Origin of the sequence: Cobetia amphilecti (assembly GCF_032923285.1) — a bacterium.
GTDB lineage: Bacteria > Pseudomonadota > Gammaproteobacteria > Pseudomonadales > Halomonadaceae > Cobetia > Cobetia amphilecti.
On record NZ_CP136695.1, the window covers coordinates 115,343 to 346,028 of the forward strand.

Consider the following 230,686-nt stretch of genomic DNA (forward strand, 5'->3'; position numbering starts at 1 on the left):
GACTCGAGGACAGCGACGGTGATCAGCACGGCCCCTTCGATCACGTGGTGATCAGCGCACCGGCGCCGCAGGCACGCGCCCTGCTGAGCACGGCCGGCACCGACGCCCGGGGGGCGGCGCTCGCCGAGGACTCGCTGGCCCCGGCCCTGAGTGAGGCGCTGGCGCAGGTGGAGATGGCGCCGACCTGGACATTGATGGCCACTCTGGAGACGCCGCTACCCGCGCTGGGGGGCGACGCCGACTGGCAAGGGTTGCTGGTCAGTCGCGGTGATGATGGCCCGCTGCGCTGCGTGATGCGCCAGCATTCGCGTCCCGGCCGCCAGGCACCGTCACATGCCAGGGAGACCCTGAGCAAAGAGACCCTGAGCCTGCTGGCGACCGCCGGCTGGAGCCGAGCGAATCTGGAGAAGTCGCCACAGGAGGTCGCGACCTTGCTGTGGCAGGCCTTCGAGGCACTGCCGGAGCTCCGCGAGCTGGCGCCGGGCTGGAGCCAGGGCAAGGTCACCCTCACGACGCACCGCTGGCGCTACGCTCACCCGACCCAGACGCTGCCGCAGACCTCAGCGGCAGCCGGCCACAATGTCTATGTCCACAATGTCTATGACCAGAAGGGCTATGGCCAGGGGACATCCGGGCTATGGCTGGCCGGAGACGCCCTGCGTGGCCCGCGCGTCGAGGACGCCTGGCTGTCAGGGCACGAGGTAGCCGAACAGCTGCTCAACACCCTCGCCGACAGCTGATACGCTGCCGCGCCCCCTCATCGCCCACAGGATAGCTGTATGACTACGTCCACAGATCACGACAACGCCTTGATTCTATTGGCCCATGGGTCACGTGACCCGCGCTGGCGCGAGCCCTTCGAGGCACTGGAAGCCACGCTGGCTTCCCGCCTCAAGCGCCCGACGCGTCTGGCCTATATGGAACTGTGCGATCCGCTGCTGACCGACACCATCGATGCCCTGGCGGCAGACGGTGCCACGCGTATCGACATCCTGCCGCTGTTCTTCGCGGCCGGCCGTCATCTGCGTGAAGACGTGCCCGCCATGCTGGAAGGCTCGCAGCGCCAGCACCCCGACTGCCCCATCAGTCTGCTTGACCCGGTGGGTGCACATCCGGCCTTTGTCGAGGCCTTGATCCAGATTGTGGAGCAACAGGACAACGCCTAGACGGCCGATTTCATGACGGGACCTTCGGCGTCAAAGGCGCTGTGATGCACCTTCAAAACATGCGCACCGGGGATGCGACGCAGCTTGCCTCTTGTCAGGCTCTGGCGGCTGCGCCATCCTGATGCCCACATGTACAGCTAGTGCACAAGATGCATTGCCGGTATCCCACAGCGCCCCAAGTGACGACACTTCAACTTTACCCTGTGTGTCGTCCTCACCTGTGCTTCACCCGGGATGCCTCGTCACCGCCAGAGGTAACACCATTCATGACTGACAAGGCCACGGAAACTGCCAGTTCGCCGCTGTTTCCGATCCGCGAAGTCTCTCGCCTGACCGGCGTCAATTCGGTCACGCTGAGAGCCTGGGAACGCCGCTACGGACTGATCGAGCCCCGCCGCACGCCCAAGGGGCATCGCCTGTATGCCCGCGAGGATATCGAGCGGATCGAACACATCCTGCAGTGGCTCAACCGCGGAGTACCTGTCAGCCAGGTACGCGAGCTGCTCGACCAGCCGCAGCCGGAAAGCACGCCGATACCGGACGAAGGCAGCTGGAGTGGCCAGCAGCAGCTGGCGCTGGCCGCCATCGACGCCCAGGACGAGGCGCGCCTGGCCGAGCTGTACAACCAGAGCCTGGCGCTGTACCCGGTCAGCAGCGTGGTCGAGCGCCTGTGGCGTCCGCTGCTCGAGCAGCTCGAGGAGCGCGGTACCGCCACCTTCGGTACCCGCCTGGCCCAGTGCTTCTTCGAGAGCTTCCTGCGCTCGCGCATCGGTGCCCGGCTGGTGTTTGCCAATCAGGAGCGTCACGCCCCGCATATCACGCTGACTCGCCTGCCGGAAGAACCTGGCCTGAGCTGGCTGCTGCTGTTCGCGCTGGTCGCCAGCGACGCCGGCTATCACGTCAGCCTGCTGGATGGCCCACTGCCGCTGGCGGAACTGCCGCTGGCCGCAGAGCGTCTGCAGGCACAGGCCGTGGTGCTGGTCGGCACCCAGGCCGAGCGCTCGGATGTCATGCGCCGTCAGTTGCCGCGGGTCGCAGAACAATTGAGCGTGCCGCTGGCCATCGCTGGCCCGGCCGCCCAGATTCGCCAGCAGGAGCTGGTAGACGGGCCCATTGAAGGCCTGGGGGCCGACCCGATTCAGGCGGTCGCTCGCCTGAGGTCCTTGATGGCACGTTGATCGCAGGCTCCTGCTCGGCATTGGTTTCACCGATCGCCAAGGAGCCCCGATGTCATCTGACTCACCATCCGCCTCTTCCCCCGCCTCCGCGCCAGCGGGGGCTCCCCTGCAGCTGGTCTGGCTGCGCACTGACCTGCGCGTACACGACAACACTGCTCTCTCGCAGGCCGCCGCACGCGGCCCTGTCGTGGCCGTCGTCGCCCCCTGCCTGGCGCAGTGGGTCGAGCACGGCCACGGCGCCAACAAGCTCGACTTCCTGCGCCGCGGCCTGCATGTCCTGCAACAGGCACTCGCCGGCTATCACATCCCGCTCAAGGTGCTCGACTGCGACACCTTCGCCGAGGTGCCCGAGGCGCTGGCCGCGCTGTGCGATCAGCTGGGGGCCCAGGCTCTGCACTTCAATGACGAATATGCCGTCAATGAGCGTGAGCGCGACCGGCGCGTGCGTGAGCGCCTTGCCGAGAGCGACGTCCGCCTGCATCGCTACACCGACATGCTGGCCTTCACGCCCGGCGAGCTGCTGACCGGCAAGGGCGATTACTACGGCGTCTTTACACCCTTCTCCAAGCGCTGGCACAAGGAAGTCGATTCCCGTCGTCTGGCGCTGAACGAGGCACCTGAAGTGCAAGCCACGCCCCGTGACGCCCAGGGGCGCGAGATCCACGGCGACGCCATCCCGCCACTGCCCGAGACGCTCAAGGGCGAGCCGGCGACAGCGCTGGACGCCGAGCTGTGGCCGGCCGGCGAAGAGGCCGCGCAGGAGCGTCTGGAACGCTTTCTGACCTTCCGCGCGCGCCGCTACCACGAGCAGCGCGATATCCCCGCCACCCGGGGCACCAGCGAGCTCTCGCCCTATCTGGCACTGGGCATGATCTCGGCCCGCCAATGCTACGCCGCCGTGCTGGCAGAGAACGGCAGCCTCGCCGATGGCGATGTCGGCCTGACCAGCTGGGTCAACGAGCTGATCTGGCGTGAGTTCTATCAGCACATCCTGGTCGGCTTCCCGCGCGTCAATCGCCACCGTCCCTTCCAGCGTCATACCGAAGCCCTGCAGTGGCGCGATGACGACGCAGGCTTTGCCGCCTGGTGCGAGGGCCGTACCGGCTACCCCATCGTCGATGCCGCCATGCGTCAGCTGGTGCAGACCGGCTGGATGCACAATCGCCTGCGCATGGTGACGGCGATGTTCCTCACCAAGCATCTGCTGATCGACTGGCGGCGTGGCGAGGCCTTCTTCATGACCCATCTCGTCGATGGTGAGCTGGGCGCCAACAATGGTGGCTGGCAATGGGCGGCCTCCACCGGCACCGATGCCGCGCCCTATTTCCGCATCTTCAATCCGACCACCCAGGGTCAGCGTTTCGACAAGGACGGCGAGTTCATCGCGAGCATGGTGCCGGAGCTGACCGAGCTGCCGGCCAAGCGGCGCCACCAGCCCAGTGCGGATGACTGCCAACAGACGGGCTACCCACGACCGATCGTCGACCACAAGGCCGCCCGCCAGCGGGCGCTGGATACCTTCAAGGCGCTGTCAAAAAGCGAATGACCCCTCAAGCGGCCTGCTGATCTTCAGCAGGCCGCTCTTGCATCCCTCCCCTTCAGGAGCATTGCCATGCAATCGCTACCCGACGAGATGAGCCCGGCCCTGACTCGGGTATGTCGTCTTTACGAAAAGCTGGACAAAACCTCTACAGAACTGCTCAAATCAGTCTACAGTGACGATATCGTCTTCCGCGACCCCCTGCATGAAGTCCGCGGCCTGACGGCACTCAACGCCTATTTCTCAGGGTTGTACATGAATGTCGCCGCCATCGACTTCGTCTTTCATCACCCGCTGGGGCCGATGCCTGCGCAAGCCGCCGGCCCTGCGGATGAAGGCAATGAACAGGGACTCGCCTGGCTCAGCTGGACGATGACCTATCGCCATCCCCGTCTGAACGGGGGCAAGGACATCAGCGTGCAGGGCGCCTCACGCATCGAGTTCCGAGACGGTAAGGTCATCCAGCACCGTGATTTCTTCGATGCCGGTGAGCTGCTCTACGAGCAGGTGCCCGTACTGCGCAACGTGATCGGCCTGCTGAAACGTCGCATGGACTGAGCAGCAGAGGGTTTGGCCACTGGTGACATCCATACGGACAAACCCAGCGTTCTCTGAATCAGTGCCATCCAGATTCGCCAGGCCAGACAGGCAAGGCGCAGACACGCACAGGCACACACATGCCAAGGAGGGGAAATGGCCAGTCATGGTTCGAGCACCACATCGACGACCGCATCGACGTCCACAAAGGCTCGCAAACGCATCTGGCTGACCGGCGCCAGCTCCGGCATCGGCGAAGGGCTGGCGCGCCGGCTGCTGGCGGATGGCCACCGGGTCGCCCTGAGCGCGCGTTCCACCGACAAGCTGGAGGCCATCGCAGCCGATGCCGAGCAAGGCCCCGGGGAAGCGCTGGTCATGACGCTCGACCTCACCGACCGTGAGGCCATCCGCGCGGCGGCCAGTCAGATAGAGGCCCGCTTCGGTGGACTCGACCTTGCACTGCTCAACGCTGGCACCTGCGAATATCTGGATGTACGGGAATTCGAGGCGGACCTGGTCCACCGCGTGTTCGCGACCAATTTCCAGGCCGTCGTGGATGTGATCGAAAGCGCCTTGCCGCTGCTGCGCATGGCAGCGGCAGACGGCGGTGAGCGACCGCAGCTGGCTGCGGTCTCCAGTGCCTCGGCCTACCTGCCGTTGCCACGTGCGGAGGCGTATGGCGCCTCTAAGGCCGCGGTGAGCTACTTCCTGGAGTCGCTGCGGCTGGACCTAGACAACCAGGGCATCGATGTCAGCGTGATTCACCCCGGCTTCGTCAAGACGCCGCTGACCGAGCGCAATGACTTCCCGATGCCGATGCAGGTCACTGTCGACCAGGCGGTCGAGGCGATCGTGGCGGGGCTCGCGCGTCATCGGCTCGACATCCATTTCCCGCGCCGCTTCACGCTGCTGGTCAAGTTGCTGGGCATCCTGCCCGCCCCCTTGCGACGCAGCATCGGCCTGCGCATGACCCGCGACTGACGATTCATTGCCGGTGAGGCAAACAGGCCTGCCAGTGCACCTTCCCGCAGCCCAGCTGCTGACGACATGGTTCGACTCGTTTTCCTTCTGGAGTGGCATGAATACAACAACGACACACGCGACAGCACCTCTGGACCGCCAGCGCATCGCCGTCATCGGCAGCGGCGTCAGCGGCATGTCAGCGGCCTACTACCTGAGTCGCAAGCATGAAGTACATGTCTTCGAGTCAGCCGAGCGCCTGGGCGGTCACACCGCCACCATGGATGTACAGTGCGCCGATGGCAGCGACTGGGCCATCGACACCGGCTTCATCGTCTTCAATGACCGCACCTACCCGCATTTCCAGCGCCTGCTGGAACGCCTCGACGTGGCCTATCAGCCCACCGAGATGAGCTTCTCTGTCCATACCACCGCCGAGGACTTCGAGTACAACGGCCATACCCTGCTGTCGCTGTTCGCCCAGAAACGCAACCTGCTGCGTCCGCGCTTCTATCGCCTGCTGCGCGACATCCTGCGCTTCAACAAGCAGGCTGCCGCCGATCTGGACAACGGCAAGCTCGCCGAGGGCGCGACCTTGGCCAGCTATCTGGATGCCAATGGCTACTCGCAGGTATTCCGTGAGCATTACCTGCTGCCGATGGGCGCGGCGATCTGGTCCGCCAGCATCGCGGATATCACACAATTCCCGCTGCTGTTCTTCGTGCGCTTCTTCCGCCATCACGGCCTGCTGTCGGTCAATGACCGCCCGCAGTGGTTCACGCTGGTCGGTGGCTCGCGCGCCTATATCGCACCGCTGACCGAAAGCTACGCCGAGCGCATTCAGCTCGACAGCAAGATCACCCGGATCCTGCGCGATGCCGACGGCGTGACGCTTGAGCATGCCGATGGTCGCCGCGAGCGCTTCGACCAGGTCGTGCTGGCCTGTCATGCGCCACAGGCACTGGCGCTGCTCGGCGATGCCAGCGAGCAGGAGCGCGAAGTGCTCGGGGCGATCACGACCCAGCGCAATGACGTGGTGATGCATACCGACACCTCACTGCTGCCCAGGCGCAAGGCAGCCTGGGCGAGCTGGAACTATCGCCTCGACGGGCGCGACGACGCCCAGCGGGCCAGCGTCACCTACGACATGAACATCCTGCAATGCCTTGAGGAGCGTACGCACCCGCCTCGTGAGACCTTCTGCATCACGCTCAATGACAGCGACGCGATTGATCCCGATCGGGTGCTGGGGCGTTATGCCTATGACCACCCACGCTTCACGCTGGCTGCCGAAGCCGCCAAGGCCCGCTTCGAGGAGATTTCCGGTGTTCAGGCAACCCCGAACGGCAAGGTCGGCCACACCCATTTCTGTGGCGCCTGGTGGCGCAATGGATTTCACGAGGATGGCGTATGGAGTGCGCTGCGGGTCGCCGAGGCACTGGGCGCTCGCGAGGCAGACGATTGAAGGCGCCCGCCAGCCGCATCGGCTATGGCACGCTGCGCCACCGTCGTCACGCGCCGCGCCTGCATGCCTTTCGCTATCGCGTCGCCATGGCATGGCTGGCGCTGGATGAGTTGCCGGCACTGATGGCCGGCAAGCGCCTGGTGAGCGCCAGTCATGCCGCACCATTGGCCTTTCGCGACAGTGACCATCTGCCGGCTGCGATCCACGACATTGCCGATGGCCCACTCGAGGAACGGGTGCGCGCCGCCTGCCAGCGCGAGCTTGCCCGCAGTGGCGATCACGCGCCGCTGCCACAGGGGCGCATCTTTCTGCTGACGCAGCTGCGCCACTTCGGGATCGGCTTCAACCCGATCCGCCTCTATTACCTCTATCACGCCTCAGGCCAGCTGGGCGCCGTGCTCGGTGAGGTGACCAATATCCCCTGGGGAGAGCGCGTACTGTATGCCGCCCGCACGGACCCGCAACGACGCATGCAGGCGGCGCAGTTCGACAAGCGCATGCATGTCTCGCCCTTCATGCCGATGGGCATGCGCTATCACTGGCGCTTCAACGACCCCAGCGCGGATGAGCTGTTGCTGCACATGGAAAACCATCCCCTCACCGGGGATACGGCGCGGATAGCGCAGCACTCGCTGTTCGATGCCAGCCTGAGCCTGCATCTGGAACCGGCTACCCCACGCGCCTTTCATCGCCTGCTGCTGCGTTTCCCCTGGATGACGCTCAAGACGGTCGCAGGCATTCATTTCGAGGCGCTGCGTCTGGCGCTCAAGCGCGTGCCGATCTTCGACCATCCGCGCTCGCCGTCTTCATCATGAGGAACTCATCATGAGCCAATTCGAACCCGCTCCCCCCACACTGGCCGCGACCCGGGCACCGGCAGACCGCCTGACTCGGCTGCTGCGGCCACGCCTGCTGCGCATGCTCGACAAACTCGAGGGTGGCAGCCTGACGGTGCTGGAAGGTCGTGAGCGCCACGTACTGGGCAAGGGCGGCGCGCGTAACGTCACGCTGCGTATCCATGACTCACGCGCGTGGCGGCGCATGGCGCTGGGTGGCACCGTCGCGGCGGCGGAGGCCTACATGGATGGCCAGTGGGAGACGGATGATCTGGTCGGGCTGGTGCGCCTGTTCGCCTACAACCTCGAACAGGTCAATGACTCGGTGGACAGCGGGACGTCGCGCCTGTCCAAGTGGGCGCTGAGCGTCGCCTACGCGCTGGCGCGCAATACGCTGGCGGGTTCGAAGCGCAACATCTCGGCGCATTACGATCTCGGCAATGATCTCTTCGAGCTGTTCCTCGATCGCGAGCACCGCATGTATTCCGCGGCGGTGTTTCCCTATCCCGAGGCCAGTCTGGAGGCGGCCTCCACCCACAAGCTGGAGAAGCTGTTCAACCTGCTGGAACTCGGGCCGCAGCATCACCTGCTGGAAATCGGCACCGGCTGGGGCGGGCTGGCGATCCATGCCGCAAGAACACGCGGCTGCCGCGTGACCACCACGACCATCTCCGATGAGCAGCACGCCTATACCCAGGCGCGCATCGCCGCGGAAGGGCTGGAGGATCGCATCACGCTGCTCAAGGAAGACTACCGGGCACTGGAAGGCCGCTTCGATCGCATCGTCTCGGTGGAGATGATCGAGGCGGTCGGCCATCAGTATCTGCCGACCTACCTGAAGACCCTCGAGCGCCTGCTCGAACCGGCAGGCCTGATCGCACTGCAGGCCATCACGATTCGCGATCAGCGCTTCGTGGCCGCCAGCCGCGAGATGGACTTCATCAAGCGCTACATCTTCCCCGGCGGCTTCCTGCCGTCCCATGCGGCGATTCTCAGCGCCATGCAGCAGGACACCCAGCTGAACCTGTTGCAGCTCGAGGATATCGGCCTGCACTACGCCGCCACGCTCAAGGCCTGGGGGCAGCGCTTCGAGGCGCGTCTCGGGGAGGTCTATGCGCAGGGCTACGACGAGCGCTTCGTGCGCATGTGGCGTTACTACCTGGCGTACTGCGAGGGGGGCTTCCGCGAGCGCACCATCGGCACCTGTCAGCTGCTGCTGGGGGGGCCGGGGGCGCGTCCGGTCCAGGCGGGACTTCAGGATTGGGACGCCTGAACATGCCGTCCGAGCGCTATGGAGCACTGCTCAATGCCGGGCTCTTCCAGCTCGGCTGGTTATGCTGCGTACTGGGCGGCTCGACAGTCGCCCTGCTGGCCACGCCGCTGATACTGGCCGTGCATCTGTGGCTGATCGTGCCGATGGGTGAGCGTCTGCGCGAGCTGCGCTGGCTGGCCGCCTTCGTGGCGCTGGGCATGGTAGTGGATGGCAGTCTGTCACTGGCCGGTGGCTACACCATCACCTCGGACACGCCTGACTGGGCGCACTGGCTGCCCCTGCCTGTCTGGATGTGGTGTCTGTGGCCGCTGTTCGCCAGCACGATCCATCATGCGCTGCGCTGGTTGTGGCAGCGGCCCTGGCTTGCGGCGGCTGGCGGCGCCATCAGTGCGCCGCTGTCCTATTACGGCGGGGCGCAGCTCGCCAGTGTGACCCTCGCCGACTGGCTGCTACCGGCCCAGGCGCTGATCTGGGGCGGCCTGTGTCTGGGTATCGCACGCCTGCAGGGACATGCCGAGCGCGCCTGAGCGCCTCAGGCAGCCTTGATGGCCAGATTGCCGGCCTCGTAGCCATTGAGCCGCTCGATGACCTCCCCCGGGGATGCCGGCCGCGAGAAGTAGAACCCCTGGATCCAGCCGCAGCCATTCGATACCAGATATTCACGCTGTTCGGCGGTCTCGACGCCTTCCGCGATCATCTCCATGCCCAGGCCCTTGGCCATCGCCAGCACCGCCATGGTGATGGCGGCATCCGCACGCTCGCCGGGCAGACTGCGGATGAAGGCGCGGTCCAGCTTGAGCTTGTCCACCGGCAGGTCCTTCAGATAGGCGAGTGAGGAATAGCCGGTGCCGAAGTCATCCACCGCGATCTGGTGGCCGCGAGCGCGTAGTGCCGCCAGGCGCCGTGAGACGTCACCGGCACGCTCATCCAGCAATACCGATTCCGTCAGCTCCAGCCCGATGGAGCTGGCAGGCACGTCATACTCCATCAACAGGCCCGCCAGCGAGGCCTCAAAGCCCCCCTGGATCAGCTGCAAGGCCGAGACATTGACCCAGATGCACAGGCGGTGACCGGCGCGCCGCCAGCTGGCCTGCTGCTGTACTGCCTCGCGCAGCACCCAGTTGCCCAGGCGCAGCATCAGGCCATGGCGCTCGGCCAGCGGCACGAATTCGGCCGGTGAGATGGCACCCCGCAGCGGGTGCTTCCAGCGCAGCAGCGCCTCGACACTCGCGACCTTGCCGGTGCTGGCGTCGTGCTGACATTGATAGTGCAGCTGCAATTGCCCCTGGCTCTCGATGGCGACCCGCAGGTCATTCGCCAGCCCCAGCTGCAGGTCACCGCCCGCGTCCAGTGCGGGCTGAAAGCGCATGTCGGTATTGCGGCCATGCCGCTTGGCGGCATACAGGGCGCTTTCCAGGCGCTGCATCAGCACATCGGCGTCAGCGCCATCCTCCGGGGCGCGGCAGCTGCCGATCGACAGCGCAAGGTGCAGCGCCTGATCGCCGATCTCGAAGGGCTTGGTCAGTACCTGACGCAGCTCATCCACCCAGACGGTATGCTCGCCCCCTGCCGTGGAGCGCAGAATCACGAACTCGTCGCCGCCGATGCGCCCGACCACGCCGCCCCGCGCCAGCGCCGTCAGACGCTGGGAGAACTGCTGCAGCAGACGATCGCCCCCTTCCGCGCCCAGGGCATCATTGATGCTCTTGAGCGCATCGATATCGATCAGTGCCAGGTCCATCGCCTCCCCGGCGCGCAGGCCATTGAGGCGACTGACCAGCAGGTCGCCCAGCCGGCGGCGATTGGGCAGGCCCGTCAGGGCATCTTCCAGCCCCAGGCGCTGCAGGTCCTGCTCGCGTGCCTTGTGGCGGGTGATGTCGGTAAAGAGAGCGACATGAAAGACGTCGCCGCCCTGCTCGATACGGCGTGCCCGCAGCCACTCGGGGTATTCATCCCCCTGCTTGCGCCGATTCCAGACCTCGCCCTCCCAGTGGCCATTGACCTCGAGCGCCTGGCGATAACGGGCGTGAAATTCCTCGTCATGGCGCCCGGAAGACAGCAGGGAAGGGTTGCGACCAATGATCTCTTCCGGTGCGTAACCGGTGATATGACTGAAGGCGGCGTTCACGGCCAGCACCCGATTGTGGCGATCACTGATCACCAGACCATCACTGCTCAGGTGCACGGCGGCTTCCAGCAGCTGACGATGCAGCAGCTGGCGACGACGCTGGCGCGCGATGTCCAGCCCCGCCAGAACGGCAGGCAGCAACGCGGCAAGACGCAGCTCGAGCCCCGGCAACCAGGGCAGCGCTGTCAAGGCAACGAGCGCCCCGATGATCAGGGGCCGATTGAAGTGGGCTTGCGGCCACATAAGCAGCTCTCGGTGGAAGGGGTCATCGGGGATGATCCTGCATTTGCAGGGAGCAGGCCACTCTCGGCACGGCTCCAGCGGATTGCGACCGATGCCGGCAAAGAGGATCCCGCGCGAATCACACACTAGCTCCTATCGACCACTTTCCCGCCAGCTGTAGGACTTATTTGCACCCGCCCTTGCTGCCCTTTAGTCTGGCCCCCACGTGCATTCAGGGGTGCCAGCCATTAGACTAGCCCCATTCAGGCGCTCAGGTGCCTCGTACGGCATTACCATCCCGCTACTCGGAATGACTCAGTGACCAAGCAACACTCCTTTACTCGCGACGAGCTGCTGGCCTGTGGCCAGGGCGAACTCTTCGGCCCGGGCAATGCGCAACTGCCTGCTCCCAACATGCTGATGCTGGATCGCATCACTCACATCAGTGAGGAAGGCGGTAGCCACGGCAAGGGTCAGCTGATTGCTGAGCTGGATATCTCTCCGGACCTGTGGTTCTTCGACTGCCACTTCCCGGGTGATCCGGTGATGCCGGGCTGCCTGGGCCTCGATGCCATGTGGCAGCTGGTGGGCTTCCACCTCGGCTGGCTGGGCAATCCGGGCCGTGGCCGCGCGCTGGGCTGCGGCGAGGTCAAGTTCTCTGGCCAGGTGCTGCCGACCGCCAAGAAAGTGACCTACACCATCAACATCAAGCGAGTCATCACTCGCAAGCTGATCCTCGGCATCGCCGATGGTACAGTGACAGTTGACGGTCGCGACATCTATCAGGCCAACGACCTGCGCGTCGGTCTGTTCACCTCCACTGCGAACTTCTGAACGGGAGGCTCCCATGCGTAGAGTGGTAGTCACCGGGCTGGGCATTGTTTCCTGCCTGGGCAATGATCGCCAGCAGGTCCTGGAATCGCTCCGCGAAGGACGTTCTGGTATCCGCCGCAAAGAGGAATACGCTGAGCTGGGCTTCCGTAGCCACGTGGCCGGCGTTGTCGACATCAATCTCGAAGACCACATCGATCGCAAGCAATTGCGCTTCATGGGGGATGCTGCGGCCTATGCCTACATCTCCATGGCGCAGGCGATTGCCGATTCCGGTCTCACCGAAGCGCAGGTTTCCCACGAGCGTACCGGCCTGATCGCCGGTTCCGGTGGCGCTTCCTCCGCGAACCAGGTCGAGGCCGCAGACGTGATGCGCGCCAAGGGTCTGCGTCGCGTCGGCCCCTACCGCGTCACTCGCACCATGGGCTCGACCGTCTCTGCCTGTCTGGCCACGCCGTTCAAGATCAAGGGCATCAACTACTCGATCTCCTCGGCCTGTGCCACGTCTGCCCACTGCATCGGTAGCGCCGTGGAACAGATCCAGCTGAACAAGCAGGACATCGTGTTTGCCGGTGGTGGCGAAGAAGAGCACTGGACCCTGTCCTGCCTGTTCGACGCCATGGGCGCCCTGTCCACCAGCTACAACGACACGCCGGAAACCGCGTCGCGTCCCTACGACAAGACCCGTGATGGTTTCGTCATCGCGGGTGGCGGCGGCATGCTGGTACTCGAGGAGCTGGAACACGCCAAGGCACGCGGCGCGAAGATCTACGCCGAAGTGACCGGCTATGGCGCGACCTCCGATGGCCACGACATGGTGGCACCGTCCGGCGAAGGTGCAGCACGCTGCATGCGTCAGGCGATGGCGACCGTGAATGGCGATATCGACTACATCAACACCCACGGCACCTCGACGCCGGTGGGCGATGTGGCCGAGCTCAAGGCCATCCAGGAAGTCTTCGGCACCGCCAGCCCGGCAATGAGCTCGACCAAGTCGCTGACGGGTCACTCGCTGGGCGCCACTGGCGTGCAGGAAGCCATCTACTCCATGCTGATGATGGAGAACGACTTCATTGCCGCGTCTGCCAACGTCAGCGAGCTGGATGACCGCGCCGAAGGCCTCGACATCGTCACGACCCGTCGTGATGGCGTCAAGATCGACCGTGTGCTGTCCAACAGCTTCGGCTTCGGTGGCACCAACGCCTGCCTGATTCTGGAACGTTTCCAGGACTGATCCAGCACGCGTTCAGCAGGCATGCAGTCTGCAGATATGCGCTGGTGTGAGACACGAAAAGGCCGCCCTTCGGGGCGGCCTTTTTGGTGGCTGTCCGGTACTCGCTGGCGGGCACCGGATGCATCAGAAGCGCGACAAGCTGTCAGGCGCCGACGCTATCGGCCGCCGCTTCCTCTTCCAGCGGCGGACGCTGGACGCTGGAGATTTCCTGCAGCTTGGTCTCGACCCAGGCCTCGACATCGGCGATCACCGCATCCGGCTTGCGCCCCGCCGTCTCGATGGCCGGGCCATAGGCGACATGGATGGTGCCCCGGCGCTTGATCCAGCTGTCGTTGGGCCAGATCTCACCGGCATTGTGCGCCACCGGCACCACCGGCACGCCGGCACGGCAGGCAATCGCGGCGCCGGACTTGTTGAACTTCTTGCGCGTCCCCGGCGCAATGCGCGTGCCTTCCGGGAAGATCAGCACGGTAAAACCGTCCTTGAGGCGCTGGGTACCCACTGACAGCACCTGCTTGAGCGCCTTGGCCGGCTGGGTGCGATCCAGCGGAATCGGCTCCAGCAGTTTCAGCCCCCAGCCGAAGACCGGAATCTTCAGCAGCTCCTGCTTGAGCACGGTGCATAGCGGGCGCTTGGCCACCTGCAGATAGATGGTTTCCCACTCGCTCTGGTGGTTGGCCAGCAGCACGCAGGCCCCCTCAGGCAAGGCGTCACGTCCAGTCACCTGCACCTTCACGCCGCAGGTCAGACGGAACCACCACAGCACGATATGGTTGTAGCTATGCAGGACACGGTAGCGCGCCTGTAGCGGAAGGCAGGCCGCCAGCGGCACCAGCACCACGGCGCTGAGCAGCAACGCCATGAAATAACCTACATAAAACAGCACGCTACGCAGCGCATTCACAGGCACAGTCTCCACAGGTCAGATCGAATCAGGGCGAGATGAGCCGGAGGCGCGCTGCGCGATCCAGTCATCCATCAGGCGGGATAGTTCGAGGCGCCACGGCTTCTGATGCACACCGAAGGTGTCCAGCACGCGACGGCAGTTGAGCACGCGCCGCAGCGGCGTACCGGCATTGAGGGTCAGCGCCTTGAGCGGGCCTGCGGCCACCGTCTCGCCCAGCCCCTCGAGGCGGGTGATCAACTGGGTGCGTACGACACTGACGAAGGCGTAGGTGCTGATGGGCTCGGTGCCGGCCAGATGGTAGGCCCCCCAGGCATCCGCACCGCAGCGCTGCTGCTGGAGCATGCCGATCAACGCCATCGCCACGGCATCGACACTGGTCGGGCACAGGATGACATCCTCGGCGGCACGCACCTCTTCCCCTGCCAGCAGACGCTCGATCAGTGTCGGCAACCAGGCATCGCGCCCTTCCGGACCGAACAGCGGGCCCAGACGCACGATCAGGTGATTGGGCAGCTCGGCACGGATGCGATCACCTGTCGCGATGACGCGGCGCAGCGCCGTATCGATCGGCGAGGGCACCTCGTCCTCGTCGAGCAAGCCTTCGCCGCCCTGCTCGAACATCTGATCTGCCACGCACCACACCAGCGGTGTGCCGGTCTCGATGCAGGCGGCCAGCACTTGCTCCACCGCCTCGGCATGCGCCATCACCTCGGCAGGTGCGGAATCGGCCGGGCGTGCGAACGGCGGCACGATGACGACATCCGCCTGGCTGGCGCGGATGTCATCGGCACCAATACGGTCAGACTCGACGGCGTTGAGCTCAAGATCGGCGCGCGTACCGGCCGCACGAATCAGACCCAGGCCAAGACAATGCCCGGCATCTAGCAGCAAGAGTTTCACAGGCAGGCTCCAGCAAACAGGCGCATCGCCGCAAGAGGCGACGATGCAAAGGTGTCATTCTATCAACCTTGCAGACTGGCTGCAGGCCCGTTGTTGCGTGGAGTGATGGGGATCAACGGGGCGCCGATCGGGTGAGGACGGCCGATGCCGTAGCCTTGCACGAAGTCGACACCGATCAGCTCGAGGGCGGGGATCAGCTCAAGGCGCTCGACATATTCCGCCACCGTGATGATGCCCATCTGGGCACAGATGCCACAGATGGCGGAGACGATGGCGGCGTCGAGGCTATCGCGAGTCAGGTTGCGCACGAAGGCGCCGTCGATCTTGAGCTGGTTGACCGGCAGCTCCTTGAGGTAGGCAAAGGACGACATGCCGCTGCCGAAGTCGTCCAGGGCGAAGCTGCAGCCGAGCCGGCGCATGCTGTAGATGAACTCGCGCGCCTGGGCCAGATTGCTGATGGCCGCCGTCTCGGTGATCTCGAAGCACAGCCGCTGGGGGCATGACGGAGCTTTGCGTGACCAGCGCCGCCAGCTGATCGCGCATGCGCAGGTCACCCATGCTCTGACCGGAGAGGTTGATCGCCAGCACGGCATCCGATTCGATGCGGCCATCATCGGACTCCAGCACCTGCAGCGCCTGGGTGACGACCCAGATATCAATCTCGGGCATCAGGCCGAATCGCTCCGCCGTCGCCATGAAGTGCGCCGGGGCCAGGTGCTCGCCCGAGTCGTTGACGTAGCGCAGCAGCACCTCATAGTAGGGCTTGCTGGTGGCATCACTCAGCGAGCGGATCGGCTGGATGTACAGCGTGAAGCGATCATTCTCCAGCGCCTCGTGCAGAAGCGGCAGCCATTGCACCTCGCGCTGGGCACGCTCGAACCCCGCATCTCCGTCATGGTAGGCATGTACCTGATTGCGCCCGCTCTGCTTGGCCATGTAGCAGGCACCATCCGCCTGACGCAGGACTTCGGAGGCCTGGACACCGCCCTCGACCGGCGCGACCCCGATACTGACGCCCAACTGGAATGGCCGCCCCTCATCGTAGTAGCGATAGGCACTGACGGCCGCGCACAGCGCTTCGGCACGCTCGATGGCCTGCTCGCGAGAACAGCGATAGAGCAGCACGGCGAATTCATCGCCCCCCAGGCGTGCCAGTACATCCGTTTCCCGCACATGCGCTCGCATCAGCGCGGAGAGCTCGCGCAACACGGTGTCTCCGGCCGCGTGGCCGCAGGTGTCGTTGACCACCTTGAAGAAGTCGAGATCCAGGTACAGCAGCTGGTGAAAGCCGCCATCGGCCAGCGCCGCGGTGAGTGAGTCATCGAAGGCGGTGCGATTGTGCAGGCCGGTCAGGCTGTCGTGATGCGCCTGGAAGTTGAGGCGCCGAATCATGGCCTGGCGATAACTGATGTCGCGGAAGACCAGCACGGCCCCCTCGACATCCCCACTGCGACGGCGCACGGGCGAGGCCTTGAGTTCCACGGCACATTCACTGCCATCACGTGCCACCAGCAGCGTCTGGCTGGACATGTGCACCACTTCGCCACGCTGCAAGACCCCTTCCAGCTGGCTGGCGACCGACTGCAACGTACCTTCATGGCGCAGCTGCAAGATGCGCGCCCAGGGGCGCCCGCGGGCCAACGACGGGTCCCAGCCACACAGTTCGGCAGCGATGGGATTGATGTGCTGGATATGGCCCTCGCGATCGAGGCTGATCACTCCTTCATCGATGGAATCCAGCATGACCGCCACCTGATCGCGCTCATGACGCAGCTCCCGGGTCCGATACTCCAGCAGGCCATCAAGACGCGAGCGGTAATGGCGACTGCGACGCATGCGCTGCTCGGCACTGATGGCCAGGAGTGCCAGCCCCAGCACGGCCAGGGTCGCGATCGCGATGGCCAGGGCCAGCCACAGATTCTGCCCGGAGTTCATGCCCACCCCGGCGGGAGAGATGATGGGCGTGGTCAGCGGCATCATCTCCATCGCCGCCATGCCGATGTAATGCATGCCGGCGATGGCAAGACCCATCGCACCGGCCGCCAGGGCCTGATAGATACGATTGGGGCGGCGCTGGCGCAAGAAGAAGCCTCCCAGCCACAGGGCCGCCGTCGCGGCCACCACCGCCACCACGATGGACACCGCGAACAGCAGCGGGTCATAGCGGTATGGCATGTGCATCTGCATCGCCGCCATGCCGGTGTAGTGCATCGTGGCGATGCCGCCGCCCATGATGGTCCCGCTCGTCATCAACAGCATCGGCGTCAGGCGTGGCAACGTATTCACCCAGAGTGCCAGCCCCGAGGCCAGCATCGCGATCAGCACCGACAACGCCGTCAGGCCGGGCGCATAGGTGACCGAAGCCGGGCTTTCATACGCCAGCATGCCGATGAAATGCATGGCCCAGACACCCAGCCCCATTGCCACGGCTCCGCCCACCAGCCAGCCGAGGCTGGTGGCGCGCGAAGGGGCCAGCGCGACCTGACGAATCAACTGCAGCGCTGCATGTGAAGCCAGCACTGCAACCACGATTGACAGGGCGACCAGTGGATAGGAATAACTGCCATGCATGAATAACCTCAATCATCAGGGGCATGCCACAGTCGGCAAGATAGGGGCGGAAATCCGACAACGGCGTCATGTCGCCAGCACCCCCTCTGGAGTACCACGACAGGCTTCTCAGGCCATGGATTGCCACCCGACAACACTGGCAGTCCAACGGCGAGATACCAAGAGAATACGGCCATGAAGCGTTTTTTGCACAACGCTCGTTTGCAACGCATGTATGAGCCGCAATGGACTGGCGCTCAACCTCCCTTACGCGCGGCACTAGCCACTGGATGTCGCGCTCGGAATCATTTCTCATGATCGGCGATAATTCATGAAAAACAGTCGCTTACATAAAAAATATCGCGAACATCTCATGGTTGATTCAAAAAAAAGCCCTCGCTGAACGAGGGCCTTTTCATCGTTATCGCTTGCGCGCTCTATCGGCGCACAGGCGAAAAACTTTATTCAAAACGGGATTTCATCATCGAAATCATCGAAGCTGCCCGCGGGCGGCGCACCGAAATTGTTGTTCTGGGAGTTGTTCTGCTGGGCAGGCTGCTGGCCACCGAAGTTGTTGCCCTGCTGAGGGGCCGGCTGCTGACCACCGAACTGACCGCCTTGCTGAGGGGCCGCCTGCTGACCACCGAACTGGCCACCTTGCTGCGGGGCCGGCTGCTGACCACCGAACTGGCCACCCTGCTGGGGGGCTGCGGCCGGTTGCTGGCCACCCTGCTGAGGCGCCTGCTGCGGGCGACCACCAGCGAAGTTGCCGCCGCCACCTTCACCACGCGTATCCAGCATCTGCATGTCGTTGGCCACGATTTCGGTGCTGTAACGGTCATTGCCGTTCTGATCCTGCCACTTGCGCGTCTGCAGGCGGCCTTCGATATACAGGCGTGAGCCTTTCTTGACATATTGCTGGGCCACTTCAGCCAGCTTGTTGAACATCACCACACGGTGCCATTCGGTACGTTCCTGACGCTGACCGCTCTGGCGATCATTCCAGGTGTCCGTCGTCGCGAGGTTCAGGTTGCACACCGCACTACCGGACGGGGTGAAGCGAACTTCCGGGTCTTGACCGAGATTACCGATCAGAATGACCTTGTTTACGCCACGAGCCATGAAGATTACTCCTGCAAATAGACCGGCGCGCCATGGGCACCGGAGAAGGTATCGAGTGCACCGGCAATGTGTTGCCGATGTCAGGGTTCAGCTGGCAGGCACTTCCGCGCCTGCCGGAGTTTCGTCATCACGCTGGCGAGTGAAGCGGGCCAGCGCCTTGTCATCCAGTGTATCGCGTGTGACCTTGAGATAAGCGACCCGTTCCTCACGCACCACGAGCGCCTCTTCCACGCCGGCGATCGCCAGCAGGCGTGTCTGCAGCTCGACGGCCGACAATTGCGCGGCCTCGGGTGACAGGCCGATCACTTCACTGCCCAGATGTCGCGGCGGTTGCATGCCCCACACCACGGCCAGCCACAGAATGGCGACCAGCCCCATGGCGAAGAACACGCCGCTCAGTCCGAAATGCCCGGTCAACCAGCCGCCCCCGACACCGCCCACGAAGGCGCCCAGGAACTGACTGGTGGAATAGACCCCCATGGCCGTACCCTTGGCACCGGCCGGGGCCAGCTTTGAGATCATCGACGGCAAGGTCGCCTCAAGCAGATTGAAGGCGACGAAGAACAGCCACAGCAGGCCGAGGAACATCGCCAGCCCCGCATGCTCGATGCCATCGACTCCCAGCAGCAGCAAGCTTGTCGCGATGGTCGCGACGGCCCCCAGGAAGACGGGCTTCATGCGCCGATACTTCTCGGCCACGATGACCAGCGGCAGCATGGCGACAAAGGCCAGCCCCATCAATGGCAGGTAGATCCAGCCATGATGCGCCGGGGCGATGCCGAAATTGACCAGCTGCTGGGGAATGGCCACGAAGCAGGCGGTCAGGATCATGTGCAGCGCAAAGATCGACACATCCATGCGCAACAATGCGGAATTCGCGAGGATACCCTTGAGCTGGCGCCTATCAAGCCCCACATCCTGATGTTGACGCCTGGGCGCAGCTGGCACCAGCTTCCAGAGCACGAACAGGCTCGCGACGGCCATCACGGCGGTCAACCAGAAGACCCCCGACAGGCCGAAGGCATCTGCGGCCAGTGGCCCTGCGACCATCGCCAGTGCAAAGGCGACCCCGATCGACATGCCGATGGAGGCCATCGCCATGGTGCGAACCTCCTCCCGGGTCTGATCGGCCAGCAGTGCCATGATCGCTCCCGCCACTGCGCCGCTGCCCTGCAGACAGCGCCCGAGGATGATCATCTCGATGCTGTCGGCCGTCGCCGCGACCAGCGAGCCCAGAATGAACAACCCGAGCCCGAAGCCGATCACGGCCTTGCGCCCCAGCCGGTCTGACAGCCAGCCGAACGGAATCTGCAGCAATGCCTGGGTCAGCCCGTAGCCACCCAGCGCCACACCGACCAGTGTCGGCGTCGCTCCGGCGAGGTCACGGGTATAGAGCGCCAGCACCGGCAACACCATGAACAGCCCCAGCATGCGAGTCGCATAGAGGCTGGCAAGGCCGACGATGGCGCGGCGTTCCGGCGCGAGCAGTCGAGAGGTTTTCATGGGCGGCGGCGGGCTCCGGAGCATGACAGTCAAGAATGAGGGAGGCCGACCACGTGGGTCGCCGAGATGTGACGTCCAACGGTGGTCGCCCACCAATGGACTGCATATTCTAAGGCCCGCTTGGCGGCTTTGAAAGCATGCAGCCTTTGCCGGGTGTTTCACCCGCGCCTTATAATCGTTGCTTTTATCGACGCAGCCCGAGGTGGCAATGGACAGGATTCAGGTGAGGGGTGCGCGCACCCACAACCTCAAGAACATCGATGTCGAACTGCCGCGTGACAAGCTGATCGTGGTGACCGGACTTTCCGGTTCCGGCAAGTCATCACTTGCCTTTGACACTCTCTATGCCGAGGGACAGCGGCGCTACGTCGAATCACTGTCCACCTACGCACGTCAGTTCCTGTCGATGATGGAAAAGCCGGACATCGACCATATCGAAGGTCTGTCACCGGCGATTTCCATCGAACAGAAATCGACCTCGCACAACCCGCGCTCCACCGTCGGCACCATTACCGAGATCTACGATTACCTGCGCCTGCTGTATGCACGCGCAGGTACGCCGCGCTGCCCGGACCACGCGATCGATCTGGAAGCCCAGACCATCTCGCAGATGGTCGATCAGGCGCTCGCCCTGCCGGAAGGCAGCAAGCTGATGCTGCTGGCTCCCGTGGTCAGTGGCCGCAAGGGTGAGCACCTCCAGCTGCTGTCAGAGCTGCGCGCCCAGGGCTTCGTGCGGGCCCGCATCGACGGCGTGATCGTCGAGCTGGATGATCTCAAGCCGCTGGAGAAGAACAAGAAGCATGACATCGACGTCGTCGTCGATCGCTTCAAGGTGCGCGAAGACCTCAAGCAGCGTCTGGCCGAATCCTTCGAGACCGCGCTGAACCTGGCCGACGGCAGCGCACGCCTGCACTTCATGGATGGCGAACAGGAAGACCTCGTCTTCTCCTCGCGCTTCGCCTGCCCGGTGTGTGGCTATGCGCTGGCCGAGCTGGAACCGCGCCTGTTCTCCTTCAACAACCCGGCGGGCGCCTGCCCGACCTGTGACGGCCTCGGCGTGAAGCAGTATTTCGATCCCGAGAAGCTGATCAGCCATCCTGAGCTGTCACTGGCCGAAGGCGTCATCAAGGGCTGGGACCGCCGCAGTGTCTACTACTTCAGCCAGCTGCAGGCCGTTGCCGAGCATTACGGCTTCGCGCTGGAAGCGGCCTGGGAGTCGCTCAGCGATGAAGCGCGTGATGCCGTGCTCAATGGCAGCGGCCGCGAGGACATCGCCTTCAGCTACGTGAATGACCGTGGCCGCAAGGTGACTCGCGAGCACCCCTTCGAGGGCGTGCTGCCCAACATGGAGCGCCGTTACCGCGAGACCGAATCCAACATGGTGCGCGAGGACCTCGCCCGCTATCTGGCGGTCCAGCCGTGCCCGAGCTGCGACGGCTCGCGCCTGCGTCGTGAAGCGCGCAACGTCTATGTCGATGACCGCACGCTCTCCGAGGTCGTGCGTCAGCCGATCGGTGAAGCGTGGGAAGAGTTCGGCAAGCTGAGTCTGCCGGGACGCAAGGGCGAGATCGCCGCCAAGATCGTGCATGAGATCCAGGCGCGCCTCGAGTTTCTCGTCAATGTCGGCCTCGACTATCTGACTCTGGAGCGCAGCGCCGACACCCTGTCCGGCGGTGAGGCGCAGCGTATCCGTCTCGCCAGCCAGATCGGTGCCGGCCTGGTCGGGGTGATGTACATCCTCGATGAGCCGTCCATCGGCCTGCATCAGCGCGACAATATTCGCCTGCTCAAGACGCTGATCCATCTGCGCGACCTGGGCAACACCGTGATCGTGGTCGAGCATGATGAGGACGCGATTCGCGCCGCCGACCACGTGCTGGATATCGGCCCGGGCGCCGGCGTGCATGGTGGCGAGATCGTCGCCCAGGGCACGCCGGAGCAGATCGAGGCCACGCCTGGCTCATTGACCGGGCAATACCTGAGCGGCGAGCGCGAGATCGCCGTGCCGCCCTACCGCCTTCCGGCCAACCCTGACAAGGTGCTGCGCCTGACCGGTGCCACCGGCAACAACCTGCAGGATGTGACGCTGACGCTGCCGACAGGCCTGCTGACGTGCATCACCGGGGTCTCGGGCTCAGGCAAGTCGACGCTGATCAATGCCACCCTGATGCCGCTAGCGGCGCATGAGCTCAATCGGGCCACCACCCTGACGCCCGCGCCCTACGGCACCATCGAAGGGCTGGACCTGTTCGACAAGATGGTGGATATCGACCAGAGCCCCATCGGGCGGACGCCGCGCTCCAACCCGGCGACCTATACCGGCATCTTCACGCCGATTCGCGAGCTGTTCTCCGGCACCCAGGAAGCACGCGCCCGCGGCTACAAGCCGGGCCGCTTCAGCTTCAACGTCAAGGGCGGCCGCTGCGAGGCCTGTCAGGGCGACGGCCTGATCAAGGTCGAGATGCACTTCCTGCCCGACATGTACGTGCCCTGCGATGTCTGCAAGGGCAAGCGCTACAACCGCGAGACGCTTGAGGTGCAGTACAAGGGCAAGAACATCCACGAAGTGCTGGAGATGACCATCGAGGAGGCGCTGGAGTTCTTCTCACCGGTTCCGGCCATCGCCCGCCGCCTGCAGACGCTGATGGATGTCGGCCTCTCCTACGTCCGCCTCGGCCAGAGCGCGACCACGCTGTCCGGCGGTGAAGCCCAGCGCGTCAAGCTGGCACGCGAGCTGGCCAAGCGCGATACCGGCAAGACGCTCTATATTCTCGATGAGCCGACCACCGGTCTGCACTTCGAGGATATTCGCCAGCTGCTGGTCGTGTTGCACCGTCTGCGCGATCACGGCAACACCGTGGTCGTGATCGAGCACAACCTGGATGTGATCAAGACCGCCGACTGGCTGATCGACCTCGGACCGGAAGGCGGCTCAGGCGGCGGCCAGATCATCGCCGAAGGCACGCCGGAGCAACTGGCCACGCAGGAGATCTCGCACACCGGTCGCTTCCTGGCCCCGCTGCTGGAGTGCCAGAAAGCCACCAGTGCCACCGCGAGCAACAAGAAGAAGGCCGAGACCAGCAGCTAAGGCACTGGATCACGTCCCTTTCAGCTCCTCTGACTCACCTCGCCCCAGCACACTCTCAACACACCCCGGGGCGAGGTGAACCGTTCGGCAAATGACACGGGCGTGTCACCCGGCCAACTGCCAGGCATAAAAAAAGGCCAACCCGCGAGGGTTGGCCTTTTCTTGTGGACGAAGCAAGCCGAAGCTTACTCTTCGCCCGCTGCCTCGGAGGCAACCGGGCGATCGACCAGCTCGACGAATGCCATCGGGGCATTGTCACCGGCGCGATAGCCGCACTTCAGGATGCGCAGGTAACCGCCCGGACGGGAGGTGTAGCGCGGGCCGAGCTCATTGAAGAGCTTGCCGACCGCTTCCTTGGAGCGCGTGCGAGAGAACGCCAAACGGCGGTTCGCAACGGTGTCCTGCTTGGCCAGGGTGATCAGCGGCTCGATATGACGACGCAGTTCCTTGGCTTTCGGCAGGGTAGTCTTGATGACTTCGTGCTCTACCAGAGAGATGCACATGTTCTTGAACATGGCTTCACGGTGAGAGCTGGTACGGTTCAGGTGACGACCACTCTTACGATGACGCATGGTTGTGATTCCTTACCAGTCTGGGGCTTGAGCCGACCGGGCTTCCTTAAGCGGAAGCCTTGTCGTCCTTCAGGCTTGCGGGCGGCCAGTTTTCCAACCGCATGCCGAGGGACAGACCACGCGCGGACAGCACGTCCTTGATTTCATTCAAGGACTTCTTGCCGAGATTCGGGGTCTTCAGCAGCTCAACTTCGGTGCGCTGAATGAGATCACCGATGTAATAGATATTCTCGGCCTTGAGACAGTTCGCACTGCGAACAGTCAGCTCAAGATCGTCTACGGGACGGAGAAGGATCGGATCGATTTGATCTTCCTCTTCTTCGACTTCCTGTTCCTTGTCTGCTTCCAGATCAACGAAGGCGGCCAGCTGCTCCTGCAGGATAGTTGCGGAGCGGCGGATCGCTTCTTCCGGATCCAATGTGCCGTCGGTTTCCAGGTCGATCACCAGCTTGTCGAGGTTGGTGCGCTGTTCAACACGCGCAGCCTCGACGGCATAGGAGACCCGACGAACCGGGGTAAAGGTCGCATCCAGCTGGAGGCGGCCAATGGCACGTGATTCGTCATCAGCAGAGATGCGAGCATCTGCCGCTTCGTAGCCGCGGCCACGAGCGATCTTGAGCTGCATCTTCAGCTCGCCACCATCATTGAGGTGAGCGATGACGTGATCCGGATTCACGATTTCGAGATCGTGGTCGCCAGCGATGTCGCCAGCAGTCACGATACCCGGGCCCTTCTTGTTCAGCGCCAGCACAGCTTCGTCGCGACCATGCATCTTGATGGCCACGTCCTTGAGGTTCAGCAGGATTTCGATTACATCCTCCTGCACCCCTTCAATGGCGCTGTACTCGTGCAGAACGCCTTCGATCTCAGCTTCCACGACGGCACAGCCGGGCATGGAAGAAAGCAGGATGCGACGCAGAGCATTCCCCAGGGTGTGGCCGAAACCACGCTCGAAGGGTTCGAGGACGATTCGCGCGTGATGGGCGCTGACTTCCTCGACCTTGATATCGCGAGGACGGAGAAACTCTGTCACTGAGCGCTGCATAAGAACACCTTTAAGGCTGCCAAACGGATAATCTGGGTACTCCAGCCGGGCCGACGAATCGGCCCGGCGTTACATTACTTGGAGTACAGCTCGACGATCAGGTTTTCGTTGATATCGGCAGACAGGTCGCCACGCTCGGGGACAGCCTTGAAAGTGCCTTCCATCTTCTTGGAGTCGACGTCGACCCAGGAGACATCACCGCGGTTGGCAGCGAGTGCCAGAGACTGCTGGATGCGAGCCTGGTTCTTGGCCTTCTCACGAACGGTGACCACATCGCCAGCCTTCACTTTGAAGGAAGCAACGTTGACGGTACGGCCGTTCACGGCGATCGCCTTGTGGCTGACCAGCTGACGTGCCTCGGAACGCGTGGAGCCGAAGCCCATGCGGTAGACGACGTTGTCGAGACGAGTCTCGAGGAGCTGGAGCAGAACCTCACCGGTCGCACCCTTGAGGCGAGCGGCTTCTTTGTAGTAGTTGCGGAATTGCTTTTCCAGCACGCCGTACATGCGACGTACCTTCTGCTTTTCACGCAGCTGCAGGCCGTAGTCTGAAAGACGCTGACGGCGCTGGCCATGAACACCCGGGGGTTGTTCGGATTTGCACTTCTTCTCGAACGGAGTCACGCCACTCTTCAGGAAGAGGTCGGTGCCTTCACGACGAGACAGTTTGCACTTCGGTCCAATATAACGAGCCATGAGTCTGTCTCCTTAAACGCGGCGTTTCTTCGGCGGACGGCACCCATTATGCGGGATGGGGGTCACGTCGGTGATGCTTTGCACGCGGAAGCCTGCGGCATTGAGAGCACGCACGGCGGACTCACGACCCGGACCCGGGCCCTTGACCAGCACGTCGACGTTCTTCACACCATATTCGGCTGCAGCGGTCGCTGCACGTTCACTTGCGACTTGCGCAGCGAACGGGGTGCTCTTGCGAGAACCACGAAAACCCGAACCACCGGCAGTTGCCCAGGAAAGAGCATTGCCCTGGCGGTCTGTGATCGTCACGATAGTGTTGTTAAAAGAGGCGTGGATATGCGCGATGGCATCCACTACCTGCTTTTTAACCTTCTTGCGCTTACTCGGGTTAGCCATTAGATGTTTCCTGTCTAAACGCCAGTTCGTTTACTTGCGAATCGGTTTACGCGGACCTTTGCGTGTACGTGCGTTGGTCTTGGTGCGCTGACCGCGCAACGGAAGACCACGACGATGGCGCAGGCCACGATAGCAACCGAGGTCCATGAGACGCTTGATGTTCAGCGTGATCTCACGACGCAGGTCGCCTTCGACGGTGTACTTACCCACCTCGGCACGAACCAGGTCCAGTTGTTCAACAGACAGATCAGCGATCTTGACGCTCGGTTCTAAACCGAGAGCGGCGCAGATCTGCTGTGCACGCGTACGGCCAATCCCGAAGATATAAGTCAGCGAGATCGCCGCGTGCTTGTTGTCCGGGATATTGACGCCAGCAATACGGGCCATCAGTTTTCTCCGAAAGGTTAGCGGCGGATTTTACATCCACAAAGGGCGCAATAGCATACCCCTTGATCCCATTGGGAACAAGGGGGTATGCCAGCACCCGAGCTTGTATTCAGCTAAGCGGGTCGAGGGAATTAACCCTGACGCTGCTTGTGGCGGGGCTCAGTGCAGATGACCCGCACTGCGCCACGACGCCGAATGATCTTGCAGTTACGGCAAATTTTCTTGACGGAAGCTCGAACTTTCATCGTTCTCTCCAGTTTGCTAACAGGGGCTGCGCAATCAGCGCATCATGCCACCGCTGCCATAGCCTTTGAGGTTGGCCTTCTTCATCACCGACGCATACTGATTTGACATCAGATGCGACTGCACCTGGGCCATGAAGTCCATGACCACCACGACCACGATGAGCAGAGAGGTGCCGCCGAAATAGAACGGAACCTGCCATGCAACAACGAGGAATTGAGGCATCAGGGAGACTAGGGTGATGTAGAGGGCGCCGAACAGCGTCAGGCGAGTCATCACCTTATCGATGTAACGGGCGGTCTGTTCGCCTGGGCGAATACCCGGCAGAAACGCTCCTGACTTCTTGAGGTTGTCAGCAACATCCTTCGGATTGAAGACCAGCGCCGTGTAGAAGAAGCAGAAGAATACTACAGCGGCAGCGAAAAGCAAGATATACAGTGGCTGACCCGGCCCGAGAGCCTGAGATGCCGTCTGCAACCATTGCATGCTTTCACTCTGGCCAAACCATTGACCCATCGACGCAGGGAACAGCAGGATGCTTGACGCGAAGATCGGCGGGATGACCCCGGCCATGTTGACCTTCATCGGCAAGTAGCTGCTCTGACCTGCATACATCTTGTTGCCAACCTGACGGCGCGGATAGTTCACCGTGATGCGGCGTTGGCCGCGTTCGATGAACACCACGAAGGCAACGGTAATGACTGCGAGCAGCGTCAGCGCCAGCAGCGGAAGCACATTCCAGGCACCATCATTGCGCGCCAGTTCGAAAGACTGGCCGATGGCACTCGGCAGCCCGGCGACAATACCAGCAAAGATGATCAGTGAGATCCCGTTGCCGATACCCTTCTCGGTGATCTGCTCTCCCAGCCACATCAGGAACACCGCACCAGCCACGAACGTACTCACGGCGGTGAAGTAGAAGCTGAAGTCAGCGGAATAGGCGACACCGTTTCCGACCAGTCCGACTGCCATGCCGATCGATTGGACCAGGGCCAGTACTACCGTGCCGTAGCGCGTGTACTGGCTGATCTTGCGACGGCCGGCCTCGCCTTCCTTTTTCAACTGCTCAAGCTGAGGCGAGACCACCGTCAGGAGCTGCATGATGATCGACGCGGATATGTAGGGCATGATGCCCAGCGCGAAGATACTCATTCGCTCCAGTGCACCACCGGAGAACATGTTGAACATGCTCAGGATGGTGCCCTGGTTTTCCCTGAACAAGGCAGCAAGCTGGTCAGGATTGATACCGGGAACGGGGATGTGTGCACCGATTCGGTACACCACGATGGCGATGAACACGAAGCGCAAACGCGCCCAGAGTTCGCTCAACCCACTTCCCTGCATCGCCGGTACGTTTCCTGACTTAGCCATTTAGTCCTCTACCTTGCCACCGGCAGCTTCGATCGCAGCACGGGCACCTTTGGTGGCCTTAATGCCGCGAACCGTGACTGCCTTGTCCAGTTCGCCGGAGAGCATGACCTTCGCGAACTTCGTGGAATCACGAAGCACGTTGGCCTTCTTCAGCGTTTCGAGGTCGACGATCTCGCCGTCTACCAGTGCCAGTTCGCTCAGGCGCACTTCTTCGGAAATCAGAGACTTCGCGGAAGTGAAACCAAACTTCGGCAGGCGACGCTGCATAGGCATCTGACCGCCTTCGAAGCCCGGCTTGACGCTGCCACCGGAACGGGACTTCTGGCCCTTGTGGCCACGACCGCCGGTCTTACCAAGACCGGAGCCGATACCACGACCGACACGCTTTGCAGCGTGCTTGGAGCCCGGGGCCGGACTCAGGGTATTCAATTTCATGGATTACTCTCCCTCAACACGGACAAGGTAGTGAACCTTGTTGATCATGCCGCGTACCGCGGGGGTGTCTTCCAGCTCGACAGTGTGACCGATGCGGCGCAGGCCAAGACCTTTCATAGTGGCCTTGTGCTTTTCGAGGACGCCGATGGTGCTGCGGATCTGGGTTACCGTGATCTTAGCTGCCATGGTGCCTTACCCCGCAATCTTGTCGACAGACAGGCCACGCTTGGCGGCGATGTCTTCCGGAGATTTCATGGCAGCGAGACCGTTGATGGTCGCGCGCACCACGTTGACCGGATTGGTGGAACCGTAGCACTTGGCCAGGACGTCATGGACGCCTGCCAGTTCGAGCACGGAACGCATCGCACCGCCGGCAATGATGCCGGTACCTTCGGACGCTGGCTGCATGTAGATCTTGGATGCGCCGTGACGAGCCTTCACCGGGTACTGCAGGGTGTGGCCCTTCAGGTCAACCTTGATCATGTTGCGACGAGCTTGGTCCATTGCCTTCTGGATCGCGACCGGCACTTCACGCGCCTTGCCACGGCCGAAGCCAACACGACCATTGCCGTCACCAACGACAGTCAGAGCGGTGAAACCGAAGATACGGCCGCCCTTGACTACCTTGGCGACGCGGTTGATCTGCACGAGCTTCTCTTGCAGGTCACCGCCCTTCTGTTCGATATTCGCCATCGTAAAACCCTTTAGAATTCCAGGCCGCCTTCACGTGCGGCATCGGCCAGGGCCTTCACGCGACCGTGGTACTTGTACCCGGAGCGATCGAAAGCCACTTGCTTGATACCCGCTTCCTTCGCGCGCTCGGCAATCAGAGCACCCACCTTGGCGGCGGAGTCCGAGTTACCGGTAGAACCTTCGCGCAGGCTCTTGTCGAGCGTGGATGCGGTGGCCAGGACCTGGCCGCCATCCGGCGAGATGATCTGCGCGTAGATGTGACGCGGGGTGCGGTTCACGCACAGGCGAAACACGCCCAGCTCGCGGATTTTCGCACGAGCGCGGCGGGCACGACGGAGACGAGATTCTTTCTTCGCGTTCATAACCCTGCCTTACTTCTTCTTGGCTTCTTTACGACGGACGACTTCGTCGCTGTACCGAATACCTTTGCCCTTGTAGGGCTCCGGCGGACGGAATGCGCGAATCTCTGCGGCGACCTGACCCAAAGCCTGCTTGTCAGCAGACGTGAGGACGATCTGAGTGTTCTTCGGCGTTTCAGCCGTAACACTTGCCGGCAGTTCATAGTCGACCGGGTGTGAGAAGCCCAGTGTCAGGTTGATTGTCTGGCCTTTGGCCTGGGCACGATAACCCACACCATTGATTTCCAGAGACTTGGTGAAGCCTTCGGAAACACCAGACACCATGTTGTTGACCAGAGCACGAGTGGTACCAACCATCGCCCAGTTCTTGGCGGTCTCGGACGGAACGAAGGTCATTTGACCTTCTTCCATAGAGATGACCACGTCCTGGTGGACGGTCAGTTCCAGCTGGCCTTTGCTGCCCTTCACGGTCAGCTTGTCGCCGTCGAGCTTTGCCTCGACGCCGTTCGGCAATTTAACCGGATACTTGGCTACGCGGGACATTCCAAACTCCTAGAATACGGTGCAGAGGACTTCGCCGCCGACACCAGCTTGACGGGCCGCACGATCGGTCATCACGCCCCGGGAGGTGGAAACGATCGCAATACCCAGGCCATCTGCGACTTTCGGAAGCTCACCCTTGCCTTTGTACTGGCGCAGGGACGGCTTGGAAATACGCTTGATGCTCTCGATAACCGACTTGCCTTCGAAGTACTTGAGGGTCACGGTCAGTTCCGGCTTGGCGCCTTCTGCGACGGCAAACTCGGAAATATAACCCTCTTCCTTCAATACGCGGGCCACTTCAACCTTGAGCTTGGAAGACGGCATGGTAACCGTCTCCTTGGTGGCCATCTGCGCATTGCGGATACGAGTGAACATATCCGCCAGAGTGTCTTGCATGCTCATTTACGTTGCGCTCCTGAATTCTTGCAGTGGTGTTACCAGCTGGACTTGGTCAGACCAGGCACGTCACCACGCATAGCGGCTTCACGCAGCTTGTTGCGGCTCAGGCCGAACTTGTTGTAGTAGCCGTGCGGACGGCCAGTGATACGGCAGCGGTTACGCTGACGGACCGGGCTGGCATCACGCGGCAGCTGCTGCAGCTTCAGCTGTGCGTCGAAGCGCTCTTCTTCAGAAGCGTTGACGTCGTTGATGATGGTCTTCAGTGCGTCGCGTTTGGCGGCGTACTTAGCGACCAGCTTGGTGCGCTTGAGCTCGCGCTCAACCATGCTTTTCTTTGCCATGATCCACCCTTATTTCTTGAACGGGAAGTTCAGCGCGCCCAGCAACGCACGACCTTCATCATCGGTGTTGGCGCTAGTGGTGATGGTGATGTCCAGGCCACGAATCCGGTCGATCTTATCATACTCGATCTCCGGGAAGATGATCTGCTCACGCACACCCATGGAGTAGTTTCCACGGCCATCGAAGGACTTCGGGTTCAGACCACGGAAGTCACGAACGCGCGGGATAGCCACGTTCACGAGACGGTCCAGGAAGTCCCACATACGATCGCTGCGCAGGGTCACCTTAACACCGATCGGCCATCCTTCGCGGACTTTGAAGCCAGCGATGGACTTGCGTGCCTTGGTGACGATGGGCTTCTGACCAGAAAGCATCTGGAGATCGGCAAACGCGTTGTCGATCAGCTTCTTGTCAGCGGTGGCTTCACCGATACCCATGTTCAGGGTCACCTTGGTGATGCGGGGAACCTGCATCACATTGGCGTAGCCGAACTGCTCTTTAAGCTGGGCGGCCACTTCGTTCTGATAACGTTCTTTCAAGTTCGCCATGTTGTACCCGACTCGCGTTAGGCGTCGATCAGCTTCTGAGTCGACTTAAAGATGCGTACCTTAGTACCGTCTTCCTGTACCTGGATTCCGACACGATCCGCCTTGCCGGTCTCCTGGTTGAAGATGGCCACGTTGGACGCGTGAATCGGAGCCTCGCGCTCGACGATACCCCCCTGGGTGCCCAGCATCGGGTTGGGCTTGGTGTGACGCTTGATCATATTCACACCGGACACGAGCAGACGCTCACCTTTCAGCACCTTGCTGATGGTACCGCGCTTGCCCTTGTCCTTCCCGGCGATGACGATGACTTCATCGTCACGTTTGATCTTTTGCATATCCGCTTCCGCTCCTTACAGCACTTCGGGCGCCAGGGAAATGATCTTCATGAACTTCTCACTGCGAAGTTCACGGGTAACCGGGCCGAAGATACGGGTACCGATCGGCTGTTCGTTGGTGTTGTTCAACAGAACGGCCGCATTACCGTCGAAGCGGATCACGGAACCGTCATTACGACGGACACCGGCTTTGGTACGAACGACCACTGCCTTCATGACCTGGCCTTTCTTGACCTTGCCACGCGGGATAGCTTCTTTGACGGTGACCTTGATGATGTCTCCAACACGAGCGTAACGGCGGTGTGAACCACCCAGCACCTTGATGCATTGCACCCGGCGCGCGCCACTGTTGTCGGCGACATCCAGCATTGTCTGAGTCTGAATCATCGGTTTTCTCCAAACCTAATCTGACTGCCTGGTGGGAACTGGCCTAGGGATTAACCCTTGGCCTGTTCAACCACCTCGACCAGGGTCCAGGCTTTCTTCTTGGACAGCGGACGAGTCTCGGCGATAGAGACGGTGTCACCGATCCGAGCCTGATTCGCCTCATCATGGGCGTGCAGCTTGGTGGAGCGTCTCAGGTACTTGCCATAGATCGGGTGACGCTCACGGCGCTCGACCATGACAACGATGGATTTTTCCATCTTGTCACTCACCACCTTGCCGGTGAGTGTGCGTGCTTTAGTTTCTTCGGCCATTTTACTCACCTGACTTCTGGTTGAGCACAGTCTTAACCTGAGCAATTTGGCGACGAGTCTGCTTGAGCAGGTGAACCTGGCTCAGCTGGCCTGTTGCCTTCTGCATGCGCAGATTGAATTGCTCACGCAGCAGTTCGAACAACTGCTCCTGGAGCGCCTCGACTGACTTTTCACGGAGTTCTTGGGCTTTCATCACATCACCGTCCGCTTAACAAAGGTGGTGGAGATCGGCATCTTCATAGCGGCCAGGCTAAATGCTTCACGGGCCAGCTCTTCGGATACACCTTCGATCTCGTAGAGGACCTTGCCGGGCTGGATCTGAGCGACCCAGTACTCGACAGAACCCTTACCTTTACCCATACGAACTTCCAACGGCTTGTTGGAGATCGGCTTGTCTGGGAAGACACGGATCCAGATCTTACCGCCACGCTTGACGTGACGAGTGATGGCACGACGGCCAGCTTCGATCTGACGAGCGGTGATACGACCACGGCCGGTGGCTTTCAGGCCAAACTCACCAAAGCTTACCTTGCTTCCGCGATGCGCCAGGCCACGGTTGCGACCTTTCTGCATCTTGCGGAATTTCATACGCTTGGGCTGTAACATCGATTACCCCCTTACTTGCCTTTCTTCTTGGGTGCGGACGCGGGCTGCTTCGCCTTGGCTCGCACCTCTTCGATGCCACCGAGGATCTCGCCTTTGAAGATCCAGACCTTGACACCAATGATGCCGTAGGTGGTGTGAGCTTCGAAGGTGGAGTAATCAATGTCAGCACGCAGGGTGTGAAGCGGAACGCGGCCTTCGCGGTACCATTCGGTACGGGCGATTTCGGCACCGCCGAGACGACCAGAGAGCTGAATCTTGATGCCCTTGGCGCCCAGACGCATTGCGTTCTGCACAGCACGCTTCATCGCACGACGGAACATGACACGACGCTCGAGCTGACCTGCCACATTGGCAGCAACCAGCTTGGCATCGAGTTCCGGCTTGCGAATCTCCTCGATGTTGATGTGGACGGGAACGCCCATCATCTCGGAAACTTCACGACGAAGGCGGTCGACATCTTCACCTTTCTTACCGATCACGATACCCGGACGGGCGGTGTGAATGGTAATACGGGCGTTGTTTGCCGGACGCTCGATGCTGATGCGGCTCACGGAAGCGCTTTTCAGACGCTCTTCCAGGAATCCACGCACCTGCAGATCGTTGTTCAGTTTGTCGGCATAGGTAGCGCCTTCGGCGTACCAGACAGAGGTATGATCCTTGACAATACCCAGTCGGAAACCTGTCGGATTAACTTTCTGACCCATTGGTCGTCTCCTACTTCTCGGCTACCTTGACGGTGATATGACAAGTGCGCTTCAAGATACGATCCGCACGGCCTTTGGCACGTGGCTGGATGCGCTTGAGCGTCATGCCCTCGTCGACACAGATAGTCGAGACGCGAAGCTCGTCAATGTCCATGCCGTTGTTTTCTTCCGCATTCGCGATCGCGGACTGCAGAACCTTGCGAACAATCTTCGCGGCCTTCTTCGGTGAGAAAGCGAGCAGATTCAGCGCCTCGGCGACCGGCTTACCGCGCACCTGGTCAGCCACCAAACGGGCCTTCTGGGCGGATAAACGAGCGCCGCGCAGCTTAGCAGCTACTTCCATCTCTTAAATCCTCTCTGGCTTACCGTTTGGCTTTTTTATCTGCAGCGTGCCCGCGGTATGTGCGGGTGGCAGCAAACTCGCCGAGCTTGTGACCGACCATTTCCTCAGAAACGAGAACCGGGACATGCTGGCGACCGTTATGGACGGCAATGGTGAGCCCGACCATGTTCGGCAGGATCATGGAACGACGCGACCAGGTCTTGATCGGTTTGCGGTCGTTCTTTTCCACTGCTGTCTCAACCTTCTTCAGCAGATGAAGGTCAATAAAAGGACCTTTCTTCAGTGAACGTGGCACAGCCGTTACCCCTCAATATCTGTTACTTGGCCTTGCGGCGACGGACGATAAGCTTATCGGTGCGCTTGTTCTTGCGAGTCTTGTGACCCTTGGTCGGGACGCCCCACGGGCTGACCGGGTGACGGCCACCAGAGGTACGACCTTCACCACCACCATGCGGGTGATCGACCGGGTTCATCGCGACACCGCGAACAGTCGGGCGCACGCCTCTCCAACGCTTAGCACCGGCCTTGCCCAGTTGACGGAGGCTGTGCTCGGAGTTGCCCACTTCGCCGAGAGTTGCACGGCATTCGGACAGCACCTTACGCATCTCGCCAGAGCGCAGACGCAGCGTGGTGTAGTTACCGTCACGTGCCACGACCTGGGCACTGGTACCTGCACTACGAGCGATCTGGGCGCCCTTGCCTGGCTTCAGCTCTACACAGTGAACGGTGGAACCCACCGGGACATTGCGCAGCGGCAGAGCGTTGCCTTTCTTGATCGGTGCGTTAACACCAGACTCGAGACGATCGCCAGCAGAGACACCTTTCGGTGCAATGATGTAGCGACGTTCGCCGTCAAGGTACTTCACCAGCGCGATGTTCGCGCTACGGTTCGGATCGTACTCCAGACGCTCAACGATGGCCGGAATGCCATCCTTGTTGCGCTTGAAATCGACCAGACGGTAATGGTGACGATGACCACCGCCGATGTGGCGAGTAGTGATGCGACCATTATTGTTACGACCACCGGACTTTGACTGCTTTTCAAGCAGCGGAGCGTACGCGCGACCTTTGAAAAGTTCGTCATTGACGACCTTTACCAGGTGGCGGCGACCGGCGGAGGTAGGTTTTGTCTTAACAATTGCCATGTTCCGTACTCCTGCCTTACTCGGCGCCAGAGAAGTCTTCGATGGTCTCGCCGGCGGCCAGAGTTACATAGGCCTTGCGATAACCAGCGCGACGACCAACACCGCGAGCGGTGCGCTTGGTCTTGCCTTTCATGTTCAGAACCTGAACACGATCGACTTTCTTACCAAACAGCGCTTCGACGGCTTTCTTGATTTCGGGCTTTGTCGCGTCGCTGGCAACCTTGAACACGTACTGGTTGTTCTCGGCAGCGACCGCGGCCTTCTCGGTCATGTGAGGACCAAGCAGGACCTTGAATACGCGTTCCTGATTCATCCCAGGTTCTCCTCGAACTTGCGCAGGGCAGCGACAGTCATCAGCACCTTGTCGTAACCGACGAGGCTGACCGGGTCAGCGCCAGCGACATTGACGACGTCAACATACGGGATGTTGCGCGCGGCCAGGTACAGATTGACGTCCTGCTCTTCAGTGACGATCAGCGCTTTCTCAAGGCCCAGTTCCTGGAGCTTGGCGATCAGCAGCTTGGTCTTCGGAGCTTCGACGCTGATAGCGTCGACCGCGACCAGGCGATCCTGACGGACCAGCTCGGACAGGATGGAACGCATGGCAGCGCGATACATCTTGCGGTTGACCTTGTGCGAGTGGTCCTGAGGACGCGCTGCAAAGGTCACACCGCCAGAACGCCACAGCGGGGAACGGATGGTACCGGCACGTGCACGACCAGTACCTTTCTGACGCCACGGCTTCTTGCCACCGCCGGACACGTCAGAACGGGTCTTCTGAGCCACGGTACCTTGACGTGCACCAGCCAGATAGGCGGTGACGACCTGGTGAACCAGAGCCTCGTTGAAGTCCTTACCAAAGGTGGCATCGGAGACGTCTACTGCGCCGCCTGCACCTGCAAGATTAAGATTCATCGGTTAATTCCCCTCAGCGAGCTTTCACAGCGGAACGCACGATCACTTCGCCGCCCGGAGCACCTGGAACGGCACCCTTGACCAGCAGAAGATTGCGTTCAGCGTCGACGCGGACCACTTCCAGGCTCTGGACGGTGGAACGGACGTTGCCCATCTGGCCAGCCATCTTCTTACCTTTGAAGACGCGGCCCGGGGTCTGACAGTTACCGATGGAACCCGGCGCGCGGTGCGACAGTGAGTTACCGTGGGTAGCGTCTTGGGTGCGGAAGTTCCAGCGCTTAACTGCGCCCTGGAAACCTTTACCCTTGGAGGTGCCGGTCACGTCAATCTTTTGACCAGCTTCAAAGAGGGATACGGTGAGTTCGCCGCCCACTGCAGGAGCTTCGTCGCCTTCGTTCAGGCGGAATTCCATCAGGGTACGGCCAGCCTCAACACCCGCCTTGGCATACTGACCAGCAGTTGCCTTGGTGAGGTGCTTGGCTTTACGAGAGCCAGTTGTCACCTGAATAGCATTGTAGCCGTCAGTCTCGAGAGACTTGATGGTCACGATGCGGTTCGGCTCAACTTCAATCACGGTAACCGGCACAGAGGCGCCAGCTTCGGTGAAGACACGGGTCATCCCGGCCTTCTTACCGACTAAACCGATAGACATGTTCAGTCTCCTTTAGTGTACGGGGCTGTCACCCGCTATGGCTGCCCTTTCCAGAGCATTCCACTAGCACATTGTATGACGCCATCCCGGCGTGGCGGCTGCTGCTCTATCAGTGAGAGCGCTGGGCCGCAGTGACTAGTGAGGTATCAGTCAACCTTGATCTGGACGTCCACACCGGCAGCCAGGTCAAGCTTCATCAGCGCGTCGACAGTCTTCTCTGTCGGCTCGACGATGTCGAGAACGCGCTTGTGGGTACGAATCTCATACTGGTCACGCGCGTCCTTGTTGACGTGCGGAGAGACCAGGATGGTGTAACGCTCGCGACGGGTCGGCAGCGGGATCGGGCCACGAACCTGAGCACCGGTACGCTTTGCAGTTTCAACGATCTCTGCAGAGGACTGGTCGATCAGACGGTGGTCGAATGCTTTCAACCGGATGCGAATCTTCTGGTTTTGCATTGCCCAAAACTCCAATGGATGTCGACGGCGTAGGCCGTCACCCACGCATTCAAAGGATGCGCATTATAGGCAGACTGACATCAGGTGTCAAACATGCGAGAAAAGGGGGCCCATCAGGGCCCCCTTCTGTGTCAGGTAAGGAGAACCTTACTCGACGATTTTGGCCACGACGCCAGCGCCGACGGTACGACCGCCTTCACGGATAGCGAAACGCAGACCATCTTCCATGGCGATCGGAGCGATCAGAGACACGACCATCTGGACGTTGTCGCCCGGCATGACCATCTCGACGCCTTCCGGCAGCTCACAGGTACCAGTGATGTCAGTGGTACGGAAGTAGAACTGCGGACGATAGCCTTTGAAGAACGGAGTGTGACGACCGCCTTCTTCCTTGGACAGGACGTAGACTTCGGCTTCGAACTTGGTGTGCGGCTTGATGGAGCCCGGCTTGGCCAGAACCTGGCCACGCTCGACGTCATCACGCTTGGTGCCGCGCAGCAGGGCGCCGACGTTTTCGCCAGCACGACCTTCGTCCAGCAGCTTGCGGAACATCTCGACACCGGTAACGGTAGTCTTGGTGGTGTCACGCACGCCGATGATCTCGATCTCTTCGCCAGTCTTGACCAGGCCACGCTCGATACGGCCAGTGACGACGGTACCGCGGCCAGAGATGGAGAAGACGTCTTCGATCGGCATCAGGAACGGCTGGTCGATAGCACGCTCCGGCTCCGGGATGTACGCATCCAGGGCCTTGATCAGGTTGGCAACGGCGGTAGTACCCATGCCGTTGTCGTCCTTGCCTTCCAGAGCCATCAGGGCAGAGCCGATGATGATCGGAGTGTCGTCGCCCGGGAAGTCGTACTCGCTCAGGAGTTCACGAACTTCCATCTCGACCAGCTCGAGCAGTTCTTCGTCATCGACCATGTCAGCCTTGTTCAGGAAGACAACGATGAACGGAACGCCGACCTGACGGGACAGCAGGATGTGCTCGCGAGTCTGCGGCATGGGGCCGTCAGCAGCGGAACAGACCAGGATAGCGCCGTCCATCTGGGCAGCACCGGTGATCATGTTCTTGACGTAGTCGGCGTGACCCGGGCAGTCGACGTGCGCATAGTGACGCACTTCGGACTGATATTCCACGTGAGCGGTGGAGATGGTGATACCACGCTCACGCTCTTCCGGGGCATTATCGATGGAGTCAAACGCACGCGCGTCACCACCGAAGACTTCTGCAGAGACGCGAGTCAGAGCCGCAGTCAGAGTGGTCTTGCCGTGATCGACGTGACCAATGGTGCCGACGTTGACGTGCGGCTTCGAACGCTCAAATTTTTCCTTAGCCACTGCTATAACCTCTTTCGTTAGCTAATCGGTTACTTCTGATTGATGACGGCTTCGACGATGCTGTTCGGTGCTTCGTCGTATTTCGCAAACTCCATGGAGTAGCTTGCGCGGCCCTGGGTCTGTGAGCGCAGGTCGGTCGCATAACCGAACATCTCACCCAGCGGCACCAGTGCATTGATGATCTTGCCAGTGGAAGAATCATCCATGCCCTGAACGAGGCCACGACGACGGTTCAGGTCGCCCATGACGTCACCCATGAAATCTTCAGGCGTGACGACTTCGACTTTCATGAGCGGCTCAAGCAGCACTGCACCCGCTTTCGGGGCACCGGCCTTGATCGCCATGGAAGAGGCGACCTTGAACGCAGTCTCGTTGGAGTCGACGTCGTGGTAGGAACCATCGAACAGCGTGACCTTGACGTCGATCATCGGATAACCGGCGATGACACCATTCTTGAGCTGCTCAGCGGCGCCCTTCTCGACGGCCGGCACGTATTCCTTCGGAACCGCACCACCGACGATCTCGGACTCGAACTTGAAGGTCATTTCTTCGTCGTCGCCCTTGTCCTCTGCAGTGAGAGGCTCAATGCGAAGCCAGACGTGACCGAACTGACCACGACCGCCGGACTGACGAACGAACTTGCCTTCCTGCTCGACCTTGGTACGGATGGTCTCACGGTAAGCCACCTGCGGCTTGCCGATGTTCGCCTCGACATTGAACTCGCGACGCATGCGGTCGACGAGGATGTCCAGGTGAAGCTCACCCATACCGGAGATGATGGTCTGACCGGACTCTTCGTCGGTCTCGACGCGGAAGGACGGATCTTCCTGGGCCAGCTTGCCCAGTGCAACACCCATCTTTTCCTGGTCGGCCTTGGACTTCGGCTCGACAGCGACGGAGATGACCGGCTCAGGGAATTCCATGCGCTCAAGCACGATCTTGTGATCCGGGTCACACAGGGTGTCACCGGTGGTCACGTCTTTCAGACCGATACATGCGGCGATATCGCCAGCATAGACTTCCTTGATCTCCTCACGAGAGTTGGAGTGCATCTGGACGATACGACCGACACGCTCCTTCTTGCTCTTGACGGAGTTGAAGACGCCATCACCAGACTTCAGCACGCCCGAGTAGACGCGGATGAAGGTCAGGGTACCAACGAACGGATCGGTCGCGATCTTGAACGCCAGCGCCGCGAACGGAGCCTTGTCGTCAGCTTCGCGGGTCTCGATGGTACCGTCCTTGTCGTCAAGCTCACCTTCGATGGCCTTGACTTCAAGCGGAGACGGCATGTATTCGATGACCGCATCCAGAACCGCCTGGACACCCTTGTTCTTGAAGGCAGAACCACAGGTCACGAGGCAGATTTCGTTGGCCAGGGTACGCTGACGCAGCGCAGCCTTGACCTCTTCCTCGGACAGCTCGCCTTCTTCAAGGTACTTGTCCATCAGCTCTTCGGACGCTTCAGCAGCAGACTCGAGCATGTGTTCACGCCATTCGGCAGCTGTATCTTGCAGCTCGGCCGGAATGTCGATCAGCTCGTAGTTCATGCCGTGATTGTCTTCGTCCCAGACAATGGCCTTCATCTTGATCAGGTCGATGACGCCCTTGAACTCGTCTTCCGCACCCCAGTTGATCTGGATCGGGACGGCGTTCGCGCCCAGGCGCTTGCGCACCTGCTCGACGACCATGAAGAAGTCCGCGCCAGCGCGGTCCATCTTGTTGACGAAGATCATGCGCGGAACTTCGTAACGGTTGGCCTGACGCCAGACAGTCTCTGTCTGCGGCTGGACACCGGAAGAACCACACAGCACCACGACCGCGCCATCGAGAACACGCAGTGAACGCTCGACTTCAACAGTGAAGTCAACGTGCCCCGGAGTATCGATGATGTTGATACGGTGCTCGTCGAACTGCTTGCTCATGCCCTGCCAGAAGCAGGTGGTCGCCGCAGAGGTGATCGTGATGCCACGTTCCTGTTCCTGCTCCATCCAGTCCATGGTGGCAGCACCATCGTGGACTTCGCCGACCTTGTGAGACAGGCCGGTATAGAACAGGACGCGCTCGGTAGTGGTAGTCTTACCGGCGTCGACGTGGGCACAGATACCGATGTTGCGGTAACGCTTAAGTGGAGTCTTGCGTGCCACGGTGAGTATCCCCGTTGTTTAGAAGCGGTAGTGGGAGAAGGCCTTGTTGGCTTCTGCCATGCGGTGCACGTCTTCACGCTTCTTCACAGCAGAACCCTTGCCTTCAGCGGCATCCAGGATCTCGCCAGAGAGGCGCTGCACCATGGTCTTTTCGCCGCGCTTGCGCGCAGCGTCCACCAGCCAACGCATGGCCAGTGCCTGACGACGGGAAGGACGAACTTCAACCGGCACCTGGTAGGTTGCACCACCAACACGACGGGACTTCACTTCGACCATCGGCTGAATGGCTTCCAGCGCCTTGTCGAAGAGGTCCAGCGGCTCGTCATTGGAGCGTTCGGCAACACGATCGAGAGCACCGTAAACGATGCGCTCAGCTGCAGACTTCTTGCCGCTGATCATCAGGTGGTTCATGAACTTGGCCAGGCGCTCGCTTCCGAACTTCGGATCCGGCAGGATTTCGCGCTTAGCTGCTACACGTCTTCTAGGCATGATAAGCCCTCAGTAGAAGGGTCCTTCAGGTAAACCCGGGACGCCTCGCGTTGGACGCGACGCCCGACCTTACTCTTATCAGACCGATATTAAACTTTGAATTACGCCTTCGGACGCTTGGCGCCGTACTTGGAACGGCCCTGCTTACGGTTCTGCACGCCAGAGGTATCCAGTGCACCACGAACGGTGTGGTAACGGACACCCGGCAAATCCTTCACACGACCGCCACGGATCAGAACAACAGAGTGTTCCTGAAGGTTGTGACCTTCACCGCCGATGTATGAAGTGACTTCGAAGCCGTTGGTCAGGCGAACACGGCAAACCTTACGGAGTGCGGAGTTCGGCTTCTTCGGGGTAGTAGTGTATACACGGGTACACACGCCACGCTTCTGCGGACATGCCTGCAGCGCAGGGACGTCGCTCTTGGACGCCTGACGCTTGCGCGGCTTGCGCACGAGCTGGTTAACGGTTGCCATTTGCTTGCTCCAATGGGTTGTACTGCCTTCCAACAACAGGGCAGGGTGCACCTGCCCTACTGTTAAAGGCTGCATATTCTAGGGCTTGGGCCACAAGGGCGTCAACCCCGCCGTCAGAGACGGCGGGGCGCAAGACCTCAGAGGTCGTCGTCGTCCGCGTCGAGGGCAGTGAGCTGAGCGCCCAATTCCTGCTCGACGTCCTGTGCCGACGGGGCCGGTGCGAGCGGCAGGCCATCGCGACGGCGGCGACGCTCGTCGTGATAGGCCAGGCCAGTACCCGCCGGAATCAGGCGACCGACCACGACATTCTCCTTCAGACCACGGAGATAATCGCGCTTGCCGGTGACAGATGCCTCGGTCAGAACTCGCGTGGTTTCCTGGAAGGACGCCGCGGAGATGAACGATTCAGTTGCCAGGCTCGCCTTGGTGATACCGAGCAGGATGCGATCGAACTTGGCCGGGAACTTGCCGTCGGCCTCGAGACGCATGTTTTCTTCGACGACGCGGGCGTATTCCACCTGGTCGCCTGTGATGAAGGTGGAATCGCCAGAATCGGTGATCTCGACCTTGCGCAGCATCTGACGCACGATGACTTCGATGTGCTTGTCGTTGATGCCGACACCCTGGAGGCGATAGACCTCCTGGACTTCGGTGGTGATGTACTTGGTCATTTCCGCGACGCCGAGCAGACGCAGGATATCGTGCGGGTTGCTCGGGCCATCGGAGATGACTTCACCCTTCTCGACCGTTTCACCTTCGAAGACGCTGATCTGGCGCCATTTCGGGATCAACAGCTCGAACGGATCACCTTCCACCGGCGTGATGGTCAGACGACGTTTGCCTTTGGTTTCCTTGCCGAAGGTCACGGTGCCGGAGATCTCGGCCAGAATGGCCGGCTCTTTCGGACGACGTGCTTCGAACAGGTCGGCAACGCGCGGCAGACCACCGGTGATGTCCTTGTTACCGGACGCTTCCATCGGGATACGTGCGATGACGTCACCCACGCCGACGGCTGCGCCATTCTCGGCGGACACCACGGCATTGCCCGGCAGCAGGTACTGGACCGGCGTGTTGGAGCCCGGCAGTGTCACGTGCTTGCCGCTACCGTCTACCAGCATGATCATCGGACGCTTGTCACGGGCCGCGGACGGACGTGAAGCGCTTTCGATGACCTCGATGGAGGACAGGCCGGTCATTTCGTCAGTGGTACGGTTGATGGTCTGGCCATCTTCCATGTCCGTGAACTGCACCTGACCCGCGACTTCCGCGACGATCGGGTGAGTGTGCGGATCCCACTTGGCGACGGACTGACCAGAGGCCACCGGATCGCCGTCACGTACGGACAACTCAGCACCGTACGGGAGCTTGTAGAATTCGCGCTCACGGCCGTGGTCATCCGCCACTGCCAGTGCGCTGGAACGCGAGACGACAATCAGCTTGCCATCGGCACGTTCGACCGACTTGATGTTGTGCAGACGCACGCTGCCGCCATGCTTGACCTGGACACTGTCCACGGCGGAGGCACGCGAAGCGGCACCACCGATGTGGAAGGTACGCATGGTCAGCTGGGTACCCGGCTCACCGATGGACTGTGCCGCGATGACACCGATGGCTTCACCGACGTTGACCTGATGGCCACGCGCCAGGTCACGGCCGTAACAGGCCGAGCAGACACCGTGCACGGTTTCACAACCGATGGTGGTACGCACGATGATCTCATCGACGCCCATGGTATCGAGCTGTGCACACCAGGCTTCGTCGAGCAGCGTGCCGCGTGCGATCAGGACCTCATCAGAGACCGGATCGATCACGTCCTGCGCCACGACACGACCCAGCACGCGCTGGGACAGCGGGACGATGATGTCGCCGCCTTCGATGACCGGGTGCAGAATCAGACCTTCCTGAGTGCCGCAATCCGCTTCGGTGATGACCAGATCCTGGGCAACATCGACCAGACGACGAGTCAGGTAACCGGAGTTGGCGGTCTTCAGTGCCGTATCCGCCAGACCCTTACGGGCACCGTGCGTGGAGATGAAGTACTGGAGTACGTTCAGGCCTTCACGGAAGTTGGCGGTGATCGGCGTCTCGATGATCGAGCCATCCGGCTTGGCCATCAGGCCACGCATACCAGCCAGCTGACGAATCTGTGCGGCGGAACCACGCGCACCGGAGTCGGCCATGATGAAGACGCTGTTGAAGGAGTCCTGCTCCATCGGCTTGCCGTCTTCGTCATTGACCACTTCGCCTTTCCAGTTGACGACGGTCTCTTTCGAGATACCTGCCATCATCTCCTTGGCGACACGGTCGTTGGCACGCGCCCAGATATCGATGACCTTGTTGTACTTCTCGCCCGCGGTCACGAGACCGGAGGAGAACTGGTCTTCGATCTCTTTCACTTCGTCTTCGGCCGCATCGATGATGACCTTCTTCGCGTCCGGGATGACGAAGTCGTTGACGCCGATGGAGGCGCCGGACCAGGTCGCGAGACGGAAGCCGGTGTACATCAGCTGGTCAGCGAAGATGACGGTGTCCTTCAGACCGACACGACGGTACGCCTCGTTGATCAGGCCGGAGATGGCTTTCTTCTTCATCACCTGGTTGATCAGCTCGAACGGCATGCCCTTCGGCAGAATGCGGAACAGCAGTGCGCGACCGATGGTGGTGTCGTGCAGGGACGTCTTCTCGTACAGCTCGCCGGACTCTTCGTCCTTGAGCGTCTCGGTCAGACGGACCTTGACCATCGCGTGCAGATGAGCGCTGTGCGTACCGAAGGCACGCTCGACTTCACCCAGGTTCGCGAAGGCCATGCCCTCACCCTTGGCACCGATCTTCTCGCGGGTCATGTAGTACAGACCCAGCACGACGTCCTGGGACGGCACGATGATCGGCTCGCCGTTGGCCGGCGACAGCACGTTGTTGGTCGACATCATCAACGCACGCGCTTCCAGCTGGGCTTCCAGCGTCAGCGGTACGTGGACAGCCATCTGGTCACCATCAAAGTCGGCGTTGTACGCAGCGCAGACCAGCGGGTGCAGTTGGATGGCCTTGCCTTCGATCAGCAGCGGCTCGAACGCCTGGATACCCAGACGGTGCAGAGTCGGGGCACGGTTCAGCAGCACCGGGTGCTCGCGGATGACGTCGGCGAGGAAATCCCAGACTTCCGGGGCTTCGCGCTCGACCATCTTCTTGGCGGCCTTGATGGTGCTGGCGTGACCGGAGGCCTGCAGCTTGGCGTAGATGAACGGCTTGAACAGTTCAAGCGCCATCTTCTTCGGCAGACCACACTGGTGCAGACGCAGGGTCGGGCCGACGGTGATGACGGAACGACCGGAATAGTCGACGCGCTTGCCCAGCAGGTTCTGACGGAAACGACCCTGCTTGCCCTTGATCATGTCGGCCAGCGACTTCAGCGGACGCTTGTTGGAACCGGTGATGGCGCGACCGCGACGACCGTTGTCGAGCAGTGCATCCACGGATTCCTGCAGCATGCGCTTCTCGTTGCGCACGATGATGTCCGGCGCATTGAGGTCGAGCAGACGCTTGAGGCGGTTGTTGCGGTTGATCACACGACGATACAGATCGTTCAGATCCGAGGTCGCGAAGCGGCCGCCGTCCAGCGGTACCAGCGGACGCAGGTCCGGCGGCAGCACTGGCAGCACTTCCATGATCATCCAGCCCGGCTTGTTGCCGGAATAGTAGAAGGCTTCCAGCAGCTTGAGGCGCTTGGACAGCTTCTTGATCTTGGTCTCGGAGTTGGTCTGCGGAATCTCTTCACGCAGGCGCTCGACCTCTTCTTCCAGCTCGATGTCCTCGAGCAGCGCCTTGATGGCCTCGGCACCCATGCGGGCGTCGAAATCATCACCGAATTCTTCCAGCGCTTCGAAGTACTGCTCATCGTTGAGCAGATGACCCTTCTCGAGGGTCGTCATGCCCGGATCGATGACCACGAAGCTTTCGAAGTACAGCACGCGCTCGATATCACGCAGAGTCATGTCGAGCAGCATGCCGATACGGGACGGCAGAGACTTCAGGAACCAGATATGCGCGACCGGGCTCGCCAGTTCGATATGAGCCATACGCTCACGACGCACTGCCGCCTTGGTCACTTCAACGCCACACTTCTCACAGATGATGCCGCGATGCTTCATCCGCTTGTACTTGCCACACAGGCACTCGTAGTCCTTCACCGGGCCAAAGATCTTGGCACAGAAAAGACCATCACGTTCCGGCTTGAATGTCCGGTAGTTGATGGTTTCAGGCTTCTTCACTTCACCAAAAGACCACGAGCGAATCATGTCCGGAGACGCCAGGGTAATCTTGATGGCGTCGAATTCTTCGGACTGCGCCTGCGATTTGAGAACTTTCACCAAATCTTTCATGGGTCGCTCCGTTGCGGAGTTGTCATGGGCAAAGCCTGGCTGCTGACACCAGGCTTTGCGGACCGTCAATACTTGTGGCTTTTCGGCGTCAGCCTTCCAGCTCCATGTCGATACCCAGCGAGCGGATTTCCTTCACCAGCACGTTGAAGGATTCGGGCATGCCCGCCTGCATGGTGTGATCGCCATCTACGATGCTCTTGTACATCTTGGTACGGCCTTCCACGTCATCGGACTTGACCGTGAGCATCTCCTGGAGGGTGTAGGCAGCGCCGTACGCCTCGAGGGCCCAGACCTCCATCTCACCGAAGCGCTGACCACCAAACTGCGCCTTACCACCCAGCGGCTGCTGCGTGACGAGGGAGTAGGAGCCGGTCGAACGCGCATGCATCTTGTCATCCACCAGGTGGTTGAGCTTGAGCATGTACATGTAACCGACGGTCACCTTGCGATCGAACTTCTCGCCGGTGCGGCCATCGTAGAGGTCCATCTGTCCGGAATCAGGGATACCGGCCAGCGTGAGCAACTGCTTGATCTCGTGTTCCTTGGCGCCATCGAAGACCGGCGTCGCCATCGGCACGCCCTTCTTCAGGTTGTGCGCCATGGTGATGATTTCATCATCGCTGAGCACGGAGAGGTCTTCCTGGCGACCGCCGACGGTGTTGTACACCTTGTCGAGGAATTCGCGGATCTGCTTGACCTGCTCGGCACGTTCTTCGCGCAGCATGTGCTCGATCTTCACGCCCAGACCACGCGCGGCCATGCCGAGGTGGGTCTCGAGGATCTGACCGACGTTCATGCGCGACGGAACACCCAGCGGGTTCAGCACGACGTCAACCGACTCGCCATTGCCATCGAACGGCATGTCTTCGACCGGCATGATCGCGGAGATGACACCCTTGTTACCGTGACGACCGGCCATCTTGTCACCCGGCTGGATACGACGCTTCACGGCGACGTACACCTTGACGATCTTGAGCACGCCCGGTGCCAGATCATCACCCTGGGTGAGCTTGCGCTTCTTGTCTTCGAAGCGCTCGTCCATCTCGCGACGACGGATCTCGAGCTGCTCATCGGCCTGAGCCAGCAGTTCGTTGAGAGACTCGTCCTGCAGACGCAGCTTGAACCACTCCTGGCGCGGCAGTGCTTCCAGGTAGTCATCGGTCAGCACGTCGCCCTTCTTGAGCTTCGGACCACCGTTGACGGCCTGACCGACCAGGTTGCGCTGCATACGCTCGAAGGTCGCCTCTTCCGCGATGCGGTAGGTTTCCTGCAGATCCTTGCGGACCTCGGCCAGCTGCATCTGCTCGATGGAGAGCGCACGCTGATCCTTCTCGACGCCGTCACGGGTGAAGACCTGAACGTCGATGACGGTGGCCTTCATGCCGGTCGGGGCACGCAGAGAGGTGTCCTTAACGTCGGACGCCTTCTCGCCGAAGATGGCACGCAACAGCTTCTCTTCCGGCGTCAGCTGGGTCTCGCCCTTCGGCGTGACCTTGCCGACCAGGATGTCGCCCGGGTTCAGCTCGGCACCGATGTAGACGACACCGGACTCATCCAGCTTGGAGAGTGCGGATTCGCCGACATTCGGGATATCGGAAGTGATTTCTTCCGGCCCGAGCTTGGTGTCACGCGCGACACAGGTCAGTTCCTGGATGTGGATGGTGGTGAAGCGATCTTCCTGCACCACACGCTCCGAGAACAGGATGGAATCCTCGAAGTTGAAGCCGTTCCAGGGCATGAACGCCAGACGCATGTTCTGACCCAGGGCCAGATCGCCCATGTCGACGGACGGGCCGTCGGCCAGGATGTCGCCGATGGCGACTTCGTCGCCAGGACGCACGATCGGGCGCTGGTTCTGACAGGTATTCTGGTTCGAGCGCACGTACTTGGTCAGGTTGTAGATATCAACGCCGGCTTCACCGCCGATGATCTCTTCTTCCCGCACACGTACGACGATGCGCTTGGCATCGACGGAATCGATGACGCCGCCACGACGTGCCACGGCGCAGACGCCGGAGTCACGCGCCACGAAGCGCTCCATGCCGGTACCGACCAGCGGCTTGTCAGCCTTCAGAGTCGGAACGGCCTGACGCTGCATGTTCGCACCCATCAAGGCGCGGTTGGCATCATCGTGCTCGAGGAACGGGATCAGTGCGGCAGCGACAGAGACGACCTGACGCGGAGACACGTCCATCATGGTGACCTTTTCCGGCGCCATGAAGGTGGTCTCGCCACGGTGACGAACCTGAACCAGGTCGTCGACCAGACGGCCGTTCTCGTCGACGGTCGCGGAGGCCTGGGCGATGATGAAATCGCCTTCCTCGATCGCGGACAGATCGACGACATCGTCGGTGACCTGGCAATCCACGACCTTGCGGTACGGCGTCTCGAGGAAGCCATAGCTGTTGGTCTTGGAGTAGGTCGCCAGCGAGTTGATCAGACCGATGTTCGGGCCTTCCGGCGTTTCGATCGGGCACAGACGGCCGTAGTGCGTGGCGTGAACGTCACGAACTTCGAAGCCGGCGCGCTCACGGGTCAGACCACCCGGACCAAGCGCGGAGACACGGCGCTTGTGCGTCACTTCGGACAGCGGGTTGTTCTGATCCATGAACTGGGAGAGCTGGCTGGAACCAAAGAATTCCTTCACCGCCGCCGCAACCGGCTTGGCGTTGATGAGATCCTGCGGCATCAGGCCTTCGCTCTCGGCCATGGACAGACGCTCCTTGACCGCACGCTCGACGCGGACCAGGCCGACACGGAACTGGTTTTCCGCCATTTCGCCCACAGAGCGAATACGACGGTTGCCCAGGTGGTCGATGTCATCGACATCGCCATTGCCGTTACGGATGCTGATCAGCTCCTTCATGACGGTCAGGATATCGTCCTGATCGAGCACGCCGCTGCCGGTATCGCTTTCGCGACGCAGGCGACGGTTGAACTTCATGCGGCCCACGCCCGACAGGTCGTAGCGGTCTTCGCTGAAGAACAGGTTCTGGAACAGTGACTCTGCTGCATCCTTGGTGGGCGGCTCGCCCGGACGCATCATGCGGTAGATCTCGACCAATGCCTCGAGCTGGTTACGCGTGGTATCCAGTTTCAGGGTATCGGACACGAACGGACCGCAATCCAGGTCGTTGGTGTAGATGACTTCGAACTGGGTGATCTTGGCCTGAGCCATCTTCTCCAGCAGTTCCGGAGTGATCTCGCTGTTGCTTTCGCAGACCAGCTCACCAGTGGCCGGATCGATCTGATCCTTGGCCAGCACCTTGCCGTACAGGTAGTCCATCGGCACTTCGAGACGCTCGAGGCCGGAGGCTTCCATCTGACGGACGTGCTTCTGTGTAATACGACGACCTTCCTCCACGATCACGCTACCGTCGGCATCCTTGATGTCGAAGGCGGCGGTCTCGCCACGCAGACGTGCCGGCACCAGCTCAACGGAGAAGCCGCTGCGCTCGATGTGGTACATCGTGGTGTCGAAGAACGTACCGAGAATCTCTTCGCTGGTCATGCCCATGGCACGCAGCAGAACGGAAGCCGGCAGCTTGCGACGACGGTCGATACGGACGTAGACGTTGTCCTTCGGATCAAACTCGAAGTCCAACCAGGAACCGCGGTAAGGAATCACACGTGCGGAGTACAGCAGCTTGCCGGACGAGTGGCTCTTGCCCTTGTCGTGGTCGAAGAACACACCCGGCGAGCGGTGCAGCTGTGACACGATGACACGTTCGGTACCATTGATGACGAAGGTACCGTTCTCTGTCATCAGGGGGATTTCCCCCATGTAGACTTCCTGCTCCTTGATGTCCTTGATCGCCTTGTTCGACGATTCCTTGTCATAGATCATCAGGCGCACTTTCACGCGCAGCGGTGCAGAGTAAGTGACTCCGCGCAGCTGACATTCCTTGACGTCGAACGCCGGCGTACCGAAGCGGTAGCTGACATACTCGAGCGCTGCGTTGCCAGAGAAACTGGCAATCGGGAACACGGACTTGAAGGCAGCGTGAAGGCCGACTTCCAGGCGCTGTTCTGGCGCCCTGTCCTGCTGGAGAAAGTCGTGGTAGGAATCAAGCTGGATGGCCAGCAGGTAAGGCACATCCATCACTTGGGGCAGTTTGCCAAAATCCTTGCGGATGCGTTTTTTCTCAGTGTATGAGTAAGCCATCTGTATTCCCCAGCTTGTTCACCTTGGGTGACCGATGCGTGGTCGGCTCATCCCTGATGGCACGGCGATGTCCATCAGGCGCGGACGGCAAGCCTCCCTTGCGGGCTGGCTCGCCGTCATAATTCGTCTTGCAACAGAAAAAGGCTGGTGGCGGAGTCCGCCACCAGCCAGGAAGCTTACGCAGCGTGCGCAGCCTGGAACACGAGTTACTTGAGTTCCACGGACGCGCCAGCTTCTTCCAGCTTCTTCTTCGCTTCTTCAGCGTCTTCCTTGCTCACGCCTTCTTTCAGGGTGGCCGGAGCGCCGTCGACAGCTGCCTTGGCTTCTTTCAGACCCAGGCCAGTCAGTTCACGAACAGCCTTGATGACGTTGACTTTCTTGTCACCAGCAGCAGTCAGAACGATGTCGAACTCGGTCTGTTCTTCAGCGGCTTCACCAGCAGCGGCCGGGCCAGCGACGACGGCGGCAGCGGCGGAAACGCCGAACTTCTCTTCCATTGCTTCGATCAGCTCAGCCACTTCCATGACGGTCATGTCAGCGACGGCGTTGATGATGTCTTCTTTGGTCAGTGCCATTTTAGCAATCCTAAACTTTGCGGAGCAAAGATGCTCGGTCAAACGGAAATCGATTCAGGCTGCACGAGACAGCCAGGAGGTCAAAGCGCTGCTTACGCGGCGGCTTCGGCTTCCTTCTGATCGCGCAGTGCTGCGATAGTACGGACCAGCTTGCCTGCAGAAGCTTCCTTCATGACAGACAGCAGCTTGGACAGTGCTTCATCGCGGGTCGGCAGAGATGCCAGACGGTCGATATTCGCCGCCGGGATGAACTCGCCTTCGTAGGCCAATGCCTTGACTTCGAACGCCTCGACCTTCTTGGCAAATTCCTTGAACAGACGAGCGCCAGCGCCCGGGTGTTCCATGGAGAATGCAAGCAGAGTCGGGCCGACGAAGGACTCGTTCAGCACCTCATAAGAGGTACCGGACAGCGCACGACGAGCCAGAGTGTTGCGAACAACACGCAGCTGGACGCCCGCTTCGCGGCACTGTTTGCGCAATTCGGTCATTGCACCAACAGTTACACCACGAGAGTCGGCAGCGACTACGGAGAGAGCACCCTTGGCGGTTTCGCTGACCTCAGCAACAATTGCCTTCTTGTCTTCGAGACCTAAAGCCACGGTGTTGACTCCATTTCGTGCCGGGGAACGAATTCCCCAGTGGTTTACCATCTCTCTCACCAGAACTGCGCGGGAGAGTCTTGGAGGATGGCTGCCACCAGCAGGGCTGGGACACCATCTGCGCAGGCTACGCGCAATGCAAGCATCGCGGCGCGATTAAGCCGGCCCCGTCACCGAGGTGACAAGGCCAGCGCCTGCGGTCTTTGACGGCGCCCCGCGGCTGAGCACGGGGACCGCAAAGTGAAACATTCTGAGACTGCCTTACGCGTACTTGGCGTGATCGACAGTCAGACCCGGGCCCATGGTGCTGGACAGGGTGATCTTCTTCAGGTAGATACCCTTGGAAGTGCTCGGCTTCAGCTTCTTGACTTCGGCCACCAGGGCGTCAATGTTACCCTGAATGGAGTCAGCACTGAAGTCGATCTTGCCGATACCGGCGTGAATGATGCCGTTCTTGTCAGTACGGAAACGCACCTGACCAGCCTTGGCATTCTTCACGGCAGTCGCGACGTCAGGCGTCACGGTACCGACTTTCGGGTTCGGCATCAGGCCGCGCGGACCGAGGATCTGGCCCAGCTGACCGACAACGCGCATGGCATCCGGAGAAGCGATGACGACGTCGAAGTCCATCACGCCTTTCTTGACCTGTTCTGCCAGGTCGTCCATGCCGATCACGTCTGCACCGGCTTCCTTCGCTGCTTCAGCGTTGGCGCCCTGGGTGAAGACAGCGACGCGCACTTCGTTACCGGTGCCATTCGGCATCACGGTAGCGCCGCGAACGACCTGATCGGATTTACGCGGATCAACACCCAGGTTCAGAGAGACTTCGATGGTCTCCTTGAACTTGACGGTGGACAGCTCGGACAGCAGAGCAACAGCTTCTTCGACGCTGTAGACCTTGCCGGATTCAACTTTCGCGTTGATCGCCTGGGCGCGCTTTGAAATCTTGGCCATGATCAAAGACCCTCCACGTTCAGGCCCATGCTACGGGCAGTACCGGCGATGGTGCGAACAGCAGCGTCCAGATTGGAAGCTGTCAGGTCCGGTTCCTTGGTGGTCGCGATCTCTTCGAGCTGAGCGCGAGTCACGGTACCGACCTTCTTCTTGTTCGGCTCGCCAGAACCGGACTTCAGACCAGCCGCTTTCAGCAGCAGGACGGCCGCAGGCGGCGTCTTGGTGACGAAAGTGAAGCTACGGTCGGAGTAGACAGTGATGACCACGGGAGTCGGGAGACCCGGCTCGACGTTCTGGGTAGCGGCGTTGAACGCTTTACAGAACTCCATGATGTTGACACCGTGCTGACCGAGGGCAGGACCCACGGGCGGGCTCGGGTTAGCTTTACCGGCTGCAACCTGCAGCTTGATGTAAGCCTGTACTTTCTTGGCCATGATAGGACTCCAGTATGGGTGGTAGCGCCTTGCGGCTCCCCGTAAAACCGGGCCGCCTCAGGCGACCCGTCGTGTTGCCGTGATGCTCGTATTCAAACAGGTGAGATGATGACCCTGAGATCAGTCCTTCTCGACCTGGGAGAACTCGAGCTCCACCGGCGTAGCACGCCCGAAGATCAGTACGCTGACCTGCAGACGGCTCTTTTCGTAATTCACTTCTTCGACTACGCCATTGAAGTCCGCGAACGGACCATCAGTGACACGCACCGTTTCACCCGGCTCGAAGAGAGTCTTCGGACGCGGCTTGTCAGTGCCATCCTGAACGCGACGCAGCATGGCGTCGGCTTCTTTCTGGGTAATCGCTGCCGGCTTCTCCGGGGTTCCGCCAATGAAACCCATGACGCGCGGGGTTTCATTCACCAGGTGCCAGGACTGATCATTCATGTCCATCTCGACCAGCACGTAGCCCGGGTAGAACTTGCGCTCGCTCTTGCGGCGCTTGCCGTCACGCATTTCGACGATTTCTTCGACCGGCACGAGAATCTCACCGAAGTGATCTTCCATGGCGTAAAGCTTCACACGCTCGTTGAGCGAACGCATGACCTGCTTTTCGAAACCGGAATAGGCGTGTATGACATACCAACGCTTGGACATGGAAACTCCGTTAACTGACGATGCCGGACATCAGCCAGCCGAGGGTGGTATCGATGAGCCATAGCAACAGGCCCACGATAAGCACGGCACCCAGCACGATGGCAGTTGTCTGGACAGTTTCCTGTCGGGTCGGCCAAACGACGCGCTGGATCTCGCGGCGCGCACTACTTGCCAGCTCGACAACATCACGACCTTTGTTGGTCGTGATCGCCAGAGCAGCCGCTGCAACACCAAGCACGACGACGCCAAGCACGCGATAAAGCAGCGCTTGGTCAGCAAAATAGGCGTTGCCAGCAACAGCCAGCACAAGAAGAATGACAACGACCGACCACTTGAACCCGTCGTGGCGCGCTTCCTGCACCTCGGCGTTCTGTTTCATCAAAGAGACTCCTCAAGGGTGCAGCGATCGCTAGAATCGAGAATCGGTAAGAAGTCGAATACCATCCTGGGGAAGGATGGCAGGCCAGGAGGGAATCGAACCCCCAACCTGCGGTTTTGGAGACCGCTGCTCTGCCAATTGAGCTACTGGCCTGTAACACTTGCGTGTTCCAGAGACTAAAAACAAGGCTGAATGAACAGCGGGCGCCATCATAGCTGAGACAACCCAAACTGACAAGCCTTATCTTTGACCGCGACCTGGGAGGTCGTCGGAAACGAAAAAGACGAGCCAAACTGCGACTCGCCTTTCCGTTGTATGGAGCTCGTGGGCGGATTTGAACCGCCGACCTCACCCTTACCAAGGGTGTGCTCTACCCCTGAGCTACACGAGCAAAACCTTTGCGCAATCTCGACTGGCGAGATGAACTGGAGCGGGCAGCGGGAATCGAACCCGCGTCATCAGCTTGGAAGGCTGAGGTTCTACCATTAAACTATGCCCGCTTTCCAACTCTTGCTGCCCTGATGCACACGGCATCATAAGCGAATCTGGTGGTGGGGGAAGGATTCGAACCTTCGAAGCTTTCGCGGCAGATTTACAGTCTGCTCCCTTTGGCCACTCGGGAACCCCACCATCTGTGACGACGAATCTTACGCCGCTTGGGATACGCTGTCAAGTGCTTGATTTCATTCTACTTCAAGCGCTTGAGGGAATGTATCGCCTCAGAACGGGACGTAGTATGTCAAAGCATCTGGGTGAGCGCAAGCCCTGAGCGAAGTTTTTCTAGATCAGGCACTCGCGGCTGGTCGGGCGCACCTGACAGGCGCCCTGCCCGCTCGGCAGCGGTCAATGGATACAGCGCCTCCAGGCCGGCATACACCATGTCCGGCCACAGCGCATGCGGCACCCGCAGACCGCGCGCCACCACCCGCGCATCACCACCGGTCAGCAGTAGCGGCAAGGCTACCCCTTCGCGATCACAGACCTCGGCATAGAGACGATTGACCGCGCTGACGGCCGCCATGTAGATGCCGTGATTGACGGCCTCTACCGTATTGCGACCCGGCGCGAGCAGCGTATCCACCTCGGTATCCGGATCGATGGCCACATTGCGCGTACCCAACTTGAGGCTTTCCTTCATCAGACGCAGCCCTGGCAGAATATACCCCCCCAGATGCTTGCCACCCGGCAGCACGAAATCCACCGTTATCGCGCTACCGCAATCGACGCTGCAACAGCCCCCGGTGAGATGATGGCCGGCGAGTGCGCCCAACCAGCGATCGACGCCCAGGCGTTGCGGCTCTTCATAGCCGCAGGTGACGCCCAGCGCCTCCCGCGTCGAGTGCGCGACATGCACGACGCCGACCTGCTTGCGCAGCAACTCCACCGTCTCATCCAGCACCTGCTTGCGCGCCACGCTGGAGATGCGCACGGCCGTGACGACATCCAGGTCAGGAATGTCAGCGCCCGGCCGCCACTCCTCTCGCGTCCAGACGGCGCCGCGCGAGCGGATCTCGCTGGAAACGGTGTCCTTGAGACGCCATTTTGACAAGGTGTTGCCGATATCAAGATCCAGAATCATGAGACGGCGCGCAGACTGATCTCGCCACCGGCGAGAGTGATGGTTTCGCCGTTCATGCGCACCTCGAGATTTCCATTGATATCAACACCTTCTGCCACGGCTTCTTCTCGTCTGTCTCCGCGCAGAATCACCACATCACGCCCCTTGAAGGCATTGCGCTCATTCCAGCGCGCCTGCCATCCGGCAAAGCCCTGCGACTCGAACTCGGGCAACAGCGCCAGCAATGACTCCATCAGACGCGCGGCATAGCGATTGCGCGAAGCACCGGGAATGATGTCACGTACCGCAGCCACCGGTTGAGTGATCGCCTCGCGTCGGGAGGCCGGCAACTCGATGTTCATGCCGATACCGATGACGACATCACAGGGACCGGACACATCACCTGTGACCTCGACCAGGATGCCGGCGATCTTGGGTTGATCCTTCTGTATCTGCAGCAGGACATCGTTGGGCCACTTGAGGCGCGCGGGCAGGCCATCGGCCTCGAGCACCTCCGCCACCGCCACGCCGATCGCCAGACTCAGGCCCTCAAGCGATGCGGCGCCTGATTCGAAGCGCCAGCCAAGCGAGAAGACCAGGCTGCGGCCCCAGGGAGTCTCCCACTCACGCCCACGACGGCCACGCCCAGCCGATTGCACCTCCGCCAGACAGACCTCGGCATGGCCGGCTCCCTGACGAAAGCGCTCGCGGATGAAGGTATTGGTCGAGTCCACCGACTCCTCGACGAACAGGCGCGTCAGGTGTTTGCGAGTCTCGCGCGGCAGCGCCTCGATGATCTGTTGACCATCGAGCAACTCGATGGGGTTGGCCAGTCGATAGCCAAGCCCCTTGATGGCTTCCAGCGGAATGTCGAGCGCCTCAAGTTTCTTGAGCTGCTTCCAGACCGCCGTACGCGACACCCCGAGCTCTTCGCCCAGGGCCTCTCCGGAGTGGTAGCCACCATCTCCAAGCAGACGAATGAGATCACGGATGGTCATGCGGAGGCCTGTCCCTGTGCAAAAGCGCACATTCTATCGGATTCATGGGCTTGCGAGCCAAGAACAACGACCAAAGATAACGCTCTTTTCGTCAATTCCGCTCCCCGGCACGCATTCCCGCCCCCGCCAGGCGATTGAACAAGGCGGAAAGCAGCATCAGGACACTGCCCAGTCCCAGCCATGAACCTACTCGCCACAGCCCCTCAAGGGTGGCGGTATCCCATACCCCCACCTTGATCACGGTGAGGATCAGGATGCCCTGGCCGATACGCTGCCAGTGCTGCTGCCCCACCTTGGCGCCACTCACGACCAGCGCCGCCGCGACGACCAGCATCAGCACACTGTAGGCATATAGCTCCGCCTGCTCGATGCCCTGCCATAGCCCCAGCCCAGCGCCATGCCAGCAGTGACGCAAGTTGAGCGCCAACCACCATCCGGCTGACAGCAGACCGAGCACTTCACTTAGCCCGCGTATTCGTGAGCGTGTCGCGGCGCTTCCCGCATCCACGTCCGGTGCGCGTCTGGATGTCATGCGCCAGAGCATTGCGGCCCCGAGTGCAGGCAGGCCGTATGCCGGCAGAAGCCAATTGACCAGCGGCCAGCTACCGACATCCCCCGGGTGCCAGAGCGGATTGAAGATGCCCAGCACGCCGACACTCCAGAGAACCACAGCCGCTCCGCCGACCACCAGCGCCAACACGCGATACAGCTGCGTCCCTGCCCGCGCCTCAGCGTCGACACCACGAGCACGCCAGGCGTAGCTTGCCGCCACCCCGGCCAGCGCCAATACCTGCAGGGAAAGCTCCGCCAGGGTGAGGCTGCCCTCGAAGGGCTTTCCACCGGTCAACACATAGCGGATTTCCATCACCACCGTCGCGACGGCAAGCTGGACAACGGCACCTTCCAGCCAGCGCTGTGTCCGCGGGCGGTGGCGCATGCCGAGACTGGTCATGGCAACACAGGCCAATACCGGCAGCAGTATCTGCAGTGGCCAGTGCGCGATATCGGCATAGTCGTCATGCGCCATGCCATACATCAAGCGAGCCACGACACCCCACGCCAGCAAGCGTGACAGCTCAGCAAACACGGAGCGCGCCGCGGTATGCCCCTCGCGATACCAGCGCCATTCACAAGCGGTCAAACCCAACAGCTGCAACGCCAGCGCCAGGGTCAGCGATGGCCCCTCCAGCACTGCCACCAGGGCAAGGAATATCCCGGCCTGCGCCGGCAACCACAGTCCTGCGGCAAGCTGAGCGCCTTCACGCGCCTGGAAGCGCATGGCACCTGCCCAGCACACCAGCCCCCAGATCAATGGCGGTAGCCCTGTGTTGACCAGTTCTGTGTTGATCAGCCTCCCTGCATCGCTCGCCTCGGTCGTCCATGGCATGACGCCCTGCCAGAGAGCCAGAGCCCATGCCAGCAGCGGCACCATGGTCGCCAATGCCCACCAACAGGCTGCAAGCGGCCTCTCTGCTCTTTCACCCGCATCATGACGCGGTCGCCAACGCGCCAGCGACAACAGGCCGACACTCAGCATCAGCGGACTGACCATCGCGCTGCTCGACAGCGGTGCCGTCAGGGCAAGCCCCCACACCAGCAACCAGAGTCCGTTGCCAGCAACCACCATCGACCACAGCACCGCGTGGCGGCGACTAGACCAGGCAATCACCAGCATCGGCATGAGGCTAGCCAGCCACCCCCGATGCCACAGGGACACACCGGAGCCGGCCATATCGGAAGGCGCCACCAATGAGTCAAAGGAGACGCCATGCACGAGACTTCCCAGCCAGGGCAGCCAGAGTCCCAGCACGATACTCACTGAGACAAGCCCCCCGGCGAGCCAGTGCCGGCGCAGCTCAAGAGATGCGCGCCAGGGCAACCAGGTCGCAAGTGAGGTCTTCGACTGTCGCTCATCCTTTTCTGCGGCGCCCGTGGATGGCTCCCACACCTCCTCCCACAGATACCCCAACGCCAGCACGGCCAGCCAGACACCACCCACCCAGGGCAACAGCCCCACCAGCAATGTCGCGCCAGAAAAGATGCCGAAGGGCATCAACAGCAACCACCAGGCGAGCGCTCCCACCAGACCGCCCCAATACAGCCAGCTCACCGCGACCTGGCGGTACAGCACACGACACGCTGCCGCGATCACACCCGCATGCCCCAGCAATAGCAAGGTCGAGGCTTCCTGCCACTGCTGGTGAATGGGCAGCGCCAAGGGCAGAGCATATCCGCCCAACATGCCCAATGCTGCAAGCCACGGCCCATGATGCCGCGCACGCTCCAGCATCCACAGGCTCAAGGCTGCCAGCAGTACGAAGGTGACCGGCATGGACACCAGCGAAAGCAGAAAGTGACCAGCCAGCAGGCTCGCCGCGAGCACCAGACTGCCGGCACCACTGACGGCGCCGGTCAGACTCGATGACTGGGACGTACGTAGTCTCAGCCACTCGGCCAATACCGTCATGCTCAGGCCGAACCCGAGACCCAGCGCCAGCCGTACCCCCGGCCCCAGCAAGCCCTGCTCAAGGGAGTACCCGACGAGCAGGATGCCTGCCATCACCAGAGACAAGGCACCCACAAGAATCATCCAGTGTTCCTGAAGCAGCGTCAGCAGACGTGACATGCCCCCCGGCAGCACCTCTGATGCCTTTCTTGCAGGGGCTTCGCCCTGCCCCTTCTCACCTGAACGACTGGAGGCAGCGCCATGCAACAAGCGCTGAAGTAGCCGGTAGGACAGAGAGTGGCCGCCACTGGATGATGCAGTGGTCCGCGAGTCGCTGATCGATGGCGTTGCACCGGATGCTGCCAGTCCTTCCCGGGGCGGCACTTCGGCAGGCGATTTGTCCACACCCCCTTCTTGCAAGGGGGTGTGCATAACCGGAGCGCCATGAGCAGGAAGCTCGCGAGCAAGCCTGGCCTCCATATCGCGCAGTCGCTGCTCCAGCGCCTTGATGCGCAGCATGCTGAGCCACCCCATCAAGGAACCACCCAGTACCAGCAACGCCATCATGACGCCCACCAACATCAGCTCATCCATCGCCCAGCCCGTCATCGAAGAGTCGTGCTCAGAGACTACGGCATTTTGCCTGGCACCTCATGCTGTCAGTCTCTCAGCACCGTATTTGCACATTGAACGCAAAAAGCCCGACTCCCCCAGGAGTCGGGCTTTCTTTTCCTGCGCACAAAGAGAACCGCCCCTGCAGCAAGGCTGCAGGGGCGGTTCGGGATAAGTGCCTGACGATGACCTACTCTCACATGGAGAAACTCCACACTACCATCGGCGCTAAGCGGTTTCACTTCCGAGTTCGGCATGGGATCGGGTGGTTCACGCTCGCTATGGTCGTCAGGCGAAACGGTGGCATCTTGCGATGCCTGAGTCTCGAGGCTTGTGGCCTCGCGACTCGCAATATGAATCATGCTGACCGATATGTCTCGATCCTGTCGCAATCCCGGCGGTTTGCCTGCGCAAACCCCTTGGGTGTTATATGGTCAAGCCTCACGGGCAATTAGTACTGGTTAGCTCAACACATTGCTGTGCTTCCACACCCAGCCTATCAACCTTGTAGTCTTCAAGGGCCCTTCAGGAGGCGCAAGGCCTCAGGGAAGTCTCATCTTGAAGGGGGCTTCCCGCTTAGATGCTTTCAGCGGTTATCCCGTCCGAACGTAGCTACCGGGCAATGCCATTGGCATGACAACCCGAACACCAGAGGTTCGTCCACTCCGGTCCTCTCGTACTAGGAGCAGCTCTTCTCAAACTTCCGACGCCCACGGCAGATAGGGACCGAACTGTCTCACGACGTTCTAAACCCAGCTCGCGTACCACTTTAAATGGCGAACAGCCATACCCTTGGGACCGACTTCAGCCCCAGGATGTGATGAGCCGACATCGAGGTGCCAAACACCGCCGTCGATGTGAACTCTTGGGCGGTATCAGCCTGTTATCCCCGGAGTACCTTTTATCCGTTGAGCGATGGCCCTTCCATACAGAACCACCGGATCACTAGAACCTACTTTCGTACCTGCTCGACGTGTCTGTCTCGCAGTCAAGCACCCTTATGCTCTTGCACTCAATGCACGATTTCCAACCGTGCTGAGGGTACCTTCGTGCTCCTCCGTTACTCTTTAGGAGGAGACCGCCCCAGTCAAACTACCCACCATACACTGTCCTCGATCCGGATAACGGACCTGAGTTAGAACGCCAATGATGTCAGGCTGGTATTTCAAGGTTGGCTCCACCGCATCTGGCGACGTGGTTTCAAAGCCTCCCAGCTATCCTACACAGACAACATCAGCATCCAGTGTAAAGCTATAGTAAAGGTTCACGGGGTCTTTCCGTCTAGCCGCGGGTACACAGCATCTTCACTGCGATTTCAATTTCACTGAGTCTCGGGTGGAGACAGCGTGGCCATCATTACGCCATTCGTGCAGGTCGGAACTTACCCGACAAGGAATTTCGCTACCTTAGGACCGTTATAGTTACGGCCGCCGTTTACCGGGGCTTCGATCAAGAGCTTCGCGTGAGCTAACCCCATCAATTAACCTTCCGGCACCGGGCAGGCGTCACACCCTATACGTCCGCTTGCGCGTTTGCAGAGTGCTGTGTTTTTAATAAACAGTTGCAGCCACCTGGTATCTTCGACCGGTAAGAGCTTACGGAGCAAGTCCTTCACTCGAACCGGTGCACCTTCTCCCGAAGTTACGGTGCCATTTTGCCTAGTTCCTTCACCCGAGTTCTCTCAAGCGCCTTGGTATTCTCTACCTGACCACCTGTGTCGGTTTGGGGTACGGTCGCATGTGATCTGAAGCTTAGAGGCTTTTCCTGGAAGCGTGGCATCGATGACTTCCTGACCGTGGTCAGTTCGTCTCGCATCTCGACCTCAGAGGAACCGGATTTGCCTGATTCCTCGGCCTACATGCTTTCACCAGGACAACCAACGCCTGGCTCACCTAGCCTTCTTCGTCCCCCCATCGCAACCACATCCGGTACGGGAATATTAACCCGTTTCCCATCGACTACGCGTTTCCGCCTCGCCTTAGGGGCCGACTCACTCTGCTCCGATTAACGTAGAACAGAAAACCTTGGTCTTCCGGCGGGGGAGTTTTTCACTCCCCTTATCGTTACTCATGTCAGCATTCGCACTCGTGATACCTCCAGCAGACTTCTCAATCCACCTTCATTGGCTTACACGACGCTCCTCTACCGCTCATCCATAAGGATGAACCCGTAGCTTCGGTACCTGATTTAGCCCCGTTATATCTTCCGCGCAGGCCGACTCGACTAGTGAGCTATTACGCTTTCTTTAAAGGATGGCTGCTTCTAAGCCAACCTCCTAGCTGTCTGAGCCTTCCCACATCGTTTCCCACTTAATCAGGATTTTGGGACCTTAGCTGACGGTCTGGGTTGTTTCCCTTTTCACAACGGACGTTAGCACCCGCTGTGTGTCTCCCACGCTGCACTCACTGGTATTCGGAGTTTGCCTCGGGTTGGTAAGTCGGGATGACCCCCTAGCCGAAACAGTGCTCTACCCCCAGCGGTGATACGTGAGGCGCTACCTAAATAGCTTTCGAGGAGAACCAGCTATCTCCGGGCTTGATTAGCCTTTCACTCCGATCCACAGCTCATCCCAGCATTTTTCAACATACTTGGGTTCGGGCCTCCAATTGATGTTACTCAATCTTCACCCTGGCCATGGATAGATCGCCCGGTTTCGGGTCTATACCCTGCGACTGGTCGCCCAGTTAAGACTCGGTTTCCCTACGCCTCCCCTATACGGTTAAGCTCGCCACAGAATATAAGTCGCTGACCCATTATACAAAAGGTACGCGGTCACACCACGAAGGTGCTCCCACTGCTTGTACGCATACGGTTTCAGGATCTATTTCACTCCCCTCGCCGGGGTTCTTTTCGCCTTTCCCTCACGGTACTGGTTCACTATCGGTCAGCCAGGAGTATTTAGCCTTGGAGGATGGTCCCCCCATGTTCAGTCAAGGTTTCTCGTGCCCCGACCTACTCGATTTCACGTGACTCAGACTTCGACTACGGGACTATCACCCTGTATCGTCAAGCTTCCCAGCTTGTTCGTCTGTCAGTTGTCACGCTTAAGGGCTGGTCCCCGTTCGCTCGCCGCTACTTGGGGAATCTCGGTTGATTTCTTTTCCTCCGGGTACTTAGATGTTTCAGTTCCCCGGGTTTGCCTCTATAGGTTATGTATTGGCCTATAGATACTCACCTGATGGTGAGTGGGTTTCCCCATTCGGAAATCGTTGGGTCGCAGGGTATTTGCCACCTCGCCAACGCTTATCGCAGGCTATCACGTCCTTCATCGCCTCTGGCTGCCAAGGCATCCACCGTATGCGCTTAATCGCTTGACCATATAACCCCAAGGGGTCTGTCAAGGATTACGAATCTGTCGGACCTCTCCGACATATCGTTTTGATAGACATGCGCTTGGCGCACACATCTATCGTCAGCATGATTCACATTGTTAAAGAGCGGCTGTTCAGAGAACAGTGAGAAGCGCGCTCTGATGAGCACGCTTGCCACTGCCGGCTAAGCCAGCAATAAGATCAGGTAATTCGTTGTGAGCACTTGCCGCGAGCGATAGACAGTGTCGATAAGGAGGTGATCCAGCCCCAGGTTCCCCTAGGGCTACCTTGTTACGACTTCACCCCAGTCATGAACCACACCGTGGTGATCGCCCTCCCGAAGGTTAGGCTAACCACTTCTGGTGCAGTCCACTCCCATGGTGTGACGGGCGGTGTGTACAAGGCCCGGGAACGTATTCACCGTGGCATTCTGATCCACGATTACTAGCGATTCCGACTTCATGGAGTCGAGTTGCAGACTCCAATCCGGACTGAGGCAAGCTTTATGGGATTGGCTCCACTTCGCAGTATTGCAACCCTTTGTACTTGCCATTGTAGCACGTGTGTAGCCCTACCCGTAAGGGCCATGATGACTTGACGTCGTCCCCACCTTCCTCCGGTTTGTCACCGGCAGTCTCCTTAGAGTTCCCGACATTACTCGCTGGCAAATAAGGATAGGGGTTGCGCTCGTTACGGGACTTAACCCAACATTTCACAACACGAGCTGACGACAGCCATGCAGCACCTGTCTCAGAGTTCCCGAAGGCACCAATCCATCTCTGGAAAGTCCTCTGGATGTCAAGGGTAGGTAAGGTTCTTCGCGTTGCATCGAATTAAACCACATGCTCCACCGCTTGTGCGGGCCCCCGTCAATTCATTTGAGTTTTAACCTTGCGGCCGTACTCCCCAGGCGGTCAACTTATTGCGTTAGCTGCGCCACTAAGTCCTCAAGGGACCCAACGGCTAGTTGACATCGTTTACGGCGTGGACTACCAGGGTATCTAATCCTGTTTGCTACCCACGCTTTCGCACCTCAGTGTCAGTGTCAGTCCAGAAGGCCGCCTTCGCCACTGGTATTCCTCCCGATCTCTACGCATTTCACCGCTACACCGGGAATTCTACCTTCCTCTCCTGCACTCTAGCCAAGCAGTTCCAGATGCCGTTCCCAGGTTGAGCCCGGGGCTTTCACACCTGGCTGACTTAGCCACCTACGCGCGCTTTACGCCCAGTAATTCCGATTAACGCTTGCACCCTCCGTATTACCGCGGCTGCTGGCACGGAGTTAGCCGGTGCTTCTTCTGCGAGTGATGTCTTCCCTCGGGAGTATTAATCCCAAGGCGTTCTTCCTCGCTGAAAGTGCTTTACAACCCGAAGGCCTTCTTCACACACGCGGCATGGCTGGATCAGGCTTTCGCCCATTGTCCAATATTCCCCACTGCTGCCTCCCGTAGGAGTCTGGGCCGTGTCTCAGTCCCAGTGTGGCTGATCATCCTCTCAGACCAGCTACGGATCGTCGCCTTGGTGAGCCATTACCTCACCAACAAGCTAATCCGACATGGGCTCATCCGATAGCGCAAGGTCCGAAGATCCCCTGCTTTCTCCCGTAGGACGTATGCGGTATTAGCCTGAGTTTCCCCAGGTTGTCCCCCACTATCGGGCAGATTCCCATGCATTACTCACCCGTCCGCCGCTCGACGCCTCCTAGCAAGCTAGGATCGTTTCCGCTCGACTTGCATGTGTTAAGCCTGCCGCCAGCGTTCAATCTGAGCCATGATCAAACTCTTCAGTTGAAAGCTTGATAGTCTGTTAAGCAGACCAAACTTGGTTCAGAGTCAAACTTCTCGTGAGAGGCTTGCTCCGATATTTGGTGACCTTGTCACCACTCATCGGCAAGCGCTCACACGAATTACCTGATCAAATTTTTAAAGAGCGTCGCCGTTAAGCGAGGAGGCATATTCTACCCGGAACGCTTGAGAAGTCAAGCACTTGATGATGAGTCAGTCGACTGCCTCTAAGCATCATCAAGCGGTGAGGAGCATTGCTCGATCACCTGTTCGGTAAGGAGTGCGGCGTATTCTAGCGAATCGCCCGGGATTGTCAATCGATGACTTCGAAGCGGACTTCAAAAACCTCAAGCAAAACAATCACCTGCAAACCTCTTTCACCGCTGGTAACGCCATGCGTCCCCGGCAGCGGATGCGTACTTTACGCACGAACCGCCGTGAGGGCAAGGGCTTTTTGAAGATCAGGCCAGATTTCGCCTTTACACCCCTGATTCTGGCACCTGGAGCACTCCAGCCAGCCGATCTCTGGCAACAAGACTCGTCTTGAGCACCCTTTTCTTCACCTGGCGGCGCACGCAAAAAACACGGTCTTGCGCATAAAAAACATCCTGAATGACACCACTCCCGACCCAGACATGATGGAAATGAGCATCCCTCTGATGAACTCCGACGCCGACAGACCCATGCGAGGTGCCTCAAGCCGCACAAAAAACGCCCCCACAACAAAAGCTGCAGGGGCGTTTCTTGGCAAAACCAGGGATAAAGAAAAAGCGCACATCATTTTTCGTCAATGACAGAACCATCACAACACGATGATGAGCCAAAGACTTTCTTCCTGTGCAGCCTGGGAAGGTTATCTCTCGCACCACTTTTCCATGCACGTCTTTCTGCACACGGCTTTTCTATTGCGCCAGTTTTTCCTGAGCACAAAGAGAACCGCCCCTGCAGCAAGGCTGCAGGGGCGGTTCGGGATAAGTGCCTGACGATGACCTACTCTCACATGGAGAAACTCCACACTACCATCGGCGCTAAGCGGTTTCACTTCCGAGTTCGGCATGGGATCGGGTGGTTCACGCTCGCTATGGTCGTCAGGCGAAACGGTGGCATCTTGCGATGCCTGAGTCTCGAGGCTTGTGGCCTCGTGACTCGCAATATGAATCATGCTGACCGATATGTCTCGATCCTGTCGCAATCCCGGCGGTTTGCCTGCGCAAACCCCTTGGGTGTTATATGGTCAAGCCTCACGGGCAATTAGTACTGGTTAGCTCAACACATTGCTGTGCTTCCACACCCAGCCTATCAACCTTGTAGTCTTCAAGGGCCCTTCAGGAGGCGCAAGGCCTCAGGGAAGTCTCATCTTGAAGGGGGCTTCCCGCTTAGATGCTTTCAGCGGTTATCCCGTCCGAACGTAGCTACCGGGCAATGCCATTGGCATGACAACCCGAACACCAGAGGTTCGTCCACTCCGGTCCTCTCGTACTAGGAGCAGCTCTTCTCAAACTTCCGACGCCCACGGCAGATAGGGACCGAACTGTCTCACGACGTTCTAAACCCAGCTCGCGTACCACTTTAAATGGCGAACAGCCATACCCTTGGGACCGACTTCAGCCCCAGGATGTGATGAGCCGACATCGAGGTGCCAAACACCGCCGTCGATGTGAACTCTTGGGCGGTATCAGCCTGTTATCCCCGGAGTACCTTTTATCCGTTGAGCGATGGCCCTTCCATACAGAACCACCGGATCACTAGAACCTACTTTCGTACCTGCTCGACGTGTCTGTCTCGCAGTCAAGCACCCTTATGCTCTTGCACTCAATGCACGATTTCCAACCGTGCTGAGGGTACCTTCGTGCTCCTCCGTTACTCTTTAGGAGGAGACCGCCCCAGTCAAACTACCCACCATACACTGTCCTCGATCCGGATAACGGACCTGAGTTAGAACGCCAATGATGTCAGGCTGGTATTTCAAGGTTGGCTCCACCGCATCTGGCGACGTGGTTTCAAAGCCTCCCAGCTATCCTACACAGACAACATCAGCATCCAGTGTAAAGCTATAGTAAAGGTTCACGGGGTCTTTCCGTCTAGCCGCGGGTACACAGCATCTTCACTGCGATTTCAATTTCACTGAGTCTCGGGTGGAGACAGCGTGGCCATCATTACGCCATTCGTGCAGGTCGGAACTTACCCGACAAGGAATTTCGCTACCTTAGGACCGTTATAGTTACGGCCGCCGTTTACCGGGGCTTCGATCAAGAGCTTCGCGTGAGCTAACCCCATCAATTAACCTTCCGGCACCGGGCAGGCGTCACACCCTATACGTCCGCTTGCGCGTTTGCAGAGTGCTGTGTTTTTAATAAACAGTTGCAGCCACCTGGTATCTTCGACCGGTAAGAGCTTACGGAGCAAGTCCTTCACTCGAACCGGTGCACCTTCTCCCGAAGTTACGGTGCCATTTTGCCTAGTTCCTTCACCCGAGTTCTCTCAAGCGCCTTGGTATTCTCTACCTGACCACCTGTGTCGGTTTGGGGTACGGTCGCATGTGATCTGAAGCTTAGAGGCTTTTCCTGGAAGCGTGGCATCGATGACTTCCTGACCGTGGTCAGTTCGTCTCGCATCTCGACCTCAGAGGAACCGGATTTGCCTGATTCCTCGGCCTACATGCTTTCACCAGGACAACCAACGCCTGGCTCACCTAGCCTTCTTCGTCCCCCCATCGCAACCACATCCGGTACGGGAATATTAACCCGTTTCCCATCGACTACGCGTTTCCGCCTCGCCTTAGGGGCCGACTCACTCTGCTCCGATTAACGTAGAACAGAAAACCTTGGTCTTCCGGCGGGGGAGTTTTTCACTCCCCTTATCGTTACTCATGTCAGCATTCGCACTCGTGATACCTCCAGCAGACTTCTCAATCCACCTTCATTGGCTTACACGACGCTCCTCTACCGCTCATCCATAAGGATGAACCCGTAGCTTCGGTACCTGATTTAGCCCCGTTATATCTTCCGCGCAGGCCGACTCGACTAGTGAGCTATTACGCTTTCTTTAAAGGATGGCTGCTTCTAAGCCAACCTCCTAGCTGTCTGAGCCTTCCCACATCGTTTCCCACTTAATCAGGATTTTGGGACCTTAGCTGACGGTCTGGGTTGTTTCCCTTTTCACAACGGACGTTAGCACCCGCTGTGTGTCTCCCACGCTGCACTCACTGGTATTCGGAGTTTGCCTCGGGTTGGTAAGTCGGGATGACCCCCTAGCCGAAACAGTGCTCTACCCCCAGCGGTGATACGTGAGGCGCTACCTAAATAGCTTTCGAGGAGAACCAGCTATCTCCGGGCTTGATTAGCCTTTCACTCCGATCCACAGCTCATCCCAGCATTTTTCAACATACTTGGGTTCGGGCCTCCAATTGATGTTACTCAATCTTCACCCTGGCCATGGATAGATCGCCCGGTTTCGGGTCTATACCCTGCGACTGGTCGCCCAGTTAAGACTCGGTTTCCCTACGCCTCCCCTATACGGTTAAGCTCGCCACAGAATATAAGTCGCTGACCCATTATACAAAAGGTACGCGGTCACACCACGAAGGTGCTCCCACTGCTTGTACGCATACGGTTTCAGGATCTATTTCACTCCCCTCGCCGGGGTTCTTTTCGCCTTTCCCTCACGGTACTGGTTCACTATCGGTCAGCCAGGAGTATTTAGCCTTGGAGGATGGTCCCCCCATGTTCAGTCAAGGTTTCTCGTGCCCCGACCTACTCGATTTCACGTGACTCAGACTTCGACTACGGGACTATCACCCTGTATCGTCAAGCTTCCCAGCTTGTTCGTCTGTCAGTTGTCACGCTTAAGGGCTGGTCCCCGTTCGCTCGCCGCTACTTGGGGAATCTCGGTTGATTTCTTTTCCTCCGGGTACTTAGATGTTTCAGTTCCCCGGGTTTGCCTCTATAGGTTATGTATTGGCCTATAGATACTCACCTGATGGTGAGTGGGTTTCCCCATTCGGAAATCGTTGGGTCGCAGGGTATTTGCCACCTCGCCAACGCTTATCGCAGGCTATCACGTCCTTCATCGCCTCTGGCTGCCAAGGCATCCACCGTATGCGCTTAATCGCTTGACCATATAACCCCAAGGGGTCTGTCAAGGATTACGAATCTGTCGGACCTCTCCGACATATCGTTTTGATAGACATGCGCTTGGCGCACACATCTATCGTCAGCATGATTCACATTGTTAAAGAGCGGCTGTTCAGAGAACAGTGAGAAGCGCGCTCTGATGAGCACGCTTGCCACTGCCGGCTAAGCCAGCAATAAGATCAGGTAATTCGTTGTGAGCACTTGCCGCGAGCGATAGACAGTGTCGATAAGGAGGTGATCCAGCCCCAGGTTCCCCTAGGGCTACCTTGTTACGACTTCACCCCAGTCATGAACCACACCGTGGTGATCGCCCTCCCGAAGGTTAGGCTAACCACTTCTGGTGCAGTCCACTCCCATGGTGTGACGGGCGGTGTGTACAAGGCCCGGGAACGTATTCACCGTGGCATTCTGATCCACGATTACTAGCGATTCCGACTTCATGGAGTCGAGTTGCAGACTCCAATCCGGACTGAGGCAAGCTTTATGGGATTGGCTCCACTTCGCAGTATTGCAACCCTTTGTACTTGCCATTGTAGCACGTGTGTAGCCCTACCCGTAAGGGCCATGATGACTTGACGTCGTCCCCACCTTCCTCCGGTTTGTCACCGGCAGTCTCCTTAGAGTTCCCGACATTACTCGCTGGCAAATAAGGATAGGGGTTGCGCTCGTTACGGGACTTAACCCAACATTTCACAACACGAGCTGACGACAGCCATGCAGCACCTGTCTCAGAGTTCCCGAAGGCACCAATCCATCTCTGGAAAGTCCTCTGGATGTCAAGGGTAGGTAAGGTTCTTCGCGTTGCATCGAATTAAACCACATGCTCCACCGCTTGTGCGGGCCCCCGTCAATTCATTTGAGTTTTAACCTTGCGGCCGTACTCCCCAGGCGGTCAACTTATTGCGTTAGCTGCGCCACTAAGTCCTCAAGGGACCCAACGGCTAGTTGACATCGTTTACGGCGTGGACTACCAGGGTATCTAATCCTGTTTGCTACCCACGCTTTCGCACCTCAGTGTCAGTGTCAGTCCAGAAGGCCGCCTTCGCCACTGGTATTCCTCCCGATCTCTACGCATTTCACCGCTACACCGGGAATTCTACCTTCCTCTCCTGCACTCTAGCCAAGCAGTTCCAGATGCCGTTCCCAGGTTGAGCCCGGGGCTTTCACACCTGGCTGACTTAGCCACCTACGCGCGCTTTACGCCCAGTAATTCCGATTAACGCTTGCACCCTCCGTATTACCGCGGCTGCTGGCACGGAGTTAGCCGGTGCTTCTTCTGCGAGTGATGTCTTCCCTCGGGAGTATTAATCCCAAGGCGTTCTTCCTCGCTGAAAGTGCTTTACAACCCGAAGGCCTTCTTCACACACGCGGCATGGCTGGATCAGGCTTTCGCCCATTGTCCAATATTCCCCACTGCTGCCTCCCGTAGGAGTCTGGGCCGTGTCTCAGTCCCAGTGTGGCTGATCATCCTCTCAGACCAGCTACGGATCGTCGCCTTGGTGAGCCATTACCTCACCAACAAGCTAATCCGACATGGGCTCATCCGATAGCGCAAGGTCCGAAGATCCCCTGCTTTCTCCCGTAGGACGTATGCGGTATTAGCCTGAGTTTCCCCAGGTTGTCCCCCACTATCGGGCAGATTCCCATGCATTACTCACCCGTCCGCCGCTCGACGCCTCCTAGCAAGCTAGGATCGTTTCCGCTCGACTTGCATGTGTTAAGCCTGCCGCCAGCGTTCAATCTGAGCCATGATCAAACTCTTCAGTTGAAAGCTTGATAGTCTGTTAAGCAGACCAAACTTGGTTCAGAGTCAAACTTCTCGTGAGAGGCTTGCTCCGATATTTGGTGACCTTGTCACCACTCATCGGCAAGCGCTCACACGAATTACCTGATCAAATTTTTAAAGAGCGTCGCCGTTAAGCGAGGAGGCATATTCTACCCGGAACGCTTGAGAAGTCAAGCACTTGATGATGAGTCAGTCGACTGCCTCTAAGCATCATCAAGCGGTGAGGAGCATTGCTCGATCACCTGTTCCGTAAGGAGTGCGGCGTATTCTAGCGAATCGCCCGGGATTGTCAATCGATGATGTCGAAGCGGACTTCAAAACATCAAGTAAAACAATCACCTGCAAACCTCGTTCACCGCTGGCAACGCCATGCGTCCCCGGCAGCGGATGCGTACTTTACGCACGAACCGCCGTGAGGGCAAGGGCTTTTTCAAGAGATTGTCATCAGGGTGTCATGCATCTCGAACACCACCCATCACCTTGGTGCCGATGCTCTATCGACCAGACCGAGAATCGATTGATAGCTGAGCCCGGAGTGCTCACTCAGCCCTATTTCGCAGGTGCGCGAGTTGGAAACCCCGTAGTCGCAATCGACCACTACCTCCTTCAGCCCCTTCAATGCCGAGGCATTGAGCTCCGGTGTACTGAAGCCCTTGTCGCCGGCGAAGCCGCAGCAGGTGATCTCTTCCGGCACGACGACTTCACTGGCGCACTGCCGCGCCAGCGCCACGAACTGCTCTGCCAGCCCCATGCGGACACTGGAGCAGGTGACATGCACCGCGACTCTCGCCTTGAGCGGTGTGATCGAGAGATAGGGCAATAGATAGTCGAGCACCAGCTGCACCGGCTCGACCAGAGTCAGCGACACCTCGAGATGCTCGCGCGCATAGGCCTGAGCCTGTGCCAGGCACGGACTGGTATCACAGAAGATCGGCAGCCGTCCGCCGTCACTCGCCTCCACCAGCGCCGTTGCCAACTCGGCGGCCTTGGCATCTCCCGCCTCGAACTGCCCCTTGGACTGGAAGGCCATGCCACAGCACAGCACCTCCACCCCTTTCGGCAGCACGACCTCGAAGCCTGCCTTGTCCATCAAGGCCAGCGCCATCTCCGTGACACTGCGCGGATCTCGATCAGCAGCAGCGACCCCGAAGACACGCGTGGCGCAGGACGGGAAGTAGACGACATGCCCATTGGGCGCTGCACTGCGCCCCAGTGGCTGTGCGAGATGCTTGAGATAATCACGCGGAGCGGCGGCCGGCATGCTGGGAGTCCATTGCTGCACCCTGTCGCCGGACACCTTGCGAGCAGCCTGGGTCAGGCGGCGCATGTTGCGCGTGCCGACGGCGCCATGCAGCCCATCCGCCAGCCTGAGCACGCCACGCATGCCACTGGTGACCCGAGTGAAGTGCTCACCGGCCCAATGCGCCACCTTCATCTTGCCTGGATGATCGGCACCGGCGTTCTCCTCATGACGCAGCCCCCGGATCAGATCACCGGTATTGATACCGACCGGACACTGGGTCGCACACAGGCCATCGCCCGCACAGGTCTCCATGCCCTGATAGGCGTATTCCTTCCTGAGCACTGCCAGCTGGTCGCGCTGTGCATCATCCGGTGCCTCGAGCGCAGCCAGGCGTGCGATCTCCCGTCGGATGACGATGCGCTGGCGCGGCGTCAGGCTCAGGTTCTTCGACGGACAGACCGACTCACAGAATCCGCACTCGATGCAGCGGTCCACCAGCGGGTCCGCCGCCGGCAATGGCTTGAGGTTTTCCAGATGCAGGCGAGGATTGCGCGTCAGGATCACTTCCGGGTTGAGCAGGTTGTCCGGATCAAAGGCCTCCTTGATACGCCACATCAGGGCATAGGCATCCTTGCCCCACTCAAGCTCTACATAAGGCGCCATGTTGCGACCGGTGCCATGCTCGGCCTTGAGCGAGCCACCATATTCCTGCCCCACCAGCTGCGCGACGTCATCCATCAGCGCCTGATAGCGCGCCACCTCGCCTTCGCGCTCGAAGCCCTGCGGGAAGACGAAGTGAAGATTGCCCTCCAGCGCGTGGCCAAACAGGATCGCCTGGGAGTAACCATGCCGCTGGAAGACCTCCGTCAGCGCACCGACGCCTTCCGCCAGCCGCTCGATGGGGAAGGCGACATCCTCGATGATCACGGTGGTCCCCAAGTCACGCACTGCACCGACCGCCGGGAACAGCCCCTTGCGGATCTTCCAGTACAGCGCATAACGCTGCGCATCCTGAGTGAAGGCCCACGACTCGCAGGTCTCGATGCCTTCCAGCACGCGGGCAACCTCGGCCATGCGCGCCTCCAGCTCCTGATGATGCGCGCCCCGCACATCCACCAGCAGCGCGACCGCCTCTTCCGGCAGGGTGCGCAACACGTCCGGCATGCCCGGTGCGTCCTCCACGGAGCGCAGCGCCGCACGGTCCATCAGCTCCACCGCCGCGACCGGCGCCGTCTTCAGCAACATGGTGGCGCGACAGGCCGCATCGATATTCGGGTAGTACACCAGCGCCGCCGCCTTGTGCGGCTCCTCGATCACGGTGCGATAGGTAATGGAGGCGATGAAACCCAGCGTGCCTTCCGAACCGATCATCAGATGCTTGAGGATCTCGAGACCATCGGCATAGTCGACCAGCGCATTGAGGCTATAGCCGGTGGTGTTCTTGAGCCGGTACTTGTGGCGGATGCGCTCGGCCAGCTCAGGGTCGGCGCGCACACTGGCCGCCATGCGCTCCAGCTCCGCCAGCAGACCACCATGACTGGCGCGAAAGGCCTGCACGCTCTCCGGCGAGGCCGTATCCAGGCAGGTGCCATCGGCGAGAATGACGCGCAGGTCCTCGACGGTGCGATAACTGTTGTGTGCCGTGCCGCAGCACATACCGGACGCATTGTTGGCCGCGATGCCGCCGATCATGCAGCTGTTGATCGAAGCCGGGTCCGGGCCGATCTTGCGCCCGAAGGGTGCCAGCAGCTGATTGGCACGCGCCCCGATCACCCCCGGCTGCAGGCAGATGCGACTGCCCTGCTCCAGCACCTGTGCCCCTCGCCACTCACCGCCCAGCTGGATGAGCACCGAATCCGTCAGCGCCTGGCCGGACAGTGACGTCCCTGCCGCACGGAAGGTCACCGGCAACTTGCGCGCCCGGCACTCGCACAACACATACCCCAGCTCCTGCTCGTCATGCACCCTCACCACCAGCTGCGGCACCAGCCGATAGAAGCTGGCATCCGTGCCGTAGGCCAGGGTGCGCAGCGGATCATGGATCAGGCGCTCACCGGGAATGTGCTGCGCCAACGCCTCGCGCAGGGCTTCATAGGCAGCGGCACGCGCCTGGGGTGAGGCATGCCCGCCCATGGCAGGGTGAGAAGTGGAGTCAGGGGCAGCAGCGGCGGTCATGGCCAGTCTCTTTATCAGTCAGTCAGGATGTCTTTCAGGGTATCAGTCAACACGGATCACGCTTACGGCAGCAGCGGATCACTCAGACCCACCAGGTGGAACGCCAACATGCCCAGCACGCCGGAGGCCAATAGATAGTAGGCGGTCGGAATCGCCGTCATGCGCAGGGTACGACCCTCACGCCCCAGCAGACCGACGGTCGCCGAGGCCGCCACGACGTTGTGGATGGCGATCATGTTGCCGGCCGCGGCCCCGACCGCCTGTAGCGCCACCATCAGCGCTCCCGACAGCCCGAGCTGGGCGGCGACGTTGAACTGGAACTGGGACAGCATCATGTTGGAGACCGTATTGGAGCCGGCGATGAAGGCGCCCAGCGCGCCGATGCCCGAGGCGAACAACGGATAGGCCTGACCGAGGCTATCTGCCACCACGTCCGCCATCACCACCGGCATGGACGCCAGGTCGTTCAGATTGACGCCGGAGTTGATCAGGATGCGCACCATCGGAATGGTGAACACCAGCACGAAGCCGGCGCCGACCAGTGTGCGCCAGGATTCGCTGGCCGCCGCCACCAGCTGGCGAGAGGCCATGCGATGCAGCAGCAGCGTGATCAGCGCCACGAAGACCATGATGCCGCCAGGCAGATAGAGCGGCTGTATCGCGCCGGAGATACCGCTGGCACCCAGCAGGTCAGTGGCACTGAATTGCACGCTGACCAGCCAGCCCTTGAAGTCACTCGATACGCGTGAGGCGACCAGCAGCAGCGCGATCAGCCCATAGGGCAACCACGCCAGCCACAGAGGCAGCGGCTTTCTGCCCGCCGCGGCGGCCTCGACATCATCACGCTCCAGCGTCAGGTCACCCAGCCAATGCCTGGGCCACTCGGCCTCGGGCGGAAAATCCCAGCTGTCCTTCGGCAGTAGAAAGCCGGCACGCGCCGCTGGCACCACGAGGATCAAGCCGACCAGAGCGCCGATCAGTGACGGGAACTCCGGGCCGAGGAAGATACCCGCCGCCACGTAGGGCAGCGTGAAGCACAGGCCGGCGAACAGCGCGAACGGCGCAATCGACAGCCCCTCGCTCCAGCTTTTCTTCGCGCCGAAGAAGCGCGTCATCATCACGGTCATGAACAGCGGCATCAGCAGGCCGACGATGCCATGCACGATGGCGACCTCCGAGGTGATCAGCTGCATGAAGGCCTCCCAGCTGGAATGGTTCGCCAGTAGCTGCTCACCGAGATTGGCCTTGTCGAGGCCAGCATTCACGCCGATCACGATCGGCGTGCCCACCGCCCCGAATGATACCGGCGTCGACTGGATCATCATGCCCACCATCACCGCCCCCAGCGCCGGGAAGCCGATGGCGACCAGCAACGGCGCCGCGATGGCCGCAGGCGTACCAAAGCCGGAAGCCCCCTCGATGAAGCTGCCGAACAGCCAGGCGATGATGATGGCCTGTACGCGACGGTCGGGACTGACGGTGGTGAAGGCGCCGCGGATCACCGCGATCGCCCCGGAATGCTTGAGCGTATTGAGCAGGAAGATGGCGCCGAAGATGATCCACAGTACCGAGACGGTCACCATCAGCCCTTGCAGCGTGGAGGCCAGAATGCGCGTCAGCGACATCTGCCACACGAAGTAGCCGATGGCAGCGGTGACGAGAAAGACCAATGGCATGGCGCGACGCGCGGGCCATTGCAGACCGACGAGCAGGATGCCCGCCAGCAGGATAGGGGTGAAGGCCAGCAAGGCCAGCAGTGGCTCGGACATGACGGAAACTCCGCAGGCGAATTGTTGTGATTGTTGTCTGGCACGGCAGTGAAGGACTCGGGGGTTGGCGCACCCTTGGGTCAGGCCTTCCGATAAATTGGTCTTACCAATTTACCCTGCTGTGCTTCGGCATAATCTAGGCTTCGCCTCGAAAGGGGTCAAACATCATGTAGCACAAGGTATCTAGACATTGGTCAAAGAAGCTTCATTGCGTAAAATTGGTCTTACCAATTATTGATAGCACTCATCTCCCACGCGAGGCGTGGTTATCACACATATTGGTAAGACCAATGTCGGCTGTGGCGTGGAATGCCCACGGGCCACACTGATCATCGGCAGCGCCGCAAGCGCCCCTCTCTTGCATGCCGCACACCGGCATTCCAGCGTTCGGCGCCGCCTTTCACCTTTGCCGCAAGGACACTTCCATGCGTTACGCCCCCGTCCGCCAACCCCGTATCGCCGATGTACTCACCGAGCGCCTCGAAAGCATGATCATCGAAGGCAGCCTGAAACCCGGCGAGCGCCTGCCACCGGAGCGCACCCTGGCCGAGCAGTTCGAGGTCTCGCGCCCCTCCGTGCGGGAGGCCATCCAGAAGCTGGCAGCGCGCGGACTGCTGACCTCACGCCAGGGCGGCGGCACCTATGTCTCTGAAGAGCTGGCGCGCGCCTGGTCGGACCCGCTCAGCGCGCTGCTGGGTCGCCACGGCGAGTTCAATCTCGACCTGCTGGAATTTCGCGATGCGCTGGAGGGCATCAGCGCCTACTACGCCGCCATGCGCTCCACCCCTGCCGACAAGGCAATGCTGCGCCAGCGCTTCGAGGACCTGGAGAAGAGCTTCGAGGGACGTGACCCGGAGCGCGAGGCCGGTGCCGATGCCGCCTTCCACCTCGCCATCGCCGAGGCCGCGCACAACGTGGTGCTGCTGCACTCGATGCGCAGCCTGTTCCAGTTGCTGGAGAAGAGCATCGTGGCCAACCTGCGCCACCTGTTCGAGAAGCCGGAATCACGCCCGCGCCTGATCCAGCAGCACCGCAGCCTGTTCGAGGCGATCATGGAAGGCCGCGCCGAAGATGCACGCAACGCCGCCCATGAGCATCTGGTATTCGTCGAGGATTCGCTGCTGGAACTGGAACGCGCCGAGACTCGTGCCCAGCGCGCCTTGCGCCGTGCCCAGGCGGCGCCGGATGGCGCATGACGCTCAGTCATGACGCTCTGGCTGAATATGAAGTTCCGGATATGCAGTGCTTGAGATGAGGGCCTGAACATGAAGGCTTGCCGATGAAGGACACGCGCCTGCCCCAGCTGTGGCGTCTCGTACTGGCGGTCATGCTACCGCTGGGGCTGATGCTGTGCGTGTGGCAGGCGGTCTCGATGGCCCGCAGCCACGGTCTGGAGCGCCTGGGGCATGAAGCAGACAACGAACTGCGCCTGACCGCCGCCAGCCTGCGTGGCCAGCTGAATCGCCACGCCTATCTGCCCAGACTGGTGGCAGAGAATGACCAGCTGCGCGACTTTCTCGATCACCCAGAAGACCCCAGCGCGGAAGTGGCACTCAATCAGCGCCTGGACCGCATGCGTGAGCTGGCCGGTATCTCGGACCTCTATCTGGTCGATGACACCGGCACCACCATCGCCGCCAGCAACTGGCGCTCCGCCAACACCTTCATCGGTCAGAACTACCGCTTCCGCCCCTACTGGCAAGACGCCATCAATGGCGGCGAGGGGCGCTTCTACGGGCTGGGCACCAGCTCCGGGGAGCGCGGTTATTTCTTCAGCGCTGCCGTCACCAGCCCGCAGGGACGACGTGGCGTGGCCGTGGTCAAGGTGCAGATAGAGGCGCTGGAGGCGGCGTGGCTCGACCAGAATGCTGACATCATGGTCACTGATCCGCATGGCGTGATCTTCATCGCCAGCCAGGCGCAACGGGTACTGCGCACGCTGGAGCCACTCAGCGAGGAGACACGCAACCGGCTGCTCGACACCCAGCGCTATGCCAATCAGCGCCTGCGCCCGCTGCGCCTGCATCATCGCGAGGCGCTGCCGGAGCTGCTGGGCCCGCCCTTTGAGTCGCGCCGCGACACGACCTCCATCGAGCTGTTGCAGCTGACACCGGGGGATCTCTGGCAGCACGCCTGGTTGAGCCTGTCCCAGCCACTGCCGGACATCGGCTGGCGCCTGCATGTGCTCAAGCCACTGGCACCGCTGCGCAGCGGTATCTGGCAAGCGGCCGGACTCGCGGCCGGTGGTTATGCCTTGCTGTGTCTGCTGGCAGGGCTGGGCTGGCAGCGACTGCGCATCCTGCGTGAGCGGCGCCTGTTCGCCGAGCGCGAGCGCCAGAATCTCGCCAGCAGCCAGCAACGGGTGCGCGGCATCATCGACCGCACTCAGGCTGGCCTGTGCATCCTCGATGAGCGGGTCCGGCTGGTGTATCTCAATCCGACGGCCATCGCGCTGTTCGGCTCGCCCTTGAGCGCCGATGCCTCACCGGGCGGCTCACCCCGCCAGCCCAGCGCCCGCGAAGGGCGTGATCTGCGCGAGCTGTTCCTGCCGGCCGAGCGCCACCTGCTGGACCGCCTGACCCAGCCCCGCTCCGTCGGGCCGCTGGAAGTACATGGCCTGCGCGAGGGTGTCGCGGTACCACTGGAGCTTTCCTGCTCGCCGCTGCCCAGCCCCAATGGTCCGCGCTGGCTGGTCACGGTCTTCGATGTCAGCGAACGCCGTGCCCAGGCCGAACAACTCGCCCAGGCACGCGATGCCTTCGAGCAACGGGTGGTCGAGCGTACCCGCGACCTCGCCGCCAGCAACACGCGCCTGAGTGCCGAAGTCGAGGAGCGCACCCGCGCCGAACGCGAGCTGCGCGAGACGCGCGATGAATTGATCCAGACCGCCAAGCTGGCGGTACTGGGGGAACTGGCCGCCGGCATCAATCACGAGCTCAATCAGCCATTGGCCGCCATCCGCGCCTATGCCGAAAACGCCAGCGCCTTCCTCGCCCGCGCCCAGACCTCCCAGGTCGAGAGCAACCTGCGCCAGATCACCGAGCTGACCCAGCGCATGGGCGAGATCAGCGCGCAGCTGCGTCAGTTCTCACGCAAGAGCGGTGACCGCCTGGAAGCCATCGATCTCACCACCAGCCTCGACTACGCCCTGCGCCTGCTGCATGCACGCTGCGAGGCACTCGGCGTGACCCTCATTCGCGAAGCGAGTCCAAAGCTGGCCCGGGTGCGCGCCGAGCCGGTACGTCTGGAGCAGGTGTTGGTCAACCTGATCGGCAATGCACTGGATGCGCTTGCCGACATGCCCCCCGAGCGCACGGAGCCTCCCAGCATCCAGCTCAACCTGCATGAGCAAGCGGGCAGCGCCGGCAATCAGGTCGTGCTGGAAGTCCACGACAACGGCCCCGGCCTCGAGCCATCGCAACTGGTGCGCGTGTTCGAACCCTTCTATACCCAGCGCGCCGACGGCCAGGGGCTCGGGCTGGGGCTATCGATCAGCGCGCGTATCGTCGCCGACCTCGGCGGCACCCTCGAGGCGCACCCCTCGCCGCTGGGTGGCGCACTGTTCCGGCTGACGCTGCCGGCACTCTCGATGCCCTCACTGGCGATGCTCTCACAAACCCCGATGCCACCCACCGCCAACCATTCACAGGAGCCGTCATGAGCGACGTCACGAATACCGACATGCAGGTGCTGGTGGTGGATGACGAACCACACCTGCGCGACAGCCTGAGCCAGAGCCTGATGCTGGCCGATTACCGCACTCACCCGCTGGCCAGTGCCGAGCAGGCACTGGCGATCCTGCGCGCCGAAGCGCCCTTCGAGGGTGTGGTGATCACGGACATTCGCATGCCGGGCATGGATGGCCTGAGCCTGCTGCACGCGGCGCATGCCGTGGATGACGAGCTGCCGGTGATCGTGATGACGGGACATGGCGACATCGACACCGCCGTCGCGGCCATGCAGGCCGGCGCCTGGGATTTCATCGAGAAGCCCTTCGATCGCGAGCGCATGCTCGATGGCGTTCGGCGTGCGGTGGCCGCCCGCCGGCTGGCGCTGGAGAACCGCTCGCTGCGCGAACAGCTGGATACCCAGCGCAACAGCGCCGGCCCCAGGCTGGTGGGCAGCAGTGACATCATGCAGCGCCTGGATGCTCAGGTGTCACGCCTGGCGGCGGTCGATGCCGACACCCTGCTGTATGGCGAAACCGGCGCCGGCAAGGACCGTGTCGCCCGCTGTCTGCACGAGCGCAGCGCTCGCGCCAGCAAGCCCTTCGTGGCGCTCAATTGTGGCGGCATGCCGGAGACGTTGATCGAGTCGGAACTGTTCGGCCATGAGAAAGGTGCCTTCACCGGTGCCAGCGAGCGCCGCATCGGCAAGCTGGAACACGCCGACGGCGGCACCCTGTTTCTCGATGAGATCGAATCGATGCCGATGTCATTGCAGATAAAACTGTTGCGGGTGCTGCAGGAGCGCAGCATCGAGCGGCTCGGCAGCAATACGCCACGCCCCATCGATATCCGCGTCATCGCCGCCACCAAGCGGGATCTGCGCGAAGCGGCCAGCGCCGGCGAGTTTCGCGAAGACCTCTACTACCGCCTGAACGTGGTCACGCTGTATCTGCCGCCACTGCGCGAGCATGCCGAGGACATCCTGCAGCTGTTCCGGCACTTCGCGATCCTGGCCAGCGAACGCACCAGTCTGGAAGTCCCGCCGCTGGACGCCACCACCCTGCAGGCACTGCTGGCGCATGACTGGCCGGGCAACGTGCGTGAACTGAGAAACTGTGCGGAACGCCATGTGCTGCTGGGCGGACTGGAGGGCAACATCGGCGACAGCATGGCGGAAGGGCGACCGCTCACCGCGGGCACGAGTGGCCCGGCCGTGAACAGCACGGAAGCCGCAAGAGAGGCGGTCAGAGTAGACATCACCGCCGGCACGGGCGAGCGGCATGCTTCAGGCGAACCGAGGGAATCAGGCGAGCTGGGGGAACTGGAGCACAACGTGAAGGCAGCCACGCAGGCGCAATCGCTGCCGCAGCGCATGGAGGCGTTCGAGGCCGCGCTGATTCGCGAGGCCCTGGCGGCCAGCAAAGGTCAGGTGGTGATGGCCTGCGAACGGCTGGGGCTGCCGCGCAAGACGCTCTACGACAAACTCAAGAAGCACGGCCTGAGTGCCGAGCCCTATCGTGCCTGATGCATCACAACCAAGGCATCACAACTAAGGCATCGCAACGGAGATTCGCGCCGGCCTTCAGCCAGACGGCATCAGACGCCGGCCATCAGCCGTGACAGGCCTGCACCGAACACGGACAGCGGCCCCTGCAGGTGCATGATGTCGACCAGTACCGACAATGGTGGCAGCCAGGGCGTCATGGCGGCGATCACCGCCACCATCGCCAGCGAGTTGCCCGGCTCACGATAATCGAACAGCTTGAAGGCGGTGCCGAAGCTGCGCTTCAGGCGTGCGCCGACCATGTCGACGCTGTACATCTCATCGAGCAGCAGGTGGATCATGGCGCCGAACAACAGGGCCGCGCCCTGCCACCAGGCCTGTTCTTCACTCTGGCCCAGCACATGCAGGCTGGCGGCCGTCACGCCCAGCGAGCACAGCAGTGACGCCAGCAGCGAGTGCCAGATACCGCGATGGACGGTGAAGCGCTTGAAGATGGCGCTGGCCACATAGCGCACGCCCAGATAGGTGGCGCCGCCTGCCATCATCAACGAGCCCGCCAGCAGGCGGTCCTGCAGCAACAGCACGCAGGCCATGGTCGCCAGTACCGCAAACAGCGTGAACAGGATACGGATGGCACGCGAGTTGTCGGAGTCGATATCCGGCAGGATACCGCCGAAGGTGGTCAGGCTCGCCAGCGGAACCCCCTCCGCCAGCGACCACAGGCCGCCCTGCCAGCCCGCCGCCGCGACGATGCCGCCGGCAAAGGCCGCTACGGTGATATGGGTACGAAAATTGGCCATGAAATACGGGTCGCGAGCCCTCGACGATGTCACTGGACCAGACGCCACACGCAGGCACTGGATATACGTCCAGATTATGACGCAAGCATTTCATGAAAAACAATGGCTTGTCCTGGTTTGTGCGCGCCACTGCCACATCTGCCTTCTTAAGCTCGTGGAAAACCGACCCTGGCTTGCGGCAAATCCGCCCCTGGCTTGTGGAGAATCCGGCCCTGAAACGAGCACTCCCCCGCCGGCCTGAGCCAACGGGGGAGTGATCATTGCTGCGTCTGCCGCTCTGTGCGAGGGAGACTCAGTCGACGTAGTCTTCGGCCAGATGCTGATCCTTCAGCTTGACGTAGTTCACCGCCGAATAGGTGAAGAACTCACGCTCACTGTCCTTGATCGGGCGCAGTGCCTTGGCCGGGTTGCCGGCATACACATGCCCGCCCTCGAGACGCTTGCCCGGCGGCACCAGCGCACCCGCCGCGATGATGACTTCATCTTCCACTACCACGCCGTCCATCACGATGGCGCCCATGCCGACCAGCACGCGGTCGTGAATGGTGCAGCCATGCAACACGGCCTTGTGACCGATGGTGACGTCATCGCCGATTTCCAGCGGATAGCCGCCCGGATTGAAGTCACTGGCGTGAGTGATATGCAGTACCGCGCCATCCTGCACGCTGGTACGCGCACCGATGCGGATACGGTGCATATCGCCGCGAATCACCGCCAGCGGCCATACCGAGCTGTCATCCCCGAGGGCGACATCACCCAGCACCACACTGGCCGGATCGACGAAAACCCGCTCGCCCAGTCGCGGCGTCAGGCCCTTGAAGGATCTAATGCTCATGCCTTACCTCCTGAATTAGGCAACCAGCCTACTGCGCCAAACACCGGGATGCCAATAGCGCAACGGCCTGACTCGCGTTGCGATGTTTTCGACACCCCGTCCCGACGCCCCGCTTTCAGGCTCGTCGCTCCCCGTGCATCGCACCACGCCGCGAGCTGACTCAACGACAGATTCACGCACCGATTGCGCAAGCGGGCTTACTTGAAGAAGCTCCAGCCCAGCACGACGACGACCAGCGGAATCGAGATCCAGCGCAGCACCCAGCGCCAGGTGCGGAAGAAGCCACGCGAGGTGCCGAGGCCTGCCAGCGCACGATTCTGCGGCATCACCCAGGCCGCGAAGATGGCGATCAGCAGCCCGCCGATCGGCAGGAAGAAGTCCGGCGGAATCGTCGTCACCGCATCGAAGACATTCATCTCGCCCAGCACGTGCACGTCCTTGAGGCTCGAGAAGGACAGCACCGACAACAGCCCCATCGCCCACACCGAGACACCGACCACCAGTGCCGCGTGGCGACGCTTGAGACCCCAACCCTCCAGCACCTCGACGATGGGCTCGGCGATGTTGATCGAGCTGGTCCAGGTCGCCAGCAGCAACAGCAGGAAGAACAGCGCCAGCAGCACGCTGCCGCCCGGCAGATTGGCGAAGGCGATCGGCAGGCTGACGAACATCAGGCCGGGGCCGGAGGCCGGGTCCATGCCCTGGCTGAAGACCGCCGCGAAGATGGCGATCCCTGCCAGCAGCGCCACGCCGATATCCAGTGCCGCCACGGCGATCGCGGCCGTCGGCAGACTCTGGCGCTCCGGCATGTAGGCGCCGTAGGCCATCAGGGCACAGGCCCCGACCGCCAGAGTGAAGAAGGCATGCCCCATGGCATTGAGCATCACGTCCAGCGTGATGGCACTCGGGTTGGGCATGAACAGCCAGTTCAGCGCGGGGCCGAAGCCGGGCGTGCTGATGCTGTAACCGGCCAGCGCCAGCAACAGCACGTAGAGCAGCGGCATCATCAGGTTGTTGAGGCGCTCGAGCCCGGAAGAGATACCGGCGGCCACCACGCTCATCGTCATCAGCATGAAGACGGTGTGGTTGAAGGTCATCGTGACCGGGTCTTCCAGGAAGGCACCGAAGGAAGCGCCGATCTCCGGCGGACTCATGCCACTGAAGTCACCCTTCAGCGAATCGACCAGATACTCGATCGACCAGCCCGACACCACCGAATAGAACGACAGGATGAAGAACATGGTGATGGCGCCGAACAGCCCCAGCCAGCGCCAGTGCGGGGTGCGGCCACCGCTGACGGCCAGATGGGCCAGCGCCTGCATCGGCCCGCGACGTCCGGCACGCCCGATCATGATCTCGGCCATCATCACCGGCAGGCCCAGCAACAGCACGAAACCGATATACAGCAGCAGAAATGCCGAACCGCCGTTCTCACCGGTCATGTAGGGGAAGCGCCAGATATTGCCCAGCCCGACGGCTGCGCCGGTCACGGCAAGAATGAAGGCTCGGCGACTGCCCCAGCGTTCGGTGGTTTCGCTCATGTCTGCTCTCGTGGTCAAGGAACGTTGGTAAAGAAAGGCGGGTCCAGCAACAGTGATCAAGGGCAGCAAGATAGCAGCCGTACCGGCCTCGGCCAATGCGACATGCGCGTGGCAGCGCCCGCCTATCGAGGCGATAGATTGAATAACGCGCGCCGAGGCCTCACATTCAAGGTATCCCCGCAGTCACGGTGATGCTGTTTCCCGATGTGCCAAGGCACCTCCTTCTTCATCGCATCCCGCGACTGCCCACCTGAATCGTGCGAGGTACCCCATGTCGATCAATCCCCTGCTGGAACGCAACACCCTGCCGCCATTCGATACCCTCAAGGCCGAGCACGTCGAAGACGCGATCAGCGAACTGCTGGAGCACAACCAGCAGGAGATGGAGCGCCTGATCGAGGCCACCCGCGATGACACGCGCTGGGACAACTTCGCCGCGCCGCTGGAAGCGCTGGGTGATCGCCTGAGCCAGGCCTGGTCGCCGGTATCGCACCTCAACTCGACCATGAACTCGCCCAAGCTGCGTGAAGCCTATCAGGCCTGTCTCGCCAAGCTGTCGGCCTACTCCACCTGGGTGGGTCAGAACAGCGACCTGGCCGCGGCCTATCAGCGCCTCGCGGACAGCGATGAGTTCGCAAGCCTCGATGAAGCCCAGCAGAAGGCGATCACCAACAGCCTGCGCGACTTCCGCCTCGCCGGTGTCGATCTGCCGCAAGACAAGAAGCAGCGTTACGGCGAGATCCAGGCGCGCCTGTCCGAGCTCTCCAACACCTTCTCCAACCATGTGCTGGATGCCACCCAGGCCTGGCACAAGGATGTCGGTGAAGAGGCACTGGCGGGCGTACCGGAAAGCGGCCTGGAAGCGCTCAAGGCCAATGCCGAAGCCAAGGGTCTGGAAGGCTATCGCATCACCCTGGACTTCCCGAGCTTCTTCCCGGTGCTCAGCTATGCCGACAACCGCGAGCTGCGCGAGGAGGTCTACACCGCTTTCGTCACGCGCGCCTCGGAGAAGGGTCCCAACGCCGGTGAGTTCGACAACGGCCCGGTGATCGAGGAGATTCTGGCCCTGCGTCAGGAGCTGGCCGCGCTGATCGGCTTCGACGACTACGCCTCGCTGTCGCTGGCGACCAAGATGGCCGACTCGCCGGCGCAGGTCATCGCCTTCCTGGATGACCTCGCCACCCGCGCCGTGCCGCAGGCGCGTGAAGAGTTCAACGAGCTGGCGGCCTACGCCACCGAGAGCCTCGGTATCGACGACCTGCAGCCGTGGGATGTCGGCTACGCCAGCGAGAAGCTGCGCGAGTCGCGCTACGCGATCAATCAGGAGCAGCTGCGCCCCTACTTCCCGGCGCCGCAGGCCATCGACGGGCTGTTCGAGGTCGTCAACCGCCTCTACGGCATCACCTTCAAGCAGCGCGAAGTGCCGGTATGGCACGAGGACGTCAGCTACTACGAGGTGATCGAGAATGACACCCCGATCGCCGGCTTCTATCTCGATCTCTACGCGCGTGAAGGCAAGCGAGGCGGTGCCTGGATGGATGAGTGCCGCGTCCGTCGTCGCCGCGAGGATGGCAGCCTGCAGTTGCCGGTCGCCTACCTGACCTGCAACTTCACCCGCCCGGTGGGCGATCGCCCGGCACTGCTGACCCACGATGAAGTGGTCACGCTGTTCCACGAGTTCGGTCACGGCCTGCATCACATGCTGACCCGCCAGGAAGTCGCCGAAGTCTCCGGCATCAATGGCGTGGCCTGGGACGCCGTCGAGCTGCCCAGCCAGTTCATGGAGAACTTCTGCTACGAGCGTGAAGGGCTGGATCTGATCGCACGTCACGTCGACACCGGCGAGCGCCTGCCCGACGACATGCTCGAGCGCCTGCAGGCAGCCCGCAATTTCCAGGCGGCGATGACCATGGTCCGCCAGCTGGAGTTCTCGCTGTTCGACTTCCGCCTGCATCATGAGCTCGACAAGCCGTCGGCCAGCGATGTCCAGGCGCTGCTCGACGAGGTGCGCAGCAAGGTCGCCGTGGTGCCGGCGGTCGAGTTCAATCGCTTCCAGAATGGCTTCAGCCATATCTTCGCCGGCGGTTACGCCGCGGGTTACTACAGCTACAAGTGGGCCGAGGTGCTGTCGGCAGACGCCTTCAGTGCCTTCGAGGAAAGCGCGGTCTTCGATACCGCCACCGGCCAACGCTTCCGTGACGAGGTACTGGCACGCGGTGGCTCGCGTGACGCCGCCGAGCTGTTCCGCGCCTTCCGTGGCCGTGACCCGCAAGTCGATGCCCTGCTGCGTCACTCCGGCATCGGTGCCCAGGCGGCCTGATCTCGCCCCGTCTCGTGATGGCGCAAGCCTGACCACGAGCTGCTGACCATGCGCCCCTGACCTTTACCGGTCGGGGGCGTATCATATGGCGCATCATCCGCCCGAGGCGGGATTGCCAGACCTACCCTGACCCTGACTGGAGGCACCATGTCTACCATCAAGCGCTTCATCGCCGGTGCCGTCTGCCCGCGCTGCGGAGCAATGGACCGCCTGCGCACCTGGGAGCAGAACGAGACCCGCTACCGTGACTGCGTGTCCTGCGACTTCTTCGAACAGCAAGCCATCGAGGAACCGCCGACCCTCGCCGAGATTTCCACGCGCGTGAGCGACCCCCGCGAGACGCCGGCGAGCGATGAGGTTCAGCCAGTACGCATTCTGGACCCCGGCAAGCTGCACTGACATCTGCTGTAGCGCTGTGACATGAAAAAGCCCCGCCAATTGGCGGGGCTTTTTCATGTCATCTCGGCAGGTGGCTCAATTGACCACAGACCAGTCGAACGCTGTTCTGTCGACCACCGTTCAATCGACCATCATTCAGTCGACCACACCGCAGGCGACGCGCGAGCCGCCACCGCCCAGCTTGGGCGTATCGGTGTAGTTGTCACCGCCGGAGTGGATCATCAGCGCATGGCCGCTGAGATCGCTTTCCTTGAGGCGCGGTGCCAGCACCGGCAGCGAGATCTTGCCATCGGCATCGACGCTCAGCGCCGGAAGGTCACCGAGGTGGCCATCACCGTAGGGGCCCTGGTGGGTACCGGTCTCTTCTGGATCGAAGTGGCTACCTGCCGCGGCGGCGGCGACGGCCTCGCCATCCTTCTCGGCCGGTTCGCAGCTGGCATTGGCATGCAGGTGGAAGCCGTGGATGCCGCTCTCGAGCCCCTCGATCTTCGGCGTCAGCAGCAGACCATCATCGGTATCCTCGGCCATGACACTGCCGACGGACTCGCCGACGCCATCACTGCTGACGCGATGCATTTCCACCTCGGTGGCGGCCTGGGCGACGCCGCCGAACAACCAGGCGCCGAGCGCCAGCGTCGCGGCGGTCTTGAGGGGCTTTCTGGACGAGGTCGTAAAGGATGCCGTGTGCTGTGTCTCGTGATTCATGAGCAATCTCTCCATCACTGAGGCCGGCGTCACTGCCGACGCCTTGAGTGGCTTGCGGGCCGCTGTCACAAGCGGCTACCCGTCAGACCTCAGGGCGAGCGACGCCACATTCAATGCCGCTCTTCCAATTACTTGCCGCGCACACCCAGCGCGCGTGACTCAACGAGAAGAGATCCCCAGATTTTCCAGCACCTTGAGACACGGCTCGGCCTGATTGAGGGTATAGAAATGCAGGCCCGGCGCGCCACCATCCAGCAGACGCTGACTCATGCGCGAGATCACCTCGGTGCCGAAGGCCTGGAGGCTCTCGCTGTCATCGCCATAGCTCTCGAGCTGCCGGCGGAGCCAGCGCGGGATGTCCGCCCCGCAGGAATCAGAGAAACGCGCCAGCCGGGTGTAGTTGGTGATCGGCATGATCCCCGGGATGATCGGCTGCTGAATACCGGCGGCACGCGCGCGCTCCACGAAGTGGAAGTAGGCATCGGCATTGAAGAAGTACTGGGTGATGGCGATATCGGCGCCGGCCTGCATCTTGCGCGCGAAGTTCTCGAGATCGCTGTGGTAGTTGTCGGCCTGTGGATGGCACTCCGGATAGGCTGCCACCGCGATCTCGAAGTGATCGCCGGTCTCCTCGCGCACGAACTCGACCAGCTCGTTGGCGTAACGCAGCTCGCTGCGCGAGCCCATCCCGGAGGGCAGGTCCCCGCGCAACGCCACCAGGCGCTTGACGCCCTGCTCGCGGTATTGCGCCAGGATCTCGCGCAGCTCACCGCGGTCACTACCGACACACGACAGGTGCGGCGCGGTACAGATGCCGCTGGCGCTGACCGACTGCACGGTGTTGAAGGTGCGCTCACGCGTGGAGCCACCCGCGCCATAGGTGACGGAGAAGAACTCCGGCTCCAGCGCCGCCAGCTGATCGCGAACCCCCTTGAGCTTTTCACGCCCGGCCTCGGTATTCGGCGGGAAGAATTCGAAGCTGATCCCTGACGGATGTTCGCTTGCACTCATGGGGCGGCCCTCGCGGTCGTCGTGTCCGGCATTGATGTCGTTATCGCCGCACACTTCGCGGTGTGCGTGCAGCAATACACGTCCGGCGCGTCACGCCACCGCCCTTGCACTGCATATCGAGCATTCTGACCGCCGCCGCCGACCCCGGCCAATGAAAGGTTTTCGCCTCAACTTCAATACCATTCATATAAGAAAGTGCGTGTTTATAACCATTGCTGACAGTGGCGTCCTGCCCCTTAGTCCTGCCCCTCACCAGCCGCGCAACCACGCGATGCGCAGCCGGATCAAGGAAAGACGCAATGCGCGTCATTCATGGGATGACGCTGACAGGGGCCACACGGCATGATGAGCCAAAAGGACAATGACGCTTCACAAGGAACCGTGATGGACCACATCGATCTGCAGCAACCGCTCTGGATGCTGATCACCTTCGTCGCCCTCGGCGCCCTCTGCGCGCGCCGCCTCGCGATCGACCCGCGCCCCATCGCCACCTTGCTGATCTATGTGATCGCGCCGCTGACCTTCTTCCGCGGGCTGGTGCTCGGCGAGCCATCGCTGAGTGATCTGGGCCTGACGCTGGGGCTGTTCTCGCTGGCCAGCAGCATCTGCCTGCTGGTGCGCCCGCTGGCCGCGAAGTTCTTCCCGCCGCAGGAAGCCGCCCTGCTCGCCTTCTCCTCCGGCACCGGCAATACCGGCTACTTCGGCCTGCCGGTCGCGATGCTGTTGCTGCCGCCGGAAGGCGTGACCCAGTACCTGTTCTGCCTGCTCGGCATCACGCTGTATGAGTTCACGCTGGGCTTCTACGTCAGTGCGCGCGGGCAGTTCTCGATGCGCCAGAGCCTGGTCAAGATCGTGCGTCTGCCGCTGATCTACGCCTTTCTGGCCGCCCTGCTGGTGGGGACGCTGGGGCTCGAGGTACCGGGGGCGGTGATGGAGGGACTCGACTACTTCAAGTACAGCTACACGGTGCTGGGCATGATGATCATCGGCATGACGCTGGGCGGTGTCAGCCTGCGCGAGATCGACCCGCGCTTCATTCTGGCCGCGACCGGCCTGCGCTTCGTGATGTGGCCGCTGCTGAGTCTGGGCAGCGTGATGCTGCTGGGCAGCCTGTTCGCCCTCGACCCGGTGCTGGCGCAGGTGTTGCTGCTGCTGGGCGTGGTGCCGATGGCCGCCAATGTGGTCGTGCTGGCCATCGAGCTGAATATCCAGCCGGCCAAGGGCGCGATCGCGGTGATGCTGACCACCCTGGCGGCGCCGCTGATCATCCCGCTGTATCTATCATGGATGCTGGCGATCAGCGGCCTGGGGTGAGGTTCAGGCACCAGCCATCTCGGGCGTGACGGCGTCGGGCGTCGCGGCCGGCGCCTGACGCGGCATCAGATGGCGCGGCGCCGTCTCGATGATCTGACCCTGCCAGTCAATCAGGTGCAGCGCGCCTTCGGCATCTTCCGCCAGCGCGGTGCAGTGCTCGACCCAGTCGCCGTCGTTGCAATAGAGCACACCTTCCTCGACCCGGAAGCCCGCCTGGTGGATATGCCCCCCGACATAGCCATCCAGGCCTTCGAGACGCGCCTGGCGCATGGCGGCTTCCTCGAACTGGGCCACATAGCGCTGGGCCGTGCCGCTACGACGCTTGAGCGCACTGGCCAGCGACCAGTACGGCAGCCCGAACATGCCACGCGCGCGGTTGCACCAGCGATTGAGTGACAGGATGAAGCCGTGCATGCCATCGCCCAGCTTGAGCAGCCACGGCGCGATGCGCACATGGGTGTCGAATTCGTCGCCGTGGGAGACCAGCAGGCGACGACCGCTGCCAGTGGTATGGATCGCGCGCCGCTCGATGCTCACGTTGTGCAGCTTCAGGCCGCACAGGCGACGGAAGGCGGCATCATGATTGCCGGGAATGTAGATGACCTCACAGCCACTGCGCGCCAGACGCAGCACCCGCGCCACCAGCGCCTGCTGGTCCTTGTCGAGCACCGCACGCTTGCGCATCGCCAGCAGGTCGACGATATCGCCGACCAGATACAGGCGTTCGGGGCGCACGCGACGCAGCAGCTTCGCAAGCAGCGCCGCCTGGCAGTCCGGGGTCCCCAGATGCACATCGGAGATGAACAGCGTGCGAACCTGACCGAGAGCGTCGGGAGCAGGCGGCATTTCAGCACGGGGAGCCGATTGCGGAGCGGTCATGTCAGTCACCTCTGGGTTGCCAGGCGGAATCGACAGGCGAGGCCCAGATGGCCCCTGTCGTTGCCCAGCAAGACTGAGGGGAGGCGATGACATACCCGTAACAGCGACATGAAAAAGCGATGACAGCCGTTGCCATCAATCACTTGCAGCATGAAAGAAGGGAAGATCGCGGGCTTTCTCACGCCTGAGGGTCGTTGGCGCCCGCCATGGCCCGCCGCCGAGCGCGCTTCTGACGATACATGCGGTCATCCGCGATATGGATCAGATCATCGACATCCACATCGCCCTGCAGTACCGGGTCGTGGGTGACGCGCCCGATGCTGACCTCGACCGGGAAGGGGATTTGCTGCTCCAGGCGTTGCTCCTGAAGATGGCGCATCAGCTGGGTCGTCGCCTGCTGGCTGGCCATATCACAGGCACCGGGCATCACGACCAGGAATTCATCGCCGCCCAGGCGGCATGCCAGACCATCTTCACCGGCCGCCTGGGCGACACTCCGGGCCACCAGCTGGATCAGACGATCGCCCTCGGCGTGCCCGAAGCTGTCGTTGACGTGCTTCAGGCGATCGACATCCACGAACAGGATCGACATGCATTGCCGAGTGCTCGTGCTCTCGGCCAGCATCCGCTCGAGAAAATCAAAGCCGAAACGACGGTTGGGCAGCCCCGTCAGCAAATCATGATTGGCGCGGTATTCCAGCTCGTTCTGCTGGGTGAGCAACCGCTGATTCATGTCGTGCAATTCGAGATTGCGCGCCTCCAGCGTGCGCTGCAGCCGGATGGTGCGATGGAAGGTCGAGGCTCGTGCGTGCGCCAGTGCCGGCGCGATGAAGAGGGTCCCCAGGATGTAGGCACCACCCGCACCGGCCAATGTCGTCAACGGCAAGGGACTCAGCCACACATAGATGGGCACATAACACAGTATCAGCGGCAGGCTGCTGGCCAGCTGGTAGCGCCAGCCCCACACCAGCCAGGCGGGCATGGCAATCAGCATGCAGGTCGAGAAACTCAGGTTCCACAACGTCAGCGTCAGTGCATCCGGAATCAGCGCGGCACCGAAGCAGAAGAACAGATTGGCGGGTATCGCCCCGGCCAACAGGATCTTGTCCGAATGCACGCCGCCGCGGCGCAGCTGGAGGATGCACAGCAGGCAGCAGAGGAAGATGATCAGCCGCCCCACCCACAACGCCTGCCAGGCAGACGGCACCTGGAAATAGTCAAACAGCAGGAAGCAGGCGAAGCACGCCATGGCGAACATGATGAAGGTATTGTTGATTCGCGTGCGATAGTGCTGCGCTTCGAGATCCGAACCGTCCCTGCCCGGCAATATCAGATGTTCATGAAGCAGCATGTTCCATCCTCGACACTCGGTAGCATCAGCCAATGTTACACCGCGCGCAGAGCACACCTCACTGGAATAAAGAGTTGATCAGTAAACGCAAGATTACCGTCTGCCTGATAGAACAATGTGCTGCGTCATCAGGCCGGCCAGGCGGAACAAGGGCAAAGAGGTGTCGGCAACACGAACGAAAGCGCCCTGCTGTCGCCATCGAGGTGGATGACGACAGCAGGGCGCTGAAGGTAAAGCCAAGGCAATGCCAGCTCACGGCCTGAGCGTCATGACATCTTCTGGCGTACCCCGGCCGGCACATAGATGCGTGCAGAGGCGGCATCTCCCAGCCAGTACCCCGAGAAGATGCCATAAAGCCCTGCCGCCATCAGACCGCCGATGAACAGCGTGAAGTGGGTGATGTCGCCCAGCGGCAGGAAGCTGATGATCAGCGTCACCGCCGAGGAGACCAGCAGCGCCTTGACCGCCGCGACGTTGACGCCCTTCTCGAAGAAGTACTCGCCTTCCGCGCTGTCAGTGAACAGCGCCTTGGTGTTGATGCCGCCCTTGTTGACCAGATAGTGGTCAAACAGGATCACGCCATACACCGGGCCGATGGCTGCGGCGAGGATGCCCACGGTGTACTGGATGATCTCCGGGTTGTTGAACAGATTCCACGGCGTGATGAAGATGGAGCCGACGGCAGCGAGCATGCCGCCCATGCGCCAGCTGATGCGGGACGGTGCCACATTGGAGAAGTCGAACGCCGGGGACACGAAGTTGGCCACGATGTTGATGCCGATGGTCGCCAGCACCAGGGTCAGGATGCCCAGCGCTGCCGCGACGCCATTGTCGATGCGGGCGACGGTCTCCATCGGGTCATGCAGCATCTCGCCGAAGATGGGCTGCGTGCCGGACACCACCACCACGGTGATGACGGCAAACAACAGAAAGTTGACCGGCAGGCCCCAGAAATTGCCGCGCTTCACATCCCCGGGGGTAGCGCAGTAGCGCGAGAAGTCCCCGAAGTTGAGCGTCGGCCCCGCGAAGTAGCCCGCCACCAGCGCCGCGGCGATCACCATCTGCCACAGGGCGTCGCTGCCCGAGAGCGTCTTGCTGCCCAGCGTGAAGCTGATGTTGTCCCAGCCGGCCTGCCAGACGATCCAGCCCGCCAGCGCGAACATCACCACATAGACGGCTGGCCCGGCGAAATCGATGAAGCGCCGCACCGCATTCATGCCCCACCAGAACACCAGCGCCTGCAGCACCCACATGAACAGGAAGCAGTACCAGCCCAGCTGCGAGAGCCCGAACAGCTGGGTCTCGGTCAGCCCTTCCAGCGACGGCACATAGCGCAGCAGCACCAGCATCAAGGCATGCGCCGCCAGATACGTCTGGATGCCGTACCACACCACCGCGATCAGCCCGCGGATGATCGCCGGAATGTTGGCACCATAGATGCCGAAGGACTGACGGCAGACCACCGGGAAGGGCACCCCCGTCTGCTGACTGGGCCGCGAGATCAGATTGGCGAACACCTGCACCACCAGAATGCCGACCAGCATCGAGACCAGAATCTGCCAGCTGGCCAGCCCCAGGGTGAACAGACTGGCGGCAAAGACGTAGCCACCGACGCTGTGCACATCGGACATCCAGAACGAGAAGATGTTGTACCAGTTCCAGTTCTGCTCGCAGGGGGCGAGGTCCTCATTGATGAGCCGCTTGCTCGCGCTGCTCAGATCAGGGGGAGTCTGGGGTGTCATTGTTGTCTCCAGAGGGGCTTGTGGGCCATGGGCCAGTCACGAGGCGTCATGCCTCGCCATACCCTCCCCTTATCAACAAGCGTGCCAGTGAAACACTTGTTGCGGATTTTCAGTCTCCAAGCGTTTTCCCCAAGGCCCGATCTGCGTGACACCCCTGCCAGCAACGTCATGTGCGTGGCAACTCCTGAGACATTAGGCACCATCAACTTCCGCTGTATTAGCCATATGCACCACAGCAGCGCACCGCCAATGAAACGAACGTTGCGCCAGCAGGTGTCGCCGGGACTGGCACGGATGCTGCTCGTGTTTTGTGTGCTCCACTCGTACGGCCGCATCCGACGCGCGCCATCACGAGAAAGCCCGTCACGAAAAAGCCCGTCACGCGAAAGTCCATCACGAGCCCACCATCATGAGAGAGCCCGCCATGTTGCGTCTCAAGGTCATCAATCCCAACACCAGCCAGGCGATGAGTCAGCAGATGGCGCACTCGCTGCAACGGCAGCTCGCCCGGGACGTCCACCTCGAGGTGCTGACTGCCGAGCATGGCGCCCCCAGCATCGAGACCGCCGTCGAGGAAGCCATGGCGGTGGTCGCGCTGCTGGCGCTGATCGCCCGTGATCGTGAGGGCCTGCTGGAGACTCCGCCCGCCGATGGCTATCTGCTGGCCTGCTTCGGTGACCCCGGCCTCGAGGCCGCCCGTGAACTGAGCCCCGTGCCGGTGATCGGCATCGCTCAGGCCGCCATGCACATGGCCACGCTGGCGGCTCCCTCCTTTGCCATCGTCACCAGCATGACCAGCACGCTGCCGATGTCCGAGCAGCTGCTGGAGCGCTATGCGATGCGCCCCCTGTGCAAGGCGCTGCTGGCCTGTGACGTACCGGTACTCGCGCTGTCCGAGGCGCGCACTCCCCCCGCGGCATTGCTGGAGGGCTGTGAACACGCCAGAGCCAGCGGTGCCGGCAGCATCGTGCTTGGCTGCGCTGCGATGGGGCCGCTGCGTGATGCCATCGCGTCAGAGATCGGCCTGCCGGTGGTCGACCCGCTGCTGGCGGGGCGCGATCTGCTGCTGACCCTGATGCGCCAGCTCGCTGTCGCTCGCGCGAAGCAAGCGGGTGAGGTGAAACCCCTCAGCGGTGTCTTTGCCCGGGGCCTGGCGGCTCTTTGAGTCGCCAGCAAACTGCCCTTGGCTGGCGCCTCGCGACCGAAACGAAAACGCCCCCTCACTGCTGTCAGTGAAGGGGCGTTTGCATTGGCCGACTCTGACTCAGTGCTTGTCGTTCGACTCTCCCGAGTGGCTGCGATCGCCGACCACCGCCGTCACCAGCTTGCCGATGCTCAATCCCTGCACGAGGATCGAGAACAGCACGATGATGTAGGTGGTGACCACCAGCGGCTCGCGGAAGTCGCCTTCGGGAATCGCCAGTGCCAGCGCCACCGAGATGCCGCCGCGCAGGCCACCCCAGGTGAGCACGCGCGTAGTGCCGGGGCGGAAGGTGTACCAGCGACGCAAGAGGCTCAGCGGAAGACCGATCAGCGCCAGGCGCGAGAGCAGAATCACCGCCACCAGCACCAGCGCGATGCCGATCGAGGTCAGCGTGATCGGCATCAGTACCAGTTCGAGGCCGATCAGCACGAACAGCACCGCGTTGAGAATCTCGTCGACCAGCTCCCAGAAGCCGTCCAGATAGCGGCGGGTGTTGTCGGACATGGCGCCATCACGCGCCATGTTGCCGATGATCAGCCCCGCCACCACCATCGCGATGGGGCCGGAGACATGCAGCGCCGAGGCCAGCGCATAACCGCCCAGTACCAGCGCCAGACTCAGCATCACCTCGACCTGATACTGGTCGATGCTGCGCATCAGCTGATAGACCAGTGCGCCCAGCGCCAGCCCGAGCAGGATGCCGCCGCCGGCTTCCTCGAGGAACAAGAGCCCCATGTGACCGAGCTCGACCTCACCGCTGCCGGCCGACGCCGCACTCAGCAGCGCGGTGAACAGCACCACCGCCACGCCATCATTGAACAGCGATTCGCCGACGATGCGGATCTCCATGTCGGCAGGCGCGCCGGCACTGCGCATGATGCCGAGCACGGCGATCGGGTCGGTGGGCGAGATCAGCGCACCGAACACCAGGCAATACAGGTAGGGCACCTCGATACCGGCCCACTGGAACAGCCACCAGGCGGCGGAGCCGATCACCAGCGTCGAGATCAGCACGCCCAGCGTGGCCAGCAGGCCGATGGAGCGCCGGTAGGCCTTGAGGCGCGAGAGGTCCACGTGCAGCGCGCCGGCGAACAGCAGGAAGGACAGCATGCCGTCCATCAGCAGGCTGTTGAAATTGATGCGCCCCAGCCAGTCTTCCGCGGTATCGGCCACGACGGTGGTCACCGCGAAGTGATCGAGCCCGATCACGCCCAGCGACAGCACCAGGCCGATGGCCATCACGCCGATGGTCGGCGGCAGCCGCAGGACGCGATGATTGAACCACATGCACACGGCAGTGATGGTGATGAACAGTGCAGCGAGATTGAGCATCCGAAAACGGTCCTTTGCAGTGGCGCCGATACCCCTGATGGCATGACGTCCTTGTCATTCTTTCCAGTTCTTCTGTCGCGTGAGCGGCCGCGTGGCTGTCTGAACTGAGCGTGACTGCCCAGAGCGGCTCATGGCTACCAGAACGGAGCGCGGCTACCAGAGATCGCCGTGGCGTTCACGGTGGCAGAGATAGAGACGCAGCTCGAACTCACGTTGATGATACTCCGGCTGCATGTGACAGCAGAGCCGGTAGAACGCCTTGTCGTGGGCCTTCTCGCGCAGATGCGCCAGCTCATGCACCACGATCATGTTGAGCAGCGGCTCCGGCAGCCGCCGGAACAGCGACGAGATACGGATCTCGTTCTTGGCCTTGAGCTTGTTGCCCTGCACCCGCGACACGAAGGTGTGCAGCCCCAGGGCGTTGTCGATGACGTGAATCCGGTCGTCGTAGATCACCTTGCTGATCGGCGCCGAGCTGCGCAGATACTGATTCTTCAGCGCCATGGTGTAGTCATGCAGCGCCCGCGCACCCTGCAGCTGATGAGGCTCGGGATACTTGCCGAGAAAGAAGGCTGCCGTCTTGCCCGACGCCAGCAGTTCACTCGCCTGCTGTTGGATCTCGGGGGCGTAGCCCTTGAGATAGCGTAGATCAGCCACTGGGCATCTCTCCTGTTGCTGTCCGAAGGAGGGCCAGAGACAAGAAAACCCGCCGAGGCGGGTTTTCTTGTCATGGCGCCGAAAGCGAGGGGCGAGACGTCCGCCACCTGCCAGGCCTGTCGAGCTGGCGAATTTACAGGCCAGCCGCAGCCTTGAGGCCAGCGGCACGATCGGTCTTTTCCCACGGGAAGGCGGTGAAGGTTTCGGTCTTCTGCTCGCCGCTCACGTCGGTCCAGCTGTAGCTGTGCTCGAACGGCTCACGACCGAAGTGGCCGTAGGCAGCGGTCAGCTGATACATCGGGTGCGCCAGGTCCAGCATGGTAGTGATGGCGTACGGACGCAGGTCGAAGTGCTCGCGCACCAGCTCGACGATCTTGGCATCGCTGATCTTGCCGGTGCCGAAGGTGTTGATCGAGACGGAGGTCGGCTCGGCGACACCGATGGCGTAGGAGACCTGGATCTCGCACTTGTCGGCCAGGCCGCTGGCGACGACGTTCTTGGCCACGTAGCGACCGGCATAGGCGGCGCTGCGGTCGACCTTGGACGGGTCCTTGCCGGAGAAGGCACCACCGCCGTGACGGGCCATGCCGCCGTAGGTGTCGACGATGATCTTGCGACCCGTCAGACCACAGTCACCCACCGGGCCGCCGATGACGAAGTTGCCGGTCGGGTTGATGTGGTATTCGGTGGTCTCGGACAGCCACTCGGCCGGCAGCACCTGCTCGATGATCTCGCGCTTGACCATCGCGCGCAGGTCTTCCTGGGACACTTCCGGGTCATGCTGGGTCGACAGCACGACGGCTTCGACGGCGACCGGCTTGCCGGCTTCGTCGTAGCGGAAGGTGACCTGGCTCTTCGCATCCGGACGCAGCCACGGCAGCATGCCGTTCTTGCGCAGTTCCGCCTGACGCTCCACCAGACGGTGGGCGTAGTGGATCGGCGCCGGCATGAAGGAGTCGGTCTCGTTGGTGGCGTAGCCGAACATCAGGCCCTGGTCGCCCGCGCCCTGATCTTCCGGCTTGGTGCGATCGACGCCCTGGGCGATATCGATGCTCTGCTTGCCGATCAGGTTGAGGACACCACAGGTCTCGCCGTCGAAGCCGACGTCGGAAGAGGTATAGCCGATATCGGTGATGACACGACGTACCAGCTCCTCGAGATCCACCCACGCGCTGGTGGAGATCTCACCGGCCACGATGGCAACGCCTGTCTTGACGAGCGTTTCGCACGCCACGCGTGCCTGCTTGTCGCGCGCGATGATGGCATCGAGCACGGCGTCGGAAATCTGGTCGGCAATCTTGTCCGGATGCCCTTCGGACACGGACTCGGATGTGAAGAGTGAGTATTCGCTCATTGGTCCTCGACCCTCTTTTCGGATGCGGGGATGATTCGGCCACTGACGGCAGACTGCGTTGACGACCGAGTAGAAACACGCTTGCGGCGCACGATGAAGCTCAACACGGGCGGTTGAGCCTCGGGGGGGCGAGTTTACACGCCACTTATGTGAGTTCCTAGCGCAATGGGGCCCGTGGGGCCGTCCAATCGAGACCTTTTTGCGACAAGCGCTGCACACAGGGTAATAAGCCGTTGCCACCTTTGGACGAGCGCACATCCCGGATGCGATTTGCCGCGCCCTGTCATCTCGGTGACAATACCCGCCCGGAGATCACGCTCGGACGCGAGTCCGCGCGTACAAGGTTCACGCGACGCACTGTCCTTTCCGGCGCACTGTTTCAGGCGCACAGTCCTGAAGGAGACCCAGGCAGCAGCATGCCCTGGCTCTCGGGATGCACTGAGCGTCCGGCGCAGCACGCCGTGATTCATTGCCCCACTCTTGACGCCCGCAGGCGAGGAGCTACTGCATGCCTTCCCGTTTTGACCTGGCCAACGCCATCCGTGCACTTTCCATGGACGCCGTTCAGAAGGCCAAGTCTGGCCACCCCGGCGCCCCCATGGGCATGGCCGACATCGCTGAAGTGCTCTGGAACGACCACCTCAAGCACAACCCGGCCAACCCGAACTGGGCCGATCGTGACCGCTTCGTGCTGTCCAACGGCCATGGCTCCATGCTGCTCTACTCCCTGTTGCACCTCTCGGGTTATCAGCTGAGCCTTGAAGACCTGCAGAACTTCCGCCAGCTGCACGCCAAGACCGCCGGTCACCCGGAATACGGCTACGCGCCGGGCATCGAGACCACCACCGGCCCGCTGGGTCAGGGTCTGGCCAATGCCGTCGGCATGGCGATCGCCGAGAAGACACTGGCGGCGCAGTTCAACCGTCCGGGTCACACCGTCGTCGACCACACCACCTGGTGCTTCCTGGGTGACGGTTGCATGATGGAAGGCATCTCCCACGAGGTCGGCTCGCTGGCCGGCACCCTGGGTCTGGGCAAGCTGATCGCCCTGTATGACGACAACGGCATCTCCATCGATGGCGAAGTCGAAGGCTGGTTCACCGATGACACCGCCAAGCGTTTCGAGTCCTACGGCTGGCACGTCGTCTCCAACGTCGACGGCCACAAGCCGGAAGAGATCAACGCCGCCATCGCCCTGGCCAAGAGCCACGACGACAAGCCGAGCCTGATCATCTGCAAGACCGTGATCGGCTTCGGCTCCCCGAACAAGGAAGGCACCGAGTCCTGCCACGGCGCGCCGCTGGGTGATGACGAAGTCGCTGCCACCCGCGAGAAGCTGGGCTGGACCCACGCACCCTTCCACGTTCCGGAAGACATCTATCAGGGCTGGGACGCCAGCGAACGCGGTGCCAAGCTCGAGAGCGACTGGGATGCACGCTTCGCCCGTTACGCCGAAGCACACCCGGAACTGGCCGCCGAGTTCACCCGTCGTCTGGAGGGCAAGCTGCCGCACGCCCTGACCAGCGAGAAGATGATCGAGGATGCCCAGGCCGCCGGCGACAGCCCGGCCTCGCGCAAGGCGTCCTTCGAGTGCCTGAACCAGCTCGGCCCGCAGCTGCCGGAACTGCTCGGCGGCAGTGCCGACCTGGCCCCGTCCAACCTGACCTTCTGGAAGGGCGCCCAGGCGATCACCCGCGAAGACTTCAGCGGCAACTACCTGCACTACGGTGTGCGTGAGTTCGGCATGGGCGCGATCATGAACGGCGCCGGTCTGCACGGCGGCTTCATCCCGTACGGCGCGACCTTCCTGATCTTCATGGAATACATGCGCAACGCCGTTCGCATGGCCGCCCTGATGGGTCAGCAGGCCGTCTACGTCTTCACCCACGACTCCATCGGTCTGGGCGAAGATGGCCCGACGCACCAGCCGATCGAACAGCTGACCAGCCTGCGCACCACGCCGAACCTGTCCACCTGGCGTCCGGCGGATGCCGTGGAGACAGCGGCAGCGTGGGATGCAGCCATCAAGCGTCACTCCGGCCCGACCGCGCTGATCCTGTCGCGTCAGAACCTGCCGCACCAGAACCGCGACAAGGCCCAGCTGGCCAACATCAGCCGTGGCGGTTACGTGCTGAAGGACGCCGCCAACGGCCAGCCGGAAGTGATCCTGATCGCCACCGGCTCCGAAGTCGGCCTGGCGATGGATGCCGCTGCCGAGCTGGAAGCCGCCGGTCGCGCCGTGCGTGTCGTGTCCATGCCGGCCACCGACCTGTTCGATGCGCAGGACGCGGAATACCGCGAATCCGTGCTGCCGTCTTCCGTCACCGCACGCGTGGCGATCGAAGCCGGTCATCGTGACTACTGGTTCAAGTATGTCGGCCTGAACGGCGACATCATCGGCATGGAGACCTTCGGGGAATCCGCGCCGGCTGGCGACCTGTTCAAGCACTTCGGCTTCACGGTCGAGAACGTGGTCGAACGCGCCAACAAGCTGCTGGGCTGATCACCGCCTGACCCACCCCGTCGATGACGGAGTGGGATGCAGATCGACGCCGCCGCCTCCCGCTGGGAGCGGCGGCGTTTTCGTCTGTGCGACACTCGAGGAGCCCTCAAGCGTCACCGGCTGTCGCCTGTAGTCGACGTGGCTCACACGAGTCGCGGCTTGATGACACGATTCATCCTGCATGAGCGGTCATTCTCCGGCGATCATGCCCACGACAGACAGCGCAGACGGCGACTACACAACCCCTCCAGTTGGGTAGTGTGACTACGTGCCCTTAGACGAAAAAAACCAGAAATCAGGCGCTTGCGCGCCTTTCGCTCCCTCCGCCCAGCAAAGCGATGCGCTACCATGGACCCCCTGAAAAACACTCGGAACTCAACATCCTTGAACCACCAGCCGCCTCTGCCCAACGCCGACGCTCCCCAGGGAGACAAGGTGTCCCGACGCCAGGGAAACGCTCCCTTGCGAGTGGCCATCAATGGCTACGGACGCATCGGTCAGTGTGTGCTGAGAGCGCTGGTAGAACGTGAAGCACGCGGTGAGGCACTGCCGCTGGAAGTGGTCGCGATCAACGAGCTGTCAGATCTGGACACCATCACCTATCTGACCCGCTACGACACCACCCACGGCCGCTTCCCCGGCACGGTGGAACAGCGCGACGGCCAGCTGGTCGTCAATGGCCATGCGATCAGCATCCTGTCCGAGGCCAATCCAGATTGCCTGCCCTGGCGGGCATTGGGGATTGACCTGGTGCTGGAGTGCTCCGGCAGCTTCAAGGACCGCGCCACCGCCGAGCGTCATCTGGCGGCAGGCGCCGGCCGGCTGCTGTTCTCCCAGCCCGGCGATACCGACGCCGATGTCGATGCCACCATCGTGTGCGGCATCAACCAGTCGGCGCTGGCCCCCGCCGAGGCGGGGCAGGCAGGCAGCGGCATGCGCATCGTCTCGGCGGCGTCGTGCACCACCAATTGCCTGATTCCGATTCTGACGGTGCTGGAAGAGGCCTTCGGACTGGAGCGCGGCGTCACCACCACGGTGCACTCGGCGATGAACGACCAGCCGGTGATCGACGCCTACCACCAGACGGACCTGCGCCTGACGCGCTCGGCGATGAGTTCGATCGTGCCGGTGGACACCGGCCTGGCCAAGGGCATCAACCGCCTGATGCCGCACCTGGAAGGACGCTTCGAATGTCTGCACCTGCGCGTGCCGACCATCAACGTGTCCTGCATGGACATGTCCATCGAGGTGAAGCGTGACGTGAGCGCCGCTGAGGTCAATGACCTGCTGCGCGAGGCCTGCGCCCAACGACTGCAGGGCCTGATGGGATTGAGCGAGGAGCCGACGGCCTCCATCGACTTCAACCACGATCCGCGCTCGGGTATCGTGGATGCGACCCAGACCCGTGTTGCCGGCGGCCGGCTGATCAAGATGCTGTGCTGGTTCGACAACGAATGGGGCTTTGCCAATCGCATGCTGGACGTCGCCACCCATTGGCACGCCTGCGAGATGACAACGCCTCTGGCGAGGGAAGCTCTCTCCACCGATTCACGACCAAGGAACCCGTCATGAACGTGCAAACGATGACCGCCCTCGACCTGTCCGGAAAGCGTGTGCTGATCCGCGAAGATCTCAACGTGCCGATCCGCGACGGTCAGGTGACCAGCGACGCGCGCATCCGTGCCAGCCTGCCGACCATCAAGGCGGCACGCGACGCCGGCGCACGCGTGATGCTGATGAGTCATCTGGGCCGCCCCACCGAGGGTGAGCCGGAAGACCAGTTCTCGCTGGCACCGGTCGCGGCACATCTGGGCGAGCTGCTGGGCAGCCCGGTGCGCCTGATCAACGACTACCTCGACACGGCACCGGATGTCGCCGAAGGCGAGGTCGTGCTGCTGGAGAACGTGCGCTTCAACAAGGGCGAGAAGAAGGACGAGGAATCCCTGTCGCGCGCCTACGCCGCGCTGTGCGATGTCTACGTGATGGATGCCTTCGGCACCGCGCACCGTGCCCAGGCCTCGACCCATGGCGTGGCACGCTTCGCCCCGGACGCCTGCGCCGGCCCGCTGCTGGCCGCCGAGCTGGAAGCCCTCGAGAAGGCACTCGCCGCACCGCGTGCGCCGATGGTCGCCATCGTCGGTGGCTCCAAGGTCTCCACCAAGCTCGACGTGCTCAAGGCGCTGTCCGACAAGTGCCATCAGCTGATCGTCGGTGGCGGCATCGCCAACACCTTCATCGCGGCGGCCGGTTACAACGTCGGCAAGTCCCTCTACGAGGCTGACCTGCTCGATACCGCTCGCGCGCTGATGGACAAGGTCGAGATTCCGCTGCCGACCGACGTCGTCGTCGCCACCGAGTTCTCCGACAAGGCCGAAGCCGTCGTGCGTGCCGTCGCCGACGTCCAGGACGACGAGATGATCCTGGATATCGGTCCGGAGACCGCCTCGCGCTTCGGAGCGCTGCTCAAGGACGCCGGCACCATTCTGTGGAACGGTCCGGTCGGCGTGTTCGAGATCGAACAGTTCGCCAACGGCACCGAGCAGCTGGCGATGGCCATCGCCGAGAGCGACGCCTTCTCCATCGCCGGCGGTGGCGACACCCTGGCGGCCATCGACAAGTACGACGTCGAGTCGCGCGTCTCCTACATTTCTACCGGTGGCGGCGCCTTCCTCGAATACGTGGAAGGCAAGGTACTGCCGGCCGTTGCGGCATTGGAAGCCGCAGCAAGCTGAACCCGCCTGTGTCCTCATTGGCGCAGGCTTAGAGTCACGGCCACAAGGTCGCTCCCCGTCAGCTGACGGGGGGCACCCGACGCTTCTCCACTCGATTCCTCAAAAAGACAGGTGATGTCATGGCATTGATCAGCATGCGCCAGATGTTGGACCACGCAGCCGAGTACGGATACGGCATCCCGGCGTTCAACGTCAACAACCTCGAGCAGATGCGCGCCATCATGGAAGCCGCCGATCACACCGATTCCCCGGTGATCGTCCAGGCCTCCGCCGGCGCACGCAAATACGCGGGCGCGCCGTTCCTTCGCCACCTCATCCTGGCTGCGGTGGAAGAATTCCCGCACATCCCGGTGGTCATGCACCAGGATCACGGCACCTCGCCGGCAGTCTGCCAGCGCTCCATCCAGCTGGGCTTCAGCTCGGTGATGATGGACGGCTCGCTGGGCGAAGACGGCAAGACCCCGACCAGCTACGAATACAATGTCGATGTGACCCGTCGCACCGTCGAGATGGCCCACGCCTGTGGCGTGTCCGTCGAAGGCGAGCTGGGTTGCCTCGGCTCGTTGGAAACCGGCATGGCCGGTGAAGAAGACGGCATCGGTGCCGAAGGCAAGCTGGACCACGACCAGATGCTGACCGACCCGGAAGAAGCCGCCGACTTCGTCAAGAAGACCCACGTCGATGCCCTGGCCATCGCCATCGGCACCTCCCACGGCGCCTACAAGTTCACCAAGCCGCCGACGGGTGACACCCTGTCCATCCAGCGCATCAAGGAAATCCACGCCCGCATCCCCGAGACTCACCTGGTGATGCACGGCTCTTCCTCCGTGCCGCAGGACTGGCTGGAAATCATCAACGAATACGGCGGCAAGATTCCGGAAACCTACGGCGTGCCGGTCGATGAGATCGTCGAAGGCATCAAGCACGGCGTGCGCAAGATCAACGTCGACACCGACCTGCGTCTGGCCTCTACCGGTTCCATCCGTCGCTTCATGGCGCAGAACCCGTCTGAATTCGACCCGCGCAAGTATCTGAAGGAATCCGTGAAGGCGATGCGCGACATCTGCATCGCCCGCTACGAAGCCTTCGGTGCCGCCGGTCATGGCAGCAAGATCGACCCGATCAACCTCGAAGCGATGTTCGAGCGTTACAACCGTGGCGAGCTGGACCCGAAGATCAATTGATCGGGCGGCACCCGCCAAGGTCTCCCTGCCTGCCCGCACGCGAGCAGGCAGGGAATGAAGAGAAAGGCGACCCTTCGGGGTCGCCTTTTTTATGCGCCTCAGGGTGCCAGCCTCTCGCGCACGCAGGTATCCTTTCGAGATTCCGTTTGGCATTGATCATTCATCACCGTATCGCAGGAGACATCATGGCCTCGCTCAAGGATCAACTGTCCGGGCTTGTCTATTCCACCGAACATGGCGCAACCTGCCCTGAGTGTCGGCGTGCCGAAGCCGAGTGCGAATGTGCCGACCTCGCCGAGCGTGAACGCCTGGCAAGCCTCGATGGCGTGGTGCGTATCCGTCGCGAGACCAGCGGTCGCAAGGGCAAGGGCGTGACCACCGTGAGCGGGATTCCGCTCGCCGAGAAGGAACTCAAGGCCCTGGCCAAGACTCTCAAGCAGCGGTGCGGCACTGGCGGCAGTCTCAAGGATGGCATCGTGGAGATCCAGGGCGATCACCGCGAGACGCTCAAGGCTGAACTCACGCGGATGGGCTATACCGTCAAGCTGGCCGGTGGCTGAACGACTGCTGCGCGCACCTTTGCCTTCCATCTCGCTGCACAAGGGATTTCCATGCTGAACTTCATCACGCCACGCCGGCCTTCGGCTCGCACGCTCTCGCTCTCTGGCCTGCTGCTGGCCACGCTCGGGCTGGGTGGCTGCATGACCGGCCCGGACTTCACGCAGCTGGAGGCACGCGTGGTGCCACAGCAGGCCTTCACGGCACCGCCGGATGCGATGCTGGAAGTGCGCCTGGTGGATGTCTCCCGCGCCGATGCCGAGGCCGGACTGATTGCCAGTACCCGCTATGGCGGCCTGCGTGAAGGGCCTTTCCCGGTCAGCCTGCAGTACGACCGCAATGCCATCGAGGAAGGCCATCGCTATGCGCTGCAAGCCGATGTGCGCAGCGAGGGTCGCCTGTATTGGATCAATGACAGCGCGGTGCCGGTGCTGGGTGACGCCAGCACCTCGCAGGGCGAGGTCGAGATCCCGCTCACGCCGCTGCCGCGTGCGCTGGGCCACTGATGGCGCGTGCGCCCGGCCCGATCAGTACGTTCGACTTGACCAGTACGCTCGACTTGACCAGTAGGCCCGTCTCTCACCGATAGGACACCCCAATGGATTGGCTGGAATACCTGTTACCTGTCTTCTTCCTTACCCCTCTGGGTGCCATCGCGCTGGTGGTGCTGGGCATGCGCGGCCTGCATGAGCGGCGCATCCAGTCGCCGCTGACCCGCCGCCAGCTGCGTGAACCGGGCCAGAGCCTGCGCGATCGTCTCGACGAGGCCTTCCAGGCGCTGTTCCTCGACGGGGCGCTCGGGCCGCTCATCACCTTGAGTCCGCTGGTCTACGGCATGGGGCGCATGGTGTTCGGCGAAGAGCAGAACTGGCTTGAGTGGGCCGCCTACGGTCTGGCCTGTGCGCTGCTGGTGCTGGTGTTCGCGCTGCGCCTGACGCGTCACTTCCAGCGCATCCGCAAGCTCAAGCTGGGGCTGGCCTGCGAGCTGTCCATCGGTCAGGAACTCGACCAGCTGATCCGCCCGGAACAGCTGACCAGCATGGTCTATCACGACGTGCCGGCCGATGGCTTCCATATCGATCATCTGGTGGTCACCCCCGCCGGCGCCTACGCCATTCGCACCAAGGCGCGCTCGCGTCCGCTGGATGCGCTGGGCGCACTCAAGGATGAGGTCAAGCTCAAGGATGGTCGCCTGTACTTCCCGGGCTATCGCGAGCGCAAACCGCTGCGCGAGACACGTACCGCACGCGACTGGACGGCCGCCTGGCTGAAGCGTGAATGCGGTGTCGACGTGCCGGTGCAGGGGCTGCTGGCGCTGCCGGGCTGGCAGATCGTGCGCGAGGGGACCCAGCGCGAGAATGACCCCGAAGTCGTCAATGGCGAGGGCCTGGCCGAGTGGCTGAGCACCCATTGCATGGCCCCCGAAGAGGGTTGCCCGACCCTGGATGACGCCCTCAAGCAGCGCATCAACGAGGCGATTCTCGACCGCGTCCAGGCCGAGCGCCTCGCCACCAACTGATCCTCCGCCATGCTCCGGCCCCTTGGAGCATGGCAGCGCCAGACAAAGGCTTGCCAAGGCGCCCCGCCCGGCGTTAAATACGCGCCGGTCCAGCCTTGGCAACCTTATCGCGCTATCGCAATGATGGCGCTCTTGGCGACATATCCCGCATGAAACTCATCACCTTCGACGCTTTTCGTACCCTCGGCATTCCCGGTGTTCGTTATATCAAGCCGAAGCGCATGCTGGATCACCTCGACGAGATCCGCGCCGCCGACATCCTGCTGTTTCCCGAATACTGGCAGATCACCACCCTGGTCTACGGCCTCGGCAAACGCATCTTCCCCAGCCTGCCCAGCTACGCGATCGGCCACGACAAGGTCGAGCAGACGCGCGTCTTTCAGGCCATCTGCCCGGACAACGTGCCACCGACCGAGATTCGCGGCGCCAGCCGTCAGGCAATCGACGATATCGAGGCGCGCTTCGGCTACCCGCTGATCGTCAAGGAAGTCAAAAGCTCGATGGGCGTCGGCGTGAAGCTGATCCAGTCGCGTGGCGAACTGGAAGCGCATGCGGCGGAGCATCCGGTGCTGTATGCCCAGCCGCGCCTGGAGATCGACCGCGACCTGCGCATCGTGGTGGTGGGTGGCGAAGTCATCACCGCCTACTGGCGCGTCACGCCGCTGGGCGGCTATCGCTCCAATGTCAGTCAGGGCGGCGAAACGGCCTACGACAATATCCCGGCCCCCGCCATCGCCCTGGCCCTGCACCTGGCCGAGGCATTGAGTGTCGATCATGCCGGCTTCGATATCGCGATGGTCGATGGCCATCCGCTCGTGTTCGAGTTCAACCGCCTGTTCGGCAATCAGGGCATCCCGGACAGCTCGCGGCGCATCGGTGCCGCCATCCTCCGCCATCTGGCGCTCGACAGCAGCGACAACGACCCGACGCCACCGCTACTGACGCCGCGCCGCGTGCGCCGCACGACACTCAAGGAGACCGGCTGACATCTTGCGGGCGCGTCATCACGCTGCCCCTTGCCTGCCCTGAACGACAAGACGCCGCCCAATGGGCGGCGTCTTGTCGTCTGACACTGGCCGTTCAACTGGCCGGCCGGCTCATCTCCTCACAGGCGTGAGGGACGGCTGTGCGGGTCGCCTTCGATATGATCCTTGGGCGGGTCCTGCCGCGGCTTGCCTGCTGCCGGCACGTCCTCGTCGGGTATTTCCCAAGTGCCGTCTTCGGTCCAGGGGTCGTCTGCCGGGAACTCCTCGATGTTGATTTCCTTGACCGTGTAATCCGGCTGGTAGCGCAGGTCATAGTGCGCGGCGCGCACGATGGAGATGCACAGCATCAAGGCCACTGCCAATAGCGGCACACCCCCGATGATGGAGGCCGTCTGCAGGGTCTCCAGCCCGCCGATGAACATCAGCACGATGGGCATGAACGACAGGGCGAAGGCCCAGAACAGGCGGTTCCAGCGCATCGGCTCTTCATCGACTTCCTTCTGGACCACAGCGGCCAGAATGTAGGAGATGGAGTCGAAGGTGGTCGCGGTGAAGATCAGCGCCAGCAGCGTGAAGGCGAAGATCACCACGTAGTCCAGCGGCAGCGTGTGCAGCATCGCGAAGATGGCCGCGGTCGGGCTCTGGTCATTGAGGATGGTGACCACGTCCAGCTCACCGGACAGCTGCAGGTAGAGGCCGTAGTTGCCCATCACCATGAAGAACAGGAAGCAGCCCATGGTGCCGAAGAACATCGAACCGGCGACCATGGCGCGGATGGTGCGGCCCCGCGAGATACGCGCGATGAACAGCCCCACGCTGGGCGCGAACACCAGCCACCAGGCCCAGTAGAAGATGGTCCAGTCCTGCGGGAAGTGCGTGTCCTCGAAGCCCTTGAACTCGGCGAACGGTTCAAGCCAGGTGGCCATGTGGATCAGGTTGCTCATCACGCGGCCCAGCGCATCCAGGCCGGTATTGGCCATGAACAGGGTCGGCCCCGCGATGAAGATGAACAGCAACAGGCCGACCGCCAGCCAGAAGTTGATGTCTGACAGCAGCTTGATGCCCTTCTTGAGGCCCACGTAGGCGCTGTAGCCGAACAGGGCGGTACACACCAGCAGCACCACGATCTGCGTGGTCAGCGACTTGGGCACCCCGAACAGCTCGTGCACCCCCTCGTTGATCATCGGTGCCGCCAGACCCAGGGTGGTCGCACCGCCGCCCAGCATGCCGAAGATGAAGCTGATGTCGATCAGCTTGCCCAGCCAGCCATGCGCCAGCTTTTCACCCAGCACCGGCATCAGCGCCTCGGAAATCTTCAGCACGCTGTGGTGACGTACGTAGTAGAAGTAGGCGATCGGTACGGCGGGAATCAGGTAGATCGCCCATGCCAGCGGGCCCCAGTGGAAGATGCCGTAGGCCGCGGCCCATTCCGCTGCCTCCGGTGTCTGGCCTTCCACATGGAACGGGGGCGACTGGTAGTAGTAGACCCACTCGATCATAGACCAGTACAGGATGGAGGCCCCGATACCGGCACAGAACAGCATCGCCGCCCATGAGACGATGGAGAATTCGGGCTTCTCCTCGGCATCACCGAGCTTTATCTGACCGATGTCGCTGAAGATGATGTAGATCATGAAGCCGCCGGCCCCCACGCCGAGCAGCAGATAGAGCACGCCGAGCTTGCTGGTGACGAAGTTCTTGGCCGCCGATACCCACATCGCGCCCTGCTCGGGGAAGATGACCAGGGGCAGCGTCACTGCCAACAGCAGGAAGATCGAGCCGAAGAAGGTCGGCTTGTCGATCATGTCGAAGGGCTTTTCCGGCCGATCCCCCGCCGTCTTGGCGGATACCTTTCGGGTTTCCTTGCTCATATATAAGCCTCATTTATCGTTATTGCCATGCATGATAACAGCTTATCATGAGTGATTGCGATACACGCATCCCCACTGCGTACAATCCTAGTACAACGATCCAAGCGGCTACGTAAAGTTAATTTAACGCAAGCAAGTCATTTATTAGCGCTTGGCAGGCCTTGGCGTTCAGGCCAAGAGAAGAGCAGGAAGCACGACGACAGGGCTGGCAGCGACAGGCAAATCAGCAGGGAAGACACAGTCAGTACAGCCCAGAACAGGCAGCGCAGAGGTGGATAGCAGGAGGGAGGACGCAGAAAAGACGCAGAAAAGGCAGCAGATGGCAGATGTCAGCCCGGAGAGCAGGCATCCACCAGGGAACGGCACTGCTGCCGTTCCCTGGTGGAAGTAATCAGACTTGAGATGATCGAGCTGATGGCGCCTCGGGCTCAGTCGCCGCGCAGGCGCCCGCCCATCTCCTGGGCGAGATCCACCGCGAAGTGGTCCGTCATGCCGCCGATGAAGTCGAGCATGCGCCGGTAGCTGCGGTAGAGATCCCAGTCCTTGGTCGGCGTGTTCTCGCCGATCAATGCCAGCACACGTTGATGCTTGAAGCTGGAGCGCCCCTTGGTATGCAACTCATGCGCAGCGCCGATGAAGGCCTCGAGCAGGATGCCCAGCGTGGTGTAGGCGCCGATCTCCAGCTTGGCCTTGCGCTCGTTGCGGAAGATCTTCTGGCGCGCCAGATTCTTGGCTTCCCGCACGCCCCAGCCGAGGTCGGGGTGGCACAGGTCGAGCAGGTCTTCACTGAGCGTGCCGGCCAGCAGTTCCGTCTCGCGCTGCACGAAAGCCTCGGCGACATCATTGACGGCACGCTCCATCGCCGCGCCTCTCAACGCCGCCACCTTGCGCCGCTGGGAGGTGCCGCGGGCGACCATCTCCTGATATTCGCGCGGCTCGCCACCGCTGATGCCGGTGAGAATCTCGAACACTTCCTCGAACTGCAGGATGCCCATCTCGAGGCCATCTTCCAGGTCCAGCAGCGCATAGCAGATGTCATCGGCGGCCTCGACCAGCCACGCCAGCGGGTGACGGCACCAGCGGCCATCGGCCCGCGCCAGCAGCCCGCAACGCTCGGCGACCTGATCCAGCAGCACGCGCTCGCTCTGATAGCAGCCGAACTTGCCACCGGCCGTGGCGTGCTCCACCGTCCACGGGTACTTGAGCAGCGTGCCCAGCGTCGCCGCCGTCAGGCGCATGCCGCCATGGAACTGGTTGTATTCGATCTGGGTGACGATGCGAAAGCCCTGGGCATTGCCTTCGTAGGTGAGCAGGTCCTCGCGCTCGGCATCGCTCAGCCCGGCCAGCCGACCGTGATCACTGGCGGCCTCGGCGGCGAACCAGTCACGGATGGCGTACTCCCCCGCATGCCCGAAGGGCGGGTTGCCGATGTCATGCCCCAGACAGCCGGTCTGGACGATGACGCCGAGATCCGACGGTGTGATCCAGTCGGGCAACTGCTCCTTGAGCTTCTCGCCGACCATCATGCCCAGCGAGCGGCCGACACAGCCGACCTCCAGCGAGTGGGTCAGCCGCGTGTGGATATGGTCGTTGTCGGTCAGCGGGTGGACCTGGGTCTTGCGCCCCAGGCGACGGAAGGAGCCCGCGAACACGATGCGGTCGTGGTCCTTGTGGAAGGGTGTCCGCCCCATCTCACGCGATACGGTGCCCGGTGCGTCATGCAGGCGACTCGGTTCCAGCAGTCGCTCCCAGCTCATCGATGACATCAGGCAACTCCTTGGCAGGCGCCGAGCACTGGCGCCGGCGAGCAGATAACAGGTGAATGACGCGCATAAAAAAAGAGAACAGGGATTGTGGCACCCTGTTCTCCTTGTCTCCAGCCCGCTCAGGCCATCCTCAGCTCGCCAAGGCTATCCCCAAACCCGCTCAGGCTGTCCTCAGTCCTCGGCCAGCGCCGGCAACAGCACCTTGAGCTTGCGGGTCAGGGTGTTGCGGCCCCAGCCCAGCAGCTCGGCGGCTTCGCCCTTGCGGCCACCGGTATGCTTGAGAGCCGTCTCGATCAGGATGCGCTCGAAATCGGGCACCGCCTCTTCCAGCAGATGGGTGTGGCCGGCGGCGAGTGCGCGGTCTGCCCACTCGCGGAAGGCACCACGCCAATCGCCGGAGGCCGCCTCGGTGCCGCTGGCATCGCGCAGCTCCGGCGGCAGGTCCTCGATCATCACTTCACGCCCCGAGGCCATCACCGTCAGCCAGCGACAGGTGTTCTCGAGCTGGCGCACGTTGCCCGGCCAGTCGAAGCGCGTCAGGTGCTTCTCCGCGGCCTCCGTCAGCACCTTGGGCTCGGTCGACAGCTCACGCGCGGCCTCGCCCAGGAAGTGGCTCATCAGGCGCGGAATGTCTTCGCGACGCTCCGACAGGCGCGGCAGGTGCACGCGAATCACGTTGAGGCGGTGGAAGAGATCCTCACGGAAACGCCCATCCTCGACCAGCTTTTCCAGATGCTGGTGCGTCGCGGCGATGATGCGCACGTCGACCTTGACCGGCGTGATGCCACCGACACGATAGAACTCGCCATCGGCCAGCACGCGCAGCAGGCGGGTCTGGGTCTCGGCGGGCATGTCACCGATCTCATCGAGGAACAACGTGCCACCATCGGCCTGCTCGAAGCGTCCGCGGCGCAGCGCCGTGGCGCCGGTGAAGGCGCCCTTCTCGTGGCCGAACAGCTCCGATTCCATCAGGTCCTTGGGAATCGCCGCCATGTTGAGCGCGATGAACGGCTTGGCGGCGCGCGGCGAGTGCTGATGCAGCGCCTGGGCCACGCGCTCCTTGCCGGTACCGGACTCGCCGTTGATCAAGACGGTGATATGCGACTGTGACAGGCGGCCGATGGCGCGAAAGACTTCCTGCATCGCCGGCGCTTCGCCGATGATTTCCTTGGTCAGCCCTTCCGGCACGGCGGCGGGCGCCTTGGATTCACGAGCATGCGCCACGGCGCGCCGTACCAGCGCCAGCGCTTCATCGACATCGAACGGCTTGGGCAGGTATTCGAAGGCGCCGCCCTGATAGGAGGCCACGGCGCTGTCGAGGTCGGAATGCGCCGTCATCACGATGACGGGCAGGTCCGGGTACTTCTCGCGCACGCGCGCCATCAGGTCGAGACCATCGGTTCCGGGCATGCGGATATCGGTGATCAGGACATCCGGGCACTGGCGCATGATGCTGGCTTCGGCCTGATCGGCACGCTCGAAGGTTTCCACCTCGAGGTCGGGTTGTGCCAGAGCGCGCTCCAGCACCCAGCGAATGGCACGGTCGTCATCGACGATACAGACGCGGGCAGTCTCGCTCATGTGTGATCTCCAGAAGTGCCGGCTAGCGGAATGAGTAATCGGAATTCGGTATGGCCGGGGCGCGAGTCACACTCGATCAGCCCCTGATGCTGGTGCAGGATGCCCTGGGCGATCGACAGCCCGAGCCCTGAGCCTTCGGCGCGCCCCGAGACCATCGGGTAGAACAGCGTCTCGCGCAGGCTCTCCGGTATGCCGGGGCCGTTGTCGATGATCGCCAGCTCGCAGACCAGCCGATGGCGCTCATGGCCCAGCGTGAACTGCCGGCGAGCGCGGGTCCGCAGCGTGATCTCGTAGGGAGCGGCGTCAGGCTGCGGTGAATCGGGCTGTGGCTGCTCATTGAGGGCCTGGGTGGCATTGCGCGCGATGTTGAGCACCGCCTGGATCAGCTGACCTTCGTCGCCGATCACCTCCGGCAGGCTCGGGTCGTAGTCGGCGCTCAAGGTGATGGCGCTGCCTTCCGCCTGCAGCAAGGCCCGCACCCGCTCGGTCACCGCATGCACATTGACCGGCGCCTGCAGCGGCGGCCGGTTCGGCCCGAGCATGCGATCGACCAGATCACGCAGGCGGTCCACCTCCTCGATGATGATGCGCGTGAACTCCACCATCTGCGGTTCGGGCAGGTCACGTTCGAGCAGCTGGGCAGCGCCACGAATGCCGCCGAGCGGATTCTTGACCTCATGCGCCAGACCACGCGTCAGCACCTTGACCGCCTCCTGGCGTGCGATCAGCGCTTCTTCGCGCGAGATCTGCATCAGGCGGTCACGCGGTTCTATCTCGACCAGCAGTTCATTGGCGCTGATGGGCGTCGCGGTGAAATCCACCGTCAGCGCTTCATTGGCCGCGTTGATGATCTCGGCCTCACGCTGGGTGTAGGGATGCTGTTCCTCCAGCGCCTTGCGCAGCACATTGATCAGGGTGTCATCCAGCCCGGTCATGTTGTCGGGCGTACTGCCCTTCACACGCACCAGACTCACCGCCAGCAGCGTCTCCGCGGCGGGATTCATCCAGACCATCTGCAGCTGTGAGTCCAGCACCACCACGGCAGTGTTCAGGTGTTCGAGCAGTCGTTGATGCATGGGTTTGTTCGCCATCTGCAGTACGTCTCCCTGTTCTGCAATAACCGCGCCAGTCTGGTGCAGGCACCGAGAACACGGCGTCCGATGCTGTGCAACCATTTCTGGCCTCCCATATTGGCACCAAAATGGTGCAGGCGGAAAAACGCGCTCGAATCCGCGTTGCCTCACTTCGCTGCCAGGTGGCCCGACATCGACTGGCCCAGACACGAAAAAGCCGCCCGAAGGCGGCCTGTCAGCGAAGGAGAAACGCGCGAAGCAAAAGGCCGCCCAGACGCTGCTAGCCACCGCCAGCATTGGCAGGGTTGTTGGGATTGCGAGGCAGATTGACGCTGGCGCGCTGCACATAGACCACCTTCGGCTCACTGGTCTGGCGCACGCGGCCGGTGGAATCCAGTAGCTCCGCCTGGATGACATGCTTGCCACGCTCCAGCGCCGGCACCATGAAGACGGTGCTGTGCATGGCGGATTGAGACGGCGCACCGTCCACGGTCACGCGCACCTTGTCTTCCGGGCGCAGCTTGGGCTCGATCCCCAGGCGCACCGCCAGATTGCCCGCCTGCCCGGTCTGCAGCGTTTCCTCGTTGGACGGGCTCTGGATGGTGAAGGTGGTATAGCCACGGAAGGCCACATCCACCGCAGGCGCTCGGGTGCGGGTGCTCTCGCTGGATGAGGAAGAACTCACGCGCGACGGCGTGCTGCGCCGCGGCGGCAGGGATTCCGTCGACGGCACCACGCTGAGCGGCGTCAGCTGCACCTTGCTGCCGCCCGCAGGCTGATCACTGAAGACGACGTTGCCGTTGGCATCGACGTGACGATAGACCTGGGCCGCCTGAAGATCGAACGACAGGCTGGACAGCATCAGCGTCGCTGCCAGCAGCAGGCACTGCAGTGGCTCGGGGCGCGCTGCTGGCAGTGCACGCGAGTCAGTCGCGGGGTTCGCGACGCGCAGGGAGGATACGAAGGGCCACATCCGAAGATTCCTGAAGAGAGTCATGGGAGGCCAGAAGCCGCAGGCAGCTCCAGCGGGTTGGGTCTATCGACAGGCGATCCTGCTGCCTGAAGACAAGGCTAACAAGTTACAAAGCTTACCGCGTTGATGCCAGCATTTGGGGCCTTCGACAAGACGCCTGTGTGCATTGACTGTCACGCAAGGCTACCACTGCGCCCTGCATATCTGTCAGCAGCATGACCGATCTCAGGGAAAAGGATCAGGGGCAGAGCAAAGGAGCAAAGGAGCAAAGGATCAGAGCAAAGAGATAGAACGAAGCAGGACCATAATGACAAACAGGGCCACAGCGAAAACAGGGCCACAACGAAAAACAGGGCCACACCTGTCGGTATGGCCCTGCTGTCGTCATCGTTGTGGGCTTGCCTTCACCGGGAAGGCACTCCGTCAGATGGCGTGACTAGCGAATGTCTGCCTCAACCCCGGCAGTACTTAGACGCTGTAGTACATGTCGAATTCGAGCGGGTGAGTCGCCATGCGCAGGCGCTGGACGTCTTCGCCCTTCAGCTCGAGGTAGGCATCGATCATGTCGTCGGTGAAGACGCCGCCCTGGGTCAGGAACTCACGATCGCCGTCCAGCGCGGTCAGGGCCTGCTCGAGGCTCTCAGCCACGGTCGGGATGGACTTGGCTTCTTCGGCCGGCAGGTCGTAGAGGTTCTTGTCCATCGCGTCGCCCGGGTGGATCTTGTTCTTGATACCGTCGATACCGGCCATCAGCATCGCGGAGAACGCCAGGTACGGGTTGGCCGTCGGATCCGGGAAACGCGCCTCGACACGCTTGCCTTTCGGGCTGGCGGTGTACGGGATACGGATGGAAGCGGAACGGTTGCGGGCAGAGTAGGCCAGCATGACCGGCGCTTCGAAGCCCGGCACCAGACGCTTGTAGGAGTTGGTGGACGCATTGGTGAAGGCGTTCAGGGCACGAGCGTGCTTGATGATGCCGCCAATGTAGTAGAGGGCCATTTCGGACAGACCCGCGTACTCGTCACCGGCGAACTGGTTGTCGCCATCCTTCCAGAAGGACTGGTGAACGTGCATGCCGGAACCGTTGTCACCGACCAGCGGCTTGGGCATGAAGGTCGCGGACTTGCCGTAGGCGTGAGCCACGTTGTGGATCACGTACTTGAGTTCCTGAACCTCATCGGCCTTCTTGACCAGGGTGTTGAACTTGACGCCGATCTCGTTCTGGCCGGCGTTCGCCACTTCGTGGTGGTGAACTTCGACTTCCTGACCGATGGCTTCCAGAGTGTTGCACATGGCAGCACGGATATCGTGGAAGCTGTCGATCGGCGGGACCGGGAAGTAGCCGCCCTTCAGACGCGGACGGTGACCCAGGTTGCCGCCTTCCGGCGTGGAATCGGTCGCCCAGGCACCTTCTTCGGAAGAGATCTTGAACATGGAACCGTTCATCTCGTTCTTCCAGTGCACTTCGTCGAAGATGAAGAATTCCGGCTCCGGACCGAAGAAGGCGGTGTCGCCCAGACCGGTGGACTTCAGGAATTCCTCGGCGCGCTTGGCGACGGAACGCGGATCGCGCTCATAGCCCTGCATGGTGGCCGGCTCGATGACGTCGCAGCGCAGCACCAGGGTGGTGTCTTCGGTGAACGGGTCGAGGAAGGCAGTGCCGTCGTCCGGCATCAGGATCATGTCGGATTCGTTGATGCCCTTCCAACCTTCGATGGAGGAACCATCGAACATCTGGCCGTTCTCGAAGAATTCCTCATCCACTGTACGCGCCGGGATGGAGACGTGCTGCTCCTTGCCCTTGGTGTCGGTGAAGCGCAGATCAACCCACTTGACTTCGTGTTCTTCAATCAGGGCAAGTGTCTTCTCAGCCATGGTAATTCTCCGATGGAGCCGGCGGCTCTGGTTACAGTTGGTGTCAGCGTTGTCTGGGGTTATTGCTCTATTTTGTAAGCCTTTTCTCTCATGGTCGGCGTCGTTATGCCAGCCATCAGACAGGATGCTCTAACAATGCAGCGAGCGTGCCAGAATGGCGCACGCCGCATCGCTCATTTCAGTAAGCTAATGAATATACTGAAAAAAAACATCACCATCTTCATGCATGCAGCACGAAAACCCGACCAAAGATGGGCCGACAAGGTGCAAAAATTCTTGCCGCGCAGTGCAGATTCATCATTTGAGTGCACCAAAAAACGCCATTGCTCCACATTGGTGCAAAGCGCTGAATCCCGGGGATTTCTCCGCTCACACCCGATGATCACGTCAGCATCACATTGCGGTCATTTCTTCCTTTCATCCTCATGTTTGCCTCGACTCACAAGTTTTTTTCATCCGCGACAAGGGCGCGGAAAAGACTTGAGAGACAACCATTTGGGCACTTCAGGCCAATTGAAGGCACTCGCTGACTCGCCTCGTGAATGCACGATGCTGGCAGGAGGCATGCCATGCCCCCTATAATGCGCCCCAAATCACAAGCGCCCGGTACGCGAGCGCCCATTTTCCGCACAGGTTCCCGTCGTGATCGAGAAACTTCGCAACATAGCCATCATCGCCCACGTTGACCACGGTAAAACTACCCTGGTCGACAAGCTCCTGAGTCAGTCTGGCACCCTGGACCGCAAGGCCGAGGGTCAGGAACGCATCATGGATTCCAACGACCAGGAAAAAGAGCGCGGCATCACCATTCTCGCGAAGAACACCGCGATCCAGTGGAACGACTACCACATCAACATCGTGGATACCCCTGGGCACGCTGACTTCGGTGGCGAAGTCGAGCGCGTGATGTCCATGGTCGATTCCGTGCTGCTGCTGGTCGATGCCGTCGATGGCCCGATGCCGCAGACTCGCTTCGTGACCCAGAAGGCATTCGCCCAGGGCCTGAAGCCGATCGTCGTCGTCAACAAGATCGACCGTCCGGGCTCTCGTCCTGACTGGGTCGTTGACCAGATCTTCGATCTGTTCGACAACCTGGGCGCGACTGACGAGCAGCTCGACTTCCCGATCATCTACTGCTCTGCCCTCAACGGCATTGCCGGTATGGATCCGGAAGACCTGAAAGACACCATGGACCCGATGTTCCAGTCCATCGTCGACATCGTCGAGCCGCCGAAGGTCGAGCTGGACGGTCCGTTCCAGATGCAGATCTCCGCACTGGACTACAACAGCTACGTCGGCGTCATCGGTCTGGGTCGCATCAAGCGCGGCGCCGTCAGCCCGGGTCAGCAGGTTTCCATCATCACCAAGGAAGGCGCTGTCCGTAAGGGCAAGATCGGCCAGGTCATGACTCACATGGGTCTGGACCGCGTGCAGACCGACAAGGCGACTGCCGGCGACATCGTCTGCATCACCGGTATCGAGAACCTCGCGATCTCCGACACCATCTGTGACACCGCCACTGTCGAGGCGCTGCCGCCGCTGACCGTCGATGAGCCGACCGTCTCCATGACCTTCCAGGTCAATGACTCTCCGTTCGCCGGTCAGGACGGCAAGTTCGTCACCAGCCGCAACATCCGTGAGCGTCTGGACCAGGAACTGATCCACAACGTCGCACTGCGCGTCGAACAGGGCGAGACTCCGGAGAAATTCGTCGTCTCCGGTCGTGGTGAGCTTCACCTCTCCGTTCTGATCGAATCCATGCGTCGTGAAGGCTTCGAGCTGGCCGTGGGCCGTCCGGAAGTCATCATCAAGGAAATCGACGGCAAGAAGCAGGAGCCGTACGAAGAAGTCATCATCGACTGTGAAGAGCAGCACCAGGGCTCCATCATGGAAGAGCTGGGCTACCGCAAGGGCGAGCTGACCAACATGAACCCGGATGGCAAGGGTCGTGTGCGTCTGGACTTCATCATCCCGTCTCGCGGTCTGATCGGCTTCCGTGGTCAGTTCCTGACCCTGACCTCCGGTACCGGCATCCTGACCAGCCGCTTCGATCACTACGGTGATCTGAAGGAAGGCGCAGGCGTCGAGCGTCGCAACGGCGTCATGATCTCCATGGTGCCGGGCAAGGCGCTGTCCTACGCCCTGTACACCCTGCAGGAACGTGGCAAGCTGATCATCGGTCACGGTACCGAAGTCTATGAAGGCATGCTGGTCGGTATCCACAACCGCGCCAACGACCTGGTCGTGAACCCGACCAAGGCCAAGAAGCTCGATAACATGCGTTCTACCGGCAACGATGAAAACATCGTGCTGACGCCGCCGATTCGCTTCACCCTGGAACAGGCGATCGAGTTCCTGGATTCCGATGAGCTGGTGGAAGTCACTCCGCTGCACATCCGTATCCGCAAGAAGTACCTGAAAGAGAACGAGCGCAAGCGCGCCAGCAAGTAAGCTGGCCCAGCCAGCCCCCTGCCTGATGGCAGGGGGCATCGTGCTCAAACGCAAAAGACCCGCCAACTCGGCGGGTCTTTTGCGTTTGAGCACTTTTCGCTGTTGCCGCAAAGGGCAGCATGACCATCTCTCTAATACTTATGAATGTCATTGCAGGAAGTGCGTCGCTATTAGGGCTCGCAAAATAAGGGAACTTTGCGCGATACCTTGGCCTGAGGCATCTCTAACACTTAAATGAGGGTTACATGAGGCATATTCGTGTTGCGCATATAGCGTCTTCATTCAGAGCATGCCACACGCGGACAACGCCCCTGCGCAACGTAATGTCTTGATCTATTGATAGCGCGCAATCACACGTCACCGAGCGAGGATAAATCGTCGAATTCTAATGATGCGTCGCGTTTGGACGACGCAAAAACGAGACGTCGATGCGCAGTCACTAGGGTCAACGCAACGGAGCAGGTATCTTCTGCCGGAGCTTTCTTTATGCATATCCTGCAGTTAACGAAGACTTGTTCGCCACACGCCACCCGGAGCAGGGTCCTCTTACCGATCCTCGTGAGCACTCGCCATGTGTCGCCATTGCCAAGCCCGGTGTGTGCAATGCGTCACGAATACGCTCCAGAAGACCCGTATGAAAGGATTCAGCAATGAGCATCAAGCAACGCCTCGAAGTCCTGCCATGGGACACGCTGGCGCGTTACCGCCTGATCGAGATCATCGCCTTGTGGGAGGGGCGAGTCACTTCGCGCCATCTGGGCAACGCCTTCGGTATCGCCAGACAACAAGCCTCGCGCGTCATGAAGACCTACCGCGAGACGGTCGCCGAGAACAATCTCGAGTATGACCCCGTCATCAAGGGCTACCGTCCGTCGGCGAATTTCTGCCCCATGCTGACGCGGGGTGAGGTCGATGAATACCTGCAATTGCTGGGCAATCACGACAATCTGAATCCGCATTTCACCGGGTTGGGGCTAGGCCAGGCAAACACCGAGGCCCTGCGCCTGCCGTCACGCAGCGCCAGTCCGCCGGTGGTCAGGGCCTTGATCGAAGCCGCCAGTCAGGGCGCGCGTCTCGAAGTGACCTATGCCTCTCTCAACTCTCCCCAGGGGGAGGAGCGCATCCTGTGTCCGCATACGCTGGTCTACGCCGCTGGCCGCTGGCATGTGCGCGCCTTCTGCGAGAAGAACCGGGCTTTTCGTGACTTCGTGCTGTCTCGATTCCGCGCGGTGCCGGAGCTGTTCGGTGAAGCCCTCGAGGGCAGCCAGCGCGAGTGCGATGAAGGCTGGGAGACGCGAGTCACCTTGAAGCTGGGCGCCGACCCGCGCCTGACACCCGCCGAGCGCGGCCTGATAGAGCAGGACCACGGCATGGTGGATGGCGAGCTGCACCTGCCGACACGCGGCGCTCTGGTGCAGTACGTCCTGCGCGAGCTGGGCATCAACCCGGACCACCTGGAAGAGTCTCCGCGCGCCCAGCAGCTGGTCGTGCTCAATCGCGACGAGATCACTGACTGGCTGTTCGTCAGCTCCAGCGCCTGACGCGGGAGTGAGCGGGTCTGCCCTCGCGCTGACCTCAGTTGCCTGAATGGGCTATCCATCGCCGAGCGAAGTTTATATGATGACTTCTGCACACAGTCCTTCGCCCTTCCCGGCGGAGGGCTGTTTTTTTGGTGTCCAGCAAGGCCTTGCTCGCAAGGGGCTGACACCACGACTGACAGGAGGTCTCATGGCCACACTTCCCTCGATCATCATCAATCGTCTGGACGCCGAACGCCTCGAGCGCCTGATTGATCGCGTTGCCGCCGCCGACCGTCAGGTGGCAGACCAGCTTGAGGACGAGCTGGAGCGCGGCGAGGTCGTCGAGCCTCACGAGGTGCCCGCCGATATCGTCAGCATGAACAGCCGCGTGGAGTTCACGGACCTGACCCGCCAGCAGACTCTGGTGCGCACGCTGGTCTATCCGCATGCGCTGCCCGACCAGCAGGATGGCCTGTCGGTGCTGGCGCCACTGGGGGCTGCCCTGCTCGGCCTCAAGGTCGGCAGCCTCATCGAGTGGCAGCTGCCGGATGGCAGCCTGCATGAGGTGCGTATCGAGGCGCTGCATTACCAGCCGGAAAGTGCCGGCGACCTGCACCGCTGACAGCGCCTAGCGCATCAGCAGGCGGCGGATAAGACCATGGATGGCGCGCGCAGTCGGCCCATCGGCATAGGGCGGATACATCAGTCGCGCGCCATTCATGCGCCCCTTGGCGAAGATTCCCTTGGCCTTGCTGAGCGTCTGGAAGCCTTCCTTGCCATGGTAATGGCCCATCCCGGATGGCCCGATACCGCCGAACGGCATGTCATCCTGCGCCACATGCAGCAGGGTGTCGTTCAGACACATTCCGCCCGCATGCGTGCCTTCGGTGACCCGCTGCTGTTGGTGCTTGTCGTGGCCGAAGTAATACAGCGCCAGCGGCCGGGGCCGAGCGTTCACATAGGCCATCGCGACGGACAGCGTGTCCGCCGGTGCCTCCAGCAACGTGCCCTTCACACTCGTCTCGCCCTCCGCCACATCCGCTGCCCCCGGGTCCGCCAGGCCGACGATCGGCAGCAGCGGGCCGAAGATTTCTTCCTGCATCACGCGCATCTCATCCGTCACCTCGAGCAACGCCAGCGGCGGCATCAGACGCTTCTCGACCAGCTCGGGGTCATTCCAGTCGGGGCTATCGACCAGAGGCCTGAGTGTCGCGCCCTTCGCCAGGGCATCCTCGAGCACCTCTCGCAAGCGCTGGTACTGACGCTGATTGATGATGCGCGAATAGTCCTGCGTCTCGCAGAAGCGAGGATAGAAGCGCTGGAAGGCCTCGCCCAGTGCCGTGACCAGCAGCGGGACCTGGTCCTCACTGCACAGCACGTAGTCCGGCGCGACGCAGGTCTGGCCGGCGTTCATGCCCTTGCCGAAGGCCAGCCGCCCCGCGGCTTCACGACGCTGCGCCTCATCCGCCATCAGTTCACGCGACATGATCACCGGCGACTTGCCGCCCAGCTCCAGCGTCACGGGGGTCAGGTTGTCCGCCGCGGCGCGCATCACATGCTTGCCGACCGCCGTGCTGCCGGTGAACAACAGGTGGTCGAAGGGCAAGGCCGAGAAGGCCGCCGCCACATCGGCCTCACCGATCACCACGGCCACCTGCACCTCATCGAAGGCATCGAGCAGCATCACGCGCAGCGCCTCGGCGGTCTCGGGGGTGAACTCGCTCATCTTGATCATCACCCGATTGCCGGCACTCAGGGCGCTGATCAAGGGGCCGATCGCCAGATAGAGGGGATAGTTCCAGGGCACGATGATGCCGACCACGCCCAGCGGCTGATAGACGACGCGCGCAGAGGCCGGCTGGAAGGCAGCGCTGACATGGCGCTTGGAGGGCTTCATCCAGCCCTTGAGGTGACGGCGTGCATGACGAATGCCTTCGTAGCTCGGTACCAGTTCGGCCAGACGCGTCTCATGGGCGCTGCGGTGGCCGAAATCGGCGCTGATCGCCGCGATCAGGGCCTCTTCGTGTGACTTGAGCGCATCACGCAGCGAAGTCAGCCAGGCCTGGCGCTCGTTGGCGCTGGGCATCGGCGACAGGCCGTAGGCGGCGCGCTGGTCTTCCAGCAGCGCCTGCATGCGCGTGATTTCCCGGGTAGCAGCCTCGCTGCTCTCATTAGACGAGCCAGCAGGCGAGGCAGCAGACGAGACAACAGACTCAGGCGAAGCAGGGTCAACAGGGGCGGCAGTCGTCATGAGAACATCCAGTGAGGGCCAGCGAAGCCAGCAGCGAAGGCAGACAGCCACGAGTATGGCGTACCAGGCGGTAGCGACCGGCGCGAGGAAAAGCGCCGGCGTAGCTCATCCCGTTTTAGAACACTCGTTTGATGACGTCAAAGAAAGTCGCCTGCGCCGCTGGTGCACGCCGCAATGCAAAAAGCCCCCGCACCGTGAGGTACGAGGGCTTTTCAGGTGTCGACCGGCGATGGCGCCGGTGACGGGAATTCGTTGGCGCGCCCAGCAGGATTTGAACCTGCGACCCCTGCCTTCGGAGGGCAGTACTCTATCCAGCTGAGCTATGGGCGCGCATGCCAGGGTTGCAGTGAACCGAGGCGCGCTTATGGTAACGTCTTGATTCTACGATGTCGAGATATCCCGCCAGCCACGCGGTTGCTGCGCCTCCGGCGAGCGCTATACTGGCTCGATACACAGCCCCAAAAGGTGCACGCCATGCAAGCTCGCCGGCCAGCTGCTTTTCCCCTCAAGCGCTCTTCCCTGTCACTCTCATTGAGCGCGATGCTGTTCAGCGTGCTTGTCAGCGCGTCCGCACAGGCCGCAGACAACTCCCGCGAGGCGATTGCCGAGCGACTCAAGCCGGTGGGCGAGCTATGCGTGAAGGGCGATGCCTGCGCCGGTGATGGCTCGGCAGCGAGCTCGCAGCCGGCGGACAGCGGCGCTGGCGGGCAAGCCAGTGCCGCCAGCGCGATAGACGGCGAGAAGGTCTACGGTGGCATCTGCATGGCCTGTCACACCACTGGCGCCGCCGGTGCCCCGCGCCTGGGCGAGGCCGGCGACTGGGAAGGCCGTCTCTCCAAGGGCGACGAGACGCTCTACACCCACGCCATCGAAGGCTTCAATGCCATGCCGGCCAAGGGCGGCAATCCGGCGCTTTCCGATGAGGAAGTGAAGGCCGCAGTGGATTACCTGCTCGACTCCGTGCGCTGAGTTTCAGCGCACAGTACCCGACAATCAACATCAGCCCAGCAGCGAACGCAGGCCCGCGATGGCATCCCGCCCGCGGGCCACTTTCTTCTCCTGATCCTGCGGCTTGTCGGCCCGCCCTTCCCACTCGAGGTCTTCCGGCGGCAACTCATCCAGGAAGCGGCTCGGCACGCAGTCCATCATCTCGCCGTAGGTCTTGCGCTGGCGCGCCAGCGTCAGCACCAACGTACGGCGGGCACGAGTGATACCCACGTAGGCGAGGCGGCGCTCCTCCTCCACTGTCTCCATCTCGATGGAGTTGCGGTGCGGCAGCAGGTCTTCCTCCAGCCCCAGCACGTAGACATGCGGGAACTCCAGACCCTTGGAGGCATGCAGCGTCAGCAGCTGCACACGGTCGGAGTCATCTTCCTCGGCCTGCTGCTCGAGAATGTCGCGCAGCACCAGGCGTGAGATGGCCGCCGCGACATCGCCGGTCTCGGTATCGCCGATCATCGCCTCGCTGCCCTCCAGCTCCTCCACCTCTTCCTGCGGATTGCCGCTGATCGACTTCTCGAGCTGATCGACCAGGATCCAGACGTTGGCCATGCGCCGCTCGGCGATCTTGGGCGCACTGGCGTTCTGATACAGCCAGCCTTCGTAATCCACCTCGCGGAACAGCTCGCGGATCGCGCTGATCGACTGGCCAGCGTCCATCTCGCGGCGCACGCGGTCCAGCGTATGGGTGAAGCGGCCGAGGCGGTCCAGCGCCCGCTCGCTCAGCTGCTCGCGCAGGCCCATCTCGCTGCAGGCGGCGTAGAGCGACACGCCACGCCCGGTGGCGTAGTTGGCCAGCTTCTCCAGCGTGCCCGGCCCGACTTCCCGCCGCGGCACATTGACGATACGCAGGAAGGCGTTGTCGTCCGCCGGATTGATCAGCAGACGCAGGTAGGCCATCGCGTCCTTGATCTCGTTGCGCCCGAAGAAGGAGGTGCCACCGGAGAGCTTGTAGGGAATCTGGTAGTGCTGCAGCTTCAGCTCCAGCAGGCGCGCCTGGAAGTTGCCGCGATAGAGCACCGCGAAGTCACGCCATTCGGCGCCTTCCTTGATGCGCCGCGTGAGGATCTCGCCCGCCACGCGCTCGGCCTCGGCCTCTTCGTTGCGATTCATGATGATGCGGATCGGGTCGCCATCGCCCATCTGCGACCACAGCGTCTTGTCGTAGACGTGGGGGTTGTTGGCGATCAGGGTGTTCGCCGCGCGCAGGATGATGCCGGTGGAGCGATAGTTCTGCTCCAGCTTGATCAGGTTCAGGCGCGGGAAGTCCTCACCGAGGGTGACGAGGTTCTCGGGGCGTGCGCCGCGCCAGGCGTAGATCGACTGGTCATCGTCGCCCACCACCGTGAAGGTCTGGCGCTCCTGCATCAGCATCTTCACCAGCAGGTACTGGCTGATGTTGGTGTCCTGATACTCATCGACCAGCATGTAGTGGATGCGCCGCTGCCAGCGCGCCAGCACCTCGGGGTGATCACGGAACAGCACCACCGGCAGCAGGATCAGGTCATCGAAGTCGACCGCGTTGTAGGCCTTGAGATGCCGGTTGTAGGCCTCGTAGATCACCGCGGCGTACTGAGCGTCTTCATCCTCGGCATGCGACAGCGCCGCCCCGGGCAGGATCAGGTCATTCTTCCAGGTGGAAATCTGACTCTGCACCGCGTTGATCTGCTCGGCGTCGGTGTCGGCTTCCTTGTGCATCAGTTCCTTGATCAACACCTTGGCGTCATCGGTGTCGAACAGCGAGAAGCCCGGCTTGTAGCCCAGCGTCTTCAGCTCGCCGCGGATGATGGTCAGGCCGAGGGTGTGGAAGGTCGAGACGATCAGCCCGTGGCCCTCGCGGCCCTTGAGCATCTTGCCGACACGCTCCTTCATCTCGCGCGCCGCCTTGTTGGTGAAGGTCACGGCGGCGATGTTGCGTGCCTTCATGCCGCATTCCTGCACCAGATAGGCGATCTTGGTCGTGATCACGCTGGTCTTGCCTGATCCGGCACCGGCCAGCACCAGACAGGGGCCATCGATGGCGCGCACGGCTTCCTGCTGGCGGGGGTTGAGCTTGGCGAGGCGATCACGGATCTCGGTCATCACGGTGTCCTGCTGGGCGAAGAAAGGGAGCGGAAATGCATCTCACGCGGGGCGATGGTCGATCAATCGAGGACTGGCCGTTCAATCGAGGGCTGGCCGATCAGTCGAGCGTTACGGCGCCGGCGAAATCGAGCTGACGCCAGCTTTCATAGACGACTACGGCGACGGCATTCGACAGGTTCATGCTGCGGCTGTCGGCCAGCATCGGCAGGCGCAACACCTGCTCGCGGGGCAGGCTGTCGAGCATCGCCTGCGGCAGGCCGCGCGTCTCGGGGCCGAACACCAGCGCATCACCGGCCTGGAAGCTGGCCTCATGCGGCGCGGTGCGCCCACGCGTCGAGAGCGCGAAGACCCGCGAAGGTGTCACGCTCGCCACGAAGTCATCGAGACTGGCATGGCGCTGCACACGTGCCCACTCATGATAATCGAGACCGGCACGGCGCAGGCGCTTGTCATCCAGCTCGAACCCCAACGGCTCGATCAGATGCAGGCGGTAACCGGTATTGGCACACAGCCGGATGATGTTGCCGGTATTGGGCGGAATCTCGGGCTGATAGAGCACGATATCGAGCATGAGCAGACTCGCGGCAGAAGGCGAAAACAGGGGGCTGGCCGGCGATGCTCACCTGGCCATGACAACGCAAAGCGGGCCCCGAAGGGCCCGCCATCTTACCGCAATGCGTGACTCACGCGGAGCACGCGTTGCCGAGAACCACCCTCAGAACTGCAGACGCATGCCGACCAGCGGGCCGGAATCCAGCGTACGGTCGTTGCGGTTCTCGAAATCAGCCTTCACCTTGCGGTAGCCGACATAGCCTTCGACATTGTCGATGACCTGATAACGGGCGCGCAGGCCGTATTCGTAGCTGTGCTCGAGGTCGTTGCTGGTCGCGACGTCCGGGGTCACGTAGCCATAGCCACCCAGCGAGACGCGCGGTGCGCCCGGCAGGTAGTAGTAGCCGTAGCCGCCGAGGCCCAGACCGCCGCCGTCACCGTGGTCGGTGTCGTACTGGCTCCAGCGTGCGCCGAGGCCCACGTCGTATTCGCTGGTGCGCTCGGTGCCCAGCAGCTGGACGTGACCGGCTGTGACGTCGTCGTGGTCATCGCTGGACAGGATACCGCCGCCGAGCTGGACGCCATTGCCGATCTCGCCATTGATTTCGCCCTGAACGGCTTCAGTATTCAGGTTGAGGTCAGCGTTGCCGGCCATGGCCGGGGCGGACAGACTGGCAGCGAGGATGGCTGCCGAAAGGCCGAGAATGTTACGGTGAGCTGTCATGTATGCACCTCTGTACGTGACTGGGAAGGTAATGCTGCGCGGGTCATGAACGCTCTCAGGCGCCCTGGAGACCGTATTGCGCACGGTAGTCGCGAATCGCGACCGCATGCCCAGACAGTTCCTGCTGTGCGTATTGTTCCAGATATTCGAGCACCTGGTCGAGCGTCACGATACTGACCACGGGCATGGAGAAACGTGCCTCCACTTCCTGAATGGCGCTGTTCGCCTTCAGGCCTCCCTGACCATCGGGAGCGCGCTCCTGACGGTCCAGTGCGATCACGACGCCCGCCGCCTTGGCACTCTCGGCGTGGATGATCTCCATCACTTCGCCGATGGCGGTGCCGGCGGTGATGACATCGTCGATGATCATCACGCGGCCTTCGAGGGGCGCGCCGACCAACGAGCCCCCTTCACCGTGGGTCTTGGCTTCCTTGCGATTGAAGGTGAACGGCATGTCACGATCATGATGATCAGCCAGCGCCACGGCCGTCACGGCACCCAGCGGGATACCCTTGTACGCCGGGCCGAACAGCACATCGGCCTCCAGGCCTGATTCGACGATGGCACGCGCATAGAAGCGTCCCAGACGCGCCAGGGCCTGTCCGGAGCGGAATAGACCAGCATTGAAGAAGTAGGGGCTCACCCGCCCGGACTTGAGCGTAAACTCGCCAAACCGCAGCACGTCCTGCTCGATGGCAAACTCAATGAACTCCCGCTGGTAGTCCTGCATCCGATATCACCTTTGAATTCGTTAGCCATTTACCAAATCGTCTAAAGCTCGGGTATCATACAGGCGCGACGAACCAGGGACCACGTATGAAAATCGCTACAGTTAACGTCAATGGTATTCGAGAAGCGGTCAGCCGCGGCTTCCTCGACTGGCTTGCCAGTCAGGACGCCGACGTCGTCTGCATCCAGAACCTCAAGGCCAAGAGCTTCGAGCTCGACGACAGCATCCTCTACCCGGAAGGGTACGAAGGCTACTTCCTGGACGCCGAAAAAGACGGCTTCTCAGGGGTTGGCCTCTATTGCCGCCAGATCCCCAAGGCCATCATGTATGGACTGGGCTTCGAGCAGTGCGATAACGAAGGCCGCTACCTGCAGGCCGATTACGACCGCTTCAGCATCTGCTCTTTCCTGATGCCTGACGGAAGTGATCCGGCTGCCAAGGGCGCCTTCATGGAGCAGTATCAGGAATACCTCAGCAAGCTGCGCCGCAAGCGTCGTGATTACATGATCTGCGGCACCTGGCATGTGGCCCACAAGACTGTCGACCTCGCCAACTGGTCCGACAATCAGATGACGCCGGGCTTCAAGCCGGAAGAGCGCGCATGGATGGATCAGGTCTTCGGCCCGATCGGCTTCATCGACGCCTTCCGCGAAGTCAATCGCGATGCCGACCAGTACTCCTGGTGGCCAGCGCTGGACAGTGACCAGCCGCGCGCCCGTCAGGAAGGCTGGCGCCTCGACTATCAGGTCATCGACCCGAACCTGCGTCGTCACATCAAGGACGCCTGGATCGACACCGATGCCACCTTCAGCGAGTTCGCACCGGTCATCGTCGAGTACGACCTCGAGCTGTGATGCACGCTGTCACCCCTTGAGCGTTCGGCCTCGGGCCACCCTGCCAGTCGCATGATGTGCCTTCGGGCACTGACGAAAACGCCCCCATCGCGCAAGCGGTGGGGGCGTTTTCTGTCTGGCATCAAGCGCTCATGTCGCAGAACTCACGACACAGCACTCACGACACAGCACTCATGACATGGCACTCATGGCACAGCGGCCGTGCCGCAGGGCTCAGGCGTCGGCCGGCATGCCGAGTGCGGCGCGCTGCGCGGCGAACAGCTGCTCACCGGTACGCTCGGCGAGATCCAGCAGGGCATTGAGCTCGGCGCGATCGAAGGCCGCGCCTTCGGCCGTGCCCTGCACCTCGATCAGTCCCTTGCCTTCGGCCATCACGACATTCATGTCGGTATCGGCCTTGCTGTCTTCCGGATAGTCGAGATCGGTGACCGGCACGCCCTTGTACATGCCGACCGAAACGGCGCTGACCAGACTCACCAGCGGGTCGGTCTTGATCTTGCGCTCACGCTGCAGGCCCTGCAGCGCATCCACCAGTGCCACACAGCCACCGGTGATCGCCGCGGTACGCGTGCCGCCATCGGCCTGGAGTACATCGCAATCGATGGTGATGGTGTATTCGCCCAGCTTCTTCAGGTCTACCGCGGCGCGCAGCGCACGGCCGATCAGACGCTGGATCTCCACCGTGCGGCCACCCTGCTTGCCACGTGCCGCCTCACGATCATTACGGGTATGGGTCGCACGCGGCAGCATGCCGTACTCGGCGGTCAGCCAGCCCTTGCCGGAACCTCGCAGCCAGCGCGGCACGCCCGCCACGACAGAGGCGGTGCACAGCACGCGGGTCTCCCCGAACTCCACCAGCACCGAACCCTCGGCGTGACGAGTGAACTCACGGGTCAGGCGGATCTCGCGCGGCTGCTCCGGGGTACGGCCACTGGGACGGGTCACGTTGGCTTCGCTCATGGGGATTCCTTGTTGCAGTATTCGGGAGGCCAGAGTCTACACGCCGCAGCCACGGGCGACGACCTTCGCGCCGCGCGGGCCAGGCCTGCTCCTGATCACTGGGCGCTCAAGAGCGGCACGCGTACACTTCAGGCTATCAGCGCGGTCACTCATGTACCGCCTCTCTTCTGACAGCCAACCGACAAGGAGCACGTCATGGTCCACAGCATGACCGCCTTCAGCCGCCAGACCCATGAAGCCGACTATGGCACCCTGACGCTGGAGCTGCGCTCGGTGAACCAGCGCTATCTCGAACCGCACTTCCGCCTGCCCGACAGCCTGCGCGAACTCGAAAGCGCCTTCCGCGAAGGCCTGCGCAAGCGCCTCAACCGCGGCAAGGTCGAACTCTCGCTGCGCTTTGACGCCGAAGCCGGTGCCGACAGCCTCGCCGTCGATGCCAGACGCCTGGGTGAACTCAGCCGCGTGCTCGCCGAAGTCGGCCAGCACTGCCCGGACGCCCCGCAGCCCTCACGCCTCGCCCTGCTCGACTACCCCGGCGTGCTGGTACGCGAAGGCGCCGATCAAGAGCGCATCAAGGCCGATGCCCTCAGCCTGTTCAAGCGCGCGCTGGACGAGCACATCGAAGGCCGCGCCCGCGAAGGCGAACGCCTCGCCGAACTGATCAGCGCACGCCTCGATGGCGTCGACACCCACGTCGCCGAAGTCCGCCGACTGATGCCCGACATCCTCGCCCGTCAGCGCGAGAATCTGCTCGCTCGCCTCGAAGAAGTCCGCGCCACCCTCGACCCGCAACGACTGGAAGCCGAGCTGACCCTGATGGCCCAGAAGGCCGACGTCGACGAAGAGCTGGACCGCCTCGACACCCACGTCGGCGAAGTCCGTCGTCAGCTCACCCAGAAAGGCCCCATCGGCCGCCGTCTCGACTTCCTGATGCAGGAACTCAACCGCGAAGCCAACACCCTCTCCTCCAAGTCCGTCGTCGCCGACACCACCCGCTGCGCCGTCGAGCTCAAGGTGCTGATCGAACAGATGCGTGAGCAGATTCAGAATATTGAGTGATAGCGCCAACAGTATTAAGAAACTGGCGGATGCCATTGCCAAACTGCCTTTATAGCTTAAGGTAAATTATTCATGGCCTCCGCCAGTCACGGCTACACCATTGCCTCATTGTAAACTTTCTCTACATCCGCAAAAGTTGTTACGCTCTCTAACTGAGTTAAAGTAGTGAGTTTCATTGAATGAGCTATTGGTCGATGTGGCACACGCGTTACCGGAACGTGTAATGTAAGTGGCTTTCCAAGCTCAAATAAATAATATAGCTCAGACGCATTAGAAGCTTTTCCAGCCTGCTCTTCGTCGATCTCATATCGAGGGAGGAGCCTTACGCGCTTAACTGGCCAAAGCTTATCTATTTTTTTGGTGCTAGTTTGGACATCAGATGTAGATGCCAAAGCCAGGTAGCGAATTTCTTCTACAACATGCTGCTTAAATTTACCCAAGAAAGTACTTTGCGGCATGTGATACCAGCGCGCAACCCCTTGTTCAAATGCCTCAAAGTAGCCATTATCTCGCTTACGCTTACCACTTAATGCTACTGTCATTGTTAAATCTGAATATAGTACTTGCTGCATACCAGAATAGGGTATACGTGAAGCCTCTTGTACATATAGATTTTCTTTTATACTTGAGGAGGAATATTTAGTCATTTCTACCGCAGGGGCTACACCAATTTGAGCCCTTAGAAATTCCAATAACCATTGATGCCCACAATACTTCGTCTCAGCTTGACTAGGAAGCAATGCAAAAGCCCCGATTCCAACCTCCTCAATCGCACGAGCATATGGATTATCATGTGCTTTCTGATCAAAAAATCCAGGATAAAGAGCAAATGCTCCAAAAACGGGCCGACTTTTTCTCACTAGATAAGAAGCATCAAACTTATCACTTTTTTTATTGGGATCAGTTAAGCGGATTAACGCGTCACGATATCGGTGCATCTGATTGATTGCATCATCTGGCACTCGGTCTATATTGTCGACATCTTCAGACTGATCATCATAACGTCCCTTATAATTCTTTATGCGGTACTTCGCATCAAATATCCAAATAAACTTTTGTGCCTCTTCCGATTGATTATCCCCTGGGATCGTGACTTCTAATACAATATCGGGTTCCTGGCTCACCAGATAGGAACGTATGTCTTTGCCTTTTTTGGTGAACTTTGGCTCATGAGCTAACCTCGCTGTTACACCATCACTTCGCTTGAAACAAAAGGCGCCTGCAAACCCATCTCTTAATTGTTACTCAAAATAATCATTTTGATCTAAACTTATTAATTCACTATCAACCACATTAAAACCAAGCTCATCTTCAAGAATTTTCTTCAGGCATAAAAAACACCATACCTCATAAATCTCAGACACCGACTTCATAGACATACTAGATTGACTGTCAAAGGCATCGAGATAGTATTTCAACTCTTGCCAGACTCGATAAACTGCACTATAACCAGTTTTTTGCTGTAGCACCAATGACTCTCGAGTCATTCCAGAGAAAGAGCCGACCTCGCTAATAAAGCTTTGAGTTAATACTTTATTTAAAGGCTTCTGCCAGCAATGTAACTCATCTAAAAAATAATTTGATAACCGCTGGTTCTCAGGCGCACTATTATTAGCGCGCAACTTGTTTTCGAAATTTGCTAGTTTTCGCTTACTTTGGCTTACCGCCATCTTGATAAACCTGTTTTCGGGAGTATCAACACTAAGCCTTTTTTTATTCACTCTATATCGCTTATCATATTGCCCAGAAGAAAAATCCTGTTTCACGCGCTCAGCTAGCTTTCTAGGAAGACGCCCCTTTAACTTTGAAGCCTTGATACTATCAATATGCGACTTCAGGCGACTATGGGGTGCTGCACAAACCACTTTGAGTCCCTGCTCAAAACGTAACCTTAAAGCAGCAAAATTCGCTAGCCACATTAAAGGGAAATGACCTCGCTGATTCCCTAGCGCTGTATCTTGCTCAGTTTTTTCTACAAGGCTGAAACGCCACAACGGATAAATAGAATCAATCGCTCGATACATACATGGGAGATCACGATGCAACATCATCTTGACTGGCAGCACTTCGAACGCGATATTTTGTAGATAGATCTTGCCTTCAATTTCAAAAGATAAAGGCAAGCGCATCCATCCTATATCGTTCCCAGTATTTATAGTTCCTGTCAAACGAGCCGGCATTGGCCCTCGTTGCTTTGAGAATCGAAAGGTGTCATTAACATTTTGACTACGGTGCTTTATGCATGCAAACGTCACTTTAGAAAAGAAAACCCACTCAAACTGATATTGGGTATTCTCAAAAAAAATTGGTGAACTTAATAATATATTATCTTTCTTTTTAGGTCCTAAAACACTTGTGGATAGCTCTGTTGCCACAGAAGTACTTGTATTCTCCAGGTTTGAACTTGGTTCTAAATGAAAATCAACAAGCTCGATTTCAGGTGAAAAGCGTAACTGGTAACTAGGAGTCGACATATCCTCTGTAAGTACCGCAGAAACATTATTCTCCTTCCAATCCCCATTAGAACTACTAGTGGTCGAACTAGAATTTCTAGCCATAGTGGTATTATACATTTTGACACGCTGACTAATATCACTAGACCAGACTGAAAACTCGTAATCAGGAGTTTGTAATCGAAATAACTCTGGCATAGCTAGACCTCCATATTGTCTATTGCCACTATAAGCAGAAGGTCAAGGCCAGAAGCTGGTGAAGGTAGCGCTAACTAATCTTTGCTGCATCCACTCCAGTTTGCTTATAGAGCGACACGGGATATTTAATGTCTTTTCGCTATTACTATCTGTTATTATTTTTTCCCGATAAAGATCTGGCCGCTGAATTAAATCGCTATCGCTTCGATTAAAAATAGATGCGAACTGACTCTGCAGCACAGCTTTCAGCTTTATTAGTATCTCCTCCCCTCCTACAGTTGTAAGTTTATCCCTATCTCCCTCAATGCGAGGAAGCACCTTGCACATCATAAAATCATCCCACACCGCTATCAGACTTTTATCGTCTTGTGGCTGCGCACAAACAACTGCTAATAACAACTCATTAAGTACACGATACGCCAGCTCGAAAGGCGTACTTTCCAAGCTTTCATTAATCGCCTTCAAAAACACAATACTTTTTTCACCATTACGATCACAAGTTGATTCCAAGTCTAATTGACTTACTTGTGCCTGTAGCGGATAGCTCAAAGCTTTATTTTGAATGGTAGGTGAAAAGAATTCATCAAAGCTATTTGGGAAAAAAGCGCCAAAATCAAAACTAATCGCTCTATCTATCACTTTCCTAGAAAAGCCATGGGTTGTTTCATCCATATTAACCGTGCCTGCAACGATTAAGTTGAAAGGTATTCCGATGCCATACTGCTCAAACATCTCCCATGCCATATCGTAGGTAGAGCCTTGAAGCCCAAGATCTTCTCTTAATGTGGAGTCTTCTCCTAATTGAGATATTGTAGATGACTTGAGTAACAGGTCGCTACTATATGAGAATGACCCGCCCCTCCATGACCATGAACGTGTCTCTAATATTGAAAGATAATCAGCAAAATACTGCTCTACTGGTGCTAAATTCATCTCATCAAGGCAAAGCCAATAGGGTCTAATTAAGCCAAGGTCTTTGTTATCACCGATAACCTCTAACTGGCCGTTTTTTGATACTTCAAACTTTACTTTTGCAGATAATATTTCACGCCATGCCTTAATTATGAAAAATAGCACATCTGTAACTATAAACTGCGGCGTGCCATTAAGACGAGATATGTATCCTAGAAGATCACTTGGCTCATGCCAGTCTGGGCGCACAGAGCTTAGACAATAAGTATCAGCTAGTGACCCAGTTGCCTCTGCTTGTTTACGCACAAATCTAGTTTTTCCTGTTCCTGAAATACCAGCAAGCAAGAGAAACGGCTTATAAACAAATATATCAGGAGTAAAGTTCACAGATAAGCCAACATTATCTGGCTCGTCTACATTATTTGTATTAAAACCGAGCTGCTTAGAGTCATTGACTTCACTCAACTTGGTATCAATGCTGTCAAGAATAGATAACGTCTCAACTCGCTTATAATAGTACAACAATTCGGTAAGATCATTAAAAAGCTCTTCTTCTTCGGGAAGATTATCAAATGCATAAAATTTAGCGGCAATATTTGGCTTTTCATATGATTGCCCAAGACTGGTGGAAGCATTTAGCTGTACACAATCTACATTTTCCCAATCTATTAGTTCGGGTATTTCATTTCGAATATGCTGTACGATAACTTCAGACCTTTTCTCTGAAACAACCTTACCATACTTATCTTTAGGGTTAGTCGTGCCTTGATTAAGTGACAAATAAAAGCCAGAACCATCAGCTTTAAAAAGATATACTGGATATACCCCATCTTTAGTGCTAGTGGTTATTCTCGGATTTAGCATCGAAATCCAAGGTACATTTGCCCAATTACCAGCACCAACACTAGCCTTGACAATAAAATCTGGGTGCTTTGTATGAACAAAGGTCTTAACTCGACCACCTATATCAACTTTAAATAGTGCAGCAATCGCATGATTAGTAAATGTTTCTTTACAAGCATCCTCCCAGCTACTCAAAAATCTCTCTATATCTTGTATAAGCGGCATAACACTTTACCTGGAATTAATTAATTTGAACTCAAAATTAGACTGCTTAGATTAGCAAAGTTAACTTAAAAACCTATCCCAATGTAACCTTGATTTTTCTTTCAGAGCCACCATCTTGTTTCCACCCCTCGACTGAGGGCTTTTCCGCTCAAGGAGTCAGGCATGTCTATCGAACAAGTGCTGTACCGTGCAGAAGCCACTACCACTGGGGGTCGTGAGGGCAAGTCGCGTTCTTCCGATGGGGCGCTGGATGTCACCCTGAGCACGCCGAAGGAGCTGGGTGGTGGTGGCGGTGAAGGTACCAACCCGGAGCAGCTGTTCGCGGCGGGTTACTCTGCCTGCTTCATCGGTGCCATGAAGCACGTGGCCAGCACTGACGACGTGACGCTGCCAGAAGGCCTGGAGATCACCGGCAAGGTGGGCATCGGCCAGATTCCGGCCGGTTTCGGTATCGAGGTGGCGCTGGATATCAGCCTGCCGGGCATGGACAAGGCCGAGGCGGATGCGCTGGTCGAGAAGGCGCATCAGGTGTGCCCGTACTCCAACGCGACGCGTGGCAACATCGATGTGACGCTGAACGTCAGCGTCTGATGGCTGACGACTGATCGCCAGACACGAAAACGCCGCCCCTCGGGGCGGCGTTTTTGATGGTGCGAGACGCGCGTTGCTTTCGAACGGAGCCGATCAGACGCCCTGCTCGCGCGCCATGCGGCGGGCAATCAGCGGAGCGTTCCACAGGCTGGGCAGCAGAATCAGCGACACCGGCACGGCGGTGACGACGATAAAGGATTGCAGCGCGTTGATGCCGCCATCGCCCATCGAGATCAGCAGCGCCGCGACCACGCCCATCATCAGGCTCCAGAACACGCGCACGCCGCGCGGCGGGTTGTCGTGGCCGCTCATCACCATCGAGACCGCGTAGGTCATCGAGTCACCGGTGGTGGCGACGAACAGCGTGGTCAGCACCAGGAACAGCACCGAGATGGTGAAGCCGAACGGCAGCTGCTGGGTGATGGCGATCAGCGCTGCCGGCAGATTGAAGCCGGTGAACGGACCGGAGACGCTGCCCGGGTTGCTCAGCTCGAAGGCCAAGCCGCTGCCACCGATGATGGTGAACCACAGGCAGGTGACCAGCGGCGAGATGACCGCGATCAGCAGCACCATCTGACGCAGGGTGCGGCCACGCGAGATACGCGCCACGAACATCGCCATCAGCGGACCATAGCCGATGAACCAGCCCCAGAAGAACAGCGTCCAGCCATTCAGCCAGCCATCGTCACCCCGGAAGGAAGACATGGCGACGAAGTCACCGACGTAGCGCGCCAGGCCCTGCGGGAAGGCTTCGAGCAGGAAGCCGGTCGGGCCCATGATCAGGATGAACAGCAGCAGCGCGCCGCCGAGCAGGACGTTGGTGCTGCTCAGGAACTGGATGCCACGGGTCACGCCGCTGACGGCCGACAGGGTATAGATGACGGTCAGTACGAGCAGCAGCGTGAGCTGGGTCGCGTAGGTATCGGGAATGCCGAACAGCGCATTGAGGCCATAGCTGACCTGCAGGCCGAGGAAGCCGATGGGGCCGACGGTACCGGCCACCACTGCCAGCACGCAGCAGGCATCGACCAGCGCACCGATGGGGCCACGCATGACGCGGTCGCCGAACAGCGGATAGAGCAGCGTGCGCGGCTTGAGCGGCAGGCCCTTCTCGTAGTGCAGGTACATGAAGATGATGCCGGTCAGGCTGCCGAGCATCGCCCAGGCCAGAAAGCCCCAGTGCATGAAGCTCTGCGCCAACGCGTTGTAGGCGGCATCGGCGTTGCCAGTCGGGGCGTCCGCGCCGAACACCGGCGGCGGCGAGGTGAAGTGAGCGATCGGCTCTGCCGCTGCCCAGAAGACACCACCGCCCGCCAGCAACGTGCACAGGATGATGGCCATCCAGCGCAGCGTCGAGATATCCGGCGCCGCCAGCCCGCCCATGCGCACCCGTCCGGTACGGCCGATGGTCAGCACGATGGCGATGACGAAGGTCGCCAGCATCAGCGCTTGCCAGTAGGCACCGAAGTATTGGGTCGAGACACCGAAGGCACTCTGGATGAGCGCGGAGACAGCGTCGAGATCCACCAGTGCGGCGATGGCAAACACTGCCAATACGCCACCACTGATGATGAAGACGGGCCAGTCGATACCTTGCGGGGTGTGGGCGGGTTCAGCGGGGGGATTTACCGGTGTGGCGGAGCCGGACGAAACAGTCCGGGAAGAATCCGTCATTAGTCAGCCTCTGGGCATGATCTGAGTGACGGTGCAGTGTATCAGCCGTAAAACGCTGAACTATGACACAAGCCGTTGTTTTTACACCTATGTAACGCGACGTATCACCAAGCCTACAGCCGTTTTACATCCGGGCATCGGTGATAACAACTCATGACCTCCCTCGGCTGCCATCTTCGGGCCATGCCAGACTGATCCGTGCGTGACGACATGAAAAGGCCGCCCGAGTGGGCGGCCTTTTTCACATCAGCCAGTTACAGCCCTTGCTCACGCGCCATCTGCCGCGCGATACGCGGCGCATTCCACAGACTGGGCAACAGCACCAGCGAGACAGGCACCGCGGTCACCACGATGAAGGATTGCAGCGCATTGATGCCGCCATTGCCCATCGAGATCAGGATCGCCGCCACGACACCCATGATCAGGCTCCAGAACACACGCACGCTGCGTGGCGGGTTGTCGTGCCCGCTCATCACCATCGAGATGGCGTAGGTCATCGAATCCCCGGTCGTGGCCACGAACAGCGCCGACAGAATCAGGAACAGCACCGACATGATGAAGCCGAACGGCAGCTGCTGAGTGATGGCGATCAAGGCCGCCGACAGATTGAAGCCGCTGAACGGGCCCGAGACGCTGCCCGGGTTTTCCAGCTCGAAGGCCAGGCCGCTGCCGCCGAGAATGGTGAACCAGACACAGGTCGCGAGCGGCGACAGGATGGTGATCAACAGCACCATCTGGCGCAGGGTACGCCCCCGCGAGATACGCGCGACCAGCATCGCCATCAGCGGACCGAAGCCGATGAACCAGCCCCAGAAGAACAGCGTCCAGCTATCCAGCCAGCCGCTGTCGCCGCGGAAGACCGCCATCGGCACGATATTGTCCAGGTAGTCGACCATGCCCAGCGGGAAGGCCTTGAGCAGGAATTCGGTCGGCCCGAAGAGCACGATGAAGAACAACATCGCGCCGCCGATCAGCACGTTGGCACTGCTCAGGAACTGGATGCCGCGCATCACGCCACTGACGGCGGACAGGGTGTAGACGAGGGTCAGGATGGCCAGCAGTACCAATTGCGTCGCGTAGGTATCGGGAATGCCGAACAGCGCATTGAGCCCGTAACTGACCTGGATGCCGAGGAACCCGACCGGCCCCACGGTACCCGCGATGACGGCCAGTACGCAGCAGGCATCGACCAGCGCGCCGATCGGCCCATGCATCACGCGCGCGCCGAGCAGCGGATAGAGCAAGGTGCGCGGCTTGAGCGGCAAGCCCTTCTCATAGTGCAGGTGCATGAAGACGACGCCCGTCAGACTGCCCAGCACCGCCCAGCCGAGAAAGCCCCAGTGCATGAAGCTCTGCGCCAGCGCATTGTAGGCCGCATCGAGATTGCCGACCGGAGCCTCCGGCCCGAAGACGGGCGGCGGCGAGGCGAAGTGCGCGATGGGCTCTGCGGCGGCCCAGAACACGCCACCTCCGGCGAGCAGGGTGCACAGAATGGTCGCCATCCAGCGCGGCGTGGAGATGTCAGGCGTCGCCAACCCGCCCAAGACCACGCGCCCCATGCGCCCGAAGGTCATGCCGACGGCGACGAGGAAGGTCACGATCATCAAGCCCTGCCAATAGGCACCGAAGTAGGTGGTCGAGAAGTCGAAGGCGTGATTGATCAGGGCCGACACGCCGTCCAGGTCGATGAGTGCGGCGGCGACGAACAGCGCCATCACGCCTCCACTGAGGAGGAAGACCGGCCAGTCCAGACTGCGGGAGCTGTTGAGCGCTGTGGGTTCGGAATCAGGCAGTGATGCGGCTTGATCAGGAGAGGATGTGGTGTGATCAGCAAGAGATGCGGCGTGATCGGAAAGGGGAGCTGCTTGGGTTGCGGAGCCGGACAAGGCAGTCCGGGTGGTATCCGTCATTAGTCAGCCTCGGGGCATGATCTGAGTGACGGGGCAGTCTAACAGGCGCGAAAGCGCCGAATATGACACAAGTGATTGTTTTTACACCCATGTAACGCGACGTATCATCAAGCCAACAGCCTCATTACATGCCTGCCACCCCGTAACCGCCAGCGAGAGGCTCGCCGCGGGAGCGCGCAGCTGCGAGGATGGAGTCTCACGGTGGCCAGCCTGCCGGTCGCCTTCGATCCACTGCCGCTCGCGGCCCCTGCAACGAACGCAAGCCATGACCTCGCCCCGTCGCCGCGACTTCACCCCCGCGATGAAGCGTCGCAACCAGCATCTGCTCAAGGACGTGACCTGTGCCCAGAGCGCACCGCTCAATGTCGCCTTCATTCTCCTGGAGCATTTCTCGATGCCCGCCTTCACCAGCGCCCTCGATGTGCTGGTCACGGCCAATCTGCTCCGCGATATCCCCTTCTATCGCATTCACACCTTCGGGGTGACGGCGGGCAGCGTGCGCAGTGATCTGGGCATCGACATCATGGCCAGCGCCGGGCTCGAGTCGCTGGGGCAGGCGCAGATCGACATGATCATCGTGTGTGGCGGCTACCGGGTGCAGCTGGACGAGATTCCCTTGCTGAGCGAAGTCTTGCGGCGAGCCGACCACCAGGGCTGTCGCCTCGGCAGCCTGTGGAATGGCAGCTACTTTCTGGCAGCCGCCGGCGTGATGGCGGGCCATCGCTGCACCATCCATCCCGAGAATGCGGCGCTGTTCAGCGAGTCATTCCCCCAGCTGGAGCTGTCGCGTGCCCCGCTGGTGGTGGAAGCAGCGCGCTTCAGCTGCACCAATGCCGGCAGCGCGCTGAACATGATGCTGGAAGCCATGCGCCAGCGTCACGGCGATGACCTGGCGCGCAGTGTCGAGGAAATCCTCGCCTGCGAGCGCCCCGCGACGCCCAGCCCCTGGCATCCGGACCAGACGCTGCCCGCGCCGGACAGCCAGCACCCGGAGGCACTGCGCACCATCCTCGAACTGATGAGCAACAACCTCGAGGAGCCTTTGAGCATGAGCGAGATCTCGCACTGCGTGACGCTGTCACGCCGCCAGATCGAGCGCCTGTTCACCCGCCATCTGGATACCACGCCCTCGCGCTACTATCTGGAGCTGCGCCTGACGCGGGCACGCCAGCTGCTGACACAGGGCAACGCCAGCATCACCGAGGTCACCGTGGCCTGCGGCTTCGTCAGCACCACCCACTTCAGTCACTGCTTCCGCGATTACTTCGGCATGTCGCCGACGCGCGCGCGTCAGCAGCGCTGACGCTGCCCTGTCACTGACGTGCCGGCGCCGCTCCACAGACTTTCCGCCACCGCAACGCAAGACGCCGCCCCGAAGGGCGGCGTCTTGCGTTGCGGCTTGTGCTCACGTGGGGGTTCTTGCCCCGCGCTCACAATCTCGCTTCAGGCCCACATCAGGCAGAAGCCGTCTGCAGCTCGCGGCGCTCATGACGCTGACCGAGCAGGAAGACGATCAAGCCCGCGATGGCCATCGCCACCCCGACCAGGCCGATGGAGGAATGCGACGGGCCATAGGCGAAGGCCATGCCACCACACCAGGCGCCCAGCGCATTGGCGATGTTGAATGCCGCATGATTGAGCGTCGCCGCCATGGTCTGGGCGTCTTCCGCCACATCCATCAGGCGCATCTGCAGCGCCGGTGCCAGACCGATGCCGGTACCGACCAGCCCGACGAACAAGATGCCGCTCCAGACACCATCGGCGGCGAAGTAGAAGCCACCCTGCACCAGCGCACTCCAGATCAGCACGGCAGGAATGGTGCGCATCAGGTCGATGTCCGCGGCACGGCTACCGATCAGGTTGCCGATGATGGTGCCTACCCCGAAGACGGCCAGCACCATCGGCACCAGGTTCTGGGACAGCCCGGCCTGGACGTTGAGCGTCTCCACCGCATAGCTGTAGACACTGAACATGCCGCCGAAACCGATGCAGGCGATGCCGAGGGTATAGAGCACCCGCGGCTTGATCAGCGCGGCCAGCTCGGTGAGCGGGGTCGCGTCCTGATTGCCGGCCTGATAGGGCACGAAGCCGCGCACCAGCACCGCCGTAGCCAGCGCCAGCAGACCGACGACGAGAAAGGCGGAATGCCAACCGAACAGGCTGCCGAACCAGGTCGCCGCTGGCGCCCCGATCAGAATCGCCACCGTCAGGCCCATCATCACGCGACCGACGGCCCGCCCGCGCTCGCCGGCGGGGGCAGCATCCGCCGCCACCAGGGCCGCGACGCCCAGATAGACACCATGCGGCAGGCCGGCGATGAAGCGCAGCGCGGCAAAGCTGGTCAGCGACGGTGCCAGCAGGCTGGCCACGTTGCTGACCGCGAACAGCAGCATCAGGCCGATCAGCAGGCCACGCCGCGGCAGGCGCGCGCCCAGCGCCGATATCAGGGGCGCACCGACCACCACGCCCATCGCATAGGCACTGATGGCGTAGCCGACCTGCTGCGAGGACACATTGAAGTCCGCCGCGATGTTGGGCATCAGGCCCATGATCACGAATTCGGTAGTGCCGATGGCAAAGGCACCGAGCGCCAGCGCCAGTTCGGCGATGCGCGGATGGCGCGCAACGGGGGAGGCAGACATGTCCGGGTCTCCTGAAACTTGAAAAGGGGGTATCACCCGTGGCCGTACTCAGCCGTGGCGCCGCTGTCAGGGCAGGCCACGGCTGACATTGCCCGCGCATGGCTGGCGCTACGCAGGGCAAAAGACCGCGCGCCATTCATCATCAGCCGGAAGGCAGGAATGAATGGCGCGCGGGACAGGTAACGGGTGATGCGCTCGTGCGCGGCCTCTCTGGCGGAGGCCTGCGGCACGTCTGGCGCTGCTCTATCGACTTATGTACGCGGCTTGCGAAGGACGGTTCACGAACCTCTTCTGGCAAGGCGCGTTGGGAATCACGGGAGTGCGCAAGCTCAGGCCAGCGTGGCGAGGCGGCGGCAAACCCTGTGTCCCTTCAAGACCCCAGGCCGGCGCGAGAACTGGCTGACGCGAGAACTGGCCGACGCTTGAGTGATAACTGAAATATACGACCATTGTTGCAGATAACGCCACGCCAACCCAGCCACTTCGCGACGACAACTGTGATGCCCGAGCTGCAACATTGCATCACGGGACTGTCATGCGCGCGTGCAGCGGAAGCGGGGTGGATTATGCGATAATGCCGCGATTCAGCGACAGCAAGCGGATCACTTCCATGTCTTCGACTTCTTCAGCATCTTCCTCGGCGGCCAGCAACGCACGTGGCACGCTCTACATCATTTCCGCGCCGTCCGGCGCCGGCAAGACCACCCTGGTCAAGGCACTGCTGGAGCGCATGGACGGTATCGGCGTGTCCGTCTCGCACACCACCCGCGGCCAGCGCCCGGGCGAGCAGGATGCCGTCAACTACCACTTCGTGGATGTCGATCACTTCAAGACCATGATCGAGCAGGGCGACTTCTTCGAGCACGCCCAGGTCTTCGACAACTTCTATGGCACCTCGCGTCCGGCGGTAGAAGCTCGCCTGAGCAAGGGCGAGGACGTCATCCTCGAGATCGACTGGCAAGGCGCCCAGCAAGTGCGCGCCCAGGTGCCGGAAGCCGTCTCCATCTTCATCCTGCCGCCGTCGCGTGAAGCACTGCTCGAGCGTCTGTCCGGCCGCGGTACCGATGGTGAGGACGTGATCGCGCGTCGCATGCGCGATGCGGTCAGCGAGATGTCCCACTACGACGAATACGACCTGATTGTCATCAATGATGACTTCGAGCAGGCCCTCGACGAGCTGTGCGGACTCGTCAATGCCCAGCGTGCGCGTCTGCCGCGCGTGCAGCATCGCCACGCGGCACTGCTCGATTCCCTGCTGGCCGACTGATGACGGCGGCGGGAATCCGGCTGCTCGGTCAGACGCTCAGTCAGCCGCGCGGCCGGCCGTTCTGACAGCAGTTCGGACAGCCTGACAGTCGGGCAGGACTTGCCGGCTTTCGTGCTGATCATGCGCGCTGTGGTCGCGTACGCCGCCGACAGACGCGCCAGGCGAAGGAGTTGATCGCGCCTGACTTGTCATGCAACAACGGCGTCGAGTAGACTCGATTCCCTTTCAGAATCATTGGCCGCTGAGCCGTCTCGCCCCTGGCGGGCCGGCTCGGCGGCATTGTGCTTGCGTCGTGTGCGAGATACTGTCAGATGATCAGGGTAAGTGACCCCTAGCGGTCGCGGCACTCTGCGCTGATTACACGCCGACAGCGAACCCCGAATATCCCGCTATTGATAGGTGCACCGCCATGGCTCGCGTAACCGTAGAAGATTGCCTCGAGAACGTCGACAACCGCTTCCAGCTGGTGATGATCTCCACTCGTCGTGCCCGTCAGCTGTCACGCGGCAGCCGCAACGCCCAACTGCCGTGGGAAAACGACAAGCCCACCGTCCTCGCCCTGCGCGAAGTGGCGGCCGGTCTGGTCGGTCGTGACATCCTGAACGAGCCGGTCGAAGCTCCGATCCAGCGCAAGCCGGTAATGCCGCAGATCGAAGACTGAGCCCACGCTCAACCTGCCGACTGCATGTGTGCTTCCGCACCTCTGCCACTCCCGCCCTCGCGGCCGGAGCACGGGGTGCGGGCCCGGAATCACTCTGAGCCAAGGCCGCTGAATGTTCACGATCGATGACCTGGCAGACCGCCTGGGCGGTTATCTTCCCGAGGAAGAGATCCGTCAGGTTAGGCGCGCCTTCTATTACGCCGAGCAGGCCCACGATGGCCAGCGCCGGCGTTCCGGTGAGCCCTATGTGACCCACCCGCTGGCGGTGGCGAACATTCTCGCCAACATGCACATGGACCATCAGAGCCTGATGGCCGCCATGCTGCACGATGTCATCGAAGACACCAGCGTGACCTTCGAGGCACTGGCAGGCCAGTTCGGCGAACCCGTCGCCCTGCTGGTGGATGGCGTCTCGAAGCTGACCCAGATCACCTTCGAGGACAAGGCCGTCGCCCAGGCCGAGAACTTCCAGAAGATGGTGCTGGCGATGTCCCAGGACATCCGCGTCATCATCGTCAAGCTGGCCGACCGTCTCCACAACATGCGTACCCTCGGCGCCCTGCGCCCCGAGAAGAAGCGTCGCATCGCCCGTGAGACGCTCGAGATCTACGCCCGCGTCGCCAACCGTCTTGGTATCAACACCATTCGCGTCGAGCTGGAAGACCTTTCCTTCCAGGCGCTGCACCCGATGCGTTCCGAACGCATCAAGCGTGCCGTCACCGCCGCGCGTGGCAATCGTCGTACCCTGATGCGCGAGATCCAGGCCAGTCTGCAGAACGCGCTGGAGCGCGATCAGCTGCCCGGCTCGGTGATCGGTCGTCAGAAGCATCTGCTGTCCATCTATCGCAAGATGCGTGACCAGCAGAAGCCCTTCAATGAATTGATGGACGTGTTCGGCTTCCGCATCATCACCGATGACGTGGACAGCTGCTATCGCATCCTCGGCGTGGTGCACAATCTCTACAAGCCGGTGCCGGGTCGCTTCAAGGATTACATCGCGATCCCCAAGGCCAACGGCTACCAGAGTCTGCACACCACGCTGTTCGGCATGAACGGCATGCCCATCGAGGTACAGATCCGTACCCGCGAGATGGAAGCGATGGCCAACAACGGCATCGCGGCGCACTGGCTGTACAAGGCCGGCCAGACCGACCGTCCCATCGGCGCCGGCAGCCATGCGCGTGCCCGCGAATGGGTGCGGGGTCTGCTCGAGATGCAGCGCCATGCCGGCAACTCGCTCGAGTTCATCGAGCACGTCAAGAACGACCTCTTCCCCGACGATACCTACGTGTTCACCCCCAAGGGCGACATCATGGAATTGCCGCGCGGCGCGACGGCGGTCGATTTTGCCTATGCGGTGCACACCGATGTCGGCAACAGCTGTATCGCCTGCCGCATCGATCGTCATCTGGCACCGCTATCCTCGCCGCTGGAGAGTGGCCAGACCGTCGAAGTCATCACCGCGCCGGGCGCCAAGCCCAATCTGGCGTGGCTCAACTTCGTCACCACGGCCAAGGCGCGCTCTGCCGTGCGCCATTACCTCAAGCATCAGCAGCGCAGCGAATCCGTGACCCTGGGCCAGCGTCTGCTCAACAAGGCGCTCTCCGGGCTGGACTCTTCCCTCGAGCAACTGCCGCCCAGGCGTCTCGATACGCTGGCCGCGGAGCTGGAGCTGGAAGGCGGACGTGATGATCTGCTCGAGTCCATCGGGCTCGGCACCCGCGCCGCCTACAGCGTGGCCCAGAGCCTTCTGAGCGACACGACCAGCGCCACGGCGCAGCAGCCCAAGTTCTCGGCCAAGGACGGCAACGTCCAGGCGGAGAACAGTGGCAACAGCCCGATGCAGGTCAGCGGTGGCAACAGCATGGTCACCAGCTACGCGCGCTGCTGTCACCCGCTGCCCGGCGAGCCGATCATGGGCCACCTGTCGGCCGGCAAGGGGCTGGTGGTCCATCGTCAGGAATGCAGCAACATCACCGAGCTGGCCAGCGACCCGGAACGCGTCTTCCCGCTGACCTGGGCCGATCAGGTCGAAGGCGACTTCACGGTGGCGCTGCGTATCGAGGCACAGACCCAGCGCGGCCTGATCGCCGAGCTGGCCGAGCTGGTCACCGATGCCGAAGCCAATATCGAGCGCATCGGCATCGAGGAACGCGACGCCCATCTGGCCATCGTCAATCTGACGCTGGCCGTGCGTGATCGCATTCATCTGGCGCGCATCATCAAGCGCATGCGCAACCTGTTGCACGTGGAGCGAATCACCCGCGTCCTCAGCTGATCTACCGTACTGGCCGCGTCGTCCGCCACTGGCGGGCGGCGCGGTTTTTGTTTTCAAGGCTGCCGCAGAGCGGCCATCGGACACGTTCTTCTGAACACCCGTGTCGCGGTCAAGGCCGACTGCAGTGCAGGACCTTGACCGCGACCGAACTCGCCGTGGACGGCGAGACCCTATAACCACAATCGTAACCCGCTGCTGAAGGCCGCCACCGCACAACACTCGCAACCGGCAAGGCTTGAGCGCAGTCACAAGGAGCATGTCATGAGCAATCGCGCGATCATCAACACCGACAAGGCCCCTGCTGCCATCGGTCCGTATTCCCAGGCGATCAAGGCGGGCAACACCGTCTATCTGTCCGGCCAGATTCCGCTGGATCCGCAGACGATGGAAGTCGTCGAAGGCGGTATCGAGGCGCAGGCGCGTCAGGTCTTCACCAACCTGAATGCCGTGTGCGAAGAAGCCGCCGGCAGCCTGGGCGACATCGTCAAGCTCAACCTCTACCTGACCGATCTGGACGACTTCGCGCGCGTCAACGCGGTGATGGAAGAGTTCTTCACCGCGCCCTTCCCGGCGCGTGCCGCGGTTGGCGTCAAGGCGCTGCCCAAGGGCGTGGCCTTCGAAGCCGAAGGCGTGATGGTCATCGGTGACTGAGCACCCGCTCACTGACGATGGCAGGTCACCCGCGAGGAGTGGCTGACGCAGAGACGACAGTGCCCGCCCCGGGATCCCGGGGCGGGCACTGTCAGTTGGCGCTTCGCCTGGGCACTGCGTCACTCAATAACTGGCCGCTCGTCAGCCAGTCTTGGCGAGCAACTTACCCACACCCGGTCAGGCGACTCAGTACGCAACCGCATGTGGATAAGTGAAAGCGGCAGTGATCAGCGGCCCGACAATTCGCTCTTCGGCACCGTCACGCCGTGCTCCTTGAGCACCTCGGCATAGCCTTCGCGGAAGGTCGGGTAACGGAAGGTGTAGCCGCTCTCGAGCAACAGGGCATTGCCGCAGCGCTTGCTGGAACGCCGCCGCAGCGGTGACTGGATCACCTCGGTGGACTCGACCTTGAGCTGGCGCGCCAACCAGGCCATCACTTCGTGCAGCGGTGCGCCATCGCAGTCGGTGGCCAGATAGATCGGCTCGACCGGCTTGCCCTCGAGGCTCAGCGCGATCAGGTGCGCCAGCACGCCCGCGCAGTCGTCACGGTGGATGCGGTTGGAGTAGAGTGGCGGGTTGCTGGCGGCGATGCGACCATCACGCGCCTGGCGAATCAGCATGTCGCGGCCCGGCCCGTAGATGCCGGAGAAGCGCACCACGGTGCCGTTGAGCGAGGAATCGAGCAGTGCCTGCTCGCCTTCGCGCATCAACTGGCCCGAGAAGCTGGTGGCATCGGTGGGTGACTGCTCGTCGACTTCCTCGCCATCCTTCTGGGCGTAGACCGAGGTCGAGGACACGAACAGCACGCGGGTCGGCGGTTTGGCGCGCGACTCGAGCTCCGTCACCAGCGCCCGAATGCCATCGACGTAAGCGGCGCGATAGGCCTCTTCGTCGAAACGGTCGGCGCTCAGCACATGTACCACCGTGTCGGCATCTGGCAAGCTGGCCAGTGCACCTTCGGCAGTGATGTCCAAGGCCAGCGTCTCGATGCCGAGATCCGCAAGCTTGGACACATCGCGCCTGACACCAATGACGTGCTGATCGGCCTTGAGCAGTTCGCGCGCCAGCGCGCTGCCAACGTCGCCACAACCGAGGATGAGACTCGTCTTCTTCACCTTTGCCGTGCTCCTTGGTAAAACGAATCGGTACCCACCGCATCCCAGGATGCCAGTTCCGGGCAGGAATCATGACTCTAACAGAACTCCGCTACATCGTAACCTTGGCCCAGGAGCGTCATTTCGGACGCGCCGCAGAGCGCTGCTTCGTCTCGCAGCCCACTCTGTCGGTGGCCGTCAAGAAGCTTGAGGAAGAGCTGGGAGTCGCACTGTTCGAGCGTTCCAAGTCCACCGTACAGGTCACACCGCTCGGCGAGAAGATCGTTCAGCAGGCTCAGCGCGTGCTGGAGCAGTCCAGCGTGATCAAGGAACTGGCCAATTCCGGCAAGGATCAGCTCTCCAGCCCGTTGCGCATCGGCGCCATCTATACCATTGGACCGTATCTTTTCCCGCACCTGGTGCCGGAACTGACGCGGCGTGCGCCGAAGATGCCGCTCTACATCGAGGAAGGCATGACCGGCGACCTGCGTCGCAAGCTGCGCAATGGCGAGCTGGACGTGATCATCGTCGCGCTGCCGTTCACCGAGACCGACGTGCTGACCAAGATCCTCTACGAAGAGCCCTTCGAAGTCCTGCTGCCGGCCGGCCACCCTCTGCTCGAGCAGGACAGCATCGCCAAGGAGCAGTTGATCAACGAGCGTCTGCTGATGCTCGGCGAGGGCCACTGCTTCCGTGATCAGATTCTCGAGGCCTGCCCGGCCATCGGCAATCAGATCAACAACCCCGAGAATACGCTGATCGCCGAAGGCGGCTCGCTGGAAACCATCCGCCACATGGTCGCCTCCGGCCTCGGTATCACCGTGCTGCCCTACTCGGCGACCGGTACCGGTCATTACGAGAGCGGCGTGCTCGAGACGCGTCCCTTCAAGGACCCGGCGCCCAGCCGCAGCGTGGCGCTGGCATGGCGTGCCAGCTTCCCGCGCCCCAAGGCCATCGACGTGATCAGCCAGGCGATCGCCGAGTGCTCCAATCGTGCGCGCCAGAGCAATGAGAACGGCATGCAGGGCTCCGCTTCCCAGAGCCACGAACCGGCATGAGCAGGGCGGGCACGGAAGCCTCATCTGCCGGGCCCGCCAGCGCCGGTGTCTTTGCCACCGGCGCGCTGGCCCAACCGCTGGACAGCCTGAGCGGCGTCGGCCCCGCGCTGAGCGAGAAGCTGTCGCGCCTGGGGCTGGAGCGCGTCGCAGACCTGCTGTTCCATCTGCCGCTGCGCTATCAGGACAGAACCCGCGTCACGCCCATCGGCACGCTCAAGAGCGGCATGGAAGCGGTGGTGGAAGGCGAGGTGACGGCCTGCGACATCGTCAAGGGCCGCCGCCGCAGCCTGCTGGTACGCCTGCGCGATGGCAGCGGCATCCTCAGCCTGCGCTTCTTCCACTTCTCTCCCGCCCAGCAGCAGCAATTCCAGCGTGGCCATAGCGTACGCTGCTTCGGCGAGGCACGCGCCGGGGCCACCGGTCTCGAGATCTACCATCCGGAATACCGCCTGCTCGGCCAGGGTGCCGCGCCGGTGGAAGACCACCTCACGCCCATCTATCCGGCCACCGAAGGCCTCAATCAGGCGCGCCTGCGTGCCCTGATCGCCCAGGCGCTCAAGCAGCTCGAGGAGACGCCCCATGAGCTGCCGGACCTGATTCCCGAGGCGCTGCGCACGCGCTTTCGCCTGCCCGGCGTGATCGAGTGCCTGCGCTTTCTGCACGAGCCACCGCCGGATGCGCCCGTCGACCAGATGAGCGATGGCGTGCACCCGAGTCAGCGCCGCCTCGCCCAGGAAGAATTGCTCGCCCACCAGCTGAGCCTGCGTCAGGTGCGCGCGCGCATCCAGCAGGATGGCGCGCCCTCGCTGAGCGCCAGTGGCGGTCTCAGCACGCGCTTTCTCGCCCAGCTGCCCTTCTCGCTGACCGGTGCCCAGCATCGTGTGCTGGAAGATGTGCGCCGCGACCTGGCGCGCGAAGTGCCGATGCTGCGTCTGGTGCAGGGCGATGTGGGGTCGGGCAAGACGGTGGTCGCCGCACTGGCGGCACTGATCGCGATCGGCGGCGGCTGTCAGGCTGCCTTGATGGCGCCTACCGAGATTCTCGCCGAGCAGCACTATCGCAACTTCCGCGAATGGCTGGAGCCATTGGGCATCGAGGTGGCGTGGCTGGCCGGCAAGCTCAAGGGCAAGGCACGGCTGGATGCCAAGGCCGCCATCGCCGATGGCCGGGCACGCATGGTGGTCGGCACGCATGCGCTGTTTCAGGCCGATGTGACCTTCCAGCGCCTGGGGCTGGCGATCGTCGATGAGCAGCACCGTTTCGGCGTGCATCAGCGCCTCGCGTTGCGGGCGAAGGGGGAAGCCGGTGGCCTGACACCGCACCAGCTGATCATGACCGCGACGCCGATTCCGCGCACCCTGGCGATGAGCGCCTACGCCGACCTCGACCTGTCGGTGATCGATGAGCTGCCGCCGGGACGCACCCCGGTGCAGACCGTCGCGGTGGCCGACCCGCGCCGCCCCGAGGTGGTCGAGCGCATCCGCGCCGCCTGCTCCGAGGGTCGTCAGGCCTATTGGGTGTGTACGCTGATCGAGGAATCCGAGGTGATGACCTGCCAGGCCGCCGAGGTGACGCGTGACGAGCTGACCGAGGCGCTGCCGGAGCTGTCCATCGGCCTGGTCCATGGCCGCATGAAGGCAGCCGAGAAAGCCGAGGTGATGGCGGCGTTCAAGGACGGCGAGCATGACCTGCTGGTGGCGACCACGGTGATCGAGGTCGGGGTCGATGTGCCGAATGCCAGCCTGATGGTGATCGACAATCCCGAGCGTCTTGGCCTGTCGCAGCTGCACCAGCTGCGTGGCCGTGTCGGGCGTGGCAGCACCGAGAGCTTCTGTGTGCTGCTCTATCATCCGCCGCTGTCGCAGCACTCCAAGCAGCGCCTGGCGGTGATGCGCGAGACCACCGACGGCTTCAAGATCGCCGAGAAGGACCTGGAGCTACGCGGGCCCGGCGAAGTGCTGGGCACGCGTCAGACGGGGCTGGCGGGGATGAAGATCGCCGATCTCGAGCGTGACAGTGACCTGATCGCCCCGACCACCACGCTGGCCGATGCCATCCTCAGCGAGGCCCCGCAGGCCGCGGAGCCCCTGATTCGCCGCTGGCTGGGCGAGGCGGCCGGGCAATACGGCGCCGTCTGAGCGCGCTGCCCGCTGCTCACCTGGCGCCCTTACCGATTCAACCCGGGCACTCGATCACTCGGCCCGCCGCGCCAGTCGCTCAGACAGCACTTGTCTTACAGTACATGTCAGTTGGCGCGGCTGGCCTTGATCAGCTGGGTGCCGGCGCTTTCCAGCGGCTGCAACAGCCGCAGCACCAGAATCAGCTGTGACAGCGCCAGGCGTCCGGTGGTGGATTCGACCTGCTCGACCTCGGCTTCCAGTGCCGCGATCTCATCTTCGCTGTCCAGCGTGACGGCGATCTCACCGCCCGCCTCCAATTGCTCTCCCAACGCCGTCAGCTGCTGACTCAGGCGCTCACCATGGCGCAGCAGCGTCTCGATGCCGCTGCTGGCCGAGGCGGTCGATTCCAGTTCGCCGCGATGCGCTGCCAGCGCCGAGAGATAGCCGAGCACGGTGTGCGCGTGGAGCAGGAAGCCGAAGCCCGGCTCGACATCGCGCCGGAAGTGGCCGGGCTCCTTGCGGGCCGTGGCCAGCAGATTGGAGAAGGCCGCGTCGGCATTGTGGGCATTGCGCCGCGCCAGGCGGTAGGCCAGATCATCACGCTTGCCGTGGCGGTACTGGGACAGCACCTCGCCCAGATAGCGGCCGCTGGTCTTGAGACTGACGCCGGCCTGGCGATAGAGCTTGCGGCCCTGCCAGTCCGGCAGGATCAACACCACCGAAAGCCCAGCCAGCAGGCCGCCGACCAGCGTATCGAACAGGCGCGGCCAGATGAGATCGAAGCCATCGCCGACCTGGTTGAAGCACGCCAGCACCATCAGCGTGATGGCGGCGGTGGCCAGGGTATAGCGCGAGCCACGGGTGGCGAAGAACAGTACCCCCGCGACCACGGCGATACCGGCCTGGATCGTGGGCGCCGGGAACAGGCTGATCAGCGCCCAGCCGGCGACCAGACCGATCAGCGTGCCCAGAATCCGCTGCGCCAGCGTGCGGCGCGTATCGCCGTAGCTGGGACGACACACGAACAGCCCGGTCAGCAGAATCCAGTAGCCCTGGGTCGGGTGTACCGCCAGCAGCACGCCATAGCCGGCCACCAGCGTCGCGGTCAGGCGCAGCGCATGGCGGAAGATCGGCGAGCGCGGCGTCAGGTGGCTGCGGATACGCTCGAACATGTCGCGCGTGCCGTGGGGCGAGCGGTCCAGCAGGCTGTTGTCGCTTTCATTGCTGACGGCTTCGAGATCATTCAGGCGCGCGATCTGACCTTCGATCAGGCGCAGGTTGCTGGCCAGTGCCTCCAGCGCCTGCATCAGATGGTGCCACTCGGGCCGCTGCTGTTGCTTGAGATAGACGAGCGAGGCATTGAGGTCTTCCAGCGCCTGCTGGCTGTCACTGGCATCGAAGGGCTGGCGCATCAACAGCGCCTTGCCGAGCCCGCGACAGGCGCGCCCCTGCTGCTCCAGCAGGCGCTGACAGCGGAACAGGATATCGTGATGGAAGAAGGCGTCGGTGAGCTGGCTGTAGGGATAATGGCTGGAGCTGGCGCGCTCGTGGAGGTCCTGGGCGATGAAGTAGAGCCGCAGGTAGCGGTCGAGCTTGGTGGTATCGCGCCGTCCGGCGAGGCGCCGGAAGACCATCTCCTTGGTCTGGTTGAGCGCCACCACCACGCGGCCGTTCTGCTCGGCCAGCGCCAGACGGCGGGCGGACTGGTCGACATTGCGCAACGGCTCGAACAGCTGCGCCTTGAGAATCAGGTAGCGCCCCAGCTCACGGTAGAGCGTCGCCATGCTGTGCTTGAGCGGCTGGCGCGAGAACAGCGCGCACCACACGACCGAGAGCAGGCCATACCAGGTCGCGCCCACCACCAGCAGCAACGGCTGAACCAGATTGATGCCCAGCCCCGGCTCACGCAGCCATTCGGGCAGGCTGCGCTCCAGCACCGCGATCTGACCATCTCCATGCTGCTGCTCGAGGCTGATCATGGTGTAGACGGCCAGAATCAACGAGGCGCGCGCGATGGCGCCGTAGCGGGCATCGATGGCGCCCAGCATCGGCATCGCGAAGGTGGCCAGCGCCAGCCCGATCACGAAGGGCAGCGGCATGCCGAACAACAGCTCCACCGAGACAGCGGCGATGCTGAAGCAGGCCAGCGTCATGCCCAGCGCGCGCAGTCGACCGCGCCAGTGATCATCGGTTTCCGCCAGCCCCGAGGCGATCACGCCCAGAAACAGCGGGATCACCACCGCCATCTCGTCGAGCCAGAACCCCACCGCCATCACGCCACCCAGCGCGATCAACATGCGCAGCGAATAACTGAAGGCATCCAGCGTCCACAGACGACGCAGGGAGTGCATGAGGGAGTCCAGGAGAGAGCGTGTCATGAAGTGTTCCGTGACCAGGGCGCCGGGCAGCGCATTAGACTTTAGATTTATATCGCTAGCATAACACCCCGTTCTGCCGTGTCCGAGAGCCATGGCGCATGCAAGCGTTGGCGGGCGCGTCGAATGTCGAATCGCCGCGACGTGCCACTCTGAAGACTCCTGACCTCATTGGCTTTCATGGAGAATACCGATGCATCCTCTTATCGAACGCGTCACTGGCTCCCTCGGGCTGTCACCGGAAATCGCCGAGCAGGCGGTCGGCATGGTTCTCAAGTTCGTGCGTGAGCAGGGGCCGGATGGCCCGGCCGCCTCACTGCTGGGCGCCATTCCGGGAGCGGAAGGCCTGATCGGCAGCGCAGGCGAGGAAGCCGCCGAGTCCGGTGGCGGTGGCCTCATGGGCGGCCTGATGGGCGCCGTCAGCGCCTTCACCGGCGGCAGTGGTGGCGGTGCGCTGGAACTGGGCCAGAAGCTGATGGGGCTGGACCTGAACATGGACCAGGCGCGCGGCGTGGCCGATGAGACACTGAGCTATGCGCGCGAAGAAGCCGGCGATGGCGTGGTCGATCAGGTGCTCGAAGGCATTCCGGGCCTCAAGCAGTTGCTGTGACGCCTCGAGGGCGTTGAGAGGGTCTTCTCGAACAGCCCCTCGCAAGTAAAGGCTCGCAAGAAAGGCTCGCGACAACTGCTCATGACAACAGCTCGTGACAAAAACAACGCCCCGCTGATTCTCTCAGCGGGGCGTCTTTCGTTCATGCAGGCACGGCACAGGGCCATTCAGCGAATGCGCTTGAGCAATGACTGCAAGCGGTTGAGCTGGGCCGAATCGCCGACCAGCCGCACGCGCTGGTCCATCAGGCCTTGCAGGAAGGCACGCGGCGAGGGCTTGAGCAGGAAGGCCACCGCACTGTCGCTATCGGCGAAGCGCAGCTCAAGCTCGGTATCCACCGGCAGGCCACTGCCCGTGGTGACGCCCGCGTGGGACATGCGGTAGTGACGCGCGATGCTCATGTCTTCGGTCGCGACGCCCCAGTCCAGCGGACGCTTTTCCAGCTCGGCACGAAATTCGGGGTCACGCTTGAAGGCCCGCTTGAGCAGCAGACCCAGCACCCACAGCAATATCTTGAGCTTCATGGTGTCATTCCTTGAATCGCGAAGCGTCGGTCACGCAGGCCATATGAAAATGCCACCGGCCCCGCAGGGCGGAACCGGTGGCATCAGCATGACAGCCGACAGGGCTTTTGATGACGACGATTGAAAGCCATGGCGACAGCCACCCCGGGTCTGCGCTGAAGCACGAGCCGAGGTTACTTGGTCACTGCATCCTTCAACGACTTGCCGGGTTTGAAGGCAACGGTCTTGCTGGCCGGGATGGTCAGCGGCTTGCCTGTCTGAGGGTTCTTGCCGGTACGCGCCGCACGCTGGCGCACGGTGAATGACCCGAAACCGATCAGTGAGACGTCATTGCCTTTGGCCAAGGTATGAGTGATCTCGTCGAGAATCACGTTCAGTACCTGACTGGCCTTGTCCTTGGATAGATCCGCACGCTCGGCGATAGCCGCAGCGAGTTCTGGCTTGCGCATGAAAAGCCCTCCTGGTTTGGCATTCTGCACGGGCGGCCAAGCCGCCGTTTCCATTGTTGTTCTTGCACTTGCTAGCGGTGGCGTATGGCGGCGACGCAATCCGCTCCCGGCAAGCTTTGCCGTATCAAACCTGTCGATGGCAGCAACCTGTCAGACGACGCCCGCTGAGCAGCATGTCTGACGGAGCATTCACTATCGTGCCTGACCGCGCTGGCAGCAAGGGATTTACGACCATCGATCATGGCATCGCCTAGCCTAGCAACGGCGGTGCCTGCCGCGCTAGCTCGACTTTCCTGCGAACGGCGGCGCCTGTCAACGCATATCCAATCAAGCGTTCGTTCATATCCAGCGCACGCGCTTCGAGGTCATCGCCTTCACCGGTGATTTCCCAGCGCGCCACGGCCGAACGCGGCGGATAGGCCACCACCGGCAAGGCCGGTGTCTTGACCAGCACCGGCCACGCCTTCCAGTCGAGCACGCTCGGCTCGCCACACAGGTTGGCCGCCAGGGTGCGCGCAGCCATCTGCAGCGGCTGGACATACATGGCATTGACGCCCTCGACACTGGCGCAATCGCCCAGCGCCCAGATATGCGGCTGTGAGGTGGCCAGGTGACGGTCGACACGGATGCCGTCACCGCCGGCGCTCAGGCCCGCGGCCTGCGCCAGACGAATGCGCGGCGCCAGCCCGGTGGCCAGCAGAACCACGGAGCCCGTCAGGCGACGACCGCTCTGCAGGCGCACCTCGACCGGCGCGGCCTGACGTTCGGCCTCCTCGCCTGAGCTGGCGGCGATGGTCTCGACCATCTCGCCCTGGCGACGCGTCACACCGAGTCCATCCAGCGCCGCACCCAGACGCTGCCCCAGTGCTTGCGGCAACAGTCCATCCAGCGGAGTTTCCTCAGGCGCGACCAGCGTGACGCGGTGGCCGGCGGCCGTCAGATCATTGGCGTATTCACAGCCGACCAGTCCGGCACCGACAATCACCACGTGCCCGTCTTCCCCGCGCTCGCGGGCCTTCGCCAGCGTCGCGCAGAAGGCCGCATAGTCGTCGAGGTCATTGATGCTCTGCACGCGTGAGGCCACTTCCGCGGCGACGGGGAAGGGACGACGCGGCGCGGCACCGAGTGCCAGCACCAGCTCGTCATAGGCCAGACACTCCTCGCCCAGCCATAGCTGGCGGGCATCACCGTCGATGGCAGTGACGCGTTGATGGGTACGCAGCTCGGCATTCAGCTCGTCCACCAGCGCCACCGGCGCCTGACGCGACAGGTCGGTGGCCGACATCTTCTTGGCGAAGGCGGTGGACAGCATCGGCTTGGCGTAATCGTGGCCGCTGTCCTGGCTGATGAGGATCAGCCGGCTGTCCTTGTCACGCGCACGCAGCGCGCGCGCCAGACCAATGCCCGCCATGCCGGTACCAATGATGACAAGGGTGCGAGGGTCGCGCATGGCACCATCTCCTGAGATCGATCCGAGGGAAGCGCTGATGAAAGAGCGCCAGCAGCGTCCGTCATGAACGCCGATGAATGCGCCCAGCATACCAGCCCGCCAGCAGTGCAGGCATGCCTGAGCGGGAGGCCTTGCCGCCCGGCCATGCTAGACTCGCCATTTCGTCATCCTGACAGGGAATTCACCGTGGTCCGATGCCCAGCAGGCGAGCCTCATCGCGCAGCGCTCACGCCACAGACCTCCACCTGTGAGGCGCCTCATCCGTCAGCCGAGTCCCTGTGCCAGCCTGCGCCTCGCTGGCCTTCGCCCACGCGCGCGGCACCCGCTGCTTCGGCGGCGGTGCGCCGTCATTGGCAGCCGGCTGCCGCGCTGCAAGGTGTCATGCCGGCCGGCTGGTGGGCGTGGCTCTCCTCGACGGACTCGCTGACCCAGCGTCTTGCCAGCGCCATGCAGCAGCAGGATGAACGCGATGGCCAGCCCATTCAGGGCCTGCGCGTGCGCCTGCTGCTGCAGGACACCGGCCCCGCGCGGCTGGATGAGGCACGCCTGCTGGGCATCGGCCCACGCCGGCATGTCTGGCGACGCGAAGTGGCACTCTGTCATGGCGATACACCATGGGTGATCGCACGCTCGCTGGCGGCGCTGGACCTGGCCCACGGTCATCGCCTCTCGACGCTGGGCGAGCGCTCGCTGGGCCATTGGCTGTTTCGCCAGCCCGACCTGACCCGCAGCGCCATCGATGTCAGCCGCGCCCCGCTGGTGCTTTCGAGCCCCAGGCCGCTGGCCCGCACCACCAGCCTGTGGATGCGCCGCTCGATGTTCTCGCATGGTCGCTTCAAGGTGCTGGTGCAGGAGGGCTTCACACCGGCCTTCCAGCACGCGCTGCAGCTGGCCTGAGCCTTGCGCCCGACTGGCCTCGTATCCCTCTCTTCCCTTGCCCACTACCACCCGCCCAGGAGCCCCGATGACCGCGTCATCCACTTCCGCCGCTTCGCGTCCTTCCAGACTGGCCGACTACCTCGCCCTGACACGGCTGGACCGCCCCATCGGCACCTGGCTGCTGATGTGGCCGACCCTGTGGGCACTGTGGCTGGCGGCAGATGGCATTCCCGAGCGCACGACCCTGCTGATCTTCATCGCCGGGGTCTATCTGATGCGCGCCGCCGGCTGCGTCATCAACGACTACGCCGACCGCCATTGGGACAAGCATGTCGAGCGCACGCGTGACCGGCCGCTGACCTCGGGCCGCATTTCGGAGCGCGAGGCGCTGACGCTGTTCGGGGGGCTGGTCGCGGCCGCCTTCGTGCTGGTGTGCTTCACCAACCTGACCACGGTGCTGCTGTCGATCGTCGCCGTGCTGCTGGCGGCCAGCTATCCGTTCATGAAGCGCTTCCATCATCTGCCCCAGGTGGTGCTGGGCGCCGCCTTCGGCTGGGCGATTCCGATGGCCTTCGCCGCGACGCTGGAGGAGGTACCGACCTACGGCTGGTGGCTGTTCGCGGCCAACCTGATGTGGACGGTGGCCTACGACACCGCCTACGCGATGGTCGATCGCAACGACGACCTCAAGGTGGGCATCAAGTCCACCGCCGTGCTGTTCGGGCGTGCCGACAAGCTGATGATCGGCCTGTTGCAGCTGGGCATGCTGGCGGTGTTGATCGGCATCGGCCTGCAGCTGGCGCTGGGCATCTTCTACTGGCTGGGGCTGGCTGCTGCCGCCGTCACCTTCGTCTGGCAGCAACGTCTGATCCGTGAGCGTGAGCGTGCGCCCTGCTTCCAGGCATTCCTCAACAATCATTGGACGGGTCTGCTGATCTTCGCCGGTATCGCCCTGGCGACCTGGCCGATGAGCTGACTCCTGCATAAACATTAGTATTATTTAATCTAAAGCGACCCCTGCCCTCTGTTGCTCCCCAGCCCACGGTTCATGCCTGCCTGCCGCGCCTCCAAGGCGGCTGGCAGGCTTGCGTGCAAGCTGCCATGCTGGCAGTTGTCATCTCGTTGTCATATAAGCGGGTTGTAATCGTCATCGACTTGTCATTCTGGCGCGTGCGCCGACTGCTGCATGGGATCTAGCGATGAGCTCCAAGACCGTACTGATTGTCGACGATGAATCCTCGATTCGCGAGATGATCGCCGTTGCCCTCGAAATGGCGGATTACCGCGTGCTGGAGGCAGACAATGCCCAGGACGCCCACGCCATCGTCGTCGATGAAAAGCCCGATCTGCTGTTGCTGGACTGGATGATGCCGGGCACCAGTGGCCTGGAGCTCGCGCGGCGCCTCAAGCGTGACGAGACCACCTCGGAGCTGCCGATCATCCTGTTGACCGCCAAGGGCGAGGAAGACAACAAGATTCAAGGTCTGGAAGCCGGTGCCGACGACTACATCACCAAGCCCTTCTCGCCGCGCGAGCTGGTCGCCCGTCTCAAGGCCGTGCTGCGTCGCACCACTCCCAAGGGAGTCGAGGAGGCGGTGGAAGTCGAAGGCCTGATGCTCGACCCGGCCAGCCACCGCGTCACCGCCCACGGCAACTCGCTGGATGTCGGCCCGACCGAATATCGCCTGCTGCAGTTCTTCATGACGCATCAGGAGCGTGCCTACACTCGCAGCCAGCTGCTCGATCAGGTATGGGGCGGCAACGTCTATGTCGAGGAGCGCACCGTGGACGTGCACATCCGTCGCCTGCGCAAGGCGCTGGGCACAGGCCATCAGCATCTGATCCAGACCGTCCGCGGCACCGGTTACCGCTTCAGCGCTCAGGCCTGAGGGATTCATGCGCTATTGGACCAACGAGCTATGGCGCCTCGGCTACCTTGCCGGTGGCTTCGGCCTGATCGGTGGCCTGCTGGGTCATCTGGGCTGGGGCCTGGCGCTGGGTCTTTCGCTGTATCTGTTCGTCCATCTCAAGCACTTGAAGAGCCTCTACACCTGGCTGATCACCAATCCCCATGAAGAGCCGCCGCCCGGCGATGGCGTCTGGGGAGACCTGCTCGATCGTCTCTACCGCTACCAGAAGGGCCAGCGTCAGGCTCAGGAGCGACTGCGCAGCATCCTCAACCGTATCCAGGAATCCTCCGAGGCCATGCGCGACGGCCTGGTGATGCTGGACAACCACGGTGACATGGAATGGTGGAACAGCGCTGCCGAGCAGCTGGTCGGTCTCAAGGCCAGCCACGACCGCGGCCAGCACATCACCAACTATCTGCGTGACCCCGTCTTCATCGACTACTTCAATCGGCTGGCCTACCGCGAGCCGCTGACGCTCCAGTCGCCGCTGTCTGACAACCTGACGCTGCAGATCTCCATCACCCTGTTCGGTGACAACGAGCGTCTGGTCATGCTGCGTGACGTCACCCGCCTCTATCGTCTTGAAGAGATGCGCCGCGACTTCGTGGCCAATGTCTCCCATGAGCTGCGCACGCCGCTGACGGTGCTGGCAGGCTATCTCGAGACCTACTCCGATTACGCCGATGACCTGCCACCGCGCTGGCAGCGTGGACTGGGCCAGATGCAGAGCCAGACCGACCGCATGCAGCACCTGGTCGAGGACCTGCTGACCCTGTCACGCCTGGAAACCGACGAGCTGTCCGACAATGGTCGCTGCATCGACATGAGCGCCCTGCTCGGCCATATCCGCGACGACGCCGAAGGCCTGTCCCAGGGGCGCCACACCTTCTCCATCGAGGCCGATGCCAGCCTGTCTCTGCGCGGTGAGGAGCAGGAACTGCGCAGCGCGATCTCGAATCTGGTCTTCAATGCGGTGCGCTACACCCCCGAAGACTGTCATATCACCCTGCGCTGGAAGGCGGATGACCAGGGCCTGCTGGTCGAGGTGGAAGATGACGGGGACGGCATCGACCCGGTCCACCTGCCGCGCCTGACCGAGCGCTTCTACCGCATCGACAAGGGCCGCAGCACCGCCACGGGAGGCACCGGCCTCGGGCTTGCCATCGTCAAGCATGTGCTGATTCGCCATCAGGGCCATCTGGAGATCGACAGCCACCCCGGCGAGGGTGCGCGCTTCCGCTGTCACTTCCCCGACGAGCGAGCCTGTCAGGCGAGCGCTCCCCAGGCCAGCAGTGCGCTAGCCCAGTGATGTGCTGATTCCGTGATGATCTGACCCGGACGCCAGCCCAACGCAGAACGCCCCGCAGCCACCTCGAAAGGAGGCGACTGCGGGGCGTTTCGTTTGGTCAATCAGACGACGCTGCGGCTATTTCAGCGACGAGCCAACTTAGCGACGAGCCAGTTCAGCGACAAGCCAGCTCTGCGACAGGCTGTCTCAACGACGCGGCGCCGGCAACTGACGGTAGTGGCTCTGCCACATCAGTACCGCCCCGGCGACGGCGCCCGGGATGAACAGCAGATTGGCCAGCGGCACCAGCGTCATGACGAACACCGCGGCGCCGAAGGTCAGTGAGGGCCACCAGCGCGCCTTGAGGCGCTGCTTCATGTCACCGAAGCTGACCTGATGGTTGTCCATCGGGTAGTCGAGGTACTGGATCGACATGCTCCAGGCCGAGAACAGCCCCCACAACAGCGGCGAGAGCAGGTTCAGGCCCGGGATGAAGCCGATGATGAACAGCGCGATCATGCGCGGGATGAAGTAGCCCAGCTTGGCCATTTCACGCCCCAGCGAGTCGACGCCGATCTTCATCAGGCCGCGGTCATCATCGATCAGGGTGCCATCCAGACGATGCTCGACCTTCTCGGCCAGAATGCCGTAGAAGGGCGCGGCGATCAGGTTGGTCACCAGGCTGAAGGTGAAGAACACCACCAGCAACAGACTCACTACCAGCACCGGCCAGATCAACCAGCTGAGCCACTCCAGCCACGCCGGTACCTTGAGCATCCAGTAATCGATCCAGCCACCGAACTGGTTGAACAATACCCACAGCGTGATGCTGTAGAGCACCAGGTTGATCGCCAGCGGTACGAATACGAAGCGGCGCAGCCCGGGGGTATAGACCATGCGGGTCCCGCGGACCAGCGCCGATACGGCATCAATCATGCGACGTCCTCGTCATCTCAAAAGAACCGGTCAGCCAGCGGGCTGACCGGAGCCACACCCTAGCACTCCCGCCTGCGCGGCGCAGCTGTCGGCCGCCTGACATCGCTCGCGCTCCCACGACGCAATCGCCCCGCGACCTGCCGGTAAGCAGGAGCGGGGCGAAAGAGGCGACACAGGGGCAGGGAAGCGCGTCAGCTCACTTCTTGTCCAGGTCCTGCGGCTTCAGGTCATGGGTATCGGTGTGACGCACGTCCACGCCCTTGACCAGGAAGATGACGTACTCGGCCAGGTTGTCGGCGTGGTCACCGATGCGCTCCAGCGCACGCAGAATCCACATCACGTTGAGCACCGGCGTGATCTGGCGCGCGTCTTCCATCATGAAGGTCATCAGCGAGCGCATCGCGCTCTGATATTCCAGATCCACCGAGGCGTCTTCACGCAGTACCTTGAGGGCAAGGTCGGTATCGAAGCGCGCGAAGGCCGTCAGGGAGTCACGCACCATGCTGCGCACGTGCTGACTGAGGTGACGCACCTCGACCATGCCGCGCGGGCTCTGGCCGTTCTCGACCAGCGAGATGGCGTTGCGTGCGATCTTGCTCGATTCATCACCGATACGCTCGAGATCGGAGGTGGCGCGGATGACGGCCAGCACCAGGCGCAGGTCGGAGGCCGCCGGCTGACGGCGGGCCAGCACCCGGGTGCACTCGTCATCGATCTTGAGCTGCATGTCGTTGACAGCCTTGTCGTTGTCGCGCACCCGCGTGGCGGTTTCACTGTCGCCTTCCAGCAATGCCGTGACGGCATCCTGCAGCTGCTTCTCTACCAGTCCGCCCATGGCCAGCAGGTGTGTCTTCAGTGCATCCAGCTCGTGATTGAACTGCTCTGAGATATGCTTGCCGTGCGAATCGCTGGTGATATCCATTTCCCTCTCCCGGAAAGTCGCCCACCGAGTCAGGGGGCGTGACATGAATGACGTGACAAGTATGGCCCACTACTGACTGACACAGCGGGCTCCCCCTCAGCATGCCGACACTTGATTGCAGTTATGTTTCACCCCTGGCGCAAAGGCGCTATCTGGCCGCCATCGTCAGCAATATCAGGGCAAAAAGGCTACCTGGCTGCACGTTCGCGGCTGAGCGCGCTAACCGAAACGCCCCGTGATGTAGTCTTCCGTCTGGCGGCGCCGCGGGTTGGTGAACAGCTGATCCGTCGGGGCGAATTCCACCAGGCGGCCCTCATGCAGGAAGGCGGTATCGTCTGACACCCGCGCGGCCTGCTGCATGTTGTGCGTGACGATGATCAGCGTCAGGCGCGAGCGCAGCGAACGGATCAGCTCCTCGATCTTGAGCGTCGAGATGGGGTCCAGCGCCGAGGCCGGTTCATCCAGCAACAGCACCTCCGGCTCGACCGCCAGCGTCCGCGCGATCACCAGCCGCTGTTGCTGGCCTCCCGAGAGCCCCAGCGCGCTGTCGTGCAGGCGGTCCTTCACTTCTTCCCAGAGCGCCGCGGAGCGCAGACAGGATTCGACCTTGTCATCGAGGTGGCGCTTGTCATTCTCGCCGACCAGCCGCAGTCCGAAGGCCACGTTCTCGTAGACCGACATCGGAAAGGGGTTGGGCGTCTGGAAGACCATGCCGATCCGGCGGCGCAGCATCGGCACGTCCACGCCGCGCGCATGAATGTCCTCGCCCTCGAGCAGTACCTTGCCGGAAAGACGTGACTGTTCGTCGAGATCGGTCATGCGATTGAAGGTACGCAACAGACTCGACTTGCCGCAGCCGGAAGGGCCGATGAAGGCCGTCACGCGCTTGCGTGCGATCTGCAGGCTGACATCCTCCAGTGCGCGTCGCGTCTGGTTCTCCTTGCCGACACGTGCCTGATAATCGAGGCTCAGGTGGCGGGTTTCCAGGCAGATGTCCTCAGCCGGCCGCGCAGGCGTCTCCTGAAGAAACAACTGGGGCTTGGGCTGTTCAGAGTCACGCCTCATTCGGTGGCTCCCTTGTAACGTTGTGCCAGCATGTGACGCAGGCGAATGGCACTCAGATTGAGGCATAGAATCACGACCACCAGCACCAGCGCGGTCGCGTAGACCAGCGGCCGACTGCTGAAGGCATCGCTGCTCTGGAAGGCCAGATCATAGACCTGATGCCCCAGATGCATGAATTTGCGGTCCAGATGCAGCCACGGGAAGCTGTCATCCAGCGGCAGGTCCGGGGCCAGCTTGACCACCCCGACCAGCATCAGCGGCGCGACTTCGCCCGCCGCACGTGCCACGGCTAGAATCAGCCCCGTCATCAGCGCCGGCGAGGCCGCCGGAATCACCACGCGCTTGAGCGTTTCCAGGCGTGTCGCCCCCAGCGCCAGCGCGCCTTCGCGCAGACGACGCGGCACGCGCGCCAGCCCCTCTTCCGTGGCGACGATCACCACCGGCAAGGTCAGCAGGGCCAGCGTCAGCGAGGCCCACAGAATGCCGCCGGTCCCGAAGGTCGGCGTCGGCAGCCGCTCGGAATAGAACAGCTCATCGATTCCGGCGCCCAGGCCATAGACGAAGAAGCCGAGGCCGAACACGCCATAGACGATGGAGGGCACCCCGGCCAGGTTGCGCAGCGCGATGCGCGTCAGGCGCGTCAGGCGTCCCTGATGGGCCACCTCGTGCAGATAGAGCGCCGCCATCACGCCGAAGGGCATCACCATGATCGACATCAGTACCACCATCAGCACGGTGCCGAAGATGGCGGGCCAGACGCCACCGAAGCCCTCGGTAGGCGCGCCGGCCACGAAGTCGCGGAAACGCTTGAAGGTCATCATCAGCCGGCCGCTGAAGCCCATCGCATTGGGTCGCCAGGCATTGCGGATATCATCGAGCGCGATGCGGCCTTCGTAGCCGCCATTGCCGCCCAGCAGCAACTGACCGCCCGCCAGCGCATCACGCAGGGCACTCAGCTGACCTTCACGCTCGATGAAGGCACTGCGCACCTCTTCCAACTCCTCCTGCATCTCCTGCTCGAGCTCAGCATCCTCTTGAGTCCGCGCCGCGTCACCATCAGCAGTGGCGCTGCGCCGGGATTCGAGCGACTGCTGCAGCGCCTGATAGCGACTGCTCAAGGCTTCACTGTCCAGGCGCAGTGCCTGCAGCTGGCGGCGCTCGCTCTCGATCATCTTCAGGCGGGCAAAAAGTGGCTCGGCGTCTTCGGACAAGGGCCGGGCAGGCCCGTCGCCGACGTCAGGCGTGTGGTCCATCTCCCCCGTCATCGGGTCACTCAGCGCCCGTGGCATGCCGTAGAGAGTGCGGCCGTCGCGCATTTCCAGCATCAGCGCCTGGCTGGGGAAGGTCATCCTGTCGAGCAGCGTCTCCGGCAGCCACTGCCAGCTGGCCGCGGCCCCGTCACGCGAGGATGTCTGCAGCAACCACCATTGCTGGCGAGCGTCATCCCCCTCGCCCGAGGTAACACGGCGCATCTCCTCGTGCATCAGTTCGCCGAGCAGATGGCGATTGTCGGCCGCCGGCTCACCGCGCGTAGTGGTCAGGGCCGTGGGACTCTGGCCCGGCTGTGCCGACAGCTCCACCTCGACCAGTCGAGAGGGCCAGAAGTGACTGAAGGAGCCCACCACCAGCAGGCTGAGCAGGCCCAGCACCAGCACCAGCGAGACACTGACCGCCATGGCATTCAGCCAGCCCCACGGGCCGCCGTCGCGCCAGTAGCGCTGCAGGCGCCCGACCAGCGGCTCGCGCGGGCGCAGCAATGAGGAGCTGGCGCGATTGGTGTCAGGGTGACTCATCCCCAGCTCCCCTGATTGGGTGGCGTGAAGCGCTGTCGCAGCACTTCCGCCAGCGTATTGACCACGAAGGTGAAGACGAACAATGCCAGGGCGGCGAGGAACAGCAAGCGGTAGTGGCTGCTGCCGACCTCGGCCTCTGGCAGCTCGATGGCCAGGGTCGCGGCCAGTGAACGCAGGCCCTCGAACAGGCTGGCATCCACCAGCGGCGTATTGCCGGCTACCATCAGCACGATCATCGTCTCACCGACGGCGCGCCCCATGCCGATCATCATCGCCGAGAACAGCCCGACCGCAGCGGCAGGCAGGATGACTCGGCGCAGGCTCTGCCATGGCGTCGCGCCAAGCGCCGCGGAGCCGGCGGCCAGACCGCGCGGCACCGACGAGAGAGCATCCTCGCTGAGCGTGAACAGGGTCGGCATCACCGCCAGCCCCAGCGCCATGCCGGTCACCAGGGTATTGCGCTGGGCGTAATCGATGCCGTAGTGGCTGAACAGCCACTGACGGAGGTCGCCGTCGAACCACCACTGCTCGACCTGGCCGGCGATGGTCACATCCAGCCACAGCAGCACGAACAGCAGCGGCAACAGCCCGAAGGCCGCCATGTTTTCCGGCAGCAGATTGCGCCATACGCGCGGCGACAGGGTCCACAGGAAGCCGGCCACCATGGTGCCCAGCGGAATCAGGACCAGCCCCAGCAACACCGCCATCAGCTCACGCTCGACGAAGGGTGCGACCACCAGGGCGGCGATGAAGCCGATCACCACGGTCGGCAGCGCCTCCATCATCTCCAGCAGCGGCTTGATGCGGGAACGCTGGCGCGGCGCCATGAAGCAGGCGACATGGATGGCACAGCCGAGCCCCAACGGCACGGCAAACAGCAGCCCGACCAGCGCCGCCTTGAGCGTGCCCCACATGATGGGCACCAGCGACAGACGGGGTTCGTGGGTGCCGGTGCTCTCCAGCTGCCAGATCCACTCCGGCGCAGCGCGCCCCTCATACCAGACCTTGCCGAAGATGGCGTCGAGCCCGACGGCCTGATGCGGGTCGTGTATCGCAAGCCCGGCATAGGCCTTGCCGAGCGCCCCCAGCGGCGCTTCCTGAGCGGGCAGCCTTGTCTCCCGGGTCGCCGATGCCAGCAAGCGGCGGTCATCATTGTCAAATTCCAGCGTCACGCCAGCCGCGACCCGGGCGGCGTCCAGCCAGTCCAGCACCTGACGGCGACGCTCGCTGGTGGCCAGATAGAGGCCAAGGCGGCCGTTGGCGTCCAGCGCGGCAAAGCCGAGGCTGTGATGGGCGGCGGCCATCGTCACCACCGGCGCCGACAGGTCACTGTCAAAGACGCCGGCCTTGACCAGCGGCTGCGCGTGCGCCGGCAACAGGTAATGGCTCAGGCCACCTGCCGCGTCCCCGACGATCAGGCTTCTGCCGCCACGCAGGACGCTGATCGCGGTGATCGCCGGCGATGACGCGGAGGCAGAAGAGCTCACAGCGTGATGTGCCAGCTTGCGCGCCAGCGGCTTGGTTCCGGTGGAGGCCTCGCTCAGTTGCCACTGGGTGAAGCCATCGCGGTCAGCGGTGACCAGCAGACGCCCCTGCTGCGAAGACAGCCTGGCCGTGCCCGGCAACCACTGCTGCTGCCACTCGGAGTGCGGAGTCTGGCTTGCTGCATCGTCCTCCAGCGCGCCTGCGGCGCCGTGCGACGCCGACAACGTCAGGCGCGCCAGCCACAGGCCATCGCCCTCCTCGAACGGAATGCGCAGCCACAGCTGGTCACGGCTGAGCACCAGGCTTGCCTGGCGGCGCTCAAGCCCAGCGGGAACCTCGATGGCACTGCCGCGCAGGCGAACGCCGGCGGCGGACTGCTGAACCAGCTGCAGGCGATCATCCGCGAGCCAGACACCCGCCAGCGGCGAGGTGCGCGAATCCGCCGTCGAATCATCTCTGGCCAGCACGGGAGGCAGCCCGTCACGCGCGGAAAGCGGCATGTCAGGCAAGGCGCTCAGCCAGTCAGGGTCGCTCAGCCAGTCAGGGGCGGTCTGAGCGGCAGGCATCTGCTGGTCGCTCGCTTGCTGTTCGAGCGCCTGCTGAGGAAGCGACGTGACGCTGGCGGGCTTGAGCAGCGGCCACGACACGCTGACCAGATAGGCCAGCATCACGACGACGATGACCATCACGCCCAGCCCGGCCGCTGTCAGCCACAGACTGGCAAGACGGTCATGCCGCAGACGACGACGCTGCATTCGGGAGGCATCAACTGCCGACATGAAATATCACCACGAAAGGATGTGCGCCCTGGAGTGTCGACTCCGCAGACGCATGAAGCGGGTATGGCACCGAGATTATGTCCAAGTGATGACAGAGAGATGACAAAGGCGAATCAAAGGGCATCCACATCCTCCAGCCCCAATTGCTGACGCCAGTGCAGCAGCTGCTTTTCCGGCAGTGGCACATAGCCACCGCGCAGGATGGCCTGCTGGCCCTGGCGCGACATGATCAATGACAGGAAGGCCTGCTCCAGCGCCGGGAGCGGCTCGTCAGGCACGCGATTGACGTAGATGTACAGCGCGCGGGTCAGCGGATAACGGCCATCGCGAATGCTGGCCCGGCTCGGGAAGACGGCGTGGCCACCCGCCTCACGGCTGACGGACAGCTGCTTCACCAGCGGCGAAGAGGTGCTGAAGCTGGCATAGCCGATGCCATTGGGTGAGGAGCCCACCGCACCGATGATGGAGGCCGAGCCCGGCTGTTCGCTGACATCGAGGCGGAAGTCACCATCGCACAGCGCGATACGGCGGAAGGCGCCGTAGGTGCCCGAGGTGGCACTGCGCCCGAAGCGCGTGATCTGGCGGTCATTCCACTCATCGCTCAGCCCGAGCTGGCCCCAGCGATTGGCCGCCTGGCCACCACAGTTGTGCGTGGCGGAGAAGATGGCATCCAGCTGCGCGATGCTGATCTCCTCCAGCGGATTGCTGCGATGCACGATGATGCCCATCGCATCCAGCGCCACGGGCACACCCAGCGGCGGATAGCCGAATTCACGCGTGAAGTCCTGACGCTCCTGATCGCTCATCGGACGCGACATCAGGCCGATGCGGGTGGTGCCGGCGATCAATGCCGGCGGCGCCGTCGAGGAGCCCGCGGCCTGCAGCTGCACGCGCACCCCCGGATGATAGCGGCGCAGCTGGGCAGCCCAGCGCGTCACCAGCACCGACAGGGTATCCGAGCCCACCGCCGTCAGGTTGCCCACCACCCCGGACACCGGGCGATATTCGGGCACCTTGTCGGCCAGCGCCGGAGCCGAGAGCGTCGAGAGCCCCAGCAGGCAGGCAAGCGACATCAGCCGCAGCGACGGCAGACCTGAGCGCAGACGGGGCGCGCAGGAGGAAGGCACATATGAGGAGGACGCGGATGACCCGCGACGCGACGCGAACACGGCGCGAAAGCCTGAACGAACAAGCGACCCGACGGAAACTGACATGGCGACTTCCCACCAGAGAATGAACAAGATGACGATGCGACACGGAGCTGGCCACGGCTTGCCACGCCCGTGGCGACGGGCACGCGACGGTGGATCAAGGCGGCCCGTGCAGCATGGCGAAAGACAGCGAGTATCCGTCATTGCTGCGTTGAGGAACGATACTCCATGCTGCAGCGCAAAAAATCTCCTGACAGTCCCTTGTCAGTGAGGACAGTGCTTTGTCCGCCGGAGTAGGATACAGGAGATGATGAAGCCGCTGCGGCTCATCCGCCATGGTCTGCGTCGCGCTGATGCTATCGATGGTACCCGGTGACTTTCTTCGGCGATTGCCGAAGTGCCCTGTATAAGGCCCCCTGTACAAGGAGGCCCCCTGTGCAAGGCAGCGCCCTGCGCCAAAAGACGCACCTTTTTCAGACGCAAGGGTGCAGAAATGAAATGACCATTTTATAACAACAAGATAGCGAGTCATGACATGCAAGCTCTGGATGATATCCCGACGCCGAACGGCACACTGACGCTCAAATTGATCGCCCAACGCCAGGACACCAATCTCTATGGCGACATCAGCGGCGGCTGGCTGATGCACCGCATGGACGAGGCCTGTGAGCTGGCCGCCGGGCGCGTCGCCCACGGACGCACTGCCACCGTGGCCGTCGAAGGCCTCGATTTCCTGTCGCCGGTGCGTATCGGCTCGGTGGTCAATATCTTCACTCAGGTGGCCGAGGTCGGGCGCAGTTCGATCAGGCTCTCCGTCGAGGTCTGGATCCGCCCGCCGCAGGAGCGCAATCAACACGCGATGACCAAGGTGACCGAAGCCTGCTACGTGATGGTGGCACTCGATGACAATGGCCGCATCCGTGCCGTACCGGAGCAGGCCAGCACCGCCATCATCGAGGAGCAGGACTGATCCTGAGCAGGACTGAGCCAGGCGCCTCGCCTCTCTTCCTGTCAGTCACACGCCAAGAAAAAGCCGCCCTCACGGGCGGCTTTTTCGTCAACAGTCAGTCACGCGCTCAGACAGTCAGGCAGACAGTGCGGCAGGCAGTCCGAAAGAGGCTCGCTCAGGCTTCGCCCAGCACCCGACCACGCGCATCCAGATAGGCCTGCTCACCGATACGCGACCAGGGCGCGACCTGCTGCTGGAAGGCGCGGTAGGACTCATAGACGCGCCTGGCGTCCTCATCCTTGGCGATGAACTCGTCCAGCACCTCGTTGGAGGCATCGAACAGCGCCGCATAGACGTCCTGGGGAAATTCACGCAGTTCCACACCGTGCTCCTCGACCAGCGAGGTCAGCGCGGTGGCGTTGCGCAATGCGAATTCATCCACCATGGCGTGATTGGCGATTCTGGCCGCCTGGATCACCACCTGCTGCAGGTCTTCCGGCAATGCCTGCCAGGCCTCAAGATTGACGGTGCCTTCGAGGATGGCGGAAGGCTCGTTCCAGGCCGGCGAGTAGTAATACTTGGCCACCTGATGCAGGCCGAAGGCCAGATCATTGTAGGGGCCGACCCAGTCGGTGGCATCGATCACGCCGGTTTCCATCGCGGTGAAGATCTCGCTGCCCGGCAGATTGACCGCGCTGGCGCCGATGCGATTCATCACTTCGCCCGCCAGCCCCGGCAGGCGGATCTTCAGGCCCTTCATGTCGTCGAGACTGTTCACTTCCTTGTTGAACCAGCCGGCCATCTGGGTGCCGGTGTTGCCCACCGCCAGCGGCTTGAGGTTGTGGCGCGAGTAGATCTCGTCCCACAGCTTCATGCCATCGCCGTGATACAGCCAGGCGTTGGTCTCGGTGGTGTTCATGCCGAAGGGCACCGCGGTGAAGAACTGGGCCGCGGGCACCTTTCCCTTCCAGTAGTAGGAGGCCGAGTGGCCCATCTGGGCGGTACCGGAGGACACGGCATCGAAGACTTCCAGCGCCGGTACCATCTCGCCGGCGCCATAGACCTTGACCTGCAGGCGACCACCGGAGAGCTGGCCGATCAGGCTGGCGAATTCATTGGCACCGGTGCCCAGTGCCGGGAAGTTCTTCGGCCAGGAGGTGACCATCTTCCAGTGGATGGTCTCGCCCTCGGCGGCATTGGCGGTGGACACGAAAGGCGCGGCGGCGAGGCCGGCAGCACCGGCCCCCAGAGCAGAGAGAAAACGGCGGCGTTGCATGGGACTTTCCTTGTTCGAGTTGTGGGCAATGCATGACGCGGCATCAAGACAGCAGGTTGTCTGCCACTATGCCGCGACCCATGGATGGCCCACAACTGCACCAAGGCCGTAATGGCGAACGAATACCGCGCCCGCTGTGCCCGCTTTTCACTTCTTGCCAGCGCCCGCTGTCAGCGCCTCATGTCTGCGCCTGCCATCAATGCAGGATCAGCTCAGCACTTCCAGCTTGGCAAAACCCAGCACCAGCCACTTGTCGCCTTCGCCCTCGAAGCTGATCTGCACGCGCGCTCGCTCGCCCTGGCCTTCGGCATTGATGACCACGCCTTCCCCGAACAGCGGATGGCGCACCAGGCTGCCGAGCGAGAGTGCCGGCATGTCGCCATTGGCCTCGACACTCTCCTGACGCGGGCCGGAAGGACGACGATTCGGCGTGGCGCGCTGGGTGGAGACCGGACGCGAGACCTGGCCACGCAGACGCACCTCTTCCATCAGCTCTTCCGGCAATTCACGCAGGAAGCGCGACGGCCGCTGGAAGGTCTCCTTGCCGTGCATGCGACGCAGCTCGGCGTAGGTCAGGTAGAGGCGCTGCATGGCGCGGGTGACACCGACGTAGCACAGGCGACGCTCTTCCTCGAGGCGCCCCGGCTCCTCCAGCGACATCTTGTGCGGGAACAGCCCCTCCTCGACCCCGGCGACGAATACCACCGGGAATTCGAGCCCCTTGGCGGAGTGCAGCGTCATCATCTGCACGCATTCCTCGCCTTCGGCGGCTTCGTGATCGCCGGCATCCAGCGCGGCTTCGGCGAGGAAGGGTTCCAGCGCCTCGGCCCCTTCGCTGGGGGCTTCCGGGTCCATGCGCTCGCCCTGACTGAAGGCGCGGCAGGCGTTGACCAGCTCCGAGAGGTTCTCGAGGCGCGCCTGGCCCTTCTCGCCCTTCTCGGCGGCGTGATGCTCACGCAGGCCGGAGACGTGGATGACGTGCTCGACCAGCTCATGCAGCGCCATGCCGGCGGTGTCGTTGTCGAGGCCATCGATGATGTCAGCGAAGGCACGCACGGCGGTGGCGGCGCGTCCCTTGAGGGCGCCATCGGAGACCGCATCGCTCATCGCCTGCCACATGGTCAGGTTGCCGTAGCGTGCGCGCTCGCGCAGCTGCTCGACGGTGCGCATGCCGATGCCACGCGCCGGCACGTTGATCACGCGCTCCAGGGCGGCATCGTCCTCGCGGTTGTTCATCAGGCGCAGATAGGCGAGCGCGTTCTTGATCTCGAGACGCTCGTAGAAGCGCTGGCCGCCATAGATGCGATACGGCATGCCCTGGCGGATCAGCGTCTCCTCCAGCACGCGTGACTGGGCGTTGGAGCGATACAGGATCGCGATCTCGTCGCGGCTGTAGCCATGCTCATTGACCAGTTCACGGATGGTATCGGCGATGTAGCGCGACTCGTCGATGTCATTGAAGCCGGCATAGACACGAATGCGCTCGCCGCGACCGCTGTCGGTCCACAGCTCCTTGCCCATGCGCCCGCCGTTGTGGCTGATCAGGGCATTGGCGGCCTCCAGAATGGCGCTGGAGGAACGATAGTTCTGTTCCAGGCGCACCACGCGGGTGTTGGCGAACTCCTCGGTGAAGCGCTGGATATTCTCGACCCGCGCGCCACGCCAGCCGTAGATGGACTGGTCATCATCGCCGACCACGGTCATGCACTCGCGATCACCGGCCAGCAGCTTCAGCCAGGCGTACTGCAGGGTGTTGGTATCCTGGAACTCGTCGACCAGCAGGTGGGCGAAGCGCTCGCGGTAATGCGCCAGCAGGTGCGGCGTATCGCGCAGCAGCTCCAGCGAGCGCAGCAGCAGCTCGCCGAAATCGACCAGGCCGCCGCGTTCACAGGCGAGCTGATAGAGCTCATACATCTCGACCATCTTGCCCATGTAGGCATCGCCATGGGTCTGCACCTGATGGGCGCGCAGACCTTCCTCCTTGCAGCCGGCGATGAAGTACTGGACCTGCTTGGGCGGCCAGCGCTCGTCATCGACGTTGTGCTCCTTGAGCAGCCGCTTGACCATGCGCAGCTGGTCATCGCTGTCGATGATCTGGAAGTGCTCGGGCAGGCGTGCCTCCTGCCAGTGGGTGCGCAGCAGACGGTGACTGATGGAGTGGAAGGTGCCGACCCACATGTGGCGCAGGCTGCTGCCATTGAGCGCCTCGAGACGCGTGCGCATCTCCCGCGAGGCCTTGTTTGTGAAGGTCACCGACAGGATGGCGTAGGGCGAGAACTGGTATTGGTCCATCAACCAGGCGATGCGGTGAACCAGCACGCGGGTCTTGCCGGAACCGGCCCCCGCCAGTACCAGCATGTTGCCCGGCGGCGCGGACACGGCCTCACGCTGATGCGTGTTGAGGTGATCGAGGAGGGGCGATTCGGACATGCAGGGCTCACCACAGGGCAGAGGAGTCGAGGAGCGGAGCAGCGTGAGATTCGCTGCCCCTGTTCAGGCATCCACCTTATCACAGCGGCCTGCCCTGCTCTTCCCCGCGCCGGCCTTCCTTGCACATAGGTTCCTTGCACTTGCCCTGAGAGACAGATGACGCCCGGGCGGTGCTCAGTGGGTATCGAAGTCGTGGTCGTCGATGCGCAGGGTGGCGAGGCTCTTCTTGACCGCCTCCAGCTGCTCCTTGAGCTTGGGTCCGCGCGCCTTGGCGACACCGACCGCCAGCGTATCGACGATCACCAGATGCGCGATACGCGAGCTCATCGGGGTGTAGATCTCGGTGTCTTCGTGCACATCGATATGCAGCGGCAGCGTGACTTCATCCGCCAGTGGCGAGCCACTCGGACACAGCCCGATGACGGTCGCGCCGGCGTCACGCGCCAGACGCACGCTGGCGATCAGCGCCTTGGTGCGGCCGGTCTGGGAGATGGCCACCACCACATCGCGCGGCCCCAGCGTCACCGCTGACATGTTCTGCATATGCGGGTCGGTGTAGGCGGCGGTGGAGATCTGCAGGCGGAAGAACTTGTGCTGGGCATCGTGAGCCACGGCGCCCGAGGCACCATAGCCGTAGAACTCGACCCGGCTGGCGGAGGCCAGCGAGTGGATGGCGCGCGCGACGGCTTCGGCATCCAGGCGGTCACGCACCGACAGCAGGGTGCCGATGGTGGAATCGAACAGCGAGTGCGAGAACTCGGCCACGCTGTCGGAGTCATTCATGGAGAACTGGGCGAACTGGGTGCCGGTGGCGAGGCGTTGCGCCAGCTGCAGCTTGAAATCCTGGAAGCCGGCAAAGCCCATTGCCCGACAGAAACGCACGACCGTCGGCTCACTGACCGATGACTCGCTGGCCAGATCGACGATCCGCATGTGAATCACTTCCTCCGGATGGCGAAGGACATAGCGTGCGACCTTTTGTTCAGAGCGGCGGAAATTCTCCATCCGGCTCCTCAGGTCGTCGAAGATGGCATGGCTCACGGCACACTCCTTGCAGACTTCATGGGCATGCCTGAGCTTACGTCATCCCCCCAGGGGTGTCGCCTGCACAGGCAGGCGATAGTCACAATTTTGTCAAGTGAGCTATAGTAAAACGGTGTGGCGCCAGTGAAAGCCCACATCCTTTGGATGCCATGGAGGTCGAATCATGCGTAATTCAGAGCAGGTAGATACGCTCAAGAAAGAGCTTCTCGATATTTTCATGACTCTCGGTGCCGACGAACATCAGGCCCGCAAGAAACAAAGCGCAGTCCGCCATCTCCGCGCCCGGCGTGGAATAGAATTGCACAACGAAATCAAGCGCCTAAGCGAGGATTTAAGCGACATCGAAGTGCTGGAAATGGATACTGAAAGCGATATCGACACCCACTGATTCCAGGCGGGGAGGCGATACGCTCCCCGCCGATCAGTGATGTTTTCACGCTCTGATCCGCCAGGGTTCGGGCTCCATGCGACACCTTCCACCATCTCTTTCGAGCATGGTCGTACCCCCCTCTGGCGCAATTTCAGCATCATCCCCCCTGACTGAAGTGCCTTCTGCGCTGTCATGCCCGGTGTCCTGCTCATCAATCCCGAAATATTCGTTTTTTCTCACCTCATTTTCCGCCCCACCGCTCTTCTTCTGTTTGTCACATTTCTCCTCTATCGCGTGCCGCCATCATCCTTGATGCACCATTTCAGTGCGCATCCGCCGCCATGCGCCTCTCAATACCTGAAACCAGGCTCACGCCTGATGGCGACTTTCCCTCTCGGAAAGGATGAATCTTCTACGTCAAACGCATGACAGACGACGGCCACGCAGCGCAGCGCTACCCAGCCATGACGCCTGCCAGGCAAGCACGCGACCGGGTTGAGATTCTCCAGGCTCAGAAACAGGAAAGGCCCGCCGGATGGCGGGCCTTTCGCATTGCCTGCCATGACAGGCCTGAGACAAGTCATGGCAAGTGTTTCACGAGATCTCTCTATATCTCTCGAGATCTCACTAGACCTACAGGCTGGACGCGAACACCACGACCACACCGATCGGGGCGATATAGCGCGCCACGAAGCTCCACAGCGAGAAGGCCGAGTCGCTCATGTTGAGCTGGCTGCGCACCTCGTCACGGCCCATGAACCAGCCGACGAAGACGATGGTCGCCAGACCGGTCAGCGGCAGCATCAGCTTGCTGGTCGCGTAGTCGAGCAGGTCGAAGATGGTCATGCCTTCGAACTTGGCGAACATGCCCAGCGGCGCCACGTCACTCCACAGGTTGAAGGACAGGATGGTGGCGATGCCCAGCAGCCAGGTGGCGATACCCGCGACCCAGGCCGAGCCGACGCGCGACATCGGCGTCTTCTCTTCCAGCCATTCGACGATGGGCTCCAGCAGCGAGATGCCTGAGGTCCAGGCCGCGAATACCAGCAGCACGAAGAACACCACGCCGAAGACTTCACCGCCCGGCATGTGGCCGAAGGCCAGCGGCAGGGTCTGGAAGATCAGGCCCGGGCCCGCTGCGGCGTCGAGGCCGTTGGAGAACACCACCGGGAAGATGGCCAGACCGGCCAGCAGGGCGATGACGGTATCCAGCACCACCACGACCAGCGCGGTACGCCCGATGTTGACGTCATCGGACAGGTAGGAGCCGTAGGCCATCATGATGCCCATGCCCAGTGACAGGGTGAAGAAGGCATGCCCCATGGCCGCCAGCACACCATCCTTGTCGAGCTTGGAGAAGTCCGGCGTCAGCAGCCAGGCGGCGGCATCAGCGAAACCATCGGTGGTGGCGGCGTAGCCGACCAGCACGATCAACATCACCGCCAGCAGCGGCATCAGGATCTTGGCGGCACGCTCCAGGCCACCGGCGACCCCGCCAGCCACGACCAGGATCACCATCAGCATGAAGGCACTGTGCCAGGCCAGCAGTGTGGTCGGGTCCCCCAGCAGACCGCCGAACAGGCTACCGGCCGTGTCGGAGGTCAGGGTTTCGAAACTGCCACTGGCCGCGTCGGCGATGAAGGCCAGCGCCCAGCCACCGATGACGCTGTAGAAGGACAGGATCAGGTAGGCACCTAGCACGCCGGCCACCCCGATCAAGACCCAGGCGGGACTGCGTTTGAGCCGGGCACTGATGTGACTCATGGTCGAGATGGGGTTCTTCTGCCCCAGACGGCCCAGCAGCCATTCCGACATCAGGATCGGCAGACCGATCAGCAGGATGCAGATCAGATAGACGAGGACGAAGGCACCGCCGCCGCTCTCACCTGTCATGTAGGGGAATTTCCAGATATTGCCCAGACCGACGGATGAACCGACGGCAGCCAGGGTAAAGGCCAGGCGAGAAGACCACTGTGCGTGGGAATGCGGTTTGGATGACATGTGAATCCCTGATTCGTCGCGAGGGTGCCAGTCGCTGGTAGCGACTTCGGGCACCTTGTTGTGCTTGTTGCATCATGCTGCCAATGCGGACGGATCATCCGTGGCCAACACGATGGCGTCGCAGGATCACTGCTGTGGTGCTCCCGGCATTCACGCTGACCGGGTAGGTCGTGGGGAATGACAGGCAAGTGCCGATAGGCACGCCGGAACGGGCAGACTGCCCATCTCCGGTAAATATCGCCGCGGTAACGGCAACATGTGGCTAAAGCTACTCGATTGAGGGGGCATCTGCCAGCAAGCCACCATCAGACCATGGCCTCACAGGAGAAACCTCACGGCCAGGTGGAGCGTCAGAACAGGCTTCCCTGCCCCTCTCCCGGAAAGGCCCCGATCAAGGGGCGGTCCAGTTTCGCCAGCACCTGGTTGGCCAACAGGCGTGCCAGCGCGGGCGCTGCCTTGTTGTCCGGTGTATGTACAAAGAGAAACGGGCTTTTCCCCTGACTTATCCACAAGAAAAGTCGCTCTACCCAGGGAGCGAACAGTGCCCGGTTGGTAGCTTCATCGTAATGACCGATGAAGCGCACCACGGGATGTTGTCCGCTGGAGAACACATGCAATGGGCGGTGAGGCTTTTCCGAGCGCGCCACCGCAAGGCCCGGATGCGCGGTGGTGGGGCCACTGAAGAGTGGACGCACATCCAGCATCACGCGATCGACTGCGTGAGTTATCAACAAGCGATTCAACTGTCGTTCCGCCTCGCCCTTGGCGAAGAATACCGGGTCGCGGGGCTCCACCGACCAGGCAAGCCCTGCTCCCTTCACCGACTGCAGAAATTGCTCGAGGCGTGGCAGGACTTCCGCCCCGAGGTCACGCGGCAGCTGAATCATGATCGGACCGAGGCGGTCCTTTATCGGCGCCAGGCAATCGAGAAACTCCGCCAGCTCCTGCTCGATGCCCTGCAGGCGCAATTCATGAGTCAGTCGGCCCGGCAACTTGAAGCAGAAGCGAAAATTGGCCGGCGCCTGACGTGCCCAGCTGGCGATGGCAGCAGGCGTGGGTTGGGCATAGAAACTGGTATTGCCCTCGACGCTATCGAAGACCCGGGCGTAATCCGCCAGATGTTCCCGCGGGCCGCTGCCCGGCAGCAGGCTGCCGCGCCAGTCATCATTGGCCCACATCGCGAGCCCGAGATGAAGATGCCCCGCCGAGTGCGAGGTATCCGACGGTGCGGAGGCTGCATGAAAATGGTGCATGAAGAGGCCAGAACTAGAGGAATATAAGGGTCAAAGAGCCAACAAGCCGAAGAATATCGTCTGCCAGAGCGACGTAAGCACAATAAAAACTGTCATCACGGCATGCTATGGTCCGCATCCTGCATGACACGTCAGCAGGCGGTCCACCCACCGCCCTGACTCCGCTTCCAGCCAGCCACAAGCCACGCCGGAAGACACTCTTGTTGACTGCCCATACCCCGGAGCCTGTCATGACTGCTTTCCAACGACTCATTCTGCGCGCCAGCGGCAGCCGCTCACGCGCGGCAAATGCCATCACCCTGCGCAGCCTGATCACGCTCATCGAGGGCTGCCTGCTGGTGGCGCTCGGCGTACGCCTGCTGCAGGCCGGTGGCCTGCTGGTCAGTGGCACTGCCGGCATGTCGTTGCTGGGTGCCGACCTGACAGCACTGAGCTTCGGCAGCCTGTTCTTCCTGATCAACCTGCCCTTCTACGGCCTGGCCTGGAAACAGCTGGGGCTGAATTTCACCCTGCGCACGCTGGGCTGCGTCAGCCTGCTCTCCGTGCTGTCCGATGTGTTGGCGGTCAGCTTGCCGCTGGGTGCCGTCAGCCTGCCGGTCGCGGCGATAGCCGCAGGCCTGTTGATCGGCCTGGGCATCACGCTGCTGTTTCGCGAGAATGCCTCGCTGGGCGGCCTGAACATTCTGGCGCTGCATCTGGAGCGACGCTTCGGCATCCATGCCGGTCGCACCACCTTCGCCTTCGACCTGCTGCTGATCGCGATCGCCGCGCTGGTCTACCCCTGGCCACAGGTCATCTGTTCGGCGCTGGCATTCGCGACACTGTCCTTCGTGCTGGGCCGCTATCATCGCCGCACGCCTCATACCGCACAGCCTGCCTCACCGGAGCATGACAAGCAGGTGCAGACGGCTCACTAGCGGCGACCGCGTCCCCCGTTGGAAGAACCGCCACCCTTGTACGAGGCGCCCTTGCCAGCCGGGCTGTTTTTCCCCGAGCTCGTGTTGCCGTAACTCTTGCTGCTGCCGCCCTTGTTGGCAGAGCCCTTGTTGGCAGAGGTCTTGCTGTTGGCCGCGCCACGCTCATTGCGGCCATCGCTGGCATTGCCACGCGTGCGCGGCTTGAGGCCGCTGGCGAGCTTGCCGGCGCCGCCCGCACTCTTGGTGGCATTCCTGCTGGAATTCCTGCCGTCGCTTCTGCCTTCCTGATTGCCACGACCCGTGGTGCGCTCGTCAGAACGCTCGCGACGCCCTGCACCCTCTTGCTTGGCTCCTGCCTGAGGAGTGCCTGAACGCTGGCCCGGATGGCGTTGATCAGCACCGCGCTGACGTGTATCTCGCTTATCAGGGCTGCGCTGATCTGAACTGCGCTGACGTGTGTCGCGCTGGCCGGATCCGCTCTTGCCACCTTCCTGACGCCGAGTCCCGCTACGCCGGCCAGCATCCGTATCCTGGGCGGCGCGCTGATGGCGCGCGGCCGTCGCATGCTGGGAAGGAGGCGGTGCCGCCGCCAGGCGCGAGGCTTCCTCAGTGCCGCTGGAGCCCTCGATCATCTGCTGGATATCCGCCATCTCGCGCTGGGTGAGATACCGCCATTCGCCGACTCCCAGCCCGTCCAGGCTGACATTCATGATGCGCACCCGCTTGAGCTTGAAGACCTCATAGCCCAGCGCCTCACACATGCGGCGGATCTGACGGTTGAGGCCCTGGGTCAGGATGATGCGGAACACATAGGTCGAGATCTGCTCGATGCGACACGGCTGGGTGATGGTGTCCAGAATCGGCACGCCAGCGGCCATGCGCTTGAGGAAGTCGCCGTTGATCGGCTTGTCGACCCGCACCACGTATTCCTTCTCGTGGGCGTTGCCAGCACGCAGGATCTTGTTGACGATATCGCCGTCACTGGTCAGGAAGATCAGGCCATCGGAGGGCTTGTCGAGGCGACCGATCGGGAAGATACGCTTGGGATGACCGATGTAATCGATGATGTTGCCATCGACATGGCGCTCGGTGGTGCAGGTGATGCCCACCGGCTTGTTGAAGGCCAGGTAGACCGCTTCCTGCTTGGCTTTCAATGGCTTGCCATTGACCAGCACCTCATCGCCCGGCGCGACCTTGGTGCCCATTTCGGGCACGACACCATTGATGGTCACTCGCCCTTCGGCGATGTAGCGATCCGCCTCGCGTCGCGAGCAGAAGCCCGTTTCGCTGATGAACTTGTTGAGGCGGGTAAGCGATGCGTCGCGATCAGTCATGGCAGGTCACGTGCGTGCGCCGGGCGATGAACGCGCAGCGGACGGAAGGGGATAAGAAGGCAGGCGCACAGGATACCAAAAACGGCAGCCCTGAGGCTGCCGTTGGCACAATGAGACTGGGCTCATCTGCTGCTGCGCCAGATATGGCGCAGCCGTCTTGCATCGCAAATTACTCGACCGTGACACTCTTGGCCAGGTTGCGCGGCTGATCGACATCGGTGCCCTTGAGCACGGCGACGTGATAGGACAACAGCTGCAGCGGCAGGGTATAGAGAATCGGCGCCAGCACTTCGCTGACATGCGGCATGCGCAGCACACGCACGCCTTCGCTCTCTTCAAGGCTGATGTTCTCGTCAGCGAACACATAAAGCTCGCCGCCACGCGCGCGCACTTCCTGCAGGTTCGACTTGAGCTTCTCGAGCAGCTCGTCGTTCGGTGCCACCGCCACTACCGGCATGTCGGCATCGACCAGTGCCAGCGGGCCGTGTTTCAGCTCGCCCGCCGGATAGGCCTCGGCGTGGATGTAGGAGATTTCCTTGAGCTTGAGGGCGCCTTCCAGTGCGATGGGAAACTGGGTGCCACGCCCGAGGAACAGTGCATTGTGCTTGTCGGCGAAGGCCTCGGAGAGACGCTCGATCTCGCTGTCCATGGCCAGTGCCTTGGTGACCAGCGACGGCAGCTGACGCAGCTCACGCACCACCTCGGCTTCACCGGCCTCATCACCGCCACGCACACGACGCAGCGACAGTGTCAGCAGCATCAGGCCGACCAGCTGAGTGGTGAAGGCCTTGGTGGAAGCGACGCCGATTTCCGGGCCGGCCATGGTCATCAGGCTGAGGTCTGATTCCCGCACCAGCGAGCTGCCCGGGACGTTGCAGATCGCCAGACTGCCGAGGAAGCCACCCAGCGACTGGGCATAACGCAGCGCGGACAGCGTATCTGCGGTCTCGCCGGACTGGGACAGGGTGACAAACAGGGTGCCATCGGCGACCACCACCGGACGGTAGCGGAACTCGGAGGCGACCTCGACCGCCGCCGGAATGCCGGCCAGGCGCTCGATCCAGTAACGCGCGACCATGCCGGCGTGGTAGCTGGTACCACAGGCGACGATCTGCACCTGCTTGACCTGGCGGAAGAGGTTTTCCGCCTCGCTGCCGAAGCTGCGCACCAGCACGTGATCGCCGTTCAGGCGGCCTTCCAGCGTGGCGGCCAGCACACGCGACTGCTCGTGGATTTCCTTGAGCATGAAGTGACGATAGTCGCCCTTGGAAGCGGCATCCTGTGCGTGCTCGAAGGTCTGGACCGGACGCTCGTTGGCCTCGGTGACCAGACGCTCGCCCTGCTCGAAGATCTCGATCTGCTCGGCGGTCATGCGCACCAGATCGCCTTCCTTCAGGTAGATGAAGCGATCGGTGACCTGCAGCAGCGCCAGCTGATCGGAGGCCAGGAAGTGCTCGTCGATCCCGACACCGATCACCAGCGGGCTGCCCTGACGCGCGCCGATCAGCACGTCCGGCTGGGCGCGATGCACCACGCCCAGCGCGAAGGCGCCATCGAGCAGCGCCACGGCCTTCTGCACCGCGGTCAAAAGGTCCTGACTCAGGGTGTATTCCCGCGCCAGCAGGTGGGCGACGACCTCGGTGTCCGTCTCGGAGGTAAAGACATAGCCCTGGCCTTCCAGCTCGCGCTTGAGGGTCTCGTAGTTCTCGATGATGCCGTTGTGGACCACGGCCAGGCTATCGCCGGACTGGTGCGGGTGAGCATTGGCTTCGCTCGGCGCGCCATGGGTGGCCCAGCGGGTGTGCGCGATGCCGACACGGCCCTTGAGCGGAGCTTCCTCGAGGCGGCTCTGCAGCGCCCCGACCTTGCCCAGCGCGCGCACGCGGTTCAGGCGACCTTCTTCGGAGAGGACGGCCATGCCCGCGCTGTCGTAGCCACGGTATTCGAGGCGGTGCAGGCCCTCGAGCAGGATGTTCTGGACGTTACGACTGGCGACGGCGCCGACGATGCCACACATGAGCGATCTCCTTATACAGTTGCTGGCTCGATGAGCGGGGCGATCAACACCTCGACGCCATGAGCACGAATCTGGTCACGCGCAGCATCAGGCAACGCGTCATCGGTTATCAGGGTACTGACGCTGGACCAGGCCAGCTCCAGGTTGGGAATGCGGCGGCCCAGCTTGTGGGATTCCGCCATCACCACCACTTCACGCGACACCTCGGCCATCACGCGCGACAGGCCGATCAGCTCGTTGAAGGTGGTGGTGCCACGCTCGAGATCGAGACCATCCGCGCCGAGAAACACCTGATCAAAGTCATAGCTGCGCAGCACCTGCTCCGCCACCTGCCCCTGGAAGGAATCGGAGTGCGGGTCCCAGGTGCCACCGGTCATCAGCAGCACCGGCTCGTTTTCCAGCTCGCGGATGGCATTGGCCACACTCAGCGAGTTGGTCATCACGATCAGGTCGTCCCGGCCCTTGAGCTCGGGAATCAACACCACCGTGGTGGTGCCACTGTCGATGATGATGCGCTGGTGCGCGCGAATACGGCTCGCGGCGAGACGGGCGATGGCCTGCTTGGCGGCGCTGACCGGCTCGTCATGCACCAGCAGCTCACGCGGCATGGCCACGGCGCCGCCATAGCGTCTGAGCAGCAGGCCACTCTTCTCGAGGAAGGCCAGGTCCTTGCGGATGGTGACCTCCGAGGTGGCAAGCTCCCGCGCCAGTGCCTCGACACTGACCTCACCGTCACGCGCCAGCTGATCAAGGATCTGATGACGCCGTTGTGGTGTCAGTCGCTTTGACATCGGGGACTCCCATAAAGTTTCGAACCGAAAGATAAGAGAGATGAATCGAAACATCAAGTGAAAGATGCTAGAGGATGAGGCGATTCACTCCCGGCAGGTCGTCCAGCACAATCTGCCGTGACGAAAAACGGGGAGACACCTGTCGGTGCCTCCCCGCCGGTGATGCTCATCTCCCCTCAGGGGCAAGCATCGCTACCACTACTGCCGATCACTGCAGCCGATCACTTCTTGGTCGGACGCGGCCATTCCGGCTTGTCGATACGCTTGCCACGCGCCACGCTCAGCGCGCCCTCGGCGACATCGCGGCTCAAGGTAGAGCCGGCACCCACGGTGGCACCGGCTCCGATCTTGAGCGGTGCCACCAGCGCCGAGTTGGAGCCGATGAAGGCATTGGCGCCGATTTCGGTGCGGAACTTGTTGGCACCATCGTAGTTGCAGGTGATGGTGCCGGCGCCGACATTGACGGCCTCACCGAGGGTGGCATCGCCGACATAGCTCAGGTGATTGATCTTGGCATCGACACCGACCTGGGCATTCTTGGTCTCGACGAAGTTGCCGATGCGTGCGCCACGCGCAAGCTCGGTGCCCGGACGCAGACGCGCGAACGGACCGACGTTGTTGTCACCGGCCAGCACGGCGCCGTCGATGACGCTGTGCGGCGCGATGTTGGCGCCGGCACCGATGGTGGCATTGCGGATCACGCAGTGGGCGCCGATGACCACATCATCCGCCAGGGTGACGTCGCCTTCGAAGATGCAGCCCACATCGATGCTGATGTCAGTGCCGATGGTCAGATTGCCGCGCACGTCGATGCGTGACGGATCGGCCAGGCTGGCGCCTTCGGTCATCAGGCGGTTGGCCTCACGACGCTGGAAGGCACGCTCGAGATCGGCCAGCTGCAGGCGGTTGTTGACGCCCTGCACTTCCTCGACCGCCGCCGGCTGGGCGGTGGCGATGTTGACGCCTTCGCTGGCCGCCATGGCGATGATGTCGGTCAGGTAGTACTCACCCTGGGCATTGTCGGCGGACAGCGCCGGCAGCCAGCGCTTGAGCTGGGCACCGGTGGTGGCGAGGATACCGGTGTTGCCTTCCTGGATGGCCAGCTGCTCCGGCGTGGCATCCTTGTGCTCGACGATGGCGCTGACGCGGCCTTCGGCGTCACGCACGATACGGCCATAGCCTGTCGGGTCTTCCAGAATCACCGTCAGCAGGCCCAGGGTCTGCTCACTGACTTCGGCCAGCAGCGCCTCGAGGGTCTCGCGACGAATCAGCGGCACATCGCCATACAGGATCAGCACCTTGCCATCACCGATGGCGTCCAGTGACTGGGCCACGGCGTGACCGGTGCCCTTCTGCTCTGCCTGCACCGCGAAGCTGGCGCCGGTATCGGCCAGCTGCTGCTGGACGCGCTCACCACCATGACCGATGACGACATTCAGATGCGCACCGTCCAGGCCTGCAGCGGTGTCAGCCACATGACGCACCATCGCCTTGCCTGCCAGCGGGTGCAGCACCTTCGGCAATTTGGAACGCATGCGGGTGCCCTGGCCTGCGGCAAGAATGACGACGTCGGTACGCTCTGCGCTGCTCATCGGTGAACTCCTGTAGAAAGCGGGTCTTCATACCTGAAGCCCTGAAAATAGTGGCGCCATGATAGCAGCTGATCCGTGACCTGCCAGTGACGAGGTTTACCCACGGGACTGTCGCCGAGAACAGACCCGAGAAAGTAGCAGTGCTCCCGCAAGAGCTCTCAGCCAAGCGGCTCAGCGCTCAAGGTGCTGACGGATGAGCACGCTCAACCTTGAATCGCGCCAGGCTACCCCAGCGGCAAGACGGGTAATCCCCTGGTGACGAGCACAAAAAAAGGCGACCCGAAGGTCGCCTCTTTCCTGTCACTGGCCGTCATGGCCCAGTGCATCTCAGCGCGTGTGACGACGCATCTGCTGCACGGTGCGCAGCTTGGCCATCGCCTCGGCCAGTTCGGCCGTGGCGCGTGAGTATTCCAGTTCGGAAGCCTGGTCGTTCATGGCCTTCAAGGCCACTTCCTTGGCTTCCTGGGCTGCCGCCTCATCCAGATCGTCGGCACGTACTGCGGTGTCGGCGAGGACTGAAACGAGGTTCGGCTGCACTTCGAGGAATCCGCCACTGACGTAGTAGATTTCCTCGGCCCCACCCTGACGCTGAACGCGAATCGGGCCGGGTTGCAGCTCGGTCAGCAGCGGAGCGTGGCCCGGCATGATGCCGAGGTCACCTTCGCTGCCGGCAGCCACGAGACGCTCGACCAGGCCGGAAAAGATGCCTTTCTCAGCGCTGACGATGTCGCAATGGACGCTCATAGCCATACCTGTTTCCTCATGCCTGAACAGGGAAATTACATGCCCTTGGCTTTCTCGACAGCTTCGTCGATGGTGCCGACCATGTAGAACGCCTGCTCCGGCAGTGCGTCATATTCGCCGTCCAGGATACCCTGGAAGCCGCGGATGGTGTCCTTGAGGGACACGTACTTGCCCGGCGCGCCGGTGAAGATTTCCGCAACGAAGAACGGCTGTGACAGGAAGCGCTGGATCTTACGCGCACGTGCCACGGTCTGCTTGTCTTCGTCAGACAGCTCGTCCATCCCGAGAATGGCGATGATGTCTTTCAGCTCCTTGTAGCGCTGCAACACACCCTGAACGTTACGGGCAGTGTTGTAGTGCTCTTCGCCAACGACCAGCGGGTCGAGCTGACGAGAGGTGGAGTCGAGCGGGTCAACGGCCGGATAGATACCCAGCTCGGCAATCTGACGGGACAGTACGACAGTCGCGTCAAGGTGCGAGAAGGTGGTCGCCGGAGACGGATCGGTCAAGTCATCCGCGGGGACGTAAACGGCCTGCACGGAAGTGATCGAGCCAGTCTTGGTAGAAGTGATGCGTTCCTGCAGGACGCCCATCTCTTCCGCCAGAGTCGGCTGATAACCTACCGCGGACGGCATACGACCCAGCAGTGCGGACACTTCGGTCCCCGCCAGGGTGTAACGATAGATGTTGTCGACGAACAGCAGAACGTCACGACCTTCGTCACGGAACTTCTCGGCGATGGTCAGACCGGTCAGTGCCACGCGCAGACGGTTACCCGGCGGCTCGTTCATCTGGCCATAGACCAGGGCAACCTTGTCGAGAACGTTGGATTCCTTCATTTCGTGGAAGAAATCGTTACCTTCACGAGTACGCTCACCCACGCCCGCGAACACGGAATAACCGCTGTGCTCGGTGGCGATGTTGCGGATCAGCTCCATCATGTTGACGGTCTTGCCGACACCGGCGCCGCCGAACAGACCGACCTTGCCGCCCTTGGCGAACGGGCAGACCAGGTCGATGACCTTGATGCCGGTTTCCAGAAGCTCGTTGGACGCTGCCTGTTCCGCGAAGCTCGGGGCTGCACGGTGAATCGGCATGTGCTCTTCAGCACCCACGTCGCCAGCTTCGTCGATCGGCTGACCCAGCACGTTCATGATGCGACCCAGAGTCGCCGTGCCGACCGGCACGGAGATCGGAGCACCGGTGCTCTCAACTGCGAGACTGCGCTTGAGGCCTTCGGTCGAACCCATTGCGATAGTACGGACCACGCCGTCGCCCAGCTGCTGCTGGACTTCGAGTACGGTCTCGCTATCGGCGACGTTCAGGGCGTCGTAGACCTTGGGCACTGCGTCCCGCGGAAACTCGACGTCAATCACCGCGCCGATGATTTGTACGATACGTCCGCTCATTCCTGGTTCCTCTTAAACCTGCGATTGAAACCTGCTTGCCTGTTGCCACGCTGTCATCAGACGGCGGCGGCACCGGATACGATCTCGGAGATTTCCTGAGTGATCGCTGCCTGGCGGGCCTTGTTGTAGACCAGCTGAAGGTCGTCGATCAGGTCGCCGGCGTTATCGGTCGCACTCTTCATTGCGATCATTCGCGCTGCCTGTTCGCAGGCGATGTTCTCGACCACGGCCTGGTAGACCTGGGCCTCGACATAGCGCTTGAGCAGCTTGTCGAGCAACGAGACGGCATCCGGCTCATACAGGTAGTCCCATGTAGTGGGACCGGTTTCTTCGTCATTCAGATCAGCTTCGAGAGGAAGCAGCTGACGCACGACCGGCTTCTGCGTCATGGTGTTGACGAACTCGTTGAACACCACGTACAGACGGTCGAGGCTGCCCTCGTCGAATGCGTCCAGCATGGCCTTGACGCTACCGATCAGATCCTGGGTACCCGGGGAATCCCCGAGACCGGACTTGGCGGCAAGCAGGTTGCCACCGTAGTTGCGGAAGAAGGTACCGGCCTTGGAGCCGAGGGCACAGAAGTCCACCTCGACACCCTGGTCGCGCCAGCTTTTCGCATGCTTGGTGACAGCCTTGAACAGATTGGCGTTCAGGCCACCACACAGGCCGCGATCACTGGAGACCACGATATAACCGACACGCTTCACATCGCGTTCCATCAGATACGGATGGCGATATTCCGGGTTGGCCCGGGCGATGTGTCCTACAACCTTGCGGATCTGATGAGCATAAGGCTGGCTGGCCGCCATGCGATCCTGCGCTTTACGCATCTTGGACGCAGCCACCATTTCCATGGCGCTGGTGATCTTTTGCGTATTTTTGATGCTCCCGATCTGGGAGCGAATCTCTTTTGCAGCTGCCATAGCGATCTGCCTTATTCATGCCACCCGAAGGGAAACGACAGGGCCCGGACTGGCCGGGCCATGCCACTTACCAGCTTTGAGTCGCCTTGAACTTCTCGACGCCAGCCTTGAGACCATTCTTGATCTCGTCATCGTAGCCGCCGGACTGATTGATCTTGTCCAGAAGATCCGCGTGCTCGGAGCGCATGAAGTCCAGCAGCGCCTTCTCGAAGCCCAGCACCTTGGCGACGTCGACGTCATCCAGGTAGCCTTCGTTGGCCGCGAACAGCGAGATCGCCATGTCGGCCACGGACATCGGAGAGTACTGCTTCTGCTTCATCAGCTCGGTGACACGCTGACCATGCTCGAGCTGCTTGCGGGTCGCTTCGTCCAGATCAGAGGCGAACTGGGAGAAAGCTGCCAGCTCACGGTACTGAGCCAGTGCCAGACGCACACCACCACCCAACTTCTTGATGATCTTGGTCTGAGCAGCACCACCGACACGGGAAACAGACAGACCCGCGTTGATGGACGGACGGATACCGGAGTTGAACAGGCTGGTCTCGAGGAAGATCTGACCGTCGGTGATGGAGATCACGTTGGTCGGAACGAACGCAGACACGTCGCCACCCTGGGTCTCGATGATCGGCAGCGCAGTCAGGGAGCCGGTCTTGCCTTTCACTTCACCCTTGGTGAACTGCTCGACATAATCGGCGTTGACGCGTGCGGAACGCTCAAGCAGACGGGAGTGGAGATAGAAGACGTCACCCGGGTAGGCTTCACGGCCCGGCGGACGCTTGAGCAGCAGGGAGATCTGACGATACGCCCATGCCTGCTTGGTCAGATCGTCATAGACGATCATCGCGTCTTCACCGCGGTCGCGGAAGTACTCACCCATGGTGCAACCGGCGTACGGTGCCAGGAACAGCATGGCAGCTGGGTCGGAAGCGCCAGCAGCGACGATGATGGTGTGTTCCATCGCGCCGTGCTCTTCGAGCTTGCGCACGACGTTGGCAATGGTGGACTGCTTCTGGCCGACGGCGACGTAGACGCAGGTAATGCCCTTGCCCTTCTGATTGATGATGGCATCAATCGCGATGGCGGACTTACCAATCTGACGGTCACCGATGATCAGCTCGCGCTGACCACGGCCGATCGGCACCATGGCATCGATGGACTTCAGACCTGTCTGCACCGGCTGGTCGACCGGCTCACGGGCGATGACGCCCGGAGCGACCTTCTCAACCGCGTCAGTCAGCTTGGCGTCGATCGGGCCTTTGCCGTCAATCGGGTTACCCAGCGCGTCGACCACACGGCCGACCATTTCCGGGCCTACCGGCACTTCGAGGATACGACCGGTGCACTGCGCGGTCATGCCCTCTTCGAGCTGGAGGTAGTCACCCAGAACGACAGCACCGACGCTGTCGCGCTCAAGGTTAAGCGCCATACCAAAGACGCCACCCGGGAATTCAATCATCTCACCGAACATGACGTCTGCGAGGCCGTGGATCTGCACGATGCCGTCGGAGACGCTGACGATGGTGCCCTGATTACGGGCTTCGGATGCGACGTCAAGCTTTTCGATACGCTGCTTGATGATGTCGCTGATCTCGGAAGGATTCAGTTGCTGCATGCCATGTCCCTCGGACTCAGGAGTTCAGTGCTTCGGAAAGCCGGGCCAGCTTGCCGCGCACGGAGCCGTCAATGACGGTATCTCCGGCACGGATGATGACGCCGCCGAGCAGCGTACTATCCACCTGAGTGGTAATGGAGATGTCGCGGTTCAGACGCTTGCGCAGGGCAGTGGCGAGCTTTTCTTCCTGCTCACTCTCCAGTGCAAAGGCAGACACCAGGGTCACCTCGACACGCTGTTCCTGCTCGGCCTTCTGGGCCTCGAACAATTCGGCCACGGAGGGCAGGGCCGCAAGGCGGTCCTGCTCACCGAGAGTCCGGATGAAGTTGCGGGCGCTGTCATCCAGCGCCTCACCGCACACGTCCAGGAAGGTGCCAACCTTGTGCTCGGTGGAGAGCTTGGGGTTGTCGAGCACCGCCTTGACGTTTGCGTCGACAGCGACGAGCGCCGCTGTCGACAACATGCCGGACCAGGCCTCTAGCGCCTGCTGGCCGCGTGCAAACTCGAACGCCGCCTTGGCGTACGGGCGAGCCGCGGTGGAGGTAGACGTTTCAGCCATGGAATCAGTCTCCTCAGAGCTCGGCAGCGAGCTTGTCAATCAGCTCGCGGTGCTTGGCTTCGTCGATGGAGGATTCCAGGATGCGCTCGGCGCCGACCACTGCAAGAGCAGCGACCTGACCACGGAGCTCGTCCTTGGCCTGGTTGATCTCCTGGGAGATTTCGGCACGGGCCTGCGCAACGAGACGCTCGCCTTCCGCACGTGCAGTTTCACGTGCTTCCTCGATCATCTGGTTGGAGCGCTTATGGGTCTGCTCAATGATGCGTGCTGCTTCATCCTTGCTTTCCCGCAGAGTCTCGGTGGCTTTTTCCTGCGCCAGTTCGAGGTCACGGGTAGCACGGCTGGCAGCATCCAGACCATCTGCAATCTTCTTCTGACGTTCTGCCAGAGCCTGTGTGACCGGCGGCCAGACATACTTCATGCAGAAATAAACGAAGACCGCAAAGGCGATGGCCTGACCAATCAGGGTTAAGTTCAGATTCACGCCAGCACCTCTCGCTTCACGATTGTTGGGTCAAAAACACGGTAGGCCGGAGGCCAGCCGATGTTTAACCGACAAACGGGTTGGCGAAGGTGAAGAACAGCGCGATACCAACACCGATCATGGTCACGGCATCCAGCAGACCAGCGACGATGAACATCTTGACCTGCAGCTGCGGGATCATTTCCGGCTGACGCGCTGCGCCTTCCAGGAACTTGCCACCGAGGATACCGAAACCGATGGCGGTGCCCAGGGCGCCCAGGCCGATCAGCAGGGAGACGGCGATAGCGGTCATGCCAAGAACTTGTGCTTCCATTGTGGAACTCCAGTTTTAGTCAAGTTTAAGTCAAGGGTTGAGGGTGTGAGCAGAGCTCGGAAATCTTGCCCCACGCCACGGATGGCGTGGGGCGAATTACATCAGTGGTCTTCGCTGGCCATGCTCAGGTAGACGATGGTCAGCATCATGAAGATGAATGCCTGCAGGGTGATGACCAGGATATGGAAGACCGCCCACGGGAAGTGCAGGGGCAGCTGCCAGATACCGACCAGCGAGATCAGGATGAAGATCAGCTCGCCTGCATACATGTTACCGAACAGACGCAGCGCCAGAGAGATCGGCTTGGCGATCAGCGTCACGAACTCAAGCAGGAAGTTGACCGGAATCAGTGCGATCTGTGCCAGCTTGTTCGGGGTGTTGAACGGGTGCAGCGTCAGTTCGGCCAGGAAGCCCTTGAGGCCCTTGACGCGAATGGAATAGAAGATGATCAGCGCGAACACGGACAGTGACATGCCCAGCGTGGCATTGATGTCAGTGGACGGCACCACCTTGAAGAACACGTGAGCCGGATCGGCGCCGAACATCTCACCGACCTTGGCAGCAACGCCAGGCAGCCAGTCGACGGGGATCAAGTCCATCAGGTTCATCAGGAAGATCCAGCAGAAGATCGTCAGTGACAGCGGTGCGATCAGGCGTGAACGACCGTGGAAGGTCTCACGCACGGACTGATCGACGAACTCGACCATCAATTCGACGAAGTTCTGCAGACCGCTGGGAACGCCAGTGGTGGCGGACTTGGCGACCTTGCGGAACAGGCACAGGAAGATCAGGCCCAGACCGATGGACCAGCCCATGGTATCCAGGTGGATGGCCCAGAATCCCATGTCGGCCGCTTCCTGAGCGCTGTGCGCCAGTGACCATCCGTGTTCCGGGTGGTTGCCGTACGTCAGATTCTGCAGGTGGTGCTGAATATATTCGGAGGGACTCGGGTTGGTGCCTGCCATGACTCTGCCTCAGGTTCGTGTGTACGGTGTTCGCTTCACCAGCCAGGGGCCCAGCCAGTGAACCGCCATTGCCGCCACGTAAGCGCAAAAAAATAAAGCGGGGTTTGAGGGCGGCACTGCAATGAAGAAGAACGCAAACAATACGGCCGTCAAACCGAACTTACCGGCCTCGGCCTGATAGAAGGCCTTGACCATTGCCTGGGCGTAACGTGCACCGGTCACACGCAGTGAACGCCAGGCGAAAAACAGATTGGGCAGCAGGCAGACCAGCCCACCACACAGCGCGGAAAGCGCCGCACCACTGCCTTTCATCACTCCCGCCAGCAAGACGGCAATCACGATGACCAGCGCCTGGCCCCAGAGCAATCGAGCCACCTGAGGGCGTTGTAGAGCAGCGGGTGTCGTCTTGTGCATCTTGGACCTGTGTCTCGCAATGATGGCCTTCGCCATTTCTGGCGCTGCGCTAGACACAGCCCGGGAGCAAACTCGCCGGATTATAGGGGAGCGCTTCACCGCCATCAACCAAACGACAAGCTAAATTCCTTGATCTTTCGCAAGCTTACGACCAAAGCCTCACTATCTTGCGGGAAACCGATGACAGTTTGCTTACGTTGACAGTCGCTTGCGGTGCGAGCGACACAGGGTTGCATGAATCACAACCTGACGTCAGCAACATCCTTCAATATCTTGAATGTCAGATGCATTTCGCGCCCCTGCGACAATGAGTCACAGGGGCGCGAAAGAGGATCGTGATCCATCACGCGGAAAATTTCCGTCAGGGGGAGTGACGCGTGGTCAGCCCACCCCTGCTCGCCCACTAGTGGATATGGCCGAGAATGCCGTCCAGCTCATCCAGACTGGTGTAGGAGATGGTGACCTTGCCCTTGCCACTCTTGCCGTGACGGATATTGACGGCGGCGCCCAGTTGCTCCGAGAGGCGCGTTTCCAGACGCTGGATGTCGGCGTCCGGTCGTGCCGGTGCCGGCTTGGGCTGCTCACCCTTCTGCACGCTTTTCACCAGCGCTTCGGTCTGGCGCACGGTCAGCTCGCGCTCGACCACTTCATGGGCCAGCTTGCGCTGGCGTGCCGGGGTCAGGCCGATCAGGGCACGCGCATGGCCCATGTCGAGCTCACCGCGCTCCAGCAGGGTCTGCACTTCCTGTTCCAGCGTCAGCAGTCGCAGCAGGTTGGTGACCTGGGCGCGTGAACGCCCGACGGCGTCGCCCACCTGCTGCTGGGTCAGCTCGAATTCCTCGAGCAGGCGCTTGAGCGCCAGGGCTTCCTCGACCGGATTGAGGTTCTCGCGCTGGATATTCTCGATCAATGCCAGCGCGAGCGCGATCTCATCGCTGATGCCTTCGCGGACGACGGCAGGAATGGTATCCAGCTCCGCCAGCTGCGAGGCACGCCAGCGGCGCTCGCCGGCGATGATCTCGTAGCGCCCCTCCCCCACCGGCCGCACCACGATGGGCTGCATCACGCCCTGAGCCCGGATGGAATCCGCCAGCTCCTCGAGCGCTTCCGGCTGAATGTCACGCCGTGGCTGATACTTGCCACGCTGCAGCTGCCCGAGCGGCAGGCGCTCGAGACGCTCGCTGGGCAATTCCGCCGTGGCAGCGGCCGGATTCGCGGCCAGCGCGGTATCCGGTGACGCATCGATGGCGTCGCCATCGACAGCTTCTATATCGGCTTCGACATGGCGGCGGCGGTTACCGGCGCCAATCAGGGCATCCAGGCCCCTTCCCAGGGCACGCTTACGCGTCATGGACCTTCCTCGGTGAAGTTACAGCGAGAGACGACGAATCAATTCCTTGGCGAGCACCCGATAGGCCTGGCTGCCACGCGACAGACGCGCATACTTGGTCACCGGCAGGCCGTGGCTTGGCGCTTCCGCCACCCGCACGTTGCGCGGAATGGTCGCCTTGATCAGGGTATCGCCAAAGTAATCGGAAAGTTGCTTGCTGACATCGCGGGTCAGACTGTTGCGAGCGTCGTACATGGTACGCACGATCCCGAACACGTCGAGGGCCGGATTCACGTTGCCTTGAATCTGCTCGACGGTATCGAGCAGCGCTGACAGACCTTCCAGTGCATAGAACTCGCACTGCAGCGGGATCAGCACGCCATGGGCGGCGGTCAGGGCATTGACGGTCAACATGTTGAGCGAGGGCGGGCAGTCGATCAGTACCACGTCATATTCCGCGGCGATCGGCGCCAGAGCTTCCGTGAGGCGGCGCTCACGCCCCTCGACACCGAGAAGATCGACCTCGGCGGCGGTAAGGTCGCCATTGCCGGGCAACAGGGCGTAGCCGGCATCGGGACAATCGAGAATCACGTCACTGGCACGCAGCTCACCCAGCAGCACATCCAGCACGCTGCCTTCGAGGTCGTGCTTGTCGATGCCGCTGCCCATGGTGGCATGGCCCTGCGGGTCGAGATCGATCAGCAGAACGCGGCGATCGAGTGCCGCCAGCGACGCCGCCAGATTGACGGCAGTGGTGGTCTTGCCGACGCCACCCTTCTGGTTGGTCAGCGCGATGATCTTGGTCACGAGCGACTTCCTTGGTTCCTTGAGAAGCGGGGCCATTGGCACCAGCCACATGCTCACGAGGACAGATCAATGATCTGCCCTCGTGAAAACATCAGGCTGCCTGCCTTTTGCGCCCGGCACAATCCCTGCGCACGCCTTGAGGCGCTTTATCAGTCGCGCTTGAGGCGCAGAAGGTGACGCTCCCCTTCCTCGCCCGGCACTTCCAGCACCAATGTCTCGACCAGCGAGACACCCATCGGCAGGCGGGCAATCTCATCACTGGGGATGCGCCCTTTCATGGCCAGCCATTCGCCGCCCTCGGCGAGCACGGCCGCCGACAGATTGACGAAGGCATCGGTATCGGCGAAGGCACGCGAGATGATCTGTTCGAACGGCGCGCCATCATAGGCTTCGATACGGACCTGGGTCGGGCTCAGATTCTTGAGGCCCAGCTCATGGCCGGCCTGAATCTGGAAGCGCACCTTCTTGCCATTCGAATCCAGCGGCACGACGGCGATGTCGGGACGCATGATCGCGATCACGATGCTGGGCAGGCCCGGGCCGGCGCCGACATCCAGAAGGCGTGGCCCACTGATATAAGGCAGCACACTGAGGCTATCGAGCAGATGGCGAGTCACCATCGCCTCCGGCTCACGTACCGCGGTGAGGTTATAGGCGCGATTCCACTTGTGCAACAGCACCAGCAACGTCATCAGCTGGGCGTGCTGTTCCTCGCTCAGCGCCACTCCCATGGCGCTGGCACCACGACTGAGCAGCTGAGCGCAACGTTCACGCTGTGTCTCGTTGAGCGTCTGGCTCATTGCGCGACTCCCGTGTCAGTCGTTGCGGCATCTGCGGGTGTCTCCGCCTTGATCAGCTGACGCTTCTTCAAGTGAATCAACAGGATAGAGACAGCTGCCGGCGTGACACCGGAAATGCGACCGGCCTGGGCCAGCGTCGCCGGGCGCGCTTCGTTGAGCTTCTGCTTGATCTCGTTGGAGAGACCATCGACGGAATCATAATCGAGGCTGGTCGGCAGTTCGGTGTGCTCGTGACGGCGCAGGCGGTCGATCTCTTCCTGCTGACGCTGGATATAGCCTGCGTACTTGGCAGTGATCTGCACCTGTTCGGCGATGCGCCAGTCGTCGACCCCTTCCCCTTTCAGGCCTGCCACATCCGGATACTCGAGCTCCGGACGCTTGAGCAGCTCCATCAGGCTGGCTTCGCGCTTGAGCGGCGAGCTGAGCTTGTCGCTCAACGGGGCCAGCTCCGGGCTCTTCGGCGTCAGCCAGGTGCTCTCGAGACGCGCGGTCTCGCGGGCGATGGCTTCACGCTTGCGATCGAAGGCTTCCCAGCGTGCGTCATCGATCAGGCCCAGCTCGCGACCCTTGGCGGTCAGACGCAGATCGGCATTGTCCTCACGCAGCAGCAGGCGATATTCGGCACGCGAGGTGAACATGCGGTACGGCTCGCGCGTGCCGAGGGTGATCAGGTCATCGACCATTACACCGGTATAGGCCTCGTCACGCAGCGGATGCCAGGACTTGTCGTCAGTGGCGCGCAAGGCGGCATTGACGCCCGCCAGCAACCCCTGGGCACCGGCTTCTTCATAGCCGGTGGTGCCGTTGATCTGACCAGCGAAGTACAGGTTCTTGATGAAACGCGTCTCCAGGGAGTGATGCAGGTCCTGGGGATTGAAGAAATCGTACTCGATGGCGTAGCCGGGACGCGTGATGTGCGCGTTCTCCATGCCACGGATCGAGCGCACCACCTCGAGCTGCGTATCGAAGGGCAGCGAGGTGGAGATGCCGTTGGGATACAGCTCATGGGTATTCAGGCCTTCCGGCTCGATGAAGACCTGGTGGCTGTTCTTGTCGGCGAAGCGATGCACCTTGTCCTCGATGGACGGGCAGTAACGCGGCCCGATGCCATCGATGACGCCGGAGTACATCGGCGAACGGTCGAGATTGGCGAAGATGATCTCGTGAGTGCGCTCGTTGGTGTGCGTGATGTAGCAGTTGACCTGCTCCGGCTGCATCTCACGGCTGCCCATGTAGGACATCACCGGACGCGGCGTGTCGCCCGGCTGGGCTTCCATCTTGCTGAAGTCGACGCTCTTGGCATCGATGCGCGGCGGGGTGCCGGTCTTGAGGCGATCGACCCGGAACGGCAGTTCACGCAGACGCGAGGCCAGGCCATTGGCGGGCGGATCACCGGCACGGCCACCGGCATGGTTGTCCAGGCCGATATGGATCACGCCGCCGAGGAAGGTCCCGGTCGCCAGCACCACCGTGGTGGCGTGGAAGCGGATCCCGGTCTGGGTGACGACACCCCGCACGGTCTCGCCTTCGACGATCAGGTCTTCCGCACCCTGCTGGAACAGCGTCAGGTTCGGCTGGTTTTCCAGCACGTTGCGGATCGCGGCCTTGTACAGCGCCCGGTCAGCCTGTGCGCGAGTGGCACGCACTGCCGGCCCCTTGCGGGCATTCAGGGTACGGAACTGGATACCCGCCATGTCGGTGGCCAGGCCCATGGCACCGCCCAGCGCATCGATCTCCTTGACCAGATGGCTCTTGCCGATCCCGCCGATGGCGGGATTGCAGGACATCTGGCCCAGCGTCTCGATGTTATGGGTCAGCAGCAGGGTCTGACGGCCCATGCGGGCAGCAGCCAGTGCGGCTTCCGTACCGGCATGACCGCCGCCGATGACGATCACGTCAAAGCGGTTCGGGTAATCCACGTTGGCACCTCGGGGTATCACGAAACTTGGGTGAAGCGCTGTTCGCTGGTTGGCGAAGCAGGCAAATCGGCCAGGCAGGGCGATGAATCGATGCCTGGATGAATCAAGGACTGCCAGACGGCATGGCGAATGATGTCCGTCGCCGAAGGCATGTGCTCGACCGGTGAGGGAGCTTGCAAGCCAGCAGGATGACGTCCGGGCCGCACAGTATAAACCGCCTGTGGGTAAGCGTCAGGAGTTTTCCACAGCGCCTTGCCCTGGCAGCCCATGAGCGAATGCTCGGGTTGTTTCTTCTGGGGCATCAATCCACGCCGTAACGATTCACGAGTCTGGCGGATACGACGTGTCGATTTTCCGGCGAGGGATGCGCTACCCAGACAGCCGTTCGTTATCCCGAACACTTCGGATTCGGCGAGTTCACTTCAGGTCGATCGTGAGGTCTCGGTCCGTCCTTCGGGTTTCCGGATAACAAGATTATATAAAGAAAAGAAAAAGGGGTTCTGTTGATGTTGTAACTACTGTTGTGGACAAAATCAGTGGGAAATCGACTTTATCCGTTACAAATCAAAAGCTTACGATGTTGATATAGTTGGGGAGAAAATGCGGAGTACCTGAGGACGCCACCGGTCGCTTCCTGTGGATGAAATGCGCCCTTGTCCACAGCCCCGATTATCCCCTGATTCATACCGAGCTGGTACCCGACTTTTCTGCCCTGCTGTGCACAAGTGGCGTTGTTACCCACAACCCCTAGTGCTGCATGGCCTGACGGCAAGAAGGCCGCGGATAATGCCGGAAAATGTCCACAGAGGCAAATGTCGATTTCCTGCGCTGCCCAAGGCTGTAGACAGTCATGGGATAAGTGGTGCGTGAATGGCTACAGCCCTCGCCAATGGTGCCAATGACGCGACGCGCCCCAGCCTGTGGATACTTTTTCGCTTGTTTTGCCCGTGTCGGCCGCTGAGACTGCCTGAACGCTGTCCCGGCGGCTCACGGTGCACGTTATCCTCGTGTGGTTTTCCGGCTAGGCCCCTGATTTATCCCTGTTTTTCACACGCTCAAACGACGCCTCAGTGAGGACTGCCAGGCGGGGAAAGCGTCATTCCTTCGAACGCCAAGGCGTGTTTGCGTGACCTGGCAAGGGGGTGGCCGGGGCCAAAAAAATTCGTTTTTTTCTTCTCGAAATGCCGACAGATGGCGTGGAGGGAGAAGATTTTTCATCGTTTGGCGACCCGTAGGGCTCGCAAGCCTCTCTGGGGACAAAAAAATGCCCCGACCTGACGGTCGGGGCATGCCCGCTGCACGCATGGCAGCGGGTAGGGTCATCACGTGCTCAACACTTGTCTGGGCAGTGGCTCAGCGAGCCTTGTGGAAGGCGCTCAGTGGGACAGTACGCGGGCCAGGAAGCTCTGGGTGCGTGGATGCTGCGGCGTATCGAAGACCTGCTCTGGCGTGCCTTCCTCGACGATGCTGCCCTGATGGATGAACACCACCCGGTCTGCCACTTCACGGGCAAAACTCATTTCATGGGTGACGATCATCATCGTCATGCCTTCGCGGGCCAGCTTGCGCATGACATCGAGCACCTCGCCGATCATTTCCGGGTCCAGTGCCGAGGTGGGCTCATCGAACAGCATCAGGCGCGGTTCCATCGCCAATGAGCGGGCAATGGCCACGCGTTGCTGCTGGCCGCCGGAGAGCTGCCCCGGGTACTTGTCGGCCTGCTCGAGGATATTGACCCGCTCGAGCAGCGTATCGGCTTGCTGCTTGGCCGCCGGTCGCGAGGTACCGCGGACCTTGATGGGGGCCAGGCTGACGTTGTCACGCACGCTCATGTGCGGGAAGAGGTTGAACTGCTGGAAGACCATGCCGACTTCGGTGCGTATCGCCTTGAGCGCCCGGTGGCTCTTGCCGTGGGGGATCAGCGAATGCCCATCCACCTCGATGTTGCCGTCCTGAAACTCCTCCAGGCCGTTCACGCAGCGAATCAGTGTCGACTTGCCGGAGCCACTGGCGCCGATGATCACCACCACCTCCCCCTGGGCGACCTCGAGCTCGATGTCCTTGAGGACATGCAGGCTGCCGAAATGCTTGTTGAGCTTGTGCATCTTCACGATGGCAGTCATGGGGCACTCCGAACCGGCGCTGCATGCCGGAAGGTCGTCAGAGGAATGAGGTCAGGCAGAAGGAGAGATGGCGCGGCTATATCCGTCGCGTGTGGGGGGCAGAGAGACATCATTGGCCCACCAACCCGCGGCGCTCGAGCATCCGCAAGCCAAATGACAGGCTGAGGGTGATCACCAGATACAGCAGCGCAACCATGAAGTAGGTTTCCAGCGCATTGAAGGTCGTGGCGATGTAGATCTGCCCCTGACGCACCAGCTCACCGACGCCGATCACCGAGAACAGCGAGGTGTCCTTGATCGAGACGATGCCCTGGTTACCCAGCGCGGGAATCATGCGGCGCAGCGCCTGAGGCCAGATGACATAGCGGAAGGTCTGCGGGGTGGAAAGGCCGAGTGACAGGCCGGCTTCCCGTTGGCCACGGGCGATGGACTGCACGCCACCGCGCACGATTTCCGAGATATAGGCCGCCGAGTTCAAGGCGATCGCGGCGATGCCGGCGGTCAGGGCATCGATGGGGCCACCGATGATCTGCGGCAGGCCATAGAAGATGAAGAGCACCTGGACGAGTACCGGGGTGCCACGGAAGATCTCGATATAGGCGGTGGCGACCCAGCGCAGGATGCGGCTGGGAGACAGGCTCAGTAGTCCGAACAGGATGCCGAGCACGAAGCCGATGGCGAGGCCACCGAAGGAAATGGCGAGGGTCCAGGGAATGCCCTCGAACAGGTAGGGCACCGAATTGAGTGCGGCCTGCCAATCAAACTGGAACTGAACGTCCACGGGGGGCTCCTTGGCACGAACCTCTCATGCGCCGCTGGGCGAGCCGGAGGTTCGAGACGACCGACATTCCGGCAGGCTGTCGCTGCCGAAATGTCGTGATGATGATCTGCACTACGCGACGCGAGGCGCCTGAGACGAGTCGAAAGCGGCTTACTGGCTGTCGCCGGGCATGGCGCCGAACCACTTCTGGTAGATCTCGGCATAGCTGCCATCGGACTTCATCTCGGCCAGCGCCTCGTTGGCGGCCTCGGTCCACTCGCTGCCTTCGGTGAAGGCGATGCCGTATTGCTGGCCTTCATAGAGCGGCCCCACCGTCTTGACGCGCCCATTGCCCTTGGTCTTGGCGAAGTAGCCGACGTTGGGGGCATCGTAGAAGACGGCATCGACGCTGCCGGACATCAGGGCCATGTACATGTCGGCGCTGCCCGGGTAAGGCGTGATGGTGGAGTCACCGAGGTTGGCGGTGAGGTAGTCGTAACTGGTGGAGCCGATCTTGGTGCCGATCTTCTTGCCTTCCAGGCCCTCGATATCCTCGATGTCGCCGTTGTTGGCCGAGGTCAGAATCTGCAGGCCGGAGTCATAGTAGGGATCGGTGAAGTCGACGATCTTCTCGCGCGCCTCGGTGATGGTGATGCCGGCGATGGCGACATCGACGCTACCGGTCTGTACGGCCGGAATGATGCCATTGAAGTCCATGGTCTTGAGGTCGATATCGAAGCCGGCGCGCTCGCCGATGGCATTGAGGATGTCGATATCGAAGCCGACCATCTCGCCGCTTTCCTGGTCGAGCATCTCGAAGGGCACGAAGCTCGGGTCGGTCGCCGCCTTGAGGGTGACGGCATGGGCAGCGCTGGCCATGAAGGTGGCGGCCGCGAGGCCAGAGAGGGAGGCCAGCAGGTGAGATCTGCGCATTTTACATTCCTCTTTATATTTAGATTTTAGGATGTATAGCGTTTTTAGATTGACGAGCACACCGGACCCCGTCAAGTCTCCCGGCGCTGCCATGCGGCGAAGGGAAGCTTGCAAGCCACTGAGATGACGAAAAAAAATCGCCCCCTACCGGTTCCCGGTAGGGGGCGATCAGGCGTCAACAAGGCGCCAATGTCGTGCGCGGGCCTGTCAGCCCTGACGGTCATACGCTCTCTGGTCAGACCCTCAATGATCAGACCATGAAGGAAGACCCGCAGCCACAGGTGCTGGTGGCATTGGGGTTCTGGATCATGAAGCGGGCGCCCGCCAGACCTTCCTCATAGTCGATCGTCGAGCCGACCAGATACTGGTAGGACAGCGGGTCGATCACGATGGCGGCTTCGCCCAGCTCGACCACGGTGTCGTCATCGGCCAGATCGGTGGCGATATCGAAGCCGTACTGGAAGCCGGAACAGCCGCCGCCAGTGACATAGACCCTGAGACGCAGCTCCGGGTTGGCTTCTTCCGCGCGCAGCGCTGCAATCCGGGCACTGGCGCGCTCGGACAGGTACAACGGCGTCGGGATGAAGCTTTGTGCTTCGCTCATGCGGGCCTCCTGGAAGGAGTCGGAGGCCGGACGCTGGAGACAGCGCCCGGCACGGTATAGAGAACGGAATGACGCCTATTATCCCTATATCCGAGCAAAAGGGTCAACTTTGTCTGACGTGCTGCCTTGCGGGCGTACGCTGGCGGTTCAGGGCATCATCGCCGGCGCGCCGATCCCCATCATCTCATCGAGACCGAACATCAGGTTGAGGTTCTGGATGGCCTGACCTGATGCGCCCTTGACCAGGTTGTCGATCACCGACAGCACCACCAGGGTGTCGCCGTTGCCCGGACGATGCAGGGCGATGCGGCACAGGTTGGTGCCACGCACGCTGCGCGTCTCCGGATGGCTGCCCAGCGGCATGACATCGACGGCGGGGTGATCGGCGTAGCGCTGCTCGAACAGCGCCTGCAGATCTTCCAGCGTGCCGCTGGAGCCGCTCAGACGCGGATAGAGGGTGGAGTGGATGCCGCGGATCATCGGCGTCAGGTGCGGGACGAAGGTCAGACCGACCGCGCTGCCGGCTGCCAGGTCCAGCCCTTGGGTGATTTCCGGCAGGTGACGATGGCCGGAGGCGCCGTAGGCCTTCATGGACTCGCCAGCTTCACACAGCAGCGAGCCGACCTTGGCACCGCGACCCGCGCCGGAGACGGCGGACTTGCAGTCGGCGATGATGTTGTCAGTCTCGATCAGGCCGGCTTCCAGCAGCGGGATCAGCCCCAGCTGCACGGAGGTCGGGTAGCAGCCCGGCACCGCGATCAGGCGCGCTTCGCGGATGGCATCGCGATTGACTTCCGGCAGGCCGTAGACGGCTTCGCCGAGCAGCTCCGGCGCGCCATGCGGCTGGCCATACCACTCGGCCCAGACGTCGGCGTCCTTGATGCGGAAGTCCGCGGACAGGTCGATGACACGCGTGCCGCGTGCCAGCAGATCGCCAGCCAGGGCGTGAGCGACACCGTGAGGCGTGGCGAAGAACACGGCGTCGCAGGCGGCCAGCACCTCGGCATCCGGCTCGCTGAACGCGAGGGTGTCGTAGTGGCCGCGCAGATTGGGGTACATCTCGTCGACACGCACGCCCTTCTCGCTTCGCGAGGTGATCACGGTCACTTCCACCTGCGGGTGGCTGGCCAGGAGCCTGAGGAGTTCCACTCCGGTGTAACCGGTGCCGCCGACGATACCTACCTTGATCATGCTGCCTCCCCGCCTTCGGGCGGTGTCCTGTTGATGCGAGATGTAATCTTGTGTCCGATCTGCTGCTGCGACCTTTGGTGGCCTGTGCGCGAGACAGGCGTTGCGCCATGCTGTGCCGAGGTTGTCGGATTGCGCACGGTCGCGACGGTTCGCAATCGATATGATACACAGGTGTCAGGCGGGCAGTAATGCGCTGCCGACATGGATGTCCTCTGTCATTGCCAGTGCCTTCAAGGAGTCGTGAGTGTCACGCCTGACGCGTCCGCATCTGCCTCGTCCCAGTCTCGACAATTTTCGGCGCAAGCTGGCGGCGGTCGATGCACTCCCGCAACTGTGTCTGCTGGGGCTGGTGGCAGGGCTGCTGACCGGCTCATTGATGGTTGGCTTCCGCCTGCTGTTGAGCGCCGGTGCCCTGGGCTTCATGCCCGATGACAACCCGGAGAACTTCGAGGGGCTTGCTCCCTGGGTGCGCGCCTCGCTGCCGCTGCTGGCGGTGCTGGTGATCGGCATCGTGCTGGGGCGACAGCATCCGGCGCAGCGCAAGCTGGGCATCGGTCATGTCATCGAGCGCCTGACCTACCATCAGGGCAAGATGCCGCTGCGTGCCTGGCTCAATCAGGTCGTGGTCGGGGTCGTGAGCGTGCTCGGCGGCCTGTCGGCGGGGCGTGAAGGCCCGGCGATCCACCTGGGCGCCGGGGCCTCGAGCTGGATCGGCGAGCGCCTCAAGCTGCCCAACAACAGCCTGCGCGTGCTGGTCGCTTGCGGCACGGCGGCGGGCATCTCTGCCTCCTTCAATACGCCGATCGCAGGGGTCATCTTCGCCATGGAAGTGGTGATGATGGAGTACACCCTGATGGGCTTCATGCCGGTGATTCTGGCCTCGACCACCGGCGCGGTGGTCACGCAGATGGTCTACGGCTCGGCACCGGCCTTCGCGGTGCCGTCTCTGCTGCTGCATTCCCTGCTCGACCTGCCCTGGGTCATCGTCACGGCGCTGGTCATCGGCCTGCTGGCGGGGGGCTTCGTGCATCTGGCGCGTCAGCAGGCGCGCGTGGCACACCTGTCATGGGGGATGCGCATGGCGCTGGTCGGGGTCTCGACGGCCGTCGTGGCGTGGTGGTATCCCCAGGTGCAAGGCATCGGCTATGACAGCCTGGCCCAGCTGCTCGACGGCCAGCTGGCGCTGGATATCCTGTTGGCGCTGGTGATCGGCAAGCTGGTGCTGTCGGCACTGTGCGTGGCCTGTGGCGTGCCGATCGGCATCATCGGTCCGGTGGTGGTGGCGGGTGCCGCTGCCGGGGCATTGATGGGTATGCTGGGCGGCTGGCTGTTGCCGGACCAGGCCTCGGACATCGCGCTTTACGCCCTGCTCGGCATGGCGGCGATGATGGGCGCGGTGCTTCAGGCGCCACTGGCTGCCCTGATGGCACTGCTCGAATTGACGCATTCGCCGAATATCATCCTGCCCGGCATGCTGGCGGTGGTGGTGGCAGGCCTGACCTGTCGCCAGCTGTGTCACTGCCAGGGCTTCTTCATCTCGACGCTGACGGCGCAGGGCCTGCATCCGCTCCAGCAGCCATTGATGCAGGCGCTGTCGCGGGTGGCGGTGCCGGCGGTGATGGAGCGCTCGCTGGTCAGCGTGCCGCGCCGCATCACGCGTGAGCGTGCTCGCGCCCTGCTCGACAGCAAGCCGGTCTGGCTGGTGGTTACGCGCTCGACGCCGGAAAAGCCGATGGTCGCGCTGCCGGCGGCGGATCTGGTGCGTGTGCTGATGGATGAGCACTGGCTGGAGCAGGAAGAGCTCGACCTGCTCGAGATCCCCGCTCAGCGTCTGGATCTCGCGCCCATCCACCTGCAGGCTACCTTGTCCGAGGCCTATGAGCGGCTGCTGCCCAGCGATGTCGATGCCCTCTATGTCGAGCACACCACGGCACCGATGATTCGCAAGATTTCAGGTATCATCACGCGGGATGCAATAGAGAGCTACTATCGCTATACGCCCTGAAGCGTGGCGTGGCAGCTGTCTCTCAGGCGTGAATTCGCTCTGCGTGCGCCTGGCCGCGACTGCATACCGCATGGGCCTTGGCGGTGCCACATGCCATCGTGGCGATCCGATTGCATCATCCGTGCGTCCACTTTCTGACCTTCCCGACCCTGACTGACGGAGCTCCCTCATGTATCTGTGGATCAAGGCTTTCCATCTGATTGCCGTAGTGTGCTGGTTTGCTGCCCTCTTCTATCTGCCCCGGCTGTACGTCTATCACGCCCAGGCGCGTGATGCCGGCGACCACAAGGCCATCGAGTACTTCAAGACCATGGAGCGCAAGCTCTATCGCGGCATCATGATGCCGTCGATGATCGCGACCCTGGTGCTGGGGATCTGGCTGCTGGCGCTGGTGCCGAGCTTCATGAGCATGGGCTGGATGCACCTCAAGCTGACCATGGTCGTGCTGCTGGTCGGCTATCACCATGCCTGCGGCCTGTATCTGAAGCAGTTCGCCGCCGATACCTGCAAGAGAACCTCGCGCTACTTCCGCTTCTTCAATGAAGTGCCGGTGCTGATGCTGGTGGTGATCGTCATCTGCGTCATCGTCAAACCGTTCTGAGGGATGGTTCAGCCATGACCGAGTGCTCAGCGCAACTGCCCTACGTGCTGGTATTGGCGGGGCATGATCCCAGTGGCGGCGCGGGTCTGATCGCCGACAGCGAGGCGATCCGTGCCGGTGGCGGCTGGGCGCTGACGGTGCCGACGGCACTGACGGTGCAGAACTCCTGCAATGTGCAGGCGGTGATCCCGCAATCGGGCGAGTCGATGCTCGCCATGGCCCGCACCCTGTGTGAGGACTTCCGCCCGGGCGCGCTCAAGATCGGTCTGCTCGCCAGCGAAGCGGCGCTCACGGCGTGCGTGATGCTGATCGAGGAACTCCAGCAGCGCTGGCCGGGGTTACCCGTAGTATGGGACCCGGTGCTCAAGGCGGGCGGCGGGCTGGAGCTTTCCACCGAGTCGCTGATCCATCAGGCGCGTGAGAGCTTGCTGCCGCATGTGGATGTGCTCACGCCCAACCGCGCGGAGCTTGCGCGGCTGGCGGCCTGCCCCACGGGGACGGGCGACGGCCGACTCGCCGAGCATCTGCTGGCGGCAGGCGCCGGGGCCGTGCTGGTCACCGGTACCGATCCTGTCGAGCGCGATGCTGATTCGCTGACTGAGCCGTCGGTGATCCATCGTCTGTATCGCCGAGACCACGCCACGCTCGCATTGGACTGCCCGCGACTGACAGGCAGCTTCCATGGCAGCGGCTGCACGCTGGCCTCGCACCTGGCGGTGCGTCTGGCACGCGGCATGACGTTGCCATCGGCATGGCAGGCTGCCCAGCAGGCCACTTGGCAGAGTCTCGTCGATGGCCAGCAGCGTGGGCGGAAAGGTGCGTTGCCCGAGGCCCAGTTTCTGCCCTGGCGATAGCGCTATTGCCCCTTTCGACGCCGGCACCCCTTGCGCTCGCGCGGCTGCAACTCACCCGTGAGTCGCGTTAAGCTGTCGCCATCGATGGCATTCGGGTTATCCACACCCCCTTGCCGCCCTGAGGCTATCGGGCCGTTTCATCGGCTGTGGACAAGCTGCATTCACGTTATCCACAGCGTCTTTATGTCTGATCACCCTTTTCTCCATTTTCGCGGCCGATGTGCCGCTCGCCGCTTATCAAGAGGTATGTCATGACCACGTCCGCTGCCCAGTTCGAACGCGCCAGCCGTCATATTCCCGGTGGCGTCAACTCGCCGGTCCGCGCCTTCAAGGGACTGCATCGTCCGCCGGTGTTCATCGACCATGCCAAGGGCGCGTATCTGTTCGATGTGGAGAACACGCGCTATATCGATTACGTCGGTTCCTGGGGACCGATGATCACCGGTCACGCCGATGAAGATGTGCTCAGCGCCGTGCGCGAGCGTCTCGAAAGTGGCCTGTCCTTCGGTGCGCCCACCGAGATCGAGTCCGAGATGGCCGAGCTGATCTGCGAGATGTTGCCGAGCCTCGACATGGTGCGCATGACCAACTCCGGCACTGAAGCCACCATGTCGGCGATCCGCCTGGCGCGGGGCTTCACCGGTCGCGACAAGATCGTCAAGTTCGAGGGCAACTATCACGGTCACTCCGACTCGCTGCTGGTCAAGGCCGGCTCCGGCGCGCTGACCCATGGCGAGCCCAGCTCCCCGGGCGTGCCGGCCTCGCTGGCCGAGCACACCATCACGCTGGACTACAACGACGCCGAGGGTGTGCGCCGTTGCTTCGCCGAGCTGGGTGACGAGATCGCCTGCATCATCGTCGAACCAGTCGCCGGCAACATGAACTGCATTCCGCCGGTTCCAGGCTTCCTCGAAAGCCTGCGTGAAGTGTGCGATGCCCACGGCAGCGTGCTGATCCTCGATGAGGTGATGACGGGCTTCCGTGTTGCCCTGGGTGGCGCTCAGGCACATTACGGCATCACGCCGGACCTGACCTGCCTGGGCAAGATCGTCGGCGGCGGCATGCCGGTGGGTGCCTTCGGCGGCAAGCGCGAGATCATGCACCATCTCTCGCCGCTGGGGCCGGTCTACCAGGCCGGGACGCTGGCAGGCAATCCGCTGGCGATGGCCGCTGGCGTCGCGCTGCTGCGCAAGCTCAAGGCGCCCGGCTTCCACGCCGAGCTTTCACGCAAGGTCGAGATGCTGTGTGAAGGCCTGGAAAGCCGTGCCAAGGCGGCAGGCATCCGTCTGATCACCCAGCATGCCGGTGGCATGTTCGGTGTCTTCTTCACCGATGACGCAGAGGTCAGCAATTTCGCCTCCGCCACGCGCTGCCGTCAGCAGGATTTCGTGACCTTCTTCAACGCGATGCTCGCCGAAGGCGTCTATCTGGCGCCGTCCGCCTATGAAGCCGGCTTCATGTCCGCGGCACACACCGATGCTGATATCCAGGCCACGCTGGATGCGGCTGAGCGGGTCTTTGCGCAGATGTCCGCATCGAGCTGAGGGCGACGCAAGACAGTAACTGAGTCCGCGGGTTGGCCAACGCGGACAGGAACCCGCTCGGCAGGCTGCCGGGCGGGCTGCCATCCGGTACACTTGTCGCCAACGATAGCGATTGCGCTAATGACCTTATAGCCAGCTTGCCTTAGCGGAGATGACCTTGAGCCAGGCCTTGATTCGAGCCCTTCACACAGCCGATTGCTTCGATCACCCCGTGAAGGATATCGAAGTGCACGAGACGCATATCTCGTGGATCGTGCTGACCGGCGACTACGCCTACAAGATCAAGAAGCCGCTGGATTTCGGCAGCTTCCTGGATTTCTCGACCCTTGAGCGCCGCAAGCTCCTGTGTGAACAGGAAGTGCGCCTCAACCGCCGTCTGGCACCGACGCTGTACCTGGATACCGTGGCGATCTCGGGCACGCCCGAAGCTCCGCGCATCGGAGACGACAGTGCTGTCTTCGAGTACGCGGTCAAGATGCGCCAGTTTTCCAATCGCCACCTGTTCAGCGCCCTGCAGGCCAGTGGCGAGCTGTCGCTGGAATTGCTGGATGATCTGGTCGACCAGCTGGTGGCCTTCCACGAGCAGGCCGAGCGCATCCAGGGCGATAGCGAGCTGGGTAGCCCGCAGATGGTTAGTCGTACCATCGACAACGAGTTCGAGCTGATTCGTCCGCGCCTCGGTGATGATGCCGAGGCCATCAAGCGACTCACGCTGCTCAAGCAGTGGACCGAAGAGACCTTCCAGCGCCTCAATCCCGAGTTCGAGCGTCGCTGGCAGGAAGGCTTCGTGCGTGAGACTCACGGCGATATCCACCTGGGTAACGCCGTGCGCCATGAAGGCCGTGCCCTGCTGTTTGACGGCATCGAGTTCAATGAAGAGTTGCGCTGGAATGATGTCGGTTGTGACCTGGCCTTCCTGGTGATGGATCTCGAAGCGCGTGATGAGCAGGCCTTTGCCCATCATGCGCTCAACCGTTATCTCGAGCTCTCCGGCGATTACTCGCTGGTGCGTCTGCTGCCGTACTACAAGATCTATCGCGCCCTGATCCGGGCCAAGGTGGCGATGATTCGCTATCACCAGCCGGACCTGTGTGAAGCGGATCGCGCCGATGTGCTGGCCGAGTATGAGCGCTATATCGGGCTGGCGGAGCGCTATAGCGAGATCCGCTTCCCTTACATGATCATCGGTGTGGGTGTCTCCGGCAGCGGCAAGAGTCGCTTCACCGAAGAGATGGTGCGTGAACTGGGTGGTGTACGCATTCGCAGCGATGTGGAGCGCAAGCGCCTGTATGGCTTTGCGGCGGATGCCGATACCGAGTCCGGGCTCAATGGCGGCATCTATACCCCCCAGGCCACCCATGCGACCTACGAGCGACTCTCGAATCTGTCCGCCACGCTGCTGGAATCGGGCATCCCCGTCTGCATCGATGCCACCTGCCTGAAGAAGGTGCAGCGTGATCGCCTGCGTCATGAGGCAGAAGCCCGTGGTCTGCCGGTGCTGATGATCAGCTTCGAGGCCGATGACGAGACGCTGCGCAAGCGCATCATCAAGCGTAGTCAGCGCAGTGGCGAGGCTTCCGAAGCGGGTCTGGAAGTGCTCGACAAGCAATTGGCCAATCGCGAGCCATTTGCGCCAGAAGAGCATGGTCAGCTGGTCCATATCGACACGACAGCGCCCAACGCCAATGTCACCTTGGCTCGCCTGATTCGTGAGCAGCTCAGGCTGCATTGATACGAGCGATCGATGTCATGGGGCATGGCGGGATGACCGCCATGCCCTTTTTTGTATTGCATAGTGCACTCCCGAGTGAGCCTCGGCTTGGGTTGGGAAGCTATGCATCTGGAAAGGAAATATCATGCGCCAACAATGGGTAAATACCGCCGCCGCTGCCATCAGTCTGGCACTGCTCGCGGGCTGCTCCAGCCAGCCGACAACCGCTGATCTCATGCGCGGTCAGGCTGAGGAAGCCAAGGCCGTCGCCAAGATGCGTGATCAGCTGGCCGATAATTGGGAGAGCGGCAAGTCTCTGGTGGCCGCGGGTGAGAAGCAGATCGTCAGTGGTGATAATCTGGTCAATGATGGCGAATCCAATATCGCCAAGGGCCAGGCGCTGATCGATAAGGGCAATGGTCAGATCAAGAAGGGCAAGGCGCGGATCGCCAGCGGTAACAAGCAGGTCAGCAAGGGCCGTCAGATGGTGGATGAAAGCCTTGAGAGTTATCGCAAGTCCTTCCCGGAGAATGTCGTGACACCGCCAAAGAAGTAACTTGCCGCTGCGATAGATGTTTCGCGGCTGGTACTGGAAGGCCGCTGACACCCTGTCAGCGGCCTTTTTCATTATATGGATCCACCGAGCGGAAAAACGAAAAACCCCGCTTGCGCGGGGTTCTGTAAGACATCCTGGCTGGGGCGTGATCAGTACTGCATCACGTTGGCTACGTTGCCACCGCCAGTCTGGGTGATGGTGGAAGAGTTGGTGAAACCAGTCTGCGTCACATTGGCAGTATTCGGCGCAAAGCTCATGAAGCCGCCAGCCTGCTGCAGAATGGTGGATTCGTTATGTCCGCCTACCTGCAGCACGGTCGCACTGTCGTTGTAACCGGTCTGGGTAATGTAGGACTCGTTATCAACCGCCCAAACCTGCGTGACATTGGCATCGTTGTTGAAGCCGCTTTGCTCAGTCATGGCCAGATTGCCCAGGCCAGCCTGCTTGATATCAGAATCATTGAAGGCACCGCTCTGAATGACCATGCTACGGTTACCGTAACCGTACTGGTCTATCTCGGAGTCATTGTGGAAGTCAGACTGAGATACGCTGGCACGGTTGTAGCCACCCGCCTGATTGATCTCGGAATCGTGTGACTTGTCGCTTTGCATGACACGAGCTCGCTGATGCTTGCCGGATTGTGCGATGTCCGAGTCACTGAAGGCCCCCGTCTGCATGACACGTGCCTTGCTGTACTTCCCGCTCTGCAACACGCTGGAGTCATGGTAGATGCCGCTCTGGCTGACGGAAGCGACGTTGTAGTCACCGCTCTGTTCGACATCCGAATCATGGCCGAGGCCCATCTGGGTCACGGTCGCTTTCTCGTGACTACCGCTTTGCGTGGCAGTGGACGAGTTGAAGGCGCCTGTCTGGGTCACGGTCAAGTCATTGAAACGACCACTTGAGTTCGGGCCGCTATCGCCTTGCTTGGAGACGGAGTTGTTGCGCAGGCCTTCCTGGGTGATGGTGGCCGTGTTCTTGAAGCTTTTCTGGTCGACATCAGCGTGGTTGCGGCGGCCATCTTGGTAGACAGTTGCTATCTGTGCCTGACCCCTCTGCAGGACATCCGCCATATTGGCCAGGCCTTGCTGGTTGACACTGGCAATGCTTGCGACGCCGCTCTGGTAGACAGTGGCGCCGTTGAAGGCCCCTGTCTGGTCGATATCACTGGTATGCTCGCCGGCGTTGAACGGGTTTCCATTGCGATCACCTTGGGTGACCGTCGCGCCATTGGCGAAACCGGTCTGATCGATGTCGGAAGCATTGTCCACTGCCATCGCATGTGAAGAGAAAGCGACAGCGGCAGCCAGCAAGCTCATTTGGATTTTCATGGTTTGTTCCCTTGTGTAGATCGTTTTTTGAGTTGTGTTTTTATTATTGATTTGCTTCTGGTCGTGCATCCCCTGACATGATGACGGTCTGGTTTTTCGTGATTCGCGACATCATGTTGTACTGCTACTGCTCTTTTGTGCCCTTTCCAGAAGGTTGTGTTCGTCATGCAGAACTCTTGACTACATGAAAGCGAGAACACCTCCTGGCCAGGCAAAATCCGTATTGGTGATTCGACGAAAGCGAATATTCAGCTACCACCTTCACAAGCATCATCTTCATAGAGCGATGTCATGCGAGCCATCGTGGTAAAGATCACTGTTGTATGACCTGGACACGCATATGGCCCCGTGAATATTGAGTGATACTTGCCGGTACCTGACTACTGGCCTGTTGTAGAAGCGTGGCGCTTCCCCCGATGCCTGTCTGCTGAATGCTGGCGCTTTGCCCAACACCTTGCTGAATGATCAGCGCATCATGATATTGGCCATGCTGAAGAATGCTGGCTTCATGCAGGGCACCCTCTTGCAGCGTATATGCCGTGTTTCCATTGCCATATTGATCGACCCCTGCTTCATTCAGGGCACCGCTCTGGTCAATCAATGAGGCGTTGCCATTGCCATGCTGAACGATCATCGCTGTGTTGTACGTGCCAGATTGCTCGATGACTGCCACTGAGTGGCTGCTTCCCAATTCGGAGGTGGTCGCCAGGTCATTGGCCAACACCCACAAGCTGAATGTCAGTGATGAGAAGAAAAGGCAGGCCTGTAGCATTCTTCTTTGTTGATGCTTTGCCGAAGCCATGGCGTGAGTCCATCCAGGTGACCGTCTAAGTGCTCTAACTATTGGTCTTTATCGAGGCCATCACCATCAGTCCTTTTCGGGTTTATGAGGGCTAGAGTTTGCTACTTATAATGTCTTGCCCAATAGCGGTGAGTAATGACAAAGGGTGGCCAGATTTTCAGCACCGCTCAGGGAGGTATTACTGTTGACGGTATTAGGCGCATGATATTTCATGCTTTGTTGTTTTATTTATTTCTTATGTTATGCGCCGATACGAAAAAGGCAGCCACCTCTTGTGAGGTGACTGCCTTTTGAGGGAAAGATAAACACCGCGAATACCACGATGCTCTCTACGGGGTCTTGAATGTGGGCTGGCTCTACAACATCGGGGTCGGGGCTTGCAGGTAATCCATCAGCTCTGATGTCTGAAGGCTCTCCGGGTCCTGGAGAACCCAGAGCTGACGTTCGACGCCTTGCGCAATCAAGTGAATCACGGCAGATTCGATGGCAGACATGACCGCCATCTGTACGGGTTCATTGCTGGTATACCCCGCTTCCATCTCCAGCAAGCGACTGAAATCGATGAAGCGATAGACGCCCGCCCTCAGCTCGCGTGAGTAGATTGTCTTGCTGGTATTGACGTTGGCGATGACCTGCCCCGTGGTGATATCGACAGCGCGCAGATTGACCGTCACCTGGTCCACCTGATACTGACCAGAGGCGCCGATCCCGAAGTATTCCGCGCCTGCTCCGCCTGTTCTGACATTGGAGTCGAAGGCAATGATGCCACCCTCGAACAGCAGGTTGGCGGCTTGCAACGCGGCAAGATCATTCTGGCCCGTGCGCTCCATGTTGGCGCGGATGATCTTGCGCTCTGTCAGCAGGTTCTGCAGTCCCACGCGCTCGAGGGGGATGAACCAGCCGGAGTCCGACAATGCGGCGCTCAGCATGGCGGCGCCGCCCTGGGTGACCGCCGTAGAGAAGGTACTGGCAGGGGCAGGACGGTACTGGCCCGTCTGGTCACGGAAGTCATAGATGGCGACCGGAATACGTCCGGCGGGAGGCGGCAGACTGATCAGGTCTTGATAGGTGGCGGTTCTTGGCATCAAGGTGCTGGGCACCCCTTCAAGACCCTGGGTATTGGCGACCATCGGCGCACAGCCTGCAAGCGCCAGGCTGGCAACGGCCAGCATGGGAGTGAGTATCTTCATTGGACGAAACCCTTCATCAGTAGCGGATCAGAATGTATTGCCTGATGTGCCGAGGTTGATGACGGTGGTTTCACCTGTGGCGCGGTCAAGCACCTGCATGGAGAAACCGCCATTGCCGTTGCTGACCACTTCAATGCGTAGCTGCGCACTGTCGATCACGCTGGAACGGCCGGGTTCCGTAGCTTCTACGGCGTCGGTGATGGCATCAGAGACCAGGCTGTTGCGCAGGTCATTGATGAAGATTTCGGTATCGGAGAGGCTATCGAAGGAGTAGGCATCAGGATCCTCATGGGTGTCCTGGGCCTGGGCCTTGCCAAGCAGGTAGCTGCCATTGAGAGGGTTGCCACCAAAACTCGGGTTGATGGGCTGATAGATGAGTTCACCGGCATATAGCGGCATCGCCGACAACAGCAACGACACCGCGAGTGTCTGATGCTTCATGATGTTCCCCTGTTCCCTTGCGTATTGTCAGGGTCTCCGTGACTGGAGCCCATTTATTATGTCGGTCTTCAATACATCAGAATTCGTCACCGGCCATGTCCGGGTCATTGCGCAGGGCTTCCATGACCTTGCGGCGCAGGAACTGGTCGGAGACGCTTGATACGGCGGCGCTGGCATACATATCCACGTCATTCAGGCGCGGAGGGAGCGTCGCTTCATACAGAACGTTGTTGCCTTCGGTGATCCAGATGAGGCTGCCCCAGCGTGCTGAGGGGCGTTCATGGATGCTGAGGGATGTGTTGCGGATGGCCGGGCTATCGAGGCGTTGCTGGCTGAACTGGCGGAAGAAGGTCTTGCCGATCATGGTCATGGTGCGATCGATCATCACGCCGCTGAGACCGTCGGAGAGCGTGGGGCGAGCGCGCTGGATGGCGACCCCATCTTCCCCCTGACGGCGAGCCTGCTGCTTTTCACTGGCAACGGATACCTCGGGTCGCACCGCCTCCGGCGCGGATTGCGCGAAGGCGGGCGACAGACTGAAGCATGTCAGTCCCCAGGCGACCACCTGGCGGCTTGTCATGCCCCGACCGTTCACGACATCTGTGCTCTGCGAGCGATGCGTGGGGTGCGCGAGACAGGCATTGCCAGGTTCTGACGTGCCCAGTTCATGGCCTGAATGCGGTTATGCACCTTGATCTTGCGGAAGATATTGTAGAGATGTGACTTGACCGTGTGTTCACTGACGAACAGCTGGTCAGCAATCTCGGTATTCGAGGCACCCGTGCCCAGCAAGCCGATGATTTCCACCTCACGCTGGGTCAGACCACAGACCGGGCGATAGGCGTTGAGCTGCTGACGGCGATAGAAATCCAGCAGGCGGGTCATCAGCGGTCGGGACATCCACATGTCGCCTTCCAGCAGTTTCGCGATGCCCTTGCTGATCAGTGAGAGGCTGTCCTGTCGGTAGAACACGCCTTGAAGATGGGTGCTGACCAGCAGGCTGGCAGCTTCCTCTTCATCACTGATGTTGATAGCGGCCAGCTCTGCGCTGGCATCCTGGCTGGCATCTGCATCCCAGCGTTGCATCGTGCCTTCATCGACGTGGTCGGTGTCCAGCAGCACTATCGTTCTTTCTGCCTGCCCGGGTGTGTAATCCTCGTCGGGGCTTGCGGAAGCCACCTGACACTCAAGCTGCTGGCGAATGTAATCCATGAAAAGCGCTGACTGCGGATTGCAGTCAGTCACCAGCAGCACCATTGCGTTCCCTGTAATCATGGTGCGAGACCTCTGAGTTGTCGTACCGATTTTTCTTGGCGGAGCCATATCTGAAGTGTGGTTGGGTGAGTCGTGTAGCACTGCACTCATTCACGTCGGGCATTACGCGCTGAGCACCTTTATAGGATTGCGCGATAGTGGGGATAAGGCAACCTCTAATCAGCACTTGCTAAAATAACCAGTTTATCCTTCCCCTCCAGTCCTGATTTGACCCAGAAAAAGAATAGGAAAAACAGTACGTAAACCTGATGAAAATAGCGCTGGTCATGATGACCCTTCTCGAGAGTGCAATGAAAACCAGACCTTTGCGCTTTTTTTACCAAGCTTTCCACTGGTTCAAAGGTACCATGAATCTAATGCTGGGAGGCGTCTCTTTAATGTCATTATGTAACCGGGCTTGTCTTTTTGTATCTCTTGATTCGAAGGGTGTCAGGAATGCGACGCGGCTCTGAGCATGAGCCATTTCACCCTTGATAAGTGAAGCGTTTACTACGCGTAGCCGGCGTGGGACATGCTCTGCTGCGGTGATGACCCCAAGGCTCCATCTCCTGGTGGCAGTACTCTTCCAGCGTCATCTGGGCCTCAGGATTCCGGCTCCGTCGTGCGCTTGGGGATGTAAAGGTTGAGATGCTCATGGGCCCACTGGATCGCCTGATGACGGTTGTGGACTCTGATCTTGCGAAAGATGTTATATAAATGAGACTTCACGGTGTGCTGGCTCAACATCAATCTATGCGCGATATCTGCATTACTTTGCTGTGACGCTATGAGTGACAATATTTCCAGTTCTCGTTGTGTCAGTCCCATGACAGGCTGGAAGGCAATCTGTTGTTGTTGACGATAATGACGAATCAACGTCTGCATGATATTGCGAGTCAGCCAGTTTTCATTCTCGAGTATCTTGCCGATACCCTTGCTGATTTGTTCAAGGCTGTCCTGGCGATAGAAGATCCCGCTGAAAGGAATATTCAGAAGTAGTGAGATGGCATCGTCTTCATGTTCGACATTGAAGGCAGCGATCTTGTCTATATGGCTCCATCGCATCATCTGGGCCAGACTGCACTGGGTGCTGTCGATCAGCACCAGGCAGGGAGATGACGGAAGTGGGGCTTCATGGTGGCAGGCCTCGACGACACATTTCAGTGTCTCTTGCAGGTACTCGACGAACAGTTCGGTCTGCGGTGAAGGGCTTGTCACGAACAGGACTCTGGTAGCAGTCATGGGGCGCTCCTGTCGCAAGCGTTTGGGGGGCTCATCATCAGCAGGCTGAGGCGGAGACATGAATCCACGGTGATTCGATGGTTGTCTTGAAGTCTAGTCGAGTGACACCTGGGGGCTGGCGCTGCGCATAGTGTTAGATGGCATAACGCACATTTCTTTTATTTCCCACTTAAAGGCTATACAAAACATCGAGTTACGGGATTTTTTCGGTTGATGTTTACTTGCTTGAGCCGCGAGGCACAGACAAATCCTGCACAGGCATTAGCCCGCGCTGAGGCAGATAGCCTGTATCGGCCTGTCAGTCATCAAGTTGAGCACATGAGTGACATCGGCCCATGACATCATGGATCTCAGTCGTGCCTGGCGCAGACCCCTCGCGTGTACGCACCGGACTCACGCGCTAGAATGGGGTGCTGCAAGCGCCTTGCCCGTGTGACTCACACGCGGCCGCATTCTCGTTGTTCCTATCCCGGAGATTCACATGTCCGCTTCTTCTCTCGTACTGGCCAGTGGCAATGCCGGCAAGCTACGTGAATTTTCCCACCTGCTCGCACCGCTGGGGATCGAACCGATGCCTCAAGGGCAGCTGGGAGTGAGTGACGCCGAAGAGACAGGGCTGACCTTCGTCGAGAATGCGTTGATCAAGGCGCGCCACGCCGCAGAGGTCACCGGCCTGCCGGCGCTGGCAGATGATTCCGGGATCGAAGTCGATGCGCTGGGCGGGGAACCGGGCATCTATTCCGCACGCTTTGCCGCGCGGCGTCAGCAAGGTAGCGGTGATGGTGACAACAACGCCGCCCTGTTGGCAGCGCTTGAGGGCGTGCCTGAGCAAGCGCGTACGGCGCGCTACTGGTGCGTGCTCGTCTATCTGCGCCATGCAGCAGACCCGGTGCCGACCATCGTACAGGCCAGTTGGGAGGGGCGTGTCCTTGACGCGCCACAAGGCGAGGGTGGCTTCGGCTATGACCCGCTTTTCTGGCTGCCGGAACATGGCATGACCGCCGCGGCCCTGGATGCCGAGACCAAGAACCGTCTCAGCCACCGGGGACGTGCGATGCAGCAGTTGCTCGAGGCGCTTGCCGCGCAGAGCGGTCAGGCGTGATGTCCGCCGCGAACCTGCCGCCTCTGTCGCTCTATATTCACGTGCCGTGGTGCGTGCGCAAGTGCCCCTACTGTGACTTCAACTCCCACGGGGTCGGGCGTGATGCCGGCTTGCCTGAAGAGGAGTACATCACGGCGCTGCTGGCCGATCTCGATCAGGACCTGCAGTTGCTGCAGGGCCAGCCCGAGCGTGAATTGCACAGCATCTTCATCGGCGGCGGCACGCCGAGTCTGCTGAGCGGGGCGGCTTACCAGCGACTGTTCGATGGCCTGCGGGCGCGCATGACGTTCTCTGCCGACTGCGAGGTCACGCTGGAGGCCAATCCCGGCACGCTGGAGCAGGGCCGCTTTGCCGCCTATCGCGCCGCCGGCATCAATCGCTTGTCATTGGGCGTGCAGACCTTCCAGCCGGAGCAGCTCGAGGTGCTGGGGCGCATCCACTCCGCTGAAGAAGCCGGGCGCGCGGTGGCCAGCGCACGGGCGGCGGGCTTCGACAATTTCAATATCGATCTGATGCATGGCCTGCCGGGCCAGACATTGGAGACGGCGCTGGATGATATCCGGCGTGCCCTGGCACTCAAGCCGACCCATCTGTCCTGGTATCAATTGACGCTGGAGCCGAATACCGAGTTCTATTCGCGCCCGCCGGTACTGCCGGAAGATGACCTGCTGTGGGATATCCAGGATCACGGTCACGCCGAGCTGGAGGCTGCCGGTTTCCGTCGTTACGAGATTTCCGCCTATGCCCTTGAAGGGCGCAGCGCGCGTCATAACCTCAATTACTGGAAATTCGGTGATTACCTGGGCATCGGAGCAGGCGCGCATGGCAAGTTGACGTTGTTGAAGACCGACTCGGCTGGGAACTTGAACGGCGAGTTGCAACTCCAACGCCGTTGGAAAAGTCGTCAGCCTGAAGCGTACTTGCGCAGGATGCAGGACCCTCGCGGGTTCGTGGCGGGTCAGCAGGAAATTGACCGCGATGAGCTGGCGCTGGAGTTCATGATGAATGCACTGCGCTTGACCGGGGGTGTCAGCTTCGAGGATCTGCGTCGCACGACCGGGCTGGATCGCGAGGCATTGGAGCCGGGCCTGAGCCAGGCGCGCGCGCGCGGGCTCATCGTTGAGGATGACGTGCTGTTGCGCGCCACGCCCCAGGGCTTATTGTTCCTCAATGACCTGCTGGCCATGTTCGACACCTGATTGATCAGGCATTATCGGAGGCATGACGATTATTTGCGCAATTGTCGTCTTGCCTTTAATGAGTGTGTAGATAGGGAGCGTTACCATGAAGAAGTCTGTACTCCTGGCCCTGCCGTTGGCAGCCGCCGTCGCGATGGCGGGTTGTTCCACGACCAACCCGTATACCAATGAGCAGCAGACCTCCAGTGCGGCGAAGGGTGCCGGCATCGGCGCGGTCGTCGGCGCAATCGCCGGGGCGACCAAGAGTGGTAACCATCGTCTCGACAAGGCGCTGATCGGCGCTGCTGCGGGTGCCGCCGCGGGCGGTGGTATCGGCTATTACATGGATGTTCAGGAAGCCAAGCTGCGCGATCAGCTGCAGGGCACCGGTGTCAGCGTGACCCGTGTCGGCGACCAGATCATCCTCAACATGCCGTCCAACGTCACCTTCGGCTCCGACTCCAGCACCCTGTCCGGCCAGATTCAGCCGGTCATGGACGGCGTCATCACCGTGCTCAAGGAATACGACGAGACTCGCGTCAACATCGCGGGCTATACCGATTCCACCGGTGCCAGCAACTACAACCAGAACCTGTCCGAGCTGCGTGCCCAGGCTGTCGGCAACTATCTGGCCAGTGGTGGCATCGCCTTCAACCGTCTGAACATGCGCGGTTATGGTGAAGCCAGCCCGGTGGCATCCAACGACACCGCCTCCGGGCGCGCCCAGAACCGTCGCGTCGAGATCACGCTGACGCCGATGGAAAGCTGAGACCCATCAGCTGTCATGGCGACATGACGGTGAATGACCACGAGGCCTGCGCATTTGCGTGGGCCTCGTTGCTTGGCAAGCACGGCTTTTGGGGTGACAAGTGATCATCTCTGCTATCCTTCAGCCCCTTCGGCGGCCTTGTCTGGTTTTTCCTCTCGTCGCCGCCCCCCGATTTCTATCTGCTGCCTCGCTGGATGTGGCAGATATCGCCGTATCAAGGAGGCGCTCTTGCTCGCCTATCAGCACGCCTATCACGCTGGCAATTTTGCCGACCTGCACAAGCACCTGCTCGCCACCACCCTGGCCGAGCAGCTATTACGTAAAGAATCTCCCGTTACGTTTATCGACACTCACGCCGGTCGTGGCTGGTATCCGCTGGCGGCCCGCGAGACGGAACAGCTGCGCGAATACGAGCAGGGCGTTCTGCCGTTGTGGCAGGTGCGTGATCGCTGGTTGACCGATGCAGGTGAGCCGAAGTCTCCGTCAGCTGACAAGCCGCTGGCTCGCTGGCTGGCACGTCTGGCGGACATGCAGCCGGATGCCGCCAAGGGCAGCGCCAGCGAGCTGAGCGTCTATCCCGGTTCGCCCTGGTGGCTGAGCCAGTCGCTGCGCCGCGGCGATCGCCTGTTGGCCTATGAGCTGCATCCGGGCGAGATCTACCACTTCGATCAGGCCCCGGTGCAGCGTGACAGCCTCGGCAAGGTCATGCGTCGTCAGCAGGATGGTCTGTCCGGTCTGTTGGCGGCCGTGCCGGTCACCACGCCGCGCGTCGCCGTGCTGATCGACCCCAGCTATGAGCTGAAGAATGATTATCGTGATGTCGCCGAGGTCGTGGTCGAGACCCTGCGCAAGTCACGTCATGCCACCATCATGATCTGGTATCCGCTGCTGCCGGCGGGTCGTCAGCATGATCTGCTCGAGCGCCTCAAGAAGCATTCGCCGGCACCGATGTGGCGCAGTGAGCTGACGATCGATTCGCCGGAAGGCGAGCACGGCATGTACGGCTCCGGCATGCTGGTGATCAACCCGCCGTGGCAGTTCGATCGTCAGTTCTCCACCGCCATGCAGGAAGTGGTCGAGGTGCTCAAGGGCGCGTTGCCGGCTCCGCAGTCGGTTGCCGTCGAGCACAAGGGCCTGTGGTGGCTGTCGGAGGAGATCGCACGCGAACGCAACGAGCCCAAGCCGATGCCGCGTGAGCGCCTGCTGTCGCTGCGCAAGCTCAACCAGAAGGTCAAGCGCGACAGCGATGTCGAGGTGACCCAGGCCAAGCCCAAGCGCGAGAAGCTCAAGCGCGGTGAAGGCTGGGCCAAGCCTCGCGTGCGCAATGACAGTGCGACGCCCAAGGCCAAGGGCAAGCGCCATTCCGCGACTGCCAAGCCCAAGACCAGCATCAAGGCGCAGGTCAAGGATGAGGTGCATGGGCATTCCGCGCCGAGCCAGAAGCGCGTCAGCGAGAAGCCTGCCGAGCGCAAGTCGACGGCCGCTGTCGAGCCGACTCGTCCGCGTGGCAAGGGCGAGACGGCTGGCAAGGGGGCGGGCAAGGATTCTGCCAGCTGGAGCGACTGGTCCTCCAGCGTGCCAGGCAAGGGCCGCCGCGAAGGTTCCACGCGGGTCAGCATGCGCAGCACGCCGGCGATCGGTCGTGATGGTCAGGTCAACCCGAACAGCACGACCAAACTGCCCAGAAAGTACGCGGCCAAACAGCGTCCTGAAGACAACAAGGATGTCGGCAAGCCGCTGGATGCGCGTGAAGCGCGTGCCCTGCGTGAGAAGCAGGAAAGCAATGCCATGAGAGGCAAGGCTGCCAAGGGAGGCGCCAGCAAGGCAAATTCTGACAAGGCAGCCCCAGGCAAGGACAGCTCTGGCAAGACAGCGCCTGGCAAGACCACTTCTGGCAAGACAGCGCCTGGCAAGACACAGGGCAACAAGCCTCGCGGCCCGCGCAAGCCGTGATGACAGGTGTGAATGCAGAACGCTGAGTGCCATATCAAGAGCTCGGACTGACAATGCCCCCATAGGCCATGCCTGTGGGGGCGTTTGCATTGTGGGGCGTCTAGATCACGGGGTCGTTTGCATCGTGGGGCGTTTGTATTGTCGAGGATGTTGGCCTGCCTGATCAGTGCGCGATGTCTTCTCGCCATAGCCGCCGATAGAGGCCGGGTTCTGCCATCAGGGCATCATGGGCCCCCAGCTGGGTGATGCAGCCCTGTTCCAGCACCAGCAGGCGGTCCGCATCGCGTACCGTGGCAAGCCGGTGTGCCACCACGATCAAGGTCACTTCGCCACGCAGCTCATGTAGTGCCTGCTGCAACAGGGCTTCGGTATGGCTATCGATGCTGGCGGTGGCCTCATCCAGCAACAGCACGCGTGGTGTCGTGACCAGTGCGCGTCCGAGCGCCAGCAATTGGCGCTCACCCGTGGAGAGACTGAGGCCGCGCTCGCCCAGCAAGGTGTCGAGCCCCAGCGGCAGACTATCGACCAGCGGCGCCAGATGCGCTTTGTGCAGAACCCGTGACAGGTGCTGCTGGCTGATCTCACGCCCCAGCAGCAGGTTGTCGCGCAGTGTCGTGGCGCGGATGAAGGGCTCCTGCGGGACGACGGCTATCGCGGTAGCGCGTTGTTGAGCCGACCACTCCATCAGCGGACGACCATCCAGCAGCAGCTGAGACGCCGGGGCAGGGCGCTGCCCGCTGAGCAGATCGAGCAGGGTGGACTTGCCGCTGCCCGTCGGGCCGACCACGCCGAGAAACTCACCGCTCTCGATGGCAAGCGTCAGGCCATTGAGGGCCGGACCCTCCGCACCTTGGTGGTGGAAGGTCAGCTGCTCGAGCTGATAGTGACCACTCGCTATCACGGTGTTGTCCGTGTGCCCACGCGTGGCTGCCTGCGCGGCGCGCGTGTCTGGCTCAGGCGTCTCGCGTGGCCGGTCCAGCACCTCTTCCAGCCGGCCAGTCGCCACCAGCGCCGACTGGAAGACCTGCAGTCGCTGCGTGATCTGGATCAGGGGCTCGCTGATGCGCCCCAACCAGGCGATGAACGCGTAGAGCACTCCCAGTTCCGCACCGCCTCCCAATTCGCGCAGCCCGAACACGGCGACCAGCGAGAGCGTGATCAGCATCGCCATCAGGTCGATGGCCGAACGCAACAGCAGCCCCGACACACGCACCGTGCGCATGCGCGCCTGATACTGGGAGACGTTGAGGTGGTGATAGCGCCGACTGAAGCGTTCGGTCTGGTCGCTTGCCTGCAGCACACTCATGCCGCCGATCGCCTCGGCGATTCTGGCATTCTGCAAGGCACGCAGGCGGCGTACCTCGCGTGCAGCGCGCCCGGAGAAGCGCTGATACAGCCAGATCATGCCGATGGAGAGCGGGACCAGCGCCGTCGCGATCATCGCCAGGGTGCCATCCATCAGGGCCATCGCCGACAGGATGCCGATCAACAGCACCACATTGCCGATCAGTGTCGCCAGCACCCCGATATACAACTCCTTGAGCGACTCGGTGTCGTTGGTCACGCGGGCCACCAATTCACCAGCAGCGATATTGTCGAGGGTCGATAGTGGTTGATGCAGCAGGTGTGTGAAGACTCGCTCACGGATATCGCGCACGCTGGCGAGGGCCAGGCGGGCAAAGCGCAGCTGCTGGAAATAGCGTCCGGCGGCGGCGCCCAGCTGGGTGATCACGTAGATGGCCACCAGTCCTGCCAGAGCCTCGGGAGCGAGGTTGCCGGGAATCAGGTAGTCATCCAGATAGCGCTGGGTCAGCCAAGGGCCAAGCACATCCAGTACGGTCGCCGCGATCAGGATCAACAGCGCGCGCAGGACCTCTGCGCGGCGCCTGCCCAGCGGTTGCCAGAGCAATGCCAGTCGCCGTCGGCTGAGCAGGCGAGTGCCGCTGAGGGTGTCGGGTCGTGTCGCGGCATCGTGGCTCATGAGCGCTCCGCCTTGGCATCGTCTTCGCGGTTGACCTGCTGGGCCTGCCATAGGCGCCAGTAGGCGCCGCGGGCGGCCAGCAGACTGGCGTGATCGCCCTGTTCCAGGATGCACCCGTCCTCGAGCACCAGAATCTGCTGGCAGGCCTGCACGGCAGACAGACGATGGGAATTGATGATCAGCGTGCGCTTGAGGCCGTGGTGATCGGGTTGCTGCAGGCGCGCGAGAGTCTTCAGCAGGGTGCGTTCGGTGACCTGGTCGACCGCCGACAGTGTATCGTCCAGCAGCAGGATCGGCGCCTCGCTGAGCAGGCTGCGTGCCAATGCCAGCCGCTGACGCTGGCCACCGGAGAGTGTGATGCCTCGCTCACCCACCAGCGTCTCCAACCCCTGGGGAAGGCGGCGCAGATCTTCCTCGAAGGCTGCCGCGCGCAGCGCCTCTCGAATTCGCTCGTCAGAGGCCTCGGGGCAGGCGAGGGCGACATTGTCGGCTACCGAGAGCGCAAACAGGAACGGGTCCTGGGGGACCAGTGAGAACTGCTGGCGCCAGGCCGATAGTGTGTACTCACTCGCTTCTCTGCCGCCGAGCGTCAGGACCCCTTGCTCAGGCGTCAGAGGCCAGCTGCGCGACAGCAGACGCAGCAAGGTGGACTTGCCACTGCCGGTCGCGCCGACGATCCCCAGACTGCCCCCTGCCGCCACCTGCAGGGAGAGGGGCCCCAGAGCACGTTGCTGGCTGCCCGGGTAGTGGAATTCATTGATCTCAAGGCGTAGTGAATGGTCACTGACCTTGTCCAGGGTGCCGCTATCTTCAAGGGCTTGTGGCGCGGCGTGGAAGGTGGCCAACCGCCGTGCGGCTGCCGCGCCGCGCTGCAGGATATTCAGGCACCAGCCAAGCGCGAACATCGGCCAGATCAACTGCGCCAGATAGAGCGTGAAGCTGGTCAGTTGGCCCAGGGTGATGGCGTCATCCAGATAGCGCCAGCTACCCACGCCCAGCGTCAGCAGCGTCGCCGCCGAGAGCGCAATGAACACCACCGGATCAAAGGCCGCCTCCAGCTTCTGGACGCGATAATCGACGGCTTCGGCGGCGGCGGCACGCTGCGAGAATCTTGCGCCTTCATCCTCCAGCAAGGCATGGCTTCTGAGCATGCGAATGCCGGCGAAGGCTTCCTGGGTCTGGTCATTCAGGTCCGAGAAGCGCTCCAGCGATTCGCGGAAACGCTCTCCGATCCGTCGCGAGATGCGTGCGAAGGCCCAGGCCATGAAGGGGAAGGGCAACAGGGCGAGCAGCGTCAGCGGCACATCGATGGCGATCAGCATGATGCCGAGCACCAGCACGAAGGTCATGGCGCCATCGACGCTGGACAGCACGCCTTCCGCGGCGGCCATCTCCACGGCATCGATGTCCTGACTGGCGTGCGCCATCAGGTCTCCTGTGCGGTGGCGCTGATAGAAGCCGGGGTCCAGGCGCGTCAGCTTGGCATGAAAGGCATCACGCTGTTCCGTCCCCAGCTGATAGGCGGTGCCGAATAGCGTCACGCGCCAGGCATAGCGCAGCGCATAGAGCGCGAGCCCCGCGCCTACCAGCCACAACAGGCGGCTCAGCAAGGCGTCGTGGTCGAGGCTGCCATCACGCAACGCATCGATGGTGGCGCCGATCGCCCACGGCAGCAGCAGATTCAGCCCCGCGACCCCGATCAGGAACGCGATGGCCAGCAGATAGCGGGGCCAATGGCGGGTGAAGAAGTCGAGCAGCAGGTGGCGCAACGGGGCCTCGGGGAGAGGCCCGGTAGTCAGCTCGGCGGCGGGGGCCGGCGGGGGAGAGGCACTGGAGTCACGGGACTCGCGATGGGCATCCTGCGGTCTGTTCGATGTCGCGCGTCCCGCCATGTCGGCTCCCGGTCTGCCCCTGCCCGCCTCCGCCACTCGGAGGGGTCGGCAGAGGCAGTATAACGAGAGGGAGACAGCCAGACGCAAGCACTGTCGGCAAGAGAGCCCGCCTGCGGGCGGGAGTCAGCTCGGCGCGATCACCTCGGTGCGATCACTTGCCGATGCAGAAGCTGCCGAAGATTTCCCCCAGCAGGTCATCGGCGGAGAATTCGCCGGTGATCTCGGACAGCGCCATCTGGGCGGCGCGCAGGTCTTCGGCCAGCAGTTCGCCGGCGCCGGCGCCATGCAGCTGGGCGTCGCCGTTGTCGAGGGACTCGCCAGCGCGTTCCAGCGCATCCAGGTGGCGGCGGCGGGCGCTGAAGCGACCCTCTGCCGTGCCGGTGAAGCCCATGATGTCCTTGAGGTGATCGCGCAGCGCATCGAGGCCCTGATTGTCGCGCGCCGAGATGCGCACCACGCTGGCCTGGTGGCGTGCCTGCTCGGCATCGCCATCCTGCGTTGCGGTGATGGCGGTCAGCCCGGGCGTCTCGCCGCTGGTGTCGATCTTGTTGCGGACCAACGTCAGGCGGGACGGGTCCGGCAGGCGCGCGACGAATTCCGGCCAGATTTCCATCGGGTCCGTCGCCGAGGTGGTCGCGGCATCGACCAGCAGCAGGACGCGGTCCGCCTTCTCGATCTCGTCCCAGGCGCGCTGCACGCCGATGCGCTCGACGGCGTCCGGCGTGTCGCGCAGCCCGGCGGTATCGATGATATGCAGCGGCATGCCATCGAGATGGATGTGCTCACGCAGCACGTCGCGGGTGGTGCCTTCGATATCGGTGACGATGGCGGTGTCCTGCTCGGTCAGCGCATTGAGCAGGCTCGACTTGCCGGCATTCGGGCGGCCGGCGATCACCACCGTCATGCCTTCGCGCATCAGGGCGCCCTGGTTGGCAGCGGCTCGCACGCCCACCAGCTCGGCCTTGACCTCATCGAGGCGCGCCGCGACATGGCCGTCGGCCAGGAAGTCGATTTCCTCTTCGGGGAAGTCGATGGCGGCCTCGACGTAGATGCGCAGCTCGATCAGGCGCTGCACCAGCGCGCTGACGCGCGTCGAGAACTCGCCCTTGAGCGAGCGCAGCGCATTCTCGGCCGCCGCGCGTGAGCTGGCGTCGATCAGGTCGGCGATGGCTTCGGCCTGGGCGAGATCCAGCTTGTCGTTCAGGAAGGCGCGCTCGCTGAATTCACCGGGGCGTGCCAGACGTGCGCCCAGCTGCACGCAGCGCTCCAGCAGCAGGTCCATGATCACCGGGCCGCCGTGCCCTTGCAGCTCCAGCACGTCCTCGCCGGTGAAGGAATTCGGGCCCTGGAAGTAGAGCGCGATGCCTTCATCGAGGGCGATGGGATTGCCCTGGGTATCCAGTCCCATGAAGGGACCATAGTGGGCGCGGCGTGCCGGCGGGCATTGGCCCAGCATGGCCTGGGCGATGGCCTGACAGGCCGGACCGGAGACACGGATGATGCCGACGCCACCACGGCCGGGCGGAGTGGCCAGGGCCGCGATGGAGTCAGGCTGGTAGGCGGTAGACATGCACAATCCTCGGGCGCGAAGCCGGAATGAAGATGAAGATGAAGGAGATGGCGGCTATTGTCGCGGCTGGAGGCCCGTGACAGCAAGCGGGGTGACGGGAAAGGCGCCTTGCGGCGGGAGTGTCGGCGCAGCCCCCGGAATCAGGGCCCTGAAACGCCACGACCCCCGCCGAGGCGAGGGTCGTGGGTGAGTCATGTCAGGCGAACCTGAAAGGCATCATGCGCCTTTCTTGGTTGGCTCGGCATTCTCGATCTGACGGGTGATGACGTACTGCTGAGCGATCGACAGCGTGTTGTTGACGATCCAGTACAGCACCAGACCTGCCGGGAACCACAGGAAGAAGAAGGTGAAGACGATCGGCAGCATCTTCATGATCTTCGCCTGGGTGGGGTCCGGAGGCGTCGGGTTCAGCTGCTGCTGGATGAACATCGTCAGGCCCATGATGATCGGCAGGATGAACAGCGGGTCCTTCACTGACAGATCCTGGATCCACAGCATGAACGGCGCGTGGCGCAGTTCGACGGATTCCATCAGCATCCAGTACAGGGCGATGAAGACTGGCATCTGGATCACGATCGGCAGACAGCCCCCCAGCGGATTGATCTTCTCCGTCTGGTAGAACTTCATCATCTCCTGGGAGACCTTCTGGCGGTCGCTGCCGTACTTCTCCTTGATGCGCTGCATCTCGGGGCCCATCTTGCGCATCTTGGCCATCGAGCGGTACGCGGTCGCGGACAGCGGGAACAGCACGACCTTGACCAGAACGGTCAGCAGGATGATGGAGGCACCCCAGTTGCCGACCAGCGCGTGGATGTGCTCCAGCAGCCAGAACAGCGGGTTGGCCAGGAACCACAGCCAGCCGAAGTCGACGACCAGTTCCAGGTAGGGAGCGGTCGCTTCCAGCTGGTCCTGATCCTTCGGGCCGACGAACAGGGTCGCGCCGAGCTCAGCCTGCTGGCCCGCGGCGATCTGGGTCGTCGGGCTCGCGAAGGCGGCGACATTGCGGTTCTGCTTGTCGACGTTGGCGTAGTAGAGGTTCTTCTGGTTGTCAGCCGGCACCCAGGCAGACACGAAGTAGTGCTGGATCATGGACACCCAGCCACCCTGGACGTCGACATTCTTGAAGCTGCCGTCCTGGATGTCTTCGAAATCGACCTTCTGGTAGTGGTTCTCTTCAGAAGAGAACGCCGCACCCAGATAGGACTTCATGCCCATGCCGCCACCGCTGGTCGGGTCCGCGCTGTTGTCACGGGCCAGCTGACCGATGAAGCGAGCATTGACCGGCTGCTGGGACTGGTTGTCCAGCAGGTAGTCGACCTTGATCTGGTAGCTGTCCTGGCTGACGGTGAAGCGCTTGATGACCGCAACACCATTGATGTCGGCCTTCAGGTCCACTTGCAGGTTGTCGTCACCCTCGGCAAGGGTGTAGCTGTTGCTGTCGGCAGAGAAGGCGATACGGCCCTTGTGGCCATCCAGCTGCAGGCCGGACTTGGCCACGTAGCTGCGTGACTGATTGTCGGACAGCAGCACGAAGGGCGACTCGGAAGCATTGTTCTGCTTGTGCTCGAGCAGCGCTGCATAGACCACGTCACCGCCCTGCGGATCGATACGCAGGTCCAGCACGTCAGTCTTGACTTCAATCAGGTTGTTGCTCGGGGTGCTTGCTGCGCTATCCGGCGTGGAGAGGCCGGTATCGCCATTGGCAGTCGTGCTGCTGCTTGGGGCTTCAAGGCCTTGCGCAGTGGCATTGGCGGCCTGAGAGGCAACCTGGGGAGCCTGTGTTTCCGCAGCCGGCTGGTCGTAGTCCTTGTTCCACTGGACCACCATCAGATAGGCGACAACCGCAAGCGGAATCACGAGGAGTAATCGTTTGACGTCCATGGTGTATACCCGTTGGAGGGTGAATCAATCTGGCGGGGAGTCAGATGAGTCCGGTCACGAACGGTAGGGCGTATAACGAAAAAAACGCCACATGCCGGACGCACCGGGCAGGTGTCGCGTCAGGCAGGTGGCGTTGACTTGGCCGCTTTCTGGCGTCTGGCGTCCTTCTCCAGACGAGCCCACATGCCGTCCAGCTGGCGATGCAGAGTCTCGTTGTCCAGCTCGGTCACGCCTCGCTTGGCCAGTACGACGATGTCGACGGCCGGAAGGCGCTGCTGGCGGAGGCGAATGGATTCGCGCGTCAGACGTTTGAGGCGGTTGCGATCTACGGCACGGCGCACGTTCTTCTTGCTGAACACCAACCCCAGGCGGGCATGTCCCAGGTCATTCGGACACGCCAGGGCCAGAAGCCCCTTGCCGTGTACCTTGAGGGTGGTGTGATCGAAGACGTGCCGGTAATCCCCGGCAGTCAGCAAGCGAAGCTGCCGGGGAAATCCCTGACGGGACATCCGGGCCTCGATCAGGCGCTCAGACGCTTACGGCCTTTCGCACGACGACGCTGGATGACCTCACGGCCACCTTTGGTCGCCATACGAGCACGGAAACCGTGTGTGCGCTTGCGCTTCAGGACGCTCGGCTGAAATGTGCGTTTCATAGCTGCTTCTTCCCACGTGGTTGTTTGGAAAAGGTCAACGAATGTTGCCCTGTATCCACATGAGGACAGGGCAGATTGGTCAGGGGCAGGGATTCTAGTGAATCTGCAAGTGGCTTGCAATGTCGCGTTGGAAGTTGTCCACAGCCCGTTCGCGGCATTTGACGACAGATATCGTCTACGCCGCCCGCCATATGGCGCTTCGTGTCTCACGCGGATCACGCGCAAGACAGGCCTTCGGGCACAAAAAAATTCGATTTGGCGTCCTTGAGCCTACAGGCACCGCTCGCCAGGCAAGCGATCAGCGCTTTTTCAGCGCTCAGTGGGGCTGAGTGATCGGCATCGCCCGCCATGGCGATGCACGGGAAGGCGCAAGTCCTGTGTTCGGTCGTGAGCCTCAAGGACTCGCGTTTCTGACGAGCGGTTGTGCACTCCCGACCCTGGCGTGTCAGGCGTGCCGAAAAGTCGCAGTGGATAACCCGGGATTCTGTCGGCGCGATCGCAGCCCCTCGCACCTCGCGTGATTCGAAGATCGCGGGGCTGCTGTCATTACTACAGAGAAGTAGTTCTGAATAACCAATAACTATTAAGGAAGGCAGTTGCTGTGGATAACCTGTTTTTTCCTATCTTGCTCAATTGCATGTCGATAGGACAGCTCTGGCGATAAGTGGTGGGCAACCTGCGTTCAGCCTGTGCATGGCCATGTGCATAACTGTCGTCTTGTCCACAGTCGAAATCTTGTGCGCGGATACTCCCCAGCCTGTCCCGATGCGGATACTTGAAGAATACCGATGTTGTCCACAGTGCTTTTTGCGGCAGATGTCGTGTGGATAACTCGTGGCTTGGCCTATACAATGGCCGCCCCTTCGACAACTGGATGTGAGGTCGCGTGTCGCTCGCACTTTGGCAACAATGTCTTGACGCCCTGCAAGACGAGCTGAATTCACAGCAGTTCAATACCTGGGTT

General features: G+C 61.8%; 191 protein-coding genes, 5 tRNA genes, 6 rRNA genes and 2 pseudogenes (2 of these 204 cut by a window edge). 62 read left to right on the forward strand and 142 right to left on the reverse strand.

Features of this window, described 5'->3' with window-relative positions; translation table 11 throughout:
- From R1T44_RS00520 to R1T44_RS00565, 10 genes are all read left to right on the forward strand, one after another.
- Positions 1-740: the 3' portion of an NAD(P)/FAD-dependent oxidoreductase gene (locus tag R1T44_RS00520; RefSeq protein WP_317292377.1), read on the forward strand. It extends 460 nt beyond the left edge of the window; the window shows 740 of its 1,200 coding nt (coding positions 461-1,200); its start codon lies off the left edge, out of view; it ends in the stop codon at positions 738-740.
- Between the two features lie 39 nt (positions 741-779).
- Positions 780-1,166, forward strand: coding sequence for a sirohydrochlorin chelatase (locus tag R1T44_RS00525; RefSeq protein ID WP_317292378.1), 387 nt, complete (start codon positions 780-782; stop codon positions 1,164-1,166).
- 266 nt (positions 1,167-1,432) lie between these two features.
- Positions 1,433-2,344 carry a MerR family transcriptional regulator gene (locus R1T44_RS00530; protein WP_317292379.1) on the forward strand — a complete coding sequence of 304 codons (912 nt, stop codon included), beginning with the start codon at positions 1,433-1,435 and terminating at the stop codon, positions 2,342-2,344.
- 49 nt (positions 2,345-2,393) lie between these two features.
- On the forward strand, positions 2,394-3,890 hold the full coding sequence (gene phrB / locus R1T44_RS00535) for a deoxyribodipyrimidine photo-lyase (protein WP_317292380.1): 1,497 nt from the start codon (positions 2,394-2,396) through the stop codon (positions 3,888-3,890).
- Positions 3,891-3,956: 66 nt separating this feature from the next.
- Positions 3,957-4,442, forward strand: a complete 486-nt coding sequence (locus R1T44_RS00540) for a nuclear transport factor 2 family protein (protein ID WP_317292381.1) — start codon at positions 3,957-3,959, stop codon at positions 4,440-4,442.
- Between the two features lie 135 nt (positions 4,443-4,577).
- Positions 4,578-5,402 carry an SDR family NAD(P)-dependent oxidoreductase gene (locus tag R1T44_RS00545; RefSeq protein WP_317292382.1) on the forward strand — a complete coding sequence of 275 codons (825 nt, stop codon included), beginning with the start codon at positions 4,578-4,580 and terminating at the stop codon, positions 5,400-5,402.
- Positions 5,403-5,499: 97 nt separating this feature from the next.
- Positions 5,500-6,846 carry an NAD(P)/FAD-dependent oxidoreductase gene (locus R1T44_RS00550; protein WP_317292383.1) on the forward strand — a complete coding sequence of 449 codons (1,347 nt, stop codon included), beginning with the start codon at positions 5,500-5,502 and terminating at the stop codon, positions 6,844-6,846.
- The gene (locus tag R1T44_RS00555) at positions 6,843-7,661 is read left to right on the forward strand and encodes a DUF1365 domain-containing protein (protein WP_317292384.1); all 819 of its coding nucleotides are present in this window, start codon (positions 6,843-6,845) and stop codon (positions 7,659-7,661) included. The genes R1T44_RS00550 and R1T44_RS00555 overlap by 4 nt, the downstream gene beginning before the upstream one ends.
- A gap of 10 nt (positions 7,662-7,671) precedes the next feature.
- Entirely contained in the window at positions 7,672-8,955 is a 1,284-nt protein-coding gene (locus R1T44_RS00560) for a cyclopropane-fatty-acyl-phospholipid synthase family protein (RefSeq protein WP_317292385.1), read from the forward strand.
- The gene (locus R1T44_RS00565; protein WP_317292386.1) at positions 8,943-9,482 is read left to right on the forward strand and encodes a DUF2878 domain-containing protein; all 540 of its coding nucleotides are present in this window, start codon (positions 8,943-8,945) and stop codon (positions 9,480-9,482) included. Before R1T44_RS00560 ends, R1T44_RS00565 begins: the two co-directional genes overlap by 13 nt.
- Before the next feature lie 5 nt (positions 9,483-9,487).
- On the opposite strand, the gene R1T44_RS00570 is transcribed toward R1T44_RS00565, so the two are convergent.
- On the reverse strand, positions 9,488-11,326 hold the full coding sequence (locus tag R1T44_RS00570) for a putative bifunctional diguanylate cyclase/phosphodiesterase (protein ID WP_317292387.1): 1,839 nt from the start codon (positions 11,324-11,326) through the stop codon (positions 9,488-9,490).
- A gap of 297 nt (positions 11,327-11,623) precedes the next feature.
- Between R1T44_RS00570 and fabA the strand changes: the two genes are divergently transcribed.
- Together fabA and fabB are read left to right on the forward strand one after the other, a co-directional pair.
- Positions 11,624-12,139, forward strand: a complete 516-nt coding sequence (fabA, locus tag R1T44_RS00575; protein ID WP_043334808.1) for a 3-hydroxyacyl-[acyl-carrier-protein] dehydratase FabA — start codon at positions 11,624-11,626, stop codon at positions 12,137-12,139.
- Between the two features lie 13 nt (positions 12,140-12,152).
- Complete coding sequence (gene fabB / locus R1T44_RS00580; protein ID WP_153636683.1) at positions 12,153-13,370, forward strand: beta-ketoacyl-ACP synthase I; 1,218 nt, start codon at positions 12,153-12,155, stop codon at positions 13,368-13,370.
- A gap of 142 nt (positions 13,371-13,512) precedes the next feature.
- Here fabB and R1T44_RS00585 read toward each other — a convergent pair whose 3' ends face one another.
- The 5 genes and pseudogenes from R1T44_RS00585 to R1T44_RS00610 all read right to left on the reverse strand — a co-directional run bounded on the left by R1T44_RS00585 (position 13,513) and on the right by R1T44_RS00610 (position 20,352).
- On the reverse strand, positions 13,513-14,232 hold the full coding sequence (locus tag R1T44_RS00585) for a lysophospholipid acyltransferase family protein (protein WP_317292388.1): 720 nt from the start codon (positions 14,230-14,232) through the stop codon (positions 13,513-13,515).
- 60 nt (positions 14,233-14,292) lie between these two features.
- A complete protein-coding gene (locus R1T44_RS00590) occupies positions 14,293-15,177 on the reverse strand; it encodes a sugar nucleotide-binding protein (RefSeq protein WP_043334814.1) in 885 nt (294 codons plus the stop codon).
- Positions 15,178-15,239: 62 nt separating this feature from the next.
- A pseudogene (locus tag R1T44_RS00600) lies at positions 15,240-17,748 on the reverse strand (EAL domain-containing protein).
- A 444-nt stretch (positions 17,749-18,192) separates the two neighbouring features.
- Positions 18,193-18,849 carry a single-stranded DNA-binding protein gene (gene ssb, locus R1T44_RS00605; RefSeq protein ID WP_278421209.1) on the reverse strand — a complete coding sequence of 219 codons (657 nt, stop codon included), beginning with the start codon at positions 18,847-18,849 and terminating at the stop codon, positions 18,193-18,195.
- Between the two features lie 87 nt (positions 18,850-18,936).
- The gene (locus R1T44_RS00610; protein ID WP_054556904.1) at positions 18,937-20,352 is read right to left on the reverse strand and encodes an MFS transporter; all 1,416 of its coding nucleotides are present in this window, start codon (positions 20,350-20,352) and stop codon (positions 18,937-18,939) included.
- Between the two features lie 208 nt (positions 20,353-20,560).
- Between R1T44_RS00610 and uvrA the strand changes: the two genes are divergently transcribed.
- A complete protein-coding gene (gene uvrA / locus R1T44_RS00615) occupies positions 20,561-23,440 on the forward strand; it encodes an excinuclease ABC subunit UvrA (RefSeq protein ID WP_317292390.1) in 2,880 nt (959 codons plus the stop codon).
- A 185-nt stretch (positions 23,441-23,625) separates the two neighbouring features.
- Here the strand turns inward: uvrA and rplQ are convergent, their stop codons facing one another.
- The 50 genes from rplQ to R1T44_RS00865 all read right to left on the reverse strand — a co-directional run bounded on the left by rplQ (position 23,626) and on the right by R1T44_RS00865 (position 64,631).
- The gene (gene rplQ, locus R1T44_RS00620; protein ID WP_043334820.1) at positions 23,626-24,012 is read right to left on the reverse strand and encodes a 50S ribosomal protein L17; all 387 of its coding nucleotides are present in this window, start codon (positions 24,010-24,012) and stop codon (positions 23,626-23,628) included.
- Positions 24,013-24,058: 46 nt separating this feature from the next.
- Positions 24,059-25,057 (reverse strand): DNA-directed RNA polymerase subunit alpha, encoded by a 999-nt coding sequence (locus tag R1T44_RS00625; RefSeq protein WP_043334822.1) that lies wholly within the window; start codon positions 25,055-25,057, stop codon positions 24,059-24,061.
- Between the two features lie 74 nt (positions 25,058-25,131).
- On the reverse strand, positions 25,132-25,752 hold the full coding sequence (gene rpsD / locus R1T44_RS00630; RefSeq protein ID WP_043334824.1) for a 30S ribosomal protein S4: 621 nt from the start codon (positions 25,750-25,752) through the stop codon (positions 25,132-25,134).
- Between the two features lie 12 nt (positions 25,753-25,764).
- Positions 25,765-26,148, reverse strand: coding sequence for a 30S ribosomal protein S11 (gene rpsK / locus R1T44_RS00635; RefSeq protein ID WP_043334827.1), 384 nt, complete (start codon positions 26,146-26,148; stop codon positions 25,765-25,767).
- A gap of 30 nt (positions 26,149-26,178) precedes the next feature.
- Positions 26,179-26,535 carry a 30S ribosomal protein S13 gene (rpsM, locus tag R1T44_RS00640; protein ID WP_024950672.1) on the reverse strand — a complete coding sequence of 119 codons (357 nt, stop codon included), beginning with the start codon at positions 26,533-26,535 and terminating at the stop codon, positions 26,179-26,181.
- 131 nt (positions 26,536-26,666) lie between these two features.
- Entirely contained in the window at positions 26,667-26,780 is a 114-nt protein-coding gene (gene rpmJ / locus R1T44_RS00645; RefSeq protein ID WP_077373351.1) for a 50S ribosomal protein L36, read from the reverse strand.
- A gap of 34 nt (positions 26,781-26,814) precedes the next feature.
- Entirely contained in the window at positions 26,815-28,149 is a 1,335-nt protein-coding gene (gene secY / locus R1T44_RS00650; RefSeq protein WP_043334831.1) for a preprotein translocase subunit SecY, read from the reverse strand.
- Positions 28,150-28,584, reverse strand: a complete 435-nt coding sequence (rplO, locus tag R1T44_RS00655; RefSeq protein WP_317292391.1) for a 50S ribosomal protein L15 — start codon at positions 28,582-28,584, stop codon at positions 28,150-28,152.
- Between the two features lie 3 nt (positions 28,585-28,587).
- Complete coding sequence (gene rpmD / locus R1T44_RS00660) at positions 28,588-28,770, reverse strand: 50S ribosomal protein L30 (protein WP_024950669.1); 183 nt, start codon at positions 28,768-28,770, stop codon at positions 28,588-28,590.
- Between the two features lie 6 nt (positions 28,771-28,776).
- Positions 28,777-29,277: a 30S ribosomal protein S5 gene (gene rpsE, locus R1T44_RS00665; protein WP_054556902.1), complete on the reverse strand. Its 501-nt coding sequence runs from the start codon at positions 29,275-29,277 to the stop codon at positions 28,777-28,779.
- 11 nt (positions 29,278-29,288) lie between these two features.
- The gene (rplR, locus tag R1T44_RS00670) at positions 29,289-29,639 is read right to left on the reverse strand and encodes a 50S ribosomal protein L18 (protein WP_024950667.1); all 351 of its coding nucleotides are present in this window, start codon (positions 29,637-29,639) and stop codon (positions 29,289-29,291) included.
- 9 nt (positions 29,640-29,648) lie between these two features.
- Entirely contained in the window at positions 29,649-30,179 is a 531-nt protein-coding gene (gene rplF, locus R1T44_RS00675) for a 50S ribosomal protein L6 (protein WP_216060035.1), read from the reverse strand.
- 9 nt (positions 30,180-30,188) lie between these two features.
- Positions 30,189-30,581: a 30S ribosomal protein S8 gene (gene rpsH, locus R1T44_RS00680; RefSeq protein ID WP_043334840.1), complete on the reverse strand. Its 393-nt coding sequence runs from the start codon at positions 30,579-30,581 to the stop codon at positions 30,189-30,191.
- Between the two features lie 32 nt (positions 30,582-30,613).
- The gene (gene rpsN, locus R1T44_RS00685) at positions 30,614-30,919 is read right to left on the reverse strand and encodes a 30S ribosomal protein S14 (RefSeq protein ID WP_043334842.1); all 306 of its coding nucleotides are present in this window, start codon (positions 30,917-30,919) and stop codon (positions 30,614-30,616) included.
- A gap of 9 nt (positions 30,920-30,928) precedes the next feature.
- Positions 30,929-31,468: a 50S ribosomal protein L5 gene (gene rplE, locus R1T44_RS00690; protein WP_043334844.1), complete on the reverse strand. Its 540-nt coding sequence runs from the start codon at positions 31,466-31,468 to the stop codon at positions 30,929-30,931.
- Between the two features lie 17 nt (positions 31,469-31,485).
- On the reverse strand, positions 31,486-31,803 hold the full coding sequence (gene rplX, locus R1T44_RS00695; RefSeq protein ID WP_043334846.1) for a 50S ribosomal protein L24: 318 nt from the start codon (positions 31,801-31,803) through the stop codon (positions 31,486-31,488).
- Positions 31,804-31,818: 15 nt separating this feature from the next.
- Positions 31,819-32,190, reverse strand: a complete 372-nt coding sequence (gene rplN / locus R1T44_RS00700) for a 50S ribosomal protein L14 (protein ID WP_043334850.1) — start codon at positions 32,188-32,190, stop codon at positions 31,819-31,821.
- A 50-nt stretch (positions 32,191-32,240) separates the two neighbouring features.
- On the reverse strand, positions 32,241-32,501 hold the full coding sequence (gene rpsQ, locus R1T44_RS00705) for a 30S ribosomal protein S17 (RefSeq protein ID WP_043334852.1): 261 nt from the start codon (positions 32,499-32,501) through the stop codon (positions 32,241-32,243).
- Position 32,502: 1 nt separating this feature from the next.
- Positions 32,503-32,694, reverse strand: coding sequence for a 50S ribosomal protein L29 (gene rpmC / locus R1T44_RS00710; RefSeq protein ID WP_024950659.1), 192 nt, complete (start codon positions 32,692-32,694; stop codon positions 32,503-32,505).
- Positions 32,694-33,107, reverse strand: coding sequence for a 50S ribosomal protein L16 (gene rplP / locus R1T44_RS00715; RefSeq protein WP_043334854.1), 414 nt, complete (start codon positions 33,105-33,107; stop codon positions 32,694-32,696). The genes rpmC and rplP overlap by 1 nt, the downstream gene beginning before the upstream one ends.
- Positions 33,108-33,118: 11 nt before the next feature.
- Positions 33,119-33,811 carry a 30S ribosomal protein S3 gene (rpsC, locus tag R1T44_RS00720; protein ID WP_043334856.1) on the reverse strand — a complete coding sequence of 231 codons (693 nt, stop codon included), beginning with the start codon at positions 33,809-33,811 and terminating at the stop codon, positions 33,119-33,121.
- Between the two features lie 10 nt (positions 33,812-33,821).
- Positions 33,822-34,154, reverse strand: a complete 333-nt coding sequence (gene rplV, locus R1T44_RS00725) for a 50S ribosomal protein L22 (protein ID WP_043334859.1) — start codon at positions 34,152-34,154, stop codon at positions 33,822-33,824.
- A 19-nt stretch (positions 34,155-34,173) separates the two neighbouring features.
- The gene (rpsS, locus tag R1T44_RS00730) at positions 34,174-34,449 is read right to left on the reverse strand and encodes a 30S ribosomal protein S19 (protein WP_024950655.1); all 276 of its coding nucleotides are present in this window, start codon (positions 34,447-34,449) and stop codon (positions 34,174-34,176) included.
- A 22-nt stretch (positions 34,450-34,471) separates the two neighbouring features.
- A complete protein-coding gene (gene rplB / locus R1T44_RS00735; RefSeq protein WP_043334862.1) occupies positions 34,472-35,299 on the reverse strand; it encodes a 50S ribosomal protein L2 in 828 nt (275 codons plus the stop codon).
- 16 nt (positions 35,300-35,315) lie between these two features.
- The gene (gene rplW / locus R1T44_RS00740; protein ID WP_043334865.1) at positions 35,316-35,612 is read right to left on the reverse strand and encodes a 50S ribosomal protein L23; all 297 of its coding nucleotides are present in this window, start codon (positions 35,610-35,612) and stop codon (positions 35,316-35,318) included.
- On the reverse strand, positions 35,609-36,214 hold the full coding sequence (gene rplD / locus R1T44_RS00745) for a 50S ribosomal protein L4 (RefSeq protein WP_054556901.1): 606 nt from the start codon (positions 36,212-36,214) through the stop codon (positions 35,609-35,611). Before rplD ends, rplW begins: the two co-directional genes overlap by 4 nt.
- A gap of 13 nt (positions 36,215-36,227) precedes the next feature.
- Complete coding sequence (rplC, locus tag R1T44_RS00750; protein WP_024950651.1) at positions 36,228-36,866, reverse strand: 50S ribosomal protein L3; 639 nt, start codon at positions 36,864-36,866, stop codon at positions 36,228-36,230.
- 146 nt (positions 36,867-37,012) lie between these two features.
- Positions 37,013-37,324 (reverse strand): 30S ribosomal protein S10, encoded by a 312-nt coding sequence (rpsJ, locus tag R1T44_RS00755; RefSeq protein ID WP_024950650.1) that lies wholly within the window; start codon positions 37,322-37,324, stop codon positions 37,013-37,015.
- A 147-nt stretch (positions 37,325-37,471) separates the two neighbouring features.
- Complete coding sequence (gene tuf, locus R1T44_RS00760) at positions 37,472-38,665, reverse strand: elongation factor Tu (protein ID WP_043334873.1); 1,194 nt, start codon at positions 38,663-38,665, stop codon at positions 37,472-37,474.
- 29 nt (positions 38,666-38,694) lie between these two features.
- Positions 38,695-40,812: an elongation factor G gene (gene fusA, locus R1T44_RS00765; RefSeq protein ID WP_043334876.1), complete on the reverse strand. Its 2,118-nt coding sequence runs from the start codon at positions 40,810-40,812 to the stop codon at positions 38,695-38,697.
- Between the two features lie 18 nt (positions 40,813-40,830).
- Complete coding sequence (rpsG, locus tag R1T44_RS00770; RefSeq protein WP_043334878.1) at positions 40,831-41,301, reverse strand: 30S ribosomal protein S7; 471 nt, start codon at positions 41,299-41,301, stop codon at positions 40,831-40,833.
- A gap of 101 nt (positions 41,302-41,402) precedes the next feature.
- Positions 41,403-41,777, reverse strand: coding sequence for a 30S ribosomal protein S12 (gene rpsL, locus R1T44_RS00775; protein WP_043334880.1), 375 nt, complete (start codon positions 41,775-41,777; stop codon positions 41,403-41,405).
- A 137-nt stretch (positions 41,778-41,914) separates the two neighbouring features.
- Complete coding sequence (gene rpoC / locus R1T44_RS00780; protein ID WP_043334882.1) at positions 41,915-46,156, reverse strand: DNA-directed RNA polymerase subunit beta'; 4,242 nt, start codon at positions 46,154-46,156, stop codon at positions 41,915-41,917.
- Positions 46,157-46,244: 88 nt separating this feature from the next.
- Entirely contained in the window at positions 46,245-50,321 is a 4,077-nt protein-coding gene (gene rpoB, locus R1T44_RS00785) for a DNA-directed RNA polymerase subunit beta (protein WP_043334884.1), read from the reverse strand.
- A gap of 206 nt (positions 50,322-50,527) precedes the next feature.
- The gene (rplL, locus tag R1T44_RS00790) at positions 50,528-50,896 is read right to left on the reverse strand and encodes a 50S ribosomal protein L7/L12 (protein WP_043334886.1); all 369 of its coding nucleotides are present in this window, start codon (positions 50,894-50,896) and stop codon (positions 50,528-50,530) included.
- 92 nt (positions 50,897-50,988) lie between these two features.
- On the reverse strand, positions 50,989-51,495 hold the full coding sequence (gene rplJ / locus R1T44_RS00795) for a 50S ribosomal protein L10 (RefSeq protein WP_043334888.1): 507 nt from the start codon (positions 51,493-51,495) through the stop codon (positions 50,989-50,991).
- A 261-nt stretch (positions 51,496-51,756) separates the two neighbouring features.
- Positions 51,757-52,449, reverse strand: coding sequence for a 50S ribosomal protein L1 (rplA, locus tag R1T44_RS00800; protein WP_054556897.1), 693 nt, complete (start codon positions 52,447-52,449; stop codon positions 51,757-51,759).
- A gap of 2 nt (positions 52,450-52,451) precedes the next feature.
- Positions 52,452-52,883, reverse strand: coding sequence for a 50S ribosomal protein L11 (gene rplK, locus R1T44_RS00805; protein ID WP_043334893.1), 432 nt, complete (start codon positions 52,881-52,883; stop codon positions 52,452-52,454).
- 120 nt (positions 52,884-53,003) lie between these two features.
- Positions 53,004-53,537, reverse strand: a complete 534-nt coding sequence (gene nusG, locus R1T44_RS00810) for a transcription termination/antitermination protein NusG (protein WP_043334895.1) — start codon at positions 53,535-53,537, stop codon at positions 53,004-53,006.
- Between the two features lie 10 nt (positions 53,538-53,547).
- Positions 53,548-53,916, reverse strand: a complete 369-nt coding sequence (secE, locus tag R1T44_RS00815) for a preprotein translocase subunit SecE (protein WP_043334897.1) — start codon at positions 53,914-53,916, stop codon at positions 53,548-53,550.
- A gap of 77 nt (positions 53,917-53,993) precedes the next feature.
- Positions 53,994-54,069 (reverse strand) — tRNA-Trp (locus R1T44_RS00820).
- Positions 54,070-54,232: 163 nt separating this feature from the next.
- Positions 54,233-54,307: transfer RNA gene (locus R1T44_RS00825), tRNA-Thr, on the reverse strand.
- 35 nt (positions 54,308-54,342) lie between these two features.
- A tRNA-Gly gene (locus R1T44_RS00830) sits at positions 54,343-54,416 on the reverse strand.
- Between the two features lie 46 nt (positions 54,417-54,462).
- A tRNA-Tyr gene (locus R1T44_RS00835) sits at positions 54,463-54,546 on the reverse strand.
- 109 nt (positions 54,547-54,655) lie between these two features.
- Positions 54,656-55,495, reverse strand: coding sequence for a type III pantothenate kinase (locus R1T44_RS00840; protein ID WP_054556896.1), 840 nt, complete (start codon positions 55,493-55,495; stop codon positions 54,656-54,658).
- Positions 55,492-56,472 (reverse strand): biotin--[acetyl-CoA-carboxylase] ligase, encoded by a 981-nt coding sequence (locus R1T44_RS00845; RefSeq protein WP_043334904.1) that lies wholly within the window; start codon positions 56,470-56,472, stop codon positions 55,492-55,494. Before R1T44_RS00845 ends, R1T44_RS00840 begins: the two co-directional genes overlap by 4 nt.
- A 91-nt stretch (positions 56,473-56,563) precedes the next feature.
- A complete protein-coding gene (locus tag R1T44_RS00850; RefSeq protein WP_317292392.1) occupies positions 56,564-59,527 on the reverse strand; it encodes a DUF2339 domain-containing protein in 2,964 nt (987 codons plus the stop codon).
- Positions 59,528-59,707: 180 nt separating this feature from the next.
- A 5S ribosomal RNA gene (gene rrf, locus R1T44_RS00855) occupies positions 59,708-59,823 on the reverse strand.
- 137 nt (positions 59,824-59,960) lie between these two features.
- Positions 59,961-62,847: ribosomal RNA gene (locus R1T44_RS00860) — 23S ribosomal RNA — on the reverse strand.
- A 243-nt stretch (positions 62,848-63,090) separates the two neighbouring features.
- Positions 63,091-64,631, reverse strand: a 16S ribosomal RNA gene (locus R1T44_RS00865).
- A 304-nt stretch (positions 64,632-64,935) separates the two neighbouring features.
- On the opposite strand from R1T44_RS00865, the gene R1T44_RS00870 reads away from it, so the two are divergent.
- The gene (locus R1T44_RS00870) at positions 64,936-65,172 is read left to right on the forward strand and encodes a hypothetical protein (protein WP_317292393.1); all 237 of its coding nucleotides are present in this window, start codon (positions 64,936-64,938) and stop codon (positions 65,170-65,172) included.
- Positions 65,173-65,602: 430 nt separating this feature from the next.
- On the opposite strand, the gene rrf (R1T44_RS00875) is transcribed toward R1T44_RS00870, so the two are convergent.
- The 5 genes from rrf (R1T44_RS00875) to R1T44_RS00895 all read right to left on the reverse strand — a co-directional run bounded on the left by rrf (R1T44_RS00875) (position 65,603) and on the right by R1T44_RS00895 (position 75,731).
- A 5S ribosomal RNA gene (rrf, locus tag R1T44_RS00875) occupies positions 65,603-65,718 on the reverse strand.
- Between the two features lie 137 nt (positions 65,719-65,855).
- Positions 65,856-68,742, reverse strand: a 23S ribosomal RNA gene (locus R1T44_RS00880).
- A gap of 243 nt (positions 68,743-68,985) precedes the next feature.
- A 16S ribosomal RNA gene (locus R1T44_RS00885) occupies positions 68,986-70,526 on the reverse strand.
- The 16S, 23S and 5S rRNA genes sit together here, the layout of an rRNA operon.
- A gap of 493 nt (positions 70,527-71,019) precedes the next feature.
- Entirely contained in the window at positions 71,020-73,962 is a 2,943-nt protein-coding gene (locus R1T44_RS00890) for an FAD-binding and (Fe-S)-binding domain-containing protein (RefSeq protein WP_317292394.1), read from the reverse strand.
- Positions 73,963-74,024: 62 nt separating this feature from the next.
- Positions 74,025-75,731 carry an L-lactate permease gene (locus R1T44_RS00895; protein WP_043335705.1) on the reverse strand — a complete coding sequence of 569 codons (1,707 nt, stop codon included), beginning with the start codon at positions 75,729-75,731 and terminating at the stop codon, positions 74,025-74,027.
- Between the two features lie 425 nt (positions 75,732-76,156).
- Between R1T44_RS00895 and R1T44_RS00900 the strand changes: the two genes are divergently transcribed.
- The 3 genes from R1T44_RS00900 (at position 76,157) to R1T44_RS00910 (ending at position 80,924) form a co-directional block, all read left to right on the forward strand.
- A complete protein-coding gene (locus R1T44_RS00900) occupies positions 76,157-76,927 on the forward strand; it encodes an FCD domain-containing protein (RefSeq protein WP_317292395.1) in 771 nt (256 codons plus the stop codon).
- An 83-nt stretch (positions 76,928-77,010) separates the two neighbouring features.
- On the forward strand, positions 77,011-79,392 hold the full coding sequence (locus R1T44_RS00905; RefSeq protein WP_317292396.1) for an ATP-binding protein: 2,382 nt from the start codon (positions 77,011-77,013) through the stop codon (positions 79,390-79,392).
- Complete coding sequence (locus tag R1T44_RS00910; RefSeq protein WP_317292397.1) at positions 79,389-80,924, forward strand: sigma-54-dependent transcriptional regulator; 1,536 nt, start codon at positions 79,389-79,391, stop codon at positions 80,922-80,924. Before R1T44_RS00905 ends, R1T44_RS00910 begins: the two co-directional genes overlap by 4 nt.
- Before the next feature lie 71 nt (positions 80,925-80,995).
- Here R1T44_RS00910 and R1T44_RS00915 read toward each other — a convergent pair whose 3' ends face one another.
- From R1T44_RS00915 to R1T44_RS00925, 3 genes are all read right to left on the reverse strand, one after another.
- The gene (locus R1T44_RS00915; protein ID WP_317292398.1) at positions 80,996-81,703 is read right to left on the reverse strand and encodes a metal-dependent hydrolase; all 708 of its coding nucleotides are present in this window, start codon (positions 81,701-81,703) and stop codon (positions 80,996-80,998) included.
- Between the two features lie 292 nt (positions 81,704-81,995).
- Entirely contained in the window at positions 81,996-82,538 is a 543-nt protein-coding gene (locus R1T44_RS00920; RefSeq protein WP_043335714.1) for a gamma carbonic anhydrase family protein, read from the reverse strand.
- Positions 82,539-82,735: 197 nt separating this feature from the next.
- On the reverse strand, positions 82,736-84,079 hold the full coding sequence (locus R1T44_RS00925; RefSeq protein WP_153636694.1) for a sodium-dependent transporter: 1,344 nt from the start codon (positions 84,077-84,079) through the stop codon (positions 82,736-82,738).
- Positions 84,080-84,350: 271 nt separating this feature from the next.
- Here R1T44_RS00925 and prlC point away from each other — a divergent pair, with 271 nt between their 5' ends.
- Entirely contained in the window at positions 84,351-86,399 is a 2,049-nt protein-coding gene (gene prlC, locus R1T44_RS00930; RefSeq protein WP_317292399.1) for an oligopeptidase A, read from the forward strand.
- Between the two features lie 147 nt (positions 86,400-86,546).
- On the forward strand, positions 86,547-86,798 hold the full coding sequence (locus R1T44_RS00935; RefSeq protein WP_043335719.1) for a YheV family putative zinc ribbon protein: 252 nt from the start codon (positions 86,547-86,549) through the stop codon (positions 86,796-86,798).
- Positions 86,799-86,933: 135 nt separating this feature from the next.
- On the opposite strand, the gene sodC is transcribed toward R1T44_RS00935, so the two are convergent.
- On the reverse strand, positions 86,934-87,503 hold the full coding sequence (gene sodC, locus R1T44_RS00940; protein WP_317292400.1) for a superoxide dismutase [Cu-Zn] SodC: 570 nt from the start codon (positions 87,501-87,503) through the stop codon (positions 86,934-86,936).
- A gap of 159 nt (positions 87,504-87,662) precedes the next feature.
- The gene (gene metF, locus R1T44_RS00945; protein ID WP_153636696.1) at positions 87,663-88,514 is read right to left on the reverse strand and encodes a methylenetetrahydrofolate reductase [NAD(P)H]; all 852 of its coding nucleotides are present in this window, start codon (positions 88,512-88,514) and stop codon (positions 87,663-87,665) included.
- 384 nt (positions 88,515-88,898) lie between these two features.
- On the opposite strand from metF, the gene R1T44_RS00950 reads away from it, so the two are divergent.
- The gene (locus tag R1T44_RS00950; RefSeq protein ID WP_054556323.1) at positions 88,899-89,828 is read left to right on the forward strand and encodes an AEC family transporter; all 930 of its coding nucleotides are present in this window, start codon (positions 88,899-88,901) and stop codon (positions 89,826-89,828) included.
- Positions 89,829-89,831: 3 nt separating this feature from the next.
- On the opposite strand, the gene R1T44_RS00955 is transcribed toward R1T44_RS00950, so the two are convergent.
- From R1T44_RS00955 to R1T44_RS00965, 3 genes are all read right to left on the reverse strand, one after another.
- On the reverse strand, positions 89,832-90,707 hold the full coding sequence (locus R1T44_RS00955; RefSeq protein ID WP_317292401.1) for a UDP-2,3-diacylglucosamine diphosphatase: 876 nt from the start codon (positions 90,705-90,707) through the stop codon (positions 89,832-89,834).
- 178 nt (positions 90,708-90,885) lie between these two features.
- Positions 90,886-92,058, reverse strand: a complete 1,173-nt coding sequence (locus tag R1T44_RS00960; RefSeq protein ID WP_317292402.1) for a GGDEF domain-containing protein — start codon at positions 92,056-92,058, stop codon at positions 90,886-90,888.
- Positions 92,059-92,324: 266 nt separating this feature from the next.
- Positions 92,325-93,800 carry an NCS1 family nucleobase:cation symporter-1 gene (locus tag R1T44_RS00965; protein WP_317292403.1) on the reverse strand — a complete coding sequence of 492 codons (1,476 nt, stop codon included), beginning with the start codon at positions 93,798-93,800 and terminating at the stop codon, positions 92,325-92,327.
- Positions 93,801-94,209: 409 nt separating this feature from the next.
- Here R1T44_RS00965 and R1T44_RS00970 point away from each other — a divergent pair, with 409 nt between their 5' ends.
- Positions 94,210-94,965 carry an aspartate/glutamate racemase family protein gene (locus R1T44_RS00970; protein ID WP_317292404.1) on the forward strand — a complete coding sequence of 252 codons (756 nt, stop codon included), beginning with the start codon at positions 94,210-94,212 and terminating at the stop codon, positions 94,963-94,965.
- A 99-nt stretch (positions 94,966-95,064) separates the two neighbouring features.
- Here R1T44_RS00970 and R1T44_RS00975 read toward each other — a convergent pair whose 3' ends face one another.
- From R1T44_RS00975 to metK, 3 genes are all read right to left on the reverse strand, one after another.
- On the reverse strand, positions 95,065-96,336 hold the full coding sequence (locus tag R1T44_RS00975) for a cation:proton antiporter (protein WP_054556326.1): 1,272 nt from the start codon (positions 96,334-96,336) through the stop codon (positions 95,065-95,067).
- A gap of 153 nt (positions 96,337-96,489) precedes the next feature.
- Positions 96,490-96,993: a M48 metallopeptidase family protein gene (locus tag R1T44_RS00980; protein ID WP_043335730.1), complete on the reverse strand. Its 504-nt coding sequence runs from the start codon at positions 96,991-96,993 to the stop codon at positions 96,490-96,492.
- A 133-nt stretch (positions 96,994-97,126) separates the two neighbouring features.
- Positions 97,127-98,347 carry a methionine adenosyltransferase gene (gene metK / locus R1T44_RS00985; protein WP_043335733.1) on the reverse strand — a complete coding sequence of 407 codons (1,221 nt, stop codon included), beginning with the start codon at positions 98,345-98,347 and terminating at the stop codon, positions 97,127-97,129.
- A 508-nt stretch (positions 98,348-98,855) separates the two neighbouring features.
- On the opposite strand from metK, the gene tkt reads away from it, so the two are divergent.
- The 8 genes from tkt (at position 98,856) to R1T44_RS01025 (ending at position 107,829) form a co-directional block, all read left to right on the forward strand.
- A complete protein-coding gene (gene tkt / locus R1T44_RS00990; protein WP_043335737.1) occupies positions 98,856-100,850 on the forward strand; it encodes a transketolase in 1,995 nt (664 codons plus the stop codon).
- A 435-nt stretch (positions 100,851-101,285) separates the two neighbouring features.
- The gene (locus R1T44_RS00995; protein ID WP_317292405.1) at positions 101,286-102,422 is read left to right on the forward strand and encodes a type I glyceraldehyde-3-phosphate dehydrogenase; all 1,137 of its coding nucleotides are present in this window, start codon (positions 101,286-101,288) and stop codon (positions 102,420-102,422) included.
- Positions 102,419-103,582: a phosphoglycerate kinase gene (locus tag R1T44_RS01000; RefSeq protein WP_043335739.1), complete on the forward strand. Its 1,164-nt coding sequence runs from the start codon at positions 102,419-102,421 to the stop codon at positions 103,580-103,582. The genes R1T44_RS00995 and R1T44_RS01000 overlap by 4 nt, the downstream gene beginning before the upstream one ends.
- Positions 103,583-103,701: 119 nt before the next feature.
- A complete protein-coding gene (gene fba, locus R1T44_RS01005) occupies positions 103,702-104,766 on the forward strand; it encodes a class II fructose-bisphosphate aldolase (protein ID WP_043335741.1) in 1,065 nt (354 codons plus the stop codon).
- Between the two features lie 185 nt (positions 104,767-104,951).
- The gene (locus R1T44_RS01010) at positions 104,952-105,326 is read left to right on the forward strand and encodes a translation initiation factor Sui1 (RefSeq protein ID WP_043335744.1); all 375 of its coding nucleotides are present in this window, start codon (positions 104,952-104,954) and stop codon (positions 105,324-105,326) included.
- A 51-nt stretch (positions 105,327-105,377) separates the two neighbouring features.
- Positions 105,378-105,830: a YbaY family lipoprotein gene (locus tag R1T44_RS01015; RefSeq protein ID WP_043335747.1), complete on the forward strand. Its 453-nt coding sequence runs from the start codon at positions 105,378-105,380 to the stop codon at positions 105,828-105,830.
- A gap of 92 nt (positions 105,831-105,922) precedes the next feature.
- Positions 105,923-106,843, forward strand: coding sequence for a nuclease-related domain-containing protein (locus R1T44_RS01020; RefSeq protein WP_107335811.1), 921 nt, complete (start codon positions 105,923-105,925; stop codon positions 106,841-106,843).
- Positions 106,844-106,992: 149 nt separating this feature from the next.
- Positions 106,993-107,829, forward strand: coding sequence for an ATP-grasp domain-containing protein (locus tag R1T44_RS01025; RefSeq protein ID WP_317292406.1), 837 nt, complete (start codon positions 106,993-106,995; stop codon positions 107,827-107,829).
- Positions 107,830-107,948: 119 nt separating this feature from the next.
- Here R1T44_RS01025 and R1T44_RS01030 read toward each other — a convergent pair whose 3' ends face one another.
- The 6 genes from R1T44_RS01030 to glnA all read right to left on the reverse strand — a co-directional run bounded on the left by R1T44_RS01030 (position 107,949) and on the right by glnA (position 116,968).
- Positions 107,949-109,700, reverse strand: coding sequence for a BCCT family transporter (locus tag R1T44_RS01030; protein ID WP_215823615.1), 1,752 nt, complete (start codon positions 109,698-109,700; stop codon positions 107,949-107,951).
- A gap of 428 nt (positions 109,701-110,128) precedes the next feature.
- Positions 110,129-111,466 (reverse strand): deoxyguanosinetriphosphate triphosphohydrolase, encoded by a 1,338-nt coding sequence (locus tag R1T44_RS01035; protein WP_043335753.1) that lies wholly within the window; start codon positions 111,464-111,466, stop codon positions 110,129-110,131.
- 171 nt (positions 111,467-111,637) lie between these two features.
- Positions 111,638-113,047, reverse strand: coding sequence for a nitrogen regulation protein NR(I) (gene ntrC, locus R1T44_RS01040; RefSeq protein ID WP_043335756.1), 1,410 nt, complete (start codon positions 113,045-113,047; stop codon positions 111,638-111,640).
- On the reverse strand, positions 113,044-114,138 hold the full coding sequence (gene glnL / locus R1T44_RS01045) for a nitrogen regulation protein NR(II) (RefSeq protein WP_264158090.1): 1,095 nt from the start codon (positions 114,136-114,138) through the stop codon (positions 113,044-113,046). Before glnL ends, ntrC begins: the two co-directional genes overlap by 4 nt.
- Before the next feature lie 262 nt (positions 114,139-114,400).
- The gene (locus R1T44_RS01050) at positions 114,401-115,093 is read right to left on the reverse strand and encodes a DUF4124 domain-containing protein (RefSeq protein ID WP_054556333.1); all 693 of its coding nucleotides are present in this window, start codon (positions 115,091-115,093) and stop codon (positions 114,401-114,403) included.
- A 468-nt stretch (positions 115,094-115,561) separates the two neighbouring features.
- Positions 115,562-116,968: a glutamate--ammonia ligase gene (gene glnA, locus R1T44_RS01055; protein WP_043335758.1), complete on the reverse strand. Its 1,407-nt coding sequence runs from the start codon at positions 116,966-116,968 to the stop codon at positions 115,562-115,564.
- A gap of 642 nt (positions 116,969-117,610) precedes the next feature.
- Here glnA and typA point away from each other — a divergent pair.
- The 3 genes from typA (at position 117,611) to rnk (ending at position 121,561) form a co-directional block, all read left to right on the forward strand.
- Entirely contained in the window at positions 117,611-119,419 is a 1,809-nt protein-coding gene (typA, locus tag R1T44_RS01060; protein ID WP_043335760.1) for a translational GTPase TypA, read from the forward strand.
- A 650-nt stretch (positions 119,420-120,069) separates the two neighbouring features.
- Positions 120,070-120,960, forward strand: coding sequence for a WYL domain-containing protein (locus tag R1T44_RS01065; RefSeq protein WP_043331776.1), 891 nt, complete (start codon positions 120,070-120,072; stop codon positions 120,958-120,960).
- A gap of 187 nt (positions 120,961-121,147) precedes the next feature.
- Positions 121,148-121,561, forward strand: coding sequence for a nucleoside diphosphate kinase regulator (rnk, locus tag R1T44_RS01070; protein ID WP_317292407.1), 414 nt, complete (start codon positions 121,148-121,150; stop codon positions 121,559-121,561).
- A gap of 6 nt (positions 121,562-121,567) precedes the next feature.
- On the opposite strand, the gene R1T44_RS01075 is transcribed toward rnk, so the two are convergent.
- Positions 121,568-123,073, reverse strand: a complete 1,506-nt coding sequence (locus R1T44_RS01075; protein WP_317292408.1) for a coniferyl aldehyde dehydrogenase — start codon at positions 123,071-123,073, stop codon at positions 121,568-121,570.
- 370 nt (positions 123,074-123,443) lie between these two features.
- Positions 123,444-123,520, reverse strand: a tRNA-Arg gene (locus tag R1T44_RS01080).
- A gap of 144 nt (positions 123,521-123,664) precedes the next feature.
- On the opposite strand from R1T44_RS01080, the gene R1T44_RS01085 reads away from it, so the two are divergent.
- Positions 123,665-124,159 (forward strand): c-type cytochrome, encoded by a 495-nt coding sequence (locus R1T44_RS01085; RefSeq protein WP_064503228.1) that lies wholly within the window; start codon positions 123,665-123,667, stop codon positions 124,157-124,159.
- Positions 124,160-124,189: 30 nt separating this feature from the next.
- On the opposite strand, the gene rep is transcribed toward R1T44_RS01085, so the two are convergent.
- The 4 genes from rep to pyrE form a co-directional block, all read right to left on the reverse strand.
- Positions 124,190-126,271, reverse strand: coding sequence for a DNA helicase Rep (rep, locus tag R1T44_RS01090; protein WP_043331771.1), 2,082 nt, complete (start codon positions 126,269-126,271; stop codon positions 124,190-124,192).
- 100 nt (positions 126,272-126,371) lie between these two features.
- On the reverse strand, positions 126,372-126,845 hold the full coding sequence (trmL, locus tag R1T44_RS01095; protein ID WP_317292409.1) for a tRNA (uridine(34)/cytosine(34)/5-carboxymethylaminomethyluridine(34)-2'-O)-methyltransferase TrmL: 474 nt from the start codon (positions 126,843-126,845) through the stop codon (positions 126,372-126,374).
- A 144-nt stretch (positions 126,846-126,989) separates the two neighbouring features.
- On the reverse strand, positions 126,990-127,550 hold the full coding sequence (locus R1T44_RS01100; RefSeq protein ID WP_317292410.1) for a YfaZ family outer membrane protein: 561 nt from the start codon (positions 127,548-127,550) through the stop codon (positions 126,990-126,992).
- Between the two features lie 55 nt (positions 127,551-127,605).
- Entirely contained in the window at positions 127,606-128,280 is a 675-nt protein-coding gene (gene pyrE / locus R1T44_RS01105) for an orotate phosphoribosyltransferase (protein WP_107335804.1), read from the reverse strand.
- A gap of 86 nt (positions 128,281-128,366) precedes the next feature.
- Between pyrE and R1T44_RS01110 the strand changes: the two genes are divergently transcribed.
- Positions 128,367-129,134, forward strand: coding sequence for an exodeoxyribonuclease III (locus R1T44_RS01110; RefSeq protein WP_043331765.1), 768 nt, complete (start codon positions 128,367-128,369; stop codon positions 129,132-129,134).
- A 213-nt stretch (positions 129,135-129,347) separates the two neighbouring features.
- Here the strand turns inward: R1T44_RS01110 and rph are convergent, their stop codons facing one another.
- On the reverse strand, positions 129,348-130,094 hold the full coding sequence (rph, locus tag R1T44_RS01115) for a ribonuclease PH (protein ID WP_317292411.1): 747 nt from the start codon (positions 130,092-130,094) through the stop codon (positions 129,348-129,350).
- Positions 130,095-130,289: 195 nt separating this feature from the next.
- On the opposite strand from rph, the gene R1T44_RS01120 reads away from it, so the two are divergent.
- Positions 130,290-131,153, forward strand: a complete 864-nt coding sequence (locus R1T44_RS01120) for a YicC/YloC family endoribonuclease (RefSeq protein WP_107335803.1) — start codon at positions 130,290-130,292, stop codon at positions 131,151-131,153.
- 92 nt (positions 131,154-131,245) lie between these two features.
- On the opposite strand, the pseudogene R1T44_RS01125 reads toward R1T44_RS01120, so the two are convergent.
- Positions 131,246-133,804: pseudogene (locus R1T44_RS01125) on the reverse strand (DUF2357 domain-containing protein).
- 42 nt (positions 133,805-133,846) lie between these two features.
- Positions 133,847-135,784 carry an MrcB family domain-containing protein gene (locus tag R1T44_RS01130; protein WP_317292412.1) on the reverse strand — a complete coding sequence of 646 codons (1,938 nt, stop codon included), beginning with the start codon at positions 135,782-135,784 and terminating at the stop codon, positions 133,847-133,849.
- A 162-nt stretch (positions 135,785-135,946) separates the two neighbouring features.
- Between R1T44_RS01130 and R1T44_RS01135 the strand changes: the two genes are divergently transcribed.
- Positions 135,947-136,375, forward strand: a complete 429-nt coding sequence (locus R1T44_RS01135; RefSeq protein WP_043331762.1) for an organic hydroperoxide resistance protein — start codon at positions 135,947-135,949, stop codon at positions 136,373-136,375.
- A gap of 93 nt (positions 136,376-136,468) precedes the next feature.
- Here R1T44_RS01135 and R1T44_RS01140 read toward each other — a convergent pair whose 3' ends face one another.
- Both R1T44_RS01140 and R1T44_RS01145 read right to left on the reverse strand, forming a co-directional pair.
- Positions 136,469-138,049 carry a BCCT family transporter gene (locus tag R1T44_RS01140; protein ID WP_317292413.1) on the reverse strand — a complete coding sequence of 527 codons (1,581 nt, stop codon included), beginning with the start codon at positions 138,047-138,049 and terminating at the stop codon, positions 136,469-136,471.
- A gap of 254 nt (positions 138,050-138,303) precedes the next feature.
- Positions 138,304-139,959, reverse strand: coding sequence for a BCCT family transporter (locus R1T44_RS01145; protein WP_317292414.1), 1,656 nt, complete (start codon positions 139,957-139,959; stop codon positions 138,304-138,306).
- Between the two features lie 265 nt (positions 139,960-140,224).
- On the opposite strand from R1T44_RS01145, the gene R1T44_RS01150 reads away from it, so the two are divergent.
- Positions 140,225-141,262, forward strand: a complete 1,038-nt coding sequence (locus R1T44_RS01150) for a GlxA family transcriptional regulator (protein WP_043331759.1) — start codon at positions 140,225-140,227, stop codon at positions 141,260-141,262.
- 151 nt (positions 141,263-141,413) lie between these two features.
- On the opposite strand, the gene R1T44_RS01155 is transcribed toward R1T44_RS01150, so the two are convergent.
- A complete protein-coding gene (locus R1T44_RS01155) occupies positions 141,414-142,601 on the reverse strand; it encodes an MFS transporter (RefSeq protein ID WP_043331757.1) in 1,188 nt (395 codons plus the stop codon).
- Positions 142,602-143,211: 610 nt separating this feature from the next.
- On the opposite strand from R1T44_RS01155, the gene gmk reads away from it, so the two are divergent.
- The 4 genes from gmk to R1T44_RS01175 all read left to right on the forward strand — a co-directional run bounded on the left by gmk (position 143,212) and on the right by R1T44_RS01175 (position 147,458).
- The gene (gene gmk, locus R1T44_RS01160) at positions 143,212-143,868 is read left to right on the forward strand and encodes a guanylate kinase (RefSeq protein WP_052384319.1); all 657 of its coding nucleotides are present in this window, start codon (positions 143,212-143,214) and stop codon (positions 143,866-143,868) included.
- Positions 143,869-144,277: 409 nt separating this feature from the next.
- Positions 144,278-144,529, forward strand: coding sequence for a DNA-directed RNA polymerase subunit omega (rpoZ, locus tag R1T44_RS01165; protein WP_043331755.1), 252 nt, complete (start codon positions 144,278-144,280; stop codon positions 144,527-144,529).
- A 112-nt stretch (positions 144,530-144,641) separates the two neighbouring features.
- Positions 144,642-146,807, forward strand: a complete 2,166-nt coding sequence (locus R1T44_RS01170; RefSeq protein ID WP_192838998.1) for a RelA/SpoT family protein — start codon at positions 144,642-144,644, stop codon at positions 146,805-146,807.
- Positions 146,808-147,068: 261 nt separating this feature from the next.
- Positions 147,069-147,458, forward strand: coding sequence for a RidA family protein (locus tag R1T44_RS01175; RefSeq protein WP_043331752.1), 390 nt, complete (start codon positions 147,069-147,071; stop codon positions 147,456-147,458).
- A gap of 227 nt (positions 147,459-147,685) precedes the next feature.
- Here the strand turns inward: R1T44_RS01175 and R1T44_RS01180 are convergent, their stop codons facing one another.
- The gene (locus R1T44_RS01180; RefSeq protein ID WP_317292415.1) at positions 147,686-148,573 is read right to left on the reverse strand and encodes an NAD-dependent epimerase/dehydratase family protein; all 888 of its coding nucleotides are present in this window, start codon (positions 148,571-148,573) and stop codon (positions 147,686-147,688) included.
- Between the two features lie 71 nt (positions 148,574-148,644).
- On the opposite strand from R1T44_RS01180, the gene R1T44_RS01185 reads away from it, so the two are divergent.
- Both R1T44_RS01185 and recG read left to right on the forward strand, forming a co-directional pair.
- Positions 148,645-149,610 (forward strand): hydrogen peroxide-inducible genes activator, encoded by a 966-nt coding sequence (locus R1T44_RS01185; protein ID WP_052384315.1) that lies wholly within the window; start codon positions 148,645-148,647, stop codon positions 149,608-149,610.
- A complete protein-coding gene (recG, locus tag R1T44_RS01190) occupies positions 149,607-151,748 on the forward strand; it encodes an ATP-dependent DNA helicase RecG (protein WP_082388678.1) in 2,142 nt (713 codons plus the stop codon). Before R1T44_RS01185 ends, recG begins: the two co-directional genes overlap by 4 nt.
- Positions 151,749-151,855: 107 nt before the next feature.
- Here the strand turns inward: recG and yccS are convergent, their stop codons facing one another.
- The gene (yccS, locus tag R1T44_RS01195) at positions 151,856-154,108 is read right to left on the reverse strand and encodes a YccS family putative transporter (RefSeq protein ID WP_317292416.1); all 2,253 of its coding nucleotides are present in this window, start codon (positions 154,106-154,108) and stop codon (positions 151,856-151,858) included.
- 190 nt (positions 154,109-154,298) lie between these two features.
- Here yccS and R1T44_RS01200 point away from each other — a divergent pair, with 190 nt between their 5' ends.
- Positions 154,299-154,715, forward strand: a complete 417-nt coding sequence (locus tag R1T44_RS01200; RefSeq protein ID WP_054556347.1) for a DUF2780 domain-containing protein — start codon at positions 154,299-154,301, stop codon at positions 154,713-154,715.
- Between the two features lie 167 nt (positions 154,716-154,882).
- On the opposite strand, the gene R1T44_RS01205 is transcribed toward R1T44_RS01200, so the two are convergent.
- The 3 genes from R1T44_RS01205 to R1T44_RS01215 form a co-directional block, all read right to left on the reverse strand.
- Positions 154,883-155,239 (reverse strand): hypothetical protein, encoded by a 357-nt coding sequence (locus R1T44_RS01205; RefSeq protein WP_054556348.1) that lies wholly within the window; start codon positions 155,237-155,239, stop codon positions 154,883-154,885.
- 173 nt (positions 155,240-155,412) lie between these two features.
- Entirely contained in the window at positions 155,413-155,688 is a 276-nt protein-coding gene (locus R1T44_RS01210) for an HU family DNA-binding protein (RefSeq protein WP_317292417.1), read from the reverse strand.
- Between the two features lie 250 nt (positions 155,689-155,938).
- Positions 155,939-157,138 carry an NAD(P)/FAD-dependent oxidoreductase gene (locus R1T44_RS01215; protein ID WP_317292418.1) on the reverse strand — a complete coding sequence of 400 codons (1,200 nt, stop codon included), beginning with the start codon at positions 157,136-157,138 and terminating at the stop codon, positions 155,939-155,941.
- Between the two features lie 339 nt (positions 157,139-157,477).
- Here R1T44_RS01215 and R1T44_RS01220 point away from each other — a divergent pair, with 339 nt between their 5' ends.
- From R1T44_RS01220 to phoR, 4 genes are all read left to right on the forward strand, one after another.
- Entirely contained in the window at positions 157,478-158,035 is a 558-nt protein-coding gene (locus R1T44_RS01220; protein ID WP_267895343.1) for a chorismate--pyruvate lyase family protein, read from the forward strand.
- A 67-nt stretch (positions 158,036-158,102) separates the two neighbouring features.
- Complete coding sequence (ubiA, locus tag R1T44_RS01225) at positions 158,103-158,993, forward strand: 4-hydroxybenzoate octaprenyltransferase (RefSeq protein ID WP_043331742.1); 891 nt, start codon at positions 158,103-158,105, stop codon at positions 158,991-158,993.
- 223 nt (positions 158,994-159,216) lie between these two features.
- Positions 159,217-159,906: a phosphate regulon transcriptional regulator PhoB gene (gene phoB / locus R1T44_RS01230; RefSeq protein ID WP_043331741.1), complete on the forward strand. Its 690-nt coding sequence runs from the start codon at positions 159,217-159,219 to the stop codon at positions 159,904-159,906.
- Positions 159,907-159,913: 7 nt separating this feature from the next.
- Positions 159,914-161,236 carry a phosphate regulon sensor histidine kinase PhoR gene (gene phoR / locus R1T44_RS01235; protein WP_043331740.1) on the forward strand — a complete coding sequence of 441 codons (1,323 nt, stop codon included), beginning with the start codon at positions 159,914-159,916 and terminating at the stop codon, positions 161,234-161,236.
- 186 nt (positions 161,237-161,422) lie between these two features.
- On the opposite strand, the gene cysZ is transcribed toward phoR, so the two are convergent.
- The 6 genes from cysZ to R1T44_RS01265 form a co-directional block, all read right to left on the reverse strand.
- Positions 161,423-162,151 (reverse strand): sulfate transporter CysZ, encoded by a 729-nt coding sequence (gene cysZ / locus R1T44_RS01240; RefSeq protein ID WP_043331739.1) that lies wholly within the window; start codon positions 162,149-162,151, stop codon positions 161,423-161,425.
- A 196-nt stretch (positions 162,152-162,347) separates the two neighbouring features.
- Positions 162,348-163,073, reverse strand: a complete 726-nt coding sequence (gene phoU / locus R1T44_RS01245) for a phosphate signaling complex protein PhoU (protein ID WP_043331737.1) — start codon at positions 163,071-163,073, stop codon at positions 162,348-162,350.
- Between the two features lie 219 nt (positions 163,074-163,292).
- Positions 163,293-164,138: a phosphate ABC transporter ATP-binding protein PstB gene (pstB, locus tag R1T44_RS01250; protein ID WP_084589238.1), complete on the reverse strand. Its 846-nt coding sequence runs from the start codon at positions 164,136-164,138 to the stop codon at positions 163,293-163,295.
- Entirely contained in the window at positions 164,135-165,931 is a 1,797-nt protein-coding gene (pstA, locus tag R1T44_RS01255) for a phosphate ABC transporter permease PstA (protein ID WP_317292419.1), read from the reverse strand. The genes pstB and pstA overlap by 4 nt, the downstream gene beginning before the upstream one ends.
- Positions 165,928-168,195 (reverse strand): ABC transporter permease subunit, encoded by a 2,268-nt coding sequence (locus R1T44_RS01260; RefSeq protein ID WP_317292420.1) that lies wholly within the window; start codon positions 168,193-168,195, stop codon positions 165,928-165,930. Before R1T44_RS01260 ends, pstA begins: the two co-directional genes overlap by 4 nt.
- A gap of 113 nt (positions 168,196-168,308) precedes the next feature.
- The gene (locus R1T44_RS01265; protein ID WP_054556469.1) at positions 168,309-169,268 is read right to left on the reverse strand and encodes a PstS family phosphate ABC transporter substrate-binding protein; all 960 of its coding nucleotides are present in this window, start codon (positions 169,266-169,268) and stop codon (positions 168,309-168,311) included.
- A 613-nt stretch (positions 169,269-169,881) separates the two neighbouring features.
- Between R1T44_RS01265 and R1T44_RS01270 the strand changes: the two genes are divergently transcribed.
- Positions 169,882-170,316: an acyl-CoA thioesterase gene (locus tag R1T44_RS01270; RefSeq protein WP_317292421.1), complete on the forward strand. Its 435-nt coding sequence runs from the start codon at positions 169,882-169,884 to the stop codon at positions 170,314-170,316.
- A gap of 154 nt (positions 170,317-170,470) precedes the next feature.
- Here the strand turns inward: R1T44_RS01270 and R1T44_RS01275 are convergent, their stop codons facing one another.
- The 3 genes from R1T44_RS01275 to hexR all read right to left on the reverse strand — a co-directional run bounded on the left by R1T44_RS01275 (position 170,471) and on the right by hexR (position 175,042).
- On the reverse strand, positions 170,471-171,571 hold the full coding sequence (locus tag R1T44_RS01275; RefSeq protein WP_317292422.1) for a TRAP transporter substrate-binding protein: 1,101 nt from the start codon (positions 171,569-171,571) through the stop codon (positions 170,471-170,473).
- 207 nt (positions 171,572-171,778) lie between these two features.
- Positions 171,779-174,001, reverse strand: a complete 2,223-nt coding sequence (uvrD, locus tag R1T44_RS01280) for a DNA helicase II (protein WP_043331731.1) — start codon at positions 173,999-174,001, stop codon at positions 171,779-171,781.
- A 174-nt stretch (positions 174,002-174,175) separates the two neighbouring features.
- Entirely contained in the window at positions 174,176-175,042 is an 867-nt protein-coding gene (hexR, locus tag R1T44_RS01285) for a transcriptional regulator HexR (RefSeq protein WP_043331730.1), read from the reverse strand.
- A gap of 166 nt (positions 175,043-175,208) precedes the next feature.
- On the opposite strand from hexR, the gene R1T44_RS01290 reads away from it, so the two are divergent.
- Positions 175,209-175,433 (forward strand): PA3496 family putative envelope integrity protein, encoded by a 225-nt coding sequence (locus R1T44_RS01290; protein WP_043331728.1) that lies wholly within the window; start codon positions 175,209-175,211, stop codon positions 175,431-175,433.
- A gap of 615 nt (positions 175,434-176,048) precedes the next feature.
- Here the strand turns inward: R1T44_RS01290 and R1T44_RS01295 are convergent.
- Positions 176,049-177,416 carry a sodium-dependent transporter gene (locus tag R1T44_RS01295; RefSeq protein WP_043331727.1) on the reverse strand — a complete coding sequence of 456 codons (1,368 nt, stop codon included), beginning with the start codon at positions 177,414-177,416 and terminating at the stop codon, positions 176,049-176,051.
- Between the two features lie 350 nt (positions 177,417-177,766).
- Entirely contained in the window at positions 177,767-178,669 is a 903-nt protein-coding gene (locus R1T44_RS01300; RefSeq protein ID WP_317292423.1) for a DUF72 domain-containing protein, read from the reverse strand.
- 230 nt (positions 178,670-178,899) lie between these two features.
- Between R1T44_RS01300 and R1T44_RS01305 the strand changes: the two genes are divergently transcribed.
- Positions 178,900-179,586 (forward strand): YitT family protein, encoded by a 687-nt coding sequence (locus R1T44_RS01305; RefSeq protein WP_288989830.1) that lies wholly within the window; start codon positions 178,900-178,902, stop codon positions 179,584-179,586.
- Here the strand turns inward: R1T44_RS01305 and rluF are convergent.
- From rluF to argC, 23 genes are all read right to left on the reverse strand, one after another.
- Positions 179,583-180,920, reverse strand: coding sequence for a 23S rRNA pseudouridine(2604) synthase RluF (rluF, locus tag R1T44_RS01310; protein WP_317292424.1), 1,338 nt, complete (start codon positions 180,918-180,920; stop codon positions 179,583-179,585). The two genes, R1T44_RS01305 and rluF, sit on opposite strands and share 4 nt — an antisense overlap.
- Positions 180,921-181,089: 169 nt before the next feature.
- Positions 181,090-182,937: a glutamine--fructose-6-phosphate transaminase (isomerizing) gene (glmS, locus tag R1T44_RS01315; RefSeq protein WP_043331725.1), complete on the reverse strand. Its 1,848-nt coding sequence runs from the start codon at positions 182,935-182,937 to the stop codon at positions 181,090-181,092.
- An 11-nt stretch (positions 182,938-182,948) separates the two neighbouring features.
- Positions 182,949-183,728 (reverse strand): DeoR/GlpR family DNA-binding transcription regulator, encoded by a 780-nt coding sequence (locus tag R1T44_RS01320; protein WP_317292425.1) that lies wholly within the window; start codon positions 183,726-183,728, stop codon positions 182,949-182,951.
- Positions 183,729-183,949: 221 nt separating this feature from the next.
- Positions 183,950-185,320 (reverse strand): bifunctional UDP-N-acetylglucosamine diphosphorylase/glucosamine-1-phosphate N-acetyltransferase GlmU, encoded by a 1,371-nt coding sequence (gene glmU / locus R1T44_RS01325; RefSeq protein WP_317292426.1) that lies wholly within the window; start codon positions 185,318-185,320, stop codon positions 183,950-183,952.
- 327 nt (positions 185,321-185,647) lie between these two features.
- Complete coding sequence (locus R1T44_RS01330; protein WP_054556360.1) at positions 185,648-186,070, reverse strand: F0F1 ATP synthase subunit epsilon; 423 nt, start codon at positions 186,068-186,070, stop codon at positions 185,648-185,650.
- 29 nt (positions 186,071-186,099) lie between these two features.
- Positions 186,100-187,473 (reverse strand): F0F1 ATP synthase subunit beta, encoded by a 1,374-nt coding sequence (atpD, locus tag R1T44_RS01335; RefSeq protein ID WP_043331716.1) that lies wholly within the window; start codon positions 187,471-187,473, stop codon positions 186,100-186,102.
- Positions 187,474-187,529: 56 nt separating this feature from the next.
- On the reverse strand, positions 187,530-188,396 hold the full coding sequence (gene atpG, locus R1T44_RS01340) for a F0F1 ATP synthase subunit gamma (RefSeq protein ID WP_043331714.1): 867 nt from the start codon (positions 188,394-188,396) through the stop codon (positions 187,530-187,532).
- 67 nt (positions 188,397-188,463) lie between these two features.
- A complete protein-coding gene (gene atpA, locus R1T44_RS01345) occupies positions 188,464-190,008 on the reverse strand; it encodes a F0F1 ATP synthase subunit alpha (RefSeq protein WP_043331712.1) in 1,545 nt (514 codons plus the stop codon).
- A 16-nt stretch (positions 190,009-190,024) separates the two neighbouring features.
- Complete coding sequence (locus tag R1T44_RS01350; protein WP_043331710.1) at positions 190,025-190,567, reverse strand: F0F1 ATP synthase subunit delta; 543 nt, start codon at positions 190,565-190,567, stop codon at positions 190,025-190,027.
- Between the two features lie 13 nt (positions 190,568-190,580).
- Positions 190,581-191,051, reverse strand: a complete 471-nt coding sequence (locus tag R1T44_RS01355) for a F0F1 ATP synthase subunit B (protein WP_043331708.1) — start codon at positions 191,049-191,051, stop codon at positions 190,581-190,583.
- 64 nt (positions 191,052-191,115) lie between these two features.
- Positions 191,116-191,364: a F0F1 ATP synthase subunit C gene (gene atpE / locus R1T44_RS01360; RefSeq protein WP_011508579.1), complete on the reverse strand. Its 249-nt coding sequence runs from the start codon at positions 191,362-191,364 to the stop codon at positions 191,116-191,118.
- A gap of 101 nt (positions 191,365-191,465) precedes the next feature.
- Positions 191,466-192,329, reverse strand: coding sequence for a F0F1 ATP synthase subunit A (gene atpB, locus R1T44_RS01365; RefSeq protein WP_043331706.1), 864 nt, complete (start codon positions 192,327-192,329; stop codon positions 191,466-191,468).
- 9 nt (positions 192,330-192,338) lie between these two features.
- Positions 192,339-192,743 (reverse strand): ATP synthase subunit I, encoded by a 405-nt coding sequence (locus tag R1T44_RS01370; protein WP_043331819.1) that lies wholly within the window; start codon positions 192,741-192,743, stop codon positions 192,339-192,341.
- Positions 192,744-193,146: 403 nt separating this feature from the next.
- Positions 193,147-194,094, reverse strand: coding sequence for a ParB/RepB/Spo0J family partition protein (locus tag R1T44_RS01375; protein ID WP_131431064.1), 948 nt, complete (start codon positions 194,092-194,094; stop codon positions 193,147-193,149).
- A gap of 18 nt (positions 194,095-194,112) precedes the next feature.
- Positions 194,113-194,880, reverse strand: a complete 768-nt coding sequence (locus tag R1T44_RS01380; RefSeq protein WP_043331702.1) for a ParA family protein — start codon at positions 194,878-194,880, stop codon at positions 194,113-194,115.
- A gap of 149 nt (positions 194,881-195,029) precedes the next feature.
- The gene (gene rsmG / locus R1T44_RS01385; RefSeq protein WP_043331700.1) at positions 195,030-195,680 is read right to left on the reverse strand and encodes a 16S rRNA (guanine(527)-N(7))-methyltransferase RsmG; all 651 of its coding nucleotides are present in this window, start codon (positions 195,678-195,680) and stop codon (positions 195,030-195,032) included.
- The gene (mnmG, locus tag R1T44_RS01390) at positions 195,677-197,599 is read right to left on the reverse strand and encodes a tRNA uridine-5-carboxymethylaminomethyl(34) synthesis enzyme MnmG (RefSeq protein WP_317292427.1); all 1,923 of its coding nucleotides are present in this window, start codon (positions 197,597-197,599) and stop codon (positions 195,677-195,679) included. The genes rsmG and mnmG overlap by 4 nt, the downstream gene beginning before the upstream one ends.
- Positions 197,600-197,616: 17 nt before the next feature.
- Positions 197,617-197,901: a hypothetical protein gene (locus tag R1T44_RS01395; RefSeq protein WP_317292428.1), complete on the reverse strand. Its 285-nt coding sequence runs from the start codon at positions 197,899-197,901 to the stop codon at positions 197,617-197,619.
- Positions 197,902-198,975: 1,074 nt separating this feature from the next.
- Complete coding sequence (locus R1T44_RS01400; RefSeq protein ID WP_317292429.1) at positions 198,976-199,722, reverse strand: amino acid ABC transporter ATP-binding protein; 747 nt, start codon at positions 199,720-199,722, stop codon at positions 198,976-198,978.
- Positions 199,723-199,831: 109 nt separating this feature from the next.
- Positions 199,832-200,503: an amino acid ABC transporter permease gene (locus R1T44_RS01405; protein WP_317292430.1), complete on the reverse strand. Its 672-nt coding sequence runs from the start codon at positions 200,501-200,503 to the stop codon at positions 199,832-199,834.
- A gap of 150 nt (positions 200,504-200,653) precedes the next feature.
- Positions 200,654-201,415 (reverse strand): transporter substrate-binding domain-containing protein, encoded by a 762-nt coding sequence (locus R1T44_RS01410; protein ID WP_213114853.1) that lies wholly within the window; start codon positions 201,413-201,415, stop codon positions 200,654-200,656.
- Between the two features lie 250 nt (positions 201,416-201,665).
- The gene (erpA, locus tag R1T44_RS01415; RefSeq protein ID WP_043331693.1) at positions 201,666-202,019 is read right to left on the reverse strand and encodes an iron-sulfur cluster insertion protein ErpA; all 354 of its coding nucleotides are present in this window, start codon (positions 202,017-202,019) and stop codon (positions 201,666-201,668) included.
- Between the two features lie 147 nt (positions 202,020-202,166).
- Positions 202,167-203,210, reverse strand: coding sequence for an N-acetyl-gamma-glutamyl-phosphate reductase (argC, locus tag R1T44_RS01420; RefSeq protein ID WP_317292431.1), 1,044 nt, complete (start codon positions 203,208-203,210; stop codon positions 202,167-202,169).
- 253 nt (positions 203,211-203,463) lie between these two features.
- On the opposite strand from argC, the gene R1T44_RS01425 reads away from it, so the two are divergent.
- The 6 genes from R1T44_RS01425 to R1T44_RS01450 all read left to right on the forward strand — a co-directional run bounded on the left by R1T44_RS01425 (position 203,464) and on the right by R1T44_RS01450 (position 210,481).
- A complete protein-coding gene (locus R1T44_RS01425) occupies positions 203,464-205,215 on the forward strand; it encodes a chloride channel protein (protein WP_317292905.1) in 1,752 nt (583 codons plus the stop codon).
- A gap of 169 nt (positions 205,216-205,384) precedes the next feature.
- Positions 205,385-205,816 carry a protoporphyrinogen oxidase HemJ gene (gene hemJ, locus R1T44_RS01430; protein ID WP_043331686.1) on the forward strand — a complete coding sequence of 144 codons (432 nt, stop codon included), beginning with the start codon at positions 205,385-205,387 and terminating at the stop codon, positions 205,814-205,816.
- A 14-nt stretch (positions 205,817-205,830) separates the two neighbouring features.
- Positions 205,831-206,670, forward strand: a complete 840-nt coding sequence (thiD, locus tag R1T44_RS01435) for a bifunctional hydroxymethylpyrimidine kinase/phosphomethylpyrimidine kinase (RefSeq protein WP_317292432.1) — start codon at positions 205,831-205,833, stop codon at positions 206,668-206,670.
- 251 nt (positions 206,671-206,921) lie between these two features.
- The gene (hemL, locus tag R1T44_RS01440; RefSeq protein ID WP_317292433.1) at positions 206,922-208,214 is read left to right on the forward strand and encodes a glutamate-1-semialdehyde 2,1-aminomutase; all 1,293 of its coding nucleotides are present in this window, start codon (positions 206,922-206,924) and stop codon (positions 208,212-208,214) included.
- A 211-nt stretch (positions 208,215-208,425) separates the two neighbouring features.
- Positions 208,426-209,946, forward strand: a complete 1,521-nt coding sequence (locus tag R1T44_RS01445) for a bifunctional aminoglycoside phosphotransferase/ATP-binding protein (protein ID WP_317292434.1) — start codon at positions 208,426-208,428, stop codon at positions 209,944-209,946.
- Between the two features lie 124 nt (positions 209,947-210,070).
- Positions 210,071-210,481 (forward strand): hypothetical protein, encoded by a 411-nt coding sequence (locus R1T44_RS01450; RefSeq protein ID WP_317292435.1) that lies wholly within the window; start codon positions 210,071-210,073, stop codon positions 210,479-210,481.
- A 149-nt stretch (positions 210,482-210,630) separates the two neighbouring features.
- Here the strand turns inward: R1T44_RS01450 and R1T44_RS01455 are convergent, their stop codons facing one another.
- The 7 genes from R1T44_RS01455 to R1T44_RS01485 all read right to left on the reverse strand — a co-directional run bounded on the left by R1T44_RS01455 (position 210,631) and on the right by R1T44_RS01485 (position 216,741).
- The gene (locus tag R1T44_RS01455; RefSeq protein WP_317292436.1) at positions 210,631-211,881 is read right to left on the reverse strand and encodes a hypothetical protein; all 1,251 of its coding nucleotides are present in this window, start codon (positions 211,879-211,881) and stop codon (positions 210,631-210,633) included.
- A 244-nt stretch (positions 211,882-212,125) separates the two neighbouring features.
- On the reverse strand, positions 212,126-212,614 hold the full coding sequence (locus R1T44_RS01460) for a hypothetical protein (protein WP_317292437.1): 489 nt from the start codon (positions 212,612-212,614) through the stop codon (positions 212,126-212,128).
- 356 nt (positions 212,615-212,970) lie between these two features.
- Complete coding sequence (locus tag R1T44_RS01465; protein ID WP_317292438.1) at positions 212,971-213,804, reverse strand: CsgG/HfaB family protein; 834 nt, start codon at positions 213,802-213,804, stop codon at positions 212,971-212,973.
- 27 nt (positions 213,805-213,831) lie between these two features.
- Positions 213,832-214,245 carry a curli assembly protein CsgF gene (locus tag R1T44_RS01470; protein ID WP_043331671.1) on the reverse strand — a complete coding sequence of 138 codons (414 nt, stop codon included), beginning with the start codon at positions 214,243-214,245 and terminating at the stop codon, positions 213,832-213,834.
- 76 nt (positions 214,246-214,321) lie between these two features.
- On the reverse strand, positions 214,322-214,825 hold the full coding sequence (locus tag R1T44_RS01475) for a CsgE family curli-type amyloid fiber assembly protein (RefSeq protein WP_317292439.1): 504 nt from the start codon (positions 214,823-214,825) through the stop codon (positions 214,322-214,324).
- 11 nt (positions 214,826-214,836) lie between these two features.
- Positions 214,837-215,520: a LuxR C-terminal-related transcriptional regulator gene (locus R1T44_RS01480; RefSeq protein WP_043331668.1), complete on the reverse strand. Its 684-nt coding sequence runs from the start codon at positions 215,518-215,520 to the stop codon at positions 214,837-214,839.
- 582 nt (positions 215,521-216,102) lie between these two features.
- Positions 216,103-216,741: a LuxR C-terminal-related transcriptional regulator gene (locus tag R1T44_RS01485; RefSeq protein WP_052384307.1), complete on the reverse strand. Its 639-nt coding sequence runs from the start codon at positions 216,739-216,741 to the stop codon at positions 216,103-216,105.
- A gap of 481 nt (positions 216,742-217,222) precedes the next feature.
- Here R1T44_RS01485 and rdgB point away from each other — a divergent pair, with 481 nt between their 5' ends.
- The 4 genes from rdgB to R1T44_RS01505 all read left to right on the forward strand — a co-directional run bounded on the left by rdgB (position 217,223) and on the right by R1T44_RS01505 (position 221,743).
- Positions 217,223-217,843, forward strand: a complete 621-nt coding sequence (rdgB, locus tag R1T44_RS01490) for an RdgB/HAM1 family non-canonical purine NTP pyrophosphatase (RefSeq protein WP_317292440.1) — start codon at positions 217,223-217,225, stop codon at positions 217,841-217,843.
- Positions 217,843-219,042, forward strand: coding sequence for a radical SAM family heme chaperone HemW (hemW, locus tag R1T44_RS01495; RefSeq protein ID WP_216061102.1), 1,200 nt, complete (start codon positions 217,843-217,845; stop codon positions 219,040-219,042). Before rdgB ends, hemW begins: the two co-directional genes overlap by 1 nt.
- An 85-nt stretch (positions 219,043-219,127) precedes the next feature.
- Positions 219,128-219,790 (forward strand): OmpA family protein, encoded by a 663-nt coding sequence (locus R1T44_RS01500; RefSeq protein WP_043331663.1) that lies wholly within the window; start codon positions 219,128-219,130, stop codon positions 219,788-219,790.
- A gap of 228 nt (positions 219,791-220,018) precedes the next feature.
- Positions 220,019-221,743, forward strand: coding sequence for a 23S rRNA (adenine(2030)-N(6))-methyltransferase RlmJ (locus R1T44_RS01505; protein WP_317292441.1), 1,725 nt, complete (start codon positions 220,019-220,021; stop codon positions 221,741-221,743).
- A gap of 163 nt (positions 221,744-221,906) precedes the next feature.
- Here R1T44_RS01505 and R1T44_RS01510 read toward each other — a convergent pair whose 3' ends face one another.
- The 6 genes from R1T44_RS01510 to rpmH form a co-directional block, all read right to left on the reverse strand.
- Positions 221,907-223,724: an ABC transporter ATP-binding protein gene (locus tag R1T44_RS01510; RefSeq protein WP_317292442.1), complete on the reverse strand. Its 1,818-nt coding sequence runs from the start codon at positions 223,722-223,724 to the stop codon at positions 221,907-221,909.
- The gene (locus tag R1T44_RS01515) at positions 223,721-225,616 is read right to left on the reverse strand and encodes an ABC transporter ATP-binding protein (protein ID WP_317292443.1); all 1,896 of its coding nucleotides are present in this window, start codon (positions 225,614-225,616) and stop codon (positions 223,721-223,723) included. The genes R1T44_RS01510 and R1T44_RS01515 overlap by 4 nt, the downstream gene beginning before the upstream one ends.
- A 151-nt stretch (positions 225,617-225,767) precedes the next feature.
- Complete coding sequence (gene mnmE, locus R1T44_RS01520) at positions 225,768-227,186, reverse strand: tRNA uridine-5-carboxymethylaminomethyl(34) synthesis GTPase MnmE (protein WP_317292444.1); 1,419 nt, start codon at positions 227,184-227,186, stop codon at positions 225,768-225,770.
- Between the two features lie 216 nt (positions 227,187-227,402).
- Entirely contained in the window at positions 227,403-229,067 is a 1,665-nt protein-coding gene (yidC, locus tag R1T44_RS01525; RefSeq protein WP_279836550.1) for a membrane protein insertase YidC, read from the reverse strand.
- A 119-nt stretch (positions 229,068-229,186) separates the two neighbouring features.
- A complete protein-coding gene (gene rnpA / locus R1T44_RS01530) occupies positions 229,187-229,576 on the reverse strand; it encodes a ribonuclease P protein component (RefSeq protein ID WP_052384306.1) in 390 nt (129 codons plus the stop codon).
- A gap of 11 nt (positions 229,577-229,587) precedes the next feature.
- A complete protein-coding gene (gene rpmH, locus R1T44_RS01535; RefSeq protein WP_043331656.1) occupies positions 229,588-229,722 on the reverse strand; it encodes a 50S ribosomal protein L34 in 135 nt (44 codons plus the stop codon).
- Between the two features lie 886 nt (positions 229,723-230,608).
- Between rpmH and dnaA the strand changes: the two genes are divergently transcribed.
- On the forward strand, positions 230,609-230,686 hold the beginning of the coding sequence (gene dnaA, locus R1T44_RS01540) for a chromosomal replication initiator protein DnaA (RefSeq protein ID WP_043331654.1). 1,410 nt of this gene lie beyond the right edge of the window; 78 of the gene's 1,488 nt are visible here — the first part of the coding sequence; its start codon is at positions 230,609-230,611; the stop codon falls past the right edge of the window.

Coding starts and splice junctions, on each gene's coding strand:
- R1T44_RS01170 (WP_192838998.1), top strand. CDS start 144,642: ATGTTCACGATCGATGACCTGGCAGACCGCCTGGGCGGTTATCTTCCC.
- rpoC (WP_043334882.1), bottom strand. CDS start 46,156: ATGAAAGATTTGGTGAAAGTTCTCAAATCGCAGGCGCAGTCCGAAGAA.
- rpmC (WP_024950659.1), bottom strand. CDS start 32,694: ATGAAAGCCCAAGAACTCCGTGAAAAGTCAGTCGAGGCGCTCCAGGAG.
- R1T44_RS01175 (WP_043331752.1), top strand. CDS start 147,069: ATGAGCAATCGCGCGATCATCAACACCGACAAGGCCCCTGCTGCCATC.
- secY (WP_043334831.1), bottom strand. CDS start 28,149: ATGGCTAAGTCAGGAAACGTACCGGCGATGCAGGGAAGTGGGTTGAGC.
- rplP (WP_043334854.1), bottom strand. CDS start 33,107: ATGTTACAGCCCAAGCGTATGAAATTCCGCAAGATGCAGAAAGGTCGC.
- R1T44_RS01485 (WP_052384307.1), bottom strand. CDS start 216,741: ATGACTGCTACCAGAGTCCTGTTCGTGACAAGCCCTTCACCGCAGACC.
- R1T44_RS00845 (WP_043334904.1), bottom strand. CDS start 56,472: ATGACCATCCGTGATCTCATTCGTCTGCTTGGAGATGGTGGCTACCAC.
- R1T44_RS00540 (WP_317292381.1), top strand. CDS start 3,957: ATGCAATCGCTACCCGACGAGATGAGCCCGGCCCTGACTCGGGTATGT.
- pstA (WP_317292419.1), bottom strand. CDS start 165,931: ATGAGTCACCCTGACACCAATCGCGCCAGCTCCTCATTGCTGCGCCCG.
- sodC (WP_317292400.1), bottom strand. CDS start 87,503: ATGAATCACGAGACACAGCACACGGCATCCTTTACGACCTCGTCCAGA.
- rpsQ (WP_043334852.1), bottom strand. CDS start 32,501: ATGGCCGAAGAAACTAAAGCACGCACACTCACCGGCAAGGTGGTGAGT.
- rdgB (WP_317292440.1), top strand. CDS start 217,223: ATGTCCGCTTCTTCTCTCGTACTGGCCAGTGGCAATGCCGGCAAGCTA.
- R1T44_RS01030 (WP_215823615.1), bottom strand. CDS start 109,700: ATGAGCAAGGAAACCCGAAAGGTATCCGCCAAGACGGCGGGGGATCGG.
- R1T44_RS01265 (WP_054556469.1), bottom strand. CDS start 169,268: ATGTCGCTTGCCTGCCTGCTGGGGCTCTCGACGCTCTCGGCTCCGGCG.
- rplC (WP_024950651.1), bottom strand. CDS start 36,866: ATGTCTATCGGTTTAGTCGGTAAGAAGGCCGGGATGACCCGTGTCTTC.
- R1T44_RS01480 (WP_043331668.1), bottom strand. CDS start 215,520: ATGATTACAGGGAACGCAATGGTGCTGCTGGTGACTGACTGCAATCCG.
- R1T44_RS01210 (WP_317292417.1), bottom strand. CDS start 155,688: ATGCGCAAGCCAGAACTCGCTGCGGCTATCGCCGAGCGTGCGGATCTA.
- cysZ (WP_043331739.1), bottom strand. CDS start 162,151: ATGATTGATGCCGTATCGGCGCTGGTCCGCGGGACCCGCATGGTCTAT.
- R1T44_RS00550 (WP_317292383.1), top strand. CDS start 5,500: ATGAATACAACAACGACACACGCGACAGCACCTCTGGACCGCCAGCGC.
- rplL (WP_043334886.1), bottom strand. CDS start 50,896: ATGGCACTGACCAAAGAAGACATCATCAACGCCGTCGCTGACATGACC.
- rplX (WP_043334846.1), bottom strand. CDS start 31,803: ATGCAAAAGATCAAACGTGACGATGAAGTCATCGTCATCGCCGGGAAG.
- rpsG (WP_043334878.1), bottom strand. CDS start 41,301: ATGCCTAGAAGACGTGTAGCAGCTAAGCGCGAAATCCTGCCGGATCCG.
- R1T44_RS01075 (WP_317292408.1), bottom strand. CDS start 123,073: ATGCAGGCGCTGCTGGAAGACCAGCGCGCCGCCTACGGCCTGTCGCCG.
- R1T44_RS01085 (WP_064503228.1), top strand. CDS start 123,665: ATGCAAGCTCGCCGGCCAGCTGCTTTTCCCCTCAAGCGCTCTTCCCTG.
- R1T44_RS01270 (WP_317292421.1), top strand. CDS start 169,882: ATGCAAGCTCTGGATGATATCCCGACGCCGAACGGCACACTGACGCTC.
- rpmD (WP_024950669.1), bottom strand. CDS start 28,770: ATGGCAGCTAAGATCACGGTAACCCAGATCCGCAGCACCATCGGCGTC.
- rpsC (WP_043334856.1), bottom strand. CDS start 33,811: ATGGGTCAGAAAGTTAATCCGACAGGTTTCCGACTGGGTATTGTCAAG.
- R1T44_RS00610 (WP_054556904.1), bottom strand. CDS start 20,352: ATGAAAACCTCTCGACTGCTCGCGCCGGAACGCCGCGCCATCGTCGGC.
- secE (WP_043334897.1), bottom strand. CDS start 53,916: ATGAAACAGAACGCCGAGGTGCAGGAAGCGCGCCACGACGGGTTCAAG.
- rpsH (WP_043334840.1), bottom strand. CDS start 30,581: ATGAGCATGCAAGACACTCTGGCGGATATGTTCACTCGTATCCGCAAT.
- fabB (WP_153636683.1), top strand. CDS start 12,153: ATGCGTAGAGTGGTAGTCACCGGGCTGGGCATTGTTTCCTGCCTGGGC.
- R1T44_RS01260 (WP_317292420.1), bottom strand. CDS start 168,195: ATGTCGGCAGTTGATGCCTCCCGAATGCAGCGTCGTCGTCTGCGGCAT.
- R1T44_RS01185 (WP_052384315.1), top strand. CDS start 148,645: ATGACTCTAACAGAACTCCGCTACATCGTAACCTTGGCCCAGGAGCGT.
- mnmE (WP_317292444.1), bottom strand. CDS start 227,186: ATGTCTACCGCCTACCAGCCTGACTCCATCGCGGCCCTGGCCACTCCG.
- yidC (WP_279836550.1), bottom strand. CDS start 229,067: ATGGACGTCAAACGATTACTCCTCGTGATTCCGCTTGCGGTTGTCGCC.
- yccS (WP_317292416.1), bottom strand. CDS start 154,108: ATGACACGCTCTCTCCTGGACTCCCTCATGCACTCCCTGCGTCGTCTG.
- tkt (WP_043335737.1), top strand. CDS start 98,856: ATGCCTTCCCGTTTTGACCTGGCCAACGCCATCCGTGCACTTTCCATG.
- rplA (WP_054556897.1), bottom strand. CDS start 52,449: ATGGCCAAGATTTCAAAGCGCGCCCAGGCGATCAACGCGAAAGTTGAA.
- R1T44_RS00900 (WP_317292395.1), top strand. CDS start 76,157: ATGCGTTACGCCCCCGTCCGCCAACCCCGTATCGCCGATGTACTCACC.
- R1T44_RS01330 (WP_054556360.1), bottom strand. CDS start 186,070: ATGGCTATGAGCGTCCATTGCGACATCGTCAGCGCTGAGAAAGGCATC.
- R1T44_RS00975 (WP_054556326.1), bottom strand. CDS start 96,336: ATGCTCAATCTCGCTGCACTGTTCATCACCATCACTGCCGTGTGCATG.
- R1T44_RS01350 (WP_043331710.1), bottom strand. CDS start 190,567: ATGGCTGAAACGTCTACCTCCACCGCGGCTCGCCCGTACGCCAAGGCG.
- rplE (WP_043334844.1), bottom strand. CDS start 31,468: ATGGCGAACTTGAAAGAACGTTATCAGAACGAAGTGGCCGCCCAGCTT.
- R1T44_RS01065 (WP_043331776.1), top strand. CDS start 120,070: ATGAGCATCAAGCAACGCCTCGAAGTCCTGCCATGGGACACGCTGGCG.
- rnk (WP_317292407.1), top strand. CDS start 121,148: ATGGCCACACTTCCCTCGATCATCATCAATCGTCTGGACGCCGAACGC.
- rpsK (WP_043334827.1), bottom strand. CDS start 26,148: ATGGCTAACCCGAGTAAGCGCAAGAAGGTTAAAAAGCAGGTAGTGGAT.
- R1T44_RS01465 (WP_317292438.1), bottom strand. CDS start 213,804: ATGAAGATACTCACTCCCATGCTGGCCGTTGCCAGCCTGGCGCTTGCA.
- R1T44_RS01020 (WP_107335811.1), top strand. CDS start 105,923: ATGGATTGGCTGGAATACCTGTTACCTGTCTTCTTCCTTACCCCTCTG.
- rplV (WP_043334859.1), bottom strand. CDS start 34,154: ATGGAAGTAGCTGCTAAGCTGCGCGGCGCTCGTTTATCCGCCCAGAAG.
- R1T44_RS01370 (WP_043331819.1), bottom strand. CDS start 192,743: ATGCACAAGACGACACCCGCTGCTCTACAACGCCCTCAGGTGGCTCGA.
- atpB (WP_043331706.1), bottom strand. CDS start 192,329: ATGGCAGGCACCAACCCGAGTCCCTCCGAATATATTCAGCACCACCTG.
- rplB (WP_043334862.1), bottom strand. CDS start 35,299: ATGGCAATTGTTAAGACAAAACCTACCTCCGCCGGTCGCCGCCACCTG.
- R1T44_RS00525 (WP_317292378.1), top strand. CDS start 780: ATGACTACGTCCACAGATCACGACAACGCCTTGATTCTATTGGCCCAT.
- R1T44_RS00955 (WP_317292401.1), bottom strand. CDS start 90,707: ATGACCGCTCCGCAATCGGCTCCCCGTGCTGAAATGCCGCCTGCTCCC.
- phoB (WP_043331741.1), top strand. CDS start 159,217: ATGAGCTCCAAGACCGTACTGATTGTCGACGATGAATCCTCGATTCGC.
- rpsN (WP_043334842.1), bottom strand. CDS start 30,919: ATGGCAAAGAAAAGCATGGTTGAGCGCGAGCTCAAGCGCACCAAGCTG.
- R1T44_RS00850 (WP_317292392.1), bottom strand. CDS start 59,527: ATGACGGGCTGGGCGATGGATGAGCTGATGTTGGTGGGCGTCATGATG.
- R1T44_RS01000 (WP_043335739.1), top strand. CDS start 102,419: ATGAACGTGCAAACGATGACCGCCCTCGACCTGTCCGGAAAGCGTGTG.
- R1T44_RS00585 (WP_317292388.1), bottom strand. CDS start 14,232: ATGGCGTTGCTGCTCAGCGCCGTGGTGCTGGTGCCGCTGGCGGCCTGC.
- R1T44_RS01460 (WP_317292437.1), bottom strand. CDS start 212,614: ATGGCTTCGGCAAAGCATCAACAAAGAAGAATGCTACAGGCCTGCCTT.
- R1T44_RS01410 (WP_213114853.1), bottom strand. CDS start 201,415: ATGCGCAGATCTCACCTGCTGGCCTCCCTCTCTGGCCTCGCGGCCGCC.
- rpoZ (WP_043331755.1), top strand. CDS start 144,278: ATGGCTCGCGTAACCGTAGAAGATTGCCTCGAGAACGTCGACAACCGC.
- R1T44_RS01295 (WP_043331727.1), bottom strand. CDS start 177,416: ATGTCATCCAAACCGCATTCCCACGCACAGTGGTCTTCTCGCCTGGCC.
- R1T44_RS01320 (WP_317292425.1), bottom strand. CDS start 183,728: ATGTCAAAGCGACTGACACCACAACGGCGTCATCAGATCCTTGATCAG.
- R1T44_RS00545 (WP_317292382.1), top strand. CDS start 4,578: ATGGCCAGTCATGGTTCGAGCACCACATCGACGACCGCATCGACGTCC.
- R1T44_RS00890 (WP_317292394.1), bottom strand. CDS start 73,962: ATGACCGCCGCTGCTGCCCCTGACTCCACTTCTCACCCTGCCATGGGC.
- gmk (WP_052384319.1), top strand. CDS start 143,212: ATGTCTTCGACTTCTTCAGCATCTTCCTCGGCGGCCAGCAACGCACGT.
- R1T44_RS01135 (WP_043331762.1), top strand. CDS start 135,947: ATGTCTATCGAACAAGTGCTGTACCGTGCAGAAGCCACTACCACTGGG.
- R1T44_RS01290 (WP_043331728.1), top strand. CDS start 175,209: ATGCGTAATTCAGAGCAGGTAGATACGCTCAAGAAAGAGCTTCTCGAT.
- R1T44_RS00950 (WP_054556323.1), top strand. CDS start 88,899: ATGGACCACATCGATCTGCAGCAACCGCTCTGGATGCTGATCACCTTC.
- rep (WP_043331771.1), bottom strand. CDS start 126,271: ATGACCGAGATCCGTGATCGCCTCGCCAAGCTCAACCCCCGCCAGCAG.
- hemW (WP_216061102.1), top strand. CDS start 217,843: ATGTCCGCCGCGAACCTGCCGCCTCTGTCGCTCTATATTCACGTGCCG.
- phoR (WP_043331740.1), top strand. CDS start 159,914: ATGCGCTATTGGACCAACGAGCTATGGCGCCTCGGCTACCTTGCCGGT.
- rplD (WP_054556901.1), bottom strand. CDS start 36,214: ATGAATCTTAATCTTGCAGGTGCAGGCGGCGCAGTAGACGTCTCCGAT.
- R1T44_RS01455 (WP_317292436.1), bottom strand. CDS start 211,881: ATGCACGACCAGAAGCAAATCAATAATAAAAACACAACTCAAAAAACG.
- R1T44_RS01100 (WP_317292410.1), bottom strand. CDS start 127,550: ATGACAGCTCACCGTAACATTCTCGGCCTTTCGGCAGCCATCCTCGCT.
- metF (WP_153636696.1), bottom strand. CDS start 88,514: ATGAGTGCAAGCGAACATCCGTCAGGGATCAGCTTCGAATTCTTCCCG.
- rplR (WP_024950667.1), bottom strand. CDS start 29,639: ATGAACGCGAAGAAAGAATCTCGTCTCCGTCGTGCCCGCCGCGCTCGT.
- glmS (WP_043331725.1), bottom strand. CDS start 182,937: ATGTGTGGCATCGTCGGCGCCGTCGCCAGTCGTAACGTCCAGAACATC.
- glnA (WP_043335758.1), bottom strand. CDS start 116,968: ATGGCTGAGAAGACACTTGCCCTGATTGAAGAACACGAAGTCAAGTGG.
- R1T44_RS01130 (WP_317292412.1), bottom strand. CDS start 135,784: ATGCCGCTTATACAAGATATAGAGAGATTTTTGAGTAGCTGGGAGGAT.
- R1T44_RS01200 (WP_054556347.1), top strand. CDS start 154,299: ATGCATCCTCTTATCGAACGCGTCACTGGCTCCCTCGGGCTGTCACCG.
- R1T44_RS01150 (WP_043331759.1), top strand. CDS start 140,225: ATGACCTCGCCCCGTCGCCGCGACTTCACCCCCGCGATGAAGCGTCGC.
- R1T44_RS01395 (WP_317292428.1), bottom strand. CDS start 197,901: ATGCCCCAGAAGAAACAACCCGAGCATTCGCTCATGGGCTGCCAGGGC.
- R1T44_RS01010 (WP_043335744.1), top strand. CDS start 104,952: ATGGCCTCGCTCAAGGATCAACTGTCCGGGCTTGTCTATTCCACCGAA.
- R1T44_RS01300 (WP_317292423.1), bottom strand. CDS start 178,669: ATGCACCATTTTCATGCAGCCTCCGCACCGTCGGATACCTCGCACTCG.
- rsmG (WP_043331700.1), bottom strand. CDS start 195,680: ATGAGCCAGACGCTCAACGAGACACAGCGTGAACGTTGCGCTCAGCTG.
- rluF (WP_317292424.1), bottom strand. CDS start 180,920: ATGACTGATCGCGACGCATCGCTTACCCGCCTCAACAAGTTCATCAGC.
- fba (WP_043335741.1), top strand. CDS start 103,702: ATGGCATTGATCAGCATGCGCCAGATGTTGGACCACGCAGCCGAGTAC.
- R1T44_RS00530 (WP_317292379.1), top strand. CDS start 1,433: ATGACTGACAAGGCCACGGAAACTGCCAGTTCGCCGCTGTTTCCGATC.
- R1T44_RS00895 (WP_043335705.1), bottom strand. CDS start 75,731: ATGTCCGAGCCACTGCTGGCCTTGCTGGCCTTCACCCCTATCCTGCTG.
- rpsJ (WP_024950650.1), bottom strand. CDS start 37,324: ATGCAAAACCAGAAGATTCGCATCCGGTTGAAAGCATTCGACCACCGT.
- rpmH (WP_043331656.1), bottom strand. CDS start 229,722: ATGAAACGCACATTTCAGCCGAGCGTCCTGAAGCGCAAGCGCACACAC.
- rpmJ (WP_077373351.1), bottom strand. CDS start 26,780: ATGAAAGTTCGAGCTTCCGTCAAGAAAATTTGCCGTAACTGCAAGATC.
- R1T44_RS01500 (WP_043331663.1), top strand. CDS start 219,128: ATGAAGAAGTCTGTACTCCTGGCCCTGCCGTTGGCAGCCGCCGTCGCG.
- R1T44_RS01145 (WP_317292414.1), bottom strand. CDS start 139,959: ATGACGGATACCACCCGGACTGCCTTGTCCGGCTCCGCAACCCAAGCA.
- rplF (WP_216060035.1), bottom strand. CDS start 30,179: ATGTCCCGCGTAGCCAAGTATCCGGTTAAATTGCCGAACGGCGTCGAG.
- R1T44_RS01400 (WP_317292429.1), bottom strand. CDS start 199,722: ATGACTGCCATCGTGAAGATGCACAAGCTCAACAAGCATTTCGGCAGC.
- thiD (WP_317292432.1), top strand. CDS start 205,831: ATGACCGAGTGCTCAGCGCAACTGCCCTACGTGCTGGTATTGGCGGGG.
- R1T44_RS00560 (WP_317292385.1), top strand. CDS start 7,672: ATGAGCCAATTCGAACCCGCTCCCCCCACACTGGCCGCGACCCGGGCA.
- rpsE (WP_054556902.1), bottom strand. CDS start 29,277: ATGGCGAATATCGAACAGAAGGGCGGTGACCTGCAAGAGAAGCTCGTG.
- rplO (WP_317292391.1), bottom strand. CDS start 28,584: ATGAAATTGAATACCCTGAGTCCGGCCCCGGGCTCCAAGCACGCTGCA.
- pyrE (WP_107335804.1), bottom strand. CDS start 128,280: ATGCAGGACTACCAGCGGGAGTTCATTGAGTTTGCCATCGAGCAGGAC.
- R1T44_RS00625 (WP_043334822.1), bottom strand. CDS start 25,057: ATGCAGCGCTCAGTGACAGAGTTTCTCCGTCCTCGCGATATCAAGGTC.
- R1T44_RS00965 (WP_317292403.1), bottom strand. CDS start 93,800: ATGACACCCCAGACTCCCCCTGATCTGAGCAGCGCGAGCAAGCGGCTC.
- metK (WP_043335733.1), bottom strand. CDS start 98,347: ATGAGCGAATACTCACTCTTCACATCCGAGTCCGTGTCCGAAGGGCAT.
- R1T44_RS01155 (WP_043331757.1), bottom strand. CDS start 142,601: ATGTCTGCCTCCCCCGTTGCGCGCCATCCGCGCATCGCCGAACTGGCG.
- rpoB (WP_043334884.1), bottom strand. CDS start 50,321: ATGGCTTACTCATACACTGAGAAAAAACGCATCCGCAAGGATTTTGGC.
- prlC (WP_317292399.1), top strand. CDS start 84,351: ATGTCGATCAATCCCCTGCTGGAACGCAACACCCTGCCGCCATTCGAT.
- atpE (WP_011508579.1), bottom strand. CDS start 191,364: ATGGAAGCACAAGTTCTTGGCATGACCGCTATCGCCGTCTCCCTGCTG.
- R1T44_RS01470 (WP_043331671.1), bottom strand. CDS start 214,245: ATGAAGCATCAGACACTCGCGGTGTCGTTGCTGTTGTCGGCGATGCCG.
- trmL (WP_317292409.1), bottom strand. CDS start 126,845: ATGCTCGATATCGTGCTCTATCAGCCCGAGATTCCGCCCAATACCGGC.
- atpG (WP_043331714.1), bottom strand. CDS start 188,396: ATGGCAGCTGCAAAAGAGATTCGCTCCCAGATCGGGAGCATCAAAAAT.
- R1T44_RS01510 (WP_317292442.1), bottom strand. CDS start 223,724: ATGAGCCACGATGCCGCGACACGACCCGACACCCTCAGCGGCACTCGC.
- hemL (WP_317292433.1), top strand. CDS start 206,922: ATGACCACGTCCGCTGCCCAGTTCGAACGCGCCAGCCGTCATATTCCC.
- R1T44_RS01015 (WP_043335747.1), top strand. CDS start 105,378: ATGCTGAACTTCATCACGCCACGCCGGCCTTCGGCTCGCACGCTCTCG.
- R1T44_RS00570 (WP_317292387.1), bottom strand. CDS start 11,326: ATGTGGCCGCAAGCCCACTTCAATCGGCCCCTGATCATCGGGGCGCTC.
- hemJ (WP_043331686.1), top strand. CDS start 205,385: ATGTATCTGTGGATCAAGGCTTTCCATCTGATTGCCGTAGTGTGCTGG.
- rplN (WP_043334850.1), bottom strand. CDS start 32,190: ATGATTCAGACTCAGACAATGCTGGATGTCGCCGACAACAGTGGCGCG.
- phrB (WP_317292380.1), top strand. CDS start 2,394: ATGTCATCTGACTCACCATCCGCCTCTTCCCCCGCCTCCGCGCCAGCG.
- ubiA (WP_043331742.1), top strand. CDS start 158,103: ATGACCGCGTCATCCACTTCCGCCGCTTCGCGTCCTTCCAGACTGGCC.
- R1T44_RS01450 (WP_317292435.1), top strand. CDS start 210,071: ATGCGCCAACAATGGGTAAATACCGCCGCCGCTGCCATCAGTCTGGCA.
- R1T44_RS00925 (WP_153636694.1), bottom strand. CDS start 84,079: ATGAGCGAAACCACCGAACGCTGGGGCAGTCGCCGAGCCTTCATTCTT.
- R1T44_RS01305 (WP_288989830.1), top strand. CDS start 178,900: ATGACTGCTTTCCAACGACTCATTCTGCGCGCCAGCGGCAGCCGCTCA.
- R1T44_RS01025 (WP_317292406.1), top strand. CDS start 106,993: ATGAAACTCATCACCTTCGACGCTTTTCGTACCCTCGGCATTCCCGGT.
- rplQ (WP_043334820.1), bottom strand. CDS start 24,012: ATGCGTCATCGTAAGAGTGGTCGTCACCTGAACCGTACCAGCTCTCAC.
- R1T44_RS01515 (WP_317292443.1), bottom strand. CDS start 225,616: ATGGCGGGACGCGCGACATCGAACAGACCGCAGGATGCCCATCGCGAG.
- rplW (WP_043334865.1), bottom strand. CDS start 35,612: ATGAATCAGGAACGCGTATTCAAGGTCCTGCTTGGTCCTCACATGACC.
- recG (WP_082388678.1), top strand. CDS start 149,607: ATGAGCAGGGCGGGCACGGAAGCCTCATCTGCCGGGCCCGCCAGCGCC.
- rnpA (WP_052384306.1), bottom strand. CDS start 229,576: ATGTCCCGTCAGGGATTTCCCCGGCAGCTTCGCTTGCTGACTGCCGGG.
- erpA (WP_043331693.1), bottom strand. CDS start 202,019: ATGAGCGAAGCACAAAGCTTCATCCCGACGCCGTTGTACCTGTCCGAG.
- argC (WP_317292431.1), bottom strand. CDS start 203,210: ATGATCAAGGTAGGTATCGTCGGCGGCACCGGTTACACCGGAGTGGAA.
- rph (WP_317292411.1), bottom strand. CDS start 130,094: ATGAGCGAAGCCAACGTGACCCGTCCCAGTGGCCGTACCCCGGAGCAG.
- R1T44_RS01275 (WP_317292422.1), bottom strand. CDS start 171,571: ATGCAACGCCGCCGTTTTCTCTCTGCTCTGGGGGCCGGTGCTGCCGGC.
- rplK (WP_043334893.1), bottom strand. CDS start 52,883: ATGGCCAAGAAAGTACAGGCTTACATCAAGCTGCAGGTTGCAGCCGGT.
- rpsM (WP_024950672.1), bottom strand. CDS start 26,535: ATGGCCCGTATTGCTGGCGTCAATATCCCGGACAACAAGCACGCGGCG.
- R1T44_RS00915 (WP_317292398.1), bottom strand. CDS start 81,703: ATGGCCAATTTTCGTACCCATATCACCGTAGCGGCCTTTGCCGGCGGC.
- rpsL (WP_043334880.1), bottom strand. CDS start 41,777: ATGGCAACCGTTAACCAGCTCGTGCGCAAGCCGCGCAAGCGTCAGGCG.
- R1T44_RS01035 (WP_043335753.1), bottom strand. CDS start 111,466: ATGTCATCGATGAGCTGGGAGCGACTGCTGGAACCGAGTCGCCTGCAT.
- ntrC (WP_043335756.1), bottom strand. CDS start 113,047: ATGAGCGAGACTGCCCGCGTCTGTATCGTCGATGACGACCGTGCCATT.
- R1T44_RS01110 (WP_043331765.1), top strand. CDS start 128,367: ATGAAAATCGCTACAGTTAACGTCAATGGTATTCGAGAAGCGGTCAGC.
- R1T44_RS01475 (WP_317292439.1), bottom strand. CDS start 214,825: ATGACAAGCCGCCAGGTGGTCGCCTGGGGACTGACATGCTTCAGTCTG.
- atpD (WP_043331716.1), bottom strand. CDS start 187,473: ATGAGCGGACGTATCGTACAAATCATCGGCGCGGTGATTGACGTCGAG.
- atpA (WP_043331712.1), bottom strand. CDS start 190,008: ATGCAGCAACTGAATCCTTCCGAGATCAGCGACATCATCAAGCAGCGT.
- R1T44_RS00840 (WP_054556896.1), bottom strand. CDS start 55,495: ATGATTCTGGATCTTGATATCGGCAACACCTTGTCAAAATGGCGTCTC.
- R1T44_RS00910 (WP_317292397.1), top strand. CDS start 79,389: ATGAGCGACGTCACGAATACCGACATGCAGGTGCTGGTGGTGGATGAC.
- pstB (WP_084589238.1), bottom strand. CDS start 164,138: ATGAGGCGTGACTCTGAACAGCCCAAGCCCCAGTTGTTTCTTCAGGAG.
- glnL (WP_264158090.1), bottom strand. CDS start 114,138: ATGGCGAACAAACCCATGCATCAACGACTGCTCGAACACCTGAACACT.
- nusG (WP_043334895.1), bottom strand. CDS start 53,537: ATGTCCAAGCGTTGGTATGTCATACACGCCTATTCCGGTTTCGAAAAG.
- R1T44_RS01140 (WP_317292413.1), bottom strand. CDS start 138,049: ATGACGGATTCTTCCCGGACTGTTTCGTCCGGCTCCGCCACACCGGTA.
- uvrD (WP_043331731.1), bottom strand. CDS start 174,001: ATGTCCGAATCGCCCCTCCTCGATCACCTCAACACGCATCAGCGTGAG.
- R1T44_RS00935 (WP_043335719.1), top strand. CDS start 86,547: ATGTCTACCATCAAGCGCTTCATCGCCGGTGCCGTCTGCCCGCGCTGC.
- R1T44_RS00960 (WP_317292402.1), bottom strand. CDS start 92,058: ATGCTGCTTCATGAACATCTGATATTGCCGGGCAGGGACGGTTCGGAT.
- R1T44_RS00905 (WP_317292396.1), top strand. CDS start 77,011: ATGAAGGACACGCGCCTGCCCCAGCTGTGGCGTCTCGTACTGGCGGTC.
- R1T44_RS01215 (WP_317292418.1), bottom strand. CDS start 157,138: ATGCGCGACCCTCGCACCCTTGTCATCATTGGTACCGGCATGGCGGGC.
- R1T44_RS00920 (WP_043335714.1), bottom strand. CDS start 82,538: ATGAGCATTAGATCCTTCAAGGGCCTGACGCCGCGACTGGGCGAGCGG.
- R1T44_RS01375 (WP_131431064.1), bottom strand. CDS start 194,094: ATGACGCGTAAGCGTGCCCTGGGAAGGGGCCTGGATGCCCTGATTGGC.
- ssb (WP_278421209.1), bottom strand. CDS start 18,849: ATGGCTCGTGGCGTAAACAAGGTCATTCTGATCGGTAATCTCGGTCAA.
- R1T44_RS00970 (WP_317292404.1), top strand. CDS start 94,210: ATGAGAGAGCCCGCCATGTTGCGTCTCAAGGTCATCAATCCCAACACC.
- uvrA (WP_317292390.1), top strand. CDS start 20,561: ATGGACAGGATTCAGGTGAGGGGTGCGCGCACCCACAACCTCAAGAAC.
- glmU (WP_317292426.1), bottom strand. CDS start 185,320: ATGAGCAGCGCAGAGCGTACCGACGTCGTCATTCTTGCCGCAGGCCAG.
- phoU (WP_043331737.1), bottom strand. CDS start 163,073: ATGGATATCACCAGCGATTCGCACGGCAAGCATATCTCAGAGCAGTTC.
- R1T44_RS01050 (WP_054556333.1), bottom strand. CDS start 115,093: ATGTGGCCCTTCGTATCCTCCCTGCGCGTCGCGAACCCCGCGACTGAC.
- R1T44_RS01120 (WP_107335803.1), top strand. CDS start 130,290: ATGGTCCACAGCATGACCGCCTTCAGCCGCCAGACCCATGAAGCCGAC.
- rpsD (WP_043334824.1), bottom strand. CDS start 25,752: ATGGCTCGTTATATTGGACCGAAGTGCAAACTGTCTCGTCGTGAAGGC.
- R1T44_RS01205 (WP_054556348.1), bottom strand. CDS start 155,239: ATGAAGCTCAAGATATTGCTGTGGGTGCTGGGTCTGCTGCTCAAGCGG.